At 41.4% G+C, this 175,052-nt stretch carries 167 protein-coding genes, 1 tRNA gene, 1 other RNA gene, 4 pseudogenes and 1 CRISPR repeat array; of the genes and pseudogenes, 92 read left to right on the top strand and 81 right to left on the bottom strand.

Annotation, left to right across the window (positions count from 1 at the left end):
• Positions 1-327: 327 nt before the first annotated feature.
• The 4 genes from VB693_RS05575 (at position 328) to VB693_RS05560 (ending at position 2,324) form a co-directional block, all read left to right on the top strand.
• Positions 328-600, top strand: a complete 273-nt coding sequence (locus VB693_RS05575) for a hypothetical protein (protein WP_190702710.1) — start codon at positions 328-330, stop codon at positions 598-600.
• 14 nt (positions 601-614) lie between these two features.
• Complete coding sequence (locus VB693_RS05570) at positions 615-1,286, top strand: ABC transporter ATP-binding protein (RefSeq protein WP_190702713.1); 672 nt, start codon at positions 615-617, stop codon at positions 1,284-1,286.
• Positions 1,287-1,548: 262 nt separating this feature from the next.
• Complete coding sequence (locus tag VB693_RS05565; protein WP_323265388.1) at positions 1,549-2,097, top strand: NYN domain-containing protein; 549 nt, start codon at positions 1,549-1,551, stop codon at positions 2,095-2,097.
• A gap of 155 nt (positions 2,098-2,252) precedes the next feature.
• Positions 2,253-2,324, top strand: a tRNA-Asn gene (locus VB693_RS05560).
• Between the two features lie 306 nt (positions 2,325-2,630).
• Here VB693_RS05560 and VB693_RS05555 read toward each other — a convergent pair.
• A complete protein-coding gene (locus VB693_RS05555) occupies positions 2,631-2,930 on the bottom strand; it encodes a YkvA family protein (RefSeq protein WP_323265387.1) in 300 nt (99 codons plus the stop codon).
• Between the two features lie 214 nt (positions 2,931-3,144).
• Between VB693_RS05555 and VB693_RS05550 the strand changes: the two genes are divergently transcribed.
• The 3 genes from VB693_RS05550 to VB693_RS05540 all read left to right on the top strand — a co-directional run bounded on the left by VB693_RS05550 (position 3,145) and on the right by VB693_RS05540 (position 5,648).
• The gene (locus VB693_RS05550; protein ID WP_190702720.1) at positions 3,145-3,882 is read left to right on the top strand and encodes a MotA/TolQ/ExbB proton channel family protein; all 738 of its coding nucleotides are present in this window, start codon (positions 3,145-3,147) and stop codon (positions 3,880-3,882) included.
• Between the two features lie 223 nt (positions 3,883-4,105).
• Entirely contained in the window at positions 4,106-4,759 is a 654-nt protein-coding gene (locus tag VB693_RS05545; protein ID WP_323265386.1) for an ExbD/TolR family protein, read from the top strand.
• Between the two features lie 520 nt (positions 4,760-5,279).
• Positions 5,280-5,648, top strand: coding sequence for a phage holin family protein (locus tag VB693_RS05540; RefSeq protein ID WP_323265385.1), 369 nt, complete (start codon positions 5,280-5,282; stop codon positions 5,646-5,648).
• Positions 5,649-5,757: 109 nt separating this feature from the next.
• On the opposite strand, the gene psb29 is transcribed toward VB693_RS05540, so the two are convergent.
• The gene (psb29, locus tag VB693_RS05535; RefSeq protein ID WP_323265384.1) at positions 5,758-6,465 is read right to left on the bottom strand and encodes a photosystem II biogenesis protein Psp29; all 708 of its coding nucleotides are present in this window, start codon (positions 6,463-6,465) and stop codon (positions 5,758-5,760) included.
• Positions 6,466-6,688: 223 nt separating this feature from the next.
• On the opposite strand from psb29, the gene VB693_RS05530 reads away from it, so the two are divergent.
• Together VB693_RS05530 and argC are read left to right on the top strand one after the other, a co-directional pair.
• Entirely contained in the window at positions 6,689-8,146 is a 1,458-nt protein-coding gene (locus tag VB693_RS05530; RefSeq protein ID WP_323265383.1) for a GTP-binding protein, read from the top strand.
• 83 nt (positions 8,147-8,229) lie between these two features.
• Positions 8,230-9,198 (top strand): N-acetyl-gamma-glutamyl-phosphate reductase, encoded by a 969-nt coding sequence (argC, locus tag VB693_RS05525; RefSeq protein ID WP_323265382.1) that lies wholly within the window; start codon positions 8,230-8,232, stop codon positions 9,196-9,198.
• 323 nt (positions 9,199-9,521) lie between these two features.
• Here the strand turns inward: argC and VB693_RS05520 are convergent, their stop codons facing one another.
• A complete protein-coding gene (locus VB693_RS05520; RefSeq protein ID WP_323265381.1) occupies positions 9,522-11,177 on the bottom strand; it encodes a mechanosensitive ion channel in 1,656 nt (551 codons plus the stop codon).
• A gap of 412 nt (positions 11,178-11,589) precedes the next feature.
• Here VB693_RS05520 and VB693_RS05515 point away from each other — a divergent pair, with 412 nt between their 5' ends.
• Entirely contained in the window at positions 11,590-12,042 is a 453-nt protein-coding gene (locus VB693_RS05515; RefSeq protein ID WP_323265380.1) for an SRPBCC family protein, read from the top strand.
• A 47-nt stretch (positions 12,043-12,089) separates the two neighbouring features.
• Here the strand turns inward: VB693_RS05515 and VB693_RS05510 are convergent.
• Together VB693_RS05510 and mutS are read right to left on the bottom strand one after the other, a co-directional pair.
• A pseudogene (locus tag VB693_RS05510) lies at positions 12,090-12,416 on the bottom strand (ABC transporter ATP-binding protein); the annotation flags it as partial.
• Between the two features lie 62 nt (positions 12,417-12,478).
• Positions 12,479-15,052 carry a DNA mismatch repair protein MutS gene (mutS, locus tag VB693_RS05505; RefSeq protein ID WP_323265379.1) on the bottom strand — a complete coding sequence of 858 codons (2,574 nt, stop codon included), beginning with the start codon at positions 15,050-15,052 and terminating at the stop codon, positions 12,479-12,481.
• Between the two features lie 184 nt (positions 15,053-15,236).
• Between mutS and VB693_RS05500 the strand changes: the two genes are divergently transcribed.
• Entirely contained in the window at positions 15,237-17,144 is a 1,908-nt protein-coding gene (locus VB693_RS05500; RefSeq protein ID WP_323265378.1) for a GTPase family protein, read from the top strand.
• A gap of 242 nt (positions 17,145-17,386) precedes the next feature.
• Here VB693_RS05500 and VB693_RS05495 read toward each other — a convergent pair whose 3' ends face one another.
• The 5 genes from VB693_RS05495 to VB693_RS05475 form a co-directional block, all read right to left on the bottom strand.
• Entirely contained in the window at positions 17,387-18,499 is a 1,113-nt protein-coding gene (locus tag VB693_RS05495; RefSeq protein ID WP_323265377.1) for an aldo/keto reductase, read from the bottom strand.
• 124 nt (positions 18,500-18,623) lie between these two features.
• Complete coding sequence (locus VB693_RS05490; protein ID WP_323265376.1) at positions 18,624-19,478, bottom strand: AraC family transcriptional regulator; 855 nt, start codon at positions 19,476-19,478, stop codon at positions 18,624-18,626.
• Between the two features lie 427 nt (positions 19,479-19,905).
• Positions 19,906-21,498, bottom strand: a complete 1,593-nt coding sequence (locus VB693_RS05485) for an alkaline phosphatase (RefSeq protein WP_323265375.1) — start codon at positions 21,496-21,498, stop codon at positions 19,906-19,908.
• Between the two features lie 369 nt (positions 21,499-21,867).
• Positions 21,868-22,407: a PEP-CTERM sorting domain-containing protein gene (locus VB693_RS05480; protein WP_323265374.1), complete on the bottom strand. Its 540-nt coding sequence runs from the start codon at positions 22,405-22,407 to the stop codon at positions 21,868-21,870.
• Positions 22,408-22,913: 506 nt separating this feature from the next.
• Positions 22,914-23,234: a hypothetical protein gene (locus tag VB693_RS05475; protein ID WP_323265373.1), complete on the bottom strand. Its 321-nt coding sequence runs from the start codon at positions 23,232-23,234 to the stop codon at positions 22,914-22,916.
• 580 nt (positions 23,235-23,814) lie between these two features.
• On the opposite strand from VB693_RS05475, the gene VB693_RS05470 reads away from it, so the two are divergent.
• The 7 genes from VB693_RS05470 to VB693_RS05440 all read left to right on the top strand — a co-directional run bounded on the left by VB693_RS05470 (position 23,815) and on the right by VB693_RS05440 (position 30,515).
• Positions 23,815-24,303: a pentapeptide repeat-containing protein gene (locus tag VB693_RS05470; RefSeq protein ID WP_323265392.1), complete on the top strand. Its 489-nt coding sequence runs from the start codon at positions 23,815-23,817 to the stop codon at positions 24,301-24,303.
• Positions 24,303-25,469 (top strand): 5-(carboxyamino)imidazole ribonucleotide synthase, encoded by a 1,167-nt coding sequence (locus VB693_RS05465; protein ID WP_323265372.1) that lies wholly within the window; start codon positions 24,303-24,305, stop codon positions 25,467-25,469. The genes VB693_RS05470 and VB693_RS05465 overlap by 1 nt, the downstream gene beginning before the upstream one ends.
• Before the next feature lie 64 nt (positions 25,470-25,533).
• A non-coding RNA gene (ssrS, locus tag VB693_RS05460) (6S RNA) lies at positions 25,534-25,717 on the top strand.
• Positions 25,718-25,953: 236 nt separating this feature from the next.
• Positions 25,954-27,222, top strand: a complete 1,269-nt coding sequence (locus VB693_RS05455; RefSeq protein WP_323265371.1) for a pitrilysin family protein — start codon at positions 25,954-25,956, stop codon at positions 27,220-27,222.
• A 116-nt stretch (positions 27,223-27,338) separates the two neighbouring features.
• Positions 27,339-28,637 carry a pitrilysin family protein gene (locus VB693_RS05450; protein ID WP_323265370.1) on the top strand — a complete coding sequence of 433 codons (1,299 nt, stop codon included), beginning with the start codon at positions 27,339-27,341 and terminating at the stop codon, positions 28,635-28,637.
• A gap of 332 nt (positions 28,638-28,969) precedes the next feature.
• Positions 28,970-29,914, top strand: coding sequence for a peptidoglycan-binding domain-containing protein (locus VB693_RS05445; protein ID WP_323265369.1), 945 nt, complete (start codon positions 28,970-28,972; stop codon positions 29,912-29,914).
• A 247-nt stretch (positions 29,915-30,161) separates the two neighbouring features.
• Positions 30,162-30,515: a phage holin family protein gene (locus VB693_RS05440; protein WP_190702787.1), complete on the top strand. Its 354-nt coding sequence runs from the start codon at positions 30,162-30,164 to the stop codon at positions 30,513-30,515.
• Here the strand turns inward: VB693_RS05440 and VB693_RS05435 are convergent.
• Together VB693_RS05435 and VB693_RS05430 are read right to left on the bottom strand one after the other, a co-directional pair.
• A complete protein-coding gene (locus VB693_RS05435; RefSeq protein WP_323265368.1) occupies positions 30,505-30,981 on the bottom strand; it encodes a cobalamin biosynthesis protein in 477 nt (158 codons plus the stop codon). The two genes, VB693_RS05440 and VB693_RS05435, sit on opposite strands and share 11 nt — an antisense overlap.
• A 664-nt stretch (positions 30,982-31,645) precedes the next feature.
• Positions 31,646-32,929 (bottom strand): ankyrin repeat domain-containing protein, encoded by a 1,284-nt coding sequence (locus VB693_RS05430; protein WP_323265367.1) that lies wholly within the window; start codon positions 32,927-32,929, stop codon positions 31,646-31,648.
• Between the two features lie 186 nt (positions 32,930-33,115).
• On the opposite strand from VB693_RS05430, the gene VB693_RS05425 reads away from it, so the two are divergent.
• Complete coding sequence (locus VB693_RS05425) at positions 33,116-33,586, top strand: DUF4079 domain-containing protein (protein ID WP_323265366.1); 471 nt, start codon at positions 33,116-33,118, stop codon at positions 33,584-33,586.
• 81 nt (positions 33,587-33,667) lie between these two features.
• Here the strand turns inward: VB693_RS05425 and VB693_RS05420 are convergent, their stop codons facing one another.
• The gene (locus VB693_RS05420) at positions 33,668-34,327 is read right to left on the bottom strand and encodes a DUF1997 domain-containing protein (protein ID WP_190702799.1); all 660 of its coding nucleotides are present in this window, start codon (positions 34,325-34,327) and stop codon (positions 33,668-33,670) included.
• A 179-nt stretch (positions 34,328-34,506) separates the two neighbouring features.
• Between VB693_RS05420 and VB693_RS05415 the strand changes: the two genes are divergently transcribed.
• A complete protein-coding gene (locus VB693_RS05415; RefSeq protein ID WP_323265365.1) occupies positions 34,507-35,163 on the top strand; it encodes an NAD(P)H-binding protein in 657 nt (218 codons plus the stop codon).
• Between the two features lie 206 nt (positions 35,164-35,369).
• On the top strand, positions 35,370-36,059 hold the full coding sequence (locus VB693_RS05410) for a glycoside hydrolase family protein (RefSeq protein WP_190703133.1): 690 nt from the start codon (positions 35,370-35,372) through the stop codon (positions 36,057-36,059).
• A 31-nt stretch (positions 36,060-36,090) separates the two neighbouring features.
• On the opposite strand, the gene VB693_RS05405 is transcribed toward VB693_RS05410, so the two are convergent.
• The 3 genes from VB693_RS05405 to VB693_RS05395 all read right to left on the bottom strand — a co-directional run bounded on the left by VB693_RS05405 (position 36,091) and on the right by VB693_RS05395 (position 38,494).
• Positions 36,091-36,813 (bottom strand): hypothetical protein, encoded by a 723-nt coding sequence (locus VB693_RS05405; protein ID WP_323265364.1) that lies wholly within the window; start codon positions 36,811-36,813, stop codon positions 36,091-36,093.
• 368 nt (positions 36,814-37,181) lie between these two features.
• Positions 37,182-37,589 carry a hypothetical protein gene (locus tag VB693_RS05400; protein ID WP_323265363.1) on the bottom strand — a complete coding sequence of 136 codons (408 nt, stop codon included), beginning with the start codon at positions 37,587-37,589 and terminating at the stop codon, positions 37,182-37,184.
• Between the two features lie 2 nt (positions 37,590-37,591).
• A complete protein-coding gene (locus tag VB693_RS05395) occupies positions 37,592-38,494 on the bottom strand; it encodes a hypothetical protein (protein ID WP_323265362.1) in 903 nt (300 codons plus the stop codon).
• A gap of 310 nt (positions 38,495-38,804) precedes the next feature.
• Here VB693_RS05395 and VB693_RS05390 point away from each other — a divergent pair, with 310 nt between their 5' ends.
• On the top strand, positions 38,805-39,290 hold the full coding sequence (locus tag VB693_RS05390; protein ID WP_323265361.1) for a helix-turn-helix domain-containing protein: 486 nt from the start codon (positions 38,805-38,807) through the stop codon (positions 39,288-39,290).
• Positions 39,291-39,375: 85 nt separating this feature from the next.
• Here VB693_RS05390 and VB693_RS05385 read toward each other — a convergent pair whose 3' ends face one another.
• Positions 39,376-40,497, bottom strand: a complete 1,122-nt coding sequence (locus tag VB693_RS05385; protein ID WP_323265360.1) for a Gfo/Idh/MocA family oxidoreductase — start codon at positions 40,495-40,497, stop codon at positions 39,376-39,378.
• A 215-nt stretch (positions 40,498-40,712) separates the two neighbouring features.
• Here VB693_RS05385 and VB693_RS05380 point away from each other — a divergent pair, with 215 nt between their 5' ends.
• Positions 40,713-40,988: a DUF5132 domain-containing protein gene (locus VB693_RS05380; protein WP_323265359.1), complete on the top strand. Its 276-nt coding sequence runs from the start codon at positions 40,713-40,715 to the stop codon at positions 40,986-40,988.
• On the opposite strand, the gene VB693_RS05375 is transcribed toward VB693_RS05380, so the two are convergent.
• The 3 genes from VB693_RS05375 to glyA form a co-directional block, all read right to left on the bottom strand.
• Positions 40,975-42,240, bottom strand: a complete 1,266-nt coding sequence (locus VB693_RS05375; protein WP_323265358.1) for a competence/damage-inducible protein A — start codon at positions 42,238-42,240, stop codon at positions 40,975-40,977. The two genes, VB693_RS05380 and VB693_RS05375, sit on opposite strands and share 14 nt — an antisense overlap.
• A gap of 16 nt (positions 42,241-42,256) precedes the next feature.
• Positions 42,257-43,303, bottom strand: coding sequence for a glycosyltransferase family 4 protein (locus tag VB693_RS05370; protein ID WP_190702817.1), 1,047 nt, complete (start codon positions 43,301-43,303; stop codon positions 42,257-42,259).
• A gap of 191 nt (positions 43,304-43,494) precedes the next feature.
• Entirely contained in the window at positions 43,495-44,778 is a 1,284-nt protein-coding gene (glyA, locus tag VB693_RS05365; protein WP_323265357.1) for a serine hydroxymethyltransferase, read from the bottom strand.
• A gap of 550 nt (positions 44,779-45,328) precedes the next feature.
• On the opposite strand from glyA, the gene VB693_RS05360 reads away from it, so the two are divergent.
• Both VB693_RS05360 and VB693_RS05355 read left to right on the top strand, forming a co-directional pair.
• The gene (locus tag VB693_RS05360) at positions 45,329-45,526 is read left to right on the top strand and encodes a hypothetical protein (protein ID WP_323265356.1); all 198 of its coding nucleotides are present in this window, start codon (positions 45,329-45,331) and stop codon (positions 45,524-45,526) included.
• Positions 45,527-45,608: 82 nt separating this feature from the next.
• Complete coding sequence (locus VB693_RS05355; RefSeq protein ID WP_190702824.1) at positions 45,609-46,088, top strand: Tic20 family protein; 480 nt, start codon at positions 45,609-45,611, stop codon at positions 46,086-46,088.
• 3 nt (positions 46,089-46,091) lie between these two features.
• Here VB693_RS05355 and VB693_RS05350 read toward each other — a convergent pair whose 3' ends face one another.
• Positions 46,092-46,865 carry a fumarylacetoacetate hydrolase family protein gene (locus VB693_RS05350; RefSeq protein ID WP_323265355.1) on the bottom strand — a complete coding sequence of 258 codons (774 nt, stop codon included), beginning with the start codon at positions 46,863-46,865 and terminating at the stop codon, positions 46,092-46,094.
• A gap of 419 nt (positions 46,866-47,284) precedes the next feature.
• Here VB693_RS05350 and rpsF point away from each other — a divergent pair, with 419 nt between their 5' ends.
• The 4 genes from rpsF to VB693_RS05330 all read left to right on the top strand — a co-directional run bounded on the left by rpsF (position 47,285) and on the right by VB693_RS05330 (position 51,226).
• On the top strand, positions 47,285-47,611 hold the full coding sequence (rpsF, locus tag VB693_RS05345) for a 30S ribosomal protein S6 (protein WP_190702831.1): 327 nt from the start codon (positions 47,285-47,287) through the stop codon (positions 47,609-47,611).
• Positions 47,612-47,971: 360 nt separating this feature from the next.
• Complete coding sequence (locus VB693_RS05340) at positions 47,972-48,532, top strand: Npun_F5560 family protein (RefSeq protein ID WP_190702834.1); 561 nt, start codon at positions 47,972-47,974, stop codon at positions 48,530-48,532.
• A gap of 412 nt (positions 48,533-48,944) precedes the next feature.
• Positions 48,945-49,646: a conjugal transfer protein TrbI gene (locus tag VB693_RS05335; protein WP_323265391.1), complete on the top strand. Its 702-nt coding sequence runs from the start codon at positions 48,945-48,947 to the stop codon at positions 49,644-49,646.
• A gap of 338 nt (positions 49,647-49,984) precedes the next feature.
• Entirely contained in the window at positions 49,985-51,226 is a 1,242-nt protein-coding gene (locus VB693_RS05330) for an S-layer homology domain-containing protein (RefSeq protein ID WP_323265354.1), read from the top strand.
• Positions 51,227-51,382: 156 nt separating this feature from the next.
• On the opposite strand, the gene VB693_RS05325 is transcribed toward VB693_RS05330, so the two are convergent.
• On the bottom strand, positions 51,383-52,714 hold the full coding sequence (locus tag VB693_RS05325) for a HAMP domain-containing sensor histidine kinase (protein WP_323265353.1): 1,332 nt from the start codon (positions 52,712-52,714) through the stop codon (positions 51,383-51,385).
• A gap of 280 nt (positions 52,715-52,994) precedes the next feature.
• On the opposite strand from VB693_RS05325, the gene VB693_RS05320 reads away from it, so the two are divergent.
• Positions 52,995-53,312: a DUF3155 domain-containing protein gene (locus tag VB693_RS05320; protein WP_190702843.1), complete on the top strand. Its 318-nt coding sequence runs from the start codon at positions 52,995-52,997 to the stop codon at positions 53,310-53,312.
• 555 nt (positions 53,313-53,867) lie between these two features.
• Here VB693_RS05320 and VB693_RS05315 read toward each other — a convergent pair.
• Together VB693_RS05315 and VB693_RS05310 are read right to left on the bottom strand one after the other, a co-directional pair.
• The gene (locus VB693_RS05315; RefSeq protein WP_323265352.1) at positions 53,868-54,401 is read right to left on the bottom strand and encodes a cofactor assembly of complex C subunit B; all 534 of its coding nucleotides are present in this window, start codon (positions 54,399-54,401) and stop codon (positions 53,868-53,870) included.
• A gap of 231 nt (positions 54,402-54,632) precedes the next feature.
• Entirely contained in the window at positions 54,633-54,980 is a 348-nt protein-coding gene (locus tag VB693_RS05310; RefSeq protein WP_190702849.1) for a PadR family transcriptional regulator, read from the bottom strand.
• A 680-nt stretch (positions 54,981-55,660) separates the two neighbouring features.
• Between VB693_RS05310 and VB693_RS05305 the strand changes: the two genes are divergently transcribed.
• The 10 genes from VB693_RS05305 (at position 55,661) to rpsN (ending at position 61,675) form a co-directional block, all read left to right on the top strand.
• A complete protein-coding gene (locus VB693_RS05305) occupies positions 55,661-56,239 on the top strand; it encodes a DUF3611 family protein (protein WP_323265351.1) in 579 nt (192 codons plus the stop codon).
• Positions 56,240-56,487: 248 nt separating this feature from the next.
• Positions 56,488-57,768 carry a serine--tRNA ligase gene (serS, locus tag VB693_RS05300; protein ID WP_323265350.1) on the top strand — a complete coding sequence of 427 codons (1,281 nt, stop codon included), beginning with the start codon at positions 56,488-56,490 and terminating at the stop codon, positions 57,766-57,768.
• 118 nt (positions 57,769-57,886) lie between these two features.
• Positions 57,887-58,123: a type II toxin-antitoxin system Phd/YefM family antitoxin gene (locus VB693_RS05295; protein ID WP_323265349.1), complete on the top strand. Its 237-nt coding sequence runs from the start codon at positions 57,887-57,889 to the stop codon at positions 58,121-58,123.
• A complete protein-coding gene (locus tag VB693_RS05290; protein ID WP_323265348.1) occupies positions 58,120-58,383 on the top strand; it encodes a Txe/YoeB family addiction module toxin in 264 nt (87 codons plus the stop codon). Before VB693_RS05295 ends, VB693_RS05290 begins: the two co-directional genes overlap by 4 nt.
• 100 nt (positions 58,384-58,483) lie before the next feature.
• Entirely contained in the window at positions 58,484-58,666 is a 183-nt protein-coding gene (locus VB693_RS05285; protein ID WP_323265347.1) for a hypothetical protein, read from the top strand.
• Positions 58,667-58,673: 7 nt separating this feature from the next.
• Positions 58,674-58,916, top strand: coding sequence for a hypothetical protein (locus VB693_RS05280; protein ID WP_323265346.1), 243 nt, complete (start codon positions 58,674-58,676; stop codon positions 58,914-58,916).
• A complete protein-coding gene (locus VB693_RS05275; RefSeq protein ID WP_323265345.1) occupies positions 58,909-59,292 on the top strand; it encodes a type II toxin-antitoxin system VapC family toxin in 384 nt (127 codons plus the stop codon). Before VB693_RS05280 ends, VB693_RS05275 begins: the two co-directional genes overlap by 8 nt.
• Before the next feature lie 143 nt (positions 59,293-59,435).
• On the top strand, positions 59,436-60,521 hold the full coding sequence (gene rseP / locus VB693_RS05270) for an RIP metalloprotease RseP (RefSeq protein WP_323265344.1): 1,086 nt from the start codon (positions 59,436-59,438) through the stop codon (positions 60,519-60,521).
• Positions 60,518-61,219, top strand: a complete 702-nt coding sequence (nth, locus tag VB693_RS05265; RefSeq protein WP_323265343.1) for an endonuclease III — start codon at positions 60,518-60,520, stop codon at positions 61,217-61,219. Before rseP ends, nth begins: the two co-directional genes overlap by 4 nt.
• Positions 61,220-61,372: 153 nt before the next feature.
• A complete protein-coding gene (gene rpsN, locus VB693_RS05260; RefSeq protein ID WP_190702869.1) occupies positions 61,373-61,675 on the top strand; it encodes a 30S ribosomal protein S14 in 303 nt (100 codons plus the stop codon).
• Positions 61,676-61,751: 76 nt separating this feature from the next.
• Here rpsN and VB693_RS05255 read toward each other — a convergent pair whose 3' ends face one another.
• Positions 61,752-62,081, bottom strand: coding sequence for a hypothetical protein (locus VB693_RS05255; RefSeq protein WP_190702872.1), 330 nt, complete (start codon positions 62,079-62,081; stop codon positions 61,752-61,754).
• Positions 62,082-62,207: 126 nt separating this feature from the next.
• Here VB693_RS05255 and aat point away from each other — a divergent pair, with 126 nt between their 5' ends.
• The 7 genes from aat (at position 62,208) to hpsP (ending at position 70,800) form a co-directional block, all read left to right on the top strand.
• Positions 62,208-62,783: a leucyl/phenylalanyl-tRNA--protein transferase gene (gene aat, locus VB693_RS05250; RefSeq protein WP_323265342.1), complete on the top strand. Its 576-nt coding sequence runs from the start codon at positions 62,208-62,210 to the stop codon at positions 62,781-62,783.
• A 388-nt stretch (positions 62,784-63,171) separates the two neighbouring features.
• On the top strand, positions 63,172-64,647 hold the full coding sequence (glmM, locus tag VB693_RS05245) for a phosphoglucosamine mutase (protein WP_323265341.1): 1,476 nt from the start codon (positions 63,172-63,174) through the stop codon (positions 64,645-64,647).
• Positions 64,648-64,854: 207 nt separating this feature from the next.
• Positions 64,855-65,598 (top strand): glycosyltransferase family A protein, encoded by a 744-nt coding sequence (locus tag VB693_RS05240; RefSeq protein ID WP_323265340.1) that lies wholly within the window; start codon positions 64,855-64,857, stop codon positions 65,596-65,598.
• Positions 65,599-65,657: 59 nt separating this feature from the next.
• Entirely contained in the window at positions 65,658-67,298 is a 1,641-nt protein-coding gene (gene hpsL, locus VB693_RS05235) for a hormogonium polysaccharide biosynthesis protein HpsL (RefSeq protein WP_323265339.1), read from the top strand.
• A gap of 86 nt (positions 67,299-67,384) precedes the next feature.
• On the top strand, positions 67,385-68,380 hold the full coding sequence (gene hpsN / locus VB693_RS05230) for a hormogonium polysaccharide biosynthesis glycosyltransferase HpsN (RefSeq protein ID WP_323265338.1): 996 nt from the start codon (positions 67,385-67,387) through the stop codon (positions 68,378-68,380).
• 32 nt (positions 68,381-68,412) lie between these two features.
• Positions 68,413-69,588 carry a hormogonium polysaccharide biosynthesis glycosyltransferase HpsO gene (hpsO, locus tag VB693_RS05225; RefSeq protein ID WP_323265337.1) on the top strand — a complete coding sequence of 392 codons (1,176 nt, stop codon included), beginning with the start codon at positions 68,413-68,415 and terminating at the stop codon, positions 69,586-69,588.
• 27 nt (positions 69,589-69,615) lie between these two features.
• Positions 69,616-70,800: a hormogonium polysaccharide biosynthesis glycosyltransferase HpsP gene (gene hpsP / locus VB693_RS05220; RefSeq protein WP_323265336.1), complete on the top strand. Its 1,185-nt coding sequence runs from the start codon at positions 69,616-69,618 to the stop codon at positions 70,798-70,800.
• 1 nt (position 70,801) lies between these two features.
• Here hpsP and VB693_RS05215 read toward each other — a convergent pair whose 3' ends face one another.
• The 3 genes from VB693_RS05215 to VB693_RS05205 form a co-directional block, all read right to left on the bottom strand.
• Positions 70,802-71,923, bottom strand: coding sequence for a substrate-binding domain-containing protein (locus VB693_RS05215; RefSeq protein ID WP_323265335.1), 1,122 nt, complete (start codon positions 71,921-71,923; stop codon positions 70,802-70,804).
• A gap of 220 nt (positions 71,924-72,143) precedes the next feature.
• Positions 72,144-72,869: a hypothetical protein gene (locus VB693_RS05210; protein WP_323265334.1), complete on the bottom strand. Its 726-nt coding sequence runs from the start codon at positions 72,867-72,869 to the stop codon at positions 72,144-72,146.
• A 50-nt stretch (positions 72,870-72,919) separates the two neighbouring features.
• Entirely contained in the window at positions 72,920-74,632 is a 1,713-nt protein-coding gene (locus tag VB693_RS05205; RefSeq protein WP_323265333.1) for a VWA domain-containing protein, read from the bottom strand.
• Between the two features lie 399 nt (positions 74,633-75,031).
• Between VB693_RS05205 and VB693_RS05200 the strand changes: the two genes are divergently transcribed.
• From VB693_RS05200 to VB693_RS05185, 4 genes are all read left to right on the top strand, one after another.
• Positions 75,032-75,670 (top strand): peroxiredoxin, encoded by a 639-nt coding sequence (locus tag VB693_RS05200; protein ID WP_190702906.1) that lies wholly within the window; start codon positions 75,032-75,034, stop codon positions 75,668-75,670.
• A 179-nt stretch (positions 75,671-75,849) separates the two neighbouring features.
• Positions 75,850-76,434, top strand: coding sequence for a Uma2 family endonuclease (locus tag VB693_RS05195; protein ID WP_323265332.1), 585 nt, complete (start codon positions 75,850-75,852; stop codon positions 76,432-76,434).
• A gap of 575 nt (positions 76,435-77,009) precedes the next feature.
• Positions 77,010-77,753, top strand: coding sequence for a hypothetical protein (locus tag VB693_RS05190; RefSeq protein WP_323265331.1), 744 nt, complete (start codon positions 77,010-77,012; stop codon positions 77,751-77,753).
• Positions 77,754-78,028: 275 nt separating this feature from the next.
• Positions 78,029-78,916, top strand: a complete 888-nt coding sequence (locus tag VB693_RS05185) for an alpha/beta hydrolase (protein WP_323265330.1) — start codon at positions 78,029-78,031, stop codon at positions 78,914-78,916.
• A 178-nt stretch (positions 78,917-79,094) separates the two neighbouring features.
• On the opposite strand, the gene VB693_RS05180 is transcribed toward VB693_RS05185, so the two are convergent.
• From VB693_RS05180 to VB693_RS05170, 3 genes are all read right to left on the bottom strand, one after another.
• Positions 79,095-81,335 (bottom strand): dynamin family protein, encoded by a 2,241-nt coding sequence (locus VB693_RS05180; protein WP_323265329.1) that lies wholly within the window; start codon positions 81,333-81,335, stop codon positions 79,095-79,097.
• A 198-nt stretch (positions 81,336-81,533) separates the two neighbouring features.
• A complete protein-coding gene (locus VB693_RS05175) occupies positions 81,534-83,618 on the bottom strand; it encodes a dynamin family protein (RefSeq protein ID WP_323265328.1) in 2,085 nt (694 codons plus the stop codon).
• A gap of 17 nt (positions 83,619-83,635) precedes the next feature.
• The gene (locus tag VB693_RS05170) at positions 83,636-83,962 is read right to left on the bottom strand and encodes a DUF3040 domain-containing protein (protein ID WP_190702923.1); all 327 of its coding nucleotides are present in this window, start codon (positions 83,960-83,962) and stop codon (positions 83,636-83,638) included.
• 433 nt (positions 83,963-84,395) lie between these two features.
• Between VB693_RS05170 and VB693_RS05165 the strand changes: the two genes are divergently transcribed.
• From VB693_RS05165 to VB693_RS05155, 3 genes are all read left to right on the top strand, one after another.
• Positions 84,396-85,370, top strand: a complete 975-nt coding sequence (locus VB693_RS05165) for a cysteine synthase A (RefSeq protein ID WP_323265327.1) — start codon at positions 84,396-84,398, stop codon at positions 85,368-85,370.
• 68 nt (positions 85,371-85,438) lie between these two features.
• Entirely contained in the window at positions 85,439-85,771 is a 333-nt protein-coding gene (locus VB693_RS05160) for a (2Fe-2S) ferredoxin domain-containing protein (RefSeq protein WP_323265326.1), read from the top strand.
• Between the two features lie 117 nt (positions 85,772-85,888).
• Entirely contained in the window at positions 85,889-86,752 is an 864-nt protein-coding gene (locus tag VB693_RS05155) for a DUF5331 domain-containing protein (protein ID WP_323265325.1), read from the top strand.
• A gap of 3 nt (positions 86,753-86,755) precedes the next feature.
• Here VB693_RS05155 and VB693_RS05150 read toward each other — a convergent pair whose 3' ends face one another.
• On the bottom strand, positions 86,756-87,793 hold the full coding sequence (locus VB693_RS05150; protein ID WP_323265324.1) for an adenosine deaminase: 1,038 nt from the start codon (positions 87,791-87,793) through the stop codon (positions 86,756-86,758).
• Positions 87,794-88,088: 295 nt separating this feature from the next.
• Here VB693_RS05150 and VB693_RS05145 point away from each other — a divergent pair, with 295 nt between their 5' ends.
• The 6 genes from VB693_RS05145 (at position 88,089) to VB693_RS05120 (ending at position 93,603) form a co-directional block, all read left to right on the top strand.
• Positions 88,089-89,432, top strand: a complete 1,344-nt coding sequence (locus VB693_RS05145; protein ID WP_190703141.1) for an adenylosuccinate synthase — start codon at positions 88,089-88,091, stop codon at positions 89,430-89,432.
• 157 nt (positions 89,433-89,589) lie between these two features.
• Positions 89,590-89,889: a 50S ribosomal protein L25 gene (gene rplY / locus VB693_RS05140; protein ID WP_190702936.1), complete on the top strand. Its 300-nt coding sequence runs from the start codon at positions 89,590-89,592 to the stop codon at positions 89,887-89,889.
• A 257-nt stretch (positions 89,890-90,146) separates the two neighbouring features.
• Complete coding sequence (locus tag VB693_RS05135) at positions 90,147-91,697, top strand: AAA family ATPase (RefSeq protein WP_323265323.1); 1,551 nt, start codon at positions 90,147-90,149, stop codon at positions 91,695-91,697.
• 277 nt (positions 91,698-91,974) lie between these two features.
• Complete coding sequence (locus VB693_RS05130; RefSeq protein WP_190702942.1) at positions 91,975-92,478, top strand: hypothetical protein; 504 nt, start codon at positions 91,975-91,977, stop codon at positions 92,476-92,478.
• A gap of 65 nt (positions 92,479-92,543) precedes the next feature.
• A complete protein-coding gene (locus VB693_RS05125; protein ID WP_323265322.1) occupies positions 92,544-93,335 on the top strand; it encodes a YdcF family protein in 792 nt (263 codons plus the stop codon).
• Between the two features lie 49 nt (positions 93,336-93,384).
• Entirely contained in the window at positions 93,385-93,603 is a 219-nt protein-coding gene (locus tag VB693_RS05120) for a hypothetical protein (protein ID WP_190702945.1), read from the top strand.
• 315 nt (positions 93,604-93,918) lie between these two features.
• Here VB693_RS05120 and VB693_RS05115 read toward each other — a convergent pair whose 3' ends face one another.
• Entirely contained in the window at positions 93,919-96,078 is a 2,160-nt protein-coding gene (locus VB693_RS05115) for a hypothetical protein (RefSeq protein WP_323265321.1), read from the bottom strand.
• A 790-nt stretch (positions 96,079-96,868) separates the two neighbouring features.
• Here VB693_RS05115 and VB693_RS05110 point away from each other — a divergent pair.
• The 5 genes and pseudogenes from VB693_RS05110 to VB693_RS05090 form a co-directional block, all read left to right on the top strand.
• Positions 96,869-97,071: pseudogene (locus tag VB693_RS05110) on the top strand (DUF4277 domain-containing protein); the annotation flags it as partial.
• 282 nt (positions 97,072-97,353) lie between these two features.
• Positions 97,354-98,412 (top strand): tRNA 2-thiouridine(34) synthase MnmA, encoded by a 1,059-nt coding sequence (mnmA, locus tag VB693_RS05105; RefSeq protein ID WP_323265320.1) that lies wholly within the window; start codon positions 97,354-97,356, stop codon positions 98,410-98,412.
• 448 nt (positions 98,413-98,860) lie between these two features.
• Entirely contained in the window at positions 98,861-99,079 is a 219-nt protein-coding gene (locus VB693_RS05100) for a hypothetical protein (protein ID WP_323265319.1), read from the top strand.
• A 175-nt stretch (positions 99,080-99,254) separates the two neighbouring features.
• Entirely contained in the window at positions 99,255-99,476 is a 222-nt protein-coding gene (locus VB693_RS05095; protein WP_323265318.1) for a hypothetical protein, read from the top strand.
• Positions 99,464-99,907, top strand: coding sequence for a type II toxin-antitoxin system VapC family toxin (locus VB693_RS05090; protein ID WP_323265317.1), 444 nt, complete (start codon positions 99,464-99,466; stop codon positions 99,905-99,907). Before VB693_RS05095 ends, VB693_RS05090 begins: the two co-directional genes overlap by 13 nt.
• A gap of 180 nt (positions 99,908-100,087) precedes the next feature.
• Here the strand turns inward: VB693_RS05090 and VB693_RS05085 are convergent, their stop codons facing one another.
• Both VB693_RS05085 and VB693_RS05080 read right to left on the bottom strand, forming a co-directional pair.
• Complete coding sequence (locus VB693_RS05085) at positions 100,088-100,444, bottom strand: DUF5615 family PIN-like protein (RefSeq protein WP_323265316.1); 357 nt, start codon at positions 100,442-100,444, stop codon at positions 100,088-100,090.
• A complete protein-coding gene (locus VB693_RS05080; protein WP_323265315.1) occupies positions 100,441-100,665 on the bottom strand; it encodes a DUF433 domain-containing protein in 225 nt (74 codons plus the stop codon). Before VB693_RS05080 ends, VB693_RS05085 begins: the two co-directional genes overlap by 4 nt.
• Positions 100,666-100,685: 20 nt before the next feature.
• Here VB693_RS05080 and VB693_RS05075 point away from each other — a divergent pair, with 20 nt between their 5' ends.
• Positions 100,686-100,838 carry a hypothetical protein gene (locus tag VB693_RS05075; RefSeq protein WP_323265314.1) on the top strand — a complete coding sequence of 51 codons (153 nt, stop codon included), beginning with the start codon at positions 100,686-100,688 and terminating at the stop codon, positions 100,836-100,838.
• A gap of 88 nt (positions 100,839-100,926) precedes the next feature.
• Here VB693_RS05075 and VB693_RS05070 read toward each other — a convergent pair.
• The 5 genes and pseudogenes from VB693_RS05070 to VB693_RS05050 form a co-directional block, all read right to left on the bottom strand.
• Positions 100,927-101,085 (bottom strand): annotated as a pseudogene (locus VB693_RS05070) (type II toxin-antitoxin system HicB family antitoxin).
• A 135-nt stretch (positions 101,086-101,220) separates the two neighbouring features.
• The gene (locus VB693_RS05065) at positions 101,221-102,366 is read right to left on the bottom strand and encodes a toll/interleukin-1 receptor domain-containing protein (protein WP_323265313.1); all 1,146 of its coding nucleotides are present in this window, start codon (positions 102,364-102,366) and stop codon (positions 101,221-101,223) included.
• Between the two features lie 95 nt (positions 102,367-102,461).
• On the bottom strand, positions 102,462-102,773 hold the full coding sequence (locus VB693_RS05060; RefSeq protein ID WP_323265312.1) for a HigA family addiction module antitoxin: 312 nt from the start codon (positions 102,771-102,773) through the stop codon (positions 102,462-102,464).
• A gap of 41 nt (positions 102,774-102,814) precedes the next feature.
• Positions 102,815-103,093, bottom strand: a complete 279-nt coding sequence (locus VB693_RS05055) for a type II toxin-antitoxin system RelE/ParE family toxin (protein WP_323265311.1) — start codon at positions 103,091-103,093, stop codon at positions 102,815-102,817.
• A gap of 83 nt (positions 103,094-103,176) precedes the next feature.
• Positions 103,177-107,163 (bottom strand): magnesium chelatase subunit H, encoded by a 3,987-nt coding sequence (locus VB693_RS05050; protein WP_323265310.1) that lies wholly within the window; start codon positions 107,161-107,163, stop codon positions 103,177-103,179.
• A gap of 454 nt (positions 107,164-107,617) precedes the next feature.
• Between VB693_RS05050 and VB693_RS05045 the strand changes: the two genes are divergently transcribed.
• A complete protein-coding gene (locus VB693_RS05045) occupies positions 107,618-107,863 on the top strand; it encodes a DUF2281 domain-containing protein (protein WP_323265309.1) in 246 nt (81 codons plus the stop codon).
• A gap of 204 nt (positions 107,864-108,067) precedes the next feature.
• Here VB693_RS05045 and VB693_RS05040 read toward each other — a convergent pair whose 3' ends face one another.
• Positions 108,068-108,274, bottom strand: coding sequence for a hypothetical protein (locus VB693_RS05040; RefSeq protein ID WP_323265308.1), 207 nt, complete (start codon positions 108,272-108,274; stop codon positions 108,068-108,070).
• A gap of 4 nt (positions 108,275-108,278) precedes the next feature.
• Positions 108,279-109,049: an Rpn family recombination-promoting nuclease/putative transposase gene (locus tag VB693_RS05035; protein ID WP_323265307.1), complete on the bottom strand. Its 771-nt coding sequence runs from the start codon at positions 109,047-109,049 to the stop codon at positions 108,279-108,281.
• A 67-nt stretch (positions 109,050-109,116) separates the two neighbouring features.
• Here VB693_RS05035 and VB693_RS05030 point away from each other — a divergent pair, with 67 nt between their 5' ends.
• Complete coding sequence (locus VB693_RS05030) at positions 109,117-110,394, top strand: lipid-A-disaccharide synthase (protein ID WP_323265306.1); 1,278 nt, start codon at positions 109,117-109,119, stop codon at positions 110,392-110,394.
• A 113-nt stretch (positions 110,395-110,507) separates the two neighbouring features.
• Here the strand turns inward: VB693_RS05030 and VB693_RS05025 are convergent, their stop codons facing one another.
• Positions 110,508-110,891, bottom strand: coding sequence for a hypothetical protein (locus VB693_RS05025; RefSeq protein ID WP_323265305.1), 384 nt, complete (start codon positions 110,889-110,891; stop codon positions 110,508-110,510).
• Between the two features lie 685 nt (positions 110,892-111,576).
• Between VB693_RS05025 and VB693_RS05020 the strand changes: the two genes are divergently transcribed.
• A complete protein-coding gene (locus VB693_RS05020; RefSeq protein ID WP_323265304.1) occupies positions 111,577-112,275 on the top strand; it encodes a M23 family metallopeptidase in 699 nt (232 codons plus the stop codon).
• Positions 112,276-112,286: 11 nt separating this feature from the next.
• Here VB693_RS05020 and VB693_RS05015 read toward each other — a convergent pair whose 3' ends face one another.
• From VB693_RS05015 to VB693_RS05000, 3 genes are all read right to left on the bottom strand, one after another.
• Positions 112,287-112,433 carry a hypothetical protein gene (locus VB693_RS05015; RefSeq protein ID WP_323265303.1) on the bottom strand — a complete coding sequence of 49 codons (147 nt, stop codon included), beginning with the start codon at positions 112,431-112,433 and terminating at the stop codon, positions 112,287-112,289.
• Positions 112,434-112,548: 115 nt separating this feature from the next.
• Positions 112,549-112,770, bottom strand: a complete 222-nt coding sequence (locus tag VB693_RS05010; RefSeq protein WP_190703151.1) for a ferredoxin-thioredoxin reductase variable chain — start codon at positions 112,768-112,770, stop codon at positions 112,549-112,551.
• A gap of 694 nt (positions 112,771-113,464) precedes the next feature.
• Positions 113,465-115,429, bottom strand: a complete 1,965-nt coding sequence (locus VB693_RS05000) for a protein phosphatase 2C domain-containing protein (protein WP_323265302.1) — start codon at positions 115,427-115,429, stop codon at positions 113,465-113,467.
• A gap of 125 nt (positions 115,430-115,554) precedes the next feature.
• Between VB693_RS05000 and VB693_RS04995 the strand changes: the two genes are divergently transcribed.
• The 8 genes from VB693_RS04995 (at position 115,555) to VB693_RS04960 (ending at position 121,982) form a co-directional block, all read left to right on the top strand.
• A complete protein-coding gene (locus VB693_RS04995) occupies positions 115,555-116,289 on the top strand; it encodes a 15,16-dihydrobiliverdin:ferredoxin oxidoreductase (protein WP_323265301.1) in 735 nt (244 codons plus the stop codon).
• Between the two features lie 116 nt (positions 116,290-116,405).
• Positions 116,406-117,152: a phycoerythrobilin:ferredoxin oxidoreductase gene (locus VB693_RS04990; RefSeq protein ID WP_323265300.1), complete on the top strand. Its 747-nt coding sequence runs from the start codon at positions 116,406-116,408 to the stop codon at positions 117,150-117,152.
• A 544-nt stretch (positions 117,153-117,696) separates the two neighbouring features.
• Positions 117,697-118,215, top strand: a complete 519-nt coding sequence (locus VB693_RS04985; protein ID WP_190702999.1) for a phycocyanin subunit beta — start codon at positions 117,697-117,699, stop codon at positions 118,213-118,215.
• Positions 118,216-118,311: 96 nt separating this feature from the next.
• A complete protein-coding gene (cpcA, locus tag VB693_RS04980) occupies positions 118,312-118,800 on the top strand; it encodes a phycocyanin subunit alpha (RefSeq protein ID WP_190703001.1) in 489 nt (162 codons plus the stop codon).
• Between the two features lie 143 nt (positions 118,801-118,943).
• Complete coding sequence (locus tag VB693_RS04975; protein ID WP_323265299.1) at positions 118,944-119,774, top strand: HEAT repeat domain-containing protein; 831 nt, start codon at positions 118,944-118,946, stop codon at positions 119,772-119,774.
• Between the two features lie 51 nt (positions 119,775-119,825).
• Positions 119,826-120,650, top strand: coding sequence for a HEAT repeat domain-containing protein (locus tag VB693_RS04970; RefSeq protein WP_323265298.1), 825 nt, complete (start codon positions 119,826-119,828; stop codon positions 120,648-120,650).
• Positions 120,651-120,795: 145 nt separating this feature from the next.
• Positions 120,796-121,020, top strand: coding sequence for a hypothetical protein (locus tag VB693_RS04965; protein WP_323265297.1), 225 nt, complete (start codon positions 120,796-120,798; stop codon positions 121,018-121,020).
• 53 nt (positions 121,021-121,073) lie between these two features.
• Positions 121,074-121,982, top strand: coding sequence for a HEAT repeat domain-containing protein (locus VB693_RS04960; protein ID WP_323265296.1), 909 nt, complete (start codon positions 121,074-121,076; stop codon positions 121,980-121,982).
• On the opposite strand, the gene VB693_RS04955 is transcribed toward VB693_RS04960, so the two are convergent.
• The 8 genes from VB693_RS04955 to VB693_RS04920 form a co-directional block, all read right to left on the bottom strand.
• Positions 121,983-122,309, bottom strand: coding sequence for a hypothetical protein (locus VB693_RS04955; protein ID WP_190703010.1), 327 nt, complete (start codon positions 122,307-122,309; stop codon positions 121,983-121,985). It lies immediately after the preceding gene.
• Positions 122,310-122,649: 340 nt separating this feature from the next.
• Positions 122,650-123,609, bottom strand: coding sequence for an orange carotenoid-binding protein (locus tag VB693_RS04950; protein ID WP_323265295.1), 960 nt, complete (start codon positions 123,607-123,609; stop codon positions 122,650-122,652).
• A gap of 376 nt (positions 123,610-123,985) precedes the next feature.
• Entirely contained in the window at positions 123,986-125,179 is a 1,194-nt protein-coding gene (locus VB693_RS04945; protein ID WP_323265294.1) for a class I SAM-dependent methyltransferase, read from the bottom strand.
• A gap of 291 nt (positions 125,180-125,470) precedes the next feature.
• A complete protein-coding gene (locus VB693_RS04940) occupies positions 125,471-126,085 on the bottom strand; it encodes a HEAT repeat domain-containing protein (protein ID WP_190703020.1) in 615 nt (204 codons plus the stop codon).
• Between the two features lie 159 nt (positions 126,086-126,244).
• Positions 126,245-127,540 (bottom strand): HEAT repeat domain-containing protein, encoded by a 1,296-nt coding sequence (locus VB693_RS04935; RefSeq protein ID WP_323265293.1) that lies wholly within the window; start codon positions 127,538-127,540, stop codon positions 126,245-126,247.
• Between the two features lie 252 nt (positions 127,541-127,792).
• Complete coding sequence (gene cpeA, locus VB693_RS04930) at positions 127,793-128,287, bottom strand: C-phycoerythrin subunit alpha (RefSeq protein ID WP_190703025.1); 495 nt, start codon at positions 128,285-128,287, stop codon at positions 127,793-127,795.
• A gap of 79 nt (positions 128,288-128,366) precedes the next feature.
• Positions 128,367-128,921 carry a C-phycoerythrin subunit beta gene (gene cpeB, locus VB693_RS04925; protein WP_190703028.1) on the bottom strand — a complete coding sequence of 185 codons (555 nt, stop codon included), beginning with the start codon at positions 128,919-128,921 and terminating at the stop codon, positions 128,367-128,369.
• Positions 128,922-129,160: 239 nt separating this feature from the next.
• Positions 129,161-129,316: an NblA/ycf18 family protein gene (locus VB693_RS04920; RefSeq protein ID WP_323265292.1), complete on the bottom strand. Its 156-nt coding sequence runs from the start codon at positions 129,314-129,316 to the stop codon at positions 129,161-129,163.
• A gap of 257 nt (positions 129,317-129,573) precedes the next feature.
• Between VB693_RS04920 and VB693_RS04915 the strand changes: the two genes are divergently transcribed.
• The 3 genes from VB693_RS04915 (at position 129,574) to VB693_RS04905 (ending at position 131,675) form a co-directional block, all read left to right on the top strand.
• Positions 129,574-130,182, top strand: a complete 609-nt coding sequence (locus VB693_RS04915; protein ID WP_190703033.1) for a phycobiliprotein lyase — start codon at positions 129,574-129,576, stop codon at positions 130,180-130,182.
• On the top strand, positions 130,139-130,732 hold the full coding sequence (locus VB693_RS04910; protein WP_323265291.1) for a hypothetical protein: 594 nt from the start codon (positions 130,139-130,141) through the stop codon (positions 130,730-130,732). The genes VB693_RS04915 and VB693_RS04910 overlap by 44 nt, the downstream gene beginning before the upstream one ends.
• Before the next feature lie 202 nt (positions 130,733-130,934).
• The gene (locus tag VB693_RS04905; protein ID WP_323265290.1) at positions 130,935-131,675 is read left to right on the top strand and encodes a phycobilisome rod-core linker polypeptide; all 741 of its coding nucleotides are present in this window, start codon (positions 130,935-130,937) and stop codon (positions 131,673-131,675) included.
• Between the two features lie 66 nt (positions 131,676-131,741).
• On the opposite strand, the gene VB693_RS04900 is transcribed toward VB693_RS04905, so the two are convergent.
• The 4 genes from VB693_RS04900 to VB693_RS04885 all read right to left on the bottom strand — a co-directional run bounded on the left by VB693_RS04900 (position 131,742) and on the right by VB693_RS04885 (position 136,088).
• Complete coding sequence (locus VB693_RS04900; RefSeq protein ID WP_323265289.1) at positions 131,742-132,392, bottom strand: hypothetical protein; 651 nt, start codon at positions 132,390-132,392, stop codon at positions 131,742-131,744.
• 152 nt (positions 132,393-132,544) lie between these two features.
• The gene (locus VB693_RS04895; protein WP_323265288.1) at positions 132,545-133,390 is read right to left on the bottom strand and encodes a class I SAM-dependent methyltransferase; all 846 of its coding nucleotides are present in this window, start codon (positions 133,388-133,390) and stop codon (positions 132,545-132,547) included.
• 176 nt (positions 133,391-133,566) lie between these two features.
• Positions 133,567-135,015, bottom strand: coding sequence for an adenylate/guanylate cyclase domain-containing protein (locus VB693_RS04890; RefSeq protein ID WP_323265287.1), 1,449 nt, complete (start codon positions 135,013-135,015; stop codon positions 133,567-133,569).
• On the bottom strand, positions 135,012-136,088 hold the full coding sequence (locus VB693_RS04885; RefSeq protein ID WP_323265286.1) for a molybdopterin-dependent oxidoreductase: 1,077 nt from the start codon (positions 136,086-136,088) through the stop codon (positions 135,012-135,014). Before VB693_RS04885 ends, VB693_RS04890 begins: the two co-directional genes overlap by 4 nt.
• Positions 136,089-136,383: 295 nt before the next feature.
• Here VB693_RS04885 and pruA point away from each other — a divergent pair, with 295 nt between their 5' ends.
• A complete protein-coding gene (gene pruA, locus VB693_RS04880) occupies positions 136,384-139,368 on the top strand; it encodes an L-glutamate gamma-semialdehyde dehydrogenase (protein ID WP_323265285.1) in 2,985 nt (994 codons plus the stop codon).
• Positions 139,369-139,426: 58 nt separating this feature from the next.
• Here pruA and VB693_RS04875 read toward each other — a convergent pair whose 3' ends face one another.
• Positions 139,427-141,148 carry an ATP-binding protein gene (locus VB693_RS04875; protein WP_323265284.1) on the bottom strand — a complete coding sequence of 574 codons (1,722 nt, stop codon included), beginning with the start codon at positions 141,146-141,148 and terminating at the stop codon, positions 139,427-139,429.
• Positions 141,149-141,675: 527 nt separating this feature from the next.
• Here VB693_RS04875 and VB693_RS04870 point away from each other — a divergent pair.
• Positions 141,676-142,602 (top strand): cobalamin-binding protein, encoded by a 927-nt coding sequence (locus tag VB693_RS04870; protein WP_323265283.1) that lies wholly within the window; start codon positions 141,676-141,678, stop codon positions 142,600-142,602.
• Between the two features lie 15 nt (positions 142,603-142,617).
• On the opposite strand, the gene VB693_RS04865 is transcribed toward VB693_RS04870, so the two are convergent.
• The 3 genes from VB693_RS04865 to VB693_RS04855 form a co-directional block, all read right to left on the bottom strand.
• Entirely contained in the window at positions 142,618-142,914 is a 297-nt protein-coding gene (locus VB693_RS04865; protein WP_323265282.1) for a protealysin inhibitor emfourin, read from the bottom strand.
• Positions 142,915-143,067: 153 nt separating this feature from the next.
• A complete protein-coding gene (locus tag VB693_RS04860) occupies positions 143,068-144,150 on the bottom strand; it encodes a M4 family metallopeptidase (RefSeq protein ID WP_323265281.1) in 1,083 nt (360 codons plus the stop codon).
• 407 nt (positions 144,151-144,557) lie between these two features.
• Complete coding sequence (locus VB693_RS04855; protein ID WP_323265280.1) at positions 144,558-144,794, bottom strand: hypothetical protein; 237 nt, start codon at positions 144,792-144,794, stop codon at positions 144,558-144,560.
• 260 nt (positions 144,795-145,054) lie between these two features.
• On the opposite strand from VB693_RS04855, the gene VB693_RS04850 reads away from it, so the two are divergent.
• Both VB693_RS04850 and VB693_RS04845 read left to right on the top strand, forming a co-directional pair.
• The gene (locus tag VB693_RS04850) at positions 145,055-145,189 is read left to right on the top strand and encodes a DUF4160 domain-containing protein (protein WP_323265390.1); all 135 of its coding nucleotides are present in this window, start codon (positions 145,055-145,057) and stop codon (positions 145,187-145,189) included.
• Between the two features lie 3 nt (positions 145,190-145,192).
• Positions 145,193-145,468, top strand: a complete 276-nt coding sequence (locus VB693_RS04845) for a DUF2442 domain-containing protein (protein ID WP_190703065.1) — start codon at positions 145,193-145,195, stop codon at positions 145,466-145,468.
• Here VB693_RS04845 and VB693_RS04840 read toward each other — a convergent pair.
• The 5 genes from VB693_RS04840 to apcB all read right to left on the bottom strand — a co-directional run bounded on the left by VB693_RS04840 (position 145,458) and on the right by apcB (position 149,168).
• A complete protein-coding gene (locus VB693_RS04840) occupies positions 145,458-145,631 on the bottom strand; it encodes a hypothetical protein (protein WP_416233367.1) in 174 nt (57 codons plus the stop codon). The genes VB693_RS04845 and VB693_RS04840 overlap by 11 nt on opposite strands.
• 126 nt (positions 145,632-145,757) lie before the next feature.
• Complete coding sequence (locus VB693_RS04835) at positions 145,758-146,264, bottom strand: hypothetical protein (protein WP_323265279.1); 507 nt, start codon at positions 146,262-146,264, stop codon at positions 145,758-145,760.
• An 11-nt stretch (positions 146,265-146,275) separates the two neighbouring features.
• Positions 146,276-147,934 carry a Z1 domain-containing protein gene (locus VB693_RS04830; RefSeq protein WP_323265278.1) on the bottom strand — a complete coding sequence of 553 codons (1,659 nt, stop codon included), beginning with the start codon at positions 147,932-147,934 and terminating at the stop codon, positions 146,276-146,278.
• An 8-nt stretch (positions 147,935-147,942) separates the two neighbouring features.
• Entirely contained in the window at positions 147,943-148,407 is a 465-nt protein-coding gene (locus VB693_RS04825) for a hypothetical protein (protein ID WP_323265277.1), read from the bottom strand.
• A 251-nt stretch (positions 148,408-148,658) separates the two neighbouring features.
• Positions 148,659-149,168, bottom strand: a complete 510-nt coding sequence (gene apcB, locus VB693_RS04820) for an allophycocyanin subunit beta (protein WP_190703071.1) — start codon at positions 149,166-149,168, stop codon at positions 148,659-148,661.
• Positions 149,169-149,528: 360 nt separating this feature from the next.
• Here apcB and glnA point away from each other — a divergent pair, with 360 nt between their 5' ends.
• Positions 149,529-150,944: a type I glutamate--ammonia ligase gene (glnA, locus tag VB693_RS04815; protein WP_323265276.1), complete on the top strand. Its 1,416-nt coding sequence runs from the start codon at positions 149,529-149,531 to the stop codon at positions 150,942-150,944.
• A 75-nt stretch (positions 150,945-151,019) separates the two neighbouring features.
• Here glnA and VB693_RS04810 read toward each other — a convergent pair whose 3' ends face one another.
• Together VB693_RS04810 and VB693_RS04805 are read right to left on the bottom strand one after the other, a co-directional pair.
• Positions 151,020-151,982 carry a glycosyltransferase family 8 protein gene (locus VB693_RS04810; RefSeq protein WP_323265275.1) on the bottom strand — a complete coding sequence of 321 codons (963 nt, stop codon included), beginning with the start codon at positions 151,980-151,982 and terminating at the stop codon, positions 151,020-151,022.
• A 390-nt stretch (positions 151,983-152,372) separates the two neighbouring features.
• On the bottom strand, positions 152,373-152,576 hold the full coding sequence (locus VB693_RS04805; protein WP_190703077.1) for a hypothetical protein: 204 nt from the start codon (positions 152,574-152,576) through the stop codon (positions 152,373-152,375).
• A 676-nt stretch (positions 152,577-153,252) separates the two neighbouring features.
• Between VB693_RS04805 and VB693_RS04800 the strand changes: the two genes are divergently transcribed.
• From VB693_RS04800 to VB693_RS04790, 3 genes are all read left to right on the top strand, one after another.
• Positions 153,253-154,908 (top strand): alpha/beta hydrolase, encoded by a 1,656-nt coding sequence (locus VB693_RS04800; RefSeq protein ID WP_323265274.1) that lies wholly within the window; start codon positions 153,253-153,255, stop codon positions 154,906-154,908.
• A 631-nt stretch (positions 154,909-155,539) separates the two neighbouring features.
• Entirely contained in the window at positions 155,540-156,412 is an 873-nt protein-coding gene (locus tag VB693_RS04795) for an SDR family NAD(P)-dependent oxidoreductase (protein ID WP_323265273.1), read from the top strand.
• A 140-nt stretch (positions 156,413-156,552) separates the two neighbouring features.
• Positions 156,553-158,034: a glycosyl hydrolase family 57 gene (locus VB693_RS04790; RefSeq protein ID WP_323265272.1), complete on the top strand. Its 1,482-nt coding sequence runs from the start codon at positions 156,553-156,555 to the stop codon at positions 158,032-158,034.
• 94 nt (positions 158,035-158,128) lie between these two features.
• Positions 158,129-159,554: direct repeats of the CRISPR family, unit length 37 nt; unit sequence GTTTCAATCCCTGATAGGGAGTTAGTGAAATTGCAAT.
• 228 nt (positions 159,555-159,782) lie between these two features.
• On the opposite strand, the gene VB693_RS04785 is transcribed toward VB693_RS04790, so the two are convergent.
• A complete protein-coding gene (locus tag VB693_RS04785) occupies positions 159,783-159,971 on the bottom strand; it encodes a hypothetical protein (protein WP_323265271.1) in 189 nt (62 codons plus the stop codon).
• Positions 159,972-160,094: 123 nt separating this feature from the next.
• Here VB693_RS04785 and psb34 (VB693_RS04780) point away from each other — a divergent pair, with 123 nt between their 5' ends.
• The gene (gene psb34, locus VB693_RS04780; protein WP_323265270.1) at positions 160,095-160,265 is read left to right on the top strand and encodes a photosystem II assembly protein Psb34; all 171 of its coding nucleotides are present in this window, start codon (positions 160,095-160,097) and stop codon (positions 160,263-160,265) included.
• Positions 160,266-160,371: 106 nt separating this feature from the next.
• On the opposite strand, the gene VB693_RS04775 is transcribed toward psb34 (VB693_RS04780), so the two are convergent.
• The 5 genes from VB693_RS04775 to VB693_RS04755 form a co-directional block, all read right to left on the bottom strand.
• Complete coding sequence (locus tag VB693_RS04775; protein ID WP_323265269.1) at positions 160,372-162,579, bottom strand: tetratricopeptide repeat protein; 2,208 nt, start codon at positions 162,577-162,579, stop codon at positions 160,372-160,374.
• 298 nt (positions 162,580-162,877) lie between these two features.
• Positions 162,878-163,057, bottom strand: coding sequence for a photosystem II assembly protein Psb34 (psb34, locus tag VB693_RS04770; RefSeq protein ID WP_323265268.1), 180 nt, complete (start codon positions 163,055-163,057; stop codon positions 162,878-162,880).
• A 172-nt stretch (positions 163,058-163,229) separates the two neighbouring features.
• A complete protein-coding gene (thiO, locus tag VB693_RS04765) occupies positions 163,230-165,218 on the bottom strand; it encodes a glycine oxidase ThiO (RefSeq protein ID WP_323265267.1) in 1,989 nt (662 codons plus the stop codon).
• A 181-nt stretch (positions 165,219-165,399) separates the two neighbouring features.
• Positions 165,400-165,837: a hypothetical protein gene (locus VB693_RS04760; RefSeq protein WP_190703101.1), complete on the bottom strand. Its 438-nt coding sequence runs from the start codon at positions 165,835-165,837 to the stop codon at positions 165,400-165,402.
• Between the two features lie 21 nt (positions 165,838-165,858).
• Complete coding sequence (locus VB693_RS04755; protein ID WP_190703103.1) at positions 165,859-166,197, bottom strand: 2Fe-2S iron-sulfur cluster-binding protein; 339 nt, start codon at positions 166,195-166,197, stop codon at positions 165,859-165,861.
• A 76-nt stretch (positions 166,198-166,273) separates the two neighbouring features.
• Between VB693_RS04755 and cimA the strand changes: the two genes are divergently transcribed.
• Entirely contained in the window at positions 166,274-167,986 is a 1,713-nt protein-coding gene (gene cimA / locus VB693_RS04750; RefSeq protein WP_323265266.1) for a citramalate synthase, read from the top strand.
• Between the two features lie 316 nt (positions 167,987-168,302).
• Here cimA and VB693_RS04745 read toward each other — a convergent pair whose 3' ends face one another.
• A complete protein-coding gene (locus VB693_RS04745; protein ID WP_323265265.1) occupies positions 168,303-169,076 on the bottom strand; it encodes a Ycf66 family protein in 774 nt (257 codons plus the stop codon).
• Positions 169,077-169,415: 339 nt separating this feature from the next.
• On the opposite strand from VB693_RS04745, the gene gndA reads away from it, so the two are divergent.
• Positions 169,416-170,846, top strand: coding sequence for an NADP-dependent phosphogluconate dehydrogenase (gene gndA, locus VB693_RS04740; RefSeq protein ID WP_190703109.1), 1,431 nt, complete (start codon positions 169,416-169,418; stop codon positions 170,844-170,846).
• A gap of 172 nt (positions 170,847-171,018) precedes the next feature.
• Here gndA and VB693_RS04735 read toward each other — a convergent pair whose 3' ends face one another.
• The 5 genes and pseudogenes from VB693_RS04735 to VB693_RS04715 form a co-directional block, all read right to left on the bottom strand.
• Complete coding sequence (locus tag VB693_RS04735) at positions 171,019-171,339, bottom strand: type II toxin-antitoxin system HicB family antitoxin (RefSeq protein WP_323265264.1); 321 nt, start codon at positions 171,337-171,339, stop codon at positions 171,019-171,021.
• Complete coding sequence (locus tag VB693_RS04730; RefSeq protein ID WP_323265263.1) at positions 171,329-171,625, bottom strand: type II toxin-antitoxin system HicA family toxin; 297 nt, start codon at positions 171,623-171,625, stop codon at positions 171,329-171,331. The genes VB693_RS04735 and VB693_RS04730 overlap by 11 nt, the downstream gene beginning before the upstream one ends.
• 100 nt (positions 171,626-171,725) lie before the next feature.
• Positions 171,726-172,874, bottom strand: a complete 1,149-nt coding sequence (locus VB693_RS04725) for a serine/threonine-protein kinase (RefSeq protein ID WP_323265262.1) — start codon at positions 172,872-172,874, stop codon at positions 171,726-171,728.
• A 73-nt stretch (positions 172,875-172,947) separates the two neighbouring features.
• Positions 172,948-173,230, bottom strand: a pseudogene (locus tag VB693_RS04720) (type II toxin-antitoxin system RelE family toxin).
• A complete protein-coding gene (locus VB693_RS04715; protein WP_323265261.1) occupies positions 173,217-173,603 on the bottom strand; it encodes a prevent-host-death protein in 387 nt (128 codons plus the stop codon). Before VB693_RS04715 ends, VB693_RS04720 begins: the two are co-directional and overlap by 14 nt.
• Positions 173,604-173,761: 158 nt before the next feature.
• On the opposite strand from VB693_RS04715, the gene VB693_RS04710 reads away from it, so the two are divergent.
• Complete coding sequence (locus VB693_RS04710) at positions 173,762-174,799, top strand: hypothetical protein (protein WP_323265389.1); 1,038 nt, start codon at positions 173,762-173,764, stop codon at positions 174,797-174,799.
• The last annotated feature ends 253 nt before the right edge of the window (positions 174,800-175,052 follow it).

Below are 175,052 nucleotides of genomic sequence, written 5' to 3'. Positions count from 1 at the left end.
GAAAACAAATCTCCAAATCTTTATAAGTACGGTTTTGTCTGTAGATTTGCATGAGTTAGCTATCTACAACAGGAATGTTACCAGATTGTCAATCTAGTTTACAATTTTTTACTGACTCTAATAATTCTAGGTGCAAATCGCTAATTTTTCCAGTGGCTAATGGGAATAATTTTATTTTTGATACAGAAATTATGAGAGATTAGGTGCTGGAGGGGGAAAAAAGAGCAAAGGTGAACAACTAAATTGCCAATGCCCAATGCCCAATTCCCCATTCTCAATTCCCATAACGCTAAAATGAGTCCTACAGTTATATATAGTTACTGCTAAATGCTTACCATTGACTTAACCATCAGAAATACGCCTTTTCCTGTAACAGTGCAACGTAAGACAGCAGAAGACGCTGAAGCCGTTTATCAGCTAATTTTAGCGGCTATGCGTTCTGGGAATCCTGACATTGTAGAACTTAAGTGTGAAGGCAAAACAGAGAAGAAAATCGCTGTTCGTGCCACTGAAATTACCGGAGTCCAGATTACCGAAAAAGATGGTGTCAGCACCAGTAGTGGCAGAGCTCCAGGATTTTTTGCCTTAGCTGGTGAGTAACCCAAGGTGTACTCATGGCGGAAGCGGGCATTCTAGTTAAAGATTTACAGTTCAGTTGGCCTAATGGTGAGACAGCAATTCAATCTTGCTCTTTGGAAGTACCCAGAGGCGAATTTTGGATGCTGTTGGGTACAAATGGCAGTGGCAAATCCACATTACTCCGTCTGCTGGCGGGACTTTTAGCTCCCAAATCTGGAGATATTCGGGTTTTACATCCTGTTGGTTTTGTCTTCCAAAATCCCGACCATCAACTAGTGATGCCAACTGTGGGTGCGGATGTAGCTTTTGGTTTGGTTGAAGAAAAACTGCCAACAACTGCGGTGAGAGCAAGGGTCAAAGAGGCATTAGGGGCAGTAAACTTGAGTGCTTTTCAACTACGCCCAATTTATGCCCTCAGTGGGGGACAAAAACAACGGGTAGCCATAGCAGGAGCGATCGCCCGTCATTGTGAAATCTTATTATTAGATGAACCCACAGCGTTACTCGATCCAGATAGCCAATTGGACTTAGTAGCTAGTGTCCGCAACCTAGTGAAAAGTAGGGGTATCACTGCTTTATGGGTGACACACAGATTAGACGAGTTGAATTACTGTGATGGTGCTTTCTTACTAGAAAAAGGCCAACTTATAGATAGTGGTGAACCTCAGCGTCTTAAACAACGGTTGATGAATATAAATGGGGAATAGGGAATAAAAAGTCAAAAGATTCTTTTCGCTTGCCTTTTTACGAACCTAACTCTTCCCAGTCCCCAATTCGTCAATAATTTCTAACAACTGCGACGCGCCCTTAAAAGACGCGTCGCAGTTGTTAGAACAGGTTTTTTAGGCAACCTTTGCAATTAAATTACATTATTTTGTTCTTTGTAACATAGTGTTACAAGCAATGCTTCTATTACTATAAAAGTTATGAATGGATCTTGTTAACTCTAGAATATTGTGATTAAAAACCATGCCCCGTTCCCTATCCCCAGCCGTCTTGTTAGTAGACGGCTACAACATAATTGGTGCTTGGCATTGCCTTAAAAAAACCCGTGACACTGCTGGACTAGAGGCGGCTCGCTGGGAACTTGTAGAAGCGATGACAAGTTACAGCGCATTTCAAGGTTATGAAACTCAAATAGTTTTTGATGCCCACTATCAAAATACCTCTAGTAATAGGGAAGTGATCACCCAACTTTTATCGGTTTATTACACTGATTTTGGGCAAACAGCAGACTCGTATATAGAAAAAACTTGTGCATCTTTACGTCCTCAATTTACACAAGCTCGGATTTCTCGTGTAATTGTTGCCACGTCAGACCGCGCACAGCAGTTGACAGTACAGGGATATGGGGCTGAATGGTTATCAGCACTGCAATTGTGTGGGGAAGTACAAACTACGGTTTGTCGAGTTAAACAAAGGTCTCAAGCACGCACACAATCTAAGAGTAGGTTTTTAGCTAGTAGTATTGATCCTCAAGCAAGACAAAAGCTTGCTCAATTGCGAATGGGATTGTGAAGTAAATCGACGCATTCCGACGGCTCTAGTCTGTCTCTAGAGGGGGTTTTGCCTGCGAAGAATTTGTAACTTCAGCATGAGCCAAAAATTTTTTATGAAAGTACTTGCCATCTCTTAAAGACTACGATAATATTATAAATCGTGAGAGCAATCATTCCTCAGTAGCTCAGTGGTAGAGCGATCGACTGTTAATCGATTGGTCGCTGGTTCGAATCCGGCCTGGGGAGTTTAAAAGAATAATAAAAACGAGAGGTATCTGTAAAGTTAAACTGCTAACCTTAGACTCTTAACTTTTGATTTGCAGAAATAATCGCTACCAAATCCAGAAATAACCTTTTGGATTCGTCTTTTTTGTGTATTTGTCTCTCCGTCGTGAAACAATCACTTTTTTAACACCAAATAAAAATATCCCCTACTTTGAGAATACAGATGCGAGTAATTGCCTAGACTGGGGCGGAGCATCGTCGCCTAGGTTGAAACGGAGCATCGTCGCACAACTAAAGCAGGGGTTAAGTTTAGTTTCGTATTGAAAGTTACTTGACAGATACAGCATCAACATCAACGGTGCTGTCACTTGGGTTAGAATCTGTTGAAGTATTAGTCTCACCCTTACGAGCTTTCCAACCGTCAATCACTAGCCCAGATAACTCAGTAACTAGTATTGTCAAAACTAAAACATCATCCAGTTGACCCACAACTGGCAAGAAATCCGGTGCAATATCGACGGGGCTGAGAATATAAACAATCGTACCTAAAATTACCCACCAACGGTATTTGGGGTTACGCAGTAAACCGCGATACCAGTTATATAGAGATTGGATTGAGAAGTTCATGGTTTAACCCTCCAGTTAACTTTCATTTTGACAAATTATGCTATAAACTCCCGGTGGGAATAACCGTCCTAGTTAGTTGGGAAGATGCTAATGCTTATATTGGCAAATACGTAACCGACGATTCTGTACAGGAGTATAGTAATTGTGCATTAATCTTTAAAATTAAAATGCTTTGGGATAGTTGTTTCAGCAATGGAGGGAGGAAATTTAAACAGTGGATATTTTAAATTTGTTTCAAGAAGGCGGGCCAGCCATGTGGCCTTTACTAGCTCTGTCGATTTTAGCTTTGAGTGTCATTTTTGAGAGGCTTTGGTTTTGGTCGCGAATTTTGACACAAGAAAAGGAAATAGTAGAGCGTGTACTGGATGCAGCCCAAGATAATTGGGAAGTAGCGGCAGACATTGCTCAAAGGGCGACAGATCAACCCATTGGGCGTTTTCTCTATGCTCCCTTAAATTTACAAAAAAGTGATACAGAAACATTTCGCCTAGCACTGGAATCTAGCGCAGAAGACGAAATAGCAGGGATGAGGCGTGGGGAAAAACTTTTAGAAGCTGTCATTGCTCTTGCGCCACTGTTGGGACTGTTGGGTACGGTTTTGGGTTTAATCGATTCTTTGAAGTCGATTAACATTGGCGATATTGCCACAGGGGGAGGTGCAACAGCAACTAGAGGTATTGGACAATCCTTAATTAGTACGGCGACAGGTCTAGTTGTGGCGATCGTTAGTTTGGTATTCTACCGTTTATTTCAAAGTTTTGTAGTTAATCAAGTCAAGGTTTTTCGTAAAGCGGGTAATGAATTGGAATTATTCTACCGCCAGTTTCCGGCACATTTTAGCAACAAGACCTCAGCACTTGTCTCAGAAACTTCACGGGATAGTTTGACTCCACCTAGCAAGCCAACTACCAGCAGATTTCCTCAACCACCAGAACCACCCAATCAAATTTGAATGATGTATTGGGTATTGGGTATGGGGAATAAGTTAAATTTCTCCCTCTGCCCCATCCTGCGGGTTTCGCCTTCGCGGTACTTGCTGCTATGCGCACCTGTTTTTTTCTAGTTTCCAGTCCCTAGGAGTTGCCAGGAGTTCTTTAAATTTTGACCCTTCACTTCGTTCGAGTCCAAAATTGTGAATTTTGAATTGAGATGTCCCTAGTTCCTATGCAAAAAAGATGAAAGTTAATCTACATACTCAAATTGAAGAAGCTCAAGTTCAGATTATTCCCTTAATTGATGTCATTTTTTGCATCTTGACATTTTTTCTATTGGCAGCTTTGCAATTTACTAGACAACAAGCCATAAATGTGGATTTACCACAAGCCAGCACAACTACGGCGGCTGGAATAAATTCAGCAGGTGGTAGCCAAATTGTGACAATTGATGCTATCGGTAATATTTACATAGAACAAGAAATGGTACAAAAAGCAGAATTAGAGCAAAAGTTAAGGGAGTTTTTGCAAGCTAACCCTAATGGTGTTTTGATTCTGAATGCTTCACGCACAGCAACTTACAATGATGTCATTGAAACATTAGATTTGTTACGGCAAGTGGGAGGCGATCGCGTGTCCTTGGGAATTATACCTAATTCCTCTTCTACACCCAGCACCATTTCCCCCTATTTCCCTGCAAATCCCAATTTCCCAGTTGCGCCTACAGTACCAATACCAGAAATTAACCCCAACGCCCCAACTAGCCCTAATCAATTTTCTATACCCACAACCCCCAATCAACCACCAACAGGGCAAGATATTTCACCTGTAGTGCCGAATGTACCAGCACCTCAAGTACCTGCTGCAACACCTGTAGCACCTGAGAATACTAATTAGGGAGTAGGTGACAGGTGATAGGTGACAGGTGACAGGTGAGACAATTGTCTAATCCCCAATTCTCAACCTTTCAATTTTGGATTTTAGGGGATGTTTGAAAAGTTGCAAGGGGTATAAAAATGTCATTCTGACTGGAGCGGAGCGTAAGGAGGAATCTAGGCTTTGTGGCACATACGCCAGATGTTTCTCTACGTTCCCTGCGGGACGCTCCGCGTAGCAAAGCAAGCTACAACATGACAAAGAAACACGCTTTTCAAACAACCTCTTAGATTATTCAATCCAAAATCCGTCTTGAAAAGTTTCCTACGGCGGGAAACCCGCCTACAGAACTTTCCGCAAAATCTAAAATTCTTACTTCCCAATCCCCTGAAACCTAAAGATATCCAAAATAAATTCTGAATAGAGAAAAAAGTCTGGTAACTTACAAATAATCTGCCGATGTGAGTTTTCTCTATCGATAGACTCCATAGACTAACTAATTTATCGCCAAGCACCATTTACGTTTCAGGGGTTAACGGCAATGAATCAAATTGTGACACTGTTAATTGTTTGGGTAGTCACATCTATCAGCTTGTTAATTATCAGTAAGTTGCCTTTAGGCGTTGAAGTAGACACTCCACAGAAAGCAGTTATTTCCGCAGCTGTTTTAGGTATTGTAACGGCAATAGTCAGACCAATTTTAAGTTTGATATTTGTTGTACCCGATATACTCACTTTTAACTTTTTATCGGGTGTTTTTACATTTATGATTGCCGTTGTTTGTTTTAGTATTGCTGCTTGGTTAGTAGAGGGTTTCAGCCTGCGCTTTGGTATGTGGAGTGCTGTGCTAGGGGCGTTTGCACTCACTATCATTAACAGCTTGATTTACAAGTTATTAGGTATTTTCTAGAAATAGAAGTCAAAAGTCTATAGTCCACAGTCCATAGCCAAAAGTTACTTATATCCACATAATTTAACTAATGACTACTGACTACTGACTATTGACTATTGACTATTAATTACTCATTAGAAGTTGGGGGAGTGACTGGGGTATTCAATTGTTGTTGACGTTGTTCGCGCTTTTTGCGATCGGCTGAAAGCATATCGGCCATCACAATTAGTGCTTGCGTCATTTTGTCTAAGTTGGAACGGTATAAGTCTAAATCCTTACTAAGTTTTTCGTCCGAAAGATGCAAGCCTTCAGCAATTGTTTTGAGTGCTTCATTGCGTTGCTTTTCGTCTTTAACTAGCTCAGGGTCTGAAATTTCTAGCAAAGAAAATAAACCGATCGCAAACAACCGACTGTATTTAAAGTTAGAATTGTTGGCGATCGCTTGCAGTTGCGCTTGCAATTGGGCATCTTGCTGTGCATGATTAGTTTGATTAAGCCACGCCACTAAATCATTAGCTGATAAGTTTTGGACTATAGCTTTTAACCTTTCAGCATCCTGTCTGTAGCGTTGTGGGTCTTGCTCTACAGCCTGACATATGGCATTAAAAATCGATTCTTTATCCCGTTCGGGTGTATAGCCTTCCATGAAGCGGTCAAAGGTAGTGACAACGCCCAAGGCATATATAGGATTGTAGCTAAAATCTACATTTACTAACAGTAGGTGCATTTCTACCATCAATTCCTCTACCACCCGACGATAAATTGTGTTAATCGGTCGGGTATGCAGAGAGTAGAAAGTTCGCTTTGTATCAGAGACAGTACGGACGTTATTCACAAAGAAAATATTAAGGGCGACGTTATCTTATTTTCTACTTTAAAGGATACTTTGCCAAGTTAGCTAGGGAGTGGGGTTTTAGCTAAACTTTCTGCTTAAACTTTATTTTTCTCGGCACTCCTATACCTTTGCACCCTCATACCCCTGTCTTCTTACACTAGGATCAAAGGGAAAGGTAATTATTAATTTTGAATTTTGAATTTTGAATTCGGAGTGCAGTGACGTGACTTCCATATTGCCCGAACCGCATCAAAGCGACTCACCCAACTGGGAGGAAGAACTAGATAGTGCCATTTTTAGCTTTGAAGATATTCAAGCGGAACTGAACTATAAGCAAGCACAAACGGCACTACGTAACTTAGTAGCTAGTCTCGACCTCAGACCCCAAGAAAAAGCGGGTTTAGAGTCGGAAATCGCTGATTTGGAAACTATGCTGGGTAAGTTAGACAGTATGGTAGTCCAGATTGCGGCTTTTGGCATGGTGGGACGGGGTAAGTCTTCCTTATTGAATGCTTTGGTAGGACAATCGGTGTTTGAAACTGGCCCTTTGCATGGTGTCACCCGTGCAGCTCAAAGTGTGAATTGGAGTATTAGCGAAGAAGCTATTGGAGAAACAGAACGGGCTTTAAGGGTAACTTTACCTGCTGTTGGTAAATCCCAGGTGGAATTAATTGACACCCCAGGCTTAGACGAAATCGATGGGGAAACTCGTACAGTCTTAGCGGAAAAAATAGCTAAACAGGCGGATTTGATTCTGTTTGTGATTGCGGGTGATATGACCAAGGTTGAGCATGAAGCTTTATCTCAATTGCGGGAAGCAGGTAAACCCATCATCTTGGTATTTAATAAAGTAGACCAATATCCAGAAACCGATCGCCTGACAATTTACCAGAAAATCCGGGATGAGAGGGTGCGGGAATTACTCACACCCCTAGAAATTGTCATGTCCGCAGCATCCCCACTGGTAAAAACGGCGGTATATCGTGCTGATGGGAGTAGGGGTGTACAATTGCGTGCAGGTGCGGCTCAAGTTGAAGAATTAAAGCTGAAAATTTTAGAGATTTTGCAGCGTGAGGGCAAAGCTCTAGTGGCGTTGAACACTATGCTGTATGCCGACACCGTGAATGAGCAATTGGTGCAGCGTAAGTTGATAATTCGCGAACAGAACGCCAATCAGTTGATTTGGAAGGCTGTCATGACTAAAGCTGTGGCGATCGCTCTTAATCCAGTTACGGTAGTAGATATACTGAGCAGTATAGTTATTGATATTGCGCTAATTTTAGGTTTGTCTAAACTTTATGGCATCCCCATGACCGAAGCTGGGGCTGTGCAATTACTGCAAAAAATCGCCATCAGTATGGGTGGTATCGGTGTCAGTGAATTATTGGCAAACTTAGGTTTAAGTGGGCTAAAAACCTTATTAGGTATCTCTGCATCAGCTACAGCCGGTATTGCCCTTGGCCCCTATATCTCAGTAGCTGTTACTCAAGCTGGAGTAGCTGGTGTATCTTCCTATGGTATTGGTCAAGTTACCAAGGTGTATTTAGTGAATGGGGCAACTTGGGGGCCAGATGGGCCTAAAGCTGTAATTAATCGGATTTTGTCAACTCTTGATGAAACTTCAATTCTCAATCGGATCAAAGATGAATTACTTCACAAGGTAAAATTCAAAAGAAAATAATGTAGTAGCGATGCTCAGTCTCTACAAGGTTTCTAGATGTTTAATGAGTAAATATCTCAGCAGATGACAAATCAATCATATTTATGAATAAACCTAAAATTTTCATTGACGGGGAATCAGGAACTACAGGCTTACAAATTTACTCGCGCCTCAGTCAAAGGAATGACATTGAGTTAGTGAGCATTGAGGCATCTAAGCGCAAAGAGTCTACTGAGCGAGCAAAAATCATCAATTCTGTCGATGTAGTAATTCTTTGTCTTCCTGATGATGCAGCCCGAGAAGCAGTTGGCTTGGTGATTAATAATACAGTTAAAATTCTGGATGCTAGTACCGCCTACCGCACAGATGCGGATTGGGTTTATGGTTTTCCAGAACTAAACCCAGGACAGCGAGAAAAAATCGCGAATGCTCAGTTTGTCAGTAATCCTGGCTGTTATCCTACAGGATTTTTGGCTTGTGTTCGTCCGTTAATAGCTCAGGGAATTATCCCTAATAATTTTCCCCTCACGATTAATGCCGTATCTGGCTATTCTGGTGGTGGTAAGAGTTTAATCCAAAAGTACGATACCTTTCATGAGCAGCAAAAGGGATCAACTCCAATTTATCCCTACGGTATTTATGGTTTGCAGTTTGGGCATAAACACGTCAAAGAAATGCACCAGCACGCTGGTTTAGCATCGCCACCGTTGTTTGTTCCCGCAGTCGGGGATTTTGAGCAGGGGATGTTAGTACAAATACCTTTGCCTTTATGGACTTTAGAGAATCCCCCAACAGGTGAAGTGATTTATCATGCGATCGCAGAATACTATGCAGGTGAAAAGTTTGTCCAGGTAGCTCCATTTAAAGATGCAGCTTTGCTCAGAGAGGGAACTTTCTTGGATGCAATGGCGATGAACAACACTAATATTGTGCAGGTGTTCGTTTTCGCCAATGACGCTACCCAAGAAGCCTTATTAGTGGCGCGTCTCGATAACCTAGGTAAAGGTGCATCAGGTGCAGCTGTACAGAATCTTAATATTATGTTGGGTGTTCCAGAAGATTTGGGACTTTGAGGGGACTGGGGACAAATCAAGTCAAAAGTCATAGACGCGAAAGCGGCTTCCCGGAGGGTAAGTCAAAAGTCAAAATTAAAGAACTTCTGGGGACTGGGGACTGGGAAGAATTTACTCAGCACCGGCTAAACGCCCCGCTACCGCTAACAGCACTCCCTACTCCCCACTCAGCACTCCCCACTCCCCACTCAGCACTCCCCACTCCCCACTCCCCACTCAGCACTCAGCACTCAGCACTCAGCACTCAGCACTCCCCGCTCCCCACTCAGCACTCAGCACTCAGCACTCAGCACTCAGCACTCAGCACTCAGCACTCAGCACTCTTAACTCTTCTCTTTGAAAGAAGAGAGCCACTCTTGGACTTGTTCTCGGGCGATATCTCGACCACCAAGACCAAAGGCTAAAGCAATAGCAACTGCGATCGCACCTAATAGCAATCCAAATGCTAAATTGACAATATCGCTGGCAATGCCAATCTGTTGCAATGCCATTGCAGAAACTAGGGTAATAATGGAAATTCGCGCGGCTTGACCTAAAATTTGGGCTTGGCGACTACCCGAACTAGTAATAATGTTAAAGGCGAGATTGGCGAGGAATAAGCCAATAGCAAAGACTACTAAGCCAGATAAAATGCGCCCAATAATTACCAGAATGCCAGTTACTAATGCTGTTAGTGCTGGAATATTCAGGATATTAACTGCTGCTACTGTAGCAAACAATAAAATCCCGACTAAAACCACAATACCTGCAACTTCCGATGGGGTGCGAGTAGGAATCTTAGGTGTAGGTGTACTTTCAGCATCAGAGACTGTTTGTGCTGTGGGTACAGGTAGACCGAGGATGGTGAAAATGTTATTGAAGCCTAAACTGGTGAGGATGCTGGTAACTAAATCGGCAACAAACCGCCCTAAGAAATAGGCTAGGATTAAAATTGCTATGGCTGTAAAGACAGCAGGTAAGACATTGAGAATCTGCTGTAACATTGCGATCGCAGGTAAAGAAATCGCCTCAATTTTTAAAGCATTGAGAGCAGCGATCGCCACAGGAATTAAAATTAAAATGTAGACTATCGTACCTGTGAGGGCAGATAAAGGCTGCATTCCCGAAGTAGAAGATAGTCCAAATCTACTACCTAAATGATCAACACCAGTTGTTGCTAGCAGGTTAACGACAATTCGCCGCACCACATTAGCTAAAAACCAACCAACGGCTGCAATTAACGTTGCTGCCAAGATATTGGGCAGAATTGACAGAATTTGTGTAATTAGAGCCTGTACTGGTTGTAGAGCTTCCTTGAGTCCCAGGGTGTCTAAAACTGGAACTAGAAATAGCAGAAAGATAAACCAATATAAGGCATTACCAATTGTCTGACTCAAAGACAAGCGATCAAGGCTAAGATTATCGTTCGGTTCATCTTGACTCAAACGCTCATCCAGTCTAAGTGCTTGCAACCCGCGTATTGTCACAACCTTAACGATGGACGCTAAGAACCAAGCTACCCCTAACAGAATTCCTGCGCCAACAATCTTGGGCAAAAAGCCAATCAGTTGTTCCAGAAAGCTATTAAGTGGTCGAGAAGCTACCTCTAAACCCAGAGTTTGCAAGACAGCTACGACTGTTAAGAGAATAATGCTCCAAAAGACTAAGTTGGAGATTAATTTCTCTACCTGGGGGACATCCTCACGACCTGTTATCCCAGCCGCAATCTTATTATCTATTTTTGTGCGATTAAGGATTTGCCGCGTCACGACCCCAGCCGCAGCAGCAATCAACCAACCCACCAACAAAAGAGCTGTTGCTCCCAGCAGACGGGGTGTAAACTGAATCACTTGTTGAAAAATTCCTTGCACATCAGCGATTCCTTGGTTCACTCCTGGTTGGTTTAGGGGTAAGCTGGGCGATTGCGCTAACAATGGCTGCATCTTTTGTGACCAATCTACTCCTGCTACCTGGAATATTCCTTGCCAAGCTGTGTTCATGGTTTTTCGGAATGAATAGTGTGCATGACAACACTGGAAATATTTAGTTAGTGTATTGTTTAGCACAACATATAATACTAAGTATTTCACTAGTGTTTGCGTATTAACTTACCAGGAAAAGTACGCTTAATGAATAATAAGATTAATTTTTTACTTCTCTTTTGATTAATTTACAGTCTTTAAACTAACGCTTTGTAAGTATTCGCTAACACTACTCATCACTCAGCACTCATCACTCATCACTCAGCACTCATTACTCATTACTCATCACTCATTACTCATTACTCAGCACTCATCACTCAGCACTCAGCACTCATCACTCAGCACTCAGCACTCAGCACTCTTAATGACTATTGACTATTGACTATTACTATGTACTAATCTAAATGCAGCTACCACACAAAAATCTAGAATGTCCCAAGTTTTAGAGCAATCAATTGAAATTAACGCCACAGCTACGTCAGTAGAACGCTGTTTTACTGATTTAGGATTGATGCACCGTTGGCTCAACCCTGTTTTGCGTTGTGAACCTGTGGGTGAAACTTGGAGTACAGAGATAGGTAGTAAAAGCCGCTTTTTGATTCAAATACCCCTAATGCAACCCACCTTAAACAGTTTGATTGTAGAACGCCAACCGGGCTTAGTCGTGTGGGAATTTCAGGGATTCTTTCAAGGACGCGATCGCTGGGAATGTCAACCCACACCACAAGGTACACTATTACTAAACCGATTTGAGTTTGAGATTCCTAACCCTATAGTCAGTTGGGGATTCAACACCTTCGCCGCTAAATGGACAAAAGAAGATATGCAAGCACAGCTACGTCGCCTCAAACGAGTAGCGGAAGAAGTACAAATTAATCCTTAGTAATTACCATGCTTTTAGACAAGATTTCATCATCATTAATTGGCAAATTTATTAACGAAAAATCCCACTCTTTGTAAAGCGCGAACAGTCCACAGTGCAGCAATACCCTCACCTATCAGATTAATTTCTCCTTTCGGTGGTGTATGCAGATGAAACTCTCCAGAAAAAATATCAAACTCCACACCTTCACTCTTGAAAGCATCAGAAAACGCACCACTTAATACTAAATCTTCTGGTGCGCCAACGTGTAAAATACCATTAGTTGTTAATAGCCAAACTTGGTCAGCTAAACGCAAAGCCAAATCTAAATCGTGGGTAGGAAGCAGAAATGCTTGATGAGTTTCCCGTGCTAACTGATGCAACAATTGCACTAACAGGCTGGAACTTGCAGTCTAAATAATAGGATAAATTTGTCAAGAAATATTAATGATTTCACCTACTCTAAATTCTGCAACCCGATCGCAATTTTACTGTGTTTTTCGATTTGCCCCATTACTTGTTTTGCCCGTTGAATTACTACCGCAGGTAAACCCGCCAACCGTCCCGCTTCAATCCCATAGGATTTATCAGCACCTCCTGGTTGGACTTGGTGTAGAAAGATAATTTGATCTGGTAATTCTTTCACTGTCACCTGATAGTTAGCAACATTAGGTAACATCGCCGCTAATTCATTTAATTCATGATAGTGAGTTGCAAAGATTGTCCGCCCCTGGATTTCTGTAGCTAGATATTCGGCTACCGCCCAAGCAATAGAAAGCCCATCAAAGGTAGCTGTTCCCCGACCAATCTCATCTAACAAAATTAGGGATCTAGCTGTGGCGTGGTTGAGAATATTGGCTGTTTCATTCATTTCCACCATAAAGGTAGATTGACCTGTCGCTAGGTCATCAACTGCACCCACGCGGGTGAAAATGCGATCGCATACTCCCAAATTTGCCGACTTAGCCGGGACAAAACTGCCAATTTGCGCCATTAGCTGAATTAATCCCACTTGACGCAGATAGCAACTTTTACCACTGGCGTTTGGCCCAGTCAAAATAACCAGGTCTGGTAGAGCCGGATGATTTTCTGTACTACTTCCTAATTCCGTTGAGTTAGGGACAAAAAACCCCGCAGGTAAGGACTGTTCTACTACAGGATGGCGACCATCAACAATTTCTATTTCCCGTCCAGGAATCATTTCGGGACGACAGTAACCTTGCTGCACCGCCAATTCAGCCAAACCACACAGCACATCGGCGGCGGCGACAGCGCGGGAAAGGTTGCGAATTACTTCCGCTTCTTTGGCTATCTCTTCCCGCAGTGCTACAAACACCTCATATTCCAACTGATTCAAATCATCTCGTGCTGTGAGAATCCGGGCTTCTCGTTCTTTGAGTTCTGGAGTGATGTACCGTTCCTCATTGGTGAGGGTTTGCTTGCGAATGTAATTATCGGGTACTTGGTCAGATTTGGCACGGGAAATACTAATGTAGTAACCAAAGGTTTTATTAAATCCTACCTTCAGTGTAGGTACTCCTGTTCTAGCCCTTTCATCTACTTCTAAATTCGCAATCCATTGCTGGTCTGCTTCTACCGTCGCCTTTCTTTCATCCAACTGAGGATTAACCCCAGCACGAATTAAGCCCCCGTCCTTCAGGTGTATCGGTGGTGATTCTACCAAGTGGGCGTGGATATTCTGCGCCAATTCTTCTAAAATCGGTGGCACTTTTTGCAATGCTTTGAGGAAAGGAGAACGCGCATCAGCTACTAATTGGGCTAATTCTGGCAAACGTGCGAGAGAATCAGCCAAAGCCGCTAAATCTCTCGCGTTAGCAGTTCCTGAACTTGTTCTACCTGTGAGTCGTTCTAAGTCGTAAATCTGCCGCAATAATTGCCGCAAATCTTGACGTAAAGGTGTATTTTCCTTGAGTTCTTGAATAGTATCTTGCCGCGCCCGAATGCCTTTAATATCTAGTAATGGTTGCAACAACCACCGCCGCAAAGCCCTAGTACCCATTGCGGTGCTAGTTCTATCTAATGCCCAAAGTAGAGAACCGTGAAAAATGCCATCACGGACTGTTTGAGTAATTTCTAAGTTGCGGCGGGTTTGGTGGTCAACAATTAGGTAATCGGTGATGGTGTAGGTGCGGAGTCTTTGCAGAGAGATGGGTTTTTCTTTTTGGGTATCTTCCACATATTCCAATAGCCCACCAGCCGCCCGTACAGCCAAGGGGAGATGATCGCAACCTAAACCTTCTAGCGATCGCACTTTAAATGTCTGCAATAATTTACTTCTAGCCTCTCCCTGAGAAAAGGGGACTTGCGATCGTAAACTATAACAAAATGATGGTGGTAAACACTCTGGTAAATGGGGCGAAGTTTCCCCAGGACGCAGCAAAGTACCCAAATCAGGCGCATTGGTGGGAACTAATACCTCGGAAGGCTGCAAGCGCATGAGTTCCTGGGTGAGATGTTCTAAATCACTATCTTGGGTGGTGAGAAATTCCCCGGTAGAGATATCTGCATAGGCTAAACCCCAGTGATTTCCCGCAATTACTACAGCCGCCAAGTAATTATTACGACTTGATTTCAGCATTCCTTCTTCTAGCAATGTCCCAGGGGTGAGGATGCGCGTCACCTCCCGCCGTACCAAACCCACCGCCTCAGAAGAGTCTTCCACTTGGTCACAAATCACTACGGCGTAACCTTTCTCTACCAGTTGGGTAGTGTAGCGTTCCCAAGCGTGGTGAGGTACACCAGTCATGGCGATGCGACCAACTTCACCGCCGTGTTTGCTAGTAAGAACTAATTCTAATTCTCTCGATACTGTGACCGCATCTTGGAAAAAAGTTTCAAAAAAATCGCCTACCCGATACAGCAACAGCGCATGAGGATGTTTATCTTTGACCTCAACATAGTGCTGATACATTTTACTCAGCTTACTACGGTCTACCTGTCGCGTGTCGGTATGCGGCCCTGTGGAATGATTGGGTTCTTTCGGCTGGATATCAGAGTCAGAAACGGTCATAGGATAGATGCTAGAATTTACGCACGCCAAAGCCACAATATCCGATGATAACGTGATGTGGAAATTTCAGGGCGATCGCGTAAGGTTTTTTTATATCACTTATCTCTAACTTCTCAGAAATCCTTTTAGGTTACTAGAGTGAAAATAGCAGTATTAGCAATCTAACTCAAGTAGGTATAAGATCATGGTGCGTTTAAAACCGTGGCAGTGGGTAGTATTGGCCGTCCCCATCGCCTCCATCATCATTTTCTTACTGGTATCCGCCGGGATGCAGATCCATCAATGGGGACTCAATTGGATTTGGGGTGTGTTCACACTGGTATTTGTGGGTTGGCGTTGGTTGTTGGTGCGGTGGACTCAACCCGCAATCAAACAAGTAGAAGCCGCACTCGCAGAAGTCCGTGAAGAACTAAAATCGACCGTTGCAGATACCACCACACCAGTCAGCAGTGATGCTACACAGCAAGCCGAAGCCGCACTCCAAGAAATTCTGACAGTTGCCCAAAGCGATCGCCCGATTTGGGAAGATTGGGCAACTTTTTGGCAACGCTGTCAAGATTTGGTGGTGGCTGTAGCCCGGATTTATCATCCAGAAGTGCAATATCCTTTACTAAATATCTACCTTCCCCAAGCTTATGGACTGATTCGAGGAACAGTGGATGATGTAGATCAGTGGATGCAAAAGTTATCACCTGCACTCAATCAGGTGACAGTTGGGCAAGCCTACCAAGGCTACGAGGTCTACCGCAAGTTAGAACCATCAGCCCGAAAGCTTTTACGGGCTTGGGGTTGGGCGCAGTGGCTATTAAATCCTGTAGCAGCTGTAGCTAACCGTGCTACTAAGGGCTATTCTAATCAGGCAAATCAGCAATTATTGGGGAATTTGGGACAATTATTCCGAGAAGCTACTTTGAGGAATTTGTGTAGACAGGCGATCGCACTTTACGGTGGTGATATTTTACCCACAGCCGCAGTTTCTACACCAACTCTACCGAAAACCAAAACCCAAACTCTGCAAAATATCCTATCCGAAGCCGAACCAGTCGAGAAAGTCGAGCAAAAACCTCTCAGTATTTTACTCGTAGGGAGAACAGGCGCAGGGAAAAGCAGCTTGATTAACACCATATTTCAAGGGGATCTCGCAGAAGTTGACGTTTTACCCAGCACAGACCAAATTCAAGACTATCATTGGCAAACCCAAGACGGCGAAACCCTCCATCTCTGGGATACGCCAGGTTACGAACAAGTCAAGCGGGAAGATTTACGTCAAATGGTGTTAGACTACGCCACTAACGCTGATTTATTGCTGTTGGTTAATCCCGTGCTTGATCCCGCCTTGCAAATGGATGTAGACTTTTTGCAAGCAATTAAGGCAACCATTGCAGATATCCCGGCGATCGCAGTTGTCACCCAGGTAGATCGTCTGCGTCCCATCCGAGAATGGCAACCCCCCTATGATTGGCAATGGGGCGAAAGACCAAAGGAAATCGCCATTCGAGAAGCTATAGCCTATCGTGCGGAATTATTAGGTGAATTTTGTAATTTAGTTTTACCTGTGGTTACTAGTGATTTGCAAACAGGGAGAATTGCTTGGGGAATAGATGCTTTATCTTTGGGATTAATAGAAGCGATCGCACCTGCAAAGCAACTCAGACTAGCCAGGTTTTTGCGCAACCTAGAAGCCCGTACTGTAGCGGCTGCCAAAATCATCGATCACTACACCTTTCAAATGGCAAGCACCCAAGGATTAACTGCACTACTAAAAAGCCCTGTGTTACAGTTTATCGCTACATTGTCAACAGGTTCTCCCACTTTGGCTTACATCCTAGCTGAACAAATACCAGTAGAACAGTTACCGATTGTCATTGGTAAACTCCAGATGGCTTATGATTTATTCTCCCTGTTGCGGACAGAGGACTCTCACCCAGTTAAATTTGACCTATTATCTCTATGGCCGCTACTGTTAGAAAACCCTACCACACCAGATCGCAATGCCTGGGCATTTGGTCACGCCCTTGTAGAATACTGGACGCAGAATTTAACTATGCAACAACTCCGGCAACGCTTTGACTACTATTTGCAGCAAGCTTGATGACTTTTCACGGAATCTGGAAAACCCCTCTCCAAACCTCTCCCCTACAATTGTAGAGACGTTGCATGCAACGTCTCTACCTTTTCCCCCTTCCCTAGTAGGGAAGGGGGTTAGGGGGTTAGGTTTCGCGTTAGCTTTTCCACATAACGTGAAAAGTCAGGCTTCTCTCCCCTCCCTTACCCTACGGGTTCTGCCTTGCAATACGCATTTGAATTTTATCCCTCAATTCACTATCATCTTTACTAAGAAACGCCCCCACCCATTGACTGAATTAACACATCGGGTTTGTACCCAATCGGCTTAGATCCAACCGTTACGCCGCCGTGAATCATACCTTGAATTTCTGAACCAAAGAAGCTGTAAGGAAATTGCGGTTCGGGGCGACTGATCGCTTCCAGACGATCAGCTAGTTCGCGGGGAATATCAAAAGAGAGTGCTTTGAGATTATCTTCTAGTTGCGATCGCTTAGTTGCTCCAATAATCACCGATGCAATCCCAGGACGATTTGCTGTCCAGTTGACCGCAACTTGAGCCATACTGCGCCCTAGTTCCTGCGCCACCGTTTCGAGTTCTGCTACAATTTTCCAGTTGCGATCGCTAAATTTCTGAAATGCAGGATTTGGGACACCTTGAACTGTCTCTAGTCTTCCAACTCCCGTAAATCCACCCTCACTGGCCTTGTACTTCCCACTGAGAAGACCACTCCCCAACGGACTCCACACCATCGTCCCCATTCCCAGTTCTAGACCGAGGGGAATAAATTCCCGTTCAATGTTACGCTCAATGAGCGAGTATTCGAGTTGGAGCGTGCAAAGCGGTTCATAATTGCGCCACTCGGCTATAGTTTGCGCTCGTGCTACATACCAGCTTGGCGTATCGCTCAGTCCAATGTACCGCACTTTACCCGAACGAACTAAATCATCCAGTGTTCGCATAACTTCTTCGACTGGGGTAATCATATCCCAAGTATGGAGAATAGAGAGGTCTATATAATCAGTCCCTAACCGTTGCAGTGAACCTTCCACCGCCCGCAAAATATTTTTGCGTCCGTTCCCGCCTGCATTCGGGTTTCCTGGTTCGGCATTGTAGCTAAACTTAGTCGTGATGACAACGCGATCGCGGAGGTTACGCTCTGTCATAAATTTACCTAACCAAGTTTCGCTAGTACCATTTGTATATAAATCTGCTGTGTCAATAAAGTTACCACCTGCATCAACGTAGGTATTGAACATTTGGCGGGCGGTGTCTTCATCCGTTCCCCAACCCCATTCAGTCCCGAAGGTCATCGCACCAAGGGCGAGACGGCTAACGCGCAGTCCAGAACGTCCTAGGGTGTAGTAAGTGTTGAGAGACATATTTGTAACTCCTTAATGAGTATAAAAATGGTTGATTCTCTTGTTAAATACAATTTAGAGAATATCTTGCCAGCATTCATGCCTGATTCTTGCGGGGTTATGTCAAAATCATGCTCAATTAAATTTAAATACTGTTGCGAAATTGCTTTGGCGTTACCCCGGAAAACTTACGAAATTGGGCAGTAAAATGACTGGGATTAGCAAAACCTACCTGATAGGCAATTTCTGCCGACGAAAATCGCGTCACTTTTAGCAATACTTTTGCCCGTTGGATTCGTCGTTGGAGAATATAGCGGTGTGGCGGTTCTCCTATTAAGGCTTTAAAGGCACGGGCAAAATGAAACTGACTCATGGGGACTAATGCAGCTAGTTGTGCGATCGCTAAATCACCAGCTAAATTGTCTTCAATATAATCTTTGATTTGCTTCAGCTTTAACGCATCAATGGCATCAGTTTTTGTGGGAGTAGATTTACTCAATACTCCACTGTAGTTTCGTAGTAGATGCACAGCCAGCAAATTCCGCAACGACTCGACATATAGATTGCCTGCCAAACCACGACTGACTACCTCAGACTTCAACAACTGCGCCACATTTAAAATAATTGGATCTAGAAAAATCACCCGGTGTTGCAACTCAAACGGAGTAGACAATCCGCTTTCATCTGCCAGTCGGTTGAGTAAGCACGGCGATAGCATCAAATTTACGTATTCACTCTCCTTTTCCCGCCGATGCCATACCAACTCACGCTCCGCATACACAAACACGCTGCCGGCAGGCATAGAAGTAGTTTGCGGCTGACCCCCATCTACTGACCAAGTAACACGTTCATGGGGAATAAACGCCACACTAATAGCGTGTTTGGGCATCGCAAAGTCAAAATCTCCCACGGTTTCTAATCGACCATACTCAACAATCAATTCATTCCATTCGGCTTTGAGAATTGCAGCTGTTTGTTGGGGCTTGGGTTGCTGTATCAAAGAATTAAATAGATATTTTATACCTTAATATTTATATACCTTAAGTAGTAGTTCATCAAGTTTGAATTGATGGATAAACAAGTTTGTAGTAAGGACTTTAGTCCTGATTTTTCTAAGGACTAAAGTCCTTACTACAAACCATCAAAACTAACTTGACACAGTAGTAGTCTCAATTTTGGAGTTCCCTCATACTAATGTTTGAACCTCTCCCGTAGCGTTGCGGCTAAGGTGTACACACATCTTTGTGCTGAGTGCAAAATGTGGTTTGATCCCCCTAAATCCCCCTTAAAAAGGGGGACTTTGATTCTAGTTCCCCCATTTTTAAGGGGGGTTAGGGGGGATCAAAACGATGTGGAATAAGGTTATCAGACTTGTGTATACACCGTAGCGTAGCGTTGCGGGGAGAGGGGTTAAATCAGGTTGATAATTAGACGACTTGCCTAACTCCAGGAATACCGTTGTCAACTACAAACGAAGCACGGTTACTAATCGTCCCAAATGGTGTTAGCACATTTGACATCACCAGATAGTCTGACCTCCAAGTGCTGGGAGTCACTGTACAACGCACATATCCCCGTTGACCGTTGTAGAACTTAATGTGGGGGTTATCTGGTAAGTATGCTTGAACATTCGGATTTATATCAACACCATCACCACCAGAGCTAATTGAGGTAGAGACAAATTCACTACCCAGTGTGGCAGATTCTGGATTATCAAAGTTAGCCTTGAGATTCATTGCCCAGTTAGAATGCACATCCCCTGCTAAGGAGACTGGATTAGATGGTTGACGCTGTGCCAGAAAAGCCATCAGGCGATCGCGCGAAGCCACATACGCATCCCATTTGTCCATGCTGACAACTTGACCTTCTCCCGGTAGAAAGTCTCTCTGAGCAATGGGAACTTGCTGCGCCAAAATATTCCATGTCGCTGCTGATTTATCTAAGCCATCATACAACCAACTTTCTTGCGCCTGTCCCAGAATTGTGGCTTGGGGATCAAAAACTTCTGGACAACGTTCCTTGCTACCATCACCACAGGGTTGATCAGTGCGGTACTGCCGAGTATCTAAAACATTGAATGTAGCCAGATTCCCAAAGTTTAACCGACGGTAAAGCTGCATATCAGGGCCGACTGGTCGGGAGAAGGGACGCAGGGGCATATGTTCATAGTACGCCTGATAAGCGATCGCTCGCCGTTGTGCGAAGATAGCTGGATCTTGATCTGGTTCAGTATCGATTTCTGAGATCAAGTTGGCGTAGTTGTTTTCTACCTCGTGGTCATCCCAAGTCACAATCCAGGGGAAGGCTGCATGGGCTGCTTGGAGATGAGGATCGGTTTTATAAAGAGCATGACGGTTGCGGTAATCTTCCAAGGTGAAAATTTCTGTACTATTATGCTGTCTAGGCCGAGTTAGATTAATCCCTCCCTCATAGATGTAGTCACCCGCAAAAAATACTAAGTCGAGGTCATCCTCAGCCATGTATTTATAAGCAGTGTAATATCCTTGCTCATAGTGTTGGCAGGATGCTATGGCAAACTTCAATAGATTTGAGGAACTACCAGACGCGGGAGCAGTCCGAGTCCGACCAATGGGGCTAGCTTCGCTACCAACGTTAAAACGATACCAATACCAAGTATGAGGTGAGAGTCCTTCCACTACCACCCGTACAGAGTGAGCCAGTTCTGGAGTTGCCAGTACAGTCCCTCTGGAAATAATGCGCTTCATGTTGGAGTCGGTGGAAACTTCCCAGCGAATTGGTACATTCACAGGCGGCATTCCACCGCCATTTATAGGTTCGGGAGCTAGTCGAGTCCAGATGACGATGCTGGTGTCATAGGGTTCGCCTGATGCCACACCCAGTTTAAAAGGATAGTCGGAAAATCTACCTTTAGCGATCGCTTGTTGATGAGGAAATTGGCTGGCAATAGCTAAACCTGTAAATGCTCCCGCTCCAATAATTAAGTTGCGTCGTTTGATGCGACTTTGCAGGAACTTCTGAACATTATGGTAATCTACCATCCTCTTACTCCTGACTAAAAATAAGTTAAAGGAATGCAACAGCTAACACAAAAAAGGCAGGGTAGTTTCTCCCTTACCAAACTCATATTTAAATTCCCAGTTTCTCAACTGGTATCAATGTGTTAGTTGTTCTATCTGCACGTCAAAACTTACTAGCTAGAGATTAATTTTTGACAAAGAAACAGTTAATATAAATTTAATTTTTTGATATTATTAAATTTATTCAAATACAAAAATAACATTTAAAGTAAAGTGTACAGAAAAATGAAGAATGAACTATGCAGCCATCATTCTTCATTTTGAATAATACCACTACAATTATCTATTTTGCCATTGTGTGGGGATGAATTTTGATCCATTTAAGCAAGATTAAGCTTTGGTCTTTTCCATTGCTATGTCCTTTCTTTTCATCATCAAGGTGACACTACCAACTAATAAAAAGCCTCCTAATATTGTAGGCTCAGGTACTTTTCTATAAGAAACCGTACCAGATATAAATTCAGCGTCTGGGGAATTTATGGAGTAACGTGTAAAATCTTCCCCAGCGATTTCATATCTGATAGAACTAGCCGGATTGGCTTTATCATCAAATTGATAGTTTAATGCTAAAGATGTTCTGCCTGTAGAAAAAATGGTGGGATAGACTATAGGGAATTCTGGGTAGTTAAGATCATCTGTTTCGGTGTAAACATTAGAATCACCGTCAAATTGGAAGGAAAGGGACTTAAGGATTGCTACATCATCGATGAAAGTTGAGTCATCAAAGCTAAAAAATCCATTTCCTCTCGTGGTAGGACTATCAACTGTAAAAGCATAATGAACAATCGCCGCAGATGCTGAATTTACATCTACACTAGCCAAACCCAAAGCTAAACTAGCAGCAAGGACTAATTTTGAACCCAATTTCATCTCTGTTTTCCTCACTATAAACTTCTGTTAGCGATGCACACTACAAACTATACAAGCGTTATATCTCGCGTTTTACTTACCCCTTTTGATTTTCAAATGGGAGTTCATCACCGATAAAATCCGTGAGAAGAATTAAGTTATTCTCCCTTTTGAAAACAAAGAAATAAAGGACTATTTTTTTGGAACTAATCTATATTGAGGTTATGAGTTTAAGTAGAATTTAATTAGAGGTAAAATATAGAAAATAATTAATAAATCACGGCGAGAAGTTGTGAAGTAAGAAGAAAGGCGCGGATAACCAGAACTATGTAAAGAAACGTAAAGCCAACTAAAATCCAATATGATTTCAGTTAAAAATTATTTGTGGAGATAACTAGTCTTACAAGACGCGATTTATCGCGTCTCTACACAAAGAGGTTGGGTTTAGGAAGTTTAAATTAAAAACTGCTCTGGCTGAAGAGGATACCAAGAGCAGTATACGAGGAGTAATAACACAATTGAATAATCTAGACATCCTCTGGTTCAAGTTGAGCCACTGTAACTGCATTGACAGCAAAAGCAAAAACTAATGGCATGGGACATCTGAGTACAAAAGTAGAAATAACTGCTATCACCGTACTAATCACTGCTGAAGTTGACCAAATTTTTTCTTCAAATGTCAGTCCCTTCTCAGATTTAATTCCTCTGAGGACATGATTGGGAATTGGTTCAGGCATGACACATCCCGGAGGAAATGCCCAGTAATTGTTACGCCGCTCTACAAATAGTTCTGTCCAGCCATTTTCTTCGCACCATGCTTCGATCCAGTCAATAGAGTAGTGTGTCATAATTGCAGTTACTTATTCGGCTTGTTGAATTTGTTTAGTTAGGGACAATAAATCTGCTCAAGATTTATCAGAAGTTCAGCAGTCACTATAAAACTACGGTTAATACTCCCCATATAGAGCTTGTTAAGCATTCCGAAACATCATCAAATTGTTTTCGATCACGCTTAATGCTCACCATGATTAAAAGACTAACAGCCTATCTTCCCTGCTAAACGGAAACGACAATAAACTTTACTTGGGAAATATTAACTTGAAGAAATGTAAATTTTATAGCGATCGCAAAATCTCAATTAAAACTATTTATATCGTAAAACGCAAACATTGAAATCAAGAATTGTAAATTAGTGGGTGAGCAATTGCTTAATTTTTTTACGTAATTGAAATATATCTGACTAGAGAATCATTTCTCCACTTATCTAGCTCACCCTATAGTCATAAATAGCGGCATATTTTAGCTGTCAGGACACGCCCATCGTAGGCGAGAGCCAAACTTTTATGACAAAATGTTAAGGTGTTAGTGATCCAAAACACCTGAAGATGGGGAATATACAAGATGAAACACCAAATTAATTACCTCAAGATGTTTTGGCGGCAAGGCTTGGTGTTATTGTTGGGGATCATAGTCTTATGCTTGCCCTTTCCAGCATGGGCAGTAGATTGGACGCATCCTTTATCATTTAGCAATGCAGAATTATCTAGACATGATTTTTCTGGTGATAGTTTACAAGCGGCGGAGTTTTCTAACGCCAACTTAGAAATGACTAACTTTGTCGGTGCTGATTTGCGGGGAGCAGTATTAAGTGCTTCTGTAATGACAAACGCAAATCTCCACGGAGCAGATTTAACTAATGCAATGGTGGATCAGGTAAACTTAACAGGGGCTGATTTAAGCGATGCCGTTTTTAAAGAAGCTATTTTACTCCGTGCCATCTTTAATAATGTGAACCTAGAAGGCGCAGACTTTACTGATGCAATTTTAGACAAGGCACAAATCAAAGAACTTTGTACAAAAGCTAGCGGAGTAAATTCTCAAACAGGCGTAGAAACTCGTGATTCTTTGGGATGTTAATGAAGCGTATAGGTGTAATTGGTGGTGGACAGCTAGCCTGGATGATAGGAGATGCAGCAAATAAGCTGGGGGTAGAGTTGATAGTGCAGACTCCTAGCAGTCAAGATCCTGCTGTGGCGATCGCCCATGATACTGTGTTAGCAGAAGTTGATGATGCTGATGCCACAAAAGTTTTAGCAGCCAAAAGCGATGTTATCACCTTTGAAAATGAATTTGTCGATTTAGAGGCTTTATCTCTGCTTGCAAAGCAAGGTGTCTGCTTCCGTCCCAGGTTAGAAGCTTTAGCACCACTATTAGATAAATATCATCAGCGTTGCTATTTAAGAGATTTAGGGCTACCTGTACCGCAATTTTTTGCAGTCGAACAGCAGGAAGATTTAACAGCAGAAATTGCAGACTTAGGTTTTCCCCTAGTGCTGAAATCTCGCCGTCACGGTTATGACGGACAGGGAACTTTTATCATTCGTGATTTAGCTACCTTGCAAGAGAAACTAGAGTTAAATCACAAAAATCCAACTCTATTTTTAGTAGAAGAATTTATCCCCTTTGAACGGGAACTAGCGGTAATTGCTGCCCGTTCCGTAGATGGTGAAGTTGTCATCTATCCAGTGGTAGAAACACAGCAAGAACAACAGGTATGTCGGCGAGTGATAGCCCCTGCGGATATTACACCCGAACAAGTCGCCACAGCAGAAGCGATCGCCTATAAATTATTAAACAGCCTCCAATTTGTCGGCGTGTTTGGTATCGAACTATTTCTCACAACTGACCGGAAAATATTAGTCAACGAAATAGCCCCCCGTACCCACAATTCCGGGCATTTTTCCCTAGACGCTTGTGCAACTTCCCAATTTGAGCAGCATCTGAGAGCAGTTAGTGGTATGCCTTTGGGTAATCCGGCCTTGCAGTGTACAACTGCTGTCATGGTCAACTTATTAGGCTATGAAACCTCTCACAGCGACTACCAAAGCAAACGCCAGCAATTAGCAGCAATTCCCCAAGCACACGTCCACTGGTACGGTAAAACAGAATCTCGTCCAGGACGCAAACTAGGACACGTCACCGTTTTGTTAGAAAATCATAACCAAGCGATGACCTACGGTCGGTCGGAGACTATCGCCTCTCAAATCGCCCACACCGTAGAATCTATCTGGTACTCCAGTTGATGACTGAAATGATGCCCAATTTCCAATTTGTACACAATCGGTTTTGAAAAGCTATAATGAGTGAGTTGCACTGCGACGTTGGTGACTGCCATCAAGTTTTTTGATCTATGTCTTTAAGAAAAAGGGAACTAAATGTCTCTCGTGGCAGTAAACCGGGCGTGTACCCGGAAACTTTAAACGAGTAAAATCTGTTCCCCCCTGGTTTAACCAGGTCATAAACTTAGGTAAAACGGCGTCGCGGTGAACTCAAAATTTTAAGCTCCCAATTTTATTAAAACTGGGGGCTTTAATATTTCTTATGTAGTCGTCTTGAACTGCATACACCAATAACTGGTCAAGAAGGGGCTAAAGGTTAGAGGCTAAATATTAGGTAAACATCTTAGGGGATATTCATCTCTAGTTGTATCAGATGATTCTTAATTGGGTACAAAACAGAGTTAAGATAACTAAAAAATAACTTAAATTTTAGTTAAAAATAGAAAAATTGTTACAACCGCAACTAACAAATCCTGTATTTCCAGCGTCGGTTTTCCGGCTAGATAACGGTTTAACGTTGATTCATCAAGAAATTCCCACTACTCCTGTAGTTGTGGCTGATGTTTGGGTCAGGGCTGGAAGTATACATGAGCCAGAACCGTGGTTCGGCATGGCACATTTTTTAGAACACATGATTTTTAAAGGTACAGCCACCCTAGAGCCGGGAATGTTCGACCATAATATTGAAAATACAGGTGGTGTAAGCAATGCGGCTACAAGCTACGATTATGCTAATTATTCCCTAACTACGGCTACTACTTATATAGAAGATACTCTGCCTCATTTGGGAGAACTACTACTCAATGCAGCAATTCCAGAGGATGAGTTTGTTCGTGAACGGGATGTAGTATTAGAAGAAATTCGCGCTTCCTATGATGACCCAGATAGTGTAGGCTTCCAATCTCTACTGGAAAATGTCTACCAAGATCACCCTTATGGACGCTCAATTTTGGGTAATGAGCAAGAACTAATGCAGCATTCTCCAGAAGCAATGCGCTCTTTTCACCGGACTCACTACCAACCAGAAAATATGACAGTAGTCATGGCTGGGGGTATTAACCAACAGCTAGCATGGGATTTGGTTAACAAATCATTCTGTAATTTTGGTCAGCGTGGAGAATGTCCGCCAATTAAACCATTAGCCAAGCCAGTTATTAATGGAGTTCGCCGCCAAAAATTGTCTTTACCACATCTAGAACAAGCACGGCTGTTAATGGCATGGCTAGTACCAGGGGTAGAACAACTGCGTGCGGCCTATGGTTTAGATTTATTGTCAGTATTATTAGCAGAAGGGCGGACTTCGCGCTTAGTACGTGATTTGCGAGAAGAACAGCAACTAGTGCAGGGAATTTGCAGTAATTTTTCTCTGCAACGAGAAGCGAGCTTATTTACAATTACGGCTTGGTTAGAGCCAGAATATCTAGAAATAGTAGAGAATTTAATTCTTAGCCATTTGGATGATATCTTCAACCAAGGTATTAATGAAAATCAACTAGCTCGCACCCGTAGGCTGTTATGTAATGATTATGCCTTTTCTACTGAAACACCAAATCAGTTGAGTGGGATGTATGGCTACTACAATACCATTGCCCAAGCAGAATTATCTGTCACCTATCCTCAGCAAATTCAATCATTCACTCCCCACGAATTGCAACAATTAGCTAAACAGTATATTTCACCGCAAAATTACGCGGTGACTATTATTAAACCGTGTTGACTGGGGACTGGGGACAAGGAAGACAAGGAAGTAAAAAGGTAAAACAAAAGAATCTTTTGAAGTTTGACGTTTGACTTTTTTATGCCTAATGACTATTGACTATTGACTAATAACTAATGACTCAAACTGTGAATCCTGCTGTGTCTAACAACTCCCTTATCCATCGCACTGTATTAAACAATGGCATTGTCGTCCTGGTAGCAGAAAATCCTGCTGCCGATATTATTGCGGGGCGAATTTTTATTCGTGCTGGTAGTTGCCGTGAACAACGCGAAAAAGCAGGTTTAGCGCATTTGCTAGCAACAGTCATCACTAAAGGATGTGATGGACTTTCTAGTATGGAAATTGCCGAAGAAGTGGAATCTGTGGGAGCTAGCTTGAGTGCAGATACATCGACTGATTATTTTTTAATGTCGTTAAAGACAGTGACAGGGGATTTTTCTCAGATATTATCACTGGCGGGGCGGATTGTGCGATCGCCTACTTTCCCCACCACCCAAGTAGAACTAGAACGACGTTTAACCATCAATAGCATTCGTTCCCAAAAAGAGCAGCCCTTTACCCTAGCTATGGAGCAAATACGGCGGGTAATTTACCAAAATCATCCCTACTCCCTGTCGGTGATGGGGGATGAAAACACTGTGAGCAACATCACCCAAGAAGACTTGGTAGAGTATCACCAAACCTATTTTCGTCCAGACAATATAGTAATTAGTATCGCTGGGCGAGTCACGTTAAATGAAGCTGTAGCCTTAGTAGAAGAAGTATTTGGTGATTGGCAAAATCCAGAGCAATCCCTACCAGAAATTAATCTCCCAGAAATTGCAGTAGAGCCACAATCCCAGCTTAAGCCTATACACACCCAGCAATCTATTGTCATGCTCGGTTATTTGGGTGCAGCAGTGAATGATGCTGATTATGCCCCTTTGAAATTGCTATCTACTTATTTGGGTAATGGACTATCTAGCCGCTTATTTGTGGAATTACGAGAAAAACGGGGACTAGCTTATGAAGTTTCGGCATTTTACCCAACTAAGCTATATCCAACCTCATTTTTAGTTTATATGGGGACAGCACCAGAAAATACCACTATAGCCCTAGAAGGATTACAGACAGAGGTAGAGTTACTGTGTACCACCGAATTAACTGAAACAAGTTTGCAAGCAGCGAAGAACAAAATTTTAGGGCAGTATGCCTTGGGTAAACAAACTAATGGACAGATTGCCCAGATATACGGTTGGTATGAAATTTTGGGTTTAGGAATCGACTTTGATAGGCAATTCCAAGAACTAACGGCGGCTGTCACCGTCCAAGAGGCTTTAATAGCAGCGCGTCGCTATCTCCAGAAACCTTATTTATCTTTGGTAGGTCAAGAAGAAGCAATTAACCGTGCGGTGCTGAGTTACAAGTGCTGAGTTATGAGTTATGAGTTATGAAGTTATGAGTTATGAGTTATGAGTTATGAGTGCTGAGTTAATACGGTTCATTGAAGAGGAAAAGTAGGTTGGGTTGAGTAACACCGAAAACCAAAAAAGTCTTGAGGCTGTTGGGTTACTCTTCGAGTTCGCAGAGCGTTCCGCAGGAAAGGCTTGCGCCTATGTTCCTCAACTGAAGTGTATTGACTCAGGACTCAGCACTGATAACTCAGGACTCACTACTCACTACTCACTACTCAGCACTCACTACTCAGCACTCAGCACTACTAAAAGTTGTAATATTAGCAACAGAAGTTCTGGGAGTGATTTCCATGAAAGGCAGCCTGACAGCAAGCATTTTAAGCTACTTAGAGTTACTCAAGACATTTCGCTGCTTCAGCAAAAGTAAGTTTTATTGGCTACTCCTGTTTTCCTGTATGTCTGTGTTCTTTGGCTCATCGGCGGTAGTAGCAGTTAGAGTACCCCAACAAATTGCCCAACAAGTTGGGATAAACCGTCCTACTCTCAAGGTTGGTAGTCAAGGCGAAAGTGTGACGGAACTTCAGGCGACTCTAAAGCTTTTGGGCTTTTATTCTGGTGCAGTTGATGGTAACTATACTGAACCTACCGCCAATGCTGTTTCTCGGTTTAAACAAACAGTGGGTTTGAGTCCAGATGGTATTGTTGATGCTGCTACCTGGCAAAGACTTTTTCCCAATCAACCATTTGTAGTATCAACACCCAACTCAACAGCCAATACCACAACTGCTTTTCCTGTTCCTACTCAAGCTGCTACAACTACTAATACTAGACCTGAACCAAGACCCACTCCTCCCCGCCCTGTTCCCAATCAAGTAGTGAATACTAAACCTGTCACCAACCAGACAAACACCAAACCTGTTAATAATCAGGTTGTAAATACTAAACCTATTGCCAGACCTAGCAATACTTCTAGACCTAGCACTACTTCTAGACAAAACACAACCACGACAACTCGTCCTAACACGACTCCAGCCGCTAACCGCATTCCTGGTGTGCAGTACACATCAGAAGGATGGCCGATTTTGCGCGTGGGGATGAGTAATGCAGAAGTTACCAAGTTACAAACCAGGTTGAGTCAACTGGGTTTTCTTAAAGGTGGTGTAGATAGCTATTTTGGTGTGATGACTGAAAATGCTGTGAAAGCAGCACAAAAACGCTACGGTATCGAGCCTGATGGTGTAGTTGGCGGTGCAACTTGGGAGGCTTTATTGGGGCGTTCTCCCCAACGGCGTTAATATCATGTCTGCTAAGGGACTTCCAAGCAAAAAAATATCCTGTCACTTTTATGGTATGGGAGCAGGGGAGGGATAATCGTTTTGATTTCAGAAATTGGATAATTTATTTTTTGGAGTTCCCTAAAAGAATTAGCATATCTCTGTAATGCTTGGTGGTTGGTAATTGCTCATGGGAAAAATAAATTAGCAATTACCAACTAACAATTTTTGTATATTTCCTCTTGAGGCCGATTTCTTTCAACAAAATATGAAAAACTTTCTATTGACGTGGTTGGGTACTGCGGTGGCTTTGCTGATTACAGCCCATATTGTACCGGGATTTGAGGTGAAGAGTTTTGTCGCGGCTCTGGTTGCTGTAGCAGTAATTGGGTTAGTCAATGCCTTTGTCAGACCAATTTTAAGTATTCTGGCATTTCCCATTACTCTACTCACCTTTGGTTTATTCACATTTGTTCTGAATGCTTTAATCCTTTGGCTAGCAAGTGTCCTCACACCTAGCCCTGATTTTATCATTAGAGACTTTTTAGCGGCTTTTTTAGGCTCAATTGTACTATCTGTAGTTTCTAGCGTAATTAGCTATATTCTCAGAGCTATGGAATAGTTATTGGTGATTCTCCCCTATGTCCTCTACTCTCCAGTCCTTGGGCGACAGCGATTGTTACTGCGCCTGGTTGTCCGGGTAAGCGCACAATTTGTTTAGGAACTAAAAGCTTGACTGCCAAATTAAGGTGAGAGGCTGCCAAAATAGCAGATGCTTCAGCAACACTAGGCGTTCCGACTATTTTAGCGATCGCTACGGTAGGATGAGGTACAGCAACAGTAGACAAAATCTCGGCAGAAAAGGTTTTCAAGGGAAAGTTATAGCTATGACAAAAATCTCTTAAACCCGGTTCTGATCCTTTTATATCAATAGTAGCAAGACCGACTATCTCTGTTTGCAGAAGTCCATAATTTTGAAAAACTTGCTCAATTGCTACTAATAATAACTCAGAGGAAATACCTGATTGACAGCCAAATCCTATCCACAGGTTTTGTTGTACAGGCTGTTGATCAGGGATTATTTGCACATTAGTAACTAAATTACTATCAAGTAGAATTTGAAACTTTTAGCCTTTCGGTATTTAATTATCAGTTAGTAAGTTGTGCTTTTTAGCGTTTATTAAAATACCTAAAAACTGATAGTTAGAATACTGTTATCAGAAATGAAAAACTATATATTGAGCATATCTAGCACAGTAGGAAACGCCGGGGTGAAGACAAAGTAAAAACTAGAAAGTAAATTACTTCTCTAGTTGTGCTTCTTTGGCATCCCTGAAGCATCAACATTTTACTTGGTCTACTTCGGTGTTTCAATTTCTTCACATTTTTGCCGTAGTTACTTTATACAAAGCTACGACTGATTTTCATAATTTCAGTTTCTCATTTCTGAAGCAGACTTCTTTAACCTCCTTAGTATTTAATTTAATACCGTGTTTTTTACTAGTTGTCAAGTTGTCTCAAGCAAGTTTTAAGATACAAAAATTCTAGCCAAAATTTGTCTAAAAAATAACAGATTTTTTGACTTTTATTGCTAATTTCTTGCCGAAAATTTAGCAATTCAGAAAAGGACATCTCGTGTTTTCAGAACAAAGTAACTAATTAGACACTAATTAGCATCATAATTACGTTAACGTAGCGGGGCGCAGCCCATTACGAATTACGAATTACGAATTACGAATTACGAATTACAAATTATTCCTCCGCTCCAGCCTGCTTGAAAATTTGCACGATATTTCTATAGCCATTAAATTCTGCCAGCATCAAAGCCGTATAACCACCACGGTTTTTTAAGTTCATATTTGCCCCAGATTCCAGCAATACTTGCACCGCTTTACCATAGCCCCCAGCCGCAGCCCACATCAAGGCTGTAGCTCCTGCCGAATCTTGATAATTAATATTTGCACCCTTAGCTAACAATAGCTGAATAATTTTAGGATAGTTACGTTCTGCTGCCTTAATTAAAGCGGTTTTGCTATCTTTCGCTGGAATATCAACATCAGCACCATAATCTAAGAATACCTTGACTGCATCTGTCTGTCCTTGGGATACTGCCAAGGTTAAAGGTGTTTCACCGATTTTATCGCCATGCAAATTTGCACCATAACGCAGCAGTGCTTCCACTATCTGACTATGCCCCTGCAATGCAGCTACTAGCAAAGGTGTGTCACCGAGATGATTTTTGATGTGGGGATCTGCACCGCGACTAAGCAAAATTTGCACTACATCAAGATAGCCTTCCACAACAGCGAGGTGTAAGGCTGTTTCGCCGTCTTTATCTTGATGATTAACTTCACTACCTTGATCTAGTAATATAGCTGCGATCGCAACCTGTCCAGCCGCCACAGCTGCCAATAGTGCCGTACCACCATCTTGGTTTTGTAAATTCACATCAGCCCCACCCGCCAGCAATGCTTGGACTACCTCTACACGTCCCAAGTCAGATGCAATCATCAGCAGGGTTTCGCCGTCTTCATCTTGGGTGTTAGCATCCACACCACTTTCTAAAAGCAGTCGCACTACTTTCTCGTGTCCATGCTTGATTGCCAATTTTAAAGCCGTATCTTCGTCATTGTCTTGGCAATTCACATCAGCCCCACCCGCCAGCAATGCTTGGACTACATTAGTATGACCCTTGAGCGCAGCTGCCATCAAAGCCGTACTACCATCTTCATTGGTGGCATTAATATCAGCCCCCCTAGAAACTAGAAGCTGTACAATATCTAGCTGATTAGCACTAGCAGCTAACATCAAAGCCGTCAAGCCGTAGCGTTTTCTAGCTAAATTGATATTTGCTCCCGCATCCAAGAGCGATCGCACAATTTCGGTATAACCTAGATTAGCAGCAAACATTAACGCCGTCGTGCCATCGCGATCGCACACATCCACCATCGCAACCGCAACCAATAGGGCATCCAGCCGCTTCAAATCACCACTTTTAGCAGCCTTCAGCAGCAAAGCATCATAGTTTTCAATCATGAATCCATTCCAACCGGGAAATCTTGTTTATTCAGTCCCAAAATTTAGTCTGAAATGCTTTAGGTACTTTGGCAAGATATTGGGCATGGGAAATATAATCTACCTTGTCCCTCTTGTCTCCCTTTGCCCACGGTACTTAGAATTGTGCTAATTTTTATTAAGATTTAAGAATTGGGCGAGAACACAATGAATCTGGAACTATCTGACTCAGTTAAATATTGGCTGAATTTCTTTCACCCGTTGATTATGTGGGTGTTACTAGCACTCTCACTGTATGCTGCTTACCTCGGTCTACAAGTACAGCGTACTCGCAACGCACAAGGTGAAGTAAAAAAAGAACTAATCAAAGGTAAATATAACGTCAAACACTACCAAATTGGCTCGTTAATTTTAGCTGTAATGGTAGCTGGTGCAATTGGTGGTATGGCTGTCACCTTTATTAATAACGGTAAATTGTTTGTAGGCCCGCACCTATTAGCTGGATTAGGTATGACAGGTTTAATTGCATTTTCTGCTGCCCTATCTCCCTTTATGCAAAAAGGAGCAAACTGGGCGCGGGTAACTCACATTTTATTAAACTTCGTGATTTTAGGACTGTTTACCTGGCAGGCTATTACAGGTGTAGAAATTGTCCAAAGAATTCTTTCTAAAGCCTAGTCATTAACTCATCTTTTCTTCTTTGTGTCTTTGTGCCTCTGTGGTGAAAAATAAAGTTATTTTTACCACAGAGTTAAGCAATTATCGTCGTTTCTTACAATTATTTGGGAAAGGAATCCCAACAGATTGGTGAAAATCTTCTTGGACTTTGCGAGTGAGGCGGCGGGAGACTTGGCGGACGATTTGGTTGAGCAAGCGATCGCCTGTAGACTGAACTAAAGACTTGGGTAAACGCTGAATAAATCGCGGAAAATGCAGACAAACAACTAAATCTAATTCCCATTCCACTCGCGTGACTTCACCCAAATCTTCTTTCAACTGTAATGATGCTCGGTAGTCTACATCATAACCAGGTGGTTGATAATCAGGAACAGGAATTGTGCGAATCCGATAAACTCCCTCGTCGGCGGGTAAAAGTTCTAAACCAATTTTCGGTTCAACTTCATAACCAAAAGAGCCAAAACGACCAATAATTAAGGCATAACCGTTTTCTCCCAAAGGCTGTACCTTCATTGGTTCAGCACACCGCGAAAACCAATCAGCATGAGCATTTAGATACTCAGAAACCGTCTGTGCTGGGGCGGACATTGCCATACAGTCGTTATAACGACCATAAAACTTGGTTGGAGTCCCTATAGTTTTGTCTGTACCCGTGTCTTCGTTTTCTGGGAGGTTTGTAGTAACGGGGACAACTGTTTCTGTGATTTCCAGAGATTGATATTCGCCGTTTGTCGAAAGCATGAAGCATTCCCCTCTAGCTTGGCGTTTGTCTATAATTAATGATTCCCAGGTTGATTGGGCGGATTAGCATTAAACTTCCATTTTGACCGAAAGCTTATAAATCTGTCATACACTTCATAAAATAACTACAATATAAAACGGATCAATCACATAACTAGTTTCCCAGGATAGCGTTTCTTATGAAAGCATTTGTAGCAGGGGCAACAGGTGAAACAGGTCGCCGCATAGTACAAGAGTTAGTAGCGCGTAATATTCCTGTGCGTGCTTTGGTCAGGGATATACAGACAGCTAGAACCATTTTGCCACCTGATGCCGAGTTAGTAGTAGGTGACGTGTTAAATCCACAAAGCTTAACTACAGCCTTGGGAGATAGTACCGTGGTACTGTGTGCAACTGGCGCAAAACCCAGTTTAGATCCCACAGGCCCCTATAAAGTAGATTTTGAAGGCACTAAAAATTTAGTCGATGTGGCCAAAGCCAAGGGAATCGAACATTTTGTTTTAGTAACTTCTTTGTGTGTCTCCCAGTTTTTCCATCCGTTGAACTTGTTTTGGCTAATTTTGGTATGGAAAAAACAAGCAGAAGAGTATTTACAAAAAAGTGGTTTGAACTACACAATTGTTCGTCCTGGCGGGTTAAAAAATGAAGATAACCCCGATGCGATTGTCATGCAGAGTGCTGATACATTATTTGAGGGTAGTATTCCTCGCCAAAAAGTCGCCCAAGTTTGTGTAGAAGCTCTATTTAAGCCAGCCGCACACCATAAAATAGTTGAGATAGTCGCCAAACCTGAAGCTAGCCCTAAAAGCTTTGAAGAATTATTTCAGCAGTGCTAAGTAAAGTGCTGATTTATTTCACCATCTGCTAAACGCCGCGCTACCACTAACACCACTCACTACTCACTACTCACCACTCAGCACTCACCACTGATTTTGTGAACTTTACCGAAATAGATGCGTCAACTTTTGTTGTTAGCTAAGAGAGTGAATTTGAAAGGAGTAAAACTCTGAAAAGCGTTGAACTCAAAGGTATTGAAAAATTTATTGGCCCCATAGCCGCACTTCTCGGCTTTGTCTACTTGTTTCAATGGTACGTGTTTGGGGATTTGCGATCGCCTTCTGATCCCATCTTTGGCAATAATTTACCACCGTTGGTGATGGAAGGCGGTGATCCCTACGTTCGTGCTTTGATGCGAACCATCTCAGCTAGTGAAGCCAATAGCAAACGTCCTTATTCACTTTTGTATGGTGGACAGCAAATCACTGACCTCAGTAAGCATCCTGAAATATGCGTCACTATTCCCGTCGGGCCAAACACAGGTAATTGTTCCACAGCTGCTGGCAGATATCAAATGATTAACACCACTTGGTATCATATTGCTCCTCGTTATCACCCCAAGCCAGGACAAATGATGTTTTGGTCTAATTATAGTTTTGAGCCACAATATCAAGATGTAGTAGTTTACCGTTGGTTGAATGATTCCAAAGTTTGGGGAATTGATATTTCTCAACGATTGCGTCAAGGTAAATTAAACGAAGTTTTGCGGCGACTTTCCCCCACGTGGACAAGCTTAGGCTATGGCATAGAAACAAACTCTATTAGTAAGTCTTTGCCCAAGATTTATCAGAAAATGTTGCAAGAAGAATTAACAACAGCCAGTCAACCAGCCGCAGCCAACGCCGCTACTCCCAATCCCCAGAACCTTAAAGAGAAACAACCAAAACAGCAGTAAGGGAGGGAATGGGGAGTAGATATTTATATTTTTATTTGCTGTAGTAAACTCTAGCGTTACCGAATCCGCGATCGCGAATAAAATTGTTCCATCGTTCAGCTTCAGTGCGCTGAGTAAAAGGGCCTACTGCCACGTGTGGACCTAAAGGTTGTTTTCTTTCTGTCACAAAACCGTATAATCCTGGAAACTGTCTAATCTGGTTGGCAATTGTCAATAACTCTTCTGACTTAGCAGGAATTGAGACATAATATCTGGATTTGATGCTGACATTATTGTCATTACCAGGAGAATATGGTAATTCTTGCGCGTTATCAAAACCCGCAATTTTTGCACCATAAATACCCAGTGAATCTAATTCTCTAATTCGCTGTTGAGCATTAGATTGCTGATTAAATACTCCAGACTGAATTACAGAACGCCCATTATACTGTCGAATATATGCAGTAGGTTCAACGCGGCGTACTTGTTGCAGAGTCCAGTTGCTAGTATCCTCAACGTAAACTGAGTAACGTTGGAAACTTTGATTGTACTGAGATTGTACTGGTTGATATTGATTAAATTCTAGAGGCTGATTTTGGGGGTAGTTTGGTGGTGGTGGTAAAGTTTCAAATACTGATTGAGCTAGCAACACTCCATCACTATTATTGATTTGCCCTTGTACATGACTGCTATTAACAATCAGTGCCAGAAAACTACCTAAGTATAAAGACATGACAGGCAATGCAATATATTTGGCTGTTATTTGACTAGACATAGTAGTAACCAAAGGGACAAGAATAGTTAAAGTTCGTTTGCCCTTGTGGTGGCATCACTATACTGCTTTAATACCTGTCGCCGCAACAAATCCAGTGCTGTATACGCACTTCAATAACGAATCAAAGAGCGATCAGCTCGCTGGGCGGAACGCCATCACCTAGGGTGGGACGCAGCCCATCGCCTAGATTGGTGCGGAGCATTGTCCCCCCTTGTGACAAGACAATATGTATGTTCATCTGCATCTGTTTGACCGTGTATGATAAGCCGAGTTAGTTGTTCAGGATGCGGAATCATACCAGAAGCCTGCGCTAAGTTAATTTGAGCAGGAAATAAAGCAAAAATATGGTATTCCAAGTGAGAACGCAATTAAAATGTCCATTCGTGATCAGGATCATCAAGAGCAGATATAACTGATGTTAAATCAGCTAAATCTTTAAAAGGGCTGGATTTGGCGATTTCTGTGATCGAATTTAAGTACAAGGTTAACTGATTATTATCACCATTCTCTATTGCCTGATCCACTTTCTCAAAAAGAAATCTAAAGTTATCAGCACGCTCATCAAATGAGCGCTTGAGATATTGTATGAGAACATCACGATCTGCTTTAATTTGAGCAATTGTTGTTTTTTCCCAAGCCTGGATACCACGCCTTTTAGTTTTCTCTTCTTCTGCAACTATTTTGTAGCTGGTGTATGCTTCAACTAAATTATTCAAGCACTCAGAAGCATCTTTACCTGCAACCAATACCTCTACAGAAACTTTCTTGGCTGTCATGTTTATTTACCTGGAAGAGTACGGTATTTTTCCAGGATACTCACAGTACCAAGGTTAAGCTTACCTTCACTATTCAATACTGGAGTTTTTAAAATTTCTACAAGTCCCTTCATTAGGAGTCCTACCTGTTGAAACTTTTCAGCATCTTTCTTGGAATCAAAAGGTTTAGATTCAAGTTCGTTCAGTCCTTCAACACTGAGAGTATTTAGAGACTCAAACACACCTTTTAACTCAGTAATACGCTGTTTTACTTGTTTTGAATATTCTTTGGCAAGATTAATTTCAGCGATCGCTTTGTTCAATTTGGCTTCATACTCCCGCGCTTTTGTCATAGCCTTCTCACCTTCACGAGCTGCAAAAAAGCCACCAATTGCCAAAGCTGGAACAGCCGTAATCCCACCTAACACCCATACCCCAACAGCCATACCACCGCCACCAGCTGCAACTGCTCCACCGCCAAACCATGCCAACATTGCATTTGTCGCTGCTGCTCCACTAAGACTTGAGATAGCTGTTCCAGTGCTTGCTACTCCTATTGAGGTAGCAACACCTATTGCACTACCATACCCTGCTGCTGCTGCTCCAGCTGCTTTAGCACCTGCCATGAAATACTGTTCTGCTGCTACAGCAGCAGCTTTATATTCTTGTATCTGCTGAACCGAAAAGTCCAGACCCTCTAAAAGCTTCTTCTCACTTTCGGATGCCTTCCTACCAGTACGTTCTACGAAGTCAACAAATCGCCTAATTGTATCTTTTATAACCTTTAATTGGAGTTGACCATACTCCTCTGCTAGTTTATTTGTAGCCGCTTCTTCTATTTTTAACCATTCAACAGCACGTTCATATCGCTCTTGCACTCCTTTGGCAAGTTCATTAGCTTTCTGTCCAGGATAAAATGAAACCATCAAATACTCCTTGATGTATTTTTTACTACTACTTGCTATGCTTTATTCTTGTCAGATAAAGTGCTTACCTTACAAGAATTACGAAGTGCATCAATACCACCATATGAATGAGCTTATAAAAAGCTTTTCACTAAAAACCCACAACTTACTAACAACACTGTCCCTTAATAATTAACTCAGTATTTTTTACTAATTAATTATTGTGCTAGTCTTTTTTAATACTAAATTTAAAATTAGTTACAGTGAACTAACAAGGATTAGGGCTTAAGTTAGGATATGACTAGGAAATTTCATGTAAAGAATCAGTGCTATGGCATCTATCGACGAACAGTTCAAGCAGGCTACAACGCAGTGGGATTTGGAAACCCTGTACACAGACCTTGCATCCGCAAAGGGCAAGCGTTTAACACCGGTTGAAAAACTACACTTGCGCGGGTTACTTTGTGGTTATAGTCCTACTGAAATAGCTGAAAAGCTAAAGAAAAACGTCAAAGGTGTAGAAGTTGATCTTTGTAATACCTTGTATAAATATGTAAAAAATCTAGTCGATAAATCTGATGAAAAGATGGAAAATTGGCGAAATATTACTGAATGGCTGGAAGAAGCTGGATATAAAAATCTGGTATCTAATCAGTTTCAACTAAGTGATGATTCACCAGTAGATTTATTAGTCAAGAAAGCCAATATAAGTTTTGATAATAATAAAATAATAGTTGACATTAATCTTAGAATAGTTGCATCATCATCTTCAGAATCGATAATTATAGAAAATTTCAACACTAATGGTAAGGGTTAATATAGCTTTTCCAGTGCTGTACACCTTCAATAAAACCAACTGCCGTCTAGACAGTTGGTGAAGGCTCGATAAATCTAAAAAAACTTCAAGAATTGCCAGCAGGAGAAGCAGCATTAATTAGGTCTGGCTTCTCTTCGACAGGCGGATACTCAATAGTTTGCTCCGATGTAGGACGCTGATCACGCTCAAAAGTTGGTACTTGCACAGGTTGACCTGTGGCAATAGATTGATAGAGTGCTTCAATGATTCGCACATCAATTAATCCTTCGATGCCATTAGGTTCTGGTTCTTTATTTGATAGAATACAGTCTGAAAAATAGGTGAATTCAGCTGCTAGCTGATCATGAGGTGCATAAGTACGCTCTTCAGTTTCGCCATCAATTGTGAGATATTTCTTGATTTCCCCTTGCCATGTGTAGGCAGGTTCTACAAACAAATCACCTTGAGTTCCCACAACTTGATAATTAGAGACTTTTGCTGCTCCAAAGCTACAGGTAAATGTCGCTAGTCGCCCATTAGGAAAACGGAGGATGGCACTGGTCGCTTCTTCCACTTCACTGAAGCGTTGTTCTCCCTTACTAGCGGCTACAGCAAAAACTTCGCTTGGTTCTTCTTGAAACAAATAGCGTGCAGCATTAATGCAGTAAATTCCAATATCGTAGAGTGTGCCACCACCTGTTATGTCTCGTAAACGGATGTTGCCCTGTTCTACTTGCTGAGTAAAAACTGAGTTGAAAACTCGTGGTTCACCAATTTGTTGCGATCGCACAATTTCGACTGCCTCTAAATTAGCTGGTTCGAGGTGTAATCGGTAAGCAATCATCAACTTGACACCATTATCGTTCGCAGCTTTAATCATGGACTCGCACTCTTGTTCTGTCACAGCCATTGGCTTCTCACACAAAACATGAATGGCTTGATTTGCTGCCCGCACAGTGAAATCACAATGTAAGTGATTGGGTAGTGCAATGTAAACCGCATCAATTTCATCGCTGGCTAGACAGTCCTCGTACTCTTCATAAGAGTAAGTATGCTCAACACCATACTGTTTGCTGAGTTCTTCAAGTTTTGTCGGATCATCTGAAACCAGGGCAACTAATTCGGAGTTTTCAGTATGGGCAAATGCAGGTAAAGCAGCTTCTTGAGCAAACCAGCCCAAGCCAACCACAGCATAACGGATTTTGCGGTTTCCGTTTGTAGTTGTCATTTTTAGACCTCTGAATGAAAAACTTGGCTCAAAATCGCTTTTCAAGTTTCGTCAAGTTTTTCAAGTATTCCATCCTGCAAATGAAATAAACGATCATCATACTTAAGAAATATGAGGCTAAAAGTTACATTACATTGCTAAATGCTTTGAGATGAAGCTTGAATAATACCGTTCCCTTAAAATAAGATTAAGTAAAGCAAGGGAGGAAAAATACTATGTCAGTTAAACTTTTACCCGACCTTGGAGATTTAGCGGAAGGATTAGGAGTCACAGGCATTGTAGGAATAATTCTTGTACCAGTATTTTTGCCCGTTATAGGTAGTTTTGGTAGGCCAATAGCTAAGGCGGTTATCAAAAGTGGAATCGCTTTTTATGAAAGAAATAAAGAGACTTTCACAGAATTGGGCGAAACCTGGGACGATATCATTGCCGAGGCAAGGGCTGAAGTTAGTGAAGAACGAATAAAATCGGCTGAACCTACTGATGCTTAGTTTGAATTGTTAACAACCGCCGCCGTAATAAATCCAGTGCCGTACACGCACTCAAATGACGAATGAAAGAGCGATCCCGCATTGTGCCAAACTGATATTTAAAACTTGTGACTTCATCATTTGGCCCCGCTAACCCGATATATACCAAACCCACTGGCTTAGTATCCGTTCCCCCGGCGGGGCCAGCAATTCCAGTAACACTTAACCCCCAAGTTGTGGAAAGGCGAGTTTTTACACCTATAGCCATTTGTTCAGCCACAATATCACTGACTGCCCCAAATTGTGATAAATCATCTGGTTTAACTCCCAATAACCCCACTTTTACTGAGTTATCGTAGGATATTACACCACCCCAGAAGTAATCAGAACTACCTGCGATCTCTGTCAACATTTGCCCGACACTTCCACCAGTACAGGATTCTGCAACTGATAGCGTTTCTCCTGCTGCCCGTAATAACTGACCAACCACAGAAGCTAAGGTGTCGTCATTGACACCATAAAAATCTAATCCAGCAATTTCTTGAATTTGTTTTTCAATGGGTAAAATCAAAGCCTCGGCGGCTGCTTGTGAAGTCGCTTTTGCAGATACCCGTAGCCGCACTTCTCCCTTACCTGCATAGGGGGCTATAGTAGGGTTAGGCATATTTAAATAAGCACTGACTTTTTCTGCTAAAGCCGATTCCCCAATCCCCCAAAACTTCAAACTCCGACTGTGAATAATTTCTTGACCCCAGCCTTGACTTTTCAAAAAGGGTACAGATGTTTCTTCCCACATCCGGTGCATTTCCCTAGGAACGCCAGGAAAGGTAAAAATTGTGATTTCAGGACGGGGTTGCCAAATAATACCCGGTGCTGTGCCACTGGGATTAGGTAAAATGTCTGCACCTTGGGGAATTAAAGCTTGTTTGCGGTTGCTGGGGGTCATTACCCGGCCGCGTTGGGCAAATTTCTGTGTGATATCTTCAATAATTTCTGGGCGTTCTACTAAAGGAACACCAAAAAAATCAGCGATGGTTTCACAGGTAAGATCATCTGGTGTAGGGCCTAGTCCACCAGTGAAAATCAGAATATTAGCTCTGGAAATAGCCATTTCCATAACTTGCTTGATGCGTTCGGGGTTATCCCCTACTACTGTTTGATAGTAATGAGGAATGCCTAATTGGGCTAGTTGTTGAGCTAGATATTGAGCATTTCCGTTGAGGATATCTCCCAGCAGGAGTTCAGTACCGACACAAATAATTTCTGCACTCATTTAATTGACTAATAATTTATTTTTGCTGGGAGAATTTGCGGACTCGCCAAATAACGTAACTTAATAGCGAAGTGGCTGCACAGATGTAACCAATACTGCTGGGTACACCAGCGACACCTAACGCCAAACTCCCCACCCACAAGGTCAGAGAGTAAATGAATAATACTGACCAACGATGGGATAAACCAGCCTGTAAGAGTCGGTGATGTAGATGACATTTATCTGCAACCCAAGGGCGTTTACCTCGTCGCAGACGTGCCAAAATCACTGCGGACATATCTACAATGGGGACTGCCAAAATCAAGTATGGCAAAAGAACGGCGGTGAAGGCGGGGATTTTAACTAAACCTATGACACCTACAGAGGCTAAGGTGAAGCCCATAAAATATGAACCCCCATCCCCCATAAAGATTTGTGCAGGGTTGAAGTTATAGCGGAGAAATCCTAAAGCTGCGCCAGCTAAAGCCGCAGCAATTAAGGCTGCTGCTGGTTGGTGCATAAATAAAGACACCAATAGCATGACTACAGCTGCAATACCAGAAACCCCGGCCGCTAAACCGTCTAATCCATCAATCCAGTTGATGGCGTTTACCATCCCGACTAACCAAACTACTGTGATGGGCAAACTCAGCCAGTTGAGGTCAACTATACCAACGGTAGGAACGGTAATAAAATCTATGCTGACACCTGCTTTCCATGCACCTGCGGCAACAACAATTTGTATCAGCAGGCGTGTTAGAGGCGATAGACTTAATAAATCATCGGCTAAACCAATCAAAAAAAAGCCAAGACCACCTACAGTAACGCCCCATATTTGCCATTCTTTATCAGGGGGCAGATTGGCAAAGCCACCCAACCACCAAACAATCATTAAAGATAGCATTGTGCCTGCGAAGATAGAAACTCCTCCCAGGCGTACCATCGGACGGTCATGAATTTTGCGATCGCCAGGTTTATCTACACGTCCACTTCTAATACCAATATTTTTGACATCAGGTGTAGTCCAGAGAACGACTACGGCGGCGACAAGAAAAGCGAGCAGATGATAAATCTGAGCAGGCATCTGTAATTTTTAGGAGTTTATTAACAAAAATTGGCTAAGGACGTTTCCTTCCTATTTTTACTACATTTGAGACCCTAATCAGCATAAGAATTGGGGACTGGGGAGGCAGGGGAGCAGGGAGTAGGGAAAAAAGGGGAAAGTCTGCCCCCTTGCACTCTGCCCCAATTCCTCTTATCCCCATGCCCTATGCCCTACGCTAAGGCTGGTACAGGAATCTCCAAGTGGGGATATAAGGGGAAGCGATCGCACAATGCGGCTACCCGGCGTTTACAATCTTGAGCTACTGCTTCTGATTCTGGGTTGAGCAGGCGATCGGCAATAATATTACCAATTTCGGCAAATTCAGTTACTCCCATACCCCGTGTTGTCATGGCGGGAGAACCTAACCGTAAACCACTAGTCACAAATGGTGATTGGGGATCAAAGGGGACTGTATTTTTGTTGGTGGTAATATTTACCTGACTCATTAACTGATCTGCTTTCTTACCTGTCATATCAATAGAACGCAAATCAACGAGCATTAAATGGTTATCTGTACCATCAGATACCAGTTTTAATCCTCTGTTTTTTAGTTGAGTCGCTAAAGCACGGGCATTCTCAATTACTTGCCCGGAATAAGTTGTAAATTCTGGCTTTAAGGCTTCACCAAAAGCAACTGCTTTACCTGCAATTACGTGTTCTAGGGGGCCGCCTTGAGTTCCAGGAAACACGGATTTATCTAACTTTTTACCAAGTTCTGCATCACGGGTCAAAATTAAACCACCTCTGGGGCCGCGCAGGGTTTTATGGGTGGTGGTGGTGACGACATCACAGTAAGGAATCGGGTTTGGGTGTAAGCCACTGGCGACTAAACCGGCAATGTGGGCAATATCAGCTAGTAAGTAAGCACCAACTTCATCTGCAATACTGCGGAATTTTTCAAAATCAATGATGCGAGGATAGGCAGAATAACCACAAATCAAGAGCTTGGGACGTTCCCTCAACGCCAGCTCGCGAATTTGGTCGTAGTCTAGCTTTTCTGTTTGTTGACTTACGCCGTAGTGACGGACTTGAAACCATTTACCCGACACATTCACTGGTGAACCGTGGGTGAGATGTCCGCCGTGAGACAAATCCATTCCCATGATTGTGTCGCCTGGTTCTAACAATGTCAGGAAAACAGCAAAATTCGCCTGCGCGCCAGAGTGGGGTTGTACGTTAGCATGAGCCGCACCAAATAGCTGTTTGGCTCGGTCAATCGCTATTTGCTCGATTTTGTCAATAAATTCACAACCGCCGTAGTAACGCTTACCGGGTAAACCTTCGGCGTATTTATTTGTTAAGACTGAACCCTGAGCCGCTAAAACAGCCGCAGAGGTGAAGTTTTCGCTGGCGATTAATTCCAAGTGGTCACGTTCACGTTGGAGTTCTTGATTAATTAATTCTGCGATCGCGGGATCGGAGGTAGCAAGTAAGTCTGAATTTGTCCTAGTCACTTCAACTATACCTAATGGAAGTTTGTACAAAAGCGGATTTGGTTTGCAGGTAGCTTCTACATTTAAGAATCAACAGTCAATATTTCTATGTTATTGATCTGCTATGCAAATACGATTCATCGCATCTGTATCATCTTTTATTATTAGCTACCAGCCAAGTTCCATAGATTAATCATCATAAACCTCTTTACGAAAATATGAACTTTTATACTTTTGATTATTTGTAGCGGTTCTTATACAGTGAAGGTTAAGTAATGATGATATTTCCAAGTGTTTACCCAAGCGAGTTTAGGGGCTGTGGTAAAATCTTGGGTATCAATGCTTAGTACACCTAAATATTTAACATCTGCTTTTTATCCCTAGCATAATATTTAACTCGATGCTCAGTAGGGGAATAATATCCAAAAGAGTTTTTGCATCTGCTGTGAGATATGCAGTATTGGGCTAAAAAGGGAACAGTGAAACTAAACTACCTTTGTTGAGCTAGTGTAGCTTGATTAAGCCTAGGAATAAACCTTGCAGCAGTAGAGTTTTAAAGGGGGGGTTTTATATGTTGGTCATTTTAATGGATGAGCAAATCCTAGCTCCTGAGCGAGTTTGCCAGTCTTGTTTGCTTGCTGATGGTAGTGGTCAACCCCGTTGGCGTAGGGGACAGCTATCTTGTGGTCAAGCTATTCGCAAACTCGCACAACAGCACCCCGAACAGTATGAATGTCTGATGGGCTTCCGCATTGCCCATATAGAATAGTCATACTTTTCTAGCAAGGCTGAGTAACTGCGTTATCCTAGGCTCAAGTAACTCTAAAAATTTAGCCAAAGGAGAATGCACAATGGCGTGGCGCGGGACTACAACAATTGCCGATAGAATTTTTGCTTGTTTACCTTATCTTTTGCCTATAATTGATGGTCTAGTGTTCGGGAGTTTTTTGTTAAGACAATTTCCAGCACTACAAGTCCTTCTATTACCATTGCAACCAGTATTGATAGTTTACGGTAGCTTAGGACAATTGGGTCAACTGCTCGTTTTCTTTGCTTTATTCATATTCGTAGTCAGAAACGAGAAAATTAGTCATTTTATTCGTTTCAACACCATGCAGGCAATTCTGCTGGACATTGTGATATTTTTGTGTACTATACTAGTGCGAATTTTAACGCAAATTCCTAATACTGGCTTTGCCATCGAGACAATAGCAAACACAATTTTTCTGGGGATCGTAGCAGCCGTAGTCTATTCAGTTGCTCAGTCATTACTAGGACGTTATGCAGAAATTCCCGCCATTTCTGACGCGGTGTATATGCAGGTACGCTGATACTTAATGGGATGCCACTGTGTTTTCTAGGCGACCGATACCTTCGATTTCCACACGGACGCGATCGCCTACTTGCAATGGGCCAATACCTTCTGGCGTACCCGTTAACACTATATCTCCGGGTAGCAACGTCATAACCTGACTGATATAAGACACTAAAAAATCAGGAGGAAAAACCATCTGATCAATACGCGCAGATTGCACTGGATGAGAATCATCATTCACAAACGTCTGCAATTTAGCACCAGGATTTAATTCTCGGACAATCCAAGGCCCTAGAGGACAAAAAGAATCAAAACCTTTAGCTCGCGTCCATTGACCATCCTTTTGTTGTAAATCCCTTGCTGTCACATCATTGGCGATTGTATAACCCCAAATTTTAGTTTGGGCTTCCTCTTGCGTGCAGTTACAAGCGCGATCGCCAATTACTAATGCTAATTCACCTTCATAGTCTACTCGTTGCGACTGAGGAGGATACTTAATTGCTGTCTCCGAGGGAATAATCGATGTTGGTGGTTTAAGAAAAATTAATGGTTCAACGGGTACTAATGTTCCCATTTCTGCCGCATGATCCGCGTAATTCTTGCCTACCGCCACAATCTTCGAGGGAGCGCAAGGTGCAAGAATTTGGTAATTTTCTGCTTCTAAAACTAACTCTGTGGGTTGTCCGTGTAGCCAAGGTGGAGCATCCAACACCTGCACGTTCAGGGATAGTTGTAATAACCCATAGTAAATCTTTCCTTCTTGATTTTGAACTCGCACATAGCGTTGGGCCATAACCTTGATCAATATCCTCTTGTCTAAAGTTAAAAGTAGAGATTGGAGACTGGGGACTAGGAATTTTAGATTTTGCGGAAAGTTCTGTAGGCAGGTTTCCCAACCTAGGAACGCCACTTGCTACAAGCCGGGAAACCCAGCCAACGCAGTGGCTCAACTTTTCAAGACGGATTTTGGATTGAACAATCTAAAATCCATTCATTGGACATCCAAAATTGCAAAGCTGGGGACTGGGGACTAAAGTTGCCAATTCTCATCAACAAGGTTAATTTTGGCAGATGGAGCTGATGATTAAAATAGAAAACTGGTAAGATTATAGTTCCTTGTTGCTTCAGATGTTCATTGATACTAGTAACTTTAACAAAGTGATTGTATAAATTAGCATTAGCAGCCAGATGTCCAAAAGGAGAATTACATCCATGTCCATAGTTTACGAAACACTATATATTCTGCGCCCAGACCTGACAGATGAACAGGTAGAATTAGCGATCGCTAAATATCAGAACTTGCTCAAAGATCAAGGTGCTGACAACATCGAAATCCAAAATCGTGGTAAGCGTCGTCTTGCTTATGAAATTAACAGGCATCGTGATGGCATCTATATTCAAGTAAACTACACTGGCCCTGGAACAGTGATTGCTCCCTTAGAACGCGCAATGCGTTTGAGCGAAGACGTAATTCGCTACCTCACAACCAAGCAAGACGTGTCCGAGGCTGAAGCCGAGGAAGTTGCTGTCACCGCTTAAGGCGATTTTAGTGAGTAGTGAGTAGTGAGTGCTGTTAGTTTAGCGAGACGTAAGTCAGTCCTAGTTAGCAAATCTACACTACGGTACTTCATGAGAGTCGCTACCAATCGCAAAACTGCCAGGACGCAGTATATTCCTTATGACGATAAACCCTCCTACCGGAGGGGCTTCACAAGGAACAAGATTTTTATTCAGCACTCATAACTCAGCACTCAGCACTAACAAACAAAAAAATTTTTACCTTCTGCCTTATTTTGTGATGGAGTTGGGAATGCTAAATTAACATTACTTGCCAAAAGCAGGTGATCGCAGTTATATCCAAGGTTGGAAAATATTCTTCAATCGGAGCTTTAAGCCAGCGTGAGCCAAACTGAAATACCCAACATCCAAGCTCTCTCTACAGAAATGTCGCAGCTGCGCCAAGAGTTACAGCTACGCGATCAATTAGTTCAGCAACTATCTCAAGAACTTTTCCGGCTAGTCAAGGGTAATACTAATTTTATCCCTCCTCGATTAGAGGCGGAACAGGATTTAACTCAGTTAAAAGCTTTGCAAGAACAGTTACAAGCTGTTGAGCAGCAAGTAACTTTCTATCAAGAGCAAATCACATCTCGTGATTTGGAAATTTACCAACTGCGCCAATCGGTGCAAGAGTTAACTGACCGTAGTCGGATGTTAGAGCAAGTAGTACAGGAACTACCTCAAATTTACAGGCGTAAATTTGAAGAACGGATGACTCCAGTCAGAGAAAAAGTAGCTACCTTACAGAGAGAAAACCGCCAGCTACAAGCTGAACTTCAGAGTGTAAGTTATCGCTTGGCTCTTAAAACCCGTACTTCTAGTCATAGTGGTATTGATTTACCCAACTTTCCTCGTCCAATATCTGGACAAGGTAACGTTTCTGCTGTGCAGAATGCCTGAAATAGCAAAAATTTAAACGTAATTATCTAAACATATTCCTAAAATCGCAGTTTAGTTGAAAAACTGTCTACTTTTATATTGCTTAATCTTAAAATTTAATTTTTAATATTACTTATCATTGCCAGAGCCTTGCCACAATACTTTTACGAGAAGAGTGGGGTTTTCTTGGCGAGAAATCTTTGGTCAAAATAATAACGCCAGTAGAAACGTTGCAATATCTCTACTAAAGTTCAGATCATCCCAAAATCCTCATGTAGAGAAGCGATTTATCCCATCTGCTCAGACTAATTCTCTACGCAAATAACACTTAAATGAACCGTATTGCCCTATGCACAGGTTTAAAAGCAGTCAGAAACAATCTCAGTAAATGCTCGTCATGAAACCTATCACAGCAATCAAACCTCAAAAGTTTATGAACCACCTGAATCAATGGAAATCTGGAGCAGCCGCAGTTATGGCAATGACAATTACCACAGGTGTCATTACCCCGATAATTGCCTTTGCTTCTGCGGCTAATGCTCAATACAATATTGGACAAAATAGAAGAGTTGCTATCCCTGCTGGAGTTAGTTTTCCTGTTAGACATGACAAAGAGAAAGTTGTTGTTAGCCGGGGAGAAACTATACAGTTAACCTTGAAAGTTGCTAACAATATTATTGATGGAAATCGAAATGTTTTGATTCCTGCTGGTACTGAAGTTATTGGACAATTAGAACCAGTATATTTTGATGGACAATATTCTTCTACAAACAGAGACAATAAAGATAACGTCAGAGGAGTAAGATTTGTCGCTAGAGAATTAGTCTATACTTCAGGCATAAGACAAACAATTAATGCTAACTCTCAGACAATTACTCAAACTGAGAAAATCAGCAACAATGATTCTAGTAAAGTATTAACAGATGCCGCGATTGGTGCAGGTGCTGCGGCTGCAATTTCACTGATTACAGGTAATAGAAGAATTGAAATTGGAGAACCTTTAGGTGGTGCAGCAGCAGGTGCTTTAGCTAGCGTACTATTACGGAAAAAAGAAACTGAAGTATTTGTAATTAGACCAGAGCGTGACTTGAGACTAGCACTTAGTTCTAACTTGAATGTAGATTTAATCCGCTAATAAGCTGCGCTTAATTTTAATTTTGACTGTCATGATATTCAATTAGCGATCGCTACTTTCATTTTAAGTAGGCGATCGTTGATTTTTTTTGGCAAATTAAATCATCGTTTATTAAACAATAGATATCTAATTCTCACCCTCAAAAAGTTAGCAATATAGCAACAAGTGATTACACTATTACTTGTTGCATATATTTTGTGATATAAATATCTACCTTATTTAGAATATCCAGACAAAATAATATTTCTAATCATAGAGACATATGGGAAACTTTTTAATGTATAAATTGTCTAAGTAATTAACAAGATAAACAAATAATTGTGTGGAGTCCTAAATATATGTTTAAATTAAATCGTTGGCAATCTAGCACTGCTGTACTTATGGCTTTGAGCATCACAGCAGGAACTGTTGCACCTTTTGTTATAGCTGCTCCATCTTTTGCTCAAACTACTTTTTCTGATGTTTCATCTAACTACTGGGCAGCACAATTTATTCGAGAATTATCACAGCGAGGTGTAATTGCTGGTTTTCCTGATGGTAGCTTTCGTCCAGAAGAACCAGTGACACGCGCTCAATTTGCCGCAATGGTGAACAAAGCTTTCCAAAAAGCACCCGAACGTCAAGCAATTGGATTCGTAGACGTACCCAGCAACTATTGGGCATATAGTGCTATTCAGCAAGCCTACACCATCGGTTTTTTATCAGGATATCCCGGTAATAGCTTCAGACCCAATGAAAACATTCCCCGCCAGCAAGTTTTGGTTGCTCTAGCCAATGGTCTAGAATATGCTCCTGGCGGTAACGTTGAAAGCACTCTGCAATATTTCAACGACGCTTCTAACATAGCAGGCTATGCCCGTAGCCCTATCGCCGCCGCGACTGAAAAGCAAATTGTAGTCAACTATCCCAATGTCAGGTTTTTAAGTCCCACCAACACCGCTACACGCGCTCAGGTAGCAGCTTTTATTTACCAAGCATTAGTTAGTTCTAATCAAGCTTCAACGATTAATTCACCCTATATTGTAGCTATTCAACCTACAACCCCAACGCCGATTGCTGTCACCATTCCTCAAGGGACAGTTATTCCTGTGAAGTATGATAAGGCGGAAAAAATTCTGGTGACAAAAGACGAAACAGCACCTTTGACACTGACAGTAGAGCAAAACGTTGTTACTCAACAAGGAAATGTAGTTGTTCCTGCTGGTAGTCAGGTGGTGGGTCAACTCAGACCTACTCAGGGTGGTTCTCAATTCGTTGCCCAAAAATTGGTTTTAACCACAGGTCAAGAGTATGACATTAGTGCAACTTCCGAAGTTATCAGTAAAACTGAAACCGTCAGAAAGGGTACTAGTACAGGTACAATTCTCAAAAATACTGTGTTGGGTGCAAGTGCAGCAGCTGCGGTATCTGCGGTTACAGGCGATCGCGCGATCGCTACAGAAGAAGTCTTAGGTGGCGCGGCTATTGGTGGATTAATTGGTTTATTCTTCGGTAGAAACAGCGTAGACTTAATCGCCATTGACCCAGACACAGACTTACAAATGACAATTAATCAAAATTTACTGGTTTCGTTGAGATAGTTAATCTGACTTTTCTCGTTATGTGGAAAAATCTATGCTGAACCTAACCCTGTAACCCATTCCCTACTAGAAAAGTGAAGATTTAAAGCCTCTCTCCTTCCAAGTTTGGAGAGGGGTTTTCCAAATCTCGTGAACAGTCAGGATAGTTGACATTGACTAATGACTAATTGGCAACCAAATAATCACACTTGTTCCTGGCGCATTTGGTGTAGCGATCGCCGAGTTGATAGCCGGGCTGAAAACTTCTATTTGTCCGTGCATCTGCTCAATTAATTGTTTAGCGATCGCTAATCCCAAACCTGTGCCGGGAATTTCTGTTTGGGCTTGCACTCCTCGATAATGTCTTTCCCCTAGATGGGCTAAATCTTCGGGCGGAATACCAGGGCCAGTATCACTAATTGCTATGCCTTGAAAATTAGCTTTTTCTTGCCCTAATTCAATATAAACCTTACCGCCTGAAGGAGTATACTTGAGTGCGTTATCAATGATATTACTCAATACTTCTTGTAAGGATTTAAGATTAGCTCTAACTAACGGTAAGCCCTGAGGAACTTCCAATATTAATTCTAGATTCCTCTCTTGAGCGATCGCTTGAGCAGAAACTAGCAATGGTGTTAATAATTCAGCCAAGGAGAAATCAGTTGCTTTGTCTCCTGTGCCTGGTAGTAATAATACTGGTTGAGATTCTTTTTGTACAGTAGCTTCTACAAATGCTTCATTGTCTGGTAGTGAAAGAAGCTCTGAATCCAGATTTGCCCAATCTATCACCTCATCAAATTTTTGCAGCAATTCCGTCAGGCGATCGCTTTCCCTGACGATATTGTCTCCCACATCCCGATTTATATCTCCTGGTCGCAACCGCTTTAATAACAGTTTGCCAAAGGTGCGTAAGGCAGTTAACGGGTTACGGAACTGATGTAATAAGTTATCTAACAAATCTCGCTGTTGTTCTTGCAAAATTTGCTGTTGATGCAGTTGTTGTTGCAACCAGGCTCGACGTTGATCCAATATACAAGCGATCGCTAATGTTTGCCCAATGGTTTGAATTTGGTTCTGTTCAGGTTCACTCCACGGGCGATCGTCTCTACCTGTCACCAATAATCCCATCATCACACCCTCATGAATTAAAGGAAAGACAAATTGATACCCACTCAACAAAAAGTCTTCTTCTAATTGCGGTTGTTCAGTTTGGGGTGTTTCTGTGGTTGGTGCTGGTGTCAATAAATTTCCTTGTTGCTGAGGCAGTGCCAACAAATTTCCTATTTGCAGTTGTTTGCTGGCTGTAGCCTCAAAAATTTCCTCTCCTGGCAATATTACTGCGGTTTCTGGGTAAACTACTACAGGAATGAGTTTTGTCTCACCTGTGGGAGACTCTACCAATTCTTGGGTTAAATAAACCACGCTTAAAGATGCTCCCAGCCCTTGGGTCAATAGTGCTATTTGCTCTCGGCATAGAGCAACAAAATCTGAACTGGCAGACATTAACATTTTTCAGCTCTTGCTCAGGATCACAGAATTTGAGAGAAGATAAAAGAAAATACTTTGTTTTCCCCCATTATTTAATAAAGCTTAACTAAATATTTTCAGTAATAGTTTTCACTAAAGGATTATTTACTTTTTCGCTCTCATTTAATCTACTGTCAATAATAATATTTTCGCTGTATCAAAAATTAAAAAACTATTGATCTTTTGAACTAGAACCTATATAATTACGACGGATTTTGTAGCTATCACTACAATCTATAGCTTGAAAGAGGAGGAAAATAGGTTGGCAAGGAGACGCAAAAGAAAGAGTCGTCGTCGCCAAGAAGGACGGCGTATTTTAGAACATGTGCCTCAATATAGCATCGAGAGCGGCGAAGAAAAACCTGTGACAGCAGCCAGAAAATTCATTCAAGCTGAAGGTATCTTGCCACCAGCATTGCTACTCGTAAAGCGAAATGAACACACAACAGACCGCTATTTCTGGGCAGAAAAAGGGCTGTTTGGCGCTCAATATGTGGAAGAGAACCATTTTTTGTTTCCTAGCCTGCGGATACTAGAACCTCCCGTAGGTTTAGAGCCAGTGGCTGTGGGCAGTCGCTGAGTTACAAATGGTTATCTTACGTGTTGAGTGCAACTTCTGACAACCATTTAACTGGCAAAGATGCTCAGTTTATGCAAAGTTTCCATTTTTTTTAAGTTTGTAACTGATTTGCCAGTAAATTTGGACCAAGTACATGGGCAATCAACTATAAACCAAGGTTTTTGGTTTTTATTGATTTCTATTTGGTCGCATCCTACACAAGGGAGTCAAGATAGAGCAAAAAGCATCCAAAAGCGAGAGTTAAGATGTACTTTCATCTTCTGGATTGCCCACAAAGCTCTGCCAGCACATACTGATTTCTCCTACGACATAATGTCGTAGGAGAAATCAGTATCCGAATAGGTATCTATCTAATTCCCTATTGTTTATCCGGTTGCTCGACAGGTGCAAAATTCTGTATTTTAAAACCAGAGATTTAGCACCAACGGCAACAGGAAAGTTGTCAAACACTCAACATTTAGCCTAAACATTCAGGTCATCAGGACGCATCGAACATCAATTACTAGTACACCAGGGCGTAAAAAGCCTATTCTATAAGCTTTTTGACTTTTGACCCTAGGCATTGCCAGGCTTGAGCTGCAATGTTTTCTGTAATTCAGCTAGCTCATCACGATGAGCTGTCACAGTAATTTTGCTAAAAGAAACTTGATCTTTAAAGTTTGGTTCAAGTTTGAGCAACACTTTTTCAAGTCTTCCCGCCTTTTGCCAATAGAAAAAACCACTCAAAGGTGAAAGTAGTAACAGCCCGAAAAAAACTAGGCTGTATTGAGGAAAAAGGAAAGATAGAACCAATGATAAACAGACAAGACCAACAGCAGCTAGCAGAGTTAAAAAGACAGCTAGAAAAATGCTGGGCTTGACAAATCCTTCAAAAGCTACTAAGTTTTTTGACTTGTCTATCTCTACTACTCGGTAAGAGCGAGAGCGAAAATAATCTTGTAATTGAGGCATGAAGACTGCTTCATCTTGCTCAGATATCAGCTGTGTTGTTTGTGTCCTGTCTTTAGTCGCAGCACGAATAAAGAAAAGCAGCCCAACCGATAATAACAAGGTTAGCAGTAACGTGGATGGCAAAATAGCAGTATCCATAATGGGTTATGACTGTTTAACATCGAGGAGATTTATTCATTATTAATTATCAACGCCAGTTAATATAATTATCCGCTTTGATTTTTGTATCCCTTAGGGGAGCGTAGCCATACTTGCTTGCGTAGTCAGGGAATAGGGAGTAGGGAATAAGCATTTTCGAGTTTTCGAGTGATGTTGACTATACTTCTACACCCCTAGACATTTACCTAACTAGCGACTTGGGTTATTTAATTACTTTATCCTCTGAGTTATGTAATCTTGCCAAAGCCGAGCCAAATCGAGTGATTGTCCTTCCCATTCTGGGGAAATTTGGTACATTCGCCTAGGCCGACCTCGACCCTCCAACTTCTTCCAATACCCATTAATAGCATTATGGTCTTCGAGAAATTTAATGGCACTGTAAAGCACAGTGTCAGAAAGCCGATAGGTGGGGTATTCAGTTTCTAATTGTTGAATCAACTCAGTACCGTAGGATTCCCCTTGTAGCAACACATCCAGAATGTAACAAATTGCTAGTTCTTGGCAGAGATAAGTTGGCGGAGGATTCTCAAAGAATTGATATATATCCTCAATTTTCATAATTTAGTAAATGGCTAAAAGTATGCCTTAGGGTGGAATTTACATCTTTGTAGCCAGTATACGCTGCTACTCTAATCCGAGTAAGTATATAGTGCTACCTAGACAGAATTTCCTAAGTGTAAACATCAAAATGAGAACCCACGATTAGAAATCAGGGAAAATAACAAAAGTTTTAGGAGCGTGAAAATAAAACGCTCCCAGCCTAGCTTTAATTAGTGTTGTGAGGAGCAATCAAGACAGTAGATTTTTCTACTACCTTTGTTTTAAGTAATGCGGAGCTGGTTAGAACTGCTTAAACGTAAGATGCTATCGAAAGAATTTTACAGGTAAAATGTCTTTTTGTCTGTAAATCTGGAAAAGTTAACCAATACTTTTTTAAAAAATCAACATTTTAGTGCAAATCATCAAAAAATTGAGCAACTAATGATGATATGGTGGCAAGCTCAAGACCTGTAGACAGGCTCAAAATATGCAACACTGAGATGTCTAACCTTGAGATATTCGTATCTCATCTGGTAAGTGTAGTATTAACAGGGCTGACACCAAAATGGTAGGGATATAGGGGTGTGAGTGTAAAAGATTTGATCACTAACATTCTTGAGCCTAGGCTTTCAGCTATCGTTACCTGTGTGTAAGTCATCCATAAAATCAGTAAGTGCCTAGCAGGTTGGTGATTCAGTATGTCACAAAACTCCGATGCTCCTTCGTCCTCCTCTAATCTCCGAACAATTGCCCAGACATTTCGCCTCACGGGTTGGATTAGCTTTTGGATTCAATTAGTGCTAGGTGTAGTTTCTGGGATTATTGTCTTATTATTTGCTGTTTTCAGTCAAAGAGCAGGCAGTCCTAGTAATAATCCTGGGTCTAGTTTCGGTGTCTTTTTAGCAGTTTGTGGAATATTAATCTTAGGTGGTGGGCTATATCTGGCTTATCGTTATACCAGAATTGGTAAGCAATTGCTGTCATCGAACCCTAGCAATCGTCCTCGGAAAATTGAGACAGTACAGGTTTTACGGTTAGGGCTATGGGTAAATTTAGGGGGAACACTAGTTACACTTTTGGGAGCGCAGGCGATCGTCGGTACACTGGTAGCTAGGTCAATATCTCCGCAAGCCATCACAACTCAATTTTTTGACCCCACCAGAATCATTAGTGGTTTAGATATGCTGGTCGTACAGGCAAATATTAATACTGTGTCAGCTCATTTTGCTGGGTTAGTTGCTTCACTATGGCTACTCAATCGCATCAACCGCTCTTAATCAATTCAAAATTCAAAATGAAAAGCCCAGCATTTATTAGCATCTTGGCTATACACTATGTGCAAATCCAATGTGGAACAACTTAGTAGCCAAAACGAGGCGAACCAGTTGTTTGCCCCATTCCCTACTCCCACTCCTGATTCCCTCTTTTAATATAATTTTTGTATTTGCTTTTCTTGGCATGGCAAGTCAAAATCAGTATATGCTGATGTGTTGGCAGGAATTAGGCAAAAGACTGAGAAAAATCTGTGCTGGATATTAAGCAAATACGGGAAAACCCCCAACTAATTCAGGAACGGTTGAATAGTCGTAGTGGTAAATACGACATAGAACCGATATTACAGTTAGATAGGCAGCAACGAGACATAGAAGTTACTCGTAGCCAACTGCAAGCTCGAAGTAATGAAATTGGTAAACTCGTTGGGCAGAAGATTAAATCTGGCGTGAGTCCTCAAGACCCAGAAATTCAAGCACTACGGGATGAGGGTAATAGTGTTAAAGCCCAATTGAGCGAACTAGAACCTAAAGAAAAGGAACTCAAAGCAGAAATTGAGCAACTTATCCTCGCAATTCCTAATGTACCCAGTGATTTTACACCCCTAGGTAAAAGTGAGGAAGATAACTTAGAAGTTCGCCGTTGGGGTGATGAGTACATACCTCAGAATCCCAATATTCTACCGCATTGGGAAATTGGCGAAAAGCTAGGTATTCTCAATGTCGAGCGAGCTGTGAAAGTTGCCCAAAGTCGCTTTGTAAACCTCATCGGTGCTGGTGCAGCACTGGAGAGGGCATTAATTAACTGGATGCTGACGATGCAAACCCAAGCTGGGTATGTAGAAGTTAGTCCGCCGCTTTTGGTAAATAGTCAGTCTTTGACGGCTACAGGCCAGTTACCCAAGTTTGCAGAAGAAAGTTTTAAATGTGCTGATGATGACTTATGGCTGATTCCGACGGCAGAAGTACCCGTGACAAACCTTTATCGGGGAGAAATTCTAGGGGCGGAAAGTTTGCCTATATACCATTGTGCTTATACTCCTTGCTTTCGTAGAGAGGCGGGTAGCTATGGGCGTGATATGCGGGGGTTAATTCGCTTACATCAATTCAATAAAGTGGAGTTGGTAAAATTTGTACATCCCAATACCTCTTTTGATGAGTTAGAAAAATTGGTAGGCAATGCAGAAGCGATTTTACAGGCTTTAAAGTTACCTTACCGCGTGATCAATTTATGTAGTGGGGACTTGGGTTTCTCTTCCACTAAAACCTATGATTTAGAAGTTTGGCTACCTTCTTCTGGTAAGTACAGAGAGATTTCCAGTTGTTCTAATTTTGTAGACTTCCAGGCGAGACGGGCGGATATTCGGTTTAAAGAAGCTGGGAAGAAAGGTACTCAGTTCGTCCATACCCTCAACGGTTCAGGCTTGGCTGTGGGGCGCACAATGGCAGCTATTTTGGAAAATTATCAACAACCCGATGGGACAGTGTTGATACCGGAAGTATTGCAACCTTTCTTGGGAAGAGAAGTGTTGTAATTAAGTCAAAGGGTAAACCAGTAGAGGCGTTTTAGGTAGCGTCTCTACACTGTCGTATGATTTTGTAGAAATCATCTTAGTAGGGGATAACAAATAAAGGATAAGGATTGACAAATTAATGATTCCAATTAATGAAGCTCAACAGCAGTTACAGGATTTAATTGATTCAGTGAATCAGTCCCATCAACCTATTGTGATTGCAGGGAAGAGTAGCAATGCCGTTTTGTTGTCGGAAGCGGACTGGGTATCTGTACAGGAAACCCTCTACCTTCTCTCAGTTCCAGGAATGCGGGAATCAATTCAGGCAGGACTTGCAACACCGATTGAGGAGTGCAGTCGGGAGTTAGAGTGGTGAGTTGGGATTTAGTTTACACTAAACAAGCTCAGAAAGATTCTAAGAAACTAGCTGCTAGCAATTTACGAGATAAGGCGCAAAAATTACTCGATATTATTCAAACCAATCCATTTGAGAATCCTCCACCTTATGAAAAGGTAGTGGGAGATTTAGAAGGTGCATACTCCCGACGAATTAACATTCAGCATCGTTTGGTGTATGAAGTTATTGAATCCGAAAATACGGTAAAAGTCTTGCGGATGTGGACGCATTATGAGTAGTAGGATACCTCAGTTACGTTCAATTGGCTTAATCCCAATGTAAGCGATCGCCCAAACTATAATTTAAGAAAGCACAAAGGTTAATAAAACCCTGATTGCCATGTTAAAAAGTTACGAAGCGATTTATGAAAATGGTCAAGTAAAATGGGTATCGGAACAACCCCAAGTTAATACCGCTCGTGTCATTGTTACCTTTATAGAAGAAACCTTACCATCGAAAAAACAACGCACTCCCCCGGCATCTATTGCTGGCAAAGGTAAAACATTGGGGGATATTGTTTAGTTCAATTATGAGAGCATTAGAAATAATCGTCACAATTACCCAGGATGGTAAGTTGCTAGTTAATTCTCCTATAGACCTACCTGTGGGTGAATATAATGCTGTCCTTGTACTAGAAGATCAACCCATCAGTAGTAGTATTCAAACTTCTGTCCAAGAAGCTCAGGCTCTTTTGAGAAAATATATTCCTGCTAGTAGAAGGCTTTCTCAAGAGTTAATTGAGGAGCGAAGATTGGAGAGCTGGAGTGAGTGAAGTTGTTGTAGATGCTTCTGCTGTTTTAGCATTGCTTAATCAAGAAACTGGTAGCGAAGAAATTTTGCAGTTGATTGACAATGCAGCAATTAGTAGTGTCAACCTATCGGAAGTTATAGCAAAGTTAGCAGAAGCAGGAATTCCTGAAGAAGAGATTAGGCAAATTCTATTGAATCTAAATCTTGAGGTAATTCTTTTTAATGAAGAACAAGCTCTGAGGGCTGGTATGATGCGTCCGGCTACTAAATCTATCGGACTTTCATTTGGAGATCGTGCTTGTCTGGCTTTAGGTGTTATTCTCAACCAGCCTGTGATCACCACTGATCGTTTGTGGAGTAACCTTAATATTGGAATTGAAATTCGAGTAGTGCGTTAGTGCGTAGGCAGAACATTATTATAGGCATCGCTAGGCTGAATCCAAGCATCATCTCACCCTGGGAGATTAGGTTGAGTCTGTGCGTCCGTTCCCTAACTACTACAATAAAAATATATATCCAAATATTTTGACTAATTTGCTCTATGTCAGTTTTAGCAGCGATCGCAGTCTTGGCTGTATTAATTTTGGTACATGAGTTGGGACATTTTATTGCAGCCCGTTCTCAAGGTATCCATGTCAACCGCTTTTCTTTGGGGTTTGGCCCAGTTCTTTGGAAGTATCAAGGCCCTGAAACCGAATATGCTATCCGCGCTTTTCCTTTGGGTGGCTTTGTTGGGTTTCCTGATGATGACCCCGATAGCGAGATTCCTCCCAATGACCCGAATTTGCTGCGTAATCGGCCAGTTTTAGATCGAGCGATCGTCATTAGTGCAGGGGTAATCGCCAATTTAATTTTTGCCTATATGTTACTGGTAGGCCAAGTTAGCTTCATTGGTATCGGCCAAGCTAGTCAACCAGGGGTATTAATTCAACAGCTAGCACCAGATGTCAGTAATGTAGCCACTAAAGCCGGACTACAAGCAGGAGATGTGATTCTTGCAGCTAATCAACAACAATTTGGCACTTCCCTCCAAGGAATCGATAGTTTAAGAGACATCATTAAAAGTAGTCCCAATCAGTCGATTCAACTAGAAATTGCCCGTGGTGACAAAAAGCTATCTGTGAATGTCATCCCTGAAGCCAAGCCTAATGGTGGCAGTATTGGGGTGGGACTTGCACCTAATGGTAAAGTTGAACGCCGTGCAATTACTAATCCCGGAAAGGCTTTAAGCATCGGTGCTACTGAATTTCAGCGCATCGTAACCATGACTTTTAAAGGCTTTGGACAGCTAATTACTAACTTTGGTGAAACAGCCAGTCAAGTCTCCGGCCCCATTAAAATTGTCGAAATTGGAGCTAACATTGCCCAAAACGATACAGGTAGTTTGTTCTTCTTTGGGGCTTTAATTAGTATCAACTTGGCAGTCATTAATATTTTACCCCTCCCGGCTTTGGACGGAGGACAATTAGCATTTTTGCTGATCGAAGGTTTGCGCGGTAAACCCTTACCTAATCGGATTCAAGATGGTGTGATGCAAACTGGTTTAATGCTACTCTTGGGTCTGGGAATTTTTCTGATTGTTAAAGAAACTACCCAGTTGGAGTGGGTACAAAAATTGTTCCAGTGAGTACAAACCGCAAATCCCTATCTAAAAAGCAAAAAGCTCTAGAAATTCTGACTCGCTTGAAGCGGTTGTATCCAGATGCCACTTGCTCCTTAACTTATTCAACCCCTGTGCAGCTGCTGGTGGCTACGATTCTTTCGGCTCAATGTACAGATGAGCGAGTTAATCAAGTCACCCCAGCTTTATTTAGTCGGTTTCCTGATGCCGCGAGTTTAGCAAATGCTGACTTAGCGGAGTTAGAAAACTTGGTACGTTCCACTGGGTTTTATCGCAATAAGTCCAAAAATATCCAAGGGGCTTGTCGGATGATTGTGAACGAGTTTGACTCTGTAGTTCCCGATCAAATGGAACATCTGTTAAAGTTGCCTGGGGTAGCACGTAAGACTGCCAATGTGGTTTTAGCCCATGCCTATGGGATTAATGCGGGGGTGACAGTAGATACTCATGTTAAACGTCTCAGCCAACGCTTGGGTTTAACGAAGTATCCAGATCCCATCCACATTGAAAAAGATTTGATGAAGTTATTACCGCAGCCAGATTGGGAAAATTGGTCAATTCGCCTGATTTATCATGGTCGCGCTGTGTGTAAAGCCCGTTCTCCTGTTTGTCTAGCTTGCGAACTAGCTGATTTATGCCCTGCGGTGATGGTAGGAGGTAGGGGAGCAGGGGGAGCAGGGAGTAGGGGGCAAGGGGCAGGGTAGAATTTTTCAGAACTCAGCACCGGCTAAACGCCGCGCTACCGCTAACAGCACTCAAGACTCAGCACTCTCTAGATAAATAGTCAAAAAGAGAGACGATCAGCCTGTACTAAATGTAGAATGGAAAATGCTGTCTTTACGTTGGTAAGATAATTTATGGCAAAGAAAAGTATGATTGAGCGCGAGAAAAAACGCGCTAAGTTGGTGGAAAAGTATGCTGCCAAGCGTGAAGCTCTTTTAGAAGAGTTCAGAACAACAGAGTCTCCCTTAGATAAACTAGCAATTCACCGCCAAATCCAACAGCTACCCCGCAATAGTGCGCCTACTCGTCAGCGTAACCGTTGCTGGTTAACTGGTCGTCCTAGAGGCGTTTACCGTGATTTTGGGTTGTCTCGGAACGTTCTACGGGAATGGGCGCATGAAGGCCTGTTACCTGGAGTAGTTAAGTCTAGTTGGTAGTTATTTAGTCAATAGTCATTAGTCAATAGTCCAGACATGAGCTTTTGACTTTGGACTTTTGACTGTAGACTTTCTTTTATTGTCCGCAACAACGGTCGATACCCAGACTTTCTAAGAGTAGATCGCTGACGGCGTTGGCGATCGCAAACTCTCCATAAAAGCTTTTGGAAAAATCAAACGCCTGCATCTCTGTGACAATGGCAATCACTAGAGAACCAAGGTCATTTTCCCCTTCCATTCTCTGACGCAAAAAAATCTGTGCAGCGCGTTGAGCAATCTTTTGATTAACTGCTTCTGGAATAAATTCTGTATCCAGCCACCGCAGCAAACGTTCTTGTAACCATTCACCTTCGAGGTGGGGATTGTCTGAGGGTGGTAGGGTGATAGGTGGTATTGGTTGTGTCATCGTTATTAAACGCACAGTATGGGGCATTGGGTATGGGGCATTGGGCGTAGGGCATTGGGGTAAAATTTCCTCCCCTGCTTCTCTGCTTTCTGCCTTGTTTTTTTATGTTTATTTTTAGTTTTATCTATGCAATATGATCTTGCCGCTATTATACAAGGCTATGCTCAAGGCTATTTTCTCATGGCTGATGACGATACTGGACTGGGATGGTACAAAAGTCGCGATCGCACTTTGATTCCTTTAGATGATAAATTTCGCTACCCCAAGTCTTTGCAGCGTGTCTTAAATCAAGAACGGTTTACTGTGGCGATTAACCGTGATTTTCACTCTGTAGTCGCCGGTTGCTCTAACCGAGAAACCACCTGGATTTCCGCAGAATTAGCAGAGATTTACTTATTACTGCACGAAGCTGGCTTTGCTTATAGTTTTGAAACTTGGCAAGGTGACAAACTCGCTGGGGGTATTTTAGGCATTGTCATTGGTGGTGCTTTCATTGGCGAATCGATGTTTTACCTGATTCCCGAAGGTTCTAAAGTAGGGATGGTCAAGTTAGTCGAAAGATTACGCCAAAGACAATTTGTTCTGTTTGATGCTCAAATGATGAACCCCCATTTGGAAAGGTTTGGTGCTTATTGCATCAATGATGAAGACTATCAAATTCTACTGCAAAAAGCATTGTTGAATCCTTGCACTCTGCTCTGAGGGTGTAAGCAATACGGTTCGGATCAGATAATTTGCCAAAATAATCACGTCTATCAGAGACTTTGCAGTGCAACGTCTCTACCTACTAATGACTATTCACCTCTTCTTTAAAAAAAATTTTGTGAAGTTAACAAATTTGCCCTGGTAAATACCGCAATCAGGAGTTACACTTGGGAGCATCTTAGTTAGGCAGGTATATTGAGATGTAAAAAATTCCCGAAACCTCGTTATTTTCTCAGTAAAATTCCCTAAGAAGTGAAGTAAAAAATTTCTGAATAACAAAGAAAAATAATTATCATAAAAGCAAAGCAAAGAACGTTGACTATAAATTGTTAAATAACCTTTAAAGTGATAATCTCCTGTGTGAGTGTGTGGGGTGTTTAAGCATATGGTTTCATCAATAACTCGAACTCAAAGCAACATTCGAGTGATTTCTGCTTCTGAAGTTGAGAAGTTAGGTAAGGGATTTGAGCAGAATAATGCACTGAATTTACTATCTTTGCCTGCAAATCCCCTGTTTGGTACAGATGGGATTCGTGGCAAAGTCGGAGAATTGCTAAGTGCGCCGTTGGCATTGCAAGTCGGTTTCTGGACTGGTGTAGTTCTACGTGACCATGTTGATCGGGATGGACCGATCATTTTGGGACAGGATTCCCGCAACTCTAGTGATATGTTGGCGATGGCATTGAGTGCAGGGTTAACAGCCGCAGGAATAGAAGTTTGGTATTTAGGATTATGTCCTACTCCTTGCGTCGCTTATCTGACTAGCATCAGTGCAGCCATAGGTGGGGTGATGATTTCTGCTAGCCATAATCCACCAGAAGATAATGGGATTAAGATTTTTGGGGCAGAAGGTACTAAGTTATCACTAGCGTTACAGAAAAAAATTGAAGATGGATTGCGTGGTAGTACCTCAGTTACAGGCGAGGGGAATCATTGCGGACGGCATTACTCACGTCTGGAATTAATTAAAAATTATGGCGAAGCTTTACAAAAACCCTTAGAAAATGCTGGCAATCTTCAGGGAATGAAGATTGTTTTAGATTTAGCGTGGGGTGCATCTGTGGGGTTAGCACCTGCTGTGTTTCAAGAAATGGGGGCAGAGGTCATTTGCTTGCATAATGAAGCCGATGGCGATCGCATTAATGTTAACTGCGGTTCTACCCATCTAGACATTCTGCAAGCCACTGTGCAAGAACATAACGCTGACTTAGGTTTCGCCTTTGATGGCGATGCCGATCGCGTTTTGGCTGTAGATCATACTGGCAGATCAGTCAATGGTGATTACATTCTCTATCTTTGGGGACAAAATCTCAAGCAACAGCAACAATTACCAGATAACTTGATTGTATCTACAGTCATGGCTAACTTGGGCTTTGAGAGGGCTTGGCAACAACAAGGTGGGCAATTAATTCGCACAGCAGTAGGTGATCAATACGTGCAAGCCGAAATGCTGAAAACGGGAGGGATGTTAGGTGGTGAACAATCTGGTCATATCCTTTGCCGACACTATGGTTTGACTGGGGATGGGTTACTAACAGCCTTACACATAGCTGCTTTGGTGAAACAGGCTGGTGTTTCTTTAGCGGAATTGGTAGACCAAAGTTTTGATACCTATCCCCAATTGTTGCGGAATGTGCGCGTGACAGATCGCGATCGCCGTTTGAATTGGCAAGATTGCGAACCTGTGCAGAAAGCGATCGCCTCTGCGGAAGCGGCAATGGGCAATTCTGGCAGAATCTTAGTCCGGGCTTCTGGTACAGAACCAGTGATTAGAGTCATGGTAGAAGCGGCTAGCGCAGAACTAGCTAACTACTGGACAGATGAACTAGTAACACAAGTACAGCAACACCTTGCCATCTAAGTTTCTGTGATTCCACCAATCTTGGTTGTTGCCCCATTTCTCAGCAACATTTCTATTGCGGAGAAATGGGATAATTAGCCAGGATGATTTGCGTATAGCAGGATACATGAGAAGACTTCTTCATATATATCTCAGCGACGGGACATTAATTGTTACTATGTTATTATTTACGCGTTAACTATTGCGGTACTTATAAAAGGTAACAATATGCTTGTTTTTGTTATCCCACTTAAAGGTCGAGAATTTTCAAAATCATGGGAGCGTGTTACACATTTATTTGAAAGATGTATTAAATCAGTTTGTCATCAAACTTCGCCAGATTTCCGGGTAATTGTGGTTTGCAACGAGCAACCAGAAATAGAATTTCATCACCCTAACATAACATACTTGACAGTTGATTTTTCAGACCATAAAGAGTCCCTTTATATCAATCGTGGACGCACAGATAAAGGAAGAAAAATCCTGCAAGGATTAGTATATGCCCAACAATTTGCTCCTACTCATACTATGGCATTAGATGCCGATGATTGTATCAGCAGAAAGTTAGCAGAGTTTGTCAAAAACAATCCTCACAGTAATGGATGGTTTATCAATCAAGGTTATAAATATCAAGAAGGTAGTGACTATATATATAGTAAAAGAAATAACTTTTATAGAATGTGTGGTAGTTGTAATATTTTGCGATATGATTTAAATTTTTTACCAGAACACCCAGAATATAACCGTGGATATGGCTATTATAAATATTATCTAGATCATGCCAAAGTTAAAGATATTTTGACAGACAAAGCCCAACCTATTAGCCCATTACCATTTCCCGGTGCAATTTATATATTAGAAACAGGAGAAAATCTTTACTATGATCGCACAAAGCTAACTTTCAGCATTTTTAATCGTAAAAAGATTACGCAATCGATGAGAGAGGAATTTGGATTATATAACTTACCGTAATCTGAATTTATTAGGTCAAAAATATACTTTTTCTAAGGCTGATAGGCTAAAACGCACCTATGCCAAAATTAAAATCCAAGTCATCACGTGCTAAAAAATCAACACAGCAACCACAGAAAGAAACGCCAACCCTGAGCCTAAAAGACAGGTTAGCCAAAAAGCGGAAAGAGACTCAAGCGCGTAAAGAACTGATTAGTTTACTAACTACCGTCTCTTTCTTCAGCTTCTTTGTTGGTATATTGATGTTTTTAACTGTAGGAATAAAGGCAGCAGTTCCCACGGTTTTGGGAATTATTGTGGTGTCTATATCTTACAAATATCCAAGGTTAGCTCTTTTTGCTTTTCTGGTTTACGTACCTTTTGGGGGTACAATCACTTACTACATTGGGAACAGTCCTATCTTACAACTAGCTAAGGACTCGTTCTATCTTCCGGCTTTAATCGCAATTTGGCAAACTTGCCGGAAGCAGAAACTACCTCTAATTCTGCCCTCTGCTATCAGAACTCCACTATTTATTTTATTTGGCTTGTGTATGCTGACCTTGCTGTTTATCAATGGTGGACAGCAACTAAACCCACCTAGTGTGGGGCAATTCCAAGCAGCTACTAGCGAAATACCTATAGGTATGGGTATTTTGGGACTAAAAGTATTTTTAGGCTACGTCCCTTTGATTGGTTGCGCTTACTACTTAATTCGTGACAAACAGGATTTTCTATTCTTATCTCGCCTCCAGGTAAGCGCGATCCTCATATGTGGAGCATTAGGTATTATTCAATACGGACTATTGTATACAGGGATCTGTGAAGGTACTAGAAATGCTTCAGGTGCTGACCTATTCAAAGCCACCCTGGACGCACGTTGTTATTTTGGTGGTTCTCTAGTTTATAGTCCTAGCCAAGGAATTATTCGCTTACCGGGAACATTTGTTGCTCCTTGGCAATGGGCATGGTTCTTAATTTCCAGTACCTTTTTAGCCTTTGCTGCGGCTTTCTCTGACCCCTCTTTCATTTGGCGTGCAATCAGTTTAGGTTCATTGGCAACGGTATTTATTAATGCCGTTGTTTCGGGGCAGAGAATTGCACTAGCTTTAGTACCAACGTGCTTTATGTTGTTGCTAATACTCACAGGTCAAATTGCCAACCTCAAACGCTTTATTCCCATTGGTATAGGCTTGGCTGCCATCTTAGGAATTGCAATGGTCACTAACCCTGCTGTAGTTCAAGAAAGGGTTGATAGTTTATCTGGTCGTTGGGACGCTTCACCACCAGAGGAATTTATCGTCCAACAATTTGAAGAGAACTGGAAAACTGTAGAGACTCCCATAGGCAGTGGTTTGGGAAGGGCTACTAACTCGGCTCGCAGTTTAGGTGGAACTAAGTTGGTGGAAACCTACTATCCCAAAGTGCTGTATGAAGTTGGCATTGTGGGATTATTGGGTTTTGTCGCCTTAGTGACTACCCTGACGGTTACAGCCTTTAAAACGTATCGTTCGATAAAAAACCGTAGTTTCCGTACTTACGCAGCTGCTATATGGGTGTTTATATTGTTTATCAGTTACAACACTTACTACTATCCTTTAGATGTCGATCCAGTAGCTGTATATTACTGGTTTTTTGCTGGAGTTCTTTTCAAATTACCAATACTGGATAAACAAGAAAGGAAAAATGAAGCACTTGAAGAAAAAGGAAAAAGTGTTTGATGTTGAAAAAATAGTCTGACCTGTTTGTGCGGATATATGACCAGAAAACAACTTAAATTTTGATAGCTTCATTTATCATCAAAAATATGAATAATCAGCCTTTAATCACTGTAATTATTCCTACATACTGTAGAGAAGAAGCATTAAGAGATAGCGTTGCAGATGTTTTAAATCAAGATTATCCAAATTTTGAGGTTTTGGTAGTAGACCAGTCACCAACACACCAACCAGAAGTGCAAAATTATTTGGAAGAACTAGCAGCAGCAGAAAAAATTAAATGGTTTAAACTGAACTGGGCAAGTTTACCGGGTGCGCGGAACTATGGTGTCAGACGGGCATCTGGGGAAATAATTATTTTTATTGATGATGATGTCAAGTTAACCTCCAACTATATCTCATCTCATGCCAAAAACTATCTACAAAACCCAGAAATAGGGGCGGTGGCTGGACGGGTATTTGACAGAATGAAATTAGGTGATTCTGGGGGAGAATTTGAGATTGAATATCTACCCCCAGAGGCGATGGACGCTGGAATAGCTTGGTATCACATTGACTTAGTACACACCATTAAGCCTCAACAAGTTCTGACAGCCAGGGGTTGCAATATGTCCTTCCGCCGGGAAATTTTCACTAAATACGGACTGCACTTTGATGAGAGGTTTCGCGGTAGTGCAGTGCGGGAAGAATCAGATTTTTGTCTGAGGTTACGGCAGACAGGGTATAAGATTTGGTATGACCCAGAAGCTAATTTAGTCCATCTGGGGGAAGAAACAGGAGGCTGTCATGATATTAGTATGCGATCGCTCAAATATCAAATGACCTTCTATCACAATCATTTTTTGATGGGGCTGAAAAACCTTACTGCTAGCCAATCTTTACGTTTATACGCCCGTTTATTTGATTGTCACGTCCTTGGTCGTCCCCCTTGTCATAAAAGTGGCTCACCTATAAAAATTGCTACTCGTGGTGTATTCTATATCTTGGGTTTCTTCAAAGCTTTGGGGACTGTCATTCAATCTAATTGGGATGATGGGCAAATTTACAGTCGTCTTGATCAAGAGTCAACCCCTACGGGGAATTAAAAATTAAAAATTAAAAATTAAAAACCCCATAAATGAAGATTTTAGTTGCCAGTCATACCTATATCGTAGACCTCAATTGTGAAAAACTTCGGGCTTTATCTCAACTGCAACCTGGTATTGAGGTGACAGTTGTAGTTCCTAAAGTTTGGAAACCTGGTGGTGTACAAAATAAAACTATTGCCACCCAATATAGAGATGAAGGTGCATTTAGAATAGTTCCGGTTTCTAATTTTAGTCAAAACCATCAAGGTCTACTTACCTTCGGTGCTGATTTAATAACTTTATTGCGACAGTTTCGCCCCCAAATTATCCAAGTAGAACAAGGTTCTAGGAGTCTGGCTTATACTCAGATGATTGTCTTAAATCAGTTATTAGGACTGGAGGCAAAAAATATCTTTTTTACTTGGTGGAATTTACCTTACGAATTAAAACTACCAGTTGCTTTATTAGAAAAATATAACCTTAACCACAGCCACGGTATCATCTCTGGTAATCAGGATGGGGCTGAAGTTTTACAACAAAGGGGTTATCAAGGCGCAATTAAAGTCATGCCGCAATTGGGTGTAGATGAAAATCTTTTTACTCCTCAAGCACAACCAGAACTAGCTGCTAAATTGGGTATCACACCCAAAGATTTCATTGTGGGCTTCGTAGGGCGTTTTGTTCCAGAAAAAGGTTTATTCACACTCTTAAAATCATTAATTACTTTAAAAAATAAACATTGGAAACTACTACTATTGGGACGAGGTCTTTTAAAAGAAGAATTAGTCAAAATAATTACAGAAAATAATATTCAAGATAGGGTGATTTTCGTAGAGAGTGTGCCTCATGATGAAGTCCCCAACTACATTAATTTAATGAGTACCTTAGTCTTGCCTTCAGAAACTACATACAAATTTAAAACTCTCACTTCTGTTGGTTGGAAAGAACAGTTCGGTCATGTACTAATTGAGGCTATGGCTTGTAAAGTACCTGTGGTTGGTTCTGATTCGGGGGAAATACCTTATGTAATTGGTGACGCTGGTTTGGTATTTCCTGAAGGTGATGCTCAAGCTTTAGCTAATTGTTTATTACAGCTTATGGAAAAACCAGATTTGGCTCATAATTTGGCTGAAATTGGTTATCAGAAAGCAATGGATAAATATACGAATCAAGCTTTAGCCAAGCAACAATTTGAGTTTTATCAGGAGTTAGTCAATAGTCATTAGAATTATAATCAATAAAAATTAAATAAAATGAAAATTTTACATATTGTTCCATCGATTTCTTTAATCTATGGTGGACCTAGTCAAATGGTGCTAGGACTAGCACCGGCTTTGGCTAAAGAAGGGGTAGAAGTTACGGTACTAACTACAGATAGTAATGGTGATACTGGTCAAAAACCTCTGGATGTACCTTTAAATGTACCTATAAAACAAGATGGCTATGATATTATTTATTTTCGCTGTGCGCCATTTCGGCGTTATAAATTTTCTTTGGATTTACTAAATTGGTTAAAAACTTACGCTAAAGATTTTGATTTAGCACATATTCATGCCTTATTTTCTCCGGTGAGTAGTGCGGCGGCGGTTGTATGTAGCCAACAAAAATTACCTTATATTTTACGTCCTTTAGGAACGCTTGATCCGTCTGATTTACTGAAGAAAAAACAATTAAAAAAGCTGTATGTAGAAATTATTGAACGGCGTAATTTAGCTAAAGCAGCAGCGATTCATTTTACAAGTGAACAAGAGGCAAAAATCTCAGAAAGATTTGGTGCAGCTACACGAGATTTGGTGATTCCTTTAGGTGTGATTCCTCCTAAATCTTTACCTAAAAATGGGAGAGATTTGATAAATAATAATTTAGGTATATCAAAAGATTTACCTTTAGTGCTATTTATGTCACGACTTGACCCAAAAAAAGGTTTAAATCTGCTAATTCCAGCATTAGAAAAATTATTAGCATCTGGCACAAACTTTCATTTTGTCTTAGCTGGTGCAAGTCCCCAAGACCCGGATTATGAACACAAAATCAAAGAACAAATCGATAATTCACCTTTAAAATCGCACACAACCATCACAGGTTTTGTCAGTGGTGAATTAAAAACTAGTCTACTGCAAGCAGCTGATTTATTTGTCTTGCCTTCTTATTATGAAAACTTTGGTATTGCCGTAGCTGAGGCTATGGTAGCCGGAAAACCTGTAGTTATTTCCGACCAAGTGCATATTTGGCAAGAGGTGCGTGATAGTGAATCAGGGTGGGTGGGAACAACAGATGTATCATCGTTGGTAGACTTGCTACAAGAGGCTTTGCAAAACCCTCAAGAATGTCAGCGTCGGGGATTAAATGCTCAAAAGTATGCCCTAGAAAATTTTAGCTGGGATGCGATCGCAAAACAAACTATCCAAGCCTATCAAGAAATTATCACGAATCAGTGAATTAATTTGCCCTTTCCCAGAGACGCTGAATTTCTCTAATTGTCTGAGTGTTGGGTGGTGGGATGGTTTGCACCGTTGGCTTAATTTCAGCACCAGGGATATTTTGATTCCAAGGACTATTAGGTACAGCTTTTAAATCAACCGCATTATTCACTGGACGGAAACCATGCTGAACTAGAACGGCTTGTTGTGCGGGTTGTGTGAGGAAATCTAAAAACTTCCTGGCTGCATTTGCTGTTCCACCATCAACATCTCGGCGGACAATTGCGGCTGTAGCGATAGATTCACTAGTAGGATTTAGATAGTAGATTTGGTAAGGTTTACCTTGATTAGCACCTGATTGTTGCCAACGATAGAGAGCTATACTTTCGTATACTGTGGCCACATCAGCATCGTTGGGGCCTCTAGTAATAAACTCTTGCAAGAGAATATCTGTAGACCGTGGTGGCTGATAGACTGATTTTTTCACCAACCCAAACAAAGACTGTACAGATGGGTTATTAAAACTATTTTGGTTGATGTTTGTACCTAATTTTGCTTGTGTCCATAGGTTTAGTGTCACCTGACCACTATTAGAACGGGTGGGGTCTGTCGTGACAAAATCAAAGCTACCCCAGTCATTAGCACCGCCAATTTTTCCCCAGTTACTAGCTTGCATTGCTTGTTCGATTTTTTGCCATTGGAAGCGTCCATCTGGGAACAGGACTTTACCCCGTTGTGGCCAAGCAACAGCTACCAGTAAGGTTTTAGCTATGGGTGTGGGAGAATCATAAAATGAGTCGGTGTTGTTGGTAGCTTGCAGGCGATCGCTCAATTCTGTTAAAATTTCCCCACTGGCAGGTATTAACACCGCAGGTTTAAAGTCGTTCTTCTGATTAACATAATTATTAATTAGTTCTTGAGAACCTTGAAACTTGAGTTCTAACTTAATATTTGGGTTTTCCTGCTCAAATTTTGCTTCTAATTTTTGCAGTGGTTCTTGTAGTTCCGTCCCACTCACAATTACCACAGTTTGCTGTAACCCAGGAATCGGCACATAGGTTAAACCTAATGCAGCTAAGATGATGGCGATTGAGGTAAAAAGTTGATTTTTGCGGTTTAATTTAGACTTTTTCGTTTTCATAATTATTTCTTTTGATTAGGAAATGTAAATGTTGGGTTTCCTAATTTCAAACCAACCTACCTGATTTAGTGTTTTTAGCTTAACCGACAAGTATTAAGATTCTTTCCTACGGAACGCTTCGCGAACCTTACGCTCCGCTCCAGTCAGAATGACATTTTTATTTTGAATTGTGAATTGATTCATACCTCTTCCGACTTTTTAAACAACCGCTAAAACAAAATTATTGTCGTACTAATAAATCTAGGTTTTCTGAAAGACTACTTAGTTCATCGGCAATTAATTGTAAACCATTAATTTGTTCAGAATCACTTAAGTCAGATGTACGTAATCTTGTTTGCAGTTTTTGCAATACACCTGCAAAATCTTGTATTAAAGTAGCAATATTAATAATCCTAGCTAGACGACTATCTTCACCTTCTTGTGCTAACTGTATATTGCGCTTGAGACTATCCGCTAATTGATTGAGATGTCGTTTAGCTACCCCAGAACTAGAAGGTAATTTTTTTTGTACTTCTGTAAGTTGCTGTTGTAAAGCCTCAATAGAAAGGAGCGAATTAGTATTATGCAAATTGAATACTAACGTATCAATTTTACCGGGAAGTTGTGAGACGTGATCGCAACTTATAGAAACAGTAGCCAATAGTTCAATTTGAAAAGTATCATTTAACAGCTTTTGGGCTGCCAAATTTAGTCCATTAGCTTGGTTCGCTAAAGCCAACGCCGATGTTTTAACTGCTAAAATTTCCCGTTCCAATGCTGGATTATCTAACTCTAAAAATTCTGGTTCACGAGACCTTAAAAAACTAGCCCCAGCAACAGCAATACCAGCAGCAAAAGGTATCATAAATGGACTTGGCAATTGTCCTAAACGCACACCTACAAATAAAGTTACCCCTCCAGTTAACACAGCTAACGGATAAAACATTGGGTTTGCTAATTTCAGCATAATAGAAAAACTCCGCGTTACTTTGCGCTTACCTCAGCGTACCTCTGCGTTTAAAACTCAACCTGCAAATCTGACATCAACCGAGCAATTGTTTCCGGATCACCCTTAGAATAATATCCCCCATTCAACTCAGCAATCTTCTTCAAAGCATCAGGATTAAACTCACCCTCTTTCCCATAACCAACAGTAAAAAAGCCAATTCTTTGGTCAGTAGAAAAACCACTTTTTTGCAATTCATTTGATAGTTTATTTAAGGAAACTTGCGAACCTGAATCTTCCCCATCTGTTAATATTAAAACAGCATTAATTGCATCTTGACGACGATTTTGCTGTAACCAATTGCGAGCTTGTAAAGCAGCATCATATAATCTTGTTCCACCATCCGCCTTCAGTCCACTAATAAATTGCAGGCCGCGATCGCGCCCTTGGGGTGTACCATCTACTAACACTGGGGGACGAATCTCCGAATCAAAATCAATCAAAGCAATCTGCTCTTTTACACCGAGATTATTAATGTAATTTAATAGAGTATTTTGGACGGCTGGTAGTTTATTTCCCTCCATCGAACCAGAAGAATCGACAACTACCACCACTAACGATGGTTTCTTCGAGGCTTCCTGCCAAGATTTCAACATAGCATCAACCACCTCTGGTTTAGGTGGTCTGAGGGAATCATACTTGGCTTGAGATTCCACACCAAAATCTGGAGAAAACTTTGTACCTAAAGCCACACCGGGAGTTCCTGGCCTTAAACCTAAATCGGGGGCAATTTTTTGAGTTTCCGGCGATCGCCAATAGGTGATAAACTTCTCAGCAGCAGCCTTCTCATCTGCACTCACCCAAGGCGTATTCGGCACAATTGCCCGCATATTAGAAGTAAACGTTACTTTGGGATAAACGGCTGTATAACGCTGCTGTCCTGGTTGCAAGCCAGAATTAGCCACAATCACACTAGACTCGTAAACAGACCCCACCGAAGCCCAAAATGTCCCATTTTTCACCATCGATTGGGCGAGAGAATTAGTAGAGACACCATAACGGGTAATCTTGCTTTGGATTTGCTGAATTTGCGGCTGAAACTTCTGCACATCAGCAACAGTCAACTCTTCAGGACGCTTATTCGATACACTGGCATATTGAGCTACCAGTGTTTGTAACCCAGAATTAGAACGAGTCGGCGCAGTGTGGACATAGTTAACAGTTAATGGCGGCGCGGCTGGGTCAATATCCCGGTGAGTCTTCGCTGTCACCAAAGCTTGATAAGGGTCAGCAACTTTTTTTAGTCCTCCAGCTACATCCGGCTGCGCCATAAACACCATTGGCGTGTTCGCTATTAGCTGTGCGTCAGTGATATCGGGAATATAATTTTGCCCTGGAAACAGTTGGTTAATGCGGTAAACTAGCTGACTGTGATATATATCTCCATCCAGAGAAATAATAGTTGGTAAGTCTGGTGCATCTGCTTGCAAAGTCCCATTTTTCAGTTGCGTAGCTGAAGTAACCACCTTTGTCACCACATCGCCGCTACCCAATGCTTCGCAACTTACCCGAAACCCTGTCCCATTATCTAACGTCGGTTGGGTATCATTAAAATTCTTTGCGGCTTGGTTGCAAAAATCACCCAAGGCACTACCCACCAAAAGCTTAACTTTCAAACCCGTAAAGTTATCATCAGAGTTGGCATTACTATTACAAGCTGTTAGTAACAGTAAACTAAAGGCTGCCGTCAAACGCGTAATTGACCAAGACCCTTTGAGAATCATGTATTTATCCCAGAAAGTCAGTTACCTAGTAATCTCTGCAATTTCCTACTACAAGCAAATATTTTAATATCAGCCGCCTAAAAAGCGTATATATGTAAGTAAAGCTTGTAACAAGTATAACTTAACTCAGATTATACGAATACCTCTAAAAACTACAAATATTTGCCAGACTATTCCAGCAAATTTGTCACATTATTTCATAGTTAAGAAAAAACAAATACATTGTATTTATGCAATAATCAGATTCCGTCAGTTATTATTCCCCATCTGGAAAGACTTCTTAAAGGCTCAAAAGTTAAAATTTTGTTACAAACAACTAAAAGCCGATGGGGAAACCGATGTTGTGTCAAAACGACACGCTAAAATACATAAGCCTTATTTAACTACAGGGAATCTTATATGGCTCTCCGTCTTGGTGATACAGTACCCAACTTTACACAAGCGTCTACACATGGCGACATAGATTTTTACGCATGGGCTGGTGATAGCTGGGTTGTGCTGTTTTCTCACCCTGCTGACTATACACCAGTTTGCACAACTGAGTTAGGTACAGTTGCCAAACTAAAACCAGAATTTGACAAGCGTAACGTAAAAGCGATCGCTCTCAGCGTTGATGATGTAGAATCTCACAAAGGCTGGGTAGGCGACATCGAAGAAACTCAAAGCACCACCCTCAACTATCCAATTTTGGCAGACGCAGATCGTAAAGTTTCCGATCTTTACGACATGATTCACCCCAACGCTAACGCATCTGTTACAGTGCGTTCAGTATTTGTGATTGATCCCAACAAAAAACTACGTCTTTCCTTTACTTACCCCCCCAGCACCGGACGCAACTTTGATGAACTGTTGCGGGTAATTGATTCATTGCAACTTACCGACAACTACAGCGTCGCTACCCCAGCCGACTGGAAAGATGGCGACGATTGTGTAATTGTACCCTCGCTCAAAGATCCAGAAGTATTGAAGGAAAAATTCCCCAAAGGCTATCAAGAAGTTAAACCCTACTTGCGGATGACTCCTCAGCCTAATAAATAAAAGGTGACAGGTTACAGGTGACAGGTGACAGATGATTGAGCGTAGGCCTAGTCCAGCTTTAAACCTGTAGCACTGTCTGTAAATTTTTAAGTCAGTTCGTATATAAGACGCAAAGCTTCATCTTTGCGTTTTTTTGTATTTACGTAAAAATGGAAAATAAAGTCAGCTGTTGAAATTTTATGCTGTCATCTTCCTTAGTGATACAAATGCCTCCATCAATGCAAATGACAGACGAGCAATTCTTTGAGTTCTGTCAAGTAAATCGTGAATTACGCATTGAAATGAATCAATTTGGAGAAATTTCAATCATGCCGCCTACGGGTTCAGAAACAGGAAATCGTAACTTTAATGTGGCTTTACAGCTAGGAGTTTGGTCAGAACAAGATGGTACAGGTATTTGTTTTGACTCCAGTACAGGCTTTACATTATCCACGGGTGCAAAACGCTCTCCTGATGCTTCATGGATGAAATTAGAACGGTGGAATACTCTCTCATCAGAACAGCAACAAAGCTTTGCACCTATTTGTCCCGATTTTGTAGTGGAACTGCGATCGCCTAGCGATAACCTCCAACCCCTGAAAGATAAAATGGTTGAATATATGAAAGAGCCAGGGGTAAAGTTAGGTTGGTTGATTGACCGCAAGTATCGCCGAGTTTATATATATCATCCAGGTCAACCAGAAGAATGTTTAGAAAGTCCTGATAAAGTGAGTGCAGATCCAGCTTTACCCAGATTTGTCTTGAATATGTCTAAAATTTGGTAACTCTCAAGAAATAATCTTTCTACCCCTACACCCTTAAACCCCTAAACTTATCGCAATTTAAGGTGTCATAAAATGCAGATGCACGACTAGTGATCGCTTCCAGTCTGCCAGTAATTGCGTTAGCGAAGTTGTTTAATGGTTTTCACATAGTTTTGTTTTTTCGTGCCTAGTTACTTATGTACTTTTATCTAGGCTGATCAACACTTAGGTGCGTTTGCCCGGACTTTCAAAGGCGGTGTTAGCTTTCAATTTTATGTAATTTTCCCAAAGTTATCATTTTTGACCTAATCTTTATATAAATTTAAGTATTTATAATGTATTATCGTGATGTAGGCTAAAAAGTATGATCAAGCTCCAAAAATAAAATGCTCTGCCGTTCGGGTTGGTGCAGCCGCTTGGCTGTAACTTAAACCGCAAAGACTTACTGCCTTACCGGATCAAAAATATTTTTTATACAATCTATATATTTTTGACGCTTTTGCTCTCAATGCAAAAGCGGCGGTTAAGCATTTTATTACTGGTAAGTGCCTAGCTCTTTGTTTATTCTGCCAACGGGAAAAGATATGAGCATCAAAATGAAATCAATTCTTGAGTTGATCGAAAAGAAGAACCAGGAGTACGCCCAGTTGCCGTTCTTTCAGTATATGGAAGACGAGACAATTGACCCCCGGCAGAGGTTAGCATTTGCACCTGTAATTACTCCACTGGCAATGGAGTTCAGTGAGTTGTGCAAAAGAGTTCTCAGAGATGAGCCAACGACCAATTACATTCAAGATATGGTCAACGTGCATACCCACGAAGAGCATTTCCATTGGCAATGGTTATTGGAAGACATGGAAAAGATGGGCATTGACTATCCTATGCGGTTTAGCGATGCGGTGCGATTCATTTGGAGTGAGCATACTAAAGTTTCCCGTTCCATGTTTCCTCTGTTCGAGCGGTATACTCATGGAGCGCATCCGATTATCAAATTAGTTGCCATAGAAGTCTCTGAAGTGACAGCAAATGTCTTTTTCCGTTCAACTATGTCTGCGGCACTACAACTGCAAGAAATAGTTGAAGCAGAGTTCCGTTATTTCGGAATGCGGCATAACCACATAGAAAATACTCACACTCTCCATACTCCTGCTTCTCTGCAAGTAATGGCAGAGATTGAAGTGCCAGAGGAGATTCATCAGCAAATACTAGAATTTATTGATGTGGCGTTTGAGTATTTTACCGACTTGATCAATGAGTTTCATGCCTATATTACAACTCATTCCTATCAAGAACCCTTCGTTAGAGTTTATCAATCAGAGCGATCGCTAATTCCTGTCTAAGCTATCTGCTCAATTTTGAGTCTTTGTGCGATGGTAAAGAGTTCAAAGCTTTCTACCGAATGATAGGGTTGCAAAGTGCAAGTCCTTCTACCATCGCTTCTTTCATGGCGATCGCTACTGCATAAACAGCATTGCGCTCTGACCGATCAAAAGCCAGCTGCTGCTCTACGGTTCAACCCTATGGGCTATTTTCTCCTGCCTATTTCTTGATGTGCTGACTTTTGAACAAATATCCAGTTTTTTAACTCATATAAAATATAAATCAGAAAAATTTAATGCTTTACCGTAATTTTCAAACTCAAACAGAGCTAGATTTTCAGTACAATCCTGGTGAACTAGGCCTTGATATACCTGCGTACATGAATTTTTATGCTACAAACAGTGCTAAAGTGCGTGACAAACTACGCTGCCATTTAAATGTTGCTTTTGGCCCTACCGTAGCCGAACACTTAGATATTTTCCCTGCAACAGAGCCAAACTCTCCAATTTTGGTATTTATCCACGGTGGCTATTGGATAATGGGAAGCAGTAAAGACTTTAACTTTGTCGCCCAAGGTCTGGTAGCTGCAAATGTTACAGTCGTCGTGGTCAACTATGCCTTGTGTCCCAAAGTGACCATTGATGAAATTGTCCGCCAAAATCGTTCAGCAATTACCTGGATTTATCATCATGCCGAAAGCTTTGGCGCAGACCCCAATCGGATCTATGTAGCTGGTCACTCAGCAGGTGGTCATTTAACCGCAATGGTCATGGCTACAGACTGGAAAAACGAGTATGGAGTGCCAGATAACATCATTAAAGGTGGTTGTGCTATTAGCGGTTTGTTTGATTTGATGCCGTTTCCCTACACCTGGCTACAACCCAAACTACAACTAACCTGGGCTGAAGTTCTTCGTAATAGTCCTATGCTTAATCTTCCCGAAAAAGCTGGCTCTTTACTCATAACTTATGGTGGAGAAGAAACTTCAGAATTTCAACGACAGTCGCAAGATTTTCTGACTGCATGGAAGGAAAAAGGATTGACTGGTGAATACTTACCACAGCCTCAAGAAAATCACTTTACCGCAATCAAAGGTTTTTTAGATGCGGATAGTCCACTATGTACAGCAATTTTGAGACAGATGAATGTGAGTTCAATAAAATTACAAGAGAGCAGGAAGTAGCACAGGTAAGCCTTTAAACAAAGCATAGTGGATTATATGTTCAAACATCTGATCAACAGCAAGTTTCGTTCCCCCTCAAGTTTTGCTGACAGTTAGGCTGCAATCATAATGTAAATTTATACCGGGGTCTACCCCGGTTTTTGTTGGCAAGCGACCATAGTCAAAAATCCAAAATAAATCAACTTTTAGCAGTAGATAATACTGTATAAGCTTCATTAAGCAAACGCATTTTTTCCTGAGCTTGTTTTTGCATCTGAGGTTGGTTGACAAATAAATCTGGATGCCATTTTTTAACTAAAGTTTTATAAGCCTGTTTGATATCCGCAAAAGCTGCATTTTGTGGCAAACCTAAAATATTATACGCGCGAGCAATTTTATCTTTTTCTACTTGGCTTTGAGGTGGTTTAGGTGCTTGCTTACTTTGATTTGTCTGCTGCTGACTATTCTGAAAACCAGGAATACGCATTTCTGCTTTCATTCGTGCTATTTCTTCATCCATTTCCCAGTTACGAAACTTCGCTTCTAACTCTGCGGGATTGGGTGAAGGAGTAGTTTTTGGTGGTGGTGGGGGAGAATAAACTTGTTGTTTTGGAGATTCTACCTTTTTTTCAGGAGTCTTAGGTGTATTCTCCTGTCTTGGTGGGTTATAAGTAGCTTGAGGTGGGCGAGTATAAATCCGTTCTTGTTGGCGCGAAGACTTTTGTTGAGGTTGACTAACTTTTGGCGTTTCTATATAAGGTTGATAGTTAGAAGGAATTTTCGCTTTTTCTAACTCACCAAGTAATTGATTAAATCCTTGTTGCAGTCGTCGTAAACATTCACGTTGTTGATTAACTTCTTGGGGTTCTTGAGTAATTTTAAAGTAAATCACTTTTTCAGCGTGACGTTCAAATTCAAATAACTTTGATAAAGCTTGACTACTAAATTGAGACAAATAATCTTCAGTTGCATTTATACAAAGTTTAGCAACTTGTTGATGATATGATTCGTTTGCTGATTTTTCTTCATACTGTTGAATATTTTTATTTAATACATAAGAAATACTCCCAACAACAGCAGCACCTACTGGCCCACCTAATAACCAACCAATCCCACCACCTACAGCCATTGCTCCAGGTTCACTTAATATTTCAGTATTATCTGGTTTTGATGGTAAAGTAATTTGTGGTTCTGGCGGGAAAGAAATTAATAAATCTTCAGGTCGTTCTTCCTTAAAAAAATCATAAGCTTGATATAGCCATTTCATTACAGCTAACTGTAATTCTATGAGTTCTTTTTTGAGTTGATTTTTTTGCCAAGATTTAAAATTATTTTCTGCTAGTGCAACAGCTGCATCAGCTTGATATTTAGCTAGTAAGTTTGGTAAAGACAGCCAATTTCTTAACTCATATAGACTAGTATTAAAGCCTTGTTTGATCAGATTTTGTGCTTTTTGTTTAATTTCTATTTTGGCATTTTGTTTTGCATCAAAAACTTTAAATTCGTTAGCAATAGGGTCAATTTTATTTTTTAATGATAATTGAATTTGGGATGAGATCGCCTGCACTCTTGGCAACCTGACACCACCCCGATTTTGTTGTAAAATACTCACAATATTTTGCAAAGCCGTCTCAAAAGCCACTAAGCCACTACTACTAGCCGCCGCCACATCACCTTTTAATCTAGCGCGCAAAGCAGGTAAAGCGTCCACACGATATAAATTACTAAAACCAGGAGGTAATTCCGCACGGAAACTTTCTGCAACAAACCGCAGCCGATTCTGCACTTGTTTTTGCTCTTCCGAGTCAAGTAAATTAATAAAATTAGCAACAAAAATAACTGTTTTAATACCCCTATCTAATAACCAATCTCGCAAGTTTTCCCGCTCACCTAAAGTCATCAACTTGCGTGCATCTAGTAACTGCACAACTAAATCAGCACTGAAAAGTTGCTCTCGAACTAAATTATCCTGCTCATCCCGATCATTTGTCCCTGGTAAATCAATAAACTCTACACCAGTTTCTAAAAAAGTATGAGGACAAAAAACTTCAACAGATATTACATCTTTTCGCATCTGTCTATCACCATCAAGGATTGCATATTGTTGTAAAACTTCCGTACCACTGCGATAGATTTCTGATCCATCTACCAACATGATGCGAGTTCTGACATCAGAACCATATTTCACAGTAATAGCTGCGCCTGTGGTGGGAATTAAATCTATCGGTAACGTGCGAGTTCCTAAGATAGCATTTAACAGCGTTGATTTACCATGATTAAAGGGGCCAAAAACTGCAACCCTAAAGTTAGGATTAGTCAGATAATTGCCAATATTAATAATATCTTGATGTAGTTGTGATGTGCGTTCTAAACCTAGTAATGTAGATGCAGATTTTAAAACCTCTGCTAAGTCTCTGTATCTTGTATCCTGTTGTGGCATATTCCCCTCATTCTAGGTTTAGTCTGTAAACTTTTAACTACAGATAAACACAGATAATTTTATCAGTGTTCATATGTAGTTAAGGGAGCATCACAATTTTTTAACCTCTAAACACAAAGCTTTCATTCAACCTCGGCGTTTAAAAATTACCACTTCTCTCTATATTGTAGCCAAGAGAGAGATGAGATTTGATTGATACTAGCCATAGTAAGCTAAAAGATTACTATAAGCTGTCTCAATCTTTTGTAATTGAAAGATGACATTTTCTTGCAAAGTTTTAAACCGCTTTAACTCACTCTCCCGATTTATTTCTCGTGTTTCTTTTTGCTTAAGCAGATTATCTAACTCAGATTTACGAGCAGTAATATCATCATTAATCCTTTTACTCACTTCTCTTTCGTAGCTGTCAAAACACTCTTTTACTGCATCATATACAGTTCGTGATTTTTCATTTGCTACTTGAGGTAAATATTTGATTAACTCTTTCTTCGCAGTTTTAACTAACTCTTTTCGAGCTTGATCTGCTTGTAAAACACCTACTCCCAAACCAAGTAAAGCAAATCCAATGGGGCCGAGAAGTATACCTGTAACTGCGGTGATAATACTCCCCACACCAATGACAGTGAAATAATTTAATAAGATATTTTTCCAGTCAAATCCAGCTCCAGCCATTGCAAAACCAGCTAGATTCCCCCTAGAAAGTGATAACAATCCCATTGCCCATTTTGCCCAACTAGGAGCATTATCTTCTTCTGTATTACTGTTGTTAGTGTTGACTTTAACTTGTTTTCCAGTGAGTTTTTCTGTAATTTGCTCAGTGACTTGGTTGTAAGATGCACCATACTGCGCTGCACTACGAGATAATTCTTTAAAAGCTGCATTAATATCTTTCTCAGCAGTTAAAGTCCAAGCTGCACATTTATCAGTCATGTATTGTTCAAAGGCTTTTTGCAGTGCAGCATTAAATGCTTCTCGTTTCCCATTACTAAGAAAATCTAATATCTTTAATTCTGGTTGATAGCGTAAGAAATCACTTTCAAAAGTATTGCCTAAATTTAAAACATAACTGCGGAAAGATTCAGATATTTTGCGTGATTGGGTGTCTCTAGTAGTAAAGATTTCTCTCTGGAATTGATCTCGAATATTCGTGAGCTTTTTAAACTCAGGTTCTACAGAATTAATGCGTGTTTTTAATTCTTCGACATCTTGATCAAGTAATGGTATCCTTCTACCTATGGCTTCGCGAGTATGGTTAACCGCTTGTCTAGCTAATGTTCTTGCTTGTCGGAGTTCTGCGATCGCTCGTTCTCTGGTAAGAAAAGTATTAAGCGCACCCATAAAATCAGGGAAGCCAGTCCCGCTTAAATCTGCTTGGGGATTCTTTAAACGTAGCCGCAGTGCTTGAATCGATGACAGTTCAAATACTCTTTCATCATAAATATTTTGGCCGTCTACTTGGCAATATTCTGCTAAATTCGCTTTAAAAACTTGTCTAAGTCTATTTTCAGCAGATTTAATCTCTTCTACATCATCAGGATCAATCAATGATTCTTTTACCTGATCCCAAGCATTAATTAAGAAGAAAACTGATAAACCTCGCCCTTTAATATAGTTTTCTAGATAACGACGCTCACCCAACGTACACGGTTGGGAAGCTCTCATCACAAATAGAATCGCATGGCAATTATTGACATACCCTAAAGATAACTCATTCCTGGCTTCTGTATCATTTAACCCTGGACTATCAACAATTTCAATCCCTTTTTCTAGAAGTGTTAAAGGATACTCAACTACTGCATAATCAACATCAGGAAATGCTTGTTTTTTCTCTTGCTCTAACTTTTTAGCTTCGGCTGGATCAATTGTATATTTATATTTAAAATTTTGAAAATCTAGCTGTTGTGGTTTTTTGCCATCATTAAAATGAATCGTAACTTTTTTTTCTGAACCATAGCGTAAAACTGTTAAAACTGCGGTACAGGGGTTAACATCACTGGGGAGTAAGTTCTCTCCAATTAAGGCATTGAGAAAAGTGCTTTTACCCCGCTTCATATCGCCTAAAACCAACAGGCGAAATACACCTTTTTTTAAGTTTTTACTCGCTATATCAATATCTTCTAAATCCCGTTCTAAACTAAGCTTACCAGAGGAAGATTCCCCATCTAATTCGGCTTTGTTAATGGTTTCAGATAGATGTTGTAAACACATTGCCATCTCAGAACGTACCTGAGCAACACGTTCTAAATCTTCAATAAATCTATCAGTTGCTACTTGATTAACCATCACCATTTTCCCTTAATTTAAGATGATTTTTTGCGATTTTCAAAAAATAGCTTGTATGCTACCCAAGCTAGAACTGCCATAATGACAAATCCGGCCAAAACCGATGCGACTCTGACTGCAACTAACGCCGCTACACCAAGAGCAAATAATTTACCACCAAGAATTACTTTTTTCATCCAGGGTTTAGGAGAATTGTCTGGTTGGTGTTTCAACGTCTTATGAAATGGTGCATCATTAGTAGGCATTTGTTGTTCCATTTCTCGGAGTCGTAATTCTACTTCTTTCTCTCGCAGTATCCGTTCCCTTTGCTCCAGTTCATGATGGTGATTATTTTGAGATGTCATGGATATCCACCCCATTGAGGATGATATTATTACTTATCAATTTCCTGTATATTAACTTACGTATGTAGCTGACAACCCCAGTGAATTTACTATTTTGATTCAGGGGTTTTTAAATTGACTTCAGAGAATAGATCCTACAGCTTAGGCTTGCTTTTCGGAAATTGCAGATGAATTTGTTGGGCTACGCCCCGCTAACGCTAACACGCAGAGGCGCAGAGGCGCGGAGAGTTAGGAGAAGTGAAATTTTGGTGGCATCGCCGCTCACTGTAAGTGTTGGCACAGCCTCTGTCTCCAACACGCTCCGCATCCCGCAGGGAACGTAGAGATGGTCTTTGAGCGTAGGTCGGTCATCGTTTTACGGATTAAAATCAGTGTATACATACCACCGCTATGAGCCACAATTTTTATAGGTAAGAACTCAAGTAAAATGACAATGGATATTAAAAATGGTTTCATAGGCACTGTTGGCAATACCCCACTGATTCGCTTAAATAGCTTCAGTGAAGAAACAGGGTGTGAAATTCTGGCCAAAGCAGAATTTCTTAATCCTGGGGGTTCAGTCAAAGACCGCGCTGCACTTTACATCATCAAAGATGCAGAAGAAAAAGGGTTACTTAAACCGGGTGGTACTGTCATCGAAGGAACGGCTGGTAATACTGGCATTGGATTGGCACATATTTGCAATGCCAAAGGCTACAAATGCCTGATTATCATTCCTAACACCCAATCACAAGAAAAAATAGACGCGCTTACAGCCTTGGGTGCAGAAGTTCGTCCCGTTCCGGCTGTACCCTACAAAGACCCCAATAACTATGTCAAGCTATCTGGCAGAATTGCGGCTGAGATGGATAATGCTATCTGGGCAAATCAGTTTGATAATTTAGCTAACCGTCGCGCTCATTACGAAACTACAGGAGCAGAAATCTGGGCGCAAACTGACGGAAAAGTTGACGGTTGGGTGGCTGCAACTGGTACTGGGGGAACATTTGCGGGTGTTTCCATGTACCTGAAGGAAAAAAATCCAGCAATTAAATGTGTAGTTGCTGACCCAATGGGTAGTGGACTGTACAGCTACATCAAAACAGGCGAAATCACAATAGAAGGTAATTCTATCACCGAAGGCATTGGTAACAGTCGAATTACAGCCAACATGGAAGGCACACCAGCTGATGATGCTATCCAAATAGATGACAAAGAAGCCTTGCGAGTGGTTTACCAGCTATTGCGAAAAGATGGTTTATTAATGGGTGGTTCGACTGGTATCAATGTAGGCGCAGCTGTGGCTCTAGCCAAGCAATTAGGCTCTGGACATACTATTGTCACCATATTATGTGATAGTGGTTCTCGCTATCAGTCGCGGATATTTAACCGTGAATGGTTAGCATCAAAAGGACTGTCTGTGGATTAGTCATTAGTCAATAGTCATTAATTATGATGACTATTGACTGAGTTTTTGCAGGGTGGGAAACATTACCTATGGCCAACTTCATTCAAGAATTTAACTCCCCAGCTACAGAACAACCATCTACTCCTAGATGTGTAAGAGTTTGCCAAAATCGCACCTGTAAAAAGCAAGGTGCGAAGGAAGTATTAGCAGCTTTTGCAGTTTTGCCAGTTGCTGAAGCGATGGTGACAGCTAGCAGTTGTTTAGGACAGTGCGGTAACGGGCCGATGGTGTTGGTGTTGCCGGATATGGTCTGGTATAGCGGCATTCAACCCCATGAAGTACCTCTAGTTATAGAAAAGCATTTATTAGGTGGTCAAAGAGTTCAAAAGATGCTCTATCATCGGTTTCATCCCCAGGGATAAATCAGTGAAAAATAAACAGTGAAAAGTTATCAAGTTTTCCTTGCACTGATAACTGATAACTGGTAACTGTTAACTGTTAACAGGTCTGCACTATTGTTGACTGAAGCGAGGCATCCGATGAATATTCAGGAGCTGCGTCAATCCTTAAAAATGAAGTGGCTGGATTATTATGAGCAAAATCGTCCTTGGTTAGTCAAATTGAGAGTTTGGGCTGCCTATGATGGTTTACGCCGGCCTTCGTCTGGGTTTATTTTGGCAACACTGTCTGTTTTAGAACCAGAGTTTGATCAAATTCTGGCTTTTGTGATGGAACTGAATAACAATCCTGATGAGATAGTTGCAGCTTTGGGTTTAAATTTTAATCCTGACAAAGAGTTAGGCTTAATCGAATCACAGATGAATTTGGCTGTCACCAAAGTCGAACCAGAGTATCCAGAGGAGCAACCAGTAACATCAGTTGCACTCACGGTTCAGGATGTTCCACAGACGCTAACCCATGTAGATAGGTTAGAAAAGTTGGTAGTGATGCCATGTTTATATCATGTGCCAACGTTGCCAGCGATCGCCGCAGAAGTCAAGACATCTGGAAGAGCGATCGCAACTACTGCCAAAATGAATATCAAGTCTACTATCCACAAATCATCCTCTCAACAAGGACAGTTATTCGCTATCACTCTGGAACTACCGAAAAAAGACAAACCTTTGACCTCCTTGGCATTAGCTACGACCAAACCCCGCAATGGCAAAGTAGTCAGTTCACTAGAAATCACTACTGAAGTTCCCGGTACACCCAAGACATTAATATCGTCAAAAATGGTAACGGAAATTTCCCAAAACGGGCAATATGTGCATAAAAAACCATCTGCACCTGCTAACAAATTTAATCCTAGACCGCATACTAATGCCAGTAATCTGGCTTCTTGGGTGGATGAATTTTGTCTGGGTACTGGGTGGAATTCGGAAGAGGCTGTTTCTATGTAGCCTCTAATTTGCCAAAGCCTTGACAGGTTCAGGTTTTAACAAACCATTTAACAGAGATGCTGGACGTTGAGCATAAGGCCAAGCAAAGGCATGACGAAAAGCTGCATCCTGACAGGCTTGCAGCTGTTCAAAATTGATAATGTCGTAAGTCAGAAGATTTTCATACTCAAATGGCAACCGAACATTATGCAGTCCAGCATTATCCGTACAAATAGCTATGTCTACCCCAGCCTCAAAGCAACGGTCAAACACTAACTTGAGTTGACGTATATCTTGTAAAGTACCTGTTTTTAGGTAAGTTGTGGGGCAAACTTCCAAACACTGCCTACGTCTTGCCACTTCAGGCAGTAACTCTGGATACAATAGGGGGATTTGGATACCGTGACCAATTCGTAAGAGATAAGGTAACAATTCTGGGTAACACCCATCGGTGGTTTCGTATAGGTGTCCGGTGGTGTTAATCCCCAGCGATCGCGCATAATCATATAGACTAACCCATTCTGTCAGGCGATCGGCATAGTGGCTATCACCTCCAGCTACGTCAATAGCACAAATATATTGTCTGTTTTGCGCGGCTAAATCAATAATCGCCTTATTCACTTCATAGGGTAGCCGCGAGTGCATACAGAGAATTTGGCTAGTCACAATGGGATATTCTGGCAGGTGGCTGGCTTTGCCCACAACTTCCACAATTTCCGTCATCTTGTCAATTCTCTGGGATTGACTCAAATGCTCTGGTGTCCGCAAATAGGGAGTATAACGGAGTTCCAGATAAGCCAAATTCTCAAAAATATAAGCCCCGCGCACTAGGCGAGAGATAAAGTACGGTAATGTCTCTGCTGTTTGCACACTTTCCACTAAAGTATGCAACTCTAGATATTCGTCTAGAGTGTTGCGTGGACGGGTGTAAAAATCTTCAAACTCTGGATAATTGCTAAAACGAGAAATTAACTCTGATGAATGTCGCTCAAAATAACGCCATAAGACACGGGGGACAACAGAACCGCCCAAGTGTCTGTGTAACTCAGCATATAAAGCCATAGTGATACTTTGTCTATAAAAAGTTTAATAATATTAACAAATACACTGAGTAAAACCCTCTGTACCACAAAGAAGATTGTGTAAATTTATCTAGAGTAGGGGACAGGGGACAGGTGATAGGTGACAGGTGATAGGTGATAGAGGCGCAGAGAAATTTTGGATTTTAGTATTGAGATCCCAATCCAAAATCCACTCATTGAATTGCCCAATTCCTAATTCCCAATAACCATTGACAAATATCGCAGAATATGTTCATAATGGTTCTTTGTGGAAACTTTACCTCAATAATAAAAGCTTGGCTAACGTCATTGTTATAGGCGCCCAATGGGGCGATGAAGGAAAAGGTAAAATAACTGACTTACTCAGCCGCTCCGCAGATGTGGTAGTACGTTACCAAGGGGGTGTGAATGCTGGACATACAATTGTAGTCAAAGGTCAGACCTTTAAGCTGCACTTGATCCCCTCTGGTATTTTGTACCCAGAAACTAAGTGCGTCATCGGCTGTGGTACGGTCATCGATCCACAGGTTTTGATCAAAGAACTCGACCAATTAGAAACTTTAAATATTTCTACTAAAAATCTGCTCATTTCTGAGACAGCCCACGTCACGATGCCCTACCATCGATTAATAGATCAGGCATCTGAAGAACGACGGGGAAGCCATAAGATTGGTACGACTGGTCGAGGGATTGGCCCTACTTACGCTGACAAATCAGAGCGTACAGGGATTAGGGTACTAGACTTGATGGATCAAAATGCCCTGCGCGACCAGTTGGAATGGGCAATTAATAATAAAAACCTTATTTTAGAAAAGCTGTATAACCTACCACCTTTAGATCCACAGCAGGTAATTGAAGAGTATCTAGGTTATGCAGAACGCCTGCGGCCTTACGTTGTTGACACCTCGCTGAAGATATATGATGCAGTGCAACGGCGGCTTAACATATTATTTGAAGGGGCGCAAGGTACTCTCCTCGATTTAGATCATGGAACTTATCCCTATGTCACTTCCTCAAACCCTGTCGCTGGGGGGGCTTGTGTTGGTACAGGGTTAGGCCCGACAATGATAGACCGAGTGATTGGGGTTTCTAAAGCCTACACCACACGAGTTGGAGAAGGGCCATTTCCTACTGAGTTGGACGGTGAGTTAGGTGAATTACTGTGCGATCGCGGTGCAGAATTTGGCACAACTACCGGACGTAAACGGCGTTGTGGCTGGTTTGATGCCGTTATCGGTCGCTATGCCGTCCGAATTAACGGTATGGACTGTATGGCGATTACCAAATTAGATGTTCTCGATGAATTAGAGGAAATTCAAGTCTGTGTCGCCTATGAAATAGACGGCGAGCGATCTGATCACTTCCCCACTAGTTCTAGGACTTTTGCGCGGTGTCGTCCCATCTACAAAACCTTACCAGGCTGGCAAGTGCCAACAACAGAATGCCGTACCCTGGAAGACTTGCCACCGCAAGCACTGGACTATCTGAAATTCTTAGCAGAATTGATGGAAGTCCCGATCGCGATCGTCTCTTTAGGTGCTAGCCGCGATCAAACCATAATTGTAGAAGACCCCATTCACGGGCCAAAACGTGCCTTGTTGCACGCCGACGGTACTCCAGCTTCTTTGCTAAGTGCTTAGTGAGTGCTTAGTGAGTGCTGAGTGCTGAGTGCTGAGTGCTGAGTGCTGAGTAGTGAGTAGTGAGTAGTGAGTAATGAGTAATGAGTAATGAGTCTCAAGTTTTTTGACCATTGACCATTGACAATTAACAACTAACAAATAACAACTGATAACTTTTATGGCTCTGACTGTCGAATCTAAACCCAGACCAGAAGGTAGCAAACCTAAAGCTTTACGCCGTTCTGGACTTATCCCTGCTAACTTATACGGCCACAATGCTAGAGAATCAATTTCTTTAGTGATTGATGCCAAAGTCGTAGAACGTCTACTGAAAGCAGCTGCTGTTAACAAGACGGAAATTGAACTTAGTATTCCTGAATTGCAATGGACTGGTAAAACTGTACTTAGAGAAGTTCAGATACATCCAGCAAAAGGTAATCCTTACCACATCAGCTTTTTTGCAACTGCCAAAGGCTAAGGCAGTGAGTGACAAATTTTGTCTCAACTTGCCATTTAAAGTTTGTAATAATTACTGATAAAACCAGGGATAAAACCCTGGTTTTTTGTTGTTTGGCTTTCTTGACTTTTTCTGTAATTATCTAATAGTTGCTTAAAGTTTCAATCTATAAGTAAGCCAGTTTGTAGTAAGGACTTTAGTCCTGATTCTTTTAAGCACTAAAGTGCTTATTACAAACCATCAAAACTAGCTTGACAAATTACTCAGCCAAAATTTTTATGTCCGAAATAACTCTTCCAGCCTTAATTCAACAAATGTTACAGCCGGGATTCTATCCCCATCCAGTACAAGAACCGATTCAATTAATTCAAACTCACGTTTCTTATGTGCTGCTGACTGGTGACTATGCCTATAAGTTGAAAAAACCAGTGAATTTTGGTTTTTTGGATTTCTCCACCCTAGAGAACCGCGAGCATTTTTGTCAGGAAGAGTTGCGCTTAAATAAACGAGGCGCAGCTGAACTGTATTTGGAAGTGTTACCTATAACTTTGGAGGGTGAGCAATACGTTCTAGGGGGAACAGGTAATCCTGTGGAATATGCAGTAAAAATGCGTCAGTTTCCCCAAGAGACTCTACTTAGTTCACTGTTTGCAGACGATAAGTTAAAAGAAACCGATTTAGAAGAATTAGGACTGGTAGTAGCTCAATACCACGCCAAAACTGAAACAAATGATTACATCCGTAGTTTTGGGGAAGTATCTCAAATCAGGGCTGCGTTTGATGAAAATTACCAACAAACCGCAAAATACATTGGGGGGCCGCAAACTCAGGCGCAGTTTGACGAAACTAAAGCTTACACTGAGCGTTTCTTTGCAGAACGACAAGAGTTATTTCAGCGTCGCATCCAAAATGACTACATTCGAGAGTGTCACGGCGACTTACACCTGAGAAATATTTGTCTGTGGCAAGATAAAATTTTGCTGTTTGATTGTATTGAGTTTAACGAACCATTTCGCTTTGTCGATGTGATGTTTGACATTGCTTATGCGGTGATGGATTTGGAAGCACAGCAACGTCCTGATTTGAGTAATGCTTATCTTAATACCTATGTAGAGCAGACTGGTGATTGGGAGGGATTAGAGGTATTACCTATATATGTTAATCGTCAGTCTTATGTGCGGGCAAAGGTGACATCGTTTTTGTTAGATGACCCCAGTGTACCCGCTACAGTCAAAGAAGAAGCCAGCAAAACAGCAGCGCAATACTACAAACTTGCTTGGGAATATACTAAACCCAAACAAGGAAAACTAATTTTAATGTCGGGTTTGTCTGGTTCTGGAAAGAGTACAACAGCCAAATATTTAGCGCGACAAACCGGAGCAATTCATCTGCGTTCAGATGCAGTCAGGAAACACTTGGGAGGAATCCCCCTGTATGAACGTGGAGGGGATGATCTATACACCCCAGAAATGACCCAGAAAACTTATGCGCGGTTGTTAAATTTGGGGATTATACTAGCTAATCAAGGTTACACCGTGATTTTAGATGCTAAGTATGATAAACAAGAACTTAGACAGGAAGCGATCGCGCAAGCTCAAAAACACCAACTACCTCTGCAAATTATTTACTGTACAGCACCTTTAGAAGTAGTACGGGAGCGTCTTGTGAACCGTACTGGTGATATTGCTGATGCGACAGTTGATTTATTAGCTTCGCAACTCAAGCAAACAGAACCCTTTACTGATACGGAAAAACCATACGTGCAGATTTGGGACACAACACAGCCACCACAAACACAATTGAGAGTGCTGAGTAATGAGTGCTGTTAGCGGTAGCGGGGCGTTTAGCCCGTGCTGAGTAATGAGTAATGAGTAACTAGTAATTAACTAGTAATGAGTGCTGAGTTAGGATATTCACTTAGGATGCAAAACTACCAACCAAGTAAAATATTTACGCAGCACAAACTTACGCTCCTCTACGCTAACAGCACTCAACACTCCATACTCAACACTCACAACTAGATACTCCTTACTTGACACTCACAACTCATTACTCAGCACAGGCTAAACGCCGCGCTACCGCTAACACAACTCAGCACTCATACTCATGGCGCAAAACAACAACAACTTATTCAATTTCTCCCCTGAGTCATTATCTCAAATCATATTTGGGGCATTCATAATATTTATATTGAACACGACGGGAACACCTATATCCCTAAGTATTTTCCTGGGTATTCTCGGTTGGTTCATTTTGGGTTGGTTTACTAATGCCAATAAAAATAGCCCTCAGCCTCCCACCGTACCCTCCTCTGATGGGATTGATGCCGGATTAAAATACTGGTTATTTTTCTTGCTAGGTTTGGGCTTATTAGGATATCCAGCACTCATGAGCATCTTATTAGGTGGTCTAGGTGCTGTAGGTGGAGGTTGGATTATTGCTTGGTGGAGAAGTAAAGAAGAAACCAGAACTCAATTACCAGTTGAAACTTTAGAAGATGTAGAAGGTGAACAATCTACCAGTAGAATCACGAGACAGCAAACAAGAAGGCCAAGCCGTCGTTATCGCCGTACACCTGGTAGTTTCAGTTTTAAATTTTGGAATAAGTAGGATTGGGGATTGGGGATTGGGGACTGGGGTAAAATTTCCTCTGTCACCTGTCACCTTCTCCCAATATGTTTTTATATCTTTCTAAGTTACTACCGCTATTTGTTTACCCTTTAGGACTAGCTTGTGTAAGTTTAGTAGTTGCCTTATTCACTTTGTGGAAAAGACCGCGTATTGCTGCTCTAGCTATCTCCTGGGCGTTAATTTTATTATTATTGTGTAGTAATGCTTGGGTTTCTAAGTATCTGGTGCGATCGCTAGAATGGCAAAATATCCCACCTGCACAGTTACCCACTGCTGAAGCAATTGTAGTGCTGGGTGGTGCAACGAAATCAGCCTTTCCTCCTCGACCGACGGTTGATTTGAGTGAACAAGGCGATCGCGTGATTTATGCGGCTCAACTATATCGCCAAAAAAAAGCTCCTATAATCGTACTCAGTGGTGGACGTATTGATTGGCGCGGTAGCGGTGCATCAGAATCGGCTGACATGGCGGATATTCTCACATCTATCGGTATTCCATCTGAGGTACTGATTCAAGAACCAGACTCTCTTAATACCTATGAAAATGCCCTCAATGTGAAAAAAATTCTAGAATCTCGCGGTATTCGTCAGATACTTTTGGTAACTTCAGCATTACATATGCCGCGATCGCTTAAAATTTTTCAGCGTCAAGGTATTAATGCTATCCCCGCACCAACAGACTTTCTAGTTAGTCAAGGTGAATTACAAGAACTCTCTAGCACTCCTAAAGCCGCTATCTTGAATTTATTACCAGATACCTACAACTTACACCAATTTACTAGCGCACTCAAAGAATACATTGGTAGTTTTGTTTATTGGGTACGGGGATGGGTGTAATTTGTAATTTGTAATTCGGTTTTTCCTATTTCCCCAATCCCCGCAAATTATGTCTGAAAATCTGCCTCACATCTTACCTAGCCTTCCACCTCAAGTTGAGGAAGGTTTTGCTGCATACCAAACAACTAAGCAGTTTTATCATGAAGTGCAGACACGCGTAGAGTTTCAGCGTTATTGTGAGTGGTACTCCATAACAGCTGAACAACACCGTCAAGAACTCAAAAAAATGCGCAGCGAAGTGAATATTTTGAGGTGGTTTCGTCGCTAATAAGAAAACATTAGCAAATAACTACTTATCAAGTGCTTTGATAATAACCTATATAAATAGGGCAATAAGAATAACTTATTTATATAGGTTATTATCAGTGAGGTTAGCTTTCAGGTATGGTAGTAGGTAGCCCCCGATGGGCGGAATGGCAACATTACCCTCGACTCTACCTTTCGGTGGCTACCCTGATACTACCGCGATAGTGACACAAGAGGGATGGTTTTAAAACACGCCCTAGTATACTTGAATATCTGACCTTCTCTAGCAAACTTTGCCGTCCTAGTTTTTTCCTGAAGTACTAAAATATCGTTCCAGCTATCTATTTCCTGGTAACTGTTGGGGAAATGAGAGAGGCTTAAAACGCTTGAATGTGTTGATGTCAACGCAGTTAGTATTATCTAGCTTAACCCTAAGTTCAGTGCTGAAAGTGACTAGCTGCTCCACAAGAGCCTGGCGATCAGTTAAACAGTTTTTAATAACCATGAGTTCTCCTAAAGTCCACTCATAGAGATTTCTGTCTGAATTGTTGATGAACACAGTCAACTCGTTCCTAATTCTCCAGATTTGGTTGAGCAGCTCATCCACCTTGATGTTGATGATATTTGCAATCTGAATATTGAAGGATTCCCTATTGCCGATGATAGCAATCAGTTCATCAACGTACTGACTCGCCAGAGTGATGAATGTTTCATTCCATTCATTACGAATGTTATCAATCTTGATGTCAACATTTCTGTAGAGGTTGCTAATCTTGTTGTTAATTTCCGTACTATTAACAACAAAGTTGAGAATTCTATTGTTAATTTCAGGACTATTGATAACAACGCTCTCAATCTTCTGGTGAATTTGATAATTATCGATAAATATATTCTGAATCTTTTGAGCTAATTGATCATTCTCAAAGATTTGATTAATTAAGACGTTGTTGTTGTTGATATTGTACTGTAAGCGTTGGTCAATATACTGGTTAATTTCGGTATTGTTATTGACCATACCTTGCGTAATCAGGTTTATATTGTTGCGGATGTTTCGTTCAAATTGTTGCCTCACATACTGATTAAGTTCAATATTTTCATTAACAATATTCTGAGTAATCAGGTTAATATTGTTACGAATATTTTGCTCAAAAGAATGGTTGGCTTGCTGACTAACGTACTGGCTAAATTCCTGCTTATTGACTATATTACTGATAATTAAGCCAATGTGATTGCGGATTTTCTCTTCAAAATTTTGGTCAAAATAGGAGTTTATTTGTTGGTTAATTTTGTTTGATATCTCAACGTTAATCTTGTCTTCCAATATCCTCTCTAAGTGATAGTCAGACCAACCTTGCAAGTTCTGCCTTAAGCTCAATTCTACCTGTTGTAGATAAGCATCCATCGAGAACTTAACTTTTGCAACTTCTATAGATAGGCTCTTAAAGTGCTGTTCGTAACTCTTGAATAGTAATTGTTCCAGTTGTTCCCAATACTTATTTTCTAGCGTTATATCAATTTTGTCTGGTACTTTGGTAGAGCTATCAATCTGCTTTAATTGCTCTTCCCACCTTTTCTTAAACTCCTCTTCTTCAAACCGGAATGTGAAGTCAAACGTATAGTTTTCTTGCCTCGTTTCTACATCTTCCTGTTCTATCTCTATAGAAGTAGAAATGTTATTTTCCCAATGTTGGCCGTTTTCATTTATTTCAGTTTCCCCTATTTGCTCTATTGTCAGAATAATATGCCCTTCATTATCTTCTTTGTAAGTGTCAAAAAATAAACCTGTGAGTGTAGTTCTTTCTTTGACTTCTAAAACTAATTCATCATTAAGCCCATTTAATGAAACCCAAGTTTCGTCTGTTTCAATTCCAGTCAGTTTTGTAATAAATTTTCCACCTTTGAGCAACATTAAAACCCAAGGCTCTATATTAAATTTTTTGCCATCTGACCAATAACTGGCATTGCTTTCACGAATTTTAATTCGATAATTACCTGGGTTTAACTCAACCAAATTAGAACCAGATTGTTTAAGAGTATAAAGATAATTTTCATCAAGAATATAACAGTTTCGTTTGCTGTCTACTGTTAAATTTACAGGGTTAAAAAATTGCTTATTGCTTGTAATTATGAGATCAATTGAACCGCTATTATCTTCATTATTAAAATCAAAAAACAAAGCATTGAGAATTGCTCTATCTTTAACTTCTAGCTTGAAGCTATCATTGTAACCGTTGAGAGTTGTCCATGTTGCGCCTACCTCAAAACCTGTAGATTTATTGATAAATGTACTCCCGTTATCTCCATATGTCCATAGTAAAACAAAAGGTTCTCCTACTGTTCTGCTATTGCTGTGGCTATAGCGACCTCCAGTAATCCTGATATCAAAAGTACCTTTTTCAAAAATAAAATACGTTGCAACATTTTGTTGCAAATTGTTCATTTGGTTAGTATCGATAACATAACAATTAGTTTTGGCATCGATAGTTAAAGTATACATATTTACCTCCTTAACAATTTTAGTTTATTGGGTAATTTTCGTCTTTTCAGCTTTTTACTCCACTGGATTGTGCAAGTAGTTTTGCACCCTAAAGAGCATAACAAATTTGTTTTACTGCCTAAACTTTGGGTAGTTGAATATACCTTAGTTTGGTTGATGAGATGTGGTAATTTAGCTAGAAATTATAAGCTACTACCTCAAACCTAAGAAACGTATATTTCCCTTGCTATACACCTGATTATTATGAGGATATTGGCATAAATTTTAACCCTTTGAAATTTTTAAAACAGCCTTTACGATTTCATATCTTGCAGGTTAAAAGTTAATTATTTGCAGAACCTCTGTCTCTAGGAGTATTAAATATATTTGTTGATATACAGCAATCCTAAATAGGGGGTCTTGCTCACTTTTGGTGATGCAGGGTAGATAGAGACGACTCAGAGGAGAGATCGCCTACTTTTCTCAGATTTAGTAAAACCCACATTCCGCACTTCAAAAGTAGCATAAAGAACTACAGAGTTATTATCGGATCTACCTGAGTAAAAATACTTAGGAACTTCCTGTCGAAAAAGTGGGCCAATTAAAAAAAATAAAAATATTTTAGAGGTAAAAAAATTGTCTGCAACTTCAATTGCAAAAATTCAAAATATAGATAACTTAGGAATAGTAACGTGACTAATTGATGGAATAGGAATATAGGACTCATATTTGATTTTTGAAAAAACAAATTGGCTAGAAGCTTGCCACACAAAGGTTTGTTTGCAAGTATACTTAGCAAAATTCCAGTACGATTCCTACAGTTGAAATAATCAACTCCAAATTAGGAATAGATGTTCGGAAAAAATTTCATCAGGAATATTAGTAAAAGTTATTTTGCTTAACGAATTAGGCTTTGTATCAAGACCTTTATATTTATTTAGTCAATTTTTTCAAGATAAAGGAATCGAAACATTATTGACAGAAGGAATAAAAAGCAATTATGTAAGTGATGAAATTTTTAGTGCTTACATAACTATCAAAGCATAAATGTTTGATGATTTATTATCATGCTGTAGATTCGTTCAGTAATACGACTCTTAATCATCCTGATTTTTTTGCTTTTCTCTTGACATAATCTCTTTGTAATTCAAGTTGAAGTGCGGAATGTGAGATAATAAGGCTTTCAAGGAGATATGCTAGAATTGAGCAGTTGAAAATTTTTGGCCTTTTAGTTGTCGGTATTTAAGATAAATTTTTACATTCAGCAAAGCGATTCGCCAAGCTCAATTGAGAGATATGAAAAAAGTCGTCGTTGGTCTTTCAGGTGGCGTTGATAGTTCCACCGCCGCCGCTATTCTCCACCATCAGGGCTATGAAGTGATCGGTTTGACCCTTTGGCTAATGAAAGGCAAAGGCCAGTGTTGCTCTGAAGGTATGATCGACGCGGCTTATATTTGTGAACAGTTGGGCATTCCTCATCAAGTTGTGGATATGCGGGATGTCTTTCAAACTCATATTGTTGATTACCTGGTGAATGGTTACAGTGTGGGGATTACGCCCTTACCTTGCTCCCAGTGTAATAAAACGGTGAAGTTTGGCCCAATGGTAAAGTATGCTCGTGAAGAGTTGGGATGCGATCGCATTGCCACTGGTCATTATGCCCGCATTAGCTACGATGCAGCCACGAGACGTTACCAATTATTAAGGGCTGTTGACCGTAATAAAGACCAATCCTACTTTCTGTATGATTTGTCTCAAGATTTGCTAGCAGCATCATTATTTCCTCTAGGAGAAATGCAAAAAGCTGACACCCGCCGCATTGCTGCTGAACACGGCTTAAAAACTGCTGATAAGCCAGAGAGTCAAGATTTGTGCTTAGTAGAAAGTAACGGTTCTATGCGGGCTTTTCTAGATAAGTATATCGCTCCCAAAACAGGTAATATTGTCGATACCACAGGCAAAGTTTTGGGACAGCATGATGGTGTCCATCACTACACGATTGGTCAACGTAAAGGTTTAGGGATTGCGGCGGCTGAACCTTTGTATGTGATTGAATTAGACGCGGTAAATAATAAAGTCATAGTAGGCGATCGCACTAAAGCAACTCAGTCTGAATGTACAGTCAGCCAAGTCAATTGGGTATCTATTGCTGAACCCACTTCCCCCATTCGTGCGGAAGTACAAATTCGCTATCGTTCTAGTCCTGAACTGGTGACAATTATACCTTTAGAAAACTCCCGCGTGCGTTTGGTATTTGATGAACCCCAGTTCAGCATTACCCCCGGACAAGCAGCTGTCTGGTATGACGGCGAAAAAGTTCTCGGCGGGGGAATTATAGAACAGATGGCGGTTTAGGGGTGTAGACAATACAGATCGGATCAGAAATTTATGAATGATGTATGTTTACCATCGTTACCAGGGTTATCAGTGTTAGTGTTAGAGCAATTGATGGTGTAGCGATACCTCCGGTAAGCTTTGCTAACGCCTGTTTATCAAGATGAGTGATCGCCTACAGTGGGCGGAACGCCATCTCTACGTTCTCTTCTCTCTTCTCTTCGAGAGGCTGTACCAATGAGAGGCTGCGCCAACGCCTAGGTTGGGGCGGAGCATCGGCTCACTCTCACACCCGCATTTCTCACAAGCAGCAGATATAGCAGATATAGGTTGGGTTTCCTTACGTCAAACGCTTGGATACTGCACCATTGATTTATTTTATTGAAGAAAATCCTAATTATTTGGATATTAAAAATGCTTTTATTTATGTTAATAAATATATCAGTAAAATTTGCTCACAGTAACAATTATGTTGCAATCAATTAAAGGAGTTTACAAAAAGGGTAAGGTAGAATTTACAGAATTACCACTCGATATTTCAGAAAGTATTGTGATTGTCACTTTTTTAGAGTCGAAAAGACCTCAACAACCACAACAAATAATGCAGTTTGGTATGTTCTCTGGAAATCAACAATCAACAGAAGCAGATTTTCAGATTGCTGAATCTTGTGTAGTTATTAACTTGTGACCAAAATATAACTGCGCCTGCTTTGCTTGCTATTAGCTTGCTTTGCTACGCAACGCTACTGCGAACCACAAAGTGGTACACCAACGCTTTTCTTTCTGTTTGTAAAATATATAAAAGCAAAAAGCAATTCTTTGTATACTAAACCTAGAGTCAAAAAATTATAGTTATAAATTTTATGTCTAGCTATCAAGAAGTATTACAACAAGCTCAAACTTTAACCCCTGAAGAACAAATACGCCTAATTAAAGATTTATCCAGCTTAATTCGTCAACAGGTGACAATGATATCTAAGCCAAAGCGTAGCATTTTAGAATTGCGTGGGTTGGGTAAAGAAATCTGGAATGCTGTTGATGCTCAAGAGTATGTTAATCAGGAACGTAATTCATGGAATGGTTAGCCCAATTACAGGGACAAATTGTGGGCTTGGATACTGCACCACTGATTTATTTTATTGAAGAAAATCCTAATTATTTGAAGGTTACAAATGCTTTCTTTGAAGCAATATTTCGTGATGAATTTAGTGTTGTAACTTCAGTTTTGACAATTACAGAAGTTTTAGTTCACCCATTGCGACAAGGAAACACAATATTAGCTCAACAATATCGTGATATTTTATTCAACTCTCAGGGATTGACAACTATCGAAGTTTTGCCTGATATTGCTGAAAATGCTGCACAATTAAGAGCAAGTCACAATTTAAGAACTCCAGATGCTATTCAAATTGCTACTGCTATTCATGGAGGTGCATCATTTTTATTTACGAATGATGCACGTTTACCATCGTTACCAGGGTTATCAGCGTTAGTGTTAGAGCAATTGATGGTGTAGCGATCGCTGATTCTATGATGACACGGTTAGCGATCACTTATTTATCAAGATGAGAGATCGCATCTCTCCACATTTCCAAACTGCGATCGCCTGTTTTTCAAGATGAGCGATCGCACTCTGCAAATTCCCAACAGCGATCGCCTGTATTCAACTTAGTAAAATATACTTTATTTTCAGTATTCAATTCTCTAGCTTGCGAATGCGAATTGCTGTTGGTGAAATAACAGTAAAAGCTCCCAGTAATTCAGAGTTGTGTTGATTAATAGCATTAACAGTAATCTCAGCTTTGCTGATTGTAGATAAGCCTGCTAATCGAATTAATACAACACCTGATGCGATACGACGTAAGCGGAAAACTAACTCACCAAAATCTTTGTCAGATGTTAGTAATATCGCTTCTTCTTGATTAGCTAAATGCAGCACCACATCATCTGAAATTCCTCGCTCCATTTCAGCAACGTACCACACTAAATGGCCATCTTGGCGCAAACGCTCAACAATCTGCCAATCTAAATTTTCGTCTGCTAGAAATTTCAAGAAGCGTTCTCAACAATGGGATAAATGACATCATATCGTAAAGCCTCAGCCGCAAATGCTAAAGCTGCTTGAATTGCTTCGCGTGTGAGTCGCGGGTGTGATTCTAAAATTTGTTCTGGGGTTTCACCAGCAGCTAACTTTTCTAGAATTAACTCAACGGTAATGCGTGTACCGACAATCACAGGTTTTCCCATCATCACTTTTGGATCGGATACAACCATTTGTTTAAGCTGCTTTTGCATTGTCTTGGCTCATTGCTTATTTCCTATATCATGCCATTAGCATCGAGCGATCGCACCTCCCCACATTCCCAAACTGCGATTGCCTGTTTTTCAAGATGAGCGATCGCACTCAACATTACCAAAAGCGATCGCCTATTTATTACGATGAGTGATCACACTTCACATTCCCAAAAGCGATACCTTCGGTAAGCTACGCTAACGCCTGTTTTTCAAGATGAGCGCAGTTTATGCTTTAATCACTTAAGCAGACATCAAACGCTGTCTTGGGTCAGGAATTGGACAACCTAATTTCTGAGCAGCTTCAATTCATTCCTGCATAATAATTTCTACATTTTTTAGTGCTTCTTGATAAGTTTCACCATCAGCAGCACATCCAGGTAATTCTGGTACTTCGGCTATAAATTCTTGGTCTTCTTCACTCTAGTAGAGATTAATCTCATAATGAAGTGTCATCTTTACCTTCTAGCTGGTAGTTGAGAATTACTGCTCTGACTTGATTTTGTGGTTTATCTTATCACTTAGCATTTAGCAATATCAGGGACTCAAGCCAACAATAGCATCAATATACTTTTGATATGCTGATTGTTTATCAAGTTCTAAGTTCAAAAATTCTGATAACTCTTCTATTAGCTGCACGATTTGAGAAGCACTATCACATCGCAAAGCATTTAGCGATTTCAATGGATCTTTAATAAGTTCATTATTCATATCTGGAGATAGTAATGGAATAAGATGCTTTTTCGCTCCCCACCGCGCTCCAAGTTCAAATAAGACATATTGTGATTGAAGGCTCGCTTTAGAAATTACTCCTATAAACACATGAGAATCATAAACTTCTTGACGAAGCTGTTCGTTGAAATTAGCACCCCCAGGCAATCTGTAGCCATCCAAACTTGTACATCTTATCTCTCTGGAAGGAATATTTAATGAAGCCCTAAAAAGTTCAACAAGTTTTGAAACTAGCTCTTTATCAATAGAACTGTGACTTATAAATATTTTTATCATATTATCTTTGTCCTGTTTTTCATTCTCTAAAACATTCACAATATGATTTACTTGATTCTGATTATCTAAACTTTCTTTATGATAACATTGAATTTGTCTGTAAAGGTTTGGATATGTTTTTTCATTAATATAATTTTTAATAGTATCAATAATTTTCTTATCATACTGAATTAGTTTTTCAGAAATATCATTAATTACTTTTTCTGGGATTTTATATAATCTTAAACTGTTCTGTATAATTGAAATTGATTTATTTAAATAAGCTTCAGATACTTTGAGATTTAAATATTTAAATATATCTTCAGGACTTTGTTTTCTAAAATTGCATTCTTCTTGAATTAAAATATTATTGTCTAAACACTCCCTTAATGTGCTTACTTTGAAGTCAAACGCTTCAAGTAATACACGATAAACAAATTCTTTCACTATCCAACTACGCACATCTTCTGATTCTGGAAACATCTTCAGAATATCTTGGATTTCAAGTGTGTAGCTTTGCACTTCCCTAGAAGACTTTAATAATCTTTCTACATAAGAGATATTTCTTTCTATAATTCTTTTATTAGAAGCAACAGTTCGAGCAACTAACTGCCTTGCCTCAACTAGCCACTCTTGAGATTCAAAAATAATATATTCTTGATTTTTTTTATTATTTGAACTAAAAAAATTAAACATAGATATAAATGTTAATGCCAACAATTTTTATACCATCTTGTGAAAAGAATGCGGTTTGAGGTTTACTAAGTGTTTCTGCATTTCTTAATCTTCTTCTAAACAAGTGTTATGACTTGCTCATATTCTTCTTTATGGCTTTGTAAAGCATCCCAGAGATCAACTTTTTGCTGAAGATTGAGCCAAAGTTTTGGGCCGTTACCTAAAGCTTTACCTAGACGAATTGCGATATCTACTGTAATTGCTCTTTGACCATTAATAATTTCATTAACTATTTGATTAGATATTCCTAAAATTTCTGCAAATTTCGTACTATTAATATCCAAATCATCTAAAATATCTGCAATTACTTCACCAGGATGTATTGGTCTGACTAATCTATCTTGAGTAATATCTTGCCAGTTATTCATAATCAATTTTTAAGTATTTAATGTTTTCATAAAATCATATATTAGTGATAATCTTCAAGATTGACATCATAAGCATTACCATCTTCAAAGTTAAAAGTTATACGCCAGTTTCCCGATACTTTAATTGACCAAGTTCCTTTCCTATCTCCTTTTAATTCATGCAAGTCATAACCAGGTAATCTAATATCTTCCACAATTAAGGCTGCGTCTATAACTTCAAGTCTAATTCTAATTTTCTTTTCTAAGTTTGCTGGAATTCCTTTATTAAAATTTTCTCTGAATAGATTTTCTAATGCTTTACTTTTAAATGTTTGAATCATCTATTTTCTTAGCAGATCAAATCATTCATAGCCATATCCTACATTTAAAAAATATGGCAGGCATAAAGCCTGCCCATATAATCCTATTCTATCCCCTCAATTCGGTCTTCAACTTCTTGGTACAACTCGCGGAGGCGGTCTAAATTCTCCTCGCTAGTTTCCCAATAACCGCGACCATTCACTTCCAACAAAGTTGAGACAATCTTGCGGAAAGAATGGGGGTTGAGGTTTAGCAACCGTTTCTGCATTTCTTCATCTTTGATGAAGGTTTCGTTGGTATCCTCGTAAATCCAGTTATCCACAGCGCCGGCTGTCGCACTCCAACCTGTTGTATTTACCAACCGCTTGGAAAGTTCCCGTACACCTTCGTAACCGTGAGACAGCATACCCTCATACCATTTGGGATTTAACAATTTGGTACGGGCATCTAAGCGCACTGTTTCGGATAATGTGCGGACTTGGGCGTTGGCTGTGGTGGTGTCTGCAATGTAGGATGCTGGTTTTTTACCATCACCACGCAGACTTGCTACTAGCTTGGTGGGGTCTGAGTCGAAGTAGTGGGAAACGTCCGTCAAACTAATCTCTGATGAATCCAGGTTTTGGAAAGTTGCATCAGCAGTTTTCAAGGTGCTTTCAAACAACTGTCGGGATTCGTCCATCATTCCGGGGTTATCGGAATTGAAGGAGAAGGATTTGCGGTTGAGGTACATTTCCTGTAACTCGGCTTCGCTGTCCCATGTGCTGTTCTCTACCGCCAAGTTGATATTTGACGAGTAAGAACCAGAAGCGTTGGAGAAAACACGGGTTGCGGCTTGTCTGAGATTAATTCCCATTTCCTCAGCTTGCTTCAAAGCGTGTTTGCGGACAAAGTTCATTTCTAAGGGTTCATCGGCTTCCGCCGCCATCTTCACCCCTTGGTCTAGCAGGTTCATTTGGTTGATGAACAAGTCGCGGAATACACCAGAACAGTTAATGACTACATCAATTCTGGGTCGTCCCAACTCTTCTAGGGGTATTAACTCCAACTTGTTCACCCGTCCCAAAGCATCGGGAACTGGATGCACACCAATCATCCACATGATTTGTGCTAGGGATTCGCCGTAGGTTTTGATGTTATCCGTTCCCCAGAGAACACAGGCGATGGTTTCTGGCCATTTGCCTTCGTTTTCGGCTTTGTTCCGTGCCAATAGCCGATCTACAACGATTTTAGCTGATTGGACTGCGGCAGATGTGGGGATTGATTGGGGGTCAAGGGCGTGGATGTTCTTACCTGTGGGCAATACATCCGGGTTGCGGATGGGGTCGCCACCAGGGCCGGGTAGGATGTATTCGCCTTCTAAGCCTTGGAGTAATGCGCCGAGTTCGTTGTCTGCACAAACTTGTTGCAAACAAAATTCTAAATACTCGAACAGGGGTTTCAAGGCTGAGGTGTCAACTTTGGGATAACCTGCTTGATGCAGGGATTCTACCCAAGGTTCTTTTTTGCCCATGTTGAAGAAATTCAACTTGGAAATTAAGGAAACCCTTCCTTCTGCATCGATTTGTTCTTCTACCAAGGCGCGAACGGCGGCGCGGGTGGCTAGGGTGATGTCTTGTAGTAGTTGGACATCTTCTAATATTCCCCGATCGCTATTTCGGTAAATTTCGTCAATATCTCGCCCAATACTGCTGGCGATAATGCGGGGTAAGCTGAGGATTTCTTCTTCCTGACGATCTAAGCTGGCAATATTTACTAGAGTGGCGATCGCCTCTTCTGCACTTGGGGGTTTACCAATGACGTGCAAACCACAAGGTAACAACCGAGATTCGATTTCCATTAGCTTACGGTAGACGCTGCCGACAATATTATCCCGTTCTTCGGGGTTCATATCTTTGGCATCGGTTTCTGGCAAGTTAATATCTTTATCCAGGTTGACGATGCGGCATTTATCCATGATCGTGTTGACGATGGGGATACCGCGACCGCTATCTTTTAAGGTTTGGTAGGAAGCAATTAACTCGCTGAGTTCCTTCAAACCTTTATACAAACCAGCATTTTCCGCAGGTGGTGTCAGGTAAGAAATTGTTTCCGCGTAACTGCGGCGTTTTGCAATTGTCGCTTCACTGGGGTTATTGGCTGCGTAATAATACAAGTTAGGAATTGTGCCAATTAGGTTATCCGGGTAACATTCACCCGACATCCCCATTTGCTTACCTGGCATGAATTCCAAAGAACCGTGTGTACCAAAGTGCAGGACAGCATCAGCACGCCAAACTTGCTCTAGGTAGGTGTAGTAAGCTGCAAAACCGTGGTGAGGACTAGCGGAACGGGAGAACAACAGCCGCATGGGGTCGCCTTCATAACCAAAGGTAGGCTGTACACCAATGAAGACGTTACCGAATTGCTTACCGTAAATTAACAAGTTCTGCCCGTCGCTGTTGAGATGTCCTGGTGGTGGCCCCCAGTTTTCTTCTAGGCGTTGGGAATAAGGTGTAAGTGCCTCGTATTCTGGCACTGACATTTTGTAAGCAACGTTAAGTTCAGGACTAGCGTACTGTGCTTGCGCGTCGTGGATGACTTGTTCCATCAACTCTTGGGCGTTTTCTGGCAAGTCTTGCACGTCGTAGCCGTTGTTTTTGAGTCCCTGCATCACCTCGAAAATCGAGCCAAATACATCGAGGTAAGCTGCTGTACCGACGTTCCCTTTATCCGGTGGGAAGCTGAAAACAGTAATGGCAACTTTTTTATTTAGCTTGGGTTTGCGGCGGAGGTTAGCCCACTTTAAAGCACGTTGGGCGACGGCGGCAACGCGGTCTTGGAGGGCGATCGCTTTCCCGGTTGTGCCATCTCTACCGGATAATATAATCGGCTCGATCGCGCCATCTAATTCGGGTATGGCAATTTGTAGAGCTACTTGTATCGGATGTAACCCTAAATCGCTATCTAACCACTCTTCAGTGGTTTGGAAAACCAAAGGCAACGCCACCATATAAGGACGGTTGAGGCGTTTGAGTGATTCAATCGCCTTGGGATGGTCTTGTCTAGCTGGGCCACCCACCAACGCAAAACCAGTTAGAGATATGACTGCATCTACTAACGGTGCTTTGGTAGTGGGTTCGTAGAAATAAGCATCTACAGGCTTGGAGAAGTCTAAACCACCAGCAAATACAGGTAATACCTTTGCACCCAGCGATTCCAACTCCTGCACCATTGCCACATAGTGGGCATCATCGCCCGTTACTAGGTGTGTGCGTTGCAATACCAAACCCACACAGGGAGCTAAAGGATCTTTCAAATCGCTGGAAATATCCTTACGGACTGTGTACCAATTGAGGTACTCTCTCACATCCTCAAACATTGTCGGGGCTAAAGGATGCCAAATCCCCAAATCGGGATAGACTACTGGTGCTTGATATTCGCCAGATGCGGAGTTTTGTTTATCTACAGATTTAAATACGTATTTATCCGTTAGCATCAGCAAGAAGTTTTCCAGGTTTTCTGGCGAACCTCCTAGCCAATACTGAAAGCTCAACATAAAATTGCGAGCATCTTGTGCTTTGTCCATTGGTAAAAACTTCAGCACTTGAGGCAGGGTTCGCAACAGCTTCAGCATCCCATCTTGGAAGCCAGCACCGGATTTTTCCTTGCGTTTCCGCATGAATTGAGCGATCGCACTCTTGGACTGACCCAACTGTGCCAAGGAAAATGTACCCATTTTGTTTAGGCGCATTACCTCTGGCATCGAGGGAAAGACAACGGCTACATCCAAGCGATCGCGGTGTGGTTCTACTGCTGCTACTACTTTCTGTGCTAAGTCTTCGATAAAAATCAATGAAGCTATAAAGATATTGGCACTCTCGACTTCCCTCTTGAACTCTTCATAGTTCTCAGGATCTCTGAGTTCCTCAATCAAATAACCACTGATTTCAATCGCCAGGTTGGTATTGTTCGAGTTAATCGTGCGAACCGCTTGCGACAATGCACTCTGATACTGGGACTCAAGCACGACATAGACCACCTTAATTAACTTACGTCCGCCTAGGTTATCAGGCGCAATGTGTCTAATGGTGGACTTGACGTGGGTGAACATGCTTCCTCTGCTCCTTTGATGCGTGTTCTCTAATGGAATTGCTTTGCGACTTGTGCCGCCAAAGTTTCAAGATTTTTTCGGCAATATCAGTTTTTTATCAGAAAAACCTTACCCAATGGGCATTTTGTCCTCTAACTGACATAAATCGATATAAAAATCGTAAACTTTGTTAACAAACATTAGTAAATGATAAAAGTAAATGCTCACTATATGTAACAAAAACTTAATATTTTTCGATAGATTCTGGCCAATTGGTAATGTTGAGGGTAAGATATAGCCGAATATATAAATATGGAATTTTGTCAAGTATTAACTGGAAAATTTAGGCTAAGAGAATGAAGAGGTAAGGATTCGCTTAGTATTTCCCCATGTTTTCATAGTAGTACGAAATAAAGGGCGATCGCCTGACTAAAGAATTAACATAAAATCAGATGTACCCAAGGGAGAAGGTGAGATGACTGCTCAAGTTGCAGATACCACCTCAGAATTAATTATCAAGTTGCAAACTCTAGCACCAGAACAGCAACAGCAAGTCTTAGATTTTGTGGAATTTTTAATGCAAAAATATGCTCAACCTGAAAAAACCCAAGAACCTCCTCAGCAAAGGGTACTGGGATTAAATGAAGGTGAAATTTGGATGAGTGATGATTTTAATGATCCTTTACCTGATGAATTTTGGATAGGTGAAGGTGCAGTATGAAATTATTGTTAGACACTCACGTACTTATTTGGTCGGGAGGAGAGCCAAAAAACTATCAGAGAATGTTATAAAGACTAGGTTTCATTGGTTGTATTTCTGGAAAAAACTGTCCATTTTCAACTAGTTTTCAGTTGAAGTCGCGTTTGACTTTTGCCAGCGAGAAGTCCCTATAAGACATGAGTAATTAAATATTTTGTTTTAAAATCACTGAATCGCAATATTTTCTATTTGAGCTTGTAATTTTTGAATCTGTTCGACAGTTAAATCAGTAAATTCAACAATTAATGCACTCCTAAAACCTTTACTTAACATATTTCTGGCAATTTCCTGAGCTTTTTGTTCTAATCCTTGTTCAACACCTTCTTGAAACCATTCTTGCCAAATTTCTTGATCAATAACCGATTCACGCATAAAGTTATTGGGGTTGAGTGTCTTCTGTTTGAGCCTGTAATTTTTGCACCTGTTCAATAGTTAAACCTGTGACATCGACAATGATTTCCAGACTAATACCTTTATTAATCATTTTGATGGCAATTTCTTGAGTGTTTTGTTGAATCCCTTCTTGCAAAATATCTTGATAAATTACAGATTCGCGCATAATATCACTCCGCAAAATTCTTTTAATCACGTCCTTATTTAATACTAGCCCAGATAACACTGCTGTTGATGCCGCAAGATTACTGCGGATGCGGGTGTCCTGGATTGCTTCAATAACTTGAGCCACTTCTTCTAAGGTTCGCGTTTGATCATCGGTTTGGCTTAAAGTTGCAAACGGTAGCAACCCTGGGTAATTGAAAAATATTTCCGTTGGCTGTTCCCAAAGTCGAATTACGTCAAATCTGTGCCAGCTATTTTCTAAAACAAATTCCGTTTGATAAACTAGCTCAGAATCGCTTGGTTGTAAATAAATTACCACCTGACGCATTTTTTTCTGGGGAAATTTGCGATACCCCCGTAAGCGATAATCACTCATCCGAAAGGGAATATCGGCTTTTGGTCTGGTTTGAAATTCGAGATGGAGGACAATTTCTTCTGACTGCAACAAAATTAGCGCATCTGCACGTATGGGTTCGAGTGATAATTCAGAAGGACTTAGTTGAGTTAGTGTAATTGGTTCATTGAGCAGCCAAGTTGCAAAGTCACCGGAAAATGATTCGGCAAGAAATTTACAGACGTTATCAAACATAGCGTGTGATTATATTAAGTATCGTCATGCCTTAGTAATTACTTATATAAATGTTTACTATTGAATCATGAATCTAGTAGATATTCTCATTCTTTCCAATGGCCCAGGGGAAGTAACGACCTGGGTACGTCCAGTAGTCAAAGCATTGCGAGAACAGCTAGGGAAAGACCGTGAGGAGGTGCGTATTTCCGTAGTTTTGTCACCATGTCCAAATGCTAGTGGTAAAGAAGCCGCGATCGCACTTTCTTATCCAGAAGTAGACCGAGTGCAAGCCGCAGAGCATTTTTGGCAGTTTTTGCTGTGGGGTAAAACCTTTGAAAAATGGGACTGGCGCGATCGCGGTGTAATTGTCTTCCTAGGTGGCGATCAAATTTTCCCTGTAATCATCGGCAAAAAACTCGGATATCGCACAGTAGTTTACGCCGAATGGGAAGCCAGATGGCATAACTTAATTGACCGCTTCGGAGTCATGAACCCAGAATTAACAGCCAAGGCCTCCCCCAAATATGCCCACAAATTTACAGTCGTGGGCGACCTAATGCTAGAAGCCCAAAAACAACTCAAAACTCCTAACTCAGAACTCAGCACTCAAAACTCAGCACTCATAGGTATTTTACCTGGGTCAAAAGCTGCAAAATTAACCCAAGGAGTACCTTTATTTTTAGCGATCGCTGAATATATCCACAGCAAAGCACCGCAAACAAAATTTGTCATTCCCGTCGCCCCAACTTTGGATTTACCAACTCTAGCCAGTTTTGCCGATTCCCAAACAAACCCTTTTGTAGAAACTTTTAACTTCTCTGGTGCTTCCTTAGTTGTCCCAGAACAAAGTCATCAAAAACCGATATTGAAAACAGGTAAGGGATTAAATGTAGAACTACACCAAGAAAATCCTGCCTATGATTTATTATCCCATTGTTGTATCTGCCTAACTACAGTCGGCGCAAATACAGCCGAGTTAGGTGCTTTAGGTGTCCCAATGGTTGTTTTATTACCCACACAACAACTTGATGCTATGCGTTCTTGGGATGGTTTACCAGGATTGTTAGCTAATTTACCAGGGTTGGGTTCTACCTTTGCAAAAATCATTAATTGGTTATTTCTCAAACGCAAAGGTTTATTAGCTTGGCCAAATATCTGGGCGCAAGAAGAGATAGTCCCAGAACTTGTAGGTAAACTCCAGCCTCAAGAAGTTGGAGAAATGATTTTAGACTTTTTGGTTCATCCAGAGAAATTGGCAGATATCCGAACCAAGCTAAGAAGCGTCAGAGGAGAAAGCGGTGCAGCAGATAGGATAGCACAGATTGTGAGCGAGGAAATTCGCCAGTTAGGGAATGGAAATTAGACTAATTCGCAATGACTTTTTGTGACAGGGATTTGAATTAGGCATCAAAACTTGCTGTAGAGGTTGTTTACTTAAACCCCTACACTTTGTTAATGAATAATTACCATTATTGATTAATCAGACTGTCCATCTCTACGCCCTAATTCATAAATCCCACAACCCATACAAGCAAGTATACCTGTACTAATAGCCCAGCTACGTCCTAAGCTTATTTCCACTCCCCAGTTACATAAAGCACCAATTACCAAAAATGGCACAATACTAAAGAGTGAAGCGTAAAAGGCATTTTGGGCTTCTCTGGCTTTGCGAGTTTTTTCAAATTCTGTTTGGCTAGTATAAAGCGATCGCTCGGCAAAATTAAACCAACGGTTGAGTTGTTCCATTACCCATTCACTCAACGGGGAAAAAGCTAGGTATAACGCCAAAGACCACAAACTTGCTCCAGCGATCGCAACTGTATTTATTTCAAAACGGAAAGGTAATATCTCAGTCAGCATGGCTTTGGTGCGTCCTGCAAATGGTTCAATTGATGCTTGATCTCATGGACAATCAACTTATTCAGCAATTTTAAGCATAAAAGTTAACAATATTTTGCACGCTTGACAACTATCCCGTGGATAATCTGCCTTTTGATTGATTTGAACAGGCTCAAATTACACATATTAATTAGTAAGTATATTTATGTAATAGGTATTTAAGTTTTAGCTACATGATCACTACCAATATTCACTACAAATTTATCCTCAAGATAAAAATTTACCTTTTTATAATTAATTAACTGAGCCGAAACAACAAGACGTAAAAGTTTATTCATCCACTATTCCAGTATTTGAGGTGCTATGTTTATTTTGGTCATAGCCCAATACTTAAGTATATACGTGAATACTGTACTCAATATCCCATAAATTATAACTACAAGCAGCTATTAAATAGCAAGAAAGCAGTTATTAAAATAAAATTTATAAATAGTTTGACACTAAAAAGTCTTATAGATTAAGCTATTTGACTGGATAAGTAAAAACTCGTAAGTATATACCTAGATATCAAATCTAATAATTCATGTAAAGTGCTTTTTTTTTATGAATAATGTAAAGTTTTGGTTGAGATTTACCAGAGTATTTACAAAAAAAAATTAAATAAATTCTCTTTTGTTAAATTTAGGTGGCTGAAGGAATAAAAATAATGAATAAGCGGCGATTAGAAGTATTTATTGGCAAAGCTACACTATTGGTTTTAAGTACAAGTATTGTTAGCTACATCACTCTATTACCCAGATTCGAGATTGTGAGAGCTAGAGAAATAAAATCAAATACAGTAGCCAGAGGTAATGCTTGGTCAGCAGCATCTTTTCCTGTGGAGAATTTTCAAGCCTACACCTCTGCGTTTGGCTACCGTCGTTCTGCTACAGGTGTTGATAATTGGGAATTTCACAATGGTTTAGATATTGCTACACCACAAGGTAGTTATATTCGCAATTGGTGGGGTGGTACAGTCATTAAAGTGAGCGATCGCGGTGCTTGTGGTACTCACATAGTGATTAAATCTGGACAATGGGAACACACCTATTGCCATATGGAAGGTAATGTAGAAACCTCTAATGGTCGGCGTTTTATGATTGATCGTGCAGGCGGAATCCAAATTTTGGAAGGCCAAACAATTCCCACAGGAGCGAGAATTGGCAGAGTTGGGATGACTGGACGCACCACCGGCCCTCACCTGCACTGGGTAATGAAGTACGCTAATAACTATGTAGATCCAGCAATGGTGTTAAGAGAAATGTTTTCCCAACAGCAAATTGCTAGAGGTAATTCGCAGTTAAATACTCAGCAATCACAAGTGATCATCCAAGAGTCGAAAAATACACGCGATTTTGGTGATTGAAAATCTGGGGTTCAACTTTTCAACAGCCACGACATCATACTTATCAAGCAGTGATTTAGCTGTTTTAAAGTGGCGGCGATATCGTGATAATCGCCGCAGCCTACGCCAAATGGGTTTTCACCTCTGTTACCTAAAAAGCCACCAAGACTGACAATCATCCGTACTGCTTGGCGTTTCGCATAGCACGCTCTTAGGCAAAGTCTAATCTGAGGTACTCCCCGGTGAGTCTAGAATCCAACACTGTACTTGGTAATCCAAGTCAATGTGGGTAGTTCACATGAGTTCTACTTCATTTTCGCGTAAATGGACTTTAAATTTTTTACTAATTTGGACTAACAATGGCAAGTTAGCACTAACAGGTCTACCTTGCCATTGGGTAACAATATCCACAATTTCGCCTTCTATGCCTTTGATATCAAAAGCTTCACCGCGATGTTCAGGATGATGGTACACTACCACTGAATCTTTAACACGAATGCGATCGCCTACTTTCATATCAACCTTTACACCTTGCTTTTGCTGTTCCACAAGCGTCTCCACGGCTAACCCTCACTGAACTAACTGGCTTTTTACAAATAGACTGTTGACAACAGTGGCTTTCAATAGTAGACATCTTCACAGATGTTCTATTTTATGCTTCTTTACCTGCTATATAAACAAAGCCTGCCCGTGCAGGCTTTGAGTGTAATTTAGTCACTAACATCATAAATTCTGATTAGACCTATAATGTATTCACAGGTTTATGGGTAAATGTCCTGTATTTCCCTGTCCTTAATCGGAATTAAGGATTAACTGCATAAACACTTTTGCGTCTACCCGTAAATACGGCACTTGTCGCTAAGGAGCAGTTTTTAGCCAAGGAAACTGACAACAGCTTTTCTTCCTCTTTGAGAAGCACTTTTTCGAGGATAGATAGGCAAATGTGGCAGGAAAAACCCGCTTTGTTATTGATTTGCGCTTTTACGGTAAATTCAATTCTACAACAATATCGGTATTCTATCTTAATGGAGCATCTTGCTCGGTCGTGTCTATGTCGGTAGATTGGCTGATTGAAAAATCTGTTCAGCAGTCAGAGCCAAGTCTGGAAAAGTTAGCGATTCGATGCGATCGCCATTTCGGAATTGCTTAACTTGATATTCCCCTTAAACTAACGAGTAAATCGAGATAGTTGGTTGTTTAGCTCCATTTGTCAATACTGTGGTGGACACAATTGCTTTACTTGTTGGGGTAACTTTTGACACATTTGTTGGAAAGTTTGTGGATAAAGTTGCCACAAAGCAAATAATCCTACGCCCGTACTCCCCATGAGTAAGGCTAATACACCTCCTACAACTAATAAAGATTTACGCCGGTGGCTGGGTTTTGTAGGTGGGGGTGGGCTGGGTTCTTCTTCTGTGAGTTCTAAATCTAACAGGGCTTGAGAACTTTCTGCCAAGGTAGATTGGGGTTCTATTTCTGCTAAGGCCGATTCTTCTGTTTCTGTTGGTTCTAATTCCTCTGGAATCTCTACTAGGGGCTGTGGTGGAGGAATCGGCACTAAATAATCTTTACTGAGACGGCAGAGGGTCAGCACCACTGAGATATTATCATGACCATTTTTTTCGTTAGCTAACTCAATCCATTGATTAACAGCATCTGCGATCGCCATTTCACCTTTTAATATAGGTACTGCGTAATGCTGCCAAGATTTTTCTACCCAATTGTGATCACTTAAACCATCAGAACACAGTAATAATATGCCATCTTCCTCTAAAATCAAGCGTTTAATCCCAAAACGTAGAGAATCGGCATCTTTACTGCCCAAAGCTTGCGTGAGAGCGTGAGCATCTGGTCTTTGGAATGCTTGATGATACAAACTCCGTGCCGAACGAACTTCTCTAGTAGCTACATCATCATCTACTGTCAATTGTTGGCAATATTCATGAGTTATCCAGTAAGCGCGGCTATCACCCACATTCACCAGGTAAAGTTCATGGGCATTCTTTGATTGCCAACCAGATGGTGTGATCACTTTTTGCGGAACTTGTACAGCCATGACGAGAGTTGTCGCCATCCGTTCTCTACCTTGGCGTTTTTGTTCGTCATTGCGGTAGCTAATGACGTTATTCACTACCCGCAAGCACGCCTCTAGTTGTTCTTGTAACAAGTTGGGTGGTAATATTTGTGGCTGTTCTGCTACCTCTGCTAATAAAGCACGCATTTGTAATTTTAAGGACTGCACTGCTAATTGACTAGCAACTTCGCCACCTTGATGTCCGCCAATACCATCGCAAACAATTGACAGAGTTGATAGTAATGAATCCTCTGAATTATCCAGGCTGTTAGGAAAACAAGTATCTTCATTTTGTGTGAGTTGCATTCCTGTATCTGTCGCACCTACCACCTGGAGAGTCAAGGGTAATTCTCCTGCGGTTGAGAGTAACAAGGTATTGAGTTGAGTAGCAATAGTATCTAACTCTATGTCAGAGTGATTCATCTGCTGGACTATGTTGCTTAATTCTCCGGCAACTGGGATTTTGGCAGATGCCACTAGAGGCTGCCAAGCATGGGCTAAATCCCCCAAACTAGGCTGTTCTGTAACTGTGATGGCGTGGAGTTCTAATAGTCGCACACACCAACCCTGAACTCGCAGGTTATCTGCAATCAATAGACTTTGCCTAAGTCCTAGTTCTGACAAAGGTTTCCAAAGTTGGAGAATTTGCCAAAGCCAGTAGACTTGTCTGACGGCTGTTGCTTGTTCCCACGCACCACTAACAGAGGGATAGAGATTTCCCTGTTTATCTATGGGGACATTTTCTAGTAAGAGGATATCGTCTTGACCTTCTTCCCCAGAAGAAACAAATCCATAGGCTTGGGGGAGATGCAAATGCTCTGGGTATAAACGGAGGTAGGGGATAATTACTGCTGGTAATTCTTTGGGGACATCTGGCGACAATCCCGACTGAGTGTCTAGCCAAACTTGAGGTGCTATTACCTGATATCTATCTGCTATTTTTATACCTGGGGTAATCTTAGCTGCTAATGAGCCAGTAGCCCAGAGATAACGGTAAACCAGGGGAGTTTGGCAATTGGCACAAACAATATCACCGACAGTATTAATTGGGTGATCGCAGTTGGGATTAATACAATAAATTACTTGCTCTGTAGAAATCATAAAAGTATTAATTTAAAAATTGGTGTTATCACGTTAAGGATCGTTACTTTGTTTAACTTATTTGAGACGGCTTGTTCAAAAATCCCGTATTGTCAGAGGTTAAGGCAAATGAGTCTATAAATCTTATGTATAAGTGCTTCCTTGAGCATCTGGAACAATCCCTGGTTCAAAGGTTTAAATTGCAGAGTCGCTCAATTCCGGCAGGACTAGAGTATCAGGTAAGCGATCGCGGTAGAAATCCCGCTACCATTCAGAGCTGGTGCTATCAGTGTCCTGAGTATCGGAAAATCCGCTATACCTACATTGATGCAGGCGCAAGCGCCCAGATCCTTAATAGTGTAATTTATCCTAATCACTACTACGAGTTACCCTTACTTGGCATCGACTTTCTGTCTTTCGGTCAGATCAAAAATCTGATTGTCATGGATTTCCAGCCTTTATTTCAGGATGAAGCTTACCTGAGAAAGTACATCCACCCTTTGCAGACATTACATCAGAAGTATCCAGACCTTGTACAAGACCTGGAAATGAAATTTTATGATGCGAACCAATACTTTTCAAAATATCTGTTGTTTGCCAAAACCGATGCAGAAACGGTGAAAACGCGAGTGTTTGAGGCATTCAAAGATTATTTAAATCTGTACTGGCAGATGCTCGCAGAAGCTAAACCCCTGACTGATCAATCAGACATTCAACGGATTGTCAAAGCCCAAAAAGATTATGACCAATACAGTGCCGAACGTGACCCAGCCTCTGGTTTGTTTAGTAGCTATTTTGGACATGAATGGTCAGAGCGGTTTTTGCATGAATTTTTGTTTGAGGATGCTGTACCGTTAGCGACTAAGGCAGCCAAAAAGTAATTTGAATTTACTAAATGCAATAGCAAACGATACCACCCCAGATCACACCCGGCGATTAGTAGTGCTGCGCGATTTATGTATCGTGATTGTTAATTTTGAATTTGGAGCAAAGCGACGTGACTCTCTATCAGCCATTTTTGGATTACGCGATCGCGCTTTTACACGAACGTCTAGACTTGCAGCCTTATCCCATTCCCGTTGGGTTTGAGTCAAAACAGGCAATGGTAGGCAAAGGTAAACATCAAGAAGAAGTTTTAACCACCAGCTACGCTTATCAATCTCCCAAACTCCGGCAAATCCGAGCCGCCCATGTCCAGGGGGGTAACTCGCTGCAAGTGTTAAATTTTGTGATTTTCCCACACCTCAACTATGACCTGCCCTTCTTTGGAGCAGATTTAGTTACCTTGCCAGGAGGTCACTTAATCGCGCTGGATATGCAACCCCTATTTCGGGATGATCTAGAGTATCAAGGGAAATATACCCAGCCCATACTGCCAATTTTTCAGGCATATCAGCAGCATTTACCCTGGGGCGGCGACTTCCCCGCAGAAGCCCAGCCCTTTTTCTCACCCGCGTTTCTCTGGACTCGACCCCAGCAAACTGAGGTGGTGGAAACCCATGTTTTTGCGGCTTTTAAGGAGTATCTCCAGGCATACCTGGATTTTGTTGACCAAGCAGAACCCGTAACCGACTCCCAGCAAAGGGCTGATATTCAGGAAGCTCAACTGCGCTATCTGCACTACCGGGCAGAAAAAGACCCAGCACGGGGAATGTTCACCCGTTTTTACGGTACTGAATGGACAGAAGAATATATCCACGGCTTTTTGTTCGACTTGGAACGAAAGTTAGCTGCAACGAAGTGACAGGGGAAAAGAAAGCAGGGGGAGCAGGGGGAGCAGGGGGAGAAAAATACAATGCCCACCCACTCACTACTCAGCACTCAGCACTCAGCACTCAGCACTCAAGAAAAAAATCAGGATTGTAATGTTTCTTTACACTCCTGTTCATATTTCTTTTTACTGTACAAACGTAAAGATTTAGAGCTAATCTTCAGCCAGAGGTATGTATACTCTGCCTTTGATACTGAATTGCATTCCTCACCAGTTAAGTTTTTCCGCCATTGTAAAAAGTTCTTGATAATTTGTAATAAATAATGATCCAACGACATAGTATAAACAAAAATATAGACAAAACAGGTGCAACTTGTTTGGTTGCCTGATGAGTCAAGTTCTATAATTATTAAGAACTGTAAAAGTTTCCAAGCTTCCTTGTGGGAAGGAAGGAACGCATCTCGCAGGTCACTGTTCTATATTTTTTCGGCTGTTTAGGACTTGTTTAGTCTAAGCTAACCGAATTTTGTTTTGACCTAAATTGTCCGCAACTTAAACGAATTAGGAGATTGAGTTTATGTTCGACGCATTTGCAAAGGTTGTCTCCCAGGCTGATGCACGGGGTGAATACCTGAGTTCTTCTCAACTGGATGCTTTGAGTGCAATCGTTTCTGATGGCAACAAACGCATGGACGTTGTGAACCGTATTACCAGCAATTCATCCACAATTGTGGCAAATGCAGCTCGTTCTCTGTTTGCAGAGCAGCCCCAGTTGATTGCTCCTGGTGGTAATGCTTACACTAGCCGTCGGATGGCTGCTTGTCTGCGCGACATGGAAATCATCTTGCGCTACATCACCTACGCTATTTTCGCTGGAGATGCAAGCATTCTAGACGATCGCTGCCTCAACGGTCTGAGAGAAACATACTTGGCTCTAGGAACTCCCGGTGCTTCTGTAGCAGCAGGCGTTCAAAAGATGAAAGATGCTGCGGTTGCGATCGCAGGCGACACCAATGGTATCTCCAGAGGCGACTGTGCCAGCCTCATGTCTGAAGTAGCAAGCTATTTTGACAAAGCTGCTTCTGCGGTTTCCTAAATCAGCTATTCATCGATTTTTTTAATCAGCTTCAGATAGCTGAAGCGATTGCTAAAAGCCATTTCATCAAACAAGATTATTGGGAGAAAATCTAACATGAAAACCCCTTTGACCGAAGCAGTAGCTGCTGCTGATTCCCAAGGACGCTTTCTCAGCTCCACCGAAATCCAAACCGCATTTGGTCGTTTCCGCCAAGCTAAAGCAAGTTTAGAAGCTGCAAAAGGATTGAGCGAAAAGGCTTCTAGTCTAGCTTCTGGTGCTGCTAATGCTGTATACAGCAAATACCCCTACACCACCAGCACCTCTGGACCTAACTTTGCTTCTACCCAAACTGGCAAAGACAAGTGTGTTCGTGACATCGGCTACTACCTCCGCATGGTTACTTACTGCCTAGTTGTTGGTGGTACAGGCCCAATGGATGACTACCTAATCGGTGGTATTGCTGAAATCAACCGCACCTTTGATCTATCTCCTAGCTGGTATGTTGAAGCTCTGAAATATATCAAAGCTAACCACGGTTTGAGTGGTGATCCTGCTGTTGAAGCAAACTCCTACATCGACTACGCTATCAACGCACTCAGCTAGTAAGCTGCTTCGACCCGGAGGGGTATGCAATGACTGACAGAAGTTAGTGATTGTTTACCCCTCCGGGTATTGTTTTTTATAGTTAAAATTCAAAAGTCAAGTAAATTTGTTAGTTTTGGATTTTGAATTTTTGAACATTCTCTATGGACAACGAATCTAGTATTCGGGATGATAACCAATTAACTGTAGAGCAGGCGATCGCAAATCTCCAGGGTGAAGATTTGGGATTGCGCGTGTATGCTGCTTGGTGGTTAGGACGGTTTCGGGTGGATGTCCCAGAAGCCATTGATGTATTGATTACAGCACTAGAAGACGATGAAGATCGCACCAATGCTGGTGGCTATCCCCTGCGGCGAAATGCGGCGAGAGCATTAGGAAAACTGGGGGGAAAACGGGCAGTTCCGGCATTGATCCGGTCGCTGGAATGCTCTGATTTCTATGTTAGGGAAGCCGCAGCCCAATCTCTGGAGATGTTAGGAGACTTATCCTGCATTCCTAGGTTGATCGAGTTGCTCAATAATCAAGTTCCGGGAACGCTACCAGCACCAGAACCACCCCAGCTTACCCAACCCTTCGATGCCATTCTAGAAGCATTGGGAACATTAGGGGCAATCGATGCCATTCCCTTGATTGAAACATTTTTAGATCACTTCATTCCCCGGATTCAGTATGCCGCAGCACGGGCAATGTATCAGCTAACCTCAGAAGCAACTGAAATATCCAATCAGTATGGCGATCGCCTCATCCAAGCACTAGCTCACCAAGATTTGCAGCTACGTCGGGCAGTTTTGGCAGATTTGGGAGCAATTGGGTATTTACCAGCAGCCGAAGCGATTTCTGAGACTCTGGCAGAAAACAGCCTCAAGCTAATTTCCCTCAAGGGTTTACTGGAAAAGCAATTGCTACAGTCTACACCACCCGATTTATCCCCAGGGGCAATAAAAGTAATGAAATTAATGGATGCGCTATTGTAGCAGAAAGAGCGAAAATGTAAAAGGTATAACTTATCGCGTCCCTTCTCCCTCATGGCTGATTACCTTGACACTCTAATTCGTGCAGTAGAAGACGCAGATTCTTCTCTCCTTTTGCAAGAAGCTGTAAAAAACTTGGCAGAGGCTCGTTTAGAAGGAGCAATTCCCACCTTGATTGCCTCTTTGAGCTACAACAATCCAGGTGCAGCCGTGGCGGCTGTGGATGGGTTAATTCAACTTGGAGAACCCGCAGTACCGTTTCTGTTGGAGCTACTGGATAACCATAACTACACCGCCAGAGCTTGGACAATCCGCGCCTTGGCAGGAATTGGCGACCCCAGAGGGTTATTGACCTTGTTGGGAGCAGCCACGGCTGACTTTGCCCTCAGTGTCAGACGGGCTGCTGCTAGAGGTCTAGGAATGATGAAGTGGCACTGGTTTCCTGATGAACTCTTAGAAATTGCCCAAGCAGAAGCAATGGATGCCCTGCTATTTGTGGCTCAGGAAGATGACGAGTGGGTGGTACGCTATTCAGCCGTAGTCGGCTTACAGTTTCTGGCCGATGCAATTGCCGTGACTTATCCAGAGTGGCGATCGCAAATCCACTCACAGTTTGAACAAATGGCTGTCAAGGATGAAAGTTGGGCAGTGCGTGGGCGTGTCTGGATGGCACAGCAGCACCTCCAAGCAGAAACTGTTCCAGTTCAGCCCCAAATAATAGACGATCAACCCTCACCATTGTCCTCTATGGACTGGCAGAGGATTATGGAGGGTTTGTACGGGCGCAAAGACCAGGAACGGCAAGTGTTAGCAGAAGGAGATCCACGTCGATATCGAGAACTGGTCGTGGCGATCAATCAAAAGACTGGTGATGCTTAACCTATCAGACATCTCCAAAAAAAATTGTAGAGACGGAGCATCGCTACGTCTCTATACAAGTTTAAAAGGTTTGCCCTTTGGTAACTGGATCTGAGAAAATCGAACATGAACATTTAAAATCTGTACTTTAGGAAACACAACAAATATGGCTGATAATACAGAAATTACCTCAATCGATGAAGCTAACCCTGAAGAATTGACCGAAGCGATCGCTGAATTGGAACAATATCGGGAACGCCTGGTTAGTGACACCCTATCAATGGCACAACGCGCTAAAATCATGAAGGCACAAGCACTTGCTAGTCTGCAACCTCAGCTAGCCCAGATTGATGCAACTCTGGAGGCACTCCGCCAGCAGCAATCAGTCTAATTTGACCGATGGTAACTAGATCATTTAACAATCACGGTGATAGGGAATTTGTGATGAGTCACTCGCTCAACTCTAAAACTCCAGCAATGGATGATCCAATGCTGCGAGTTCAGGCTGAAAATGATGATCTGGTTCAGAGGGTGAATGAGCAGATTACTCTAGAAACCTTCGACTCTACAGATCAGAAAGTTCTTAAACAACTGGTGGAAGGTTTGGGAGATACCCGTGGATTGGTGCGACTGCGGTTTGCCGAAACCTTGGGTGAAATTGGTGAACCGGCAACCCCATTTCTAGTTGAGGCTCTAGCAAATCATGCTAATGTCGTTGTGCGGCGGGCTGCGGCTAAAACACTTACAATCATCTCTGACTCAAGTGCTGTACCAAACTTGCTTCATGCCTTTCTGAATGATGAGGATACGGTAGTCAGAAGTTCATCTGCTGGAGCGTTAGCAAGAACAGGAGAAGCTGCTGTACCCGCGTTGCTTGAAATTCTGGCATCCAACGAGCATTCTGAAGATATTAAAGGTCACGCTGCATGGGCATTGGCGTTTATTGGCTCAGAAGCAGCAGACTATCTGTACGAAGCATTGAACGCCGCTTCCCTTGATGTGCGATGTGCTGTAATTGGGGCTTTGGGTCATGTGGCGCAGGAGCAGTCAGACGAAAAATCTTGCAACCTTCTGGTTTCAGCTTTAACTGACCCAGAATCAATCATCCGTACAGAAGCAGCATCAGCATTGGGACAAGTGAATTATCCCCCCTCTGTTCCCCATTTAATTCTGGCAATTCAAGATACCGACTTAGATGTGAGGAAAGCAGCTATTAATTCCCTCGGTAAAATTGGCGATCGCAGTGCGTTAGAACCATTACAGGCAGTTCTTAATGATCAACAAGAAGTAGTGCGAATATTGGCTAAACTAGCGATCGCGCAAATTGAACGCCAATCAGAAGATGACTGGTAGCTACATCCGGGAAAGAGAGCCAATCTTAGCAACCTTCTCCTTATCAAGTCCCTTCAGTTCATCCAAATGTAACCATCCCTGTTTCACCAGAGTTGCAAACACAAATACGAGAACTGAATAGTTGTAATCATACTTGCCATCAATCTCGTGTCTTTTGGCACTGAGAAAGTTATGCAAACTCCAGATATCTTCTAACTTGCAAACCTTATCCGCGTTGTCGCGAACCTCCTGAATCAGAGCGTTGATTTCCCGCTCGTATGCTGTTTGAAATGCGGTTTGAGCAACTTCTTGTTCTAAATCAGACCAACTAACTTCGTTTACCTTCATGCGATTATCTTAAGATACCCTTTTTAGCAAGAGTATCTCTACCTATATTAATTACAGATTTTATACGGACGTTACAGGACAAGACAATGCTATGCCCTGATTGTAGAGAGTGTACCTCTTGCATAAATGCTGAAGCTGTCATGTTGAGCGAAGCGAAACATCTCAAAGATTCTACATTTCGTTCAGAATGACACATCTCATTTTCGGACTTTTGCAAGAGGTCTAGTGTACTGAATCAGACCACAGATTTAGGATGAGTGGGGAGATGAGCTTAATAAGCCTATCTCCCCATTTTCCAAGTGTATTTCTTTAACAGTATAAAAGGAGAATTACTCCCGTACTAGCGAACCAAATTGAGCAACTCTTTTGGAGATGCCAGTAAGTCGATCGCTACGAAAAAGATTTTATTATCAGGAGTAAGTAAGAATCTCCATGCCATGTTCATCCCAACACCAGCACCGAACCAAGGAGTTTGTACTTTACCTGTGACTTTGATTTGAGTGTAGCCATCCTCTGCGGGTTCAGAAACACCACGCTCTGGTATCAACTTCAGGTTTTGACAATCTTCTCTCAGAAAACGATAGACGGCATCCTTACCTGCGATCGGTTTTTGAAAAGGAGGTTGTAATGCACCATCGGGAGTGAATAACTCTATCAACGCATCAAAGTCATTGGCATTTAAGTTATCCATGTAACTTAGGATGGTGGGATTATCAACACCTTCAATAGCGACTGGAATCCGTTCAGCCATTTCTTTCGGCACAGCAACAGCTTCACTCACTTTGGTGTAGCTGCCCAACTTATTGGGGTCAAAACCCATATCAAGTACAGAATTACGCAGAACGGTAATTTGCTGTCCAGACTCTAGACCACGAATTGCTTGTAGAACTGCTGCGGCATTTGCCGATAGCCGATATCCTTCTGGAATCGGAGCGATAATACCTTGCTCCATCCACTGTCCCAACTGATACCAAAAACCAAGCTTGATATTGGCAGACCATATTCCGTAGGCACGACAAATAGGCGTATCAGCACGGTTTGCTAGGTCGCACATCACCTGAGTTTGTTCCCGGAACGACATTTGCTTCAGTTGATTCAATGTTCCTTCTGCAAATACCATGTTTGCTGCTCCTGGTGCAGCAATGGTGATTGTTTTACCCATTTCCAGGTAAGCAAACCAAATGAGAGCTAGCTGATCTTCAGCATTAAGTTGACCGAAGCGGGCAATGGTTGCTGGGACTAAATCGGCAGCAAGCGTTTCGGGAAAAATACCACGAGCTGAATCAATGGTAAAAGGCATAGGTGTACCTTGACTATGGGTTTAATGAGTATCAAGCTAAACGCTTAAAAAGCGTTTACAGCTTTAATTAATGTATACATAACTAGTATTATTAACTATTTGTAACAAAAAGTAAACAAAGTTAATGAAATTTTGTAGCTGTTTTGACAGCAATAGCAGGAAAAAGCTTACTTGCAAAGAAAAAATATCCCATCGCTCTGGAAGGTGGGGTATTTTGGCACGCTAATATCTATATAGTGATGCGATCGCCAATTTCGGTGATAACATCAACTAGCAACCATGAAATAGTGGTTAATTGAGACTATTTGCAATTCATCAGCGATCACTACGCCCTAGGCATCGCACACCATTAAAACGGTTGCTGATAGAGTCTTGACTACTCTGTTTTGGCAGTGAGGAGAATGATTTGCTGCCGTTGGAGCGATCGCACATCCTCTAAACTAGCGTCAATTCTCTGCAAGATTTGATTAACTGTTTGATTCTCATCACAGGCGCAAAGAAACTGCCACTCGGCATCATTTAGACGCACAATCTGATAGTCGTGATTGAAGAATTGTTGACTATCTCGCCATCCCTGAATGCAAGGACTTGGTTCGGGTATTGCAGACAGCAGCTTGGCATCAGATGCCCAATCTTCTCTGGTGATGGGGCTGCGTCCTAAGAAAAACTCGTAGTGGGTAATGGCTGGCGGATCGAGTAGTTCAATCAATCGATAAAGCTGGCGTTGGCTCAAATCTTGAGAACGTTCAATTAGTTCTGGTGCTTTACTAATTAATCGTGCTAAATCCCAAATCTGCGGATTAGAAAAGCCGAGAAACTCTAATCCTGACGCATCAATCAACTCAAACAGCGTATTGATGTTGTAATCAATCTCTTGCGGATGCACATACATATCTGCAAAGTAGCCATCCCGTTGATTTTCCCAAGACCAGCGTTCTTCTTCGCGCTTGCGGAGGCGGTTATCTTCTGGTAATGCTGCAAAAAGTTGTCGCCCAACTGCTACGCCATCGGTGTAATCACCTCGTTTATCACCTTGTAGTAGTGCGATCGCCTCTTGCATCAACTTGATTTCCCAACGTCCTAGTTCGCCATACACAAAAATGTGCATTATCCCACCCGGCGATAGCTTTTTTGCCAAGGCTTGAATCCCGCGAATTGGGTCAGGGGTATGGTGCAGAACTCCCACACAGTTAATCAGATCAAACTCACCCGGTAGTTGCTCGGCATCAAATAAACTCAGGTGATGAAATTCTACCCCTGTAGCCCCTGATTTTTGGCAACGCTCTTTAGCTACAGCCAATGCGCCAGCACTCAAATCAATCCCCACAACCGCCGCATCAGGATTGAGATGCACCAAATATTCTGTTCCTACCCCCGTTCCACAGCCAGCATCGAGGATGCGGACATTGTGATGAGGGGGTTTTTGTCCGGTGCAGAAGTTATACGCTGTCTGCCAGTTCCAACGCCAGTTATAACCTGGAGGTGGTTCATCTAATAACGGTTCTGGCGGGAATGGATAGGTATTGTAGAGTTTGGCAACTGCTGCACTAATTGTTTGAGAATCTGACATGGCTGGAGTAGAGTAATAAGATTTGATTTTTTAATTTAATGCCTTAATAGTCACTGTCAGCTACACAAAGCCCCTTACATTTGATGCCGTTTGTAGCTGTGCGCTGACAATGAGGACAGAGAATTTTTTCTGTTTCTGGAGCAATATTTTGACTGGTGCTGGCTTGTGGTTTGTCTGCGTCGGTTTGGAGATTCACGGTTATTAGGATAAAGAAACTTTTTGCAGTTTATCTTTACATTTTACAAACCCAAATTTTTTTCCTATCCCCTGTCACCTGTCCCCTGTCACCTATTATTGTTCTCCTCTCTGAAACTTCACCGTCATCTCTAGGCGAGACAATGCACTAGTCGCTGACTCGCGGACATAGGAATCGGTAGATTCATCCTGAATTAAAGATGTTAACACCTCTACACCTCGGCGATCGCCAATTGAGGCTAAAGCATTTACTAGGGAAATTCCCAGTGCGGGGTTATCTGTGGTTTGCAATGCTTCAATCAAAACATCCACAACGGGAGTACCAATTTCACCCAACGCCATCACGGCGGCAATATGCACCACAGGATTGGAGTCATTGAGGGCAGTCTTTAAACCCTGCACACCTTCTTCTGAAAAGGGAACATCTGGATGATTAATCGCCACTTGAGCCAGTGCTTTGGCGGCACTTCCCCGTACTGTGACATTTTCACTGTTAAGCAAAGCTGCAACCAGAGGAGTTACCGCATCATGACCGATCGCACCTAAAGCTTTCACAGCTGCTCGTCGATAGGTGGTATTTTCCTCATCAAGAATGCTCATCAGTCTGGGAATCGTTGTTGCATCAGGATTCTCAGCCAAAGCCCACATTGCTTGGTCGCGCAAGTGGGGGTTGGGGTGTTTAAGTTGTTGAAATAATTCTTCTGTAGACATAACAAAGTTTTAACAAAATAGATTATCAAAAATGTGCAAATAATGTGCAATAAAATCTTGACTCAGCACCGGCTAAACACCCCACTACCGCTAACATAACTCAGCACTGGCTAAACGCCTCGCTACCGCTAACAGCACCCCTAACTCAGCACTCAGCACTCATAACTCAGCACTCATAACTCGGTACTGCTTCTGTGATTTAGCTTTTTCCCGAATCAGCCAATCGTCATCGTTGGCGAGTTGTTCATAACCACTGGTATCACCAAGTTTTTCCAGTGCCATTAACGCCGCATACTTCAGATCCCAAATTTTGTTTTCTAGACAGGCTTTCAGTTCAGGAATTGCCCGTGCTTCACCGAGTTCACCGAGAGCGATCGCCGCAGCAGCCCGTGATTTTTGAAATTGTGGTTGTTTGTTATACAATCCTTCAATCAGCAAATCGTAGGCTGGGGAATGTTTCAACCAACCGAACAACTTGATCACATGGAAGTGTGCGCCATAGTCATTATTAGCTTCTTCGGTGTAGGTAGTAAACAAAGCTTCAGGAGCAGCATCGGCGTAATAGTCAAGAATAGTTTTGGCTGCCAAATAGCAACGCCCAAAGTCAGTTTCGTACAATCCTCGAATCAGAATTGGCAAAGTTGGGGGACTTGGGTAACTATGCACCAAACCCAAATCATGCGGATGGTCGTATAACGTCTGCTCTAAATAAGGTTGAATTGTGGCAAAAGTAATTGCTCCCGCAGAGATTCCGGCTTCTGCTAACGTCCGAATGCCTCGCAACCGAAAGATCAGAGATACTGGACATCGAGCAATATGAGGAATTGCGTCATAATATCGAGCATCCATCAAATCTTGGATGGATAACCGCCGTCCTAACACATTCGGGTGTTGCAACATCGCCACCACCTTCCCCATCTGGGAATAGTCCCCAGTTAAACGGCAAACTGCGGCCATTGCAGCACTTGCTGTAGGTGGGTCAGCATCATCTACAAACTTGCGAATACGTTCTAGGGCAGGTTGATAATTAAACTTTGTCAGTGTATGAATAATTACGCGGTGGGTTTGCCCCGGCTTATCCAGCAATTGAGCCACATCTTCTAGGATATCCGTGTCTTGAGTCCCAATTTCACCGATCGCCCAAACAGCATTTTCCACAGTGTAGCAGTCTTCATCACTCAGACAAGTGCGAATTACTGGTATGGCTACCTCCGCTTGCAATCGCCCCAAAGTTTCCACCGACTTACGGCGGACAATGCGGTTATCTAAGCTGGGGTCAGTTTGCTGCACAGCCCGCATCAGGGCATTAATAGATTGCTCGGTAGGGAAATTTACCAAATGAGAAGCCGCAATATAGCGTGAATCATCCTCACTCAACTGGTCTTGAGGCGTATCTAAAAGAGCGATCGCCTGGTCTTCTGTAAGATTAAAAAAATTAAAAAAGCGTTTATCCATATATATATCAGCAGTTAGCTGTCAGCCCTCAACAAATACTCCTTCTCTTGGCGTACCTCTGCGCTTACCTCTCTTACCCTCTGCGTTTAAATTTCACCCCTAAATACATCACGATTTTTAGTTTAAAACAAAACAAGCCCAGAGATTCTTTGCCATTACTCAACCTTAACAGGCAAAGCAAAGAGCCAAGAACCTCTGGGCTTGCAGGGTAACAATGTACACCTGTCACCAAATCACAAGTCTAGCAGTTGACTAGGACAAAGAGTTGATAGCGTAGTCAAGTAGTGCATTGTACTCAGTCAATGCTTGAGCAGACATATCGCGAGGAGCGCAACCACGGTTACGAGCATAGCTTAATGCTTCAACGTAAGGAGCGGTGGGTAAGCCCAAAGCACGATAAACTTCACGTTGTCCAGCAATACCCCATTCATCCAAGGGGCCTGTACCGCCAACTACCAAGCTGTACTGGATCAAGCGCAAGTAGTGCTTGATGTCACGAGCGCACTTAGCTTTGAAGGTATCGGTGGAGTTAGCTTCACCAGCATTGTTCAAGTAAGGATACTTTTTGATACAAGCGTTGTAAGCTTCGGTTGCAACTGCATCAATGTTGTTAGCTAGCTTTTCAGCAGCTTCCAAACGAGCAGCTGCACGTTGGATAGAACCTTGTACTGATTCTAAATCAGAGGTGCTGGGGAAACGACCTGCGGCATCTGCTGATGCAATAACGGTGGTAACAACTGATTTCATTTCTTCAATCTCCCAAAAGGCTTTTAATTTAAAATGTGTTGGATGTTAATCTGTTGAGTTAATTGCAAATCGCAATTAATTAGCTCAGAGCAGAAATTACGCGATCGAAGTAGCTAGAAGCTTCAGCAACTAAGCTAGCGCAACGATCTTCTACAACAGGACTTCCCATCTTGCGCAATTTGGCACCAGCACGAGCCTCACTTGGGGTGTCTTGAATGTGAGCAGCTGCTTGAGCTTTCATGATTTGAACAGCACGCACGGTTGAGGTGGTGGGTACGCCTAGAGCCGCATAGGTTTCTTTCAAACCGTTCAAGCAACGATCATCTAGAACTGATGCGTCACCAGCTAATAGAGCGTAGGTTACATAGCGGAGGATGATTTCAGCATCGCGCAAGCAAGCAGCCATGCGACGGTTAGGATAGCAGTTACCACCAGCTTGGATCAAACCTTGGTTTTCGCAGATCATTCCAGCTACAGCATCAGAAACCATGCAGCTAGCATTACTAGCGATCGCATTTACTGCATCCAAACGTCTGTTACCACTAGCAACGAAGGATCTGAGGGCAGCAATATCAGATACGGTGGAAGTGCTGGCATCTGCTGAAACTACAGCTCTAGAAAAAGCGTCAAGCATTTCGCTCTCCTTGAATATTGGTTATCTATAAAACTTGAGTGTCTGTTCTGTGAACAAGACAATATAGAACATAAAAGATGATGCCTACCTCAGTCTCAGTTATGAGAAACTAAGTAACAATCCTTAACATAAAAAACAATACCCCAGCCAGAACTACCCTGACTGGGGAAACTATGTAAAATTCTTTGAGAGGGGCGAAACGAGGGGGGATTAATTGGTATTTTTTCTGAGAGGTGAGCCTAAACTTGCTTAAGAAGATGCTTAATCATATTGTCTTTGACCATTAACTGTCGCAGCACTTCCAAGAGAAATTTTTGAGATTCTTCCTGACTTAATCCCTTCACCTGCTCTTCATAAAGTTTGAGGTTGAATTTCTGCTCTAAGTTCAGCTCCATTGGAATGTCCATAGTTTTTACTCTCCAGTGTTTCGCAACTTTAGGTTTGTCTAGCCTCTAGATATAAGGTTAACAAAAGTTACGCCTACTTGACAAGTGGACACTTTTAGACGATTACGAATAAACGAGGTGTGCTGTTTGTAGTAGCGAGTTCAGTTGTGTCCGCTTCTTTGGTATAAGTTTTTGTTGGCAACTTCTTAACGTTTTATAATTTATGAGCAGAGGGTTTTCAACTTGTTGTTTGGAGTTAGCTTTTTATGGATGCAATGGAGTTTTTTGAACTAAGTACAGGGAGATGGCGATCGCAGCGAACGACACACCACCTGGCCTTCAAGCGATCGGAAGCTGGGGAATCAGATATCCAGGTACAAGCCTTTGCTGCTGATCATCCTCAAGTGATTGAAATTTGCCAACTCCATGAGGTTGACCCCAAATTAGCGATCGGTGGTGCTTTTGTAACTTGGCAAGGTGCAATGGGATGGGATAAAGAAGAAGAAAATCATGAAGGCTCTACAGTCTTCTCCCTGATTCCTGATGCCGATAACCCCCGCCAAGGCTCATTGCTGCGAGAACGAGGCTATGCCGAGATTGTCCCAGTAGCAGGACGCTATCACATGGATGATGAAGATGCGTTAGTCCTGACGACTGAGTACGACACGATGAGTTCGATTGAGAGGTTTTGGTTCGTCAGCCCCAGTCTCAGGATGCGAACTAGCACAGTCAAACGGTTTGGTGGTTTTAGCACTGCTACCTTTTGTACCGAATTTCGGATTGCAGATGCTTCAGAGGTTGCTTCTAACCTGACTCCTGACCAGATTAACAATGCGGCTCAACCCACAAAACACTTCTCCTTCTTTGGTTGGTAAATTAATCATTACCAGCAGTACCGATCCAGTGGCACGAGGGTTAGACTACCTTTATGGAGTTAGGTGTCTAGCTCTTGACTCAGAGATGATAGATGTGGTTTATGATATGAATAACCGCATTCCTCTATGTGCCTGGATCGGTGAGCATATTGATGCGGTGAATACACAACTGGAAAACTATCTTCAGGCTTGCCACGATTGTTTTCACCCTTGGGAGCAACCTGCTATTCAAATTTGTGCTGCTCCTATTGCTCAGTGTTTTGGAATTGATGCTCTCTGCAACCTTCAGACACATCCAATTACCATCCTGATTGATGTGGGACGAGTAGTGCCAGCAGACTGGTTGTTCTTAGTTGTCCACGAATATGCCCATGCTCATGTCGGGTTTCCGGGACACCACGAACAATTTGCGCGATCGCTCTCTCACCTCTGCCTCGGATTGGGAATTGCACCCCCCTCTGGGGAATCTACTATGGAATCTCACCTGCGATATTATCCTGATTGCCGTCCCACTCAGAACCCCCTAGCGTTTTGGCGCGGAGAAGACTGACGATCAAATGTTACGAATTACTGCTTTGTTTCGCAAATCAACAGGCGAAATCTCTACACAAGCGTATTCTGGATTCTGAGATTCCGTACACGGTTGACAGTTACATCACCCGTAGTTGGAAGCTGCGGTCATTGGTTGCTGCTCATTCGATACGATGACGGAATTTTTTAGGTGAATTTTATTCAGCATAGAGGTGTTCATTATGTCAATTCCTTTGTTGGAGTATGCCCCTTCATCTCAAAATCAGCGTGTGACTAGCTTTGAGATACCTGGGGATGAACAGCCGAGAGTTTACACAACCGATAACCTGTTGTCAGCTAGTGAAATGGATGTGTTGATTGTGGCAGCCTATCGCCAAGTTTTTCATGAACAGCAGATGCTGTTGAATAATCGTCAAATCTTCCTAGAATCTCAACTCAAAGCCGGACAGATCACAGTCAAAGACTTTATTAGCGGATTAGTCTTATCCGATTCGTTTAGACGGCTCAATTACGATGCTAACAATAATTACCGCTTTGTAGAACTCTGTGTACAAAGGATTCTAGGGCGGAATATTTATAGCGATCGCGAAAAACTCGCCTGGTCTATTGTCCTTGCAACCAAAGGACTAAAAGGCTTCATTAACGATTTGCTCAACAGCGAAGAATACATCGATAACTTTGGTGATAGTACCGTTCCTTACCAACGGCGGCGGGTTTTACCCCAACGTTCTCAAGGCGAGTTACCCTTTGAACGGACAGCACGCTACGGCACTGATTATCGCGATAAGTTACCACCTTCAATGAGAGGCTATAAACAAAGTGAGCCATTTAGTTTACAAACCTTCTTAAGTAGTTCTGACAGGGATGTAATTTTATGGCTAGTGGCTTCCATCGTGTTTTTAATCGCCTCCTGCTACTTCCTACCCATGTTTGATTTATTAACCAAAATCGGCCCCTACTAAATAATCTCTCTGTGTCTCCGTGTCTCTGTGGTGAATAAACCCTTAATTTCACCACAAAGACCTGACTTATGACTGGGAAAGTATTTCAAGTTCTGCCTTCAGATTATATCTAGCAAATATCTCAGCAAATTCAAGCATCAAAGGCGTAAAATATATCTGTTGCCTTTGCAAAAATTGTTGCAAAAATTGTTGCCGTGCGACCACATACTCTGATGTTGACAACCAGGAATATTCTTGGCGAATATTATTTGCATATTCCCGATACTGCTCTGGACTAACAGCTAACATCCCTAAATCTGCATCTAATAGGACGTGACTATCAATATCATCTATATCGGCTTGATGGTGTTTAGTATTGAGAATCAGATGGGTAACAGTATTAATTTGATTAATAGGAATTTCTAAATTTCTGAGTAATTTATCTGCATATTCAGCACTGTTTTCTTCATTATCTTTTGCTTGAGCCTCATATACAACATCATGAAACCAAGCAGCCAATTGTACGGCAGCTAAGTTGTCAGTATAAGTTTGTAAAGTCTGAATTATCTCCAGAACATGATTAATGTGCTTCAGATTATGGTAGTAACGATGAGGAGCAGAATAGGAATCGATTAATTGAGCAAAACCTGTCTCCATAGCTATTTGGTTAACTCCAAAAGGTTGGAGAGTCTGCTGCCAGTGACGAAATAAAATATGCGTGAGATTTTCTGTAAACATAGATGCAGTATTGCCACTGTTGATATTAAAAAACTTTCAGTCCAGCTTAAATAAACCCGGTTTCTGCTACGAGTTTAGCTTGATGTTATCTTGCCCACATACTGAGAAGAAACCGGGGTTTTGGTGACAATCTTGACTATTGAATTGGACTACTAAGGGTTCTTACGATAAGAAAGAATCAAATAATGCAGTATCCCCAGCCGACTAATCCACTCAGCAACAGCTGTAGAATTAGCAGATTGCGCATATCCTGATTCACGCTGAATTCGTTTGATCAGTGGATAAGTAGGTAGGGTATTAGTAGTGATATCTTCCTCTACGATTGATGTAAAACCTGTAGTTTTAGCCAGTTGACGATAAGCGTCTAGGGTAAAACTACTATCAACTTTGCCGTATGTGTTACTAACGCTAGGCTTCAGTAAATTGCCTGCCATGTTCATCAAGGGACGGACAAATTTTAAGGGTACAAAGTCACAAATAGCTAATGTACCGCCTGGTTTTAACACTCGCCATGCTTCTTGGAAAAAGCGTTCACGACTGGGGAAATGAAAGATGCACTCAACAGCAAGTACCAAGTCAAAAGAATTATCTGCAAAAGGTAATTGACAAGCATCTCCTTCAATAAATTCGATTTCGTTATGATTACGGGGTTGGACTTGTTCTCTGGCTCTAGCGAGTTGGCGGGGGTCAATATTTAAACCAGTCAACTGCATATTGCTGAAGCGATCGCTTAAACTGGCGATCGTACCACCAAATCCACAGCCGCAGTCCAACACCTTTTGCCCATCAGCCGCGCCACCTGCATCACACACTCGGCGAGTTAAATTTTCTGCGGCGGTGGCGAAATCCTCTATTGATCCATCTGATGTATTTGGGTTTGCCCAGTAGCCCCAATGTACGTGCAGACCAAAGGTTTTAATTAATTCGCTGTTACCTTGACTAAATCCTTCTAGTAATTGGTCAAAATAAGGTAATTCAACTTTTTGATGATCAATCATACAATTCTGTAAAAACTTACACCAATTTTTAGCATGATTTGGTGTCTAGCTGGGATTGGGAATTGAGGAGACAAGGTACACAAGGTATAATTTTCTCAGCACTCATCACCGGCTAAACGCCGCGCTACCGCTAACGCAACTCATCACTCATCACTCATCACTCATCACTCCCTCACTCAGCATTCGTAGATAGCGATAGCTTCATCTTTACCTTTTAATTTCACTGCTTGATTTACTAATCTCAGAGAAAATAATTCTGGCGAGGATAAATTCTTCACTACTGACTCAGTGATCAAAATCCCACAGCCATAGTGCTTGGTTAATTCCTCAACGCGAGCAGCAATATTTACAGCATCACCTACTACTGTAGAATCAATCCGGCAAGTAAAACCCACTGTCCCCATTACTACCTCACCGCGATGAATACCGATACCCACGGCGATTTTTGGTAAACCGTTCTGTCTTCGTCCATCATTAAATTTATCCAAAGCTTGCTGCATCCAGATTGCTGCTTGTAGTGCGCCATCAGTAGCAACATCATCAAACAACGCCATAATTGCATCACCAATATACTTATCAATAAACCCACCTGCTTGATCTATCGCCTTTCCCATGCAAGCTAAATAATCATTTAAAAATATAAAGATTTCTTGTGGTGTCATCACCTCCGACATTGATGTGTAACCCCGGATATCACAAAATAAAATCGTGATCGTTCGGGTAGTTGCTAAACCCACAGCAATATTTTCAATACCTTGGGGCGCGATCGCTAAAATAAATTTATTCGGTACAAATAACTCAAAAGATTCTAAAGTCTTTTGTAACTTATTGAATGAACCCTGCAAAGCCGCAGACATTTCATTAAATGAAGTCGCCAAAGCTCCAATTTCGTCTGCATTGGTAATTTGGGCGCGATGTTGCCAATCACCAGCCGCAATTTTCATCGCACTCACCTGCAATCGGCGAATAGGTTCACTGATCCGCTTGGCTAAGATATACGCCAGTACCCAACCAATTGCCAAGCCAATCAAACCAACTACTAACGCCTGATTTACTACCTCAGTAATAGCACGGTCAACTCGGCGTAAAGACATACCTAAACGCAGAGTCCCTATCTTTTGACCAGATGATAAGCGAATATCTGAGGCTACTTCCATTACCCTTTCACCTCGTTTAGCCCGTAAATTTTCGGAAAAATAGATATCTCGGAGAATAAATGTCTCTGTTACAGTTAATGGTTGTGTTGATTCTAAGGCAGTATTAGTCACTGCTACAGGCACAACATCGGGAATATACTGATTTTGCAACTCATTGAGGGATGCAGCCACAATCAAATTTGCTTGGCGAGCATCGGAGATGAAAACATACACAAAATCTTGATTTTGCTGCAAAAGTACATCAAGAGTAAGGCGAATTTGACTCCAGTTTTCTTCTACTAATTCATCCCCTAAAGTATAAGTTAACACACTGGCAAAAGAGTTAGCATCCTGCACACTTTCTTGTTGATAGAGATGACTTTCACTTTTTGCCCACACAGAGACAATTGCACCAATTACAGTCAGCAGTAAAAGCGTAGTAGTAGCCATAATCCGGGTGCGGATTGACCGGAAAACCCAAAATTTCATGGTTTGATCACCAGTTCTTCTACAAAAGTTACCCACCGCCAACCCTGAGTTTGAGCTTGACACTCAGAACCAAAAGCTAAGGTAATAGGGCCACCCATTTTGGCTGGGATGGGTTGTTTGTTATCACCCCATTTACTTGCTAAGAGAATGTCACAGTTTTGGATATCAGCAGAGGTTAATTTGGCCGGGTTAAGGTTGTTGTGGTGCGTTTTCCGCTTACCTTGCACCACAACCTCCCCAGCAGTAAGTAATTTTACTTTGGCGAAGTCTAAAATATTTCGCATCTTTACACCATGTAGTTTGACTTTGCCACTCGGCCAGCCACTACGATAACCAACAGTTTCGGAAATGGTAACTTGGGGTAATGTTTCTAAATCAGCCAGGTTGAGTTCTTGCTTTCCTACCCGCAGGCGGACTGGTTCTGTTCCCACAATGATATTACTGACATAAAACACCCAAAATGATTGGGGATACTGTTGTCTCATGTGGGGATATTGAGTCTGAGGAAAGACTAAATAAATGGGGCCGCCTTGATTGCGGCTCATGGGTTTACCGTTGTTAGCGATCGCTAAAATAATTGGATACTTGATTAAATCTTCTAAGTTGACTGTCACCTGGTAAGAGTTGTAAGCAATAAAAGTTACTTCAGTTACGCCAGGTTGATAACCAAATTTTTGCAGCAGTTTCGAGACAGGGACACCCTGAAAATCAAACACCTGATTTGGCTGAATAACGTAATTAGCATCGGTGGTTTTGACATGAGTTGTAGCTAAATCTTGTAGCTGTTGCCAATTCAACGTCACGCTTTTACCATTAGTTGTCTCACCTTGAATAGCCAAATTCCACTCAGTTTCTTGGGTGTTTTTGGCGTTATCTGCCACCATTTCCCCATTGCGAGCGATCGCTTCTTGACGCCATACTTCCAGTTGTTCATTACTAGGCTGGTATGTACAACCTCCTAGGTAGACAACAGCCATCAGCAAAGTGCTGTAAAGCCCTGCGGGCATAGCTGCGCTTAGAGCGATAACGAGAGTTGAGCAGCGTAATGAGTAGTGAGTGCTGAGTAAAAACATAGGACTTTTCCTTATATTCCTCATTTCCTCCTACTCCATTTTTCATTCGTGTATTACTGTTTTACACCTTGTATCAAAATCGTCCAGACAAAAACTTGACGTACAAAACCAAACTTCCCTCTAATTTTTGAATTTTGTAGCTTGCTTCTCCGTTCGCGTAGCCTCTCCGATAGGAGAAGGAGTATTTTGAATTTTGAATTTCGTGATCTGTGGTGACAAAAAAATTGACGAGTCACAATAGAAAGCACAGACTTCATAAATTAAACTCTTAACTTACATCAGGAGTTCACTATCAGTGGTATTACAAATACAAACCAGCACCTACGAAGCTAAAACCCAAGAAATTGCTAAACAACTTTTAGCCGCAACTCAAGAAAATCGCTCATTTTTAGCTTCTCTGCGTGATCAAATGCGTTGGGATGATAAATTGCTAGCTTGGGCGATGAGTAACCCCGGTTTGCGGGTGCAATTATTTCGGTTTATCGATACTCTGCCAGCACTGCGGAGTAAATCAGAAATTGCTGCCCATCTCCAAGAATATTTAGGTGATGAATCTGTTGAACTCCCAGCCGCCTTAAAGGGAATGTTGAATTTCGCCAACCCTGAATCTATGCCAGGACAAGTGGCTGCAACTAGTGTATCTACGGCAGTTGAGACGTTAGCTTATAAATATATTTCTGGCGAAAATATTAAACAAGTCATTAAAACCGTCGAACGACTGCGAAAAGAAAAAATGGCTTTCACCATTGATTTACTTGGTGAGGCGGTAATTACGGAAATAGAGGCACAGTCTTATTTAGAACGCTATCTAGAATTAATCGCCCAATTAACAGAAGCATCTAAGAGTTGGGGAAATATTCCCGCTATTGATGAAGCTGATGGTGAAAAGATCCCAAAAGTCCAGGTTTCTGTGAAGCTAACGGCTTTTTATTCTCAATTTGACCCATTAGATGCTCAAGGTAGTGAGGAGAGAGTTAGCGATCGCATTCGGACTCTGTTACGTGAGGCTCAAAAGTTAGGAGCATCTATCCATTTTGATATGGAACAGTATGCGTATAAAGACTTAACTCTCAATATTTTGCAAAAAATCTTATTGGAAGATGAATTTCGTCAACGTACAGATATTGGGATGACTATCCAAGCTTATCTCCGTGATAGTGAACAAGATGCCAAAAACGTGATCGCTTGGCTAAAACAGCGTGGCTATCCTTTAACTATTCGCTTGGTAAAAGGCGCGTATTGGGATCAAGAAACGATCAAGGCTGTTCAAAAACATTGGCAACAGCCTGTTTTTCATGATAAAGCAGCAACAGATGCCAATTTTGAGGTGATTACTCAGTTGCTGCTGGAAAATCATCAGTATGTTTATTCTGCTATTGGTAGTCATAATGTGCGATCGCAAGCACGGGCGATCGCTATTGCGGAAAGCTTAAATGTTCCCCGGCGACGGTTTGAGATGCAGGTGCTGTACGGGATGGGGGATAAGTTGGCTAAGGCTTTGGTGGATCGGGGTTATCGGGTGCGGGTTTATTGTCCTTATGGTGAATTGTTGCCGGGAATGGCTTATCTGATTCGGCGTTTGTTGGAAAATACGGCTAATAGCTCTTTTTTACGGCAAAATTTGGAGAATCGACCAGTTGAGGAGTTGCTTGCTGCACCGAAGGTTGATCTGTCTCACGCAGAGGCGCAGAGGCGCAGAGAGGATCAGGAGGGGTTTGTTGGTGCGGCGGATACGGATTATGCGGAGGTGGAGGAAAGAAGGGAGGCGGCGCGGGCTTTTGCGGCTGTGCGTGGGGAGTTGGGACGGAGTTATTTACCTTTGATTGATGGGGAGTATGTGAATACTTTAGAGGTGATTGATTCTGTTAATCCTTCTAATTTTAGTGAGGTGGTGGGGAAGGTTGGATTGATATCTGTGGAACAGGCGGAACTCGCGATGCAGGCGGCTAAGGCGGCTTTTCCTGGTTGGCGGCGTACTCCTGTGAAAGAACGGGCGGGGATTTTGCGTCGGGCGGCTGAGTTGATGGAAGCACGTCGGGCAGAACTCTCGGCTTGGATTGTTTTGGAGGTGGGGAAACCTGTTAAGGAAGCAGATGCGGAAGTGTCGGAGGCGATCGATTTTTGTCTCTACTATGCCGATGAGATGGAACGGCTGGATCAGGGTGTAATTTATGATGTGGCTGGGGAAAATAATCGTTATATTTACCAGCCGCGCGGTATTGCTGTGGTGATTTCACCTTGGAATTTTCCTTTGGCGATCGCCTGTGGGATGACTGTTGCTGCTTTAGTGGCGGGAAATTGTACTTTGCTCAAGCCGGCGGAAACTTCTTCTGTAATTACTGCTAAACTCACGGAAATTTTGGTAGAGGCTGGCATCCCTAAAGGTGTATTTCAATATGTACCGGGAAAGGGTTCGCAGGTGGGTGCTTATTTGGTAAGTCATCCTGATACCCATGTCATCGCTTTTACTGGTTCTCAGGAAGTGGGTTGTCGCATTTATGCTGACGCTGCTACCCTCAAACCTGGACAAAGGCACATGAAGCGGGTTATCGCGGAAATGGGCGGTAAGAATGCCATCATTGTTGATGAAAGTGCGGATTTAGACCAAGCTGTTGTGGGTGTGGTTCAGTCGGCTTTTAGCTACAGTGGACAAAAATGTTCTGCTTGTTCGCGAGTGGTGGTGGTAGAAACAATTTATGATGCCTTTATCCGGCGGTTAGTGGAGGCTACAAAGTCTCTAAATATTGGAGAGGCGGAGTTACCAAGTACCCAAGTCGGCCCTGTAATTGATGCTAATGCCCGCGATCGCATCCGTGAGTATATTGCCAAGGGTAAAGCAGAATCAGAGTTAGCACTGGAATTAGCCGCACCTGAACAGGGTTATTTTATCGGCCCAGTTATCTTTAGTGAAGTTCTACCCAATGGGACAATAGCCCAGCAAGAAATTTTTGGCCCAGTCTTGGCAGTAATTAAAGCCAAAGATTTTACCGCAGCTTTAGCAGTTGCCAATGATACCAACTACGCCTTGACAGGTGGACTTTACTCCCGCACTCCTTCCCACATTCAAAAGGCACAAGCCGATTTTGAAGTCGGAAATCTGTATATTAACCGTAATATCACAGGAGCGATCGTTGCTCGGCAACCCTTTGGTGGCTTCAAGCTTTCCGGTGTCGGTTCTAAAGCAGGGGGGCCTGATTATCTCCTGCAATTCCTCGAACCACGCACCATCACAGAAAACATTCAACGCCAAGGTTTTGCACCAATTGAAGGCGCGGAATAATTCGTAATTCGTAATTGAATTGGGCATGCGGGTAAAATCTCCTTTGCCCCCTGCCCCCTCAAATTTCCTGATCTGGCAAAAATAATGTAAATTGACTACCAACCCCTACCGTTGATGTTACTGTCACATCACCACCATGCAAACGCGCTAATTTTCGCGTTAAGGCTAAACCGAGTCCCGTGCCTTCATACTGACGGTTTAGTTTACTATCTAACTGTTTAAATGGTTCAAATAAAAATTGAAATTGACTTGCTTCAATCCCAATTCCCGTATCTGAAATTGTAAATATCATCCCTTTGGGTACTTTTTTTACTGTCAATGAAACTTCACCTGTGGAGGTAAATTTAATCGCATTAGTCAGCAAATTGAGTAACATTTGCTTAATGCGTCGCTCATCGGCAATGCAAATATCTGCGCTGGTATCAATTTCACTGGTGAGGATTAATTGTTTTTCAATAGCGAGATCGCGCACACTAGATAAAACATAATTACACAAATCTGCAACTACTATAGGCATCAGACATATTTCTTCTTTGCCTACTTCTACCTTTGATAAATCCAAGATATCGTTAATTAATGACAGTAGATGTTCACCACTACCGTATATACAACTAATATATTCTTTCTGCTTCTCATTCAGAGAACCAGCTATTTCTTGTTGCAGTAACTGAGACAAGCCCATAATAGCATTCAGAGGTGTCCGTAGTTCATGGCTCATGGTGGACAAAAATTCACTCTTGGCTCTACTACCAGCTTCTGCGGCTGCTTGTGAGGTACGCAGTTGTAATTCAGTTTGTTTGCATTCGGTAATATCCTTGACAATAACTAACAACAACTCAGTTTCACCATCAAAACCAGGCATTACAGAAACAGAAAGTCTAACCCAAACTAAGTTGCCATTTTTATGTATTAAGCGTCTTTCTACTTCAACATATTTTGTCTTATCAAGTTGTTGAATGTCCGTGCATATATCTACAAACAATTTTTGATAATTATCTAAATCTTCTTTTGTTTGGAAAATATAATCTATCAAGCACTTGCCGAATAACTCTTCTCGACTATACCCAAGCATTTGACATAGTGCCGGATTTACATCCACTATTTGAGCTTTTATATCTATTAGTCCAATCCCAACAGAAGAACGCTCAAAAATTGCCCGACATTGTGCCTCACTCTTTTGTAGTGCTTCCTGTGCAGCGTGACGTTCTCTCGCTTCTATCGCTAATGACAAAAAATCTGCGATCGCACCAGCAAAATACTCTTCATCTACATTCCAATCACGAACTTCAGCACAATGTTCATAGCATAATATCCCTAATAAACGACCCTCTACCCAAATTGGTGTACTGAGCAGAGACATAACATTAAAGAGAGAAAGATATGTTGCAAATAACTCTTGGGTTCTTTTGTCATGAATGACATCATTTACTGCAATGCAGCGTTCCTCTGCTAAAGCTTGGAAATACTTAGGATAATTCATTGCTGACAAAGACTGACCAAAAGTATGCTCATCAGTATTGAGATTATACAGATCAATACACTCAATTCCTGAGCGTGCTTCGTTGTATAACCATACACTAACTCGCGACACTAGAAGTGTTTGCGCTACAGCTTCCGTGATTTCTTGGAATACAGCATTAAGCGTACCTGTTTGGAACGTCTTGCTTGTTGCCAAGTTTAATAGTGTCCGGCTTTGTTGGCGTCGCGCATTGTCTAGAATTGGCAGTACTTCTTGAGACTGCTGGTATTTTGTAATATCTTTAACCACTAGCACCTGCATGTGTTCTCGACAGAAATCACTTTGCATTGCAGTTCTAAAAAATCAATAGAACTGTTTCTATAAATACAACTTTTACATATAGATTTACAGATCCTAAAGGTGTATTTTTTGATATATTTTTTGTAATTTCTATGTTTTTAGTTGCAACCTATTGTGTATAAGATGTTTTTAACTTGATATCAATTATCTCATTGGTAGCAAGCAATCACAAGAAAAATATATGTGTTAATTTTTTACAAAGATTTCACATAAAATTTAAAATAACTGGATTTATAGCTAAGTTACCTAAATGTAGATCAAAATCACGAAACATTGATCAAACTATACATTAACAAAAGTAATTTAGATAGCTATTCCGGCTAATTACTGACTATGTGATTAATAATTGATAAATTACTGATATACCCCGTTTTCTAGTAACAGTGAGATTAACACTTGTGTATTCTCCTCTAGAAAGATACTTCCAGAGCTAAATTTTGCAACAATTGAAGTAAGGCTAGAGCAGCTATTATACAAATGGTGCAACAATGGAAAATTCTAGTATCAGAATTATTTCTCTAATTCCTAGTGGGACAGAGATTTTAGCAGCCTTGGGTTTAACAGATGCGATCGTAGGGCGATCGCATGAATGCGACTATCCTCCAGAAATAGTAGATCGTCCTATTTGTACCCAGGCACGCTTAGATAGCAATATTCCCAGCAACCAAATCCATAATCAGATCAATGATTTGCTACAATCTGCCCTCAGTATCTATCAAGTCAAGACAGATATTTTAGAAAAATTACAGCCTACCCATATCTTGACCCAAGATCAATGTAAGGTTTGTGCAGTCAGCTTAAACGAAGTAGAAAAAGCAGTTGCCGAACTTACCCAAAGTACGCCTCAAATCATCTCCTTACAACCTAATCTACTGGAGGATGTTTGGAATGACATTGAGCGAGTAGCGCATATCTTTGATGTAGATGCAGTTCAGGTGTTAGAAAACTTAGAGGCTCGCGTTACGATTTGTCAACAAAGAATCCAAGGACTGTCTTTGGCAGAATTACCAACTGTCGCCTGTATCGAGTGGACAGACCCTCTCATGGTAGCAGCCAATTGGATTCCTGAATTAGTCAACTTGGCCGGGGGACAATCACTATTTTGTGTGACTGGTCAACCTTCTCCCAATTTGCAATGGGAAACACTATTAGTCAGCAATCCCGATATCATTATTTTTATGCCTTGCGGTTTTGATTTAAATCGCACCCGTCAAGAAGCTCAATTAATCACCCAAAACCCTGATTGGCAAAAACTGCACGCTACTAAAAGCGGTAGAGTCTACATTACTGATGGCAATGCCTACTTTAACCGTCCAGGGCCAAGACTGGTAGATTCTCTAGAAATTATGGCAGAAATTTTACATCCAGAAATTTTTGACTATGGCTACAGAGGTACTTCTTGGGAACGGTTATAAAGTTAAAAGCCAAAATTAAAGTGTTTTAACTTGATTGAGGTATTCAATTAGAGTTTTTAAAGTGTTGGTTAGTGCAGGTTCACTGGTAATGACTGAATGCTGTTGACCATGATCTTCTACCGTTAACTTATAGTGGAAGCGATCGCACTGAGAATTATCAGACATAATTTGCTCAGGTAGCTGAAAAAAATCTGCCGCCTCTACCAGTTGAGACAATTCCTCAGCTACCTGGAGTGGGAGAGTATTAGTGTCAACGCTAATTTTTTTACTAATCCCAGTAAAGCCACCCGTCCGTTCTAAAGATACCTGCATGGTTGAGAGGGATAAATACTCAAAACCACTCTAGCAAAAGTAGAAACGCAATACATCGCCTCTTCCAAGACCAATTCTTAAAAAATTCATAATTCATATTTCAATTACGAATTATGAATTATGTAGCTTGCTTCCGCGTAGCGGTATTACGAATTAACTTAAAACTCCCACCTGTTGCCAAGCTTTCTGTACTGCTTGATGTTCTCTACTCCCATCCCCGTAGAGTTCGCTAGCTATTTGCACAGTGACATCGGCAGCTTTTTTAAAATCAGCCTTAGCACGTAGGCGATCGCATAAAGCAATATACCAAATTTTACCTGCCTTCTCCCAAGCGTAACCCCCGATTTCCATCGCAGCTAGATAGAAAGCACGGTTAGGAATACCTGAGTTGATATGCACCCCACCATTATCAGCCCAGCCAGTATATTGGTCTTTAACATGGCCAGGTTGGGGATCTTTACCCAATACAGGATCATCATATGCTGTGCCTGGCTCTTTCATAGAGCGAATACCAGTACCTTTAACATTTGGCATCAGTAAACCCTCTCCAATAATCCAGTCAGCTTCTTCAACTGTCTGATTTTTTACCCTCTGTTTCACCAAAGCACCAAACACATCAGAGAAAGACTCATTTAATGCCCCTGGTTCGCCATAATATATCAATGCTGCTTCATACTGAGTTATACCATGCGTTAACTCATGTGCAATCACATCAATACACTTAGTAAAACGGTCGAATAATTCTCCATCTCCATCTCCATAAACCATCTGGTCGCCATTCCAGAATGCGTTTTCGTATTTCACACCGTAATGCACAGTTGAATCTAAACGCAGTCCTTTATTATCAATGGAATTGCGCTCAAATAGTTCGTAAAACAAATCATAAGTCGCACCAGCCGCATCATAGGCTTCGTCTACTGCTTCATCATTGCTAGGGGGATCACCTTCACTTCGTACTATAGTTCCTGGTAATTGCTGAAGATTTTTAGCATCATAGACTGTGCGGCTTTTTTCCCCAGGGGAAGGAGCAAAAGAAATATTCCCAATGATGTCTCTACGTCCACGCAACTGTGCCGAAAGATTTAATGTGTGGAAAGCCCAATTGCGTTGCTGTTCTGTACCATTCACCGCCACATTTTCCAGCATATGCGGCGGGATAACACAACATATAGGACACCTAGTTTGGGTAGAATGATTACAATTCAACCTAGATGATTTCTGTTGATTTCTAGCCATCTAATATAGTCTCCTTTGACAAGTATGTAAGGAACAACCGTGGTGTTTTATCCACGGTTGGAAGGAGCAGAGGAATTAATGCAGATGGCGAATCCCTGGTTGATATTTTGATGAATCTTTTCTACTTTTTATTGTCTAATAAATTTCTAGAAAATAAACAGCATTTCTAGCAAACAATCAAATATTGATATGCTGTAAAAATCATTTTTTATTTATATTTGAAAATTTGTAATTCCCAATCACTTCTGGTAATTATAAATAACTAAAAATTTCACTAATATCAAAAATATTGCAGATATTTTAATAGGGTTATTACTCAATCAGCTACATATATAAACTGAACTTATATATATTACTTCAGTAAAATCTCTATATACTGATAAAATAATTGTTTACGGTGGTTACTGTTAAATTATATTGCAACGAAAATTTTTCAATCTGGCTTCCTTCATTAAAAATTGGCAGCACACATCTGCTGATACTATTTCTGTATTAACAATGGTATTTTTCGTACAGGTGTAATGGCATCGGAGATTGCTAATTAAGTTGATCACATTAACGGGAAATAAATGGCGATCGCTCTTTAATCTTAATTTGAGCAGCAGCATCAACCTCACATCCAGGCTAATTAATTCCCTTTTCATTAACCATCACTTCACCCACCTAAATTAGCCTCTGTGCTAAAGCGCGGGAATTACATAAACAGGACTTACGCAAAAAGTCTCTCAAACCCTTATTTCTCTGTGTTCTCTGCGTCTCTGTGGTATGCGCTACGCGAACGTTATTCCGTAAATTGTGCGTAAGTCCTAATAAATTTAACTCTACTAATAAAATATCGAGTCGCTGCTTAACCAATTAACTTGATTCTCCTGTTGTTGACAAATAAATTTTTTGAAACTTTTGTATAGCGATCAAACTCTCCTCCAGGGTATTAGCACTTGTAGTTGAATGGGCAAACTTACATAAAACAGAATTGATGAATAATTGGGAAAAAGCTAGAGTCAATGATCCTGTAGAGAAAATCGAACCACTGGAGTAAGTCATGCTCAAAGATATTATTGCAGTCGAACCGAGAGAAGGTTATCAACTATACATCAAATTTGAAGACAACCGACAAGGCGTGATTGATATTAGTAAATTAATTTCCTTTACAGGGGTTTTTGCACCACTACAAAATATTGACTATTTCAAACAAGTAAAAATCAACCCCGAATGGGGAACTATTTACTGGGAAAACGGCGCAGATTTAGACCCCGATGTACTTTATGCTGAAATTACTGGAGAAGCAATCAGTAATTATCAAATTGCTAAAACCTAGTCAAAAATTGCGATCGCTTCTTTGGTGTGTTAATAGGCGATCGCTCTTTAATCTTAATCTCAGCAACAGCATCAACCTCTGTACCAGTCTTATCAATTATCTGTGCATTCAGCATTACTTCCCCGACTGAATCAGCCTCTGTGCTAAAGCGCAGGAATTGCATTTAACTCTACTAATAAAGTATCAAGTCGCTGATTAACCAAATTTTACCTTCTAAAAATATTTTTTTAACTGCTCCATTCTTGAATTTTAGAATCATTATCTCTAAGTTCGAGTTATATTTTAAACATCACTCATCTTCATCATAATTAAACATTAAAACAAATTTTTGTTTAGGCAAAACTAACATGGGTAAATAGATTGGATGACCATCCCAGCCTTTATTTTTTGCACCTTGTTGATAACAAATAATTAAGGTTGGAATATCAGGATTCATTTCTCTAGCTTGTTTTGACCATTCCCCTGAACCAAAACCAAATTGTAACCATCCAAAAGGCTCTTGTCTTTTCATTTCCAATCCTTGATTGTTATTCTTTTTACCCCTGCGAACATTTAAACATCCTTTTTCCATACCCTTGGATTTCATATCCATTAATCCTTTAATAATGCGTTTATGTTCCCACTTCTCATAAGGAACATAATAACTTTTTGTATATGTAATTATTTTGATGATAAAATCTATATCTACCTCATAATATTTATCATCATCGTTATATCTAGTTAGAATTTTATCTATTGCATGGAAATTATCTTCAATATCTTCCTTTTTATAAGCTGGATTTTGAGGAAAAACCAATTTTCCTGGCTCTAATACATTAATCTGTGATGGACTAAAACATTAGATCGAGTCGGTTTTAAATTTCCTCCGATCCAAACAGGTTGCAGTTTAATATTATGAATATCATCTCCAATTGCTTGACGCATTGCTTCATCTGATTCATGGATAGAGCGAAAAGTATCTAGTATATGATCAGGTAAAAAAAGGCGGGTAACGTCTTTTAATTTTGGGCGATAGCCATACATTCGAGCGTGTTGATGAACTGTATCCATCATTTTTTGTTTTGCATCACGCCCGTAATAAGTGACCATGAGTCCTTCAATTGTAACGCCTCTACCTAATCTATTTCCACCAATGAGTATATTCATACCTGGATTATAATTGGGTTCTTTTTCAGGATTATTTGCATTAATTATTTTAGGAATTGCGTGTCTTAGCTGAATCTTCAATTCCTCTATTAATTCGGTTAGTGGAGGTAAGCAATTAGCAGTTTTCTTTAATTCATTATAAGCTGCTTCTAGCCATTGGTAAGCCTGCTTATTTGCTGTGGCTGAACTCTTCCCTCGAATTGCTTTATCTAGATTAATTACAAATTGACCAATAACTTTCTCTAATATGTTATGGATATCTTGTTTGTAACAAATATGTACTAGAAAACAATATTTTACATCTTCTTCCCCAGAAGATAAAATTTTGTAAGTTGCACCAAGAAAGAAGCAACACAATGCAAGTCTTAACCCTTCAGGAATTATCCATTGATTACCAGGATTAATTGAACCTTTTTGTTTCTTTAATTCATTAATTTCTTCAGCATCTACGATACAACAATAGTTACTGTTTTCAGCAAAAAATAGCTCTCCACCCATATAACTACTACCTGGACTGGGTAGTGCGGCACAAAATTGTGGTTTACAAGGGTGAGGGAGGCTTTGAAGTAATAGGCTTTGAGGAGTCGCTGTGATTTGAATATAAATATGATTAGCTACTTCTTGACGTATTTTACCTATTTTGTCAAAAATTGTACTATCATGAATTGTACCTTTTCCTTGTTTAGCCTGTTTAGATTCATTTGTATTTAAACTGGCATTATCAGCTTCATCATCAAAAATTAATGTAGGAACATTCTTAACTTTTGCTGCTTTTAATACTGCCAGTAAATTATCTAGATGATGATGGTTTTTAGTGGAAACTAACACTACTCCTGTATCTTTGACATAAGGAATTACTTTAGTTTTAGCAAAATCAATGGGGTCTTTTTTCCATGCTTCCCAATCAAAAAAAACAGGACCACCTTGAACTTGATTATTAAAACGGTTTGCAGTTTGTTTTCCTAACCATGTATTGTCAGAAGTTAAGACAATAAAACAACGAAAGTTATTTTCATAAGACAGGGCTAAGGTAGCAATAGTCGTGTTGGTTTTACCACTTTGAACTCGACCGTAAATTAGTCCTGTTGTGCCATTTGGAATAGGGTCATTTCCTTTATAATGTTGATTTACTAAGCCTGTACTATCTTTTCCAACATCACCATTACCAAAAGTTTCTGAATAAACATTGACGCAGTTTTGGACAATTTCAATAGCAGTTTCTTTAAGTTTATTAGATTCTTCTTGCCCAATTTGCTTTTCTAGTCTCTTAATTAATTTGTCAATACAAGAACCATTTGTTGTAATAGAAGTATTTGTCATAATTTACTTTAAGCTAATAAAACTGCATCTGGCCAATTATTTTGGGGAATTGTGCGTTCTAAAGGTACTCTTCCTGTACCTTTAACATAGTAACTACCTCTTGATTCTCTTTTTATGGAAACACGCTGATTTACTAAACCCTCGCTAGTATCAATAATTGACGATAATTGTTCTTCTGATAGACAGCAAATTCCATCCCGATGACAAATCAATGCTATAAAAAGTTTGATATTAGGATAGATTTGATGAAAACTTGCTAGTGCTATTTCTTCCTGGTGACTGAAACTAAATGACCAAGAGGAAGTGGGTTTTCTCGATATTTTAAATAGAATAGCAGACTCTTTATTTGTGCTTTTTATAAGATACAAAGATGAATGGATAGAAGATAAATAGCTTATAGATATATAGGAAGTTTCTTTGAGGAGTCGAATAAAAGCTGCACCATGCAAAAATTCTAAATCATTGATACTCATGGAACTATGGTCTAAAACTATATATCTTGTTACAGATTATACCATGAAAGTTATGTATTATTATATTGAAAAAAGAAAAAGCGATACCTTCGGTAAGCTCCGCTAACGCCGCATCCATTAAACTTTCTAACCGCCTTCATACCAATCATGATAAATTTATGTAACAAAAAAAGCGATCGCCTTTTCACACAGCCAAGAGGCGATCGCTTGATTAAACTATGTAAACAGACATCTTGACAGTTATTAACTGCTTACACATCCTGTTCGCTTAACTCACGAGTGATGTGGTCAAATGGCTCATCCACAAAAGCAGTGCTGCTAACACCCGCAGCTGCTACTTGTTCTTTCACCAAATCCTTAAGAATTTGCACACCGCGAACTGTCGGAGCAATAGGTACACTCAGCGAATTGTAGGTTTCCCGTAGACCTTGCAACACACGCTCATCTAAAACGTTGGTATTACCAGCAACCAGCGCGTATGTAGCGTAGCGCAGGTAGTAGTCCATATCTCGCAAACAAGCTGCATAACGACGAGTTGTATAAGCGTTACCACCAGGACGAATTAACTCTGGTAGTTCTTCAAACAACTTAGCACCAGCTTGCTTCACAAGTGCCGCCGCATTCGAGTTAATTGCAGCCGCAGCTTGTACGCGAGCTGTGCCACTCTCAAAATAAGATTTCAAGCTGTCGATCGCGTTCCGGTCAAAATAACGACCAGTTACGTCATAATTCTTAATTAAGGTTGTTACTGCGTCACGCATTCCTTCTTCTCCCAATCGTTGCTATCGTGGTTTGATATTTATTTGGCCGCACTTACGCACCAGTAAATTTTTGTGCTATCTAGATATAGATTTGGCACAAAAACCATCTATCTATTATTTAAGGATTCTATGTCAAAGTTGACCCCTCTGAGATGAACTTTCCCCCTTTTGTGCAGATGTCGAAAGAAAGGTTAATATTACCTGTAATCCAGATGATCTGTAACAACTACTACAAAACTCTCTAATGTAGAGAATCTACGATATTTCAGGTGTGTCACAACTTTGTTCCGCTCAGTAGGGTTAGGATGCTTTGGCAGATTCTGGTTTGACGTTAAGAAATTGGCAGAGAAGGAGTAACGAATGACAACCCCACAAGAAGTCTTGAAAATGATTCAAGACGAAAACATCCAGATGATTGATTTGAAATTCGTCGATACACTCGGCACTTGGCAGCATTTGACGATGTTCCAAGACCAGATTGACGAAACTTCATTCTCTGATGGTGTACCCTTCGACGGTTCCAGCATTCGGGGTTGGAAAGGCATCGAAGAATCAGACATGACAATGGTGCTAGATCCTAACACCGCTTGGATCGACCCATTCATGGCAGAGCCAACATTAAGTATTATTTGTAGCATCAAAGAACCTCGTACTGGCGAATGGTATAACCGTTGCCCACGGGTTATTGCTCAAAAAGCAGTAGACTACTTAGTTTCTAGTGGTCTTGGTGACACCGCTTTCTTTGGCCCTGAAGCTGAATTCTTCATCTTTGATGATGTCCGCTATGACCAAACTGCCAACGAGGGATACTACCACGTAGATTCAATAGAAGGCCGTTGGAATTTCGGTAGAAAAGAAAGCCCCAACCTCGGTTACAAAACCCGCTTCAAAGAAGGTTACTTCCCAGTTGCGCCAACAGATACTTTCCAAGATATGCGGACAGAAATGCTGTTGACGATGGCAAAACTAGGTGTGCCTATTGAAAAGCATCACCACGAAGTAGCGACCGGCGGTCAGTGTGAATTGGGCTTCCGCTTTGGTAAATTAATCGAAGCGGCTGACTGGTTGATGATCTACAAATACGTGATCAAAAACGTAGCTAACAAATACGGCAGAACCGTTACCTTCATGCCCAAACCTGTGTTTGGCGATAACGGTTCTGGGATGCACACCCACCAGTCGATTTGGAAAGATGGTAAACCTCTGTTTGCCGGCGACAAGTATGCTGGTTTGAGTGATATGGCACTGTACTACATTGGTGGTATTCTCAAACACGCACCAGCATTGTTGGCAATCACCAATCCTTCCACCAACTCCTACAAGCGTCTAGTGCCTGGTTATGAAGCACCTGTAAACTTGGCTTACTCCCAAGGTAATCGTTCTGCTTCTGTGCGTATTCCTCTCTCTGGTACTAACCCCAAAGCCAAGCGTTTAGAGTTCCGTTGTCCAGACGCTACCTCTAACCCTTACTTGGCATTTGCAGCCATGCTGTGTGCTGGTATCGATGGGATCAAGAACAAAATCCATCCCGGTGAACCTTTAGACAAAAATATCTATGAACTCTCTCCAGAAGAACTGGCGAAAGTTCCTTCCACACCTGGTTCTTTAGAATTGGCATTGGAAGCACTGGAAAATGACCACGCTTTCTTAACAGAATCAGGCGTATTCACTGAAGACTTTATCCAAAACTGGATTGATTACAAGCTAGCTAACGAAGTTAAGCAGTTACAATTGCGTCCTCATCCTTATGAGTTCTATCTTTATTACGACGCTTAATTAATACCTGTTTGCAATTATATCCAAACGTGTAAATTTTGCCACCCTATAGGGTGGCTTTTTTGCGTACCAAAGCTAAGATTTGATAACTCCTTGGAGCAAAAATTTAATTTTTTGTTTTAGTGAAATGTACGTTTTTTTGAACACCGCTAGATTTTGTTGTCTTTGTTTTTTAGCTAATTGTTCAACACCCCAACTTGACCAGATTTTACTATCCAAATATTCAAAAAATAAATGTTTTTCTGGATGATTACAGTTATCATGCCACGGTTTTTCATGGGAAGAAAAATGTATAATAAAAGGATGATTAACTAGGTTATTATATTCTTCTTCACTATATGGACTATCTTGCCAAGATTGATATCTAAACAGGTACGGCATCTGATTCCACCTGGAATCAATAGTTTCCCATTGCCCTGCTAAAATTGCATTCATAGCATCTTGGTCATGCCAACGTATATACTTTTTATATTTATCTAAATACTCAAATATTTTTTGACTTGTCTCCTCTTTTCTCCATTTTTTAAGATTCATGACAAGCACACCAGAATTAAAGTATTTGCAGTCTGGAGAAATACCCAATTCTTGATAATTAATCAGTCCTCTAGGAGATGAGACATAGGGCGCACCCATATCTGGGACTGCCAAAAGATAGTTATCATGAATATCGATATTCCATAGTTCTTGCAAACTCGTTTTGACAATTACGTCGCTATCAATGTAAATAGCTTTGTTAATTTCTGGGGGTAAAAGTTCTGGAATTAAAATTCGATAATAAGCAGCAATAGTAATTGCAGAAGATGTTTGTAAGTTTTTGAATTTTGATTTTTTTACTTTCAGCCAGGTAATACTAACTTGCTCTGATTGAAGATTTTGGATAATTCTATTTTTATTAACTCTACTAATACCACCATCAATAATATATAAAGCTAAATGCTGTTCACTAGTAAGATGGGCAACAACGGAACGAGTCGTTGCAGCTAAAGGCATGGAGAAGTTATCATCGGCAGCACAAACTAGACAAATTGAGTTATCCATAAATTCTCAATCTAAAACATACACTCCACAGCTAAGTAAGAATATAAATGGTATTTGTTCGTAAAACACCATTATTCTTAGGCATCAGAGGTTATTGACTACTATCGCATAATCTCCAACTAGTAACATCAGTTATGTTCACTAAGTTGAGAACGAGATTGCGTAATTTGTACTTTAGCCTCAGTTTTTTGTCTTTCTGGGGTGTATGTCATTACATCAGGGGAAATAGATTATGGTAGAAATTGTTTCCCCTGCTACTAAAAATAGACCTCTTCCAAAAGTCCGAAAATGAGATGTGTCATTCTGAATGAAAAGTATAATCTTTGAGATGTTTCGCTTCGCTCAACATGACAGCTTCAGCATTTATGTAAGAGGTCTAATGATCAATATCTAGCTCATCGTCGCATTACTGCGCCCGTAAATCACTCGTGTAGTCGGGTCAATCTTGCCTTGAATAGGATTCCAATAGTGGGATGCTTCTTCTGTAGGAATACCCATTTCTTGTGCTGCACGCATCAGCATTGATTGTTGACGATTCTTAACTTGCTGATATTGACGCACCATAATCGCACGAGATTTTTCTTGAATAGACATAACACAGCCTCCCTATGGATTTAAAAATATTGGATTAATTTGTTAGTTCTCTATTAATCAATTTAGCAAAAATTCTGTAACATAAACTACCAAATGGCATTTATGTTGTAAATCTTAATATTTTCACAATTTTTATTGACTGTGATTTCATGGGTAGTTGGATAAAACCAGCGTGGAGTAAGCTAATCTCTTGCAATACTCTTTTTGCTGACTATTTACTCTTAAATGCTTACGGGAATACCTATTTCTAGCAATTTTCCCGCCAATAAGTCTGATTTATTCTACAAATAAGTAGATTGTGAATGTAAGCACTTGCTTTATGATACTGATAGTCTATTTTTATATTTAATCGAATTAAATAGGAAAGCGGTTTAGTACAGCGCGGCGTAAATAAAGCTACCATTTCAAACAAGTAAAAGCCTTGAGATACCAACCTTTTGACTTTTGACGTACCCTCCGGGTTTGCTCTTCTCCACGTTTCCTTCTCTTTAGAGACGCTACCGCGTTCACGTAGTGTTCCGAAGGAAACGCGGTAGCGTGTCGTAGACAGAAGCTGCGCTAAAGCGTTCTCGTAGAGTAGCCGCTTTCGCTATGACTTCCGCCTTGTGGTAAGTTCTCGTCTAGTTTTTCCCAAGTCCCAAACTTTCTATGACAGTGTAAATAGTGGTGTTTTTTAATGAAAAAGATACTGAAATATCTGAGTTTAGGGCTGTTATCTACATTTTTAACCGCAACCCCTGGATTCGGTGCTGAACGCATCAGTTTTTTTTACCCTATCTTTGGAGAATTGTCCTTACCTGTTGATTCTTTAGAAACTTTCGCGAAGGAAGGCAGAATAGACGATGATTTCAAATTCTATGCCCAGCGTGCCACACCTGAACAATTAGCTCAACTGCGGGAACTACTTCAGATACGTTTTAATGTCACTCCTACTCTCGTATCTCAAGTTACTTACTCACCAGTTGGGGAAGAGGTGTTGCAAAGGCTAGGAGAATTACTTTTAACTGATTCTCGCAGAAATGGCTTTTATGCTTTGCGTGCTGCTTTAATTTTGTCGGCTGCTTCTCCAGATGGCTTATCGCTTGTTAATGTGCTGCGGAAGTTTCCTAGCAAGAGTGTGCGGCTTAATTATACAGAGGGGGTGAAGATAGTCGATCAATTGTCACAATTACTCAAAACTAGGGATAAGGTTGTATCTTTTATACAAAAGGAAGCTCTAACGCAGTCTCTTACTTCCCAAAGGGATTTTTCGCAGTTACCAGATTTAAGAGAGCCTGGAAAATTTCGTTGGCAAGCAACCAGGTTTAATTTAAATGATGTAACACGAAACCGCCTTCTCCCACTGGATTTATACTTACCTACAACTAGCCAAGAGAATGGTACTCAGCCACCTTTTCCTCTAATTGTTATTTCTCATGGTGTCGCTTCAGACCGCTACACTTTTGCCTACCTAGCTCAACATTTAGCATCTTACGGTTTTGCTGTCGCGGTTCTAGAACATCCCGGTAGTAACGCTAGACGTTTTCAGCAATACTTTGCAGGTTTGGCAGAACCACCAGAACCAAGAGAATTTCTGGATAGACCTCTAGATGTCAAGTTTTTGTTAGATGAACTCCAACTGATGGAAAAGTCTGATCCCAAGCTGAAGGGAAAACTTAACTTTGAGCAAATAGGGGCAATTGGTCAATCTTTTGGAGGTTACACTGTTTTAGCCTTAGCAGGGGCTGAGATTAACTTTGACCAACTCAAGCAAAATTGTCTACCTGATAATTCAAATTTGAATTTATCACTGATTTTGCAGTGTCAAGCAACTCAGTTGTTCCTAGAAAAAGATGAGTTGCAAGATAATCGGATCAAGGTCATCATTTCGATTAATCCTATTAATAGTGCTATTTTCGGTGAAAGTGGTATTAGTCAAATAAAAGTTCCTGTCATGCTCATGGCAGGTAGCCAAGATATTTTTGCTCCTCCTTTACCAGAACAGATTCGCCCCTTTACTTGGTTACCCAATCCCAATAAATACTTAGTTTTAATAGAAAATGCTACCCATTTCTCCTTTATAGGAGAATCTCCTAATGAAAGTAATGTTTTACCTGTCCCAACCGGATTGTTAGGCCCTGAGCGTACTGTTGCTTATTCCTATCTCAATGCTTTAAGTGTGGCTTTTTTAGAAGCAAATCTACTCAATCGTCCTGAATCCCGTGTCTATTTGCAGCCTTCCTATGCCCAATATATTAGCCAACCTCCTCTTAATCTCAGTCTTTTACAGTCGTTAACTACAGAGGAGTTAAATCAAGCTGTGAATAGGGGACAGGTGACAGGTGACAGGTGACAGGTGACAGGTGACAGGTGACAGGGTAGACAAGGTAAAAAGCATTATGACTAATGAATCATGACTCATGACTAAATAGTAATTAGTAATTACTATTTTCAGTACAATTACTGACGACAATTTGAGCAATACTGTTCCTAACAAATATGTCTTTTTAATGTCTTTTGTATGTTTTCTATATGACAATTTTTTGTTTTTTATAATCTAAATATAAATTGTCAGGGGATCACGATATTCATTGGGTAGTATTCATAAAAACTTATTGCTTATTCAGTAGTTTATATATAGCGTTGTAAACAAGTATTAAGAAATACTTATTAAAAAAGATTGCAAGTCCTTGATTTAATTGCTAACGTGTGTAGTGACAACGATGCTGATGAACGCTCTGATTAAGGAGAGGTAAAACCTATGAGCTATATCTATTCAGCCAATTGCGGGAACAATTGATTTGTAATCTGCAATCTGCAATCTATGAATAATGCAGATTAAGCCCAAAATATGTCGTTGCTACAGGCTAATTGGTGTTCTGACTGGACATTCAAGTAATTATTTGTCTTCCCTGGTGTTGAGGTTTGTGCTGATTGATTAATGACGAACTGGGGTAAGAATCAGAATTTGGAGGTAAAAATCCATGAATATTCAAGGCAAAGTTGCTCTAATTACAGGGGCTTCCCGTGGGATTGGGCGAGCGATCGCTATAGAATTAGCAGAACAAGGAATACAACGATTAATTTTAGTAGCACGCGATCGCTACAAGTTAAGCGAATTAGCCCAAGAAATCGAGGCAATGGGTGTTCAAGCTACAATCTTGGCAATTGATTTAACACAAGCAACAGAGGTAAATATCGCTATTGCACAGATTTGGCGCAATGACGGCCCTATTCACCTACTGGTTAACTGTGCAGGGGTAGCTTACCAAAACTCCTTTTTGCGTTCCAAACTCCCCCAAGTGCAAGAAGAACTCTCTGTGAATCTATTGGGTATGTATACCCTCACCAGTCTCATAGCCAAACGCATGGTTAGCCAAAGACAGGGGACAATTATCAATGTTTCCAGCTTAATGGGGAAAGTCGCTGCACCGACAATGGCCACCTATTCAGCTACAAAGTTTGCCATTTTAGGCTTTACCCAAGCTTTGCGCCAAGAACTAGCAGAGTACAACATCCAAGTAAAAGCCTTATTACCCACCCTCACCGACACAGACATGGTGCGCGACTTGCAACTATTTCGCTGGGTGATCCCCATGACTCCGCAGCAAGTAGCCAAAGCACTGGTCATAGGACTAGAAAAAGATGCTCCAGAAATTCTAGTAGGATGGCAAAGTCATCTAGCTGTGTGGTGTCAACGTTTAGCACCCTGGTTGCTGGAGTTAATTTTAAAAATCGCCGCACCACCAAAACCACAAACACCAGCAAAACCCAGCTTATTCACCAGAATCCAGCGTTTTAGTGATTTCCTCTTTTCCAGAAATATGCTAGCTTTCGTATCTCCACGGAAGTTATGAGGTCAACTCTCATCCTCTCATCCTCTCTGCGCCTCTGCGCCTCTGCGTGAAAAAATTAATTCGCCAATTTGGTATCACGCCTATCCAAAATTGGCTCACAGTTAGATAATTAGGTATTCTTTGTTTCGGAGTCATCAGCTATGCTGGATTTTCCTACCACCCTTCCATCAGAAAAGATTGATGACTTACCGAACATTTCCGGCTGGGAAGCAGAGGTAACAAGAGTTGTTAACCATGATGCGCCTGTATTTTTACCAACAACCAACCTCAAATTAGAAAATATCAATGCAGTATTTGCGATCGCCTTACATATGCACCAACCGACGATCCCGGCTGGTCATGATGGTAAACTCATCAATAATCTGCAATATATGTTTGAACATCCCCAGGAAGGGGACAACCACAACGCCGCACCTTTTGCTTATTGCTACAGCCGCATGGGGGATTTCATTCCCGAACTGGTAAACCAAGGTTGCAATCCCCGTGTCATGCTCGATTACTCTGGTAATCTGCTATGGGGACTCAGCCAAATGGGACGCAACGATATTATAGACAACCTCAAGCGCATTACTTGCGATCGCACCTATCAACCCTATGTAGAATGGCTGGGGACAATGTGGGGTCATGCTGTTATACCATCTACTCCCATCCCAGATATTAAATTGCATATATTGGCATGGCAACAGCATTTTGCAGCAATTTTTGGCTGGGAAGCATTGGCGCGAGTCAAAGGATTTTCTCCGCCAGAAATGCACTTACCAAATCACCCAGATACTTTATTTGCATTTATCAAAGCACTCAAAGAATGTGGCTATCGTTGGCTACTTGTGCAAGAACATTCTGTAGAAACAATTGATGGTCACTCTTTAACTCATAAACATTTACCACATCGTTTAGTTGCTCGTAATTCCCAAGGCGAAACTATTAGTATTACTGCCTTAATTAAAACCCAAGGTTCAGATACAAAATTAGTCGCTCAGATGCAACCTTATTATGAAGCCAAAACCCTATCTCCACAAAAATTAGGAAACGTATCGATACCACCAATAGTGAGTCAAATTGGTGATGGTGAAAACGGCGGCGTAATGATGAATGAATTTCCCAGTGCTTTTAAACAAGCTTGGGGGGATATGGTAAATAACGGCGGCGGTAAATCGGGAACTGTGGGAGTGTGTGGTACAGAATATTTAGAATTAATCGCCGATGCTGGTTGTAAATCAGAAGACTTTCCTGAGTGTCAACCAGTAGGACAACACCAAATATGGCAAAGAGTCAACCCAGAAAATTGTCAAACTGAAGCTGTAGAAAATGCTATCCAAGAATTAAAACAAATTAACCCACATTTTCACATGGATGGAGCATCTTGGACGAATCATATTAGTTGGGTAAAAGGATACGAAAATGTCTTGTCTCCCATGTATGAATTAAGCAGTTTATTTCATCAAAAGTTTGATAATTTACTACTGAATAATTCAGAAAAATCTATTACAAAAACATCTGAATATCGCCAAGCACTAGTACACAATCTTTTACTACAAACAAGTTGCTTCCGCTATTGGGGACAAGGAATGTGGACAGACTATGCGCGTGAAATTTACCAACGTGGACTTAAATTACTCTAAATAGGGCTTGCTGAATAAACCGAAAAGCTGGATTAATAGGGAGTTAGTGAAATTGCAATAATTGGGGAGTAGTAGGTGCTATCTCTCTCTTAAAGTTTCAATCCCTGATAGGGAGTTAGTGAAATTGCAATCAGTTTTAAAGCAGCGATTCCCAAATGTCCCAGTTATCGTTTCAATCCCTGATAGGGAGTTAGTGAAATTGCAATATATACCGTTATCCCTTGCAAGGTATGTAACACTGTTTCAATCCCTGATAGGGAGTTAGTGAAATTGCAATAAATCCACTCAGCACAGTGTTGCGAATTTTCTCGGCTGTTTCAATCCCTGATAGGGAGTTAGTGAAATTGCAATTGTCGCTTCCGCACTTAATCGGTTTTGAGTTCGACCAAATAGTTTCAATCCCTGATAGGGAGTTAGTGAAATTGCAATGAGCAGAGTACATCGGAAATCCTCAACCCACTCGTTTCAATCCCTGATAGGGAGTTAGTGAAATTGCAATTTCGCTGAAGTTCCGAACTTGAAGAGGGAGTTCTTGTTTCAATCCCTGATAGGGAGTTAGTGAAATTGCAATTTTGTTCCCCGCAATACTTTGATTGCCTGTAGTCTTTACGTTTCAATCCCTGATAGGGAGTTAGTGAAATTGCAATGTAGTTGTAGCAGAGGAGGCGATCGCTTAATGAAAAGTTTCAATCCCTGATAGGGAGTTAGTGAAATTGCAATCAATTCTTGATAACCTGCCGATAAACTAGAAGCAGCTAGTTTCAATCCCTGATAGGGAGTTAGTGAAATTGCAATTAAACATGGATGAACAGGCGATCGCTGAATACCAAGGTTTCAATCCCTGATAGGGAGTTAGTGAAATTGCAATTACGGAGCGCGCCTATTTTGTAAGAGGAAGAGTTTCCGTTTCAATCCCTGATAGGGAGTTAGTGAAATTGCAATATTCGCCAAGCTATGGGAATGATCGACGGTAAAGCTAGTTTCAATCCCTGATAGGGAGTTAGTGAAATTGCAATTGGTTTCCACGTTTTATTTTTGCTATTCTCAATAAGTTTCAATCCCTGATAGGGAGTTAGTGAAATTGCAATAAATATTCCATGTACAAAAAGCTTCCTATAAAGGGTTTCAATCCCTGATAGGGAGTTAGTGAAATTGCAATTTAACTCGTCCGGGGAGCTAAGTGAATTTTTCAAAGTTTCAATCCCTGATAGGGAGTTAGTGAAATTGCAATGAAAAGTCACAACATAATCAGGGATACCCTGCCTAGTTTCAATCCCTGATAGGGAGTTAGTGAAATTGCAATTACGATAGAGAACCTTTTCAAACTGGTTTTAAGAAGTTTCAATCCCTGATAGGGAGTTAGTGAAATTGCAATAATCCGCCGCAATTCTGTTTTATATTCTCGCTCTGTTTCAATCCCTGATAGGGAGTTAGTGAAATTGCAATTTCTAACTGATAATTCATTATTAAAATAGTATAAATTGTTTCAATCCCTGATAGGGAGTTAGTGAAATTGCAATAGCGGTAGCTGAAAACCCGCTCTGTATTAGATTTTCAAGGTTCGGATGCGCGAATGAGACAATCATAGCATAAACCATATTATTGAAATTGGGTACAAATGGCTGAAATCCAGTCCAGATAAGACGCGCGGGTGTTTAAGTGATTAGTATTGCTTCAAAGTATTGTACTGAGGGGAATTCAGCCATTATTTTGCCAATTGAATTTTTAACACCTACCCATCCGCGCTTTCAGCGAAGAACATCGGTTAATAGCAGTTTGTTAATTAGCACTTGCTTCAAGTATCGGTAAATGTGTGCAAAAAAGCTATATGCCAACCTGCGATCGCCTCTAACACTGCGCGGAGTGCGATGGCGAACCCGCCCACAGTAGGGGTTCAGATACGCTGGGCGGTTATGCGATCGCTTTTTTCCTCTCATAAAATACCCCAAGATAAGTAGTTCTGATTACAGTCATCTACTATTTTTTGTCAAGTCCTATTGACATTTTGTAACAATATTGTTAAATTAGTTTACATAAAGTAACAAATACAGGAAAACGTTATGTACACCACCGTTAACGAAAGCGGCATTTTAAATAACTACGCAACAGAACCCAAGATGTATTACGCTACCTACCCCAACCAAGAGCAACAACGTCAATATGTGTTGCAGGCTGCGTTTGCTACATTGCTCGTCACAACTTTAGTTTTGGTTGCTTTGGGCATTAACTAAGATTTTTAGATTTCGGTATCGCTGTATCTCATCGTAATTCGGACTTCTCCTATCAACCTCGGTTAGTTTCGCCGGGGTTTTTTGCTGCGATTGAGACGAGTGATCACTACAACTTCGGTAAAATTTCTGCTAGCAAATGTCCAGGGACTTTAGATAAAGCCAAATTTTGTCCTTGGATACCTAATTCATTGTGAAAAGCACGGACTGTTTTCACCACATAAGCGAAAGTCGTTTGATAAGCTTCCGGTTGTTTGCTCAAACCATTTAAGGCTAGCAAATGATTATCTAATGAAGCTTCTAGATGTTGCGATCGCACTGCTTTATCCCCATTAAAAGTATTATCAGTAACTAACTGATAATGGGCAAGTCCCAGATTATTGTGAGTAGCAAATAAATCAAAACTTAAAGCCGCACTACCGAGAGAATTAGCTAAAGCAACGGCTTCCTCATAAGCATGAATACATAGTTGCAGTAACTTTTGCCTTGCTTCTTTAGGAGTCTGAGCAAAGTTCGCCAAATGCCAATAAGCCGTACCCAGATTATTTTGTGTCGCAGCACAAGCACTAGGAACATGAGCCGGAGTCCGATATTTTAACGCTTCACCGTAAACATCAATCGCCAACTGGAGATTTTCCCCTGGTTGTTCATACTGAGCCAAATTCCAGTAGGCTGTACCAATGTTATTTTGAATCATTCCATACTTAAGCGGTTCGGCTTGAGGATTGTAAAGAGCCAGTGCTTCTTGATAAGCTGCGATCGCTTTCTTTAAATGTACAACTGGTTGATTGTATTGTGCTAAATGCCAGTAAGCAGTACCTAAATTATTCTGACAAGCCGCATACTTTAAAGGATCTGATTCTACCATTCTGTAACGCAAAGCTTCACCATAAGCTACAACTGCTTCTTGCCAATTTTCCGCCGGACTAGCAAACTTTGCTAAATCACCATAGGCTGTCCCCAAATTATTTTGTATCCGTGCATAAGTATCTAAATGCGTCTCTGGGGAAATCATTTTCAAAGCCAATTGATAAAATTCAATCCCCTGTTCTATATAAGTTTTCCCCTCTTCTACATTGGGTGGCGTGCGAGACAACATCCAATAGAGTGTACCTAAATCATTTAAAGTATCTGGCATCTGTGGCGAATTTTCATCGTAAGTAATTGCCTCTTGATAAGCAATAATTGCCACCATTAAGTTCTCTAAAGTTGGCTGTCCCTGCTCAATATGCAAGCGATAAAGATTACCCAATTGGTGATAAGCAGCCGCTAGCATTTCCCCAGAAGCTTTTTGTGAGTGTAGTTTTTCAATCTCCAAAAGCAGTTTTTTTACTTGCCACTCATCTTCACTCTCTAGATTTGTTATTGTTTTAATTGTTGCTAATACTAGGTCTATCAACTCTTGACTCACATGAGACAATGCCGATAGTGATGAGTTATCAACTTGATTAGACCTAATTTCTGGTTGTTTTTGCTGATTAGTTAATTCTTGGACAATTGAGTCGGAAGAATCATCTTTTAAATTTGCGTGATTAGCTAGTGTTTGTCCTGGGAAGTCCAGACCCTCCCTAAACTCAAGTTCTGTTCCGACTGTAGTTGTAACTTCTTTTTCTATAGCTAAATCATCTAAGATAGATTTTTCCAGTTTTTCTAAGTTGAAACTCTTAGAACTGGGAAAACGTTCTGGATGAGATGTATTTTGTGTTGTGGGTGTGGGTTCTCCTGCAAATACAAACACACCAGTCCGCCAACGCCAAAACTGTGGTGCTGACTGTTGAATAGCGGATAACCAAGGACGCGATACCCACAACAGCACACTAGATTCTAAAAATCGGCTCGATTCCTGAGCAGAAAAATACTCTTCGCTTAAGCGTAAAAAATGTAAAAATAACCGTTGACTCGCCACTGATTGTTTAGTCAACTGTTCCACACCCACAATTTGAAATGTCGGTATTGGTAAAGGCCTTCCTGGAGCATCCTTCGATGCGCCTACTACGGGTGGTGGATAATCATGCAGCCATTGATTAATTTGTTCTATAGGATTTGGCTCATTTAAATTTAAGCGCAATGTAACTAATCGAGGATAAGCCGGTGTGCTGCTTTCCTGTCCATCAGCTGGCTGATATAGAACTTGCCCCACTGGATAAGCCAAAGTAGAATGCAATCGGGCAGCTACTTGATTTCGTAAGTGTAAATCATCACATACAGCCAAGAAAATCTGTCGCCGTAAACCAAGACTCAGGGCAAGTTTTAGGCGATGATATACTTGCCGATTCCAAGCAGAATTATCGGAGTGTGCAGTATCATTCACGCTCATGAAAGCTCAATGGCCAAGGTACAACCAAAATTAGTTTAAACTCTCTACAGGGTGCATCAAAGCAGTATTAATGTCTAAACTATGACTATGAACAAGTGGATATTACGACAATCAGGATAAAAATATACTAAATTTTCTACTTTTTATCTTGATTTGTTAAGTTTTTATGAATTTACTTGTATAAAATAGTTATTTACTATAAAGAAAACAATCTTAACAAAAAATAAAAAAGCAGGCTTCTAGAGAAAGAAACCTGAAATAGAGACAAAAGACAAGTTTTCAATCAAATTTTGTCTTTTCAACTGACATGAGAAACAGAGAAGGCGACAAAAATTAAACCACCAACCAAAATCGCGGCAGCAGATCCTAAAATGATGTAGTTTCGCTTCTGTGTGGCTGTAGGAGGTTCTGCTTGATAAACCTTTGGCTCTTGGGCAAAATTATTTAAAAGTCCGCCTTCTTCGTTGGTATAGGGCATGAATGATTTCCTTGCGCTAAAACTTTTATCTAATTTTATAAAGATATATATCTAATGCTCATCGAATCAGATATAAATCTTTACATGGGGCAGAAAAAAGTCAAAAGTCAAAAAATTATTTCTTGTCTCCCCTGTCCCCTGTCCCCTGTCACCTGTCCCCTGTCACCTATCCCTAACTAACTGTCCCAGTCAGAGGAGAACTAGCACTGGCATAATTTTTAATGGGCATTCGTCCAGCGATGTAGGCGAGACGACCGGCGATCGCAGCTAAATTCATGGCGCGTGCCATTGCTACGGGATTTTGAGCTAATGCGATCGCACTATTAATTAACAAAGCATCTGCCCCTAATTCCATTGCTTGCGCCGCTTCTGAGGGTGCGCCAATACCAGCGTCTACAACTACAGGTATTTTGGCATTTTCAATAATAATCTGAATATTCGCGGTTGTTTTTAATCCTTGTCCCGAACCAATGGGAGAGGCTAAAGGCATGACAGTCGCACAGCCTGCCTCTTCTAAGCGTTTGGCTAGCATGGGGTCAGCGTTAATATAAGGCAACACCGCAAAACCTTCTTTTACCAGTTGTTCGGCGGCTTGGAGTGTGCCAATTGGATCAGGTAGTAAATATTTTGGATCTGGGATGACTTCTAACTTGACAAAATTATTATCTTCCTGTCCCAATAGTTTTGCCATTTCTCGCCCCAAACGCGCCACCCGAATTGCTTCTTCTGCGGTTTGACAACCTGCTGTATTCGGCAACATCCAGATTTTTGACCAATCTAATGCTTCTGCCAAACCTTCATGTCCCGGTGCTTTAGTTTGTACCCGGCGCACTGCTACAGTGACTATTTGGCAACCGCTAGCCTCTACACTTTGCTGCATATCTTCAATGCTGCGATACTTGCCTGTGCCGGTCATCAAGCGGGAATGGAAGGTTTTGCCAGCAATTATGAGTGCTGAGTCTTGAGTGAGTGCTGAGTGAGTGCTGAGTCCTGAGTCCTGAGTGGGGAGTGAGAATTGGGGAGTGAGGATTGGGGGGTGGATACGCATTGTTGTAGGGGTAGATGGCTGTTTTTGACAGCGTGAATAGTGGAAATGGTTCAGGAGAGGGTCAGATTTTTGTTCCCAGACTAAATCAGCAATGAGTTGGGCGGTGATGGGTGCAAGTAAGATACCGTTGCGGTAATGACCTGTAGCCAAGGTGAGATTTGCACAGTGGCTAGTTCCTAAGAGGGGAGATTCATCAGGCGTTTCGGGGCGAAATCCCCACCAAAATTCTTGAATCGGATAGTCCTGTAATTGCGGATATAAGCGAATTGCTCCTTGGAGTAACTTTTGAATGCCAGCCGGGGTGTTATGGGGAGTAAATCCCACATCTTCGCTAGTTGCTCCAATAATAATAGAACGATTACGCCTGGGTACGATGTAAGTATTCTCTCCAAATAACACCCGCTTTAAGGGCAATTCTGGGACAAACTCAGGGATTCTTACACTCAACATTTGCCCTTTGCGGGGAAATACGGGCAATGGTATTAATTCATTTGCCCAAGCACCCGTAGCCAAAACATAATGGTCAGCGCGAATTACTCCTGTGTTGCTTTGAACACCTACAACCTGTCCCTGTTGCTGTAGGAAGGCTTCGACTGCAATACCATCCTTGAGTTCCACACCCAAAGACTCAGCCGCCGCCCGCAATACACGAACTAAAGCCCGATTATCAACTTGGGCATCCTCTGGATACCACCAACCGCCAACTACATCTGTTCCCAATCCTGGCTGATATTGATGGATAGCAGTTTGGTCTAACCAGTATGCAGGCGAATTTTCCTTCCGCCCCTGCGCCTCTGCTCCCCTAGCCCCCTGCTGTTCATAAACCGGGGCTAAAATCCCACAAGCCCAGTAACCAGTATTTAAACCTGTTAAATCTTCTAGTTTTTGCGTCCAGTCTGGATATAATGAGCGCGATCGCCTACACAGAGACTTCATAGACTCATCGGTGATTTGCTCTGCATCTGGGGCTAACATCCCGGCGGCGGCGTGGGAAGCAGCAGCTTGAAAATCACGACAAAGCACGGTGACATTCTTTGCCCCGCGCAACTTCAACTCAACGGCGATCGCCAAACCAATAACGCCGCCACCAATAATTAAAATCTTACTAGTCATTAGTCATTAGTCATTGATCATCAGCTATTTACTATTACTACATAACTAATGAATCATAACTTGCAAAAGCAGAAGAGCCGTTCAGCTTTGCCGTTCCCGCATAGTGGAGTAGGGGATACAAGGGAGAAGAGAAGTTTTTACCCCAATACCCAATCCCCAATCCCCAATCCCCAATCCCCAATTACCACAAAGCGCGAATAGGTTCTCGATTTGTGTTACTGGATGAAGTATTTTCTGAAGTATTGTTATCGTCAGAAGAGGAAAATGATTCGTTGGTAGCGTTGCTTTGAGCTACGCTTGTCCGGCTTGTAGATCGCCGATCCTCTTGGGTAACATTGCCTCTCTCTTCACTAGCATTGTCACTAGCATTGTCATTTGTGTTGAAATCTTCTTGGGCTACATTATTTCTGTTTTCAGATGTAGTAGTATTACTTCCACTTTTATTTGGTGCGGAGCTATTAACATTAATGTTGGCTGGTAGAACTTTTGAGGCTTTATCACCTGGGGTATTGCTACTAACTTTTTGTCCTTCACCCATAGGAAAGTTAATGCCTAGCAATGTACCCATTAAAATCGCCAAGCCTCCAGCCATCAAAACTAGCGGTGTCCATCTGCCCATCTTGATTTTCTCCTTTTTTACCTAACCTTCTGTTTGCCACACGATTTGAGAACCTTGACCCCAAAATCCGTCAAATTTAGTTACTTTTACATCGCCTAGTACTTGAGTCTGACAGGCTAAACGCAGGTCTTTTGTAGGAGAATGGGGAGGAAGCGAACGCCGCGTTTGATCACGCCAATTCGCTACTGACACCTCACCTTCTACTTTGACCGCACAGGTTCCACAACTACCAATTCCTCGACAGTTTATTAGCCTAGCACCGCCATTGTAGAGGTCAATACCATTTTTTAGCAGAATTTCGCGTAAATTAGCTCCGCTATTACACTCAATTGTCCTACCCTGAGCTAGTACCCTAGGCATATTCTAATAACCAAATAGACTTTTTGTTGTATCTTTGCACATTGCCTTTAAAGTTGTATCCACCAGTATTAGTCTTATGACCACAAATCCCTCACCCCATATTTGGCTTTATGACACCACGCTACGGGATGGCACTCAGCGCGAAGGGTTATCAGTTTCCATAGAAGACAAGCTACGTATTGCTTATAGACTTGACCAATTAGGAGTTCCGTTTATTGAAGGTGGTTGGCCTGGGGCTAACCCTAAGGATGTTAAATTTTTCTGGCAACTCCAAGAGAATCCGCTTAAACAATCAGAAATTGTGGCATTTTGTTCAACTCGTCGTCCTCATACTACTGCCGCCGATGAACCAATGTTGCAAGCCATTCTGACTGCGGGGACTCGCTGGGTCACAATTTTCGGCAAATCGTGGGATTTACACGTCACATCAGGTCTAAAAACGACTTTAGAAGAAAATCTGGCGATGATCCGCGATACTATCGAGTTTTTCCGCGCTCAAGGGCGACGGGTGATTTACGATGCTGAACACTGGTTTGATGGTTACAAGCATAATCAAGAGTATGCTTTACAGACATTAGAGGCAGCAATGACAGCTGGTGCTGAATGGTTAGTCCTCTGTGATACTAATGGCGGGACTTTACCTCATGAGGTTAGTCAAGTTGTGCAAGATGTGGTTAATTCAGTGCTGAGTTCTGAGTACCGAGTTACGAGTGGGGAATCTCACTCAAAACTCAGCACTCAGGACTCAGCACTACTTCATCACCAATCCCCAATTCCCCAAATCGGTATTCATACTCATAATGATTCAGATACAGCGATCGCCAATGCCCTGGCAGCAGTTATGGCAGGGGCAACAATGGTACAAGGTACAATTAACGGTTACGGTGAACGATGTGGCAATGCTAACCTATGTTCACTTATTCCTAATTTACAGCTGAAACTGGGTTACAGTTGTATCCCTGAACACCAGCTGCATCAACTTGCAGAAGCTAGTCGTTTTGTCAGTGAAGTAGTTAACTTAGCCCCCGATGAACACGCGCCCTTTGTAGGACGTTCGGCTTTTGCCCATAAAGGTGGTATTCATGTCTCGGCTGTGGAACGGAATCCGCTTACTTACGAACATATTCAGCCGGAACAGGTAGGGAATCGTCGGCGCATTGTGATTTCTGAACAATCGGGTATCAGCAATGTGTTAGCTAAGGCTCGTACTTTGGGCATCGAACTTGACAAGCAATCCCCAGAGGCTAGGCAAATTCTCCAGCGTCTCAAAGAATTGGAAAGTGAAGGATATCAATTTGAGGCAGCAGAGGCTAGTTTTGCTCTATTAGTGTACGAAGCTTTAGGCGATCGCCAGAAATTTTTTGAAATTAAGGGTTTCCAAGTCCACTGTGACTTAGTGGAGGGGAACGAAGCTAGTAACGCTCTCGCTACAGTGAAATTAGCTGTGAATGGTGAAAATAAACTAGAAGCCGCCGAAGGAAACGGGCCTGTCGCAGCGTTAGATGCAGCTTTACGCAAAGCTTTGATGAATTTCTATCCGCAAATTGCTAATTTTGAGCTAACAGATTACAAAGTGCGGATTCTCAATGGACATCGAGGAACAGCATCAAAAACTCGTGTTCTAGTGGAATCTGGTAATGGTTCTCAACGCTGGACGACTATAGGAGTTTCGACAAATATTTTGGCGGCCTCCTATCAAGCCGTTGTTGAGGGCTTGGAGTATGGCTTGTTACAAGACGTGATGCGTCAAGCCCCTGTCATTTATGCGGGAAATAAGCGAATAGGTTGAATTGACGAGATTAGCTGCTGGAAAGGAATTTGAACCACAAATTCCATTTCTAGTGGTGCGCCACCAGTGGCAACAACATAAGTATGCGTCTGTGACGAAAATTTTCAATATTTACAGGAATTACGCAAAAACTCTCTCAAACCCTTATTTCTCTGTGTTCTCTGCGTCTCTGTGGTTCTTTATTCTGTAATTTGTGCGTAAGTCCTAATTTATTTAAATATTAGGCGATCAGCTACGCTGGGCGGTTACGCCATCGCAACTCCAGCCATGAGCAAATAAAACCCAACATCTAGATTAATGCTGGGTTTAACTCTATTCAACCAACCTGATTATCTGGCGGTACTGCCCCCGGTGGTGCTTCTGCTGGGGGAGCTAACACCGCATCTGGGGCAATTTCTTCCACAGGGATTGGTGTTTTCGCCTCAGTCTCATCATGTGCTTGAGCGGCTTCCACCAGTTCAGGGGATGGAGGATGGGGTGGAATGACTTCTGGCACAGTTGCTGCTTGAGGTTCGGTTTCAGTAATGACAGATGTCTCTGTTGGCTGTTCTGGTGCAACAGTTGGGGACTCAGATTCAGATTCAGTAGTAACAGACTCTTGGACTGGTGTTTCTGTTTTGTCGATAATTACCACAGCAGGCGGTTCTGTCGTCTGTGGTTGGGGTGTTGTGGTTTTCGGACTAGACGGCTGTTGGACTTTGTTTTTCAATCCGCCGAAAATACCGCCTATACCTTGCTGCAATTGAGTCAAACGCTGCGGTAAAGACAACTTATTTGCCTGTTCTTGCAATGTAGTTTTCACCACCTCAGAACTAGGTACTGGAGTTTGCTGTAGCAGTGGAGTCAACTGGCGACGTAACGAGAGAGTTTGCCAGCCAAACCAAACCAAAAGAGCCACACTAGCCACATGACCCAATAAAAGCCCACCAGAAATGCGCGGGGCAAACACCCATAAAACTAGAGCATAGAAAAGTCCTACACCACTCCAAATAAAATCATTCTTGCGGTGGATTTCTGGAAAAAAGAAAGCTGATAAGTAGATAGCTAAACTACCAAGCCCGACCACCAAAGCTAGGACATTTGCCAGCATTTTTTGGTTACTCCTTTTATGAGGGACTGGGTACTGGGGACTGGGGATTGGTTACTGGGTATGGGGCATTGGGCATAAATTAAAGTCAAAAGATTCTTTTGCCTTTTACCGTCTTACTTCCTCGTTTTCCTAGTCCCTAGTCCCTAATCTCCAGTCCCTAATTTCGCAAATTTTACAAGTTAATTGTAGATTTAGATACAAATTAAAACTATTGAACGGTGTTAACAGTGAGCTTTTATTGTTTAGATTAACTCTTAATGTCTTCTTTAGGGGAGAAGAGAAAAACTCAGACTACCCTTAAAGATGAAAGAACCTGCAAGAGTTAGCCAAACATAGTTTATGACACTACAAAGCTTTGGTGTGATTGGTTTAGCCGTTATGGGCGAGAACATCGCTCTAAACGTTGAGCGTAATGGCTTTCCAATTGCAGTTTACAATCGCTCCAGAGAAAAAACCGATGCTTTCATGGCACAGCGTGCCGGAGGCCGCAACGTTAAAGCCGCTTTTACCTTAGAAGAATTCGTTGCCGCACTGGAACGTCCCCGCAAAATTCTTGTCATGGTACAAGCTGGTAAACCCGTTGATGCGGTAATTCAGCAGCTCAAACCCCTGCTAGATGAAGGCGATATCATTATCGACGGTGGTAACTCTTGGTATGAAGATACCCAACGACGCACTCAAGAATTAGAACCCCTTGGTTTACGATTTCTCGGTATGGGTGTCAGTGGTGGTGAAGAAGGTGCGCTGAATGGACCCTCACTGATGCCTGGTGGTACACAAAGCTCTTACGAGTATCTGTCCCCAATTTTTAACAAGATTGCGGCTCAAGTCGATGATGGCCCTTGTGTAACCTACGTTGGCCCTGGTGGTGCTGGTCACTATGTCAAAATGGTACACAATGGTATTGAGTACGGCGATATGCAGTTAATTGCAGAAGCCTACGACTTGCTGAAGAATGCTGGTGGGTTAGACGCAAAACAGCTACACGAGGTATTCACAGAGTGGAACACCACCGACGAACTCAATTCTTTCTTGATTGAGATCACAGCCAATATCTTCCCCTACGTTGACCCAGAAACCAAGTTACCTCTAGTTGATTTGATTGTTGACGCAGCAGGTCAAAAGGGAACTGGACGCTGGACTGTACAAACTGCTTTGGAATTGGGTGTTTCTATTCCCACCATCACAGCAGCTGTAAATGCTCGGATTATCTCTTCCATTCGCGATGAACGGATTGCCGCATCTAAGCAGCTTACAGGCCCTAGTGGTAAGTATGACGGCTCTACCAAGGAGTTTATCAACAAGGTACGGGATGCTCTGTACTGTTCCAAGATTTGCTCTTATGCTCAAGGGATGGCATTGCTATCTACAGCATCAGCAACATTTAACTGGAATTTGAATCTGAGTGAAATGGCGCGGATTTGGAAAGGTGGTTGTATTATTCGCGCTGGCTTCTTGAATAAGATTAAGAAGGCATTTAACGAAAATCCTGCATTACCTAACTTGCTACTTGCGCCTGAATTTAAACAAACAATTCTCGACAGACAAGCAGCTTGGCGGGAAGTGATTATCACAGCTGCCAAACTCGGTATTCCTGTGCCTGCATTTAGCGCATCCTTGGATTATTTTGACAGCTATCGCCGCGATCGCCTACCCCAAAACCTCACCCAAGCACAACGCGACTACTTCGGCGCGCACACCTACCTGCGTACTGATAAAGCTGGTTCATTCCACACAGAATGGGTTCCCATCGCTGAAGCGAAGAAATAAGTTTGTAATCTTCTAAATTCTCAATTTATTTATCAGTGGCTCTAAATATTAGAGCCATTTTTTTATGCCCAGTATCAATCGATACCTTTATCCTAACCAGAATATTAGCTTGGATTGATTGACAGCCTAAGTCTACGCACAGAGCCACCCAACAAAACCTTGATAATGGACGCTAGGGTGCATACATACACAAACATTTTTCTATCCAAGAATTAAGGCTTTGACCCTCTTTCTTTGCTTTGATAGCAATTGTTTTATGTAATTCAGGGTTAATTCTGAGCATAAGCTTACCTGAAAATGGTTTTTCAGGTTCTTCGCCACGTTTTTGGCAAAATTCTAAATAATCATCAACTGAGTCGTGGAAAGCTTGCCTTAGCTCTTTGACACTGTCACCCTCAAATGTAATCACATCCCGCAGGTTGACTACTTCGCCATGAAAAATCTCAGCTTCATCGTCAAATTCCACAACAGCTTCATATCCTTTATATTTCATTGTCACTAAGTTCTCCCGTGTCCATGTCTTCTTTAACCCTGGACTCTGTTAAGAAGCGGCGCATAGATTTAACAGCACCTTTATTAGTTTCTTTTTCCGGGTGTGGCCTGTGAAAAGTTGCCTTTACGCCATTAAGAGCTATTCTCACTCTTGACCCCCTTCCTTCTGACACTTCCGCACCTAGTGCAATTAGCATAGATTCAATATCACTCCAAGGAATATTGGATCTAACGGGATTTCCAAAAATGTCATCCAGCGTTTTTTGATGCTTACTGTTAAGTTCCATTATATAGTATCACTTTATGATACTATCATCCACTAAACTTGTTAAACTTGAAGCAGGAATCACACGACTCTCATTCGTGTGAGGTTCAAATCTAGCTTGCTCATGGATTTGGTGTGTTATTGTTCCCAAGATATTTAGCTTTTAATTCCTCTAGTTCTAAATCTAGTTCACTTTTACTAGCAGACTGAGGGTTTGAATTTGGAGGCTGTATTTTTTTTGGTTGAGGCTTTCCACTACCTAAAAATTGCGTTTTTAATTCCTCTAGTTCTAATTCAACTTGACTGGGTGTTGGACTAATAAAAGTTGGCGGCGAAGTTGGCGGTGCTTGATAAATTGGTTTTGCTGGTGTTACTGGTGTTACTGCTACAGCAGATTGTTGATTTAAAGCTTGCAAAACTTCATCTGCCGTTTGATAGCGTCTAACGGGAATGCTTTCTAGCATCTTGTTGATAATTCCAGTTAGATGATTACTAACAGGCGTTTTTAAGTATTGCTGCCAAACCCAAGTGTCGTTATTAGTGTCATAGGAATCAAAAGGCGATCGCCCCGTTAATAAATTAATACAAGTCACCCCTAAACTATAAATATCACTGGCAAAAATAGCCCGTCCTCTAATTTGCTCTGGCGCAACATATTCAGGGCTACCAATACTAGTTCCAGTTCTATTTAAAGCAGTGCCAGTTACAGATTTAGAAGCACCAAAATCAACTATAACTAATTTGTTATCACTACCACGTAAAATAATATTTTCTGGTTTAATATCTCTGTGAATCACTTCTCTAGCATGGCAAAATTGCAATACGGGCAATAAGTCATTTAATAATTGAATAATTCGCTTTTCATTGAAAGTACCTTTATGTGCTAGTTCCTGCGCTAAGTTTAGCCCGTCAATAAATTCTTGTACTAAATATTGGCGATCGTCTTGGGTGAAATATGCCAAAAGTTCGGGAATTTGTGGATGCTTACCCAATTCATCTAATTGCACGGCTTCTTGGGTAAATAACTCCACCGCCTTTTGGACTGTGTTCGTGCCTTGGGCTTGGGGGTAAAATTGCTTAATTACACAGCGCGGCTTGGAGGGTTTATCTTCATCCACAGCTAAGAAAGTCCTGCCAAAACCACCTTGTCCAATGGGTTTGATAGCACGATAGCGTTCTTTGAGCAGTAATTTAGAACCACAACTCAAGCAAAACTTGACATCATGGGGATTTTCTGAATGGGGACAATGGGGATTAAGACAGTAACTCATTGGCAGGATCGCGCTTTACATCGCTCTTACTGTCTTTATTTTGCCCTGTGCTAGCCAAGAGTGGTTATGTTCTTTATCCCAACAAACGCTTTAATCTTTTGTACACTTCATCATCATTGCGTTTGCCAACCAAAATTACTTCTACTAAATCTTCTTCAGGAAAAAACCGATAAACAATTCCGATAGTCGCCACTATCAACTCGGTAATAACCTTGATAGCCTGATAACTGCTCACTATCAGCAGGTAAAGGATCAACATTCAAAGCCAAGACTTTTTTGGCAATCTGTGCTGCTATTTTTGGCTGCAAACCGTTCAAAGAATCCAGAACAGTTGCTAAACCATCAAGCTTCGGCATTAGCTAAACACTCCAGTGCAGATGTAAAATTCTCCGTACCAACCATTTTTGATTGACTCAGAGCAGTTTCTGCCGTTTTTCCTAAAAGCATATCCTCCAGTTCGTTCAGTCGATTGATTAATTTTTGGTAGTTATCTGGTGACATGAGTAATGGGTGTGCTACTCGATCCTTCATTACCTCTTCTAGCATCTCATCTACTGAGTCAGGCTCATCCGCAAATAATCCCCGCAATTGGTCTTTTTTGGCTTCTACCAGTGCTAGTTGATCAATTGCGTAGGCAACTAATTTCGACAAGTCACAATGGCTTAACTTTGCCAAAGCGATCGCTGTTTCAAGGGTTTTTTGGTCGAGTTGTAGTTCGATTTTTTCCATGCTGACTCATCTGGAAGCGTCTTTAATACTGTGATTCTAGCATTTGGGATCAATGGCGAATGGAAGGGCTTAGGCATCGCTTTGATAATGCCAACAAACGCTACGTCCCCAGATTGTGTAATAATAAGCCGATCGCTAAGACTAATAAGTTATCAACTGTGCAATCAACGGATAATATCAATGACCTCGCTGCGGCTTTGCAACAGCCTGCGGATCTTACTTTTGAACTTCCAGATCCGGAAGATGAACAGATTCCAGAGTCAGATTTCCAACAGCAGTTGGATATAGCTTGGCAGGTATGCGATCGCTTTGATTTGCAAACTGAAATTTGGCGGGGACGGATCTTAAGGGCAATCCGCGATAGAGAAAAAAAAGGCGGCGATGGACGCGGTGCTGGCTTTCTCAACTGGCTTAAGCAACGGGAAATTAGCAAAAGTCAAGCCTATGCCTGGATTCAACTGGCTAATAGTGCTGATACCCTGCTAGAAGAGGGCAAACTTGCACCCAGTGCAGTCAATAACTTCAGCAAACGCGCCTTTGTGGAAACCTCTAAAGCTTCCCCAGAAGTGCAACAGATGGTAAGTGAGGCAGCCAGTAAAGGCGATCGCATCACTAGGCGCGAAGTTCGTCAACTCACCGACGAATGGACTGCTATGTCATCAGATTTATTACCAGAACAGGTCAAGGTAAAAGCCGCAGAAAATTCCCTTCCCCCACGCTACATTGCCCCTTTGGTGAAGGAAATGGAAAAACTGCCAGAATCACACCAAAAATTCATCCAGAAAGAAATAGCCGCTAATCCCGATGTGGATACTCTCAAACAAGCAACTACAGAGGCACGACAGTTAGCTAAATACCTGAAATCCGCCGCCCAAGTCCAAGCCTTGACACAAGAAGATGTAGATATTGAAACAGCCCTAGAAGAAGCGCAAAGAGTCGGCTGTTTGAGTGTAGCGGCTGATTTGGTAAATCAAGCATCCCAGATAGAACAAACTATTGCGAAGTTATACATGACCTGGAAACGCATCGGTAATTTAGCAGATAGGTTATATGTAGATACTGGTGCAAGTACACCCAACCTGCGATCGCTCCTCAATTGCATTGAACCTCTAGGCGGTGAAATTATGGAAGTTCAACTCAGTGGCGCGACTGAACACACCGTTCGTCTGCAAATTCAGGAAACAAGCCAGGGCTGAGTGCTGAGTGCTGAGTGCTGTTAGCGGTAGCGGGGCGTTTAGCTCGTGCTGAGTGCTGAGTGCTGAGTGCTGGGTGCTGGGTGCTGAGTAGTGTTAGCGGTAGCGGGACGTTTATCAGTTTACTGAGTAATATTAAGAGCTTGGAATTATGACTCAGCACTGATTACTCCCCAATACTGTTCGGTTAAAACTGTTCCAACATTAAACCCATTGATACAGAGACATTTTTGAGTTGTTGCATTTCTGCAAAACT

This window comes from Anabaena sp. UHCC 0399 (assembly GCF_034931465.1).
GTDB lineage: Bacteria > Cyanobacteriota > Cyanobacteriia > Cyanobacteriales > Nostocaceae > Trichormus > Trichormus minutissimus.
Note: the sequence above shows the minus strand (reverse complement) of the source record. Positions and strands in the feature narration are given on the sequence as shown.

Excerpts from the sequence above, each read along its gene's own strand:
- VB693_RS05115 (WP_323265321.1), bottom strand. The coding sequence starts at position 96,078 with ATGTATACTTTAACTATCGATGCCAAAACTAATTGTTATGTTATCGAT.
- VB693_RS05010 (WP_190703151.1), bottom strand. The coding sequence starts at position 112,770 with ATGAAAGTAGGCGATCGCATTCGTGTTAAAGATTCAGTGGTAGTGTAC.
- VB693_RS04745 (WP_323265265.1), bottom strand. The coding sequence starts at position 169,076 with ATGCTGGCAAATGTCCTAGCTTTGGTGGTCGGGCTTGGTAGTTTAGCT.
- VB693_RS04755 (WP_190703103.1), bottom strand. The coding sequence starts at position 166,197 with ATGCCTAGGGTACTAGCTCAGGGTAGGACAATTGAGTGTAATAGCGGA.
- VB693_RS05515 (WP_323265380.1), top strand. The coding sequence starts at position 11,590 with ATGTCCCAAGTTTTAGAGCAATCAATTGAAATTAACGCCACAGCTACG.
- VB693_RS05335 (WP_323265391.1), top strand. The coding sequence starts at position 48,945 with ATGAACCACCTGAATCAATGGAAATCTGGAGCAGCCGCAGTTATGGCA.
- VB693_RS04775 (WP_323265269.1), bottom strand. The coding sequence starts at position 162,579 with ATGAGCGTGAATGATACTGCACACTCCGATAATTCTGCTTGGAATCGG.
- VB693_RS05350 (WP_323265355.1), bottom strand. The coding sequence starts at position 46,865 with ATGGCCCAACGCTATGTGCGAGTTCAAAATCAAGAAGGAAAGATTTAC.
- VB693_RS04855 (WP_323265280.1), bottom strand. The coding sequence starts at position 144,794 with ATGAAAAGGGAATTAATTAGCCTGGATGTGAGGTTGATGCTGCTGCTC.
- VB693_RS05360 (WP_323265356.1), top strand. The coding sequence starts at position 45,329 with ATGTTGGTCATTTTAATGGATGAGCAAATCCTAGCTCCTGAGCGAGTT.
- VB693_RS04790 (WP_323265272.1), top strand. The coding sequence starts at position 156,553 with ATGCTGGATTTTCCTACCACCCTTCCATCAGAAAAGATTGATGACTTA.
- VB693_RS05065 (WP_323265313.1), bottom strand. The coding sequence starts at position 102,366 with ATGTTTAATTTTTTTAGTTCAAATAATAAAAAAAATCAAGAATATATT.
- VB693_RS05425 (WP_323265366.1), top strand. The coding sequence starts at position 33,116 with ATGAATCTGGAACTATCTGACTCAGTTAAATATTGGCTGAATTTCTTT.
- VB693_RS05195 (WP_323265332.1), top strand. The coding sequence starts at position 75,850 with ATGCTGTCATCTTCCTTAGTGATACAAATGCCTCCATCAATGCAAATG.
- VB693_RS05050 (WP_323265310.1), bottom strand. The coding sequence starts at position 107,163 with ATGTTCACCCACGTCAAGTCCACCATTAGACACATTGCGCCTGATAAC.
- cimA (WP_323265266.1), top strand. The coding sequence starts at position 166,274 with ATGACCACAAATCCCTCACCCCATATTTGGCTTTATGACACCACGCTA.
- VB693_RS05315 (WP_323265352.1), bottom strand. The coding sequence starts at position 54,401 with ATGGATACTGCTATTTTGCCATCCACGTTACTGCTAACCTTGTTATTA.
- VB693_RS04735 (WP_323265264.1), bottom strand. The coding sequence starts at position 171,339 with ATGAAATATAAAGGATATGAAGCTGTTGTGGAATTTGACGATGAAGCT.
- VB693_RS04960 (WP_323265296.1), top strand. The coding sequence starts at position 121,074 with ATGAGTCACTCGCTCAACTCTAAAACTCCAGCAATGGATGATCCAATG.
- VB693_RS05035 (WP_323265307.1), bottom strand. The coding sequence starts at position 109,049 with ATGTTTGATAACGTCTGTAAATTTCTTGCCGAATCATTTTCCGGTGAC.
- VB693_RS05030 (WP_323265306.1), top strand. The coding sequence starts at position 109,117 with ATGAATCTAGTAGATATTCTCATTCTTTCCAATGGCCCAGGGGAAGTA.
- VB693_RS05280 (WP_323265346.1), top strand. The coding sequence starts at position 58,674 with ATGAGAGCATTAGAAATAATCGTCACAATTACCCAGGATGGTAAGTTG.
- rseP (WP_323265344.1), top strand. The coding sequence starts at position 59,436 with ATGTCAGTTTTAGCAGCGATCGCAGTCTTGGCTGTATTAATTTTGGTA.
- VB693_RS04950 (WP_323265295.1), bottom strand. The coding sequence starts at position 123,609 with ATGCCTTTTACCATTGATTCAGCTCGTGGTATTTTTCCCGAAACGCTT.
- thiO (WP_323265267.1), bottom strand. The coding sequence starts at position 165,218 with ATGACTAGTAAGATTTTAATTATTGGTGGCGGCGTTATTGGTTTGGCG.
- VB693_RS05495 (WP_323265377.1), bottom strand. The coding sequence starts at position 18,499 with ATGTCTCTCAACACTTACTACACCCTAGGACGTTCTGGACTGCGCGTT.
- VB693_RS05450 (WP_323265370.1), top strand. The coding sequence starts at position 27,339 with ATGACTCAAACTGTGAATCCTGCTGTGTCTAACAACTCCCTTATCCAT.
- VB693_RS05215 (WP_323265335.1), bottom strand. The coding sequence starts at position 71,923 with ATGAAAACGAAAAAGTCTAAATTAAACCGCAAAAATCAACTTTTTACC.
- VB693_RS04730 (WP_323265263.1), bottom strand. The coding sequence starts at position 171,625 with ATGGAACTTAACAGTAAGCATCAAAAAACGCTGGATGACATTTTTGGA.
- VB693_RS05135 (WP_323265323.1), top strand. The coding sequence starts at position 90,147 with ATGTCCGAAATAACTCTTCCAGCCTTAATTCAACAAATGTTACAGCCG.
- VB693_RS05370 (WP_190702817.1), bottom strand. The coding sequence starts at position 43,303 with ATGCCTGCTCAGATTTATCATCTGCTCGCTTTTCTTGTCGCCGCCGTA.
- VB693_RS04810 (WP_323265275.1), bottom strand. The coding sequence starts at position 151,982 with ATGGATAACTCAATTTGTCTAGTTTGTGCTGCCGATGATAACTTCTCC.
- VB693_RS05255 (WP_190702872.1), bottom strand. The coding sequence starts at position 62,081 with ATGACACAACCAATACCACCTATCACCCTACCACCCTCAGACAATCCC.
- VB693_RS05285 (WP_323265347.1), top strand. The coding sequence starts at position 58,484 with ATGTTAAAAAGTTACGAAGCGATTTATGAAAATGGTCAAGTAAAATGG.
- mutS (WP_323265379.1), bottom strand. The coding sequence starts at position 15,052 with ATGACCGTTTCTGACTCTGATATCCAGCCGAAAGAACCCAATCATTCC.
- VB693_RS04725 (WP_323265262.1), bottom strand. The coding sequence starts at position 172,874 with ATGAGTTACTGTCTTAATCCCCATTGTCCCCATTCAGAAAATCCCCAT.
- glmM (WP_323265341.1), top strand. The coding sequence starts at position 63,172 with ATGGTTTCATCAATAACTCGAACTCAAAGCAACATTCGAGTGATTTCT.
- VB693_RS04935 (WP_323265293.1), bottom strand. The coding sequence starts at position 127,540 with ATGGATAAACGCTTTTTTAATTTTTTTAATCTTACAGAAGACCAGGCG.
- VB693_RS05055 (WP_323265311.1), bottom strand. The coding sequence starts at position 103,093 with ATGATTCAAACATTTAAAAGTAAAGCATTAGAAAATCTATTCAGAGAA.
- VB693_RS04840 (WP_416233367.1), bottom strand. The coding sequence starts at position 145,631 with ATGCAATTCCTGCGCTTTAGCACAGAGGCTGATTCAGTCGGGGAAGTA.
- VB693_RS05430 (WP_323265367.1), bottom strand. The coding sequence starts at position 32,929 with ATGATTGAAAACTATGATGCTTTGCTGCTGAAGGCTGCTAAAAGTGGT.
- VB693_RS05380 (WP_323265359.1), top strand. The coding sequence starts at position 40,713 with ATGTCAGTTAAACTTTTACCCGACCTTGGAGATTTAGCGGAAGGATTA.
- VB693_RS05240 (WP_323265340.1), top strand. The coding sequence starts at position 64,855 with ATGCTTGTTTTTGTTATCCCACTTAAAGGTCGAGAATTTTCAAAATCA.
- VB693_RS04945 (WP_323265294.1), bottom strand. The coding sequence starts at position 125,179 with ATGTCAGATTCTCAAACAATTAGTGCAGCAGTTGCCAAACTCTACAAT.
- VB693_RS05555 (WP_323265387.1), bottom strand. The coding sequence starts at position 2,930 with ATGAACTTCTCAATCCAATCTCTATATAACTGGTATCGCGGTTTACTG.
- VB693_RS05325 (WP_323265353.1), bottom strand. The coding sequence starts at position 52,714 with ATGTTAATGTCTGCCAGTTCAGATTTTGTTGCTCTATGCCGAGAGCAA.
- VB693_RS05575 (WP_190702710.1), top strand. The coding sequence starts at position 328 with ATGCTTACCATTGACTTAACCATCAGAAATACGCCTTTTCCTGTAACA.
- rplY (WP_190702936.1), top strand. The coding sequence starts at position 89,590 with ATGGCTCTGACTGTCGAATCTAAACCCAGACCAGAAGGTAGCAAACCT.
- VB693_RS05190 (WP_323265331.1), top strand. The coding sequence starts at position 77,010 with ATGAAATCAATTCTTGAGTTGATCGAAAAGAAGAACCAGGAGTACGCC.
- VB693_RS05565 (WP_323265388.1), top strand. The coding sequence starts at position 1,549 with ATGCCCCGTTCCCTATCCCCAGCCGTCTTGTTAGTAGACGGCTACAAC.
- VB693_RS05045 (WP_323265309.1), top strand. The coding sequence starts at position 107,618 with ATGACTGCTCAAGTTGCAGATACCACCTCAGAATTAATTATCAAGTTG.
- VB693_RS05295 (WP_323265349.1), top strand. The coding sequence starts at position 57,887 with ATGATTCCAATTAATGAAGCTCAACAGCAGTTACAGGATTTAATTGAT.
- VB693_RS04975 (WP_323265299.1), top strand. The coding sequence starts at position 118,944 with ATGGACAACGAATCTAGTATTCGGGATGATAACCAATTAACTGTAGAG.
- gndA (WP_190703109.1), top strand. The coding sequence starts at position 169,416 with ATGACACTACAAAGCTTTGGTGTGATTGGTTTAGCCGTTATGGGCGAG.
- VB693_RS05385 (WP_323265360.1), bottom strand. The coding sequence starts at position 40,497 with ATGACAACTACAAACGGAAACCGCAAAATCCGTTATGCTGTGGTTGGC.
- VB693_RS05310 (WP_190702849.1), bottom strand. The coding sequence starts at position 54,980 with ATGAAAATTGAGGATATATATCAATTCTTTGAGAATCCTCCGCCAACT.
- VB693_RS04995 (WP_323265301.1), top strand. The coding sequence starts at position 115,555 with ATGTATAAGTGCTTCCTTGAGCATCTGGAACAATCCCTGGTTCAAAGG.
- VB693_RS05405 (WP_323265364.1), bottom strand. The coding sequence starts at position 36,813 with ATGTCTAGTCAAATAACAGCCAAATATATTGCATTGCCTGTCATGTCT.
- VB693_RS04895 (WP_323265288.1), bottom strand. The coding sequence starts at position 133,390 with ATGATTGATCATCAAAAAGTTGAATTACCTTATTTTGACCAATTACTA.
- VB693_RS05500 (WP_323265378.1), top strand. The coding sequence starts at position 15,237 with ATGGTGCGTTTAAAACCGTGGCAGTGGGTAGTATTGGCCGTCCCCATC.
- VB693_RS05390 (WP_323265361.1), top strand. The coding sequence starts at position 38,805 with ATGGCATCTATCGACGAACAGTTCAAGCAGGCTACAACGCAGTGGGAT.
- VB693_RS04830 (WP_323265278.1), bottom strand. The coding sequence starts at position 147,934 with ATGACAAATACTTCTATTACAACAAATGGTTCTTGTATTGACAAATTA.
- VB693_RS04900 (WP_323265289.1), bottom strand. The coding sequence starts at position 132,392 with ATGTTTACAGAAAATCTCACGCATATTTTATTTCGTCACTGGCAGCAG.
- rpsN (WP_190702869.1), top strand. The coding sequence starts at position 61,373 with ATGGCAAAGAAAAGTATGATTGAGCGCGAGAAAAAACGCGCTAAGTTG.
- VB693_RS05040 (WP_323265308.1), bottom strand. The coding sequence starts at position 108,274 with ATGCGTGAATCGGTTATTGATCAAGAAATTTGGCAAGAATGGTTTCAA.
- VB693_RS05375 (WP_323265358.1), bottom strand. The coding sequence starts at position 42,240 with ATGAGTGCAGAAATTATTTGTGTCGGTACTGAACTCCTGCTGGGAGAT.
- VB693_RS04890 (WP_323265287.1), bottom strand. The coding sequence starts at position 135,015 with ATGAAATTTTGGGTTTTCCGGTCAATCCGCACCCGGATTATGGCTACT.
- VB693_RS05445 (WP_323265369.1), top strand. The coding sequence starts at position 28,970 with ATGAAAGGCAGCCTGACAGCAAGCATTTTAAGCTACTTAGAGTTACTC.
- VB693_RS05080 (WP_323265315.1), bottom strand. The coding sequence starts at position 100,665 with ATGGTTGTATCCGATCCAAAAGTGATGATGGGAAAACCTGTGATTGTC.
- hpsN (WP_323265338.1), top strand. The coding sequence starts at position 67,385 with ATGAATAATCAGCCTTTAATCACTGTAATTATTCCTACATACTGTAGA.
- VB693_RS05305 (WP_323265351.1), top strand. The coding sequence starts at position 55,661 with ATGTCACAAAACTCCGATGCTCCTTCGTCCTCCTCTAATCTCCGAACA.
- VB693_RS05120 (WP_190702945.1), top strand. The coding sequence starts at position 93,385 with ATGTCTGAAAATCTGCCTCACATCTTACCTAGCCTTCCACCTCAAGTT.
- cpeB (WP_190703028.1), bottom strand. The coding sequence starts at position 128,921 with ATGCTTGACGCTTTTTCTAGAGCTGTAGTTTCAGCAGATGCCAGCACT.
- mnmA (WP_323265320.1), top strand. The coding sequence starts at position 97,354 with ATGAAAAAAGTCGTCGTTGGTCTTTCAGGTGGCGTTGATAGTTCCACC.
- VB693_RS05415 (WP_323265365.1), top strand. The coding sequence starts at position 34,507 with ATGAAAGCATTTGTAGCAGGGGCAACAGGTGAAACAGGTCGCCGCATA.
- VB693_RS05400 (WP_323265363.1), bottom strand. The coding sequence starts at position 37,589 with ATGACAGCCAAGAAAGTTTCTGTAGAGGTATTGGTTGCAGGTAAAGAT.
- VB693_RS04860 (WP_323265281.1), bottom strand. The coding sequence starts at position 144,150 with ATGGCTAGAAATCAACAGAAATCATCTAGGTTGAATTGTAATCATTCT.
- VB693_RS04875 (WP_323265284.1), bottom strand. The coding sequence starts at position 141,148 with ATGCAGGTGCTAGTGGTTAAAGATATTACAAAATACCAGCAGTCTCAA.
- VB693_RS04870 (WP_323265283.1), top strand. The coding sequence starts at position 141,676 with ATGGAAAATTCTAGTATCAGAATTATTTCTCTAATTCCTAGTGGGACA.
- rpsF (WP_190702831.1), top strand. The coding sequence starts at position 47,285 with ATGTCCATAGTTTACGAAACACTATATATTCTGCGCCCAGACCTGACA.
- VB693_RS05015 (WP_323265303.1), bottom strand. The coding sequence starts at position 112,433 with ATGATTGTCAGTCTTGGTGGCTTTTTAGGTAACAGAGGTGAAAACCCA.
- VB693_RS05520 (WP_323265381.1), bottom strand. The coding sequence starts at position 11,177 with ATGAACACAGCTTGGCAAGGAATATTCCAGGTAGCAGGAGTAGATTGG.
- VB693_RS04905 (WP_323265290.1), top strand. The coding sequence starts at position 130,935 with ATGTCAATTCCTTTGTTGGAGTATGCCCCTTCATCTCAAAATCAGCGT.
- VB693_RS05175 (WP_323265328.1), bottom strand. The coding sequence starts at position 83,618 with ATGGTTAATCAAGTAGCAACTGATAGATTTATTGAAGATTTAGAACGT.
- VB693_RS05090 (WP_323265317.1), top strand. The coding sequence starts at position 99,464 with ATGGAATGGTTAGCCCAATTACAGGGACAAATTGTGGGCTTGGATACT.
- hpsO (WP_323265337.1), top strand. The coding sequence starts at position 68,413 with ATGAAGATTTTAGTTGCCAGTCATACCTATATCGTAGACCTCAATTGT.
- cpcA (WP_190703001.1), top strand. The coding sequence starts at position 118,312 with ATGAAAACCCCTTTGACCGAAGCAGTAGCTGCTGCTGATTCCCAAGGA.
- VB693_RS05465 (WP_323265372.1), top strand. The coding sequence starts at position 24,303 with ATGAAGCGTATAGGTGTAATTGGTGGTGGACAGCTAGCCTGGATGATA.
- VB693_RS05395 (WP_323265362.1), bottom strand. The coding sequence starts at position 38,494 with ATGGTTTCATTTTATCCTGGACAGAAAGCTAATGAACTTGCCAAAGGA.
- VB693_RS04940 (WP_190703020.1), bottom strand. The coding sequence starts at position 126,085 with ATGTCTACAGAAGAATTATTTCAACAACTTAAACACCCCAACCCCCAC.
- hpsL (WP_323265339.1), top strand. The coding sequence starts at position 65,658 with ATGCCAAAATTAAAATCCAAGTCATCACGTGCTAAAAAATCAACACAG.
- VB693_RS04970 (WP_323265298.1), top strand. The coding sequence starts at position 119,826 with ATGGCTGATTACCTTGACACTCTAATTCGTGCAGTAGAAGACGCAGAT.
- VB693_RS04965 (WP_323265297.1), top strand. The coding sequence starts at position 120,796 with ATGGCTGATAATACAGAAATTACCTCAATCGATGAAGCTAACCCTGAA.
- VB693_RS04785 (WP_323265271.1), bottom strand. The coding sequence starts at position 159,971 with ATGAGAGGAAAAAAGCGATCGCATAACCGCCCAGCGTATCTGAACCCC.
- VB693_RS05470 (WP_323265392.1), top strand. The coding sequence starts at position 23,815 with ATGTTTTGGCGGCAAGGCTTGGTGTTATTGTTGGGGATCATAGTCTTA.
- VB693_RS05355 (WP_190702824.1), top strand. The coding sequence starts at position 45,609 with ATGGCGTGGCGCGGGACTACAACAATTGCCGATAGAATTTTTGCTTGT.
- VB693_RS05210 (WP_323265334.1), bottom strand. The coding sequence starts at position 72,869 with ATGCTGAAATTAGCAAACCCAATGTTTTATCCGTTAGCTGTGTTAACT.
- VB693_RS04760 (WP_190703101.1), bottom strand. The coding sequence starts at position 165,837 with ATGGGCAGATGGACACCGCTAGTTTTGATGGCTGGAGGCTTGGCGATT.
- VB693_RS05180 (WP_323265329.1), bottom strand. The coding sequence starts at position 81,335 with ATGCCACAACAGGATACAAGATACAGAGACTTAGCAGAGGTTTTAAAA.
- apcB (WP_190703071.1), bottom strand. The coding sequence starts at position 149,168 with ATGCGTGACGCAGTAACAACCTTAATTAAGAATTATGACGTAACTGGT.
- VB693_RS04910 (WP_323265291.1), top strand. The coding sequence starts at position 130,139 with ATGCGGCTCAACCCACAAAACACTTCTCCTTCTTTGGTTGGTAAATTA.
- argC (WP_323265382.1), top strand. The coding sequence starts at position 8,230 with ATGAATAAACCTAAAATTTTCATTGACGGGGAATCAGGAACTACAGGC.
- VB693_RS05130 (WP_190702942.1), top strand. The coding sequence starts at position 91,975 with ATGGCGCAAAACAACAACAACTTATTCAATTTCTCCCCTGAGTCATTA.
- VB693_RS04865 (WP_323265282.1), bottom strand. The coding sequence starts at position 142,914 with ATGCAGGTATCTTTAGAACGGACGGGTGGCTTTACTGGGATTAGTAAA.
- VB693_RS04915 (WP_190703033.1), top strand. The coding sequence starts at position 129,574 with ATGGATGCAATGGAGTTTTTTGAACTAAGTACAGGGAGATGGCGATCG.
- VB693_RS05000 (WP_323265302.1), bottom strand. The coding sequence starts at position 115,429 with ATGATTTCTACAGAGCAAGTAATTTATTGTATTAATCCCAACTGCGAT.
- VB693_RS05440 (WP_190702787.1), top strand. The coding sequence starts at position 30,162 with ATGAAAAACTTTCTATTGACGTGGTTGGGTACTGCGGTGGCTTTGCTG.
- VB693_RS05330 (WP_323265354.1), top strand. The coding sequence starts at position 49,985 with ATGTTTAAATTAAATCGTTGGCAATCTAGCACTGCTGTACTTATGGCT.
- VB693_RS05150 (WP_323265324.1), bottom strand. The coding sequence starts at position 87,793 with ATGGCTTTATATGCTGAGTTACACAGACACTTGGGCGGTTCTGTTGTC.
- psb34 (WP_323265268.1), bottom strand. The coding sequence starts at position 163,057 with ATGCCCTATACCAACGAAGAAGGCGGACTTTTAAATAATTTTGCCCAA.
- VB693_RS05125 (WP_323265322.1), top strand. The coding sequence starts at position 92,544 with ATGTTTTTATATCTTTCTAAGTTACTACCGCTATTTGTTTACCCTTTA.
- VB693_RS04715 (WP_323265261.1), bottom strand. The coding sequence starts at position 173,603 with ATGGAAAAAATCGAACTACAACTCGACCAAAAAACCCTTGAAACAGCG.
- VB693_RS04800 (WP_323265274.1), top strand. The coding sequence starts at position 153,253 with ATGAAAAAGATACTGAAATATCTGAGTTTAGGGCTGTTATCTACATTT.
- VB693_RS04845 (WP_190703065.1), top strand. The coding sequence starts at position 145,193 with ATGCTCAAAGATATTATTGCAGTCGAACCGAGAGAAGGTTATCAACTA.
- VB693_RS05420 (WP_190702799.1), bottom strand. The coding sequence starts at position 34,327 with ATGCTTTCGACAAACGGCGAATATCAATCTCTGGAAATCACAGAAACA.
- VB693_RS05185 (WP_323265330.1), top strand. The coding sequence starts at position 78,029 with ATGCTTTACCGTAATTTTCAAACTCAAACAGAGCTAGATTTTCAGTAC.
- VB693_RS04805 (WP_190703077.1), bottom strand. The coding sequence starts at position 152,576 with ATGTCTATTCAAGAAAAATCTCGTGCGATTATGGTGCGTCAATATCAG.
- VB693_RS04920 (WP_323265292.1), bottom strand. The coding sequence starts at position 129,316 with ATGGAGCTGAACTTAGAGCAGAAATTCAACCTCAAACTTTATGAAGAG.
- hpsP (WP_323265336.1), top strand. The coding sequence starts at position 69,616 with ATGAAAATTTTACATATTGTTCCATCGATTTCTTTAATCTATGGTGGA.
- glnA (WP_323265276.1), top strand. The coding sequence starts at position 149,529 with ATGACAACCCCACAAGAAGTCTTGAAAATGATTCAAGACGAAAACATC.
- VB693_RS04985 (WP_190702999.1), top strand. The coding sequence starts at position 117,697 with ATGTTCGACGCATTTGCAAAGGTTGTCTCCCAGGCTGATGCACGGGGT.
- VB693_RS04885 (WP_323265286.1), bottom strand. The coding sequence starts at position 136,088 with ATGTTTTTACTCAGCACTCACTACTCATTACGCTGCTCAACTCTCGTT.
- VB693_RS05475 (WP_323265373.1), bottom strand. The coding sequence starts at position 23,234 with ATGACACACTACTCTATTGACTGGATCGAAGCATGGTGCGAAGAAAAT.
- VB693_RS04795 (WP_323265273.1), top strand. The coding sequence starts at position 155,540 with ATGAATATTCAAGGCAAAGTTGCTCTAATTACAGGGGCTTCCCGTGGG.
- VB693_RS05025 (WP_323265305.1), bottom strand. The coding sequence starts at position 110,891 with ATGCTGACTGAGATATTACCTTTCCGTTTTGAAATAAATACAGTTGCG.
- VB693_RS05485 (WP_323265375.1), bottom strand. The coding sequence starts at position 21,498 with ATGGTAGATTACCATAATGTTCAGAAGTTCCTGCAAAGTCGCATCAAA.
- aat (WP_323265342.1), top strand. The coding sequence starts at position 62,208 with ATGCAATATGATCTTGCCGCTATTATACAAGGCTATGCTCAAGGCTAT.
- VB693_RS04825 (WP_323265277.1), bottom strand. The coding sequence starts at position 148,407 with ATGAGTATCAATGATTTAGAATTTTTGCATGGTGCAGCTTTTATTCGA.
- VB693_RS05020 (WP_323265304.1), top strand. The coding sequence starts at position 111,577 with ATGAATAAGCGGCGATTAGAAGTATTTATTGGCAAAGCTACACTATTG.
- VB693_RS05170 (WP_190702923.1), bottom strand. The coding sequence starts at position 83,962 with ATGACATCTCAAAATAATCACCATCATGAACTGGAGCAAAGGGAACGG.
- VB693_RS04955 (WP_190703010.1), bottom strand. The coding sequence starts at position 122,309 with ATGAAGGTAAACGAAGTTAGTTGGTCTGATTTAGAACAAGAAGTTGCT.
- VB693_RS05570 (WP_190702713.1), top strand. The coding sequence starts at position 615 with ATGGCGGAAGCGGGCATTCTAGTTAAAGATTTACAGTTCAGTTGGCCT.
- VB693_RS05060 (WP_323265312.1), bottom strand. The coding sequence starts at position 102,773 with ATGAATAACTGGCAAGATATTACTCAAGATAGATTAGTCAGACCAATA.
- VB693_RS05480 (WP_323265374.1), bottom strand. The coding sequence starts at position 22,407 with ATGAAATTGGGTTCAAAATTAGTCCTTGCTGCTAGTTTAGCTTTGGGT.
- psb34 (WP_323265270.1), top strand. The coding sequence starts at position 160,095 with ATGTACACCACCGTTAACGAAAGCGGCATTTTAAATAACTACGCAACA.
- cpeA (WP_190703025.1), bottom strand. The coding sequence starts at position 128,287 with ATGAAATCAGTTGTTACCACCGTTATTGCATCAGCAGATGCCGCAGGT.
- VB693_RS05100 (WP_323265319.1), top strand. The coding sequence starts at position 98,861 with ATGTTGCAATCAATTAAAGGAGTTTACAAAAAGGGTAAGGTAGAATTT.
- VB693_RS05155 (WP_323265325.1), top strand. The coding sequence starts at position 85,889 with ATGAATATTCAGGAGCTGCGTCAATCCTTAAAAATGAAGTGGCTGGAT.
- VB693_RS05165 (WP_323265327.1), top strand. The coding sequence starts at position 84,396 with ATGGATATTAAAAATGGTTTCATAGGCACTGTTGGCAATACCCCACTG.
- VB693_RS05095 (WP_323265318.1), top strand. The coding sequence starts at position 99,255 with ATGTCTAGCTATCAAGAAGTATTACAACAAGCTCAAACTTTAACCCCT.
- VB693_RS05205 (WP_323265333.1), bottom strand. The coding sequence starts at position 74,632 with ATGATTCTCAAAGGGTCTTGGTCAATTACGCGTTTGACGGCAGCCTTT.
- VB693_RS05545 (WP_323265386.1), top strand. The coding sequence starts at position 4,106 with ATGAAAGTTAATCTACATACTCAAATTGAAGAAGCTCAAGTTCAGATT.
- VB693_RS05200 (WP_190702906.1), top strand. The coding sequence starts at position 75,032 with ATGGCTCTCCGTCTTGGTGATACAGTACCCAACTTTACACAAGCGTCT.
- VB693_RS05540 (WP_323265385.1), top strand. The coding sequence starts at position 5,280 with ATGAATCAAATTGTGACACTGTTAATTGTTTGGGTAGTCACATCTATC.
- VB693_RS05160 (WP_323265326.1), top strand. The coding sequence starts at position 85,439 with ATGGCCAACTTCATTCAAGAATTTAACTCCCCAGCTACAGAACAACCA.